Origin of the sequence: Anoxynatronum buryatiense (assembly GCF_900182905.1) — a bacterium.
GTDB classification, from domain to species: domain Bacteria; phylum Bacillota; class Clostridia; order Peptostreptococcales; family Tindalliaceae; genus Anoxynatronum; species Anoxynatronum buryatiense.
The window spans coordinates 1-230686 of sequence record NZ_FXUF01000002.1 but is presented as its reverse complement, the minus strand read 5'-3'; the positions used below and the strand labels follow the sequence as shown (position 1 = coordinate 230686).

Sequence of the window (230686 nt, the reverse complement as noted above, 5' to 3'; positions counted from 1 at the left end):
TGCCAATTGCGGTCTGCCATATCACATCGGGGGCATCATTGAAAACCGGGATGATTTACTGGTACAGACTGCCGAAGGCATGTCAGCCCGTTTCAATCTCTCGGTACGTCCCTACAATGAAGTCACCGCCATTCACCGCAATAAAAAAGAACTGACAGTGCACAATCATTTGACCGATGAAACGTACACTGAAATGTATGATGTCTTGATCCTGTCACCAGGTGCCAGCCCGGTGAAGCCTCCCATTTCCGGGTTGCAGGAAGCAGACAACGTGTTCACTCTGCGTTCTATTCCCGACACCGACCAGATCAATCATTACATTGACTTGCATCAGCCAAAAAAGGCTGTGGTGATTGGCGGTGGTTTTATCGGTGTTGAAATGGCCGAAAATCTTCATGAGCGGGGGATCCATGTCACGTTGGTGGAAATGCAGGATCAGGTGATGGCACCCATGGATTATGAAATGGCCGCCATTCTTCACAATCACATCCGCCAGCAGGGTGTTCAATTGATCTTAGCGGATGGTGTTTCGGCCTTTCTGGAGTCCGGAAGCCAAATTCAGCTTTCCAGCGGCAAGCTGCTGAACACCGACCTGACCATCATGGCCATCGGTGTGAAACCTGAAAATCAGCTGGCCAAAGAAGCCGGCTTAACCTTGGGCGAGCGGGGCGGTATTCTGGTGAACAATGCCATGCAAACCAGTGATCCTTCTGTTTATGCCATTGGTGATGCCGTAGAGGTCACTGATTATATCAACCGACAGCCTGCCATGATTCCTTTGGCCGGCCCAGCCAACAAGCAGGGTCGCCTGGTGGCCGATCACATCTGCGGACGCCCGGTGGCTTACCCCGGCACCCTCGGCTCTGCCGTAGTAAAAGTATTTCAGTTGACTGCGGCATCAACGGGCAACAACGAAAAACGCCTGAAGCAGCTGCATATTCCCTATGAAGCCCTGCACATCCATCCGGGAGCTCATGCCGGTTACTACCCCGGAGCAGATCCCATTTCCATGAAAATGCTCTACGACCCGGTCACCGGAAAAATTCTTGGTGCACAGGCCATTGGTTCCAAAGGGGTGGAGAAGCGCATTGATGTGCTGGCGACGGCCATACGGGGCAGATTGACAGTTGAAGATCTGCAGGAGCTGGAACTGTCTTACGCACCTCCTTATTCCTCTGCCAAAGACCCGGTGAACATGCTGGGATTCGCTGCCACCAACCTGCGGGAAGGCATGGTGACTTCTTTTCAGTGGCATGAGGTGGATAATCTGAATGCTGACGGCGCTTTTTTCCTTGATGTGCGGGATGACGACGAGGTGGCCCAGGGAGTCATTCCGGGTGCCCGTCACATTCCCCTTAGTCAGCTTCGCACCCGTCTTCAGGAACTTCCCGAAAACAAAGCTGTTCACGTTTACTGCCGGGTAGGGGTTCGGGGTTACATTGCCGCCCGCGTGCTTTCACAGCGGGGTTATGATGTCAAAAATCTTGACGGGGGATATGCCACCTGGCAGGCCGTGTTCCGTCCTGAAGAAACAGCTGTCACAGCGTCACCCATGGATGATTCTGGTACGATTTAAATAAGACGCCTCCTTTTGGGGGCGTCTTTACTTATTTATTGTTTGTGGGCAGCACCCGTGAGTTCACTCACCCGATGAAGCCCATGTTTCTCCATATACGCATTGATTCCCTCAGCCACATCGATACAGGCGGTGGGGTTCACAAAGTTGCCGGTTCCCACCGAAACCGCCGCCGCACCGGCCATGAGAAACTCCAGGGCGTCTTCCGCCGTCATAATGCCGCCCATGCCAATGATGGGGATTTTCACCGCCTGGTACACCTGCCAGACCTGGCGCAGGGCGATGGGTTTTACCGCCGGCCCGGAGAGACCTCCCATAACCCGTTTCAGCACAGGCTGCCGGGTCTTGATGTCAATGGCCATGCCCAGCACTGTGTTGATGAGAGAAACGGCGTCTGCTCCCCCCGCTTCAGCACTTTGAGCAATGAGTCCAATATCGGTCACATTGGGAGACAATTTGACGATCACCGGCAACGTGGTCACTTTTACCACTTCTTCGGTAATCGTCTGCACCATCTCCGGGTTGGTGGCAAAAACTTCACCTCCCCGATGAATATTGGGACAGGACACATTCACTTCCAGCCCGTGAATGCCGGGTACTGACTCCAGCCGGGTTGCCATGGCTGTAAATTCTGCCACGGTGTTGCCAGAAATATTGGCGATCACCGCCGTTTCGTATGTGCGGAGAAAAGGCATCTCTTCTTTAATGAATCCTTCAAGCCCGGGATTTTGCAAACCGATGGAGTTAAGCATTCCCATGGGGGTTTCCACAATTCGGGGAAGAGGGTTCCCTTCCCGGGGTTCCGGAGTCAGCCCTTTGACAGCAATGCCTCCCAGCTGATTCAAGTCCAGATATTCTCCGTATTCCCGGCCAGAACCAAATGTACCGGAGGCAGCAATCACCGGATTGTCCAGCGTCAAAGAGCGGGCACCTTCTCTTCTGCCTGGAATCACCACCTGCAGGCCTTTATGTTTCATCAAAAATCACCTCCGAAGCTTTGAACACCGGACCGTCCAGACAAGCCTTCTCATAATGGCTCCCCATTTCATCCCGGATTCTTACCACACAGCCCAGACAGGCCCCAATGCCACAGGCCATTTTTTCTTCCATGGAAATCCAGGCATCAATCCCGGCTTCGCCGCATACCTTTGCCACATTTTCCAGCATGGCATGGGGACCGCAGGCAAAGACGGCCTGAACCGACTCTCTCAGCAGCACTTTGTGTAACAATGACGTGGGATACCCATGGTAGCCTTCGCTGCCGTCTTCAGTGGTAATGTGAACAGTTGCCCCTATTTGGGTAAAGTCACTGGCCAACATGGCCCGGTCTTGCGAGGGGAATCCCAGAATCACCCGGGTCTTTCTGCCGGCAGCCTGTAACCAACTGGCTGTATGCAGCAGCGGCGCCGTTCCCAAACCACCACCCACCAGCACCACCTCGCCAGTGGAGGCAGGCAGGTGGGGAAACCCGGTTCCCAGAGGGCCCAGCAAGGTGACGGTTTTTCCCGGCAGATCTGCCGCCATGATCCGGGTACCCTGGCCCACCACGGCGTAAAGCAATGACAAGGTGCCCTGTTCCTGGTCAATACTGTGGATACTGAAGGGACGTCTTAACAAAGGCCCTCCCAGCGGATTGATTCTCAAGTGAACAAACTGCCCTGGCAAAGCCTGTTGCAGTAAGTCTGCATCGGTTTTCAGTACCATGCGGTAACAGTCTTCCAGCAGCTGTTCCTGATACATGATGTTGCCTGTGTACTCCCGTTTCATGTGTGCCCCTCCCATTCTTTGACAGCTCATCATGATAATCCGGTCACTTTAAAGGAAATACTTTTCAGCACCTCCAGAACTGCACGCGCCGTATCCATGGAGGTGACGCAGGGCACTCCAGATTCCACCGCTGCCCGGCGAATCTTAAAGCCGTCCCTTTTTGGTTGTTTTCCTTTTGCAGGCGTGTTGATCACCAGATGAATTTTTTCTTCCTGAATCAGGTTCAGCAGGTTGGGTGCAGGTTCGTCAAGCTTGCGAACCTCTCGAACTTCAATCCCTCCCCGGCGCAGTGCCTGCGCTGTGCCACTGGTGGCGTAAAGTGAAAATCCTATTTCCCACAGCTCCCGAATGATGGGGATGGCTTCATCCTTATCTTTGTCGGCAACAGTTACCAAAATACTGCCGTCTGCCGGCACCTCCAACCCTGAGGCGGTAAGTGCTTTGTAGAGTGCTTTGGGATAAAACTCATCCAATCCGATGGACTCACCGGTGGATTTCATTTCCGGCCCCAGAGAGGTGTCCACTTCAATGAGTTTGGAAAAGGAGAATACCGGTGCCTTCACCGCATAGCCTGCCGGCGGCGACATGAGCCCCGGGCGAACTCCCTGCTCCCGAAGGCTCATACCCATGGCGGCCTGGGTGGCCAGCTTAATCAAGGGAACACCTGTCACTTTGCTGAGAAAGGGCACGGTGCGGCTGGACCTGGGGTTTACTTCCAGCAGATACACCCGGTTGTAGCGAATGACGAACTGCAGATTGATCATTCCCTTTATTTTCAGCGCTTTTGCCAGTCGCAGGGTATAGTCCATCACCGTTTCCTGCATGTGCCGGTTCAGATGCAGTGGTGGAATCACTGCGATACTGTCGCCGGAATGCACTCCGGCCCGCTCGATATGTTCCATAATACCCGGTACCAGGATGGCTTCGCCATCAGAAACGGCATCCACCTCCACTTCCATGCCCTGAAGATACTGGTCCAGCAGTACCGGATGCCGGGGCGACACCAGTGCTGCATTGGTCATGTATTCTTCCAGCTCTTCCATGGAATAGAGAATTTCCATGTTGCGCCCCCCCAGCACATAGGAAGGACGAATCACCAGGGGAAAACCAATCTCGCCTGCGCAGGCCACCGCCTCTGCTTCTGATCGGGCGGTTTTTCCAAAGGGCATGGGAATGCCCAGCGACTGTACCAGCTGGTTAAACTTGTCCCGATCCTCTGCTGCATCAATGTCTGCCACACTGGTGCCCAGAATGGTCACGCCAGCTTTCTCAAGGGATTCTGCCAGATTAATGGCCGTCTGGCCGCCAAACTGAACAATGACACCCTCCGGTTCTTCCAAATCAATGACATTCATCACATCTTCTGTGGTAAGGGGGTCAAAGTAGAGCCGGTCTGAGGTATTGAAATCAGTACTGACAGTTTCAGGATTGTTGTTGATGACAATGGATTCGATGCCCATTTCCCGAAGCGCCCACAAGGAATGAACCGTGCAGTAGTCAAATTCCACTCCCTGCCCGATTCGAATGGGGCCCGAACCAAGAATCAGTACCTTTCGCCGTGATGTGGGTTGTGCTTCATTGGTGCCTTCGTAACTGGCGTAAAAGTAGGGCGTCACTGCAGGAAATTCGCCGGCGCAAGTATCCACCATGTGGTAGGCAGGTGTGATTCCCAGTGCTTTTCGGTGCCGGCGAAGGGTCATTTCATCGGCTCCCATCAGGGCGGCCATGTGATCATCTCCCAGATTCATTGCTTTTGCTTCCCGCAGCAGGTCTTCTGAGAGAGTTTGCAGTGTTTCCTGTTCCAGTCGCCTTTCCAGCAGCGCCAGATGGTTGATTTTTGTCAGAAAGAAGGGGTCCATTCCTGTGAGGCGGTGAATGGTCATCATGTCCATTCCCCGATAGAGGGCAGTGGCGATATAGAAGATCCGTTCATCGTCCCGGGCACCTATACGTTCCATCAGGGCTTCGTCTGTCAGATCTGACAGTTCCCGGAGTATCAGGCTGTTGCGGTTCAGCTCCAGCGAGCGAATTCCCTTCATGAGTGCACCTTCAAAGCTTCTGTCCAGGGCCATCACTTCTCCCGTGGCCTTCATCTGGGTTCCCAGCTTTCTGTCGGCCAGTGCAAACTTATCAAAGGGCCATCGGGGTATCTTCAGCACCACATAGTCCAGCGCAGGTTCGAAAGCGGCATGTCCCATGCCGGTGATGGGGTTTGGAATTTCGTCAAGGTGAAGTCCCACGGCAATTTTGGAGGCAATGCGGGCAATGGGATACCCGGTGGCCTTGGAAGCCAGGGCGCTGGAGCGGCTGACCCGGGGATTGACTTCAATCACCACATAGTTCATACTCTCTGGATCCAGGGCATACTGCACGTTACAGCCCCCTTCCACTCCCAGGGCGCGGATGATTTTCAGGGAAGCGGTGCGCAGCATCTGATATTCCTGGTTGGCCAATGTCTGGCTGGGTGCCGCCACAATGCTGTCACCGGTGTGCACTCCCACCGGATCCACATTTTCCATGCTGCAGACAGTAATGCAGGTATTATTGGCGTCCCGCATGACTTCAAATTCAATTTCTTTCCATCCTGAAACACAACGCTCCACCAGAATCTGGTTCACCCGGCTGCTTTTCAGGCCGATGCGGGCAATTTCCCTGAGTTCCCTTTCATTCTCAGCGATACCGCCGCCGGTGCCCCCCATGGTGTAAGCCGGTCGAACAATTACCGGGTACCCAATGACATCGGCAAATGCCAGTGCCTCTGTCATCTGATCCACCACCCGGCTTTCGGCGATGGGTTCACCGATGCTTTCCAGCATTTGGTTGAACAACTCACGATCTTCTGCCCGTTGGATAGCCTCCACAGGCGTACCCAGCAACGTCACACCTTCTGCTTCCAGAAACCCCTCCTCTGCCAGTTCCACTGCCAGATTCAGACCCACCTGCCCTCCCAGTGTGGGCAAGAGGCCGTCGGGCTTTTCCTTTCGAATGATTTTCTTGATGAATGCAGGGGTCAGCGGCTCCATATAGACCGTGTCGGCAATGCCCGGGTCTGTCATGATGGTGGCAGGATTACTGTTCACCAGTACCACGTGAATCCCTTCTTCTTTCAGCGCCAAGCAGGCCTGAGTACCGGCATAATCAAACTCTGCCGCCTGACCGATGATGATAGGGCCCGAGCCAATGACCATCACTTTTTTCAGTTGTTGATTTAATGGCATGGTTTTTCCTCCTTTTGAAGCGACTCTTCAACCATCTGCTGAAAGGTATCGAAAAGGGCAACCGAATCGGCAGGTCCGGGAGAAGCTTCAGGGTGATACTGTACTGAAAAAACTGGCTTCTGCCGATGCCGGATGCCTTCCACCGTGCCATCGTTGAGGTTTCGGTGTGTGACTGTCAGACAGTCTGGCAGACATTCTTCTTTCACCGCATAACTATGATTCTGAGAAGTGATTGTCACAGCACCAGTTTCCAGATGCTTCACCGGATGATTGCCGCCCCGGTGACCAAAGGGGAGTTTGTACACATCGCCGCCACAGGCCAGGTTCAGCAGTTGGTGTCCCAGGCAGATTCCCATGAGAGGTATGTCCATTTTCAACAAATCGTTCACTGTTTTAATGGCCGCCGGCAAATCTTTGGGGTTGCCCGGACCATTGGAAAGTAAAATACCCGAGGGTTGGAAAGCCAGCATCTCTTTTGCGGTTGTCTGAGCAGGATATAAGCTGACGCACATGCCACGGTTAATCAGATGTTTGACAATGGCGCCTTTGATTCCGAAATCAAGAACGGCAATACGGGTACCCTCAGGATTTCCCAGTGTCTTCACCTGGGTCGTGGTCACTGACGCCACCGGATCAGGCAGTGGTGCTGTGAGCCATTGCTGATCCGGCATTTCGTCACCGGCAACCAGCGCTCCGCGCATCATGCCTTTTTCGCGAATATGGATGGTCAGCGCCCGGGTGTCAATACCTTCAATGCCTGTTATCCCATGTTCTTTCAGATAATGCTCCAATTGACCCACCGAACGGAAATGACTGGGGGTGCGGCATAGCTCCTTCACAATCAGCGCATTCACTTTTGGACTGGCAGATTCCACATCTTCCCAGTTAAATCCATAGTTCCCCACCAACGGATAGGTCAGCACCACCATCTGGTTAACATAGGAAGGATCTGTCAGCAATTCCTGATAGCCGGTCATGCCTGTATTAAACACCACTTCTCCCCGTACCTGCTTCATGGCTCCAAACAGCTTTCCTTCGAATAGTGTTCCGTCTTCCAGAATCAGTTTTCCCTTCATTTTATGCCTCCCTCATTCCTTTTGAGCTAACTTAACAACTTCCAATCACTCCAACCTCTTTTGACAGTGCTTATGTGATCTCACTTTCAGTAATGTGTCCCACTGATTGTCTTTGATCAAACCTGGTTCATTGCACCACATCTCAAGACACAAAAATCCTTGCCGTCACGGGGGACAGCAAGGATTTGCCTTTTCGCACAAAGAAGCCTTCCTTTGCGCGAGAAAGGAAGGCTCAGGTTCTAATGGCCTGTTTGCGTTTCCTTACCAGTCTCACGGGACCAGTTTAAAGGACATATGGTTTTCACCAGTATAGCGGAAGCGCTGCTGTCTGTCAAGGAAAAAGTATCTGGCACGTGATCTGTCAGTCAGCCTGTTCCGGCATTTCGGGAAATGGAATGGTGCATGTGATGGCAGTCCCCTTCCCTGGCTGGCTTGCCAGATTCACCCAGCCACCCATAAGGGCTACAATGTGCCGTACAATGGACAGGCCCAGTCCTGTGCCGCCATAACGCCGGGTGGTGGAGGTTTCTGCCTGAACAAAAGGCTCAAAGAGACGGCTCTGCACTGCTTCGGATATGCCAATGCCCGTATCCATGACACGAAACACAATCATGGGTTCACCCTCATCCGCTAAAGGCTTCTCACTGACGGTTGCATGAATCAGCACTGTTCCCGCCTCAGTAAACTTCACTGCATTACTCACCAAGTTTGTCAGCACCTGTCTTAACCTGATGGGGTCACCCATCACCTGCCGGGGCACTTCTGAATCAATGATCATACTGAGTTCCAGCTCTTTCTCCCGGGCTCTCAGGGAAAAAGGCATCACTGCCGCTTTCATTTCTTCTCTTAAATCAAAGGGTATGTACTCCAGTTCCAGCTTTCCGGATTCAATGCGGCTGATGTCCAGGATATCATTAACGATTGAAAGCAAAGTATCGATCGACTGACGCATATGTGCCAGATACTCCTGCTGTTCGCCTTTTAGATCCGTCAGCTCCATCAACTGAAGAAAACCATAAAGTCCGTTCATGGGTGTTCTGATTTCGTGACTCATATTAGCCAGAAACTGACTTTTGGCAAGATTGGCCGATTCGGCAGCATCCCGGGCTTGCCGCATGGCTCTCTCCATGGCCTTCCGTTCCGAAAGATCGATCACCAGCCCTTCCAATGCCTCCACTTCGCCATTGTCATTGTAAATTGGAACCCCTTGCTCCCACACCCACTTTTCAGTGTTGTCTGCCATTAGAATACGGTATTCCGCCTGCATGGGTTTTTTTTCAGCCGTGGCTTCAACCCACGCCTCCCACAACTGATCCCGGTACTCTTCCAGAATTAAATCGCTGAAAGAGCAATCCCGGTTGCCGATGAGTTGATCCGGCGAATAGCCTGTCAGTATCCGGCAGCCCTCCGACACAAACTCCATGGTCCAGTGCCGATCATAGCGACATCGATAGGCCATCCCCGGCAAATTGGAAAGCAGCACACTTTTACTGCGCTCACTTTCCTCCAGCGCCCGAGCCGCTAAACGACTCTCAGTAATGTCCCGAATCACAATATTGTAACGCCAGCGGTCAAAGCTGTCCTGACGGCCAAGGTACACGGCCTGATACCATCGTTCTTCGCCAGTGTGCCAGGAAGCATATTCTGTGGACAATTTGGAATCATTTTGCTGCACCCTCTCCAAATTCTCCTGGATCTGTCGGGTGGTCACTTCATTAAAAACTTCAGGCACGGTTTTCCCGATGAACGTTTCCTTTGGGAAAAACAACTGACTCTCATCAGTGGTGTAGACACCCGTGAATCGAAGGGTGTCATCAATATCCAGCACAATGTCATTCAGTGCCGAAGCCACTGACCTGAACCTCTCCATTTGCTCCTTCTCGGCAGTGATGTCGGTAACATAGCAAATGAAATGGGGTTCTTCGGCAGGTATTGCTTTGATCCGATAGTAGCGCTCCAATGACGGCACATACTGTTCTGTTTCAATTGTTTTACCTTCCAGTGCCGCCTGGGCAAAAAAGCTAACCCAATCAAAATGGTCGGCCAATACTTCCGGTACCGCCTGGCTGAGGTGTTTACCCAGCACATTTTCTCTTTTTAACCCTGTCATTTCTTCGTAAGCTCGGTTTACATCCAAAAACACATAATCCACCGGCTGCCCATCAGCATCGCACACCATGCGATGATAAGCGTATCCCATAGGAGCCTGTTCCAAAAATGTGCGCAAATTCACCGTTTCCACTTCACCACATCCGTTTCAGAATTTCTATTGTACCAATGCGCCTGGCTTGGCTTCCAGAACGACGCAATTTTCGTCAGGTTTGTTTGCTGGCATTGATACATGCCTTATCTTTCAAACGAATGATTGACCGACACATTGCAGGGTATTTTTATCGGTAAGCCCCTCAATCAACAACCATGATTCTCTCATCTCTTGAACGATAAAGGAGGTTTGCTGTATGTACTGGTTCCGCTTGTACCTCATGGCCGTAATAGTTTTCTTTGGCATCGACCTCATCTGGCTGGGAATCGTCGCCCAGCGGTTTTACCAACAGCAGATTGGTTTTCTACTCAGTCCCCGGGTAAACTGGCCTGCGGCAATCACTTTCTATTTGCTGTACGTGGCAGGCATGGTTTTCTTTGCTCTGCGGCCTGCCATTGTCCAGGGAAGCTGGCAGACAGCTCTTCTAACAGGCGCTTTTTTTGGTTTTATCACCTATGCCACCTATGATCTGACCAATCTGGCTACCCTGAAAGACTGGCCGTTGCTGGTAACCCTGGTGGATCTGGCCTGGGGAACCACTCTGGGGGCCGCTGTCACCACTGTCACTTTCTTGATCACACGGGCGCTTCACTGGCAATAGGTCGACCGTTTAGTTGGCAGCATCTGGCACTACCTGGACGACTTGTTCCTGTTGCTTTCCTGCCGCATTAATCATCACCAGTTTCAGCACTTTGACTTTGACATGGGATGATGCTGCCACCTTCACCTGAAAATCTCCTGCTTTGTGGGTGATGGTCAGGTGAATTTCAGTGTAAGCACCTTCCCGGTGATGATGGGTGAGTCCGTCATCGTCATAGAGCACATAGCTGGCAGTATCGTCCACAAAAGCCAGTACCCTCATGGTGGAGAGATCCATTTTTTCCACACTCATGGCCGGCTCTCCCAATACCAGTATCCTGTTTTTCCGAAGAAATATCAGGGTTTCTGCCAAATCAGCCTTTAGATAATGGTGCCCTTGTGGCACCACTTCAAGTTGACCGCCCGCTGGTCCTGTTGCTTTCCAGAGAAGCATGGTTTCAGGCAGGTAGACATGTCTTCCCCTGGCATTTTCCCGGTAAACGGGCGTTGCCATCAGAGACTCTCCCACCAGCAGCTGGTCATCAGTTAAGGCGGCCTGTTCTTCGGAATACTCGAAAGAGAGGGGCATGAAAAAGAGCCCGCTTTTTTTAGCTGCTTTCATGTATTCGCTGTATAAGTAGGGAATCAAGGCATACCTTAAGCGAATCACATCCCTCAATATGGCTGTCGAAGCTCCATCAAAGGCATAAGGCTCCTGGTGCCGGGTGTGAAGGGCCGCATGATTGCGAAACAGAGGTGTGAAAAGACTGAACTGACTCCATCGAATCATCAGCTGGGCATTGGCATTGTCACTGAAACCGCCGGTATCAGCGCCTGTATAAAGGATACCACACTGATTCACGGCGGGCATCATTTGAAGGTTTAGCAAAATATGCTCCCACCATGAATGGTTATCCCCGGTCCAGATGCCGGCATAACGCCCCTGACCCACAGTGGAAGCTCTTGAAAAGAGTAGAAAACGCTTATTTGGCTCCAGTTCTGCCAGTCCTTCTGCAGCCGACCGAGTCATATTGAATCCATAAAGATTGTGGATTTTGGCGTGATTCACCATCTCGCCCTTTACCTGGTGATACATTTGTTTATAATCATCAGGATGATTAAACAATGCTTTAAAAGTGTCGGTGAGATGGAAAAATGCATCAATATCCAGATTTTGTCCTTCACTATCCTTTGCCAGGTCAATGGCCTGCTGCAACCGCTCTTCTGTGTAAAAAATGGATGGTTCGTTCATATCATTCCAAAATCCTTCGATACCCTGGTCTGTCAGAAACTGATAGTGCAGTCCAAACCAGCGGCGGGCTTCCGGGTTCAAAAAATCCGGAAAATGGACCTTGCCTGGCCACACCGCGGCCACAAAAGGCTCATCTTTGCGATTGAGGCAAAAGTAACCCCGATCTTTGCCTTCTTCGTAAACAGGGTAGTCTGTTTCGATTTTGACACCCGCATCGATAATGGGGATGAGTCGAAATCCTTTTTCTTTCAGAGAGGCCACCAATCCGGGAAAATCGGGAAAAGCTTCCTTGTCAACTGTAAAGTCCTTATAGCGTTCCATGTAGTCAATATCCAGATAAATGGCATCGCATGGGATCTCATTTTCCAGAAAAGCCGCTGCCACCGCTTCCACTTCTTTGCTGGTTCGGTAACTCCACCGGGACTGTTGAAATCCAAAAGCCCATTTGGGAGGTATGTAACTTTCACCCATGAGCCTCCTGAAGGCAAGTGCCAATTCCTTGAGATTTCCCTCCTGAAACAGGTAAATATCCACATCACTCCCGGTGATGGTAATAATCAGTTGATCATGCCTGGTATATCCGATATCGTAAATCACTTTCCCCGGATAGTCAATAAATATTCCATAGGGCACTGCACCCTCCACCAGCAGAAAATTATGAGCACCATACAGGGATTTTTTGCCGGGGGTATGGATGGGGTCATCGGTGCAAAAGGATTCGTAAATACCGCCCCGTTTGTTCATTCCCCGCAAGTTTTCCCCCAGTCCCAATACCCTGGTATCGTCTGACAACGAGTCTGTTAACTGCAATCGATCATTTTCAAGGGATAGCTTCACCGGCAGTGACGGTGTTTTTTTCAGCAATGTTGTCTGCTCCCTGTCAAACATAAGGCTTTCTGTCTCAAAAGGGGTTCCAAAGGTCAACCACAGGGTTTGCGGGTTAATTTGACGTGTAATCATGGATTTTGCCTCCTCTTTCCACCTGTCCTTGTCTGCACCGTGCCTTTCAATACAATCCCGTTCTTATACTCATACGCCAGATCAAGCTTCTCTAATCATTTTGCATGAGTCTTTTCAGCTCATCAGACGAAAAAACCGCCCGGATAGGCGGCTTTTCAGACTGTAGATGTCATTAAATTAAGACAAGGGATCGGTAACGGGCAATCTTAGAAATCTTGTCATTACTATTTCGAAAAGGTGAGAACCCGCATTCACCAAAACAGGCGGTTTAAGTGCTTAAACGGATGAGCTTCCCCGGGGTTTCAAGGCTTCTTTTTCAAAAATGCAGGCATGATAGTGGTCTTCGCCCACCTGAGTGAAGCTGTGATCGCAGCGTGTGCAGGCTTCCTGGGCAAAGGGACACCGGGGGCTGAACCGACAGCCAACCGGCAGATTGATCTGATCCGGTGCCTCATCATCAATGATGATCCGTTCTTTCTGATAGTCAGGATCAGCCACCGGCACTGCAGACAGTAACACCTGGGTGTAAGGATGCCGGGGGTTGGCCACGACTTCGTCCACGGGGCCAATTTCCATGATTTTTCCAAGGTACATGATGGCAATGCGGTCGCACAGGTATTTGATGGTGGAAAGGTCGTGGGATACATACAGCATGGTAAGGCCCATATCCTGACGCAACCGTTTCAGGAGATTGAGAATATCAGCCCGGATGGATACATCCAGCATGGATACGGGCTCATCTGCCACCAGTACCTTCGGCTCCACCACAATGCCCCGGGCAATGGCCACCCGCTGACGCTGACCACCGGACAATTCGTGGGGATAACGGAAGATAAAATGCTCTGCCGGTTTCAACTCAGCAATTTCCAGCACTTTTATCACTTTTTCATACAAGACCTTTTTATCCCGAAGGCCATGAATCCGCAGGGGTTCGGCAATGGTGTCGAAGACATTGAACCGGGGATTTAGGGTTTCGTAGGGATCCTGAAAGATCATCTGCACTTCCTTGCGGAAGCTTTTTTTCAGTTTTCCATCCTTCACATCCAGAGGATGTCCGTCGATGGTGATGCTGCCCTCGGTGGCATCCTGAAGGCGCACCAGAATTTCACCTGTCGTGGTTTTACCAGAGCCGCTTTCACCGGCCAGTCCCAGGATTTCCCCTTTATGAATGGTCAAGTCAATCCCATCAATGGCTTTGACAAATACTTTTTCTTTGCTGAACATGTCCTTCAAACCCTTGTTCACCGGATAGTACTTTTTCAGATCCTTGATCTGTATCAAAGGTGTTCCCATTACGACACACCCCGCTTTCTCTCTTCAATCATGCGATCCCGCACCAGTTCCCAGGTTTCCCTCTTTTTGCAGGCTTCCCGGAAAGATTCTACTTGATCATTGTAATGACAGGCCGAAAAATGACCCGGCGCCACTTCTTCCAGTTCAGGTACCTTGGTTTCGCAGGTCTCTGTCTTAAAGGGGCAGCGCTCCTGGAACCGGCAGCCATTCTGTTCATCCATCAGGTTTGGCGGTGCGCCGGGGATGGAGATCAGCTCTTCGCCAATTTCATGAATGCTGGGAAATGCATTGTTCAGCCCCAAAGAATAGGGGTGTGCCGGGGTTTTGAAGAAGATCCGGGTGGGTGCTTTTTCCATGACTTTACCACCATACATGACAATGATGGTTTCGCAGGTTTCAGAAACAACGGAAATATCGTGGGTAATGAGGATCATGGAGCTGTTGATTTCTTTCTGAATCTGTATGATCTGTTGCAGTATCCTGTCCTGCACGACCACATCCAGGGCGGTGGTGGGTTCATCGGCAATGATGAGAGATGGATTCAACGTTAAGGCCATGGCAATAATGGCCCGTTGCTTCATTCCGCCGCTCATCTGATGGGGAAAGCTTTTCAGACGCTTGGCCTCCAGCCCCACCATACGAAATACCTCGATGGCCCGGTCAGTGGCTTCTTTTTTTGTCATTTTCGTATGGGTCATGATGCCTTCCACCAGCTGATCTCCCACGGTATACACCGGATTCAGGGCGTTCATGGCGCTTTGGGACACCATGGCGATTTCATTGAGCCGCAGCTGGCGAATTTCTTCATCAGATTTGGTCACCAAATCTTCACCTTTGAACAGCATTTGGCCGGTGCTGACGCTGCCGTTTTTGGCCAGTAACCGCATGATGGATTTGGCCAGGGTGGTTTTGCCACAGCCACTTTCGCCAACCAGGCCCACGCTTTCGCCCACTTCCAGGCTGAAGGAGACGTCGTCCACCGCTTTCAGCACACCGGCTTCAGTGGTGTATTCAATGCTTACGTTTTTAACGTCCAACAGGGTCACGGTTATCGCCTCCTTAATCTGGGATCAACCACTTCTTCCAGGGCTCTTGCCACAAAGAAGATGGATAGTAACAGTAAGACAATAGCCACACCGGGTGCGGTGATCCACCACCAGGCCACACGTGAGTTACCCGTCGTGAATACGATGTGGAGAATCTGGCCCCAGCTTGGCACAGTAGGGTCACCAAACCCCAGGAAAGCAATGCTGGCTTCTGCTGCAATGGCCCAGTTGACCATAAAGGCCATCTCCAGCATGATCAGTGGCACCACATTGGGCAAAACATACTTAAACATGATGCGTGGATTGCTGGCACCAGCCACCCGTGCTGCCTTGATAAAGGGTCTTTTGGCAATGGACAGTACCTGTGACCTCACAAGACGTGCCACTGTTCGCCAAGAGAGCAGGGAAACTGCCAAAATAATATTCCAGATGCTGGGTTTCAGAACTGCTGACAGGACAATGACAAAGGGGATAAATGGAATGGCATAGAAAAAGTCAACCACCCGCATGATGACGGTATCCACCCAGCCACCATAGTAACCTGCGATGATTCCCACGACGGACCCCACCACGGTAACCAGCAGCGCTGCCAGGATCCCCACCGTCAATGCGGTTTTGGTTCCCAGTACCACCTGAGAGTATATATCACGCCCCACATCGGTGGTTCCAAAGGGGTGAGCCGCTGATGGAGCTTCAAGGCGTCTGATTTTTCCATCTTCATTATAATGTCTGTCCCGGGGCCCATAAGGGGCAATGATGTCGGAAAAAGCAGCTACGCCGATGAAAAACACCAGCAACACGACGCCGATCAGGGCCAGTTTATCCCGTTTTAGATTTTTGAAAAAGAGCCGAATAACGCTCTGGCTGTTTGCTTTTTTATGAAGGGTTGCCGTACTCATGCATTCACCTCTTTTCGCTGATTATTTGTATGAAATCCGTGGATCAAGCACTGCATACAGCATGTCTGCCACCAGGTTCATGAACATAACCATGGCAGAAATGATGATAAAGCAGCCCTGGGCCAGGGGATAGTCGTGTCGGGTAACAGCCGTAACAATTTCCCGTCCCAAACCCGGCCAGCTGAATACCACTTCGATCAGCACCTGCCCGCCAATGGCAGAACCAATGAACAGGGCTCCAGCGGTGACAACAGGCAAAAGGGCGTTTCGGGCAGCGTGGCGATACAATATAATGCGCTCTTTGATGCCTTTGGCCCTGGCCATTTCAATGTAGTCTTCCGACATAACCTCCAGCATGCTGTTACGCATAATCAGCAGGGGTGTTGCCACAAAGTATAACCCGGCCACCAGAGCAGGCAGCACCAGGTGTTTAAGAAAGTCTGTGTTTAAGAATACTTCTGAGAATGTGCCGCCGCCGGTACCAGCTGTGCGCATCCCCTGCGCCGGGAACCAGCCCAGACGTACTGAAAATAGCAAAATCACCATCAGCCCCACCCAAAAGGTGGGTGCCGACCGGAAGATGAGGGATATGGTAATGCCCACAGATTCCAGTGGGGTACCCCGTTTCCAAGCCATCCAGGCACCTCCAAAAATACCGATGACATATGCAAACACCATGGCGGTGAGCATGAGAATCAGCGTGGCTGCCAGCTTTTCTCCGATGATTTCCATGGCTGGCCGATTGTAAAAGAAAGAATCGCCAAAATCAAGTTTCACCAGGTCTTTCATAAACACCTGGTATTGCACCCACAGGCTGTCATGCAACCCGTAGCGCTCCAGTAGCTGCTGCCTTGCTTCAGCTGGAATGGACGGGTCAACCACAAAGGCCGTGGGATCACCAGGCATGGTGCGAAACAGGAAAAAAATCATGGTGGAAACCAGAAAAATCATTAACAGCATCACTGCCAAACGTCTCGCAAAATAACCTAACAAGCTTTCACCTTCCTTCTTTCTATCGTGGTTTTCAATGCTTAAATGCATGTAATGCCAGACAAAACATGAAAGCCGCTTTTTCCGGCTTTCATGTTTGTCTGATTATTTATGTTTGTTAATTTTTATGCATACTGATTATGTTGATTCCTTGGAGAAGTCAGCCTATTCCACCGGCATACGCAGACGGCCTTCGCTGTCCCAGGTAAAGCCGGCTTCTGCCAGGATTTCTCTGGCCCGTTCTGGGTCATAGGTGTCGTAAATAAGGGCATCCGGATTATGCCAGAACTCGTTGGCTTCCACAATCACCAGTCCGCCGCCGCCGCGGGCACCGTAACCGTTCAGGTGTACATCCAGAGCCAGATCGTAGTCTGTGACGTGGGCCACAGCAATACGAAATGCCTTGTTGTTGAAAGGTGCGCGGTCAAGATTCATTCCCAGATAGAAGAAACCAATGTCTTGGGCTTCTGTCAACTCAAGGTGATCATACTTGCCACCTTCATTGTTGGAAATCTGTTCGGTGTGAGCCGGTACCAGGTCATAAGAAACAATGTCCACAGTACCCAGTTCAAGAGCAGTCAGTACGCCTTCAGGTGAAGCAAAGATCTGGAAGATATAACCATCGATGATGGGTTGTTCAAAATAGTCATCAAAACGGGAAACCACTAATTCTTCACCCGTTTGGAAACGCTCCATTTTGAAGGGACCACTGCCAATGGCTTCCATGTTGGGATATTGTACCGGGTTTTCAATGTCTTCCCAGATGTGCATGGGCAAAATGGGAATTTGTGCCAATGTGTTGGTGATAAAGGGTGCGTAAGCGTATTTCAGGTTGAAACGCACGGTGTTTTCATCCATGATTTCGATGGTGTCGATGGGTGTCAGGAAGGAAGCAAAGTACTCCACGTTTTCGTTGATAAACAGTTCGTAGGAGAACTTCACATCTTCCACGGTCACGGGCTCACCGTCATGGAAAGTCATTCCCTGGCGCAGTTCAACATCAATCACGTCATCAGCCACCACGTCCCAGCCCACAGCTGCCCATGGTACAGGTTCGATTTCCGGTGACAAGCGTACCAGCTTATCGTAGATAAGGCGCAGGTTACGCCATCCGTAGACACTTTTTGAGCTTAAGGGGTTAATGTCGTCAATATTGACGTTACTGGCCACTGTAAGTACTGTTTTGTCTGTCAGCGGTCTGATGGAGAAGGGAGTCCATTCGTTAAACAGACCTTCACCAGGGATATTGATGACATCAGCAAATAATTCCTTGTTGTATGTCTGCATGTTGGCTCTGGAGTACAGGGTTACCTGTGGTACATCCTGTCCAAGAATTTCCTGGGCTTCGAACACAATCTCACGACGTGCGTCGATGTCCATTTCCTGACGCTGGGCGTCAGCCAGAGCATCAAATGCCGGATTTCGATAACGGTTGGTGTTGTTCCCGCCTGGTTCAGCATTATCGGAATGATTAATGGAGTGGATGAACATGTCAGGATCCAAGCGCTCCACACGGCCAGACCAGCCAATGGTGTAAGCGTCAAAATCACTGTCTTCTCCATACAAAACATCCAGCAATACGGCAAAGTCCATGGGTTGTGCCACAGCGTCCACACCCAGCAGGCGCAGTTCTTCGGCAATTTCCTCGGCCATTTCATAGTTCACCATGTTGGCTTCCGGCAATGAACTGAGCAGTGTGATGGAAGGAACAATTTCACCCATTTCCTCATCGGGTATGTCCGACTCTGTCGGTGCAGCAGGGGCAGATGCTCCTCCACCGCCGCAAGCGGTCAACAACAACACTCCCACCACCAGTAAACTAATCCACATTCTCTTTTTCATTAAATTCATAGTACTCCTCCTTTGTTTATATACATTGATGCATAGCTCTAGGCTCATTCCAATTTACCACCATCGGCACTTTCTGTCAATTGCAAAGTCGTTCAATATTTGCGCAATTTATTTTATTGCTCTTCTCGTGATTGATATGGCTCGTTTTGATGAATAATAGATTTTTTGACTTTTAACAATCTTGAATGATGTGTTATCAAAGGACTTCTATTATTGTTCGAAATCGCGTTTAGATAAAAATCGCAATCACCACTTGAATAATTGCCGTCATTTTTTTCACAAATGACTTCATCGTGTCATGTACGCTTGGTTTTTGGCTCATGTTATTAAACGATTTTAAATGTTTCATTTTTAACAAAGCAGGAGATTCTCCGTTACTGTCGAATATCTTATCAAGACATCTATTCAAGGAGGTTTCCTATGGAGAGAAAAAAAATCAATCCCCTGCTGGTCATCGCATTAATTGCCCTCATCGCCTTCGCCACGACTTTACTGTTGCAACCAGGTTCGCTGCTGAATCTCAGCACTGCTTCCCTGACAATTTTACTGCTGTTGGCAGTTAACCGGCAGCAGCATGAAGCAGCCCGGCTTCTCATGAAAGAAATCAAGCCGCTGACCCAGGGTCGGTTAGCCCACCGCATCAAAGGGACTGGCACCACCCGGGAGTTGAGCCGCAACATTAACCAGTTGTCCCTCAACACCAAAAAAATACTATCTGAAATGGCCGCCATGTCACAAAAACTCTTTGTCTTGTCTGATGAACTGCAAAGCAACATCCGTCAAACACAGCAATCCTCCCAGGAAATTGCCGTGTCCATCAATGAAGTGGCAGAGAACGCTTCCAAGCAGTTCGAGTCACTGGAAGAGGCGCGCACCACAACAAGCCATATGATTCAAAAAGTTGACGCCATCAACCAGCATGCAGAAACCACGCTGCAGACTGCCCAGGGGATGATTCAGATCGTCGAGAAAAGCAGTCAGGTATTCGAAGCACTTATTCAAAAAATGAACGAAAATGCAACGGCAAACCAGCAGGTGACTCATCAGATCACTGCACTGGAACAGGAAGCCCGTCGTATTTATGAGATCTCTGCCGTTGTTTCCGGGATCAGCGAAACCACCAATCTCTTGGCGCTGAATGCGGCCATTGAGGCAGCCCGGGCCGGTGAGCATGGGAGGGGGTTTGCCGTGGTGGCAGACGAAGTGCGCAAACTGGCAGAACAAACCGCAACATCCACTTCTGAAATTCAGACCCTTATTGACGGCATCACGACTTCCATCGAGACAATTGCCGGTTCCACCGGTGCCGCTGCCCAAAAAACCGCTCAGGACATTGCCTTTGCTGATGCCTCCAAAGCTTCTTTTCAACAAGTGTTGTCTTCCACCCAGGAAACTTTTTCTGCAGTCAATGACATAAAATTGCTGGCTTCCGATACAGCCGACCTGTCCCAGCACACCAGTCAGCTGATGGATCACATTGCCGCCAGTACGGAAAATGCCGCTGCCTTTACGCAGGAAGTGTCTGCTTCAGCAGAAGAACAATCTTCTTTAATGCACGAAGTCATGGAAGGCATTCACCGAATGCACGAAGATGCGGAAAGCATCGACGCCTATTTGAATACTTTCATCGGAAATGTTGAGTTAAATGCAGACCAGCGAAAAGGAATCGATGGTGATTTTAAAGTGTTAAGAGAAACAGCAGGTCAGGTGGCGAAGCAACAACTTCCACTTTCCAAAGCTTCTCCTTTGCTGAAAGAGGTTCAGATGAAAAACGCTCAGTTTGAAAACATCGGACTCATTGAAAAAAGCGGCCTGATGGTGGCCGCTAACATTGATTTGCCTGATGAGCCCCTTGAATACAGTCATCGACCATATTTTATTGAAGCCATCGCAGGGCGTGATTTTGTCACAGACCCCTATATCTCTAGTGCCACTTATCACTACTGTGTTTCACTGGCTGTTCCAATCAAGGCCGGCACGGGTGAAATTATCGGGGTACTGGTGGGCGATTTATCCATTGAGTAGCATTTAGTCCCGCAGGTTCATTTTGCTTTTCTTCATTGCCATCAACACCACCACCGTCACCAAAATCAGCACAGCCAGTACCAATGCTGCCGGTATAATCAACAGAAGGATATAGGGGTTGCTGAGAATCCTCAGCAACCCTGATTCCGGTTTTTGGCGATGATACATTTTGAAAACCAGGTCTTGATCTGGCAGCGTTTCAAAATAGCCTGAATAGCGTTCTGCTGCCCGATCATAGACAAGGGGCAAACTGCTTGCCAATAAAAATGGCTGCTCTTCATGGGGAATAACGGTGACAGTCAGGTCTTCAAAAGACTGCCATCTGGAAGCCGGACGAAGAAAATAGGCCACCAGCGAGCTGTACTTCACCGTCTCAGAACGATCCTGAGAGGTTCTGACTGTATACTGTACCTGTATTTCCCGGACTTCGCCAGGGGCAAAGTCAACGTCATAGGCAAATGCACCCACGTGAATTTCACCGCTGTCAGTCTTATTTTCAGATGTTGTGGGCAGATCACCTTTATTTTTCATGACTTCGATGATTTCATCCAGTGTGGTTGCCTGAAGGTGCTGCACGTATTCTTCGTAGGCCGATCCGTCACCCCGCATGTAGTGATTCATGGGAAGATTGAAGAGATGATGCGCCTCAACAGGAATGGATTCACCGTCCACCTGAATCACGACATCCTCCAGTGAAGCATGTCCATGAACCGAGGTGAAAGGAAACAACATTCCCTGCCGCAGTTCCTCATTTTGTTGGTTCTGCATGCGGTAGGTGGCTGTTATATGAGCCGTAAAACGGCCTTCCTGGCTTAAATCAATCACCAGATCTTCTTCAATAACGGCAAGTTTGCTTTCATTGTCGGCCATGATGGAAAACACCGGATCTTCATTATAAATAACAGGGCCGGCATTTCCATGGGCCTGAACCGGAAGTAACAAGATCAGCATCATGAAGCAGACTGACAGTATCTTTAACAGTCGTTGCATTTTTTCACCTCTCCCTGAAAACAGGATGATTCACCAAATGAATGGGATCTCCTGCCAGGTAATGTTTCAGATTTGCAGCTGCCAGCGCCATCAACCGCCTGCGCGCTTCAATGGGGGCCCAGGAAATGTGTGGGGTGAGCAGACAATTGGGTGCTTTTAACAATGGGTTATCTTCCCCGATTGGCTCAGCAGAGACAACATCCAGGGCGGCACCGGCAATACGGCCCTTACTCAGGGCTTCTGCCAGATCTTCCTCGACAATTAACGGCCCTCTGGAAGTATTGACGATGCGCACAGAAGGCTTCATCAACTCAATGTTTTTCTGATTGATGATTCCCCGGGTTTCAGGGAAGAGGGGACAGTGGAGGCTGATGAAATCCGACTGTTGAAAAAGCGATTCCAGCGATGAAAAGGTCAGACTTTCTGATTCCTTTGCTTTGTCAGGCCGCGGGGTATGAACCAGCACCTTCATTCCCAGTGCCTGAGCAATGCGTGCCACTGCCTGGCCGATTCTTCCAAAACCAATAAGTCCCAGAATCTTTCCATCCAGTTCAATCAAGGGGAATTTCCAAAAACTCCAGTCAGGGTTCTGTGACCATTCACCGGCGTGAACCGCCTGGCTGTGATCGCCTACATGATGGCACATCTCCAGCAGGAGTGCGATGGTCATTTGTGCCACCGCTGCGGTTCCATAGGTGGGAATGTTGGTCACTGCCACCCCCTGCTTTTCTGCAGCTGTCACATCCACAATATTATATCCCGTTGCCAGCACGCCAATGTATTGAAGATCAGGCAGCTGTTCCATCGCCTGGGCTGTCAGGGGTGTTTTATTGGTTAAAAGCACCTGTGCTCCCTGGGCCCGCTCCACAACGAGAGCCTGAGATTCGTGCGCATCGTACCCTGTTCGCTCATACACCACCAGTTCTCCGAACTTCTCCAGCGGCTCCCAGTCCTGATCTCCCGGATTCAATGCGTAGCCATCCAATACCACGATCTTTACCGGTTTCATCAATGCACCTCCCTGTTTATTGCCCATGCGAATAGCCCTGCCTCCCATGGACTGCTTCCGTCGTCGTCACTGACCTCACTATCACCGCATTTTATCATGATTTCATCATCCAAACCTCATACTATCATGACTTATCATATCATTTTATGCCACATGCCACATGTGTTTTTTGTATTATTCTCCCTGTCTGCAATCATGAGTGCTCTTTTTCTGAAGAGGCGTTTTCAGAAGAAGCGAAAGAGGCAGTTAACTTCACGGGATTAGCAACTTTTCATCATTTTTCTGACTTCAGTTTCTCCGTGAGGTCCACATATGATTCCCAGGTGTCCACATCTTTTCCGGAATAAGCGTCTTCAACATTCGCCATGATCACTGATTCACCATGGGATTCCAGCAATACCCGCCCACCCTGGTCTCCTGACAGTTGCATCAGCAGGGGCCAGAATTCGGATGGAAAAAGAACAGGGCTGCCTCGTTTACCCTGGTAGACGGGTACGATAATCTTTTGAGGCTGCTGCTCATGTTCCTGAATCAGTTGATTGAAAATCTGAGGCCGAATCAGGGGCTGGTCTCCCATGACAAAAAAACAGGCATGACTTGCAGGGTGAAGGTGCCGGATTCCCAGCTTGATGGCCTCACTCTGACCCTGATGAGCCCCTGGATTAAAAACTGACCGGCTCACCAGTTCGGCAACTGCCTCTTTTACCTGGTTTTCCCGATAAATCAGCAAACTTTCATCGACGCAGGAGGCCTTCACTGCCTGTGCCACCCGGCGGATCATGGGAACCCCCTCCACCGGTAACAATAACTTGGGCTGCTTCATGCGGGTCCCATATCCCGATGCCAGCAATATGGCAGAAATCATCGCCTTCCCCCCCATAATAAGCGGTACTCTGTGGGATGAAGCTGTGCCGTCACCACGCCTTGAACTCCACCGTCACTTTTCATCACCTGTTCAGCCAGGTTAGCCGCCATCAGACGTCGTTGTACCGTATCTGCCTGGTTGAGCAGGACGATTTTCGCCGCAGCAGGCGGAGCATCTTTAAAGAGTCCTTTTTCATGAAAGATCAGTCGTCTCAGATGATCAACTGAAATCCCGTCACCTGGCTGACTCTCTGTCACACGACAAAAGGGGTCCAGCCGGTGAACGCTTTCAACGCTCACCGGTGCACCCATTGCATTTAATCCAATGACACCAATCACCATCTTTGTTGACACAGGAATCACCGGTTCATGATCTGCCGGTGCTTTCACAGGCCTCTTTCGGGAACCATCGGCTTCCACCAGCAGCGGCACGCCTGAATGATCTTCCATCCATCTGCTGACTGCGTCCAGCGAAATTCCTGTCAGCTTATCACCACCGGAGTCACCCCTTTGAATCCCACTTCCCCATACCATGATTTGCGGATGGACAGTCCCATTTTCCATTTTAATGGGGAAGCAGCGTGGAAGCAGTGTGGGGTGGATCCATTGATGATCCACAGGTTCTTTTTGGGGAACATACATGGCGGTGGTGGTGATCACCATCACCGCCTTCCCCGCAGCCCGCAGTTCTGCCGCCAATGTGAACATGGCGGTGGTTTTACCGCCGGCGCCCACAAAGGAGATGACAGGGATGTCTGCCTGTTGCAGATTGAGCAAGTCTCTCAAGGCCATCATCATCGCCCCTTTGATTCTGACGCTTACTCCTTAACGTGAATATCCATGAAAGCAAAAGCGTTGACATCAAACAATCCCATATCTGTCAGTTTTATTTCCGGAATCACCGGCAGCGCCAGAAAAGACAGCGTCATAAAAGGATCAATGTCGTGGCTGACGCACAGTTTTTCATGGGCCAGCCGGAGCATCGCCATCAGTTGCCGGTTCACTTCTTCCAGGGGTGCGTCTGACATGAGTCCTCCAATGGGAAGGGGAAGAGTTTGCAGGACCTCCCCCTGGCTGCAAAGGGTAATGCCGCCACCTGCCTGTCGAATGGTTTCGACAGCCAGAAGCATGTCGGCATCGTTGTCACCAATCACAATCAGATTATGGGAATCGTGCCCAATGGTGGTGGCAATGGCCCCCTGCCTCAGCCCGAAGCCTTCCACCAAACCCAGTCCAATCTGTCCGGTGGCATGATGGCGTTCAATAACGGCCATCTTCAGTATATCCAGGCTGCGGTGATAGGCAAAGCAGCCTTCTTCCACATTGACTTTTCGCACGGTTTTTCGGGTGACCAGGCTGTGGGGCAGCAACTGGATCACATGAACAATGTCTGATGAAAGCGCCAATTTCAGCTGTTCTGCTGTCAGTGGCGGTAAATGAACCGTTTGACTGACCATGTTGTTTCCCTGAGGTCCTGACTCAAAGAGGGCTTTTCCGTCACGGGCCACCAGTTTGCCTTCCCGAAAGACCTTTTGTGCATTAAAGTCCCTGAGATTGTCAAAAACCACCAGATCGGCCCGGTATCCGGGTGCCACCGCTCCCACCCGTTTCATCCCATAGCATTCTGCAGCGTTGATGGTAGCCATCTGTATGGCGGCCACAGGATCAATACCTTCTTCCACAGCCATTCTCAGATTATTGTCGATGTGACCTCGCTGCAGCAGGTCTTCAGGGTGCTTATCGTCGGTACAAAACAGGCAGCGCCGCAGGTTCTCCCGATTCACCACTTTCACCAGCTCTTTCAGATTTCTGGCAGCTGACCCTTCCCGAATGAGAATATACATGCCCAGACGCAGGCGTTCCAGCATTTCATCTGCCGTGGAGCATTCGTGTTCGGTCTGAATACCTGCTGTCACATAGGCATTCAGCTCCTTTTTTTCAATGATGGGCCCATGACCATCCATCACCCGGTCGCCGGCGCCCACAATTTTATCCAGAATAGCTGCCTCTCCCCCAACCACTCCGGGATAATCCATTAATTCTCCCAGTCCCAGCACCCGTTCTTCGCCATAGAGAGGTGCCAAATCGTCAGCTTTCAGAACCGCCCCTGCATTTTCAAAGGAAGTGGCCGGTACACAGGAAGGCAGCATCACCCGAACATCCAGAGGAAGTTCTTTGGTGGCCTCAAGGATGTAGCGTATGCCTTGAATACCCGCCACATTGGCAATTTCATGGGGGTCTGCCACCACGGCAGTGGTCCCCCGGGGCACCACTGCCCGGGCAAACTCCGCAGGTGCCACCATGGCCGATTCAAGGTGAACGTGACCGTCAATGAGTCCTGGTGACAGATAGGCCCATTCCAGGTCCAGCGTTTCCCGGCCCTGATAGTTGCCGATGCCGGCGATCAGGCCGTCTTGGATGGCAACGTCACCTTTAACGATTTCTGACGTGAACACATTGATAATTTGGGCGTTTTTAAGAACAAGGTCTGCCGGTTCCCGGCCGGCAGCCACATCAATGCGTTTTTTCAGCGCCGTTTTCATCAGATCCCTTCCTTCCCCTCATGTTGCTTGAGTGCCACCAGCAACCGGTCTGGCGTCACTGGAATCTCCGTCATCCGAACACCAACTGCGTCATAGATGGCGTTTAAAATAGCCGGCGCCACCCCCAGCATCACTGGCTCGCCAATCCCTTTTGCCCCGAAGGGTGCGGTGGATTCAGGCGCTTCCACGATGATTTTTTCCAAGTCGGGCAAATCCATGGCAGTGGGAATCAGATAATTGGAATAGCGGTCATGCTTCATATGGCCCTGCTGCAGGTTCACATCTTCCATCAGCGCATACCCCAGCCCCATGGCAAATCCACCATCCATCTGCCCTTCAATGAGTTTGGGATTCACGGCCCGTCCCACATCCTGGGCACAGACAGCTTTCACCACTGAGACTTTACCTGTATCTGTATCCACTTCCACTTCCACACCATATACGTTGAAGGTATAGGGCCAGTATGGGTTTCCCTGACCGGTTTCATCATCCAGCCGGGTGGTCATGGCGGTGAAGCTGTCTTCCACCCGAAGCAGTTCCTGTCCCTTTATCATGGCAACTTCCCGGTAGCTGAGCGTTGCAGCAGCATTTTCAGGATGAACCAGCTTTCCTGAATCCATGGAAATACGGCCGGGTGTTGATACCCCCCAGTGCCGGGCTGCCGTTACTTTCATTTCTTTGAGCAATAATTCGGCAGTGCGTTTGATGGCATTACCGGTGTTGTAGGTCTGGCGGCTGGCAGCTGCTGTCCCTGCATCCGGGGTTTCATCAGTATTTTCACACACGAAATGAATGCCCGACAAGGGAAGCGCCATCACTTCCGCAGCGATTTGACTCAAGACAGTCTTGGCCCCCTGTCCCACCTCAGTGGCCCCCACGTAAACAGTCACTGATCCATCCCGTTCCAGTTGGGCGATGGATCGGGAAACATCCGGAAAACCATTCCCATAGCCAGTACCATAAAAGGTGCATCCTATCCCTTTTCCTTTTTTTTTCATGGTGACACCTCCCGAAGACTCTGTTTCAAGCCCAATTTTTCTGCCACCGCCTCCAAACATTCCACCAGCGGTACACTTTCAGAGAGGGTTTGGCCTGTGGCAGTCACAGAACCTGGTACGAAGGCGTTTTTCAAACGAATTTCCAGGGGACTGATCCCCAGTAGCTCTGCCAGTGCATCCATCTGCATTTCATGGGCAATGGGAATCTGTGTCGCCCCAAAGCCCCGCATGGCTCCTGCATAGGGGTTATTGGTGTAAGCGCTGTAGCCGTCCACATGCACATGGGGAATCACATAGGGGCCGGTGGCATGCACCCCTGCTTTCCGCAACACATTAATGGCCCAGGAGGCATAAGCACCAGTATCTGAATAGATGGTCACCTGAGTGGCCAGCAGGTTGCCTTCTCTGTCGGCGCCGGTTTTCAGGCGCATCACCATGGCATGCCGTTTACTGTGAGCATAGAAAGACTCTTCCCGGCTGTAGGTGGTCTTCACCGGCCGTTTCAGATGTTGAGCCGCCAATGCCAAATGAATCTGCATGGTCACATCTTCCCGGCCGCCAAAGGCTCCACCCACCGCCGGATTCACCACTTTCACCTGTTCTGTTGGAAGCGCCAGGGCTTCTGCTATTTCCAGCTGATCAAAATGGGGATACTGGGTGGCGGCGCACACCACCACCCGCTCATCTTCTTCCATGTAGGCCAGTCCTGACTCTGGCTGAAGAAAGGCATGATCCACCATGGGCGTCCGGTATTCCTGTTCCACAATGGCATGACTCTCCTGGAACCCTGCTGCCACATCGCCACGGCGCAACTTGAAACGATAAACCAAATTTCCCTGTTCATGTACCAATGGAGCTCCCGGCTTCAATGCCTCCTCAGGGTCAAAGACAGCTGGCAGATCTTCGTAGCTCACCTGAATGGCGTCCCGAGCGGCAGTGGCTTCTTTTTCTGTTTCTGCCACCACAAAAGCCATGGGGTCTCCCACCCGCCGTACTTTATCCCTGCAGATCACTTCATGATCTTTGAAAAGAACGCCATGGGCATTATGAGGCACGTCTGATGCTGTGAAGATGCGAAGCACCCCCGGCATTTGAGACGCCTGTTCCAGATTCAGGGTGAAATGAGCATGGGGGCGGTTGGAACGCAGGGTTTTTCCAAATACCATGTTGTCCATGTAGATGTCTTCAGGGTAAAGGGCCTTTCCAGTGACCTTTGCCTTTCCATCCACTCTGATTTCATTTTGTCCCACGACGCGCAGTGCCATGGCTCTCTCCCCCTTCTTTCATGGTGTCGGCAGCCTTTTCAACGGCTTCCACAATTTTATGATAGCCAGTGCAGCGGCAGAGATTTCCGGAAATACCTTCCTGAATATCAGCTTTTGATGGAGTGGGGTTTTTGTCCAGCAATGCTTTGGCAGAAAGCACCATTCCCGGTGTGCAAAAACCGCATTGAACGGCTCCTTCTTCCAGAAAAGCCTGCTGAATGGGATGCAGTGATCCATCTTCACTGTCGAGGGCTTCGATGGTTTGAATGGATTTCCCATCCGCCTGAAACGCCATCACCAGGCATGAATTGACGATGGCCCCATCCATGATTACCGTACAGGCGCCACATTCACCTTCTCCACAGCCTTCTTTGGTGCCAGTGAGCTTCAGATTATTGCGAAGCACATCCAACAATCGCTGATCTGCCTCCACTGTCAGGGTCATTTCTTTACCGTTAACCGTCAGTTGAATCGTTTTCATGACTGTTCCCTCCTTAATGAGGTTTTCAACGCCTGAGACAGCGCATCCCGGAAGACACCCTGCACCGCTTGTCTCTTAAACGGCAGTGTGCTTCTGCCGGCCAATCGCTGGGCAGTTGTCTTTTCCAGTACCTGTGCTGCCTGATCAATGATTGTTTCGTCAATCACTTGCTGCTGCAGGAAGGCTTCCACTTCATTTTCCCGCTGGGCTGTCAGCCCAAGAGCACCACTGGCCACCCGAGCTTCCAAACAGCGACCCGTTGCGTCCAGTTTCAGATATACCGCCATGGAGAGCCGGGCAATGGCCAGAGCGTTTCGAATGCCCAGTTTGCTGAAACCAAGCCCTGATCTGTCTTCCAGTTTTCGGAACCATACCCGTTCCAGCATTTCTTCCGATTTTAGGGCTGTTTTTTCCTTGCCGACGAGGAAATCCGACAAGGGCAGCAGACGGCTTGTTTCCTTTGATCTCAAAACGGTCATGGCTTCCATTGCCAAGAGGGGGGGAAGCAAATCGGCTGCAGGAGAGGCATTACAGATATTACCCCCAATGGTGGCACGGTTTCGGATCTGAGGCGATCCCACTGACCGGGCAGCTGCGGCAATGGCGCCTAGATCCTTCTGAAACAGAGGGTGTTCCTGAATTTCACTGAAAGTAGCAGTGCTTCCAATGTGGATTTCCTGCCCCTGTACTTCGATGATACGCGTTTTATCCATGGATGAGATATCAATGAGTACAGCGGGGTTCACATGCCCCTCCCTCATTTTTATGATTAAATCAGTTCCCCCCGCCAGTAATTTTGCCTGATGGGTATGCTGGTGCAACAGTTCGAGCGCCTGTTGTATTTCATGTACCTGGTAGACTTTCTGAACCAATGCATATCTCCCCTTTCAACCATTGCTTCTTTCTGGTCACATTACTTGACAACACCCGCAGTGGTGATCCGTTCCTTAATGAGGCGGTTAGCTTCATCTTTCAACGCTGCTTCGTTGATGGTGGTTAACTGCCGGTTCTTCATCAGTATTTCTCCATTGATAATGGTGGTATCCACATCGGCCGCCGTAGCAGAATAGACCAGCTGGGAAACAGGGTCTCCAGATTCCCAGGGGGCATTGTGCAGTGTGTCCATCTTCACCAGCACCACATCCGCTTTTTTGCCTGGCTCCAGACTGCCCAACTCCCTTTCTTTTCCCATGGCTCTGGCACCGCCCATTGTTGCCATTTCAAAAATGGTGGCTGCCGGCATCACCGTGGGGCTTAACAAGCGGGCCTTCTGAATCAGAGCGGCATGACGCATTTCCCGGAACATGTCCAGATTATTATTGCAGGGCGCACCGTCGGCGGCCAGAGACACTTGCGCATTCATTTCCATCAGCTCCGGTATTTTGGCAATGCCCGAGGCCAGTTTCATATTACTGGAAGGACAATGGGCAATTTTGGTGCCGGTGTCTGCCAGAATCTGCATTTCTTCTTCGTCAAGCCAAATACAATGGGCTAAAATCAGGTTTTCGCCCGTGAGTCCCAGATGCTTTAGATACTGAATATTACGCATTCCACGATCACGCTGTACCAGTTCAATTTCACCCCGATTTTCTGAAGCGTGGGTATGAACCATCACACCATACTCAGCTGCCAAATCCTTTACCTGCACCAGCAGTTCTTCGGTGCAGGACACCACAAACCGGGGGGCAAAGGCGTAATCAATTCGCCCGCCTCCGGTGCCATGCCATTTTTTCATGAGCCTGAGACTTTCATTAATGGAATCGCTGGTCTTTTCCATAAGTGATGCAGGTACGCCATTGCCGTAATCCATCATGCACTTGCCTGATATGGCCCGATAACCGGTTTCCAGCAACGCTTCAAAGGCAGATTCCGTATGATGCACGGTTTCCATATCAATGATGGCGGTGGTGCCGCCCTTAATCAGCTCTGCAATCCCCAGCTTTGCCGATACATAGTTGGACTCGGCCGTATGGGATCCTTCAAGGGGCCAGACCCTCTTCTTCAGCCAGTCCAGCAGTTCCAGATCATCCGCCTGCCCCCGCAGCAGGGTTTGTGTCAAGTGAATGTGCGTCTGAATAAAGCCGGGAATGACCGTCATGCCTCCAGCCTCCAGCACTTCACAGTCATCAACATTCAACCGGGGAGCTATGGCAGTAATGCGATCATTTTCAATCAGCAGATCGCCTTTCATGATTTCTTTTTGTTGGTTCATGGTGACAATATGACCGTCACGAATCAGCAGTCGTTTCATCTTCGGTGGTGCTCCTTTCGTAATTGGATTCAATTGATTAAACTCAGCTGTTGCAACGGATAAAAGTGGTCCTCTTCCATTGCAACAGCTCAGTTTAATCTTCGGGACAAGCTGACGGTACCGGCAGCACTGAAACCTGCTGACATTAAAGGATGATGGGACAATGCCCTAAGAATCGGTATGATCCTTAGGGCATCGGGTTTCTGTCAGGTTGTCTGACCTAGGTTATCCCAGTGCAAATTTGATGATGAAAAGAATGGAGAGCACAATCATGATCAGGGAAACATCTTTCATTTTTCCGGTTAAAATTTTAAGAGCTGTGTAGGAAACCATCCCGAACACAATCCCGTCTGCAATGCTAAAAGTCAGCGGCATCATAATGATGGTCAGAAAGGCAGGAATTGACTCGGTGAAATCATCCAAGTCTATTTTGTTTATGGGAGACATCATAAACAATCCTACTAATACCAGTGCCGGCGCTGTGGCAGCACCGGGAATCATGATGAACAGAGGCGACAATAACAAAGCCACTCCGAACATTACCGCTGTGGAAAGTGCCGTTAAACCGGTACGCCCACCTTCGGCCACCCCGGCGGCACTTTCAACATAAGTGGTGACTGTGCTGGTTCCCAGACAGGCTCCAGCAGTGGTTCCCACTGCATCAGCAAAGAGTGCTTGCTTCGCTTTGGGAAGGTTTCCAGTTTCATCAAGCATATCGGCTTTTGAAGCTACTCCTACCAGGGTTCCCAGCGTATCAAACATATCCACAAATAACAGGGTGAAGAGTATAATCACCATATCCAGAGAGAAAAGGCGAGAGAAATCAAACTGGAAGAGAATCGGTGCAAGTGATGGGGGAGCTGAAATAAACTGACTGGGCAGCTGGGTTAATCCCAGTGGAATTCCAATGATGGTGGAGGCAAAAATACCGATGAGCAGCGCTCCCCGAATCCCTTTGGCCAGCAGAATTCCTGTGATCACAAGACCCAAAAGAGCAACAATTGCACCCGGTGAAGTCATATCCCCCAGTGAAATGATGGTTGCTTCATAGGCGATAACAACACCAGCATTTTTTAAGCCGATGAAAGCAATGAAGAGTCCGATACCCACTGAAACTGCATGTTTCAGATTCAGCGGAATTGCTTTTACAATTGCTTCACGAACATTGAACATGGTCAGCAGAATAAAAATAATCCCTTCAATGAAAACTGCTGCCAAAGCCATCTGCCATGAATACCCCATGCCCAGAACAATGCCATAGGCAAAAAATGCGTTCAGCCCCATACCGGGAGCCAGCGCAAATGGATAGTTGGCATAAAATGCCATGACTAGAGTTGCGATGATTGAGGACAAAGCTGTTGCTGTGAAAACCGCACCGAAATCCATTCCTGCATCCGACAGAATCAGGGGATTAACAATGAGAATGTAGGCCATGGTCATGAACGTTGTAATGCCTGCCAGAATCTCGGTTTTTGTGTCAGTATGGTGTTCTTTCAATTTAAATGTCTTTTCAAGAAAACCTGTCTGACTGGTTCCGTTTGAACTCACATTGACGCCTCCTTTTTTTGCAGTTCGTGTTGTTCCCTGTACATCTGCGCCATTATCTTCTGGCCGGTGCGAAGATCCTGTTCCGTCGCCGGTCGGAAAAGATCTTCACATCAGCCCTTGATTGCCGCTATTCAATCACCGGCGGCAAAATGGTAAAGTTATTGACATCAACCAATCCCTGGTCGGTGATTTTCCATTTGGGACTGGTGGACAGGGCAAGAAAAGAAAGGTGCATGAAAGGTGCATGCACCTTGCAACCCAGTTGTTCTTTAACCGTTTGCTCCAGTTGAGAAATTTTACGGCTGACTTCATGACCGTTCAGTTCATCAGTGATGAGACCGCCCACCGGCAGCCGCATGTCGTCAATAATCCGGCCGTTCTTTGCCACGGCTATACCGCCACCCATTTCAATCACCCTATTTACTGCTGCTGTCATGTCTTTCAGGCAGGTACCCACCACCATGATATTATGGGTGTCATGGGCCACACTCTCTGCAAAAGCTCCCTGCTCCAGACCAAATCCCTGTACGAAAGCTTTTCCGATGCTGCCATTTCTGCCGTAACGCTCAATGCAGGCAATTTCAAGCACATCCTGACGCACATCGGGCATAACCGTTCCCTGCTGGGTGCGGAGGGTGAACTCCAGCGTTTCAGATAAGTTTTGATCTGGAATAAGCCCGATGCAGCGCACCCGGGCCTCCTGGGATTGACTGGCGATGGCCAGGTCTTTTTCCACCAGAGGTTCACGTTTCACTGAATTTTTAACACTCTCAGGATAGGTATATTCCGGCAGATCAATCAGAAGTTCTCCCTGTGATGCCACCAGACGGCCTTCCAAAAAGACTGCTTCCACTTTCATTTGATGCAGGTCGCTGATGACCGCCACATCTGCCAGCATGCCAGGCGCCAGTACACCTCTGTCCTGGAATCCAAAATAACTGGCGGGATTAATGGTTACCATTTGAATGGCCATCGCCGGATCGACACCCTCTGCGATGGTTCGCTTCACGATTTCGTTCATATGGCCCAGCTTTTCTAGATCTTCTGCCACCATATCATCAGTGGCCAAAATACAACGGCGGGAATCCAGCCCGTCCTCTGTGACAGCTCGAATGCACTCAGCCATGTTTCGCTGAGTCGATCCTTCTCTCATGAAGACATAGACACCCTGACGCAGTTTTTCCACACATTCTGCCTTTGTGGTGGTCTCATGACAGGAACATCTGCCACCGGCTGCAATAATGTGGGCCGCCAGTTCTGCGCCAAAAAGCTCCGGTGCATTGCCGTCCACCATTTTACCAATGCTTTTGGCATAAATGGTGGAAGCCAGCAGATCTGTCACAATGTCTGCCGTGTTGCGGTAGACATGGGCTGCATTGCTGAAACCCTGGAGTTCGCCGATGCCGATGACATTGGGATAATTCAGCAAATCTTCCATATCTTTGGAGCTGACATCATATCCGGCAGTCTCAAGGCCCGGGCAGTCCGGTGTCAGTGAAGGCACCACCAAATGAACGTGATTGGGAACCAGTCCTGCTTCATCGGCCATGGCTTTCATTCCCACCGGCCCCAGTGCATTGCCGATTTCGTGAGGATCTGCCACCAGTGTGGTGGTTCCAGAAGGAATGGACAGCCTGGAGAACTCAGTGATGGTCAGCATACTGCTCTCAAAATGCATATGGGAATCAATAAAACCAGGAGCCAGGTATTGACCCCTTACATCAACGGTAATGGTTTCCGGTCCAATGAGTTGCTGTGCATCTCCCACCATCAGGATGTATTTCCCTTTTATGGCCAGGTCAGCCTCATAAATTTCAGCAGTGAGTACGTTGACCACCTGCCCGCCATGGAGCACCAAATCTGCATGCTCTTTATCGGACATGAGGACGTCCACCAGTTGCCGGTATTCCATTGCCTGCTTTATCCATTGTGCATCCATTCGTTGTGTCTCTCCCTCCTTTCAAACGGCCTATTTGGCCAGATCAATCGAATCTATGATTCCGACAATAGCAGCATCAATGGGCGACTGTTGCCGGTTGGCAGCATGGCGGGAGGCAGCACCAGTGGCAAACAGCACGATTTCACCAATGCCTGCCCCAACGGTATCCACCGCCACCAGCGGGTCACCAGCTGGCTGGCCGTCATTTAGAGGCTGGGTTAACATCAGTTTGCATCCGGTCAGGCGCTCATCTTTTCTGGTTGCCGTTACAGTACCGATGATTTTTCCAATACGCATGTTTTTCTCTCCTTGCCGACTGCCTTAAGTTTTTCGAACGAGCCGTACTCCTCTTGCCGCTGCTGTGTCCCGAGCCAGCGGTGTCACAATGGCTGCCGCCTCCACCATCAACGTGGCTCCTGCGGCATGTGTCAGCACATCTTTCTCGGTAATCACTTGAACCGCGCCTGCCATTTGATCACGGTTGATCACGTCTGGCGAGTCCTTTCCTGCTGCCACTCTTTCAGTCTTGTCTCCAGAAAACTGGCCCATCTCCCGCACACCCATTTCCTTCAATGAACTGATGGTTTGTTTCATGATGCGGTTCATTGCCTGGTTTTGTGTGGGTCTGCCATGGTAGGTGGTCAGGCTTTCCAGATTCAAGTAAACAGGAATTCCATCCCACAACGCCTGCCACAGCAGGTTGGGCACCAGTCCGTCCTGTATGCCCTGAACCAGTTTTCGAGCTGTGTTGTGGGTGATCTGCGGCACAAGGACGCCCGACAGGTGATTCAGTGTGTAGTGTTTCAGTTCCTGCATATCGCGATGGATCACCTGAATCGGCTGCAATGCTCTGAGAATGGCATCTGATTGCATCAGTGCCTCTGCGTTTGCCGAAAAAGCAACGTCATAGGTATATCCCTTTTTCTTCCAGCTGGCCAGGGATTGAACTGCCTGCTCCAACCCAATGGGGTTGCCTGCAAAAACAGCCAACAGCCTGGGTTCCTGTAATGAGCGGCTGCGCGCCGGCTGCAAGACAGCATCCGTTGTTTTGCCAGGCAACTTACCCACATGACCTGATAAATGTGCAAGAATTTGTTGTGTTTGATTTCTCTGATTCATGGATTATCCCTCCTATGGGGACGGGCACCATTCATGCATTCATGCAATGGCTATTCCGACTTTTTAAGGATAACCCGCTCCACTTCAGAATGGGGTCGTGGAATGACATGAACGGAATGAAGCTCACCAACAGCTCGCGCTGCTTCGGCGCCGGCATCTGTTGCTGCTTTTACCGCACCCACATCACCACGCACCATAACGGTGACCAGTCCAAAACCAATTTTCTCATACCCTTCAATGGTGACACTTGCTGCTTTCACCATGGCGTCCGCTGCCTCGATGGCTCCTACCAATCCTTTTGTTTCAACTAAACCCAATGCTTGACTCATTTTCTTTCCTCCTGTTCCGGATCCATTGGATCACTTGGTTTTTGTACGTTGATTTTTAACCGTTTCGGCTTTGTCACCCTTTGCGGGATCACTGGCCGGTGTTGATTGAAGCGCATCCTTTTTTTCCTGCCTGAACCATTCAATAAGCTTATCCACTTCTTCATGGGGCCGGGGAATGACGTGGTGAGACAGCACGCGTCCCGATTTAAGAGCAGCCGCCACCCCTGCTGCCACCCCTGCCTGAACGGCCGCGACTTCACCGGCAAAATGCACCGTCACCGAAATGGCCGCTCCTGCTCCAATGATCTTTTCATAACCGATGAACTTAATGTCTGCCGCTTTGCAGGCGGCATCAACGGCGGTCATGGCAGATGTCAGCCCAATGGCTTCAATCAGTCCCAATGCTGAGTTCATCTATTGCCCCCCTTTCATGACTTCTGGTAATACCTCAGTTCAACGGCTATTTTTGCCTGCCAGTTCTGACAGCGAGACCAGTTTCTGACCTGATACCCTGTCATTCATCGGCTCATCACGACGGCTCTGAGATGCCTGCCTTTTTTTGCCGGGGTAAAGTGTCTGCCGCAGGTGAATCAAATCCATCATCAGTTTTTCCTCATGCGGATTAAGCTGAACAGGAGCCTGAGGCAGTGTCGATGTCCCACCTGGGGCAGCATGAGCAACACCAGTCTCGCCAGCTTTTTGAGCCATGTGATTCAATACTTGTCTTGCCAGTGGGTTTGCCATTTTTTACGCCTCCTGCTCCATCATCACAGCCACTTCATCATGGGGGCGGGCGATCACATTGTATGCGATAACTTCAGCCAGTTTTTCCGCCTCAAGCCGGCCGTTATCCACCGCTGCCTGCACAGCCGCCACTTCGCCTTCCACAATAACCGCCACAATGCCCGAACCGACAAAATTGAAGTCGGCAATTCTGACATCAGCCGATTTGACCATGGTATCTGCTGCCTGAAGGGCGGCGACCAGACTTCTGGTTTCTACAAAGCCCAATGCTTGCATTACTACCATCTCCATCCTTCACGTTAGTTTTCACCCGGAAAATATCGGCTGATATCGATCTTTTCATATCCCGGAATCACTGCCCGATGGAATCGTTGCCCGTTTTCATCCGTTGGCCGGGTGGCGTCCAATCCCATTTTATCGGTAACACCCCGCAGGCTGTTGGATGGGTCCAACCCTGACCCGATGGCATCGGGGATCACCACCAGATCTCGCGAGGCCTGGAACCGGGTGGCGATGGCTGCTTCCACATCATCATGACTGTAAATGTTCACATCATCATCCACAATGACCACATGCTTCAAGTCTTTGTTACTCCCCAGTGCCGCCAGGATGGCACTCTTTGCCTGACCTGGCCGTGCGTTGCGAATCGCCACCACTGCATGAAAACGACAGCCTCCTGAAACGGTCACGTTAACATCTGCCACATCAGCCATCAGTTTAACAGCGTTGTAAAGCTCCATCTCCCTGATCAGGCCGTTGGAAAGGTGTTCTTCACGACATGGGAAAGCCGTCAGGAAAATCGCCTGATTTCGGTGCATCACCGTCTTTATTTCTGCCACCGGATGGGGACCCACGCCGCCATAGTATCCCATAAGCTCTCCGAAGGGGCCTTCTGGTTTGCGTTTATGTGGCGGCATAATGCCTTCCAGCACAATTTCAGCATAAGCAGGCACTTCCAGATCGACACTGTGACATTTCACCAATTCCAAGGGTTCTCCCCGCATGGCACTGTCAACCTGATATTTATCAACACCATAAACTTCGCTGCTGATCTGCGAAGCCAGTAAAAGGGTGTGATCATACCCCAGCACGATGGCAATTTCCAATGGTCGATTCTGAGCTTCCATCTGGGCGTACTGGCGTTGGGCCAGGGGCGACGCCACCAACACGCTCACTTCATTACCACCATTGATCTGGAGTCTTCGCACAGAAATATGGGTTTGGCCGGTTTCCGGATCTTTCAGCACCACGATTCCAGATGTGAGGTAGGTGGAAGAATCATCTTCATGAAACTTGGGAATTGGGAACATGCGCTGCAGATCGATGCGACTGGTGACAATATTCTCTTTCACCGGTCCATTGGGAAGCAGTCGGGTTGGCTGTGGGTTGGCCACCGATGCCATCATTTTAAAGAGGCGATTTTCAGGTGTCATCCCCATAAGGTCGTAGTAAGCGCTTCTTTCACCAAAAATGGCACCCGCCACCGGCATTTGATAACCTTTGATGCGCTCAAAAAGAATGGGAACCTCGTTCCGATAGTACTTCAAAACAGCTCCCAGCTCAAATATCGGGTCAACTTCCGTCTGGCATACCTTCAGGTCGCCCCTCTTTCGAAAGGCTTCCAGGGTTGCTCTGAGCATTTGTCTTTCCATCCACTCCCTCCTTTCTGCGGGTTTCCTTCACCCGCTGTATTTGATTGCTTTATTATACCACAGCACGTCGCTTTCTGAAGCCCTTTTCAATCAGGTTCCCCATCTCCTGAACAACTGATGATCAATGCCCAGCTGATCAAGGGTGCGGCCCACCATGATGGCAATAATATCCTCAAGATTTGCCGGGTGATGATAAAACCCGGGTGATGCAGGAAGAACAGTCACTCCCATACGGGCCAGCTTCAGCATATTTTCCAGATGGATCACACTGAGGGGTGTTTCCCGGGGAACCACCACCAGCTTTCGCTTTTCCTTCATGACCACGTCTGCAGCCCGGGTGAGCAGATTGTCCGAGATGCCATTGGCTACGGCGGCCAGCGTCCTCATGGAGCAGGGAATAATCACCATTCCGTCCGTTCGAAACGAACCACTGGAAATAGGTGCCGCCAGATCCTTGTTGTCATGGGTCACTGTCGCCAGTTGTTTCAGCTCGTCAAGACTCATGCCGCACTCATGGTTCACCACATGCTCCCCCATGGTGGAAACCACCAGATGACTCTCAATGTCAAGCTGTTTCATAACCTGCAGCAACGCAACGCCATAGATGGCACAGCTGCCGCCGGAAATACCGACAATGATTTTCATGGGTTGCGCCACATCCTTCCAATTTCAATGAATGCTGCCATTAATAAGACAGCATTCATCCTTTTGAGCTGCCTCATTATCAGCAGCCTTTCATTTCTATTCTACTTTGTTTTCGGCGTCGCCGCCACCCAGCCATGGATCTTCTCCCTTTTCCCAGGCATCAATGTACTCATCGATGGTCATCACTTTTGTGAAAATGCTGAGATCCACCAGGCCATGTTCATGCATTGCCTCTGTTTTGGAAGCGCATCCGTCGCTGAGGGTGATCACTTTATAAGCATTGGCCAGGGCATCGGTGGCAGTACTGCGCACACAAACGTTTGTCCATACACCTGTTACCACAACGGTATCAATTTTCTCTTCTTTTAAATAAAGGTCCAGATCGGTGTGGGCAAAGCCGCTGTGACGCCGCTTCTTCACAATATACTCGTCACCTTCAGGGTAAAGCTCCGGAATAAAATCAGAACCCCAGGTACCGTCCACTGCGTGTACCGGACGCACTTTAAAGTCGGCGTCATTCTTGCGGTGAGCTTCCTGAATATGCACCAGATGCACCTCATCATCCTTGCGGGCACGTACCCATTTGAAAACCTTCTGCAGTGGTTCAATGATGTCATCGCCGCCTGGGCAGCGCAACGGTGCTTTTTCTCCCACAAAATCATTTAACATATCAATGACTAAAATGGCATGTCTTGGCATTTGTTTTCCTCCTTTAATATAAGACGCTTGATTGCTGTTCATTCTCAACTGCACCAATCATGATTTGACTGATTGGGACGGCTGCTCCACAAGGCCACCGCCGTCCCCTCAATCAGTACTTATATTTCATGCTTCTCTTAATAAGAATGTTAATGTTTAGGATCTGAAATCCACTCCGGTAAAGTTGATGGCGCGGGGCAGCTTTTGAATGCTTTGACGTTTGACAAACTGGCCATAACCAGGCTTGCCAACAATGCCTTTGCCGTCTTCATAAACCACGGTGCCGCGTACAACGGTTTTGAAAGGTTTTCCTTTCAGTTTGATGCCATGAAGGGGATTGTATTTGGCCATGGAGTAGGTTTCTTTCTGGTCAATGGTCCATTCCTTGTCCAGGTCAATGATGGTAAAGTCAGCATCGGACCCGATGTGCATGGCGCCTTTTTTAGGGTAAAGACCGTATTGCTTGGCTGCACTGGTACTGAGTACTTCCACCAGTCTGCTGAGGCTCAGGCGGCCCTTGTTATAGCCTTCACTGACCATGATGGGTACCAATGTTTCCACTCCTGGAATTCCCGGGAAAGAGTTCCAGATATCCAGTTCAACGCCATCCACAATCCCTTCTTTTTCAGTGGCGATTTCGTAAGGCGCATGGTCGGTTCCCATAAAGTCAACACTGCCATTTCGCAGACCTTCCCACAACTCTTCGTTATCTTTTTTAGTGCGAAGAGGCGGTGCAATTTTGGCAAACTGCCGGTGTTCTGTCATGGCTTCCTGGTAGTTCAGCATCAGGTAGTGGGGGCATGTTTCCGAAGTCACATCAAGCCCTTTTTGCTTGGCTTCGCCCACCAGCTTGGCACCAATGCCGGTGCTCATGTGAACAATGTGGAGACGAGCTCCAGTCTCTTCTGCAAAGCTGATTCCCAGCTGAATAGCTGCTTTTTCGGCCAGCTCAAGACGCGCTTCAGCCCATGCGGGACCATCGGTGCGGCCTTCTTCTTTGAACTTTTTCACAAAATAATCGCACATGGCATAGTTCTCTGCATGAATCCCCACCACAAGACCTGTTTCAGCAACCAGTCTGAAGGCTTCCAGCATTTCAGGATCAGTCACCCGTTCATAGGTGGGTACGGAGGGAGTCATATATACTTTAAAAGCGCATACACCATAGTCAGCCTGCTCTTTCACAATATCATACTTGCCTGCGCGAATGTCTTCACCGGTTACGCCGCCCCAGAAGGCAAAGTCAATGACTGCCTTGTCTTTAATTCGGTTCAGTTTGCTTTCCAACTCTGGAATACTTCTCACTGAAGGCTTTGAGCAGCAGGGCATGTCCATGATGGTGGTCAGACCGCCAGCAGCTGCAGATGAAGTGCCGGTAAGGAAATTTTCACGGTGTTCAAAACCCGGGTCCATGAAGTGGGTGTGGGAATCGAAGCAGCCGGGAATGGTCAGGTGACCCATGGCATCAATTTCACGGTCATACTCGACACCTTCCAGATCAGTGACAAAACCTGCAATTTTCTCATCCACGACAAGAATATTGGTTAATACAGTGTCATCTCCCTGTGGAATACGGGCGTTCTTGACAACAACATCAGCTTTCATAAGTTTACCTCCTTGGTATTGGTGAATATTTTGGTTGATGAATCGAGGTCAACCGGTGCCCTGAGATGGGCAAGCGCACCGGGCATGCGTCATTTTCACAGGAGTACTATGCAGGGTTATTTCATCAGATGCGTTTCCAGAATCTGTTCTTTTCGGAAACCTTCCAGCCCCAGGTAAAACTCCAGTGAGTTCAATAGGTAGTCCAGCTTCACCGGGCCCACCAGCTCTGAGCCGGTCACCGCCACCCCGTATCGGGCCGCTTCCTGTTTAACAAAGTTGAAGGTGCGGTAAAGAGGGGTTGCGCCACAGTCGAACATGTTCATGGATACCACCACACCGGATCGTTCGGGAAACTTGATGCCCACGGCACGCACGGTGGAAAACCCGCCGCTGGGCCCTCTGACTCCCTTGGCAATTTCTTTGGCAATCGCCAGGTCTTCTGTAGCCAGGAACACGTTGTAGGCTGTCAATCCTTCGGTGTCGGCACTGACGATGGTGGCTCCGGCTGTGGGATGCAAAGCAGCAGGTCCGATATCCGGCTTGCGCTCATCTGTATGGGCCACTTCTTTCAGGCCTTCATACTGCCCTTTTCGAATGAATGACAGCGCCTTTCGATCTTCGTTCCGGGCATTTTGTCCGGAAAAAAACACCGGCACCTGGTAGCGCTCATACACCGCCTGCCCAATTTCCTCTGCCATCTGGGTGCAGGCTTCCAGGCTGATATTCTTGAAAGGAAAAAGTGGAATGGTATCCTGCGCTCCAATACGGGGATGACTGCCCTGTTGTTCTTCCATGTTAATGAGTTCATAGCTCTTGCCTGCCATTTCCAGCAAAGCTTCTTTCAATGGCTCCGGTTCGCCGATGACTGTGATGACTGTTCGGTTGAAATCATGTTCAGGTTCAACACTGACCAGCGTCACACCTGTGCGATTTTTCAGTGGTGCCGCCACCGCTTCAATAACTTCTTTTCTGCGGCCTTCGCTAAAATTCGGTACTGCCAGTACATATTGTTTCTCAGCAGACATGGACACGCCTCCTTCAACATTCTTTGCCTGTAAACAGTATTTGTTTGTTAACAGAGCTGTCTTATTTCTTCACTTACTATCATATCCTATTTTTCAACAGATTTTGACAAAATCCTTTGTGATTTATTAACAAATTTATCGCCTTCGACGCTAATGATAACGTTGTCATTTTGTGTATATATGCTAACGACCTGCTTTTTTGTCGGTTTTTAGAATCTGTGTGCAAGTGCCAGGTTATTCCAGCGGCAATGAAAGCACCCCTCTCAGATGGTTTTTACCCGGTTCTTTTTTTGGCTAATCATATTGCAGACATGCACGTTGTCATTTGACAGCCACTTGGGTATACTGATGATCAAAAGCACCTTGATGATGATAAAGGAGGACTCGAAATGGCATTAAAGCTTATTGATCTTTCTCAGGAAATCTTTCAGGGCATGTCTGTCTTTCCCATGCACCAGCCAACATTCATTATGACCAACATGACTCACGAGGATAATCAGCAGGCAACCGGCAGCAAAACACTTGGATTTTCTGCGCGCAATCTGCTCATCAGCGAGCACGGCGGCACCCACTCCGATGCCGTCTGGGAATACAAGCCCAGCGGCGCCACCATCGACAACATGCCCCTCACACATTTCTGGGGCAGTGCCATTTGCATTGACCTGACCCATATCACTCCCCGCCAGCACATGGGGCCCAGAGAACTTCAGGAGGCTGTTAAAAAATCCGGCCAAAGCATTCAGCGCGGCGATATTGTGTTGCTTTACACCGGCCACTTTGACCGTTATTTCGGAACTGAACACTGGCAGACCACCTACAGCGGCCTGAACTACGAAGGTGCCAAGTGGCTGGCAGAGCAGGGGGTGGTGAACATTGGTGTTGACGCACCTGCCATTGATCATCCTGAAGATACCGATTTCTCGGGCCACCTGGTGTGTGGTGAGTATGATATCACCAACACTGAAAATCTGTGCAATCTTCATCTGGTGGTAAATCGCCGCTTTTTGTACATGGGCCTTCCCCTGCGCATTCGGGACGGATCCGGGTCGCCCATTCGGGCTGTTGCCCTGATTGAAGAGTAACTCGCACCACCTTTTGACCACATTTGAAGACCTCCCGTCAGACAGTCCTCACCGTCTTATGAGAGGTCTTTTATTTTGCTTGCTATTCCAGCAGTTTTTTCACTTTCAGGGCCACCTCAAGATTAAGCCGGTCTTTATGATGGTTCAGATCCATTCCGGTGATGCGCTGGATGCTCTCCATCCGGTACAGCGTCGTGTTGTAGTGAGTGAACAGCACCTCTGCTGTTTTGCGCAAGTTTCCACCCTGCTGGTAATAGACTTCCAGTGTTTTCACCAGCTCAGTGGATTTTTTCTCATCATATCTGACCAAGGGCATCAGTACCGCCTGATAAAAACGCTCCAGCTCCTCTTTCAGGCTGGGATGGCATAAGATTTTATAGATACCCAGCTGCTCAAAATAAACAACTTCTGTTTCTCCTATCAACGGGCCATGCTGAATCGCTTTCACCGCATCTGTGTAACTTTTGTCCACCTGCTCCAATTGTTGATAACAGCGCCCAATACCCACTCTAAAACCAATATCCATCAGTTTTTTGGGCTTTCGGGCCAGCAACTGCCGGCTGTATGTGGCCACGTGCTCATTTAAAAGTTTTTTATCTGCCGAAGTAAAAATGACATTCAGGCTGTCTGTTTTGGAAATCACCAGGGCGTGCAGTTGCGTATCACGAAGATAAGCGTCTGTTTCCTGCGTAATCCAGCTCATTTTTTGAAACACTTCGTCAGTTAATCCTTCCGGTGCACGGTCAATTTTTATCACAACCACAAGATAATGATCCGTGGGGTTCAAATGAAAAAGAGATGCTTTTTCAACGGCTTTCTTTTTCCGGGTATCATCCATGGAAATCAGGTCTTCAAAAAACTCTGTCCGATATCGGTTTTCAACATCCATAACCGAAAGCTGTTTCAATACTTCCAACGCTATGGTGGTGGACGCGGATTCCAGAACCGACAGATCAAAACCTCCCAAAGGTGTTCCCACCGCCCAGGTCATCAAGTATCCGGTTACCCTGTTTTTCACTACGATCGGCATCACCATGCGTCGTATGCGCTGTTGCATCAGTGTGACCATATTTTCTGAAAACCGATTGCGATCACCCCGCTGCTCTGCCTGCTTTAGAAACTGACGGGCATTTTCTGTAAGAGCTTCCTGCATTTCAGGTGTTGCAGTTGCCCATTCTGCAAGCCATTCATCATGTGATTCCAGTTTCACCACCACGGGATTCCGCACATTGTCTGTCACAATACCGATGATGGCTTTTAAATCTCCTCCGCTGAGCATCACATGCATCAGCTGTTCATGGATTTTTTCTATTCGTTTCAGCAATGAAGCCTGCTTGTTAAAGATCTCCTGAAAAATCGGCGTCATAATTTCAGAGAAAGGGATGGCATCATGTAACTCAATAATGGGAAAGTTCAACACGTTGGCCATTTGAATAATTTCCGGGTGCAGTTCTTTCAGGTAGGGCTGTATTTTGATACCCAGCCCGGCCAGTCCCATTTCCGCCGACTTTTTAACAAGCTGCTTTTGTTCCCCGATATCGTCTTGCTTAAATGAGTAGGCGGTGGTGAGAAGCAGTTCTCCCGCTTCAACCCACTCCAGCACATCGGGATCAGCCATGATGTTCACCTTGGACACCGTGTTGCGAATACCGCCAAAACCGGCAATCAGTCTGCATTTTTTCATGCATTCCATCTTCATCACATCTTCGATGGAAATGCCATTCTGTCTTCTCACCGGATACTTCTCCCCTCTCAACTGTCAAGTCCATGCTTATTTTCTGCATTGACAGGTCCTTGTCAACTTGCTTCTCCATTGAATATACCACTAACATTGTTTTTTGTGGGAATCCCATTTAAATCTATTATAGCTTAAAGTTATTTTTTGTGAATCCTTTGTGTATTATTTACAAGGTGGCGCCATCGATACGGATAACGTTTTCCCAACGCGACATGTGGATATTAACCCAAACTTTCATGCTTGTTTTCGTCATTATACTCCCTTTTAAATGATCAGTTAATTTTGAATTTGTTGAAGCTTCACAAAGGAGTTCTTGTCATTTAATCGAAATTTACGGTATAATCAGCAGCAAGTGTTCGTCTCTTGCTTGTAGGATGAACACCGCTTCAGATCAATCACTCTCAGCCGAGAAAGGAGGCCCGAAACCCAACAGACCATTTTTCAGGCAGATTCATCAGACAAACGGGCATTCTTGAATCACATGCACGGAAGCACTCATCAATCATAACTAAGGAGGCATCTGCATGACTGAACAAAAAGTCAATTATCCATGGTTTAAAAAAGAAGACATTGACGGCTTTTTTGCTTTGTTTCAAAACAACCTGGCAAACTTCGTACTGATTGCTGTCGCGCTTATTGGCATGGGTTACCCCACCAGCATTGTCTATGGACGCGTTATTCCCGGCGCTGCTGTTTCGGTTCTCTTTGGGAATGTTTACTATGCTTATATGGCAAACCGTTTAGCCCAGAAAGAGGGTCGAACCAACGTCACCGCTCTTTCGTACGGGATCAGTACGCCTGTTATGTTTGTGTATCTTTTTGGCGTCATGGGACCTGCCCTGGCATTCACCGGCGATCCCGAAGTGGCCTGGCGCATTGGTCTGGCTGCCTGTTTCTTTGGCGGCGTTGTAGAAGTGGTTGGCAGTTTTATTGGAAACTGGGTGCGTAAAACCCTCCCCCGGGCATCTATGCTGGGTGCGCTGGCCGGTGTTGCCTTTGCCTTTATCGGTGGTGAACTCTTCTTCAATGTTCACGAAATGCCCATGATCGGCTTCACCGTATTGGCCATTATCATTGTCGGCCTTATTGCAAGAAAAGCCATGCCTTTCAAGCTTCCTGCCTCTTTATTTGCCATCGTAATTGGTACTGTGCTGGCTTACAGCCTGGGTGAAGTTGAAATGAGCCGCATCGCTGAAGGCATGGGTACCGTTGGTGTTTACCCGTTCCTGCCCACTCTTGGGTTCATTGAAGGATTCAGATTCCTGCTGGGCCCCATGGTTGGTCTTGTTGCTGTTTTGCTCCCCATCTCCATCTACAACTTTATTGAAACCATGAATAATGTGGAAGCCATGGCTTCTGCCGGCGATGATTACAGCGCCAGGGAATGTATGCTGGTTGACGGCTGCGGTATTATGCTGGGCAGTCTTTTCGGCGGCGTTTTCCCCACCACTGTCTACATTGCCTCTGTTGGTTCCAAATGGATGAATGCCGGTCGTGGTTACTCCATTCTCAATGGCGGCGTCTTCATGATCGCTTCCCTCTTTGGAATTGTTGCCGCTATTTCAGAAATTATCCCGGTTCCAGTCATTGCTCCCATCCTGGTATTTGTGGGTATTTCCATGGTGGCACAGACTTTCGCCGCTGTTCCACAGCGCCATTTCCCTGCAGTGGTTATCGCCATGTTCCCCTACCTGGCCAACTATATCATGTCTCGCTTTAACAACGCTGCAGGGGAAGTGGTGGCCAACATCTCCACCGGAATTGTTCCTCTGGGGCAGGGTGCCATGTTTGCAGGTCTCATCTGGGGTGCCATCGTGGTCTACATCATCGACAACGATTACACCAAAGCGGCTTATGCCTCCCTCTTTGCAGCTGTTCTGGCTGCCACAGGCTTTATGCACGCCCCCAGACTGACACTTTTCTACGACTATAAGTTTGCTGCCGGTTATGTGATCATGGCCATTATGTTCCTGGTCTTCAAACGCTTCGGCGGCGATGAAGAAACGCCGGCGGTGCTGGCAGACTAACCAACAGTTTCGTCAATTTGCTCAAATTCTTCACCCGATTCTTTTCAATCAGAATGCCCGAATGCCTGTTACTTTTATTAAAACCGGCTGCCGCAGTGAACTTCTGTACTGCGCAGCCGGTTTTTTATATGTTGAGAGACTTGTCACCACCGTCGTTTCCCATGCTATAATGAGAAAGTAACCATCGACTGCGGTGCTGCTTTAAAGATATTATCCCTCAGATTCCGGAGGTGTTACATTGGTCTTCAACAGAAAGCATATCGAAAACCTCATTTTAGTCACTGTCCTGACCACCTTTTCAGGCCAAATTTATCTGAGTCCCACCGGCGGCACTTTCCGTCTTTCCATGGCGGTGGCAGTGCTGACAGTTGCATTGATCCATTTTCGAAAACTGCCGGTGATGCTGGTATGTGGCACCGTTGCCGTTACCATCCCCCTTTTTCGAAGTGTGGTAGACTATTTTTCAGTGCTGGATGCAGATTTTGGTGACATTTTCCGCTCTTATCTTCCCGTGGTCTCGTTTTATATCTCTTACGGATTCCTGTTTTTATTGCTTTCCATTCGGGAAAAACTCAGTCACCCGCTCTCCTTCATTCTGTCTCTCTGGCTCTGTGACAGTTTTTCCAATATACTGGAGTTCTCTCTGCGCCAGCTGATTTCGCCTGCCAATATTGTCTCCGATGTGTTGATCCAAATCATCTTAATGGGGCTGGCACGATCTGTACTGACCTATTTTCTCTACAATACCACGCTTTATTATATCGAACGGTATGACCGGAGCTATCAGGAAAATCGCTATCGTGAAATGATCATGTTTATTTCCAGTTTAAAATCCGAACTCTTTTTTCTTCAAAAATCCATCGTAGATATTGAAAATACAATGAAAGACAGTTATGATCTATACCGGCACCTGGAGTCAGGTCCCCAAAAGGAACAGGTGCTGTCCATCGCCAAGAACATTCACGAAATTAAAAAGGACTATTATCGGGTGGCCAGCGGACTGGAGAAGGTGCTTTCAGCAGAAGAAGATCGTTCCAGCCTGAGCAGCCGGGAAATTTTCGATCTGATACGGGAAAATTATCAAAAACTGAGCACCAACAGGCAGCTACATATTCATTTTGAGTTTCACTGTCGAACGCCATTTGTCACAGCCGAATACTATCCCCTGATTTCAGTGCTTAACAACCTGATCATCAATGCAGTGGAGGCCATCCAGCAGTATGGACGCATCGTGGTGGAAGGCCGTCTGGAGGGCAGCATTTACAGATTCAGCGTCACTGATAATGGTCAGGGAATTCGCCCTGAAGACCTTGAGCTTCTTTTCATCCCCGGTTACTCCACCAAATACGATACCGTTACCGGCCGCATGTCGACAGGCATCGGTCTGTGCCACGCCCAGGAGATTGTAGAAAATCACTTCGGAGGCAACATCCATGCAGAAAGTGATCCCGAACTGGGGAGAACTACTTTCTGCGTGATGATTCCCTTTGACCGTCTACAGGAGGTGTTCATCCCATGACAACCCATTTCTACATCGCCGACGACGACCGGGGCATTCGCACGATTCTGAAAAGTATTATTGAGCATCATCACCTTGGTACTGTCACCGGTCTTGCCGATAATGGAAAAACAGCCATTGACGAAATCATCCATCATCAGCCCGATATTGTGTTAATCGATCTGCTGATGCCTCAGGTTGACGGGATTGGAGTGGTGACTTCTCTGAAAAAACTGGGTTTCTCCGGGTCTTTCATTATGATTTCTCAGGTTGACTCAAAAGAAATGATCTCCGGTGCTTATCAGCAGGGGATTGAGTTTTTTATCAGCAAACCCCTGAATGTGGTGGAAGTTATCGCCGTCATTCAAAATGTCATGGAAAAACATCGTCTGACAAAAATGCTTCATTCTTTTGAATCTGCCATTCAACATGTGCGTCAAGCCAGACCGGAGACTGCTAGTTTTCCTCTGCAAGAGGGGTTCGAGAAATCTTTGCCGGCTGATGAGCGGGGAAACATTCGCCGTATCCTGGCAAACCTTGGGATCTTGGGAGAAGCCGGATGCCAGGATTTAATTGAAATTGTATACTGGATGAATCAGTCCGACGATGCCACTTCGACTTCAGGCCATCATTCCTATCGTCTTGCCGATGCCTACCACATGCTGCAGCAGTTTTACGCAGAGCGGCAGGGCACTCGCACAAACCCGGGAGCCATTGAACAACGGGTACGCCGGGCCATAAAAAGCGCGCTGAAAAACCTGGCGAATCTGGGGATTGATAATTATGACGACGATATTTTTATTCGTTACTCCACCATTTTATTTGAATTTGGTGAAGTGCGTCGGGAAATGGACCATGAAAAAGGTAAAAGCCCCTACGGCGGCAAAATCAGTGTGAAGAAGTTTGTTGAAGGGATACAGATATTACTGGCCGAACAGCATTAAAGTCTGCTTTCTCTGTTTGATACGCGTGGCTTCATTGTGGGTCACATTAATTTATCTTATGGTATGCGCCACTGAATATTCATCAAATTCACAACTCTTTTGTCGGATTACGTCCCTTTCTGTCCGTTTTTGTCGGGCAAAGGTTATCATGATACTGTCAATAGCTATTATTCATGGAATTGTGAAAAGGAGGAATTCGATTGAAAGGCAAAATGAGTCTTACTACAAAAATCATGATGGGTTTGGTGGCCGGTCTGGTGGCCGGGATTGTGCTGCAAGGGTCCCCCGATTTTGTGAATACCTTTATTGCTCCATTGGGACGTCTTTTCCTGAACCTGATCATGATGATCATTGTTCCCCTGGTCTTCTCTTCGCTGATTGTGGGTGCCGCCAGTGTGGGTGATGTGAAAACCCTTGGCCGCATGGGAGGTAAAACCCTTGGCTACTACCTTATCACCACTGCCGTGGCCATTACCATCGGACTTTCACTGGGGGCCATCTTGCAACCTGGCGCAGGCCTGTCAATTCCGGTGGATGCCGAAGTGGCCGTGAACGAAGCCCCTGCACTAACAGACACACTCCTCAACATCATTCCCCGCAATCCCATCAACGCCATGGCTCAGGGAAATATGCTTCAGATCATTGTCTTCGCCCTCTTCCTTGGTGTTGCTTTTAACGCCATCCCCAAAGAGAAAGGTCAGGTATTCATCGACTTTTTTGACGGGCTGGCTGAAATCATGTACAAAGTCACCTCCTATGTCATGGCCTATGCTCCCATTGGTGTTTTCGGCCTGATCACTCCGGTAGTGGTCAACCATGGGCTTTCTGTTCTGATGCCATTGGCAAAGGTAATTGCCGCCGTTTACATTGGCTGTATTCTTCATGCTGTGATTGTGTACAGTGGTGCTGTCAAAATTTTTGCCAATATGAGCCCCCTGCGTTTCTTCAAAGGGATTATGCCTGCAGCCATCACTGCCTTCAGTACCACCAGCAGCGCCGGCACATTACCGGTAACCATCAAATCTGTCCGGGAAAACCTGGGTGTTTCTCAGAAAGTCGCCAGCTTTGTTCTTCCCCTGGGTGCCACCATTAATATGGACGGAACAGCTCTTTACCAGGGTGTCAGCGTGCTGTTCATTGCACAGGTATACGGCATCGAGCTTTCAATGGCACAGATGGGCACCATTGTCGTCACGGCCACTTTGGCTTCCATTGGAACTGCAGGAGTTCCGGGTGCCGGAATGATTATGCTCTCTTTGGTACTGACAGCCATCGGCCTGCCATTGGATGGCGTTGCTCTGGTGGCCGGTATTGACCGAATTTTGGATATGGCCCGCACATCTGTCAATGTGATTGGCGACGGTTCAGCTGCCGTAGTGGTTGCCGCCACTGAAAATGAACTGGATCTTGTCTCTGAAGCCTAGTTTACCATCATCCCCATTAAGCCATGAGGTGACGTCATGCAGTTAAACAAGGAAAAAATCATCGGAATTCTTGGAGGAATGGGACCGGAAGCCACCTGGGATCTTTTCGGACGCATCACCAGGGCTACGCCGGCAAAAAATGATTCCCAGCATCTCCGCATTATTATCGACTCAAACCCCAAAATTCCCGATCGTACCAAAGCCATTCTGGGTGAAGGCCCAAGCCCGATCGATGCAATGATTGCCACGGGTAAAAATCTGGAACGGGCCGGGGCTGATTTAATCCTGATTCCCTGCATGACTGCCCATTATTTCATTGAACAGGTACAACTTTCTCTGTCAATACCGGTGGTGAATGGATTTCATTTAATGCAACGCTACCTTGATAATCAGGGAATTGCCTACACAAAAGTGGCGGTAATTGCCACCACCGGCAGCCTTCAATCGAAAATTTACCCGCACTATCTGGGGGCAGACCGGTTGATTTACCCGGATGAATATGTACAGCAACATGAAGTGATGGACCTGATCTACGGCCCCTCCGGCATTAAAGCCGGACACGTGTCAGGGCCGGTTATCACCCGGCTTAACCGGCTGATTGCCTGCTTTGAATCATTGGGTGCTGATGCCGTCATCGCCGGTTGCACCGAAATCGGCCTTGTTTTAAAAGGGCATCCCATGCCTTTGCCGGTCATTGATCCACTGGATCTAATGGCACAGGAAGCTGTTATGCTGGCACTGTCTTCAGTCTAAATCAAAACACCTTCCACCAACTCAGGCTGTTCAAGCCCTTGTCTGGTGGAAGGTGTTTTTTTAATGATTACATCTATTTATGTTGTGCGCCAGTCGCCATATTCCATATACGCCATGGTTTTCTTCATCACTTCCTGCCCATAAAATTTGGATACCAGGTGCAGGCTCAGATCAATTCCCGCTGAAATACCGCCGGATGTCATCACCCGGCCATTGTCCGTCCATCGTTTTTCCGGCATCACCAGCGCGCGGGGTGCTGTTTGCTGCAGCAAATCAAGCACTTCATGATGAGTCGTTGCTTCAAGACCGTCCAGAAGCCCCAGCTTACCCAGCAGTACTGCCCCTGAGCAGACTGACATGGTGATTTTGGCCTGATGATTCACCCGGGAGATCCATTGAAGCACTTTCTCTTTTTTTATTTCAGAACGGGTTCCCACGCCGCCTGGAATCACCAGAATATCAATGGGAGGATGATTGTCAAAACTATAGTCAGTCACGACCCGAAGTCCATGAATGGTTTGGATGGGCCGCCCATCCTGGCTGACAGTCAGAACCTGAAACAAACCAAAATGGTTCAACTCCGATGTCACCGAGAAAACTTCGCAGGGCCCTGCAAAATCCAGAAGCTCCACCTTATCGAAAAGATAAATGCCAACACGCAGCACTTCTGCCCGTTGGGCTTTTTTTGCAGCGGTCATTGCCATCACTTCCTTCCCTGTTTATGCCACAACTGTTGGTATCTGGCTGAACTGGGCTTCGTAAAGCCGGGCATACATTCCCTGCTGCTTCATCAATGTCTCATGAGTCCCTTCTTCCACGATGCCTTCATCTGTCAGCACCATGATCCGGTCTGCGTTCTTGATGGTAGCAAGCCGGTGAGCTATCACCAGTGTGGTTCGCTGTTTGGATAATGCCGCCAGTGACTGCTGGATCAGTTTTTCCGTTTCATTATCCAGGGCAGAGGTGGCCTCATCAAGAATAAGGATCGGTGGATTTTTCAAAAACATGCGGGCAATGGATAACCGTTGTTTCTGCCCGCCTGACAGCATGACACCCCGTTCACCGATATAAGTATCATACCCTTTTTCAAGGCCCGTAATAAACTCATGGGCATTGGCCAGACGCGCCGCCATGATAATGTCATCTTCAGAAGCATTCAGGTTGGCATAGGCAATATTCTCACGCACCGTTCCCGAAAACAGGAATACATCCTGCTGCACAATTCCAATATTCCTTCGCAGCGAAGCCTGCGTATAGCTTCGAATATCTCGCTGATCAATGGTGATGGCCCCTGTTTCCACTTCATAGAATCGGGGAATCAGGTGGCAGAGAGTGGTTTTTCCACCACCGGAAGGCCCTACCAACGCCACCGTTTCACCCGGGCTGACACGAAAGCTGATATGATTCAGCACATGTTCCCGATTATTGTAGCTGAATGTCACATCGTGAAATTCAATTTCACCCGCCGCTTCAGTCATTTCCATCGCATCAGGATCATCTTTTATATCAGGCTCCAGCTCCAGCGTCTCCACAAACCGGTGAAAACCAGCCATCCCCTTTTGATAGTTCTCCACCAGAATTGTCAGCTTTCGCATGGGTTGCAGAAACATGGAAACGTATAGCAAAAATCCCACCATTTCGCCCAAGGTCATGGTTCCCTGGTAGATAAAAAGCCCTCCGAAGGTGATCACCAGGAGATTGATGGCGTTGGTGAAAAAGTTGACACCTGCAAAAAACTCCGCCATCACTTTCAGTGCTTTTTCTTTGGAGAGTCTGAAGCCATCGTTACCTTCCTTGAACTTTTCTTCTTCATAGGCTTCATTGGTAAAAGACTTCACCACCCGCACGCCGGATATGCTGTCTTCCACCTGGGCATTGATATCCGCCAGCTTGCGCCGCATGTTCCGAAATGCTTCCTGCATGCGCTTATTCTTAAGAATGGTGAAGGTCATCACCACAGGAATCAGCATAAAGGTGATGAGTGTTAACTGCCAGTGGATTGAAAGCATGATGAGGAAAGAGCCTGTCAGGGTCACCAGCGCAATGAACAGGTCCTCTGGCCCGTGGTGCGCCAGTTCGGAAATTTCATTCAGATCATTTACCAGCCGGGACATGACATGACCTGTACGCGTGTTATCAAAATAGTTGAAAGAAAGCTTCTGTAAATGCTGAAACAGATCTTTTCGCATATGGTACTCCATGCGAATGCCCAGCACATGTCCCCAGTAATCAACAATGTACTGCAACAGACTTCTAATAATGAAAAAGATCAGCAGCCCCCCTGAAATCATAAAAATCAGGTTTAAGTTGCGGCTGGGAATCACCTCGTCAATCATCAACCGCACGACAAAGGGAAAAACCAGATCCATAAGAGCCGTGATCAGGGCACAACCAAAATCAAGGGTAAATAAGGGTAAATGTGGCCGATAATAGCGGATGAACTTGCGCATCATCGTTTGTCACCTTCCTTTTCAAATCCTCAACCTGACTGCAATCAGCCCCTGTTGAAGGCATAGTCGACCGGATTGATTGTACCACAATTTCATCAACAGAGCAATTGGCCGTCATTGTTGTCCGCAAAAACACGCGCTGTTTCTCAACCACAAACAGTCTGTTCAGAAGCACCCCAGAGAAAATGCGATGCAGACAAAAACCGCCGGCAACCCGGCGGTTTTTGTCTGTATATGCCTGCAGGCTTATCGATGATGCAGTGCCTTCGCACCAATAAAGGCAAGTCCCTTTTCAGTGAGTGCTCTGGCTGTCCGGTTCACTGCTTCGTGTTTATCAAGGTAATTCTGCTCCAGGTTCTTCATATCGCCTGATTCGAGTATTTCAGCTTTATCTCTGAAATAATGGAGAATGCTGGAGGGTGATTCTCTGGTTTCTTCCACTTCTGGGTCTCCGCCCTCGTGTTTTGCCGCAATGTTGGGAACAGTTCTGGCCAGTTCAAGCAGTTCCTCTCTTCGATTGTATGGTTGCCTCACAATGGCCTGATAGGTTTCAGTAATGTGATGTTCAATGCGCACATTGTTTTCCAGGTCCAGCTGCTGTCGAATCAAACTGCTTAGTTCAATTGTCCGGTTATCTACTGAATTACTCAGATTGAAACCAACCAGCGGTGTTGATCCATCTTCTCTGGAGAAAAGCTTTGCCATGAGAAGCGTCCAAAGCACGGAATAGGGATTGTCATTTCCCATAAAAACAGATATCTTAAAGGAAATATCAATGCCCATTTTATGAAGCATATAGGCGATGAACACTGTTCCCGGGTTTATGTTCAGCACCTGTTCAATTCCGTATCGGGTATAATAGTAAAGCAGTTCATCGATCCACTGAATCGGGTGTTCATTGGGCTGTCCGATGCCGCCGAAATACCCGGTGATGGTTTCCGGACCACCCAGATGCACATTGGAACCATCTGTTCCCTTTGTGTCCATGGTTTCCACATAACTGGCACCCACAATCTGCATGGCTGCGGCAATGGCCAGCGTGTCTCCGTGATCCTGCTCCTGTTCTTTCATTTTTCGCACTCTGATGAAGCGTCCCGGCATGATCTCCTGTTGCTCAATGGCCTGTTTTGCCTCTGTCATCAACCATGGGAAGTATTGGAGCGCACTGATTTCCAGCGTGACTGCCTTTGCTTCGTCAAATCCGGAAACCGGCAGTTGGTCTCCCATCACTTTTTGCCTGTAATCGCTGATTCCAATGAAAGCTTGTCTGTCCCTTTCTCCCATGAGCCATTCCAAGTCTTTCAGATAGGGTGAGTCCATTCGTTCCAGTCTTCCCAAAAGGCTGGAAAGCTGCCGGGCTTCCCGGGCTTGTCGGTTGATTTCTTCAGGAGTACCGTACTTTCCCACAATACGGGTGATCTCACTGATCAGGGGATTATTTCGATCCATGAGAAAATCATTGATCTCATCCAGTCTTAATGGATCAATTTTGAGTTTATCACGATACATGACCATTCCTCCATATTCTCACCTTCGTTTAGAAACCACCAACAGCCTCTGTCACCCCCTTTATCCATTTCTTGAGCACCATGTTTTCAACACCATTTTGAAGCCTTGTTGTTTTATTGTAATCCTTTGGTTTGATTGTACCCTACCGCGCAGATGAATTCAATTTATTTGTTATATTTTGTCAATTCTGCACATGGAACTTTTTTGCCTTCGTGCCGTCTATGTTATCAAAGACTGTTACGGCAAGTACTCCGTTTCAATGTCTCAAGTCGACCCATTTTGTACCGGCTCTGTTTCAATTCTTAACGTATCCACAAATATAGTCAGAAGAAGAGGGGAATCGTTATGTCGACAAGAACAAAGAATGCATTTTGGCAACGCAACCGCAACGTGGTCCTGGTCATGATGATGATTGTACTCGTGACTGGGATGGCCGGATGTTCCCGTTCACCGGAATATGCCACCAGCGACAGCGGCTGGGATGGCAGCGCTGTCAGTGAAAGTCGCTCTCCTGATGCCATGCCTGCTGCTGAAGCGCCTGCGGAAGCATCCGGTGGCGGCGTCGATCTCAGCACAGTCAACCAAAGCCAGCATAAGATCATTTATTCAGGCGAAGTCAGCATGGAAACACTTGACTTTGATGACGCAGTGGCAGAGATTCAGGCCTATGTCAGCCGACTGGGAGGCTATGCAGAGTCTTCTTATGTGGAAGGGCGCCGCATCGGCCAGACCGCGAACACATCCAGACGGAATGCCTCTTTTACTTTTCGTATCCCACAACAGCGTTTTGAAGGTTTTACTGAAGGGTTAAAGGAGTTTGGCAATGTGCTGTCAGCCAGCAGTCATGGTGAAAACATCACCGAGCAGTACTTCGACACTGAAGCACGCCTCACCAGTCTGCGCATTCAGGAGGAACGCATGCTTGGATTACTGGAACGCGCTGAAAGCATGGAGGATATTTTGCGTATCGAATCAGAATTAACTCATCTTCGTTACCAGATTGAAAGTTTCACCGGCTCACTTCAAAAATGGGATAACCTGGTACAGTTTGCCACCATGCGGGTGGATCTGAGGGAAGTATCTGAAATGACTCCCGACCCGGATAGCCGCCATTGGGGCACCGAAATAAGCGAGGCTTTTAAAGATTCTGTCATTGCTGTTATCAGAACCCTTCAGAACTCGGTGGTGGTGTTTATTATGTTTATTCCTGTCGCCATCGTTCTACTGCCGCTGATTTTCCTGGCACGTTTTGTCTACCGTTTGATTCGCAGAAGGATTTCTCAACGCAAGAAAGATCCCTCCTGATCAGTCATCTCAAAAAAAGACACTGCCCGTTGTTGAGCAGTGTCTTTTTCATTTAGAAGCAGACCAGGAGTCCGCCAGTGCCTGCATGGGTACCAATCACCGGGCCCATGGTGGTGAGGATTATTTCCGCCGGCTTAAAGCGTTGCATAATCTCTTCCTTTAAAGCCAGGGCATCTTCCAGACAATCACAATGGGTGATCCCCACGATCCGGTTGGAGTAGTCGACACCCTTTTTCTCCATTTCATCCAGCAACATACGTATTCCTTTTTTCTTTCCCCGCAGGGTTTTCAAAATTTTGACGTACCCTTCTTCCACATGAACTACCGGTTTTAAATTTAGCAGGTTAGCCACAATTTCCTTAGGTTTGCTCACACGGCCACCTTTAACGGCATTTTCAAGGGTTTCCAGATACACCACCACCCGCATCTGCTCCCTGTATTCAGCCAATCTCTCCAGAATTGCCTGCTTGCCAAGACCTTCCTTCACTAATTCGCAGGCTTTCAATACTTGCAAGCCCACACCCAGCGAACCGCTCAGGCTGTCGAAAATGCTGATTTCTCCTTCCACATCATTTCGCGCCATGAGTGCACCTTCCATGGTACCGCTGAGGCGGGAAGAGAGATGGATACTGAGGATTTCAGAATGACGCTTAAGCCCTTCCCGAAATACATCAATAAAAGACTGGGGGGATGGCTGAGATGTTTTGGGCAGGGTTGGTGAAGCCGCCATCTTTTCGAAAAATTGATGGTGGGTCAGATTAACGCCATCCGTGAATTCTTCACCATTAATTTCAATCTGCAATGGCACAATCAGTATTTTCAGGCGGTCAATAATTTCCTGCGGCAAGTCGCAGGAGCTGTCGGTAATAATTTGCACGGGTTTTCCTCCTTTACTGGCCGATGATTTCATCTCGGCAGTTTCTTCGGTCATGATCCATCATTCTTCCTGCATCATTTGACGTTGAAAGACTTGTTGTATTTGCTGAAAATCAAGAAAACGTGCACTGCGAAATATTTCTTTTCCTTCCACAAACATCAACACCGCAGGTATTGAAAAAACAAGATACTGACCTGCAATATCCGGGGTCTTTTGGGCAGAAGCCTCAACTCCCGCCCACAGTGGATACGACTTCATCATTGTCTGTATCCTGGGTTTGGTTGACCGGCAAACAGCACAATCGGCATCTCCTATATAAAGCAATACCCTTTTTTCTGTCTGCAGAACAGTCTCCAATGATTCCATGGTATGTATTTCGGTTAACGACATTTACTGCCGCCTTCTTTCTGTCTTGATACCGCAGAGCGTCCTGCCACATAGCCGGAGGAAAAAGCAAACTGGAGATTAAAGCCTCCCGTCATGCCATCCACATCCTGGACTTCTCCCACAAGGAACAACCCGGGAACTATCAGGGATTCCATGGTGCTGCTGCGAATTTCGTCTGTTGAAACACCGCCAGTTGTTACCATCGCCGTTTCCACATCGCCCAAGACTTCCACTTCCAGCGGCATCCGGGTCATCCATTTGACCAGCATCTTCCGCTGATCTTTGGTGACAGATGCGCACACCTGGTCATCGTTGATTCCGGCCATTCTCATCACACTGTCTATTACCCGTCGGGGCACTGGTTCCTTGTACAGCAATGTCTTGACTTTTTTCTTGCCCACTGATTGCAACTCCCGAAGCATTCTGCTACTGAAAGCCTCTTCTTTTTCAGGTGTTGCCAGATTGACCGTGAGCAGGTCTCCCAGCTTGAAATAACGGGAATAATTGAGGATCACCGGTCCACTGACACCCTGATGAGTAAACAGCAGATCACCTGTATAGGTTCCTGCTTTTCGTCCCCCACTCCAATGAGATATGGTGATTTCCTGGAGGGAAACTCCCGACAAATCTTCCAACTTCCAATGTTTAACAGTCAGTCCTGTTAAAGCCGGCCTGGGGGTAACAATCCTGTGGCCCAAGTCTGCCGCCAACCGATACCCGTCACCGGCAGTACCCAGCGAGGGATAGGTGAAGCCGCCTGTTGACAGGATGACAGTGTTGGCCTTGTTCACCTCTTCACCACACGTTACCTGAAAGCCCTCTTTAAAGGTCTCCAGTTTTTTCACAGGGCTGCGACAGTTCATCACCACCTTCAGCTCTTTCATTTCTTTCAGCAGGACTTCCAAAATTTCTGTGGCTCTCCTGCTGGCAGGGAACACCTTGCCATTCTCCAGCACTTCAAGGCGAACACCTCTTTGAGAAAACCACTGCATTAAACTTTCGGGCGAAAATTGGCGAATGCATTTGCCGGCATAAGCCGCTTTTTCATGGTAATGAACCAAAAATGATTTCATGGGCATCTGATGAGTCAGGTTGCATTGGCCGCCGCCGGTTGCCAGCAACTTTCTTCCAGGTTGATCATTTTTTTCCAGCACCAACACCCGACACCCCTGGGCCGCCGCAGTGATCGCTGCCATCAACCCGCCAGGGCCGGCGCCAATGACAATCACATCCCAGTGTGTTACAGTCGTTGTTATCACACTGAATCGCCCGCCAGTTCATTGATGGATGCCTGGATGGTCTCCATTTTATCCGTCAGTACACGCAGGGCCTCTTTCTGTTCCTGAGAAGTGACAGTATTATTTTTCATCAAATCAAAAATACCCTTGAAAATGGTTGAGAAGTGCTGTGTCTGCTCATTGATGTTTTTTGCATAAGATCCCGTTTGCTCTGCCAGTCCTTTCACTTCCCCTGCGACAACGGCAAACCCTCTGCCAAGCTCACCGGCCCGGGCCGCCTCTATGGCAGCGTTCAATGACAGCAGATTGGTTTTTTTGGCAATTTGCTCAACAAATTTTAGGTCATTGCCAATGGTTTCCAACACTTCTTCCGCCTGGTGGACCGTTTCAACTGCATGGCTATTGACCTCTGCCAGTGTTTCTGAGCCGGCCAGCAGTTCCTGAGAAGTTGCCGCAAGATCGCTCATGCTTCGATTGACCTGAGTTGCTGTGTGAAGGATGCGTTGGTTCACCAGATGCTGTTCATACATCATATCCACCATGGCTGCAACAATGTTGAAAAAGGGCATGACCTCATCAGGTTCACCCGTGATGGCGAGGGCTGCCACCACTTCACCCTCATGCTGCACCACACCGGCGACACCGGCCCTGACATCGAGTCCCTTCTCTTTGGCAGCCTTCTCATCAGCATTGGTGACAACCTGTTTTTCAATAATCCTCTCCCGGATCATGACTTGCGCCCGGGGGTGAATGTTACCCTCCCGGCTGGAAACGGTTGCCGCGATTATTTCACCTTCATCCCCACATAATATCATGGGGTAGGGGACAATTCCCCGGCACTTCTCTACGATCTTATGTGCCACCGTTCTGTCAAGCATGCTGTCGCCTCCTTTAGTCCAGATTGCTGCGCCATTCCTTTAATGTTAAGGTGCGGCTGCCCTTTACAATTGCCGGATCTTGAGAAGCCATGGCCATGGCTTCTTCATATGAATCTGCTTTGTAAAGCACCAGCCCTCCGCTGTGATCGGTGAAAGGCCCCTTAGCAAAGATACTGCCTGCGTCAATCAGTTGCTGTAAGTATGCCTTGTGTTCATCAAGAAGCATTTCATCCATTGGACCATCCACCATATTCAGTATGGCTGCATATAAAATCATCCGTCTGCTCCTTTCCATTGGTAATATTTTACTAAACGCAAACCACTTTTCAAGAATTTCGTTAAAGCAGCTTCTTTTCTGCAATCAACTGCCCATTGTAGTAAAAGAGAACCTGATCTGCCAACCACCCCAGCTTCAGTTCTGCTTTCACCGGCACTCCCTGATGAGGGCCTTGTTTGATCTCAGCATGGTATGTTTGATCCACTTTGTGCTGCATCAGTTTTCCGCCGGTCATGTCACGAATTTCGCCGTCCACCAAAAAGCTCACCGACCCCAGTGAACGGTGCAATTCAAAGACATGCCCCTGGTAAGTGGCTTTCACTTTCACGGCTGCACCTCCCTTAGATGAAATGATCGCACCGCTTTTAATTAATATGGAGAGTCGTCAGGCATTTCCAATTCTTTTGTTCTATTTATTATATGCGGAATCATGACAGTTGTCGATAGAAAAGCAAAAAAGCCCCGGCAGACAGAAATCCGGGGCTTTCATCATTATCATTGAACTGCAGCAGCATCTGGCATCGCCATCAAGTCACTGGAATTTTTTTGGTGCAATTATCCCGCACATCTTGTCTCTTCAGTATCTGCCAGGTTCGTCTGATCATTCTTGATCTTCTCTATTCGAAAGAGTCTTTGCTGATTTGTTCGAACCTGATCTTCCATTCTTTTCATACTGTTTTCCAGCCAGCTCATTTTCAAACCTGCTTCCCGAATGATCTCAGTTACCGTACCCATTTCTTCTCCCATGGTATGGGAAAGCTGAAAAAGGCGGGAAAACTGTGTATCGATTCCCTTCACCAGCGTGGTGGCCGCTTCGACTTCCTGGCGGCCTTTCGTCACCTGCTGCCGGGTCAGGTTAGACTCCATCAGCGTGCTTTCCATATAAGATTCGATTTGCTTGACTGCCGCGTCCACCTGCTCTGACAACTGACGGACTTCCAGCGCAACCACCTGAAATCCGGCACCGTGAACACCGGCTCTGGCCGCTTCAATGGAGGCATTCAGAGATAACAGGTTCGTCTGGGTTGCGATCCGCTTAATGCCTGCCACCAGGGGTGAAATCTGCTGCATCTGCTGCTGTAGAATCTCCACCTGATCCAACTGCCGTTGTACCACTTTTTCAATCAGGCGAATGTGTTTGAGCAAATCTTCCAATGTCTGCTGCCCTCCATGGGCAACTTCCTTCATCACGTGTCCTGTCTGTTCGTAGTGAATCATCGAGGTTGACATTTTTTGAACTGCGCGGGAAACCTGTGTCACTTCTCTTACATTTTCCCGAATGACGGTCATTTGATGGTCTGCTTCTTCGTGTTGAATTTGAGTTAGCAGATTAAAGAGAGTTTCCAGCGTTAAGATTCCGTGAATGCCTTTGTCATTCATGACCAGAATGGTTTCTCCAAAGTCGCTCTCAGTTTCTTCAATCATCAGCAACAGTTGCTCCAATGTTGTGCTATCATCCACCAGAAGCATCTGTCGCAGCATCACCCGTTCCACCGGTTTTTGCTGGTAAAGAAACGGCCCATAACGGGTGCTCAACATGGAAAAAAGACGCTCCCGCAACAAAATGCCCACTGGTTGCCGACCAACAGCCACCACCAGGCATTCCGTCGATTCATCATAAAGTGTTACCGCCTTTTCAACTTTGATGCCAGGCTCTATGACAAGGCACTGCTGACAATAATCCGCTACATGATGCTGAAGTAATTGTGACATGCTGACCCTCCCGGACTAAAGGTGGTGACACCGCTGATTCTGCAGAATAACCGCTGCACTAAACACCGTCCGTTCCACCCTTTTTCTACAGTTTAGCCGGAATGTCAGTAAAAAGGTTCATTAAGAGGTTAATAACTTGTTAATTTTGTGTTAAGTCGCAAGCAAAACAATCCACTTGTTTAAATGCTATTTGCTATTAAAACTTAAACCGGGCAACGGCTTCCTGCATCTCCTGAGCCAGTTTTGCCAGATCTTCACTGGTACCTGCGATTTCATCCATAGCTGCTGTTTGTTCTTCCACCGAGGCAGAAGCTTCTTCTGATCCGGCTGCATTTTCTTCTGAGATGGCTGAGAGACTTTCAATCGTGCTGACGATACTATCTTTCCTTTTTGCCATTTCAGTGCCCGAATCATTGAGTTTTTTTAGACTGATTTTCATCGACTCAACGGCATCAGAGATACCAACAAAGCGGGTATTGGTGTTCTCAACGCCAATGGTCTGCTCTTGCATTGTTCGGGACACCGTTTCCACAGCTTCAACAGCCGCTCCCACTTTTTCACCCAGTTCAGCGATCACCGCCGCAATTTCGTCGGTAAAGCGGTTGGACTGCTCTGCCAGTTTTCTGATTTCATCTGCAACCACGGCAAAACCCCTGCCGGCGTCTCCCGCCCGGGCCGCCTCGATAGCTGCATTTAGCGCCAACAAATTGGTTTGCTCGGCAATGCTTCGAATCATGCTGCTGGCAGCATCAATTTTTCCCGCACTTTCACTGGTTTCAGAAATAACGCGGTGCACATTCTGAATGGTTTCACGGCTCATGCCGGTTTTTTCCACCAAATCTGTCATTGTTTCGATTCCTTCATCTTTCAGCTGATCCACCATTTCTGCTGCCTGATTCATTTCTTTCATAAGCTCCTGTTCATCTTCAATGCTCTGACCCATCTGGTGAACGCTCTCCGCGCCCATTTCTGTTTCCTTTGCCTGATCCGATGCTCCCTGGGCAATTTCTTCAATGGTTTTGGCCACTTCCGATGCCGCTGTTGCCGCTTCCAAACTGGTGGATGTCAGCTCCTGCGAAGCTGCTGCCACTTGATTGGATTTGTCGTTGATATCCTGCACCAGCGTCACCAGATTCTTTTGCATGATTTTCATGGCTCGCAGCATATTGCCAATTTCATCCTGTTGGCGTTCATAGCGATTCAATTGATGGTTTTCATCAATGGAAAAATCGTAGGCAGCCATGCGATCAACAATTTTCTGAATTTCAATGATGGGACGGGCAAAAGATCCTCCCACCACAACAGCAAGAATGACACCGATGACAATCATTCCCAGCGCCACTGCCGCCAGCAGGGTTCTCATGGCCGCCACCCCTGCCATCAGTTCACTTTCTTCTGCCACCACTGCCAGAAACCAATCGGTTTCTGTTATGGGGTGATAACCGGCGTGGACATTCAGATTATTAAAAAAATACGAACCGGTCCCCGTCTGCTCTTCCAGTATTTGTGTAACAAGCCCTGCCAGCGGTGCCAAAGCAGGGTCTTGCTGAGCTGCCTCAATGGGATTATACTGGTCAATGACCAGTTCTTGCCGGGGATGACCAACGACGGTACCTGTCTGATTAATGATGTAAGCATATCCATTTTGCCCATATCCCATGTCCTGCACCAAATCTGAAAGAAAATTTCCATCTCCCACAGCCACCAGTGCTCCGACAATGCGGCCTCCGTATCTCAGAGGTACTGAGTACACCATGACCAAATTTCCCTGATCATCAGGATTCACACTCACGGTTGGTGTCATAATGGCCCGTTGCCCGTCCAGGGAGCGATGATAGTACTCTCGCTCCGATACATCAACAATACTGCCGCCGATCCCATAACTGTCGGATAAATAGAGATTCCCCGATAAATCAGTGACCCCAATTCGTATAAAATTACTGTTGGCAGCTTCCTGTTGCAACAGGCTCATTTTCACCCCCAAGTCTCCCTCGGGATTCGAAATCCTTTCCAGTTTCGTGAGACCTTCCAGGTATACAAACTGACTGTTAATGCGGGCGGTCGCCACATCGGCTCCTTCTGAAGCCAAAAGCAGTAACCCCCGGTTTGCTTCCTCCACCACTGCGTTGGTGGCTGTTGTGATGGAAATGAATGACAGTGCCCCTGCCAGTACCACCACCACCATCATAATGACCAATACCATTTTTGCCTTGATTGATTTCATCGCGCTCACTCCCCCTTGTCTAAATGACACCATTGACTGCGCTGCCAGACTGCAGTTCGATTTATGTGTATGCAGGCGGCATGGATTTCCATCGGTTTTTATATCTCTGTATAAAAAAACCTGCAGTCAGGATATCACTCTGATACCCCGCAGCTGCAGGCTTCTATCATTGACTTGGTCATTTTATGACAGACTCGTTGTTATTATCTGACAACTCCGCTTTCTTTGTGGCTTTTCATGGCTAACATCATCACTAAAGTCCAATGGAAATGTATTTGATTTCCAGGAAAGGCTCCATCCCGTGGTGCCCCCCTTCGCGACCGATGCCGCTCTCCTTGAACCCGCCGAAGGGTGCCTGGACGGTTGCCGGCCCGCCGTCATTCAGCCCCACCACGCCATACTGCAGTTTTTCGGAAACTCGAATTCCGCGGCTTAAAGACTGAGTATACACATAGGCGGCCAGCCCGTAACGGGAATCATTGGCCAGAAGCAACGCTTCTTCTTCCGTTTCAAAGCGTCGCAGCGGCAACACCGGTCCAAAGGTTTCTTCTTGCATTATCTTCATTTGGTCAGTTACATTGGTGAGCAAAGTCGGTTCGAAGAAGTAGCCGGCCTCCGGATGACCACCTTCATGACGGCCATTGCCACCGCAGAGCAGCCCTGCTCCCAGTTCTCTGGCATCCAATACATGATCCAACACTTTTTGATAGGCTTTGTGGTCGATGAGGGGACCCATGGTGACAGACTCATCAAGCCCATTGCCTGTCTGAATCTGTTTCAATGCGGTTCGCAACCGGGAAACAAAAGCATCATAGATGCCTTCCTGCACAAAGAACCGGTTCACAGCGACGCACATTTGACCGGCGTTGCGAATTTTGGCCTGAATCACCCCTGCCACTGCCTGTTCCAAATCAGCATCGTCGAAAACCAGATAAGGGGCATGACCACCCAGTTCAAGAGAGATTCTTTTCATCGTGTCTGCCGATTGCCTCATCAGCATTTTTCCCACTTCTGTCGAGCCGGTAAACGTGATTTTCCGCACACGGCTGTCTGCCATTAAGGTTTCACCGATGAGGGCTGCCGATCCTGTCACCAGGTTTACCACACCCCGGGGAATCCCCGCCTCATGGGCCAGTTCCACAATGGCAACGGCAGTCAGGGGTGTTTGACTGGCAGGTTTTAGAATAACCGGGCAGCCGGCTGCCAGTGCCGGTGCTATTTTTCGGGTGACCATGGACGCAGGAAAATTCCAGGGAGTAATGGCTGCCACAACTCCCACCGGCTGGCGCAACACCATGATCCGTTTCTTCTCACCGGAAGGAGGAATGATTTCCCCGGCAACGCGCACCGCTTCCTCAGAGTACCATTCCAGGAAACGACCGGCAGCCGCCACCTCACCCCGGGCTTCCGCCAGCGGTTTTCCCTGTTCCAGCGTCAGTGTTCTGGCAATGGATTCCTTATGTTCTCGCATCAAGTCAAACCATCGCCGCAGATATTCCGCCCGGCGGCGGGCGGGCAGTGCTGCCCATGTGTCAAATGCCTTTGAAGCCGCATCAACAGCCTGCATCACTTCTTCTCTGCCGGCGTTGGGAACCGTTCCCACCACTTCTCCACTGGCCGGATTTAACACCTGAATCACATCATCGTTAGCACGCTTCACCCATTCACCGTTAATGTACAATTTTTTTTCCTCCATGGGTACACCTCCGTTTAAAAAAGATGAAGCACTTTCGCTTCATCTCAGACTGTAGACAACATGCGGTGAAGACAAGGGATATGATGAAGCACTTTTGCTTCATGTTCATGATAATGAGTCTTATTATCTCTTTCGTACCCGTTTTCATCTTTCTAAAACACGTCGTGACGGCGAACCCATCGAAGCAAATCTTCGATCAGTGGTTCATCTGCCGGCGTCATGCCATAGGCTCCCATTTCTTCCAGCCCGACCCATGCCATGGCATCATGCTCCAGGAGCCGGGGTTCTCCCTCAACAATGTGGGCTTCAAAAGCCAGCAGCTGAACATGTCCCCAATCATATGCATAAGAAATTTCTGCAATGAAGCGACCCGCTTTCACCGTCAGATCCATCTCTTCCTTCAACTCACGTACCAGGCATTCTTCAGGTGTTTCTCCGATTTCAACTTTTCCTCCGGGAAACTCCCAGCAGCCTTCCATGACTTTCCCCGCAGGCCGCCGGGCTATCAGTACCTGGCGTTGTTTATTTGTGATAATGGCCACCGCCACCCGAGTCATATCTCTTCACCTCTGTTTCAGTCATTCAGATGATTACCCCTACATGCCTTCAATAATGTTGCTTGCCCATTTATTTGAAAACAGCCTTCTGAAGCCCACAATGGCTTTCGTCACTTCTTCAAGATGCACCAGTGCCACAACAACATAAATGGGCAGCTGCCAGTAGGTGGTGGCCAGAAAAGCCATGGGAACCCCCACCAGATACACACTTGAAATTTCCATCATCAGAGAGTAGGTGGTATCGCCGCCTCCCCGCAGGGTGCCGATCACCTGCAGTGCATTGCACATTTTGATGGTAAGAAAAAAGGCAAAAACAGCCATCACTTTTACCGCATCAGCCCTTACCTGTTCGTCAACATTGAAAAACCTGGCAATGGCAGGTGCTGTTACCAACAGAAAGACAGCAAGTACAATGCCAAAAAATATCGTCAGCAGGTTAAAATACCGGGAGTAACGAATGGCTTCTTCCCGCCGGTTTTCACCCAGCAGATTGCCGATCATCACCGCCGCCGCATGGCCAATACCCATGGCAGCCACAAAAAATAGTTTTTCCACCGTCTGGGATATTTGGACTGCTGCATACGCCTGAGTACCCATACGGGCATAGGCGGCCACATAGAGCGTCATGCCAATGGCCCACAGAAACTCATTGGCCATCACCGGAAAGGACTTTTGCAGGATGCGCCGGGCAAAGGCACGTGAAAACCGGAAGTATTGATGCCCTTTGGCACGCAGTGGGTGAAGGCTGGTGAAAATAGTTACGGTTAAAATAAGGCACTCCAGGCCGCGGGCCACCAACGTGGCCAAGGCCGCTCCCTTCACTCCCATGGCAGGAAATCCCAGCAACCCGAAAATAAGCACAGCGTTCAGTCCGGTGTTCACGCCAAGCGACAGAATGCTGGCCCGCATGGGAAGCCGGGCATCCCCCACTGATCTGGAGGCGCTTGACAAAGTGATGCTGACTGCGGTGGCCAGATAGCTCAAGCCCACAATGCGCAGGTATTCCACCCCCAGACGAATGGCCTCATCATCGTTGGAGAGGAGTCTCATGAACCATTCAGGAAAAAGAACGCTGATCACAGTAAACATCAGGCCACCCGCCACACTGAGGAGCAGGGCAACACCGAGGCTTTTATGAATATTTTCCAGATCACGTCTTCCCCAAAACTGGGCAACGAAAATTGCCCCACCGCTGTTAATGCCAAAAAGTAACAATGAAAAAACAAAAAACAGCTGGTTGGCCAGCCCCACAGCGGTAATGCTCACCGCATTGATTTGCCCAATCATGACCACATCCACCAGGTTCAGGGAGGACGTAATGACGTGCTGAATGGCAACGGGAATGCCAATGGCTGTCAGCACCCTGAAGAAGTGTTTGTCCTGCAGCATGGATCGAATCATGATCCAAACGCCTGCCAGCTGGTTCCCATGAGCTGAAACAGTGCCAATGTTTCCTGCACCGGCAATCCCATCACATTATAGTAGCACCCCTGTATTCCTTCGACGAAAAGGGCTGCGTGCTCCTGAATGGCGTAACCCCCTGCTTTGTCACTATAGTGGGCATGAGCAACATACCATTCCATCTCTTCTTCAGAGATGGTTCGGAAAGTCACATCTGTCACGGCAGTCAGACTCACCGAATGCCTGCCTACCGCCTGGGTCAGTGTTACCCCGGTAAGCACCTGATGTGTTTTACCTGAAAAGGCCCACATCATGTTCCGCAGATCCTGTTCATCCACCGGTTTGCCATATATGTGCTCTTCCAGTACCACGATGGTGTCTGCGCCCAGCACCAATCCCGTTTCCAGCTGATTGGCCACCGCCTGAGATTTGGCGCTGCTGAGACGCTGAACCAGCTCTTTGGGTGTCGCCTGGGGCATTTGCCGAAGCAGTTCACCTTCATCCACCTGACTGGTCTGCACCCGATAACGCAGCGTCAACATGTTGAGAATTTCTGACCGCCGGGGAGACCCCGACGCTAATATGAGTTCCATTGTCATCCGCCTTTCAGACTGATTCATTCGATATTTTTTGATCATGGCCTTGCTTTTCCCACATTGTTAGTACTATTACCGCAGTTGATATTGTTGGTGCCGTTGATCAACATATGATTTTCACCCATCATTTTACCACAACCTTGCTCTGCATCGAAAGGATTGTTCTGGTATAATAAGACAATAACGAGTCACAAGATAAAAGGGGGCATCGCCGGATGGGCGTCAAACGAGTTTTTGTTGAAAAAAAAGAGGCGTTTCAGGCGGAAGCGCAGCAACTGTTTGAGGATTTGCGTGACCACCTGAAACTCACAGCCCTTTGCAGGGTACGTGTTTTAAACCGCTATGATGTGGAAGGAATCGATGAAATTACTTTTGAAAAAGCCCTGTCAACTATTTTTGCCGAACCACCATTGGATGATGTATATGTAGAAACATTTCCTGTGCAGAATGATGACCTTATGCTGGCAGTCGAACTGCTTCCCGGTCAGTATGACCAACGGGCTGACTCTGCCGCCCAGTGCATTCAGCTGCTGACACAGGAACAGCGGCCTGATGTGACGTATGCCAAAGTCATGGTGTTTGAAGGAGACCTGACCTCCGACGATTTATCACGCATCAGTGATTATCTGATCAACCCTGTGGAATCACGAAAAGCCTCCCTGGAAAAACCAAAAACCCTGAAATTAACGCTAACACCTCCTGAAGCCGTGGCAGTACTTTCCGGTTTCACCACCATGACAGCCTCTGATCTGGCTGATTTTGCCGGCCAATATGGCCTTGCCATGTCTGTGGAAGATCTGGCTTTTTGCCAGACCTACTTCAGCGACACTGAAAAAAGAGACCCTTCCATCACCGAAATTCGCATGATTGACACTTACTGGTCTGACCACTGCCGTCATACCACCTTTCTCACAGAAATCACCCAGGTGGATTTTGAAAATGATCCCTTAAATCAGCCGGCCCAGGATGCCTGGCAGCTGTATCAGCAGAAACGCCTGGCAGTCTATGGCGATGATCTGTCGGAAAAACCAGCCTGTCTAATGGATCTGGCCGTCATTGCCATGAAAGAAATGCGCCGGGCGGGCAAACTGGACGATCTGGAAGTTTCAGATGAAATCAACGCCTGCAGCATCATTGTGCCGGCTGACATTGACGGTCGCCAGGAAGACTGGCTGGTGATGTTTAAAAACGAAACCCATAACCACCCCACCGAAATTGAACCCTTCGGCGGTGCTGCCACCTGCCTGGGAGGTGCCATCCGCGACCCCCTGTCTGGCCGTTCCTATGTCTACCAGGCAATGCGCATCACCGGCAGCGGCGATCCCCGCACCCCTCTGGAAAAAACCCTTCCCGGAAAGCTCCCGCAGCGAAAAATCACCCAGGAAGCCTCTCATGGGTACAGTTCTTATGGAAACCAGATTGGCCTGGCCACCGGCTATGTGAAAGAATACTACCATGAACGTTTCGTGGCCAAACGAATGGAACTGGGTGCTGTCATTGGTGCTGCTCCCAAAAGCCAGGTCATGCGGGCATCATCAGACCCGGGTGATGTGATCGTGCTGGTGGGGGGACGTACCGGCCGGGACGGCTGTGGCGGTGCCACCGGTTCTTCCAAGGAACATGATGAAACCTCCCTTTCCACCTGCGGTGCAGAAGTGCAAAAGGGCAATGCCCCCACCGAACGAAAAATCCAGCGTCTTTTCAGAGACCCGGCAGTCAGCCGCCTTATCAAAAAATGCAATGACTTTGGTGCCGGTGGTGTCTCGGTGGCCATTGGTGAACTTGCAGACGGCCTCTTTGTTGACTTGGATCAGGTGCCCCGAAAGTACGAAGGGCTTGATGGCACCGAACTGGCCATTTCAGAATCTCAGGAGCGCATGGCCGTGGTGCTTGATCCTGCTGATGAGACAGCTTTCATCGCTGCCGCCCAAAAAGAAAATCTTGAAGCCGTCAGAGTAGCTGTTGTCACCGAATCTCCCCGCCTGGTGATGAACTGGCAGGGCACCACCATCGTTGACATCGCCCGTTCATTCCTTGACACCAACGGTGTCAAACAGCAAACAACCATGAAAGTTCCCGCTCCCTTTTATGACGCTTCACCTTTGGTACAACTGCCCGAAAACCTGAAACGTTCCATGGCAGAAGCCCCTGACGACCTGCACCGCCACTGGATGGAAAACTTATCTGACCTGAATGTTTGCAGCCAAAAGGGTCTCATCGAAAAATTTGACAGCACTATCGGCGCAGCCACCTCCCTCATGCCGTTGGGTGGCATTCATCAGCTGACGCCGGCGGAAGGCATGGCCGCCCGACTGCCGGTGCTCCAGGGAAATACCACCACCGTCACCGGCATGACTGCCGGCTATCATCCTGATCTGGCCTGCTGGAGCCCCTTCCACGGGGCATATTACGCGGTGATGGAATCGCTCTGCCGCCTGGCTGCCATGGGTTTCTCCACTCAAAAAGCCCGACTTACCCTGCAGGAATACTTCGAAAAACCGGGAGATGACCCGGTACGGTGGGGACGCCCCCTGGCAGCTCTGCTGGGAGCCTACACCCTGCAACAACAGCTTGAAATTCCGGCCATCGGCGGCAAAGACAGCATGTCAGGCACTTTTAAGGATTTGGATGTTCCACCCACACTGGTTTCATTTGCCGTTGCAGCCGGAGAGGAACCCCATCTCTGTTCACCGGAGTTCAAGGAAGCCGGTCATCCGGTGGTATGGCTCCGCCCGCAGGCAGATCCCCGCACACTACTATTGGACAGTTCTCAGATGAAGACGCTCTTTGAAAAACTGTATCAATTGATTGGAAGCCACCGGGTGCTGGCCGCAAAAACTGTCGGCCTGGGAGGTGTATCCGCAGCCCTCTCTCAAATGTGCTTTGGCAACCGGGTGGGCTTCCAGCTTCAGATAGACCTTGATTTGGAGCCCCCTGCGCTGTTCCTCCCTGCTCCCGGCAACTTTCTGCTTGAAATGACTGATGAAGAGGCTGTGAATGAACTGTTGGAAACATTTCCCGGATGCCTGCTGGGTCACACCATCGAGACACCTGAAATGCAGCTTCCCGACAAGGCCATTCCCCTTGATGATTTGCTGAAAGCCTGGCAGGAGCCGCTGGAGGATATTTTCCCCACAAACAAATCGCCAGAAATACCGAAAGTCATTGCCAACGCCATAGCAAAGCCTGCCAGCAGTAACCGTCCCCTGATCAAAACACCACGTCCCCGGGTGGTGATTCCCACCTTCCCCGGCACCAATTGTGAAATGGATACCCTGCGTGCACTGGAACGGGCGGGGGCAGACGCTGAGCTGCTGATTTTCCGCAACCTAAGTGCCAATGCCATTGACGAAAGCGTGCAGGCATTGGCCGCCGCCATTCACCGATCACAAATGGTGGTGCTCCCCGGCGGCTTCAGTGCCGGTGATGAACCCGACGGTTCCGGCAAGTTCATCACCGTGGTGTTCCGCAACCCCTTGATTCAGGATGCCGTTCACCAGCTTCTAAAGGAACGGGACGGTCTGATGCTGGGAATCTGCAATGGATTTCAGGCACTGATTAAGCTGGGGCTGGTGCCATACGGAGAGATTCGCCCCCCCCACGAAGCCGCACCCACACTGACCTTCAACACCCTTGGCCGTCATGTCTCCGGCCTGATTCGCACCCGTGTGGCTTCCAGCCTGTCTCCCTGGTTCGCCGGCGTCACTCCCGGCCAGATTCACACCCTTCCCGTCTCTCATGGGGAAGGACGCTTCATCGCACCGGAAGAAACCATAGGTCAGCTCATGGCATCGGGCCAGGTGGCCGCCCAGTATGTGGATCTCTCAGGTCAACCTGCCATGGCACTGCCACATAATCCCAACGGTTCCATGGGTGCCATTGAAGCACTGACAAGCCCTGATGGCCGAGTACTTGGGAAAATGGCCCACTCTGAACGCTGCCTACCGGGGTTATATCGTAATGTGCCCGGAGACTACGATCAAAAAATACTTGAATCTGGCGTGAAATACTATCGTTAATCCCGTCACTTTATGGTATACTGTAGCGTGCCCGTCACAAAGGAATAGTATGATGACTGGAAAACAAGAATAACTGGAGGGTTGAAAGTGGAAAAAAAATGGTTTTATGAAAAAATGAGCCCCGAAACAGTGTACGGTTACCATGTGACATCCGTCCACGAGGAGAATACTGGTTTTCAGGAACTTCAAATTGTGGATCACGGCCACTTTGGTCGTATGATGATTTTGGACAACGTGGTGCAGACCACAGAGAAAGACGAGTTTGTTTATCACGAAATGATGACACACCTGCCCATTATGGCACTGGCACGCCCTGCAGAAAGCATCCTGATCATTGGCGGCGGCGACGGTGGCATTCTGCAGGAATGCCTGCGCCACGACAGTGTGAAACGGGTGACCATGGTGGACATTGACGGCCGTGTCATTGAAGTCAGCAAAGAAATGCTCTTCTTTAAAGATGCTTTTAAAGATCCCCGTTTGGAGCTCATCGTGGGTGATGGTGCCGCATATGTGGCCGGCGAAGAAGCCCAGAACAAGAAGTTTGATGTGGTGATCGTCGATTCTCCCGACCCGGTGGGTCCTGCAATGGTTCTTTTTGAGGCACCTTTCTATAAAAACATCAGCAAATGCCTCAATGAAGACGGGATTATGGTTCGTCAGGCCGGCGTTCCCGTCTTTCAGGCACCTGAGTTGAAAGAAGCTGTTGAACATGTGCAGCTCTCCTTCCCTCATGTGGCCGTCTACCGAGGCGTGGTGCCTGTTTATGGCGGCGACATGGCCTTTGTCATTGCCTCTAAAAATGGTGCCCCTGTCGACCAGCCAAACGGTCAGTTCACCGGCAAATACTACCATACCCGCTTCCACAGTGCCGCTTTTGTGTTGCCTGCCTTTTGGTATGATGTGACCGGACTTCCCATGGAGTAGGCACCTTAAGATTTTCACTTTTTCATCATTCAAGCCTGTTGCATCCCTGCGACAGGCTTTTTCATTGGAGCTGAAAGCACCATTATTTCTCATTCCCTTGACATTTTCCATTATTTCGTTTAAACTTATTTCATATTATAATCATTACACATTGAAAGCAGGTGGGTTATAAATGAAAATGGAATCCACAAAACCAAAATCAATGGAAGAACTCAATCAGTATCTGCAGGAGCATGGTGTCAAGCCGTCCTATCAGCGAACCCGCATCTTTGAATACTTGCTGAACCATATGACACACCCCACCGTTGACGAGATTTACCAGGCACTTTCAGATCAGATCCCCACCCTTTCCAAAACCACTGTGTACAATACGTTGAAAGCTTTTATGGAAGCACAGCTGGTTCGTATGGTGAATATTGAGGATCACGAAGCCCGCTATGACGTGGATTTAAGCACCCATGGCCATTTCAAATGCGAACAATGTGGTACCATTTATGATTTTGAACTGGATATGACCCAGTTTAAAAATGAGTTCCTGGATACCTTTTTAATCAAGGAACGCAACGTTTATTATCAAGGCGTCTGTAAACAGTGTCTTTCAAAAAGTAAACAGCATTGATGAGATGGCTGTCCACTCCCAGTAAGCCAAGGTCCCTGCGCCGGATTTTCCGACACAGGGATTTTCCTGTTTCCACAAACCGCATCAACCCTGACGAACCCATTGTCGCCCATGCTGGTCAAGGCTGATGAACTCAAAGGCAGCTCACAAATGGCATATGCTGATTCTCAATGGAAAGGACGAAGATCTATGTATCAGGGAATTATTCTGGAAGGCATTTCAGGCTCCGGTAAAACAGAGGTGCTGCAGGCACTGCTTCAACACCCGTCTCTTGCCACTCTTTCTGCTGCTTCCCGGCTCATTCTCACAGAACATCATACCCAGCGGGTGCTGGAACTTCAGGAACAGCAGGGAACTCTGCAACCGGAGGATCACATTGCACTGCTTGAGGGGTTAACCGCCTTTATTGAAGGCTGTGCAACCCGTACCCTTGACCGGGGATGGCATGAACATCAACTGGCCTCCCATGATCTTTTTTTCCTTCTTGAAAGGTTTCATCTCACCCATGTGTTCCGGTTTCCCCACATGCAATGGGAACATGTGAAGGAAATCGACCGGCGGCTGAAGCCGCTTGGAACCACTCTCTGCTTACTGACGGTTGATGCTGAAACGCTGGAAAAACGTCTGTTTTCCAGGCAAGATACATGCTGGCTTCAATACCTGAAACAATATGGCGACACGCCTGCTGCCATTGTGGACTCTTTTATGAAACGTCAAGCGGAAGCTCGCCGTCTGAGTCAGAGCTCCTGCCTGCCGGTATTGGAGATTAATACCTCTGAAGCAACAGCCAGTACAGTGTCTCAGCAGATTATCAGCACCCTTTGCTTTCCGGCTGTCGAAAAATACTCCAATGGAGTTTGATGGAACTCCCATCAAAAAACTTCCCCGTAACCAGGGAAGTTTTTGATATTATTCTCATCCATATTTAACTGTCATTTATATTGATTGATCATTTCTCATGGAGCTCATTTTTTACGCCGTGTCAGTGCCAGACCACCCACTCCTGCCAGTGCCATAAGGCCAAACATCATCATGCCTGCATCACCAGTCTGTGGAATGGGTTCCTGTGCGGGGGCCTCCGTCACCAACACCGGCGCTTCCACCGGCTGGGGAGTCGGGGCTTCTTCCGTCACCAGCTGGAACCCTGCAGGTACCAGTACGGCATCGATGACATGAATCACACCATTGGATGCTTCAATATCAGGAATAATCACCTGGGATTCATTGACAAATACGCCGCCGTCTAAATCAATGGTCACATTCTGGCCGCCCACTGTTGCAGCCTGCATACCATCTGAAAGATCGGTGGACATGACCTTGCCACTTACCACATGGTACAGAAGCACATCGGCCAATGCGGGCTGGGCCAACAGTTCTTCTGCCGTTACATCCAGAGCGGCCAGTAACGCTGTAAAGGCATCATCTGTGGGTGCAAATACGGTGAAGGGACCTTCTCCCTGAAGGGTTTCCACAAGTCTTGCCCGTTGCAGGGCCGCTGTCAGTACGGTGAACCTGCCATCATTGACTGCAATATCAACGATTGATGGAAGCTCCTCTGCCGGTTCTTCCGCATCCTCAACCACCAGCTGGAACCCTGCGGGTACCAGTACGGTATCGATGACATGAATCACACCATTGGATGCTTCAATATCAGGAATAATCACCTGGGATTCATTGACAAATACGCCGCCGTCTAAATCAATGGTCACATTCTGTCCGCCCACTGTTGCTGCCTGCATACCGTCAGAAAGATCGGTGGACATGACCTTGCCACTTACCACATGGTACAGAAGCACATCGGCCAATGCGGGCTGGGCCAACAGTTCCTCTGCCGTTACATCCAGAGCGGCCAGTAACGCTGCAAAGGCATCATCTGTGGGTGCAAATACGGTGAAGGGACCTTCTCCCTGAAGAGTTTCCACCAGTCCTGCCCGCTGTAGGGCCGCTGTCAGTACGGTGAACCTGCCGTCATTGACTGCAATATCGACAATATCGTTATCCTCTGCAAATACCTGGCTGCTGATTCCAAAGAACACTAAGCTCAAAACCAGTAACATAACCAACACTCTTTGACTTCTCATTGTATTCCCTCCTACTTCTTCTTGATGGTTTCTTCAACAATTTCATCCGGTCAGTTGTTGTTCTCAGATGATCTCTTTAACTATTCACATTTTACCCTCCACCGCTAATCTTAAACACGTTATGAAATTTTTATTATATTTATTTGAAATTATTATTTCGAAATGTTATAATTTAATTAGAAAGGGTATCAAACTGGTAAGTAGCCGTTCCCGTCGAACGGCTTATTATCCACCCATACTGATTCATGAATGGCGTAAATTGCCAAAATATATTGAGGTGTTTCTCATGAAAAAAGTGATTCGCATCATATCCATCTTTTTTCTCATCGTGGCCATCATAGCTCTCGGTCTTAGATGGCTGGAAACCCTAAAACAGCAGACTTCTATTTTAGAGGCTCAACAGCGCTTTCATCGCACCCAAGGTAATAATGAAGATATACTAAAAGAAGCATCTACGGTTCTGACTGATCCATCTGATGCCCCTAAAACTGCGCCTGTGATACTTCCTGAAATTGCTAACCTTCAATCTGTGAACCCACAGGTTATCGGCTGGATTCAGATTCCCGAGACCACAGTGGATTATCCCATCGTTCAGGCTCACGACAATGTGTTTTATCTGGATCATGACTGGCAGGCTGAAAAAAACCGGGCAGGAGCCATCTTCATGGATTACCGCAATGATGTCAGTTCCCTGACACGGCCGGCGACTCACACCATTCTTTACGGACACCACATGAGGGACGGCTCCATGTTCCAGCCATTAATCTCTTATAAAGATCCACTTTTTTTACAGGAGCATCCAGTTATTCATATCACTGATCTTCATGAAACACATCGGTTTGAAATTTTTTCCGTCTATGTCACCACCACTGATTTTTATTATATTGAAACCCATTTTGAAGACGAACTAGCTTTTGAAGCATTCAACAGTGTGTTGCAGGAAAAATCCAAGCATCCCTTTGCGCATTCCATCACTGGAGAAGACGCATTGTTGACTCTTTCCACCTGTACCTACGAGTATGATGATGCGCGTCTGGTGGTCCACGCCCGTTACCTTGAAACCTTCCCCAGGAAAGGAAGTTGAAATCATGGCACAAAACTTTGGAGACCGACTGCGCGGTCTGCGTAAAGGACAGAAAAAAAGCCAGCAGGAGTTGGCTTCTCTTCTGGGATTATCACAAACCACCATTGCCAACTATGAAAACAACAGTCGGTTTCCGAACGATACCATCCTGTTGCAGTTGGCTGATCATTTCCAGGTAAGCCTGGATTATCTGCTGGGGAGAACCGAAGACGCTTCTCCTTTCTTGTCAGGTGCTGTAACACATCCTCCTCAACAACCGGATGAAGCTTGGAGTTCTCGTTATCTGGAAGCCCTCATCAGAACAGATATAAGGGAGGCGTGGCGCGTGTTGAGCCTGGCTTCCAAAATGGGCATTTCTCTTGAAATTATTCATGATCAAATAATCAAACCTGCCCTTTACGAAGCTGGTGTTCAATGGCAAAAAGGAAAGCTGGACATTGCCCAGGAACATTTTATCACTGCAGAAACCGAACGGTTTATTTCCCTTTTACGCAAGAAACCTTCGTCCGTCAGTACCGGACCCCTGATTGTCGCACTGGCGGCAGGAGACGAGCGCCACACCCTTGGCCTGCGCATGGTTAGCAGTGCTCTGGAAGAAACCGGCTATACCGTCATGTATCTTGGCAGCCAGCTCCCCTTCAGCAGCCTGCAGTTTGTCCTCAACCAATACCCGGTAAAGGTGGTTGCCATCTCTGCTTCACTTCTTTCCCATGTTAACGAAGCACGTTTTTTCATTCACAGTCTGCGGGAACTTGAATCATATGATCATATTAAGGTGTTGGTGGGAGGACAGGCTTTCACCAATGCTCCTCATTTATGGAAATCCATCGGCGCTGATGGTTATGCCTCCGATGCCGTCAGCGCCATTGAAGAAGTGAAACGGCTGTTGGAGCAACGCAAGCCCCGCTAAATATCTCTCACAAAAATCTGATAAAGTTCAAATAAATCAGCAGGACTTTTTGACTTTTTGTCGAATACAGCATAAAGTGGTTTCATAAGAACCGGAGTCTTTATCAGCATTTGATAAACCGGACCAGCAACAGCACGAAAGGAGCCCGTCAGCTGTGATAAAAAAAGACAATGGTCAGAAAGAGCATAAGATGGCATTACTGATTGATGGTGACAACGCTCAGCCTTCCCTCATTACCAAGATGCTGTCAGAAACCGGCAAATACGGATCTGTCACCATTAAACGCATTTACGGTGACTGGACAACACCCAACATGAAAAGCTGGAAAGACACACTGAATAATTATGCCATCCAGCCCATTCAACAATTTCGGTATACCGTCGGAAAAAATGCCACCGACAGCGCTCTGATCATCGATGCCATGGATATTCTTCATGGTGAACTGGTGGATGGTTTTTGCATCGTTTCCAGTGACAGTGATTACACCCGGCTGGCAACACGTATTCGTGAGAATGGCACTTTTGTGATGGGAATTGGCGAGCAAAAGACCTCCAAAGCCTTTGTCAATGCATGTGATGTGTTTATCTACACCGAAAACATTGCTCCCAAAGAGCCAAAACCGACAGCGAAAAGCGTGCCAGGCAAAAAGAAAGAAAAGACCAAGGAAGCCATTGTACTTGGATTGCTGAAAGAAGCCTTTGAAATGGTGGTTCAGGAGGATGGTTGGACTCATTTGGGATCTCTTGGAAAAGCACTGCTGCAGCTTGACCCGGGCTTTGATCCACGCACTTATGGATACCGCCAGCTCTCTCAACTGATTGAAGCGTTCCCGGCACAATATGAGCTGAAGCGCCTTGACGCGGTTGGTCCCAGCAGCGTTTATGTCAAAATGAAAGAATAGTGTGCTGTTGAAAAAAGAGGGCATTTCGCCCTCTTTTTTTGTGTGTTTTACTGTGAATCAATGGTCACGATTCGGTTTTCTGCATCAAAGTGAATTCGAACGCCAAATGCGTCAATAAGCAGACGGGAATGGATCATGGTGCGACCATTCCGCAACTGTGTAGGATAAAATATATCAATTTGCCGGCCATTTAGCCTGGCATAGTCGGCATTGATGGGAATGGTTAATGCCTGCCCGCGATAGATCATTTCAGCCGCCTTTTCAGAGCTGTTCCATCGAATTTCAGCGCCCATGGCTTTCGCCACAGGAGAGATGGGCAGCAATGTGCATCCTGCTTCAACGATGGGAGGCTGATCCACCTCAAGGCACGATCCATTGACATACAGGCAAATCTCATCCGCTTGACCGCAGCGTGTCTGACAGTCCTCCGACACCTCAGGGTTGATAATGTTGGTACATCGCACATCCAGCCATTGCAAATTTTCAAGCAACTGCAACTGACCATTTTCAGCCGCCGGATTACACCGTAAATCGAGTCCCATCAGTTTGGGTATTGATGTCAACGGGCGCAGGTCTTCCACCTGATTTCGCGCCAGATACAAGTTCATCAGCTCCTGCTGATTGGCCAGGGGCAGCACATCAGCAATTAGATTATCACTCAGATTTAAAATCGTTAGTTGCTGAAGGCCCGCCAGTGGCTGAATGCTCTCAATTTTATTTTGATAAAGGAACAGCCTTTTCAGTCTCGTCAGGTTTTTCAGCGGAGTCAGGTCTTTCACCTGGCTGTTGGCAATCACCAGGGTTTCCAGTCTGACCAGGTCTGAAAGCGGCGACAGATCCGACACCTGGCTTCCTCTGATTTCAAGCCGCTTCAGATTGCGAAGTCCAGCCAGTGGAGTCAGGTCACTAATGGCCGTATCCTGAATCACCAGTTCCTCCAGTTGTAATAATTTTGCAACCGGAACCAAGCTGTCGATTCCGCTGCAGAGAGCCAGCCGTCGAAGGTTATGAAGCGCCTCGATTCCTTCCAGGGTTACCACCTGGTAACGACAGTGCATTCATGTGGTGGTGTCAATGGTTCGGATACCTTCAACATCTGCAGACTGTATAACCCCCTCTGGTTTATCTATTTCCCTTCGAATAAAAGCCTCCAGTGCCGGATCCTTGATCTGAACACCGTCACTCTCAGCAACCACCGGTGCAAAAGCCATGGAAGCTGCAAGTATGAATATTGCCAGTGCAACAACTAATCGAACTCTCATCATGATGCCTCCTTTCCTTGTGGGCATTCCTGACATTTTTCCTGAACTATCTCTCATTCTATTATATTCCCATTTTTCAGATTTTGTCACTATGATTTAGGACATTTATCACTTATTTGTTTGCCTTTACTGATACACCCACTTATTTCTTTTTTGAGTCACCCTGCTGCGCTTGCTTTTTTTCAATAGTTATCAACAGCTTTCGATGACCAATCTCTCCCCTTCGCACAAAAAACTCTCCTTTTCCAGTCTTGAAATATTGATTATTTCAAGCGCTGTTCAAAGGAGAGTATTGAAGCAAGTGGTTCAGACAGTTGCCTTATTTATGCAGATTTCACTTATGTTTTTCTCATGCTTCATCATGATCCTGAGGCTTTCGGTTATGTGGATACCGTTTTTTCCCATCCTCCCATCGGGCAAAAACGACTCCCGAAATGCCCAGCAGATCATCAAAAAAACGCTTGCTGGTGAATTTTCCAGGAAGTTTGACGGTGAAATACACTTCCGACAGCGATGATTCTGTCAGTTCATCCTCATCATCCTGATCATCTTCCCGAACAATGCGAATATCTTTGATCAGCACGCTGTTATTTCCCAGCACATGCCCCACATCTCCAATCAAGCCCGGACGTTCCATGAACTGAATAATCAATACGCGATACTTTTTCTTAAAAAATTTCTTTTCAACAAACCCGAGACTCCTGAGTGTGAATAACACAATCGCAGCTGTCGCCAGACCTCCCAGGTAATAGCCGCCCCCAATAGCCAGGCCAATACCGCCGCAGACCCAGAGACTGGCGGCAGTTGTCAGCCCACTGACTTTGTTTTCGGTGCGCAGAATGGTTCCGGCTCCCAAAAAACCGATACCACTGACCACCTGGGCTGCCAACCTGGCTGGGTCTCCGCCTTTTCCGCCGGCTCCCAACCCATCAAATCCGTACATGGAAAGCAACATGATCAGCGATGATCCGAGAGTGACCAACACATGGGTACGCAACCCGGCAGGTCTGTTATTTGCCTCTCTCTCCATTCCAATTAAACCACCGATCACAGCCGAAAGTATTAAGCGCATCAATATTTCCACCGATGTGGCTGTCGACACCATGATTTCACCTCCCAGTCTTCCAAACTTTTCAAATCTTAGTGTGATGTTACGCTACGCTGTTAACTGGATTCTTTCGGTTTTGAAGCCCGACTCCGGCTCAGCCATTCCATCAACAGGGGTGAGAAGAGAGAAAGCAGGCTCATTCCAATCAGCACCAGGCTGACAGTACTTCGAAAGAAAATTTCGTAGCTGCCACGGCTGAGTATTAATGCCCGCCGCAAGCCGGCTTCGCCAATGGGTCCTAAAATAAGTGCCAGCACAATGGCTGCAGCGTTTAAATCAAACTTCTTTATAAAATACCCAACAATTCCAAAAATCAGCATCACCCATACATCAAAGAGGCGGTTGTAAATGGAATAAGATCCAATAACACTGAGGCCAAAGATGATGGGAATGAGAATCCCGTCATAAACCGAAGCCACTTTCGCAAAATATTTGCCTGCAAAAAGGCCTACCAGCAACATAAAGACGTTTACCACCATGAAACCGGCGAAAAAAGTATAGGTAATACGGGCATGGGAGGTGAAAAGCTCTGGCCCTGAACGCATTCCCTGAATAATCAACCCCCCCAGAAGAATGGCCGTAACACTGTTCCCGGGAATCCCCAATGTCAGTGTGGGAATTAATGATCCACCTGTCACGGCGTTATTGGCGGCCTCAGCCCCGGCAATTCCTTCAATGCTGCCATGACCAAATTCTTCTTTATTCTTGGAAAAACGCCGGGCCTCATTATAGCCCATATATGCAGCAATGGTACCTCCCGCTCCGGGAAGAATTCCTGTTACTGTTCCAATCACGGTGGACCTCAGACAGGTGGGAAGAATACGCTTGATTTCTGCCATACTCAGCATCACCCGGTCTGTCATTTCATGTGCTTTCTCTTTCACTTTCAGTTTGCTTTCTGCCATCACCAGCACCTGTGACATGGAAAAGAGCCCGATGAGTGCGGAGGTAAAGGGAACACCATCCAACAGATACCGTACGCCAAAAGTGAAGCGGGGAACCCCTAAAACCGGATCCATACCGATGGTTGAAACTGCCAGGCCAATGGCTCCTGACAGCAGTCCCTTTAAGATGGATTTGGAGCTGACACCGGCTATAATGGTGAGACCAAAGATGGAGAGCCAGAAGTATTCAGCAGGGCCAAATCGCAATGCGAGACTGGCCAGAGGCGGTGACAGCACATATAGCGCAATGGTACTGAGAATACCGCCAATAAAAGAAGCTATTGTGGCAGTTCCAAGGGCTTTGCCGGCCTGCCCCTTCAGAGTCATTTGATATCCGTCAATGGCTGTTGCCGCTGCTGATGAAGTTCCTGGCGTATGCAGGAGAATGGCCGAAATGGAGCCTCCGTAAATTGCACCGCAATACACACCTGCCAGAGCAATGAGCGCAGTATCTGCCGGCATTCCAAATGTGACGGGAATCAACAGGGCAACACCCATTGCTGCAGATAATCCGGGCAGCGCACCCACCAGAACACCAGCCGATACACTTAAAAACGCAGCCAGCAAATTCATCCAGTTCATGGCATTAATCAGACCGTATAACACATCACTGTTCATAGTGCTTCACCTCCCTTTACAAAATCAATCCTTTGGGCAAACGAACACCCAACAGGTGCTGGAACAGAATAAAAATGAACAGACAAAACCCGATACTCACCAGAAACAATCGGGGTTTGTCAACTTTCAGCGTCCACATGATCCCGGCAAAATACAGGAACGTGGCCGAAAAGTATCCGATGATTTGAAGGAGGTAGACGTACAGAATGCTTCCACAAAGTACAGCGATAAATTGCTTTTTTTCAAGCTTGGGGAACAGTTTTGTCGACTCTCCCGGTGTTCGATAGGCTTTTACGATGAAAAAAAGAGTTAATAAGACCATGATCGCCAGAACAAAGCGGGGATAAAGGGCCGCCTCAGCAGATAATCCACTGGTCAGGTAAAAAAAGACACCACATAAGATCACCATGATCCAGCCCAGCTTTTGATCCAAGGTTTTCATCCACTCCACTCCTTTCGAAAAACGGGGATGGTAACTGCTTCCATCCCCATTTTCCAGTATGCATTCGATGCTTCTGTTACATCCCTATGAGCGGTTTGATTTCTTCCAGATAAATAGCTTCGTTCACCATATAATATCTCAGTTCATCCGGACCCATATACATGATGGGAAGATTGGCTTCACGGGCTTTTGCCATATGTTCATCACTCACGATTGCCTGATGGAAGACATCTGCCAGGTGATCGATGATTTCATCGGGTACACCTGCCGGAGCCACCAGTGCACGGGCTGATCCAAACAAAATTTCGTATCCAAACTCACCCAATGTGGGAACTTCAGGGAATTCTTCGATTCGTCTGGCTGTATAGCTGGCAAGCAATCTAAGTTCACCGGCATTCACCAGATCTGCCACTTCGCTGATTTTGGCGACAGTTGCATCCACATGACTGCCACGAAGTGCGGCCAGCATGTTGGTAGTGCCGTCAAAAGGAGCATGAATCACTTCAATGCCTGCTTCATACTCTAAATGAGCCGCTCCGATATGATTGGATGCCCCTGCTCCATTGTTTGAAATCGCAACGGTTCCAGGGTTTTCCTTCACATAATCAACAAACTGTTCAAATGTTTCCCAGGGGCTGTCACCACGAACCACCAGCACGCCAGGATCAAACACATGATTCACAATGGGGCGCACATCTTCAACCGCATACTGAGTCTCTCTGTCCATGGGCAGACTGACAAAGGTGGGCAGGTTGATAAATCCGATGGTATAGCCATCTGGATCGGCTTTTGCCAGCTCTGTAAATCCAATTTCACCGCCTGCACCTTCAATGTTCAGCACAACCATCGGCTGACCCAGGATCTTTTCTGCTTCAGAAAGCAACAATCTGGCACCGACATCTGTTCCCCCGCCGGCTGCGTAAGCCACAATCACTTCAACCGGTTTTGACGGATATCCATCCAGTGCCGATCCTTCCGACTCACCTGTTTCACCTGCTGATCCTGCTGCCGGTTCCTGATTTGACCCACAAGCTGCCAGTGAAATCACCATGAAGATCATCAGTACCCAAATAAATGCCTTTCTCATGTCCATTTCCTCCTCCTTTTGTATCACTTCATTTTCATTAAATACCTCTATGTATGACTGCCAGAGCAGATCACAGAGCTGTTGAAGATGATTACATGCCAATTTGAGGCATAATGGTTTTCAGGTACCGTTCCTGTTCTTCCATATAGTTGACAGTCCCTTCTTCATCCATGTAGAGAAGCGGCAGCTGTACAGCTTGAGCTGCTTCAAGATGCTCAGAATCATCAAAAGTCAACCGGAAGGCTTCACTGATTCGCAAGACGATTTCTTCAGGTGTTCCTCTGGGTACAGCCAGTGCCCGGGCTGAACCAAAAACGATATCGTATCCCATTTCCCTCAATGTGGGAGTTTCGGGAAGAAAATCCAGACGCTCTTCAGTGAAACTTGCCAATACCCGCAGTTCTTTTTGCCTCACACCCAGGGCCACCTCACTGACTTTTGCCACAGATGCATCTACAATTCCTTCCTCCAGTGCTTTTAACATATCCGCTGTTCCGCCAAACGGGACATGTGTCAGCTCGATGAAGGCCTTGTGTGCCAGATAGGCAGCAGCGATGTGGTTGGAAGCCGCCACTCCGTTATTGGAAACCGTCATTTTGTATGGCTCACTCATGCAGGCGGCCACCCAATCCTGAAAAGTTGCCCAGTCACTGTCACTGCGTACCACCAATACCGCCGGATCCATCACATAATTGGCAACCGGCCGAACGTCATTCACCTGGTAGCTCGTTTGCCGCTGAATGGGCAGACTGATAAATGTGGGTAGATTGATAAACCCAATGGTGTACCCATCTGGATTTGCTTTTGCCAATCGCTCAAAACCTATTTCACCGTCATTTCCGTCGATGTTACGGATCTGTACCGGCTGTCCCAACTCTTTTGAGAGGTAGCCAGCCAGAAGACGGGCACCGATATCTGTACCGCCACCCTCTTTAAAACTGACAATCAGCTCGATGGGGCGCTCAGGATAACGCTTTCCCTGAAGACTCTGAAGAAACTCCTGTGTGGGTGTGCTGAAGAGTATCAGCAACAGCAACAAGCATATGCTTCCCGAAATAAGCATCTTTTTTTTCATTTTCTGTTTCATGATCATTTTCCTTCCTGTTGGGTAATTCTGCCAGATGAAGGGCAGAAATGACACATCAGAAGGCCATGGCAACGTATTCTTAATAAATAATTTACTTTTTGCTTATATTATTAAGATTTTATTAAGATTGTGTTAATGTTACCATGAGCCTTTCTTTTTGGCAAGTCTTATTTGAAAAGAAAAATCGCCTTGCGGCGATTCCGGACTTAAGACAAAATATGATGAAGCCAAAGGATTTGGTGAAGATCAGCCTTGAAAATCTTGTCAGAATTGGAATCAGCTGCCCTGACCAACGCCCTTTGTTTTCAACCTCAAATCGTTTTGCAGCGATTCAGTCATCACGATGATTCATTCAGGCTCTGAGAATTAACAACGCCCGGCAGACATACGCAAAAGAGACTGCCACCACTTTCTGGTGTTGAAACCTTAATGGTTCCCTTCATTTCGCTGACAATGTGCTGCACGATGGTTAGCCCCAGTCCGGTTCCTCCCACCTCACGGCTTCTGTTTCGGTTTGCCCTGTAGAATCGCTGAAATATCAGTTCTTTTTCTTCATCCGGAACACCAATGCCATTGTCCTGGATCATGACGTGTAACACATGATCTGCCACCTGAACCTTCAGGGTTACCCAGCCTGACTCAGGTGTATACTTGATGGCATTCTCCAGAAGATTTGCCAGCATTTGGCGAAACCAGCCCGGGTTAGCCTCAATTAAAACAGCCTCCTCGTGCGGTTCCAGTGTTACCGCTATTGATTTTTCCTGAGCCAGTGGGTTCAACCATTCCATTACCTCTCGAATTTCCAGCAGGGCGTTGAATTTTTTAGTCTCACCACCCGCTTGCATGTTTTCAATTTCCGATAGTGTAAGCACGTCATTAATGAGTCTCTTTAACCGCTCTGTCTCCAGTTCGATGATGGACAGTGCCGTTTTTTGTTCATCTTCGTCCAGCTCATGGTCCTGTTGCAGGGTTTCGACAAAACCACTGATAAGTGTTAACGGCGTCCGCAGTTCATGGGTCACATTGGCAACAAAATCATTGCGAAGGTTTTCCAGTTTCCTGATTTCAGTCATATCCTGTACCAGAAGAAAGACACCGATGATTTGCTGATTCCGTCCCGGATCCCGCATCAGTGAGGATTTAATGCGCAGTACTCTTGGCTGGTGCTGTTGTTCGAACTGAACTTCTTCTTCCAGCGCCTGTTGATGAACAATGGTTTCATCAATTAGATGCGCCAGCTCAGGAAGTTCGCCAAGCGTTTCCTGATAGTGGCTGCCTATCGTAAGGTTCATTTTTGACGGCAGCAAGCGCTGTAGCTCCCGGTTCATCATCAGCAGACTACCAGATGCATCAACCGCCATAACACCATCTGTCATTCCCGAAAGCATGGCATCCAGTTGAATGTTTTTCGCCTGAATTTGCGAAATCATTGTTTCCAGACGTTCTGCCATATGATTAAACGTGCCTGCCAACTCTTCCAGTTCATCACGGGTTCGTATGTGGATGCGCGTCGAGAACTTGGCAGATGCCAGCTGACTTGCGGCTTCACTGAGCACATGGATGGGTCCCGTAATTTTTCCCACATTCCAAAGCCCAACGATCATGGCGATGATCAGCCCCAGCAGGATGGACATGAAAACGTATTTCATGAACACCAGGTTTTCCTGCATATAGTCTTCAATGGGATCCGACAGTCGAATAATCATTTGCTGGCCCTGCAGATGAACAGGGGGAAGCGCCAAAAACATGCTGTTCACACCGGTGGTGTCATCCGTTCGCTGGATACTCCTGATTTCGCCCCGCATGGCCAGCTGTACTTCAGGCTGCATCTGTTGATTGATGAAAATGATACTGTTGTCAGCCGAGTCGGCCAGCACCTTTCCGCTTTCATCCAGCAAGGTGACCCGGACACGTGTCCGCTGGGCAAATTTTTGTGTCAACCAGAAAAAGTTACGAAGATCACCACTCTCTTCTTCCATGAGCAGGCTGTCTGTAATCAGCTGTCCATAACTGAGCAGTTTTTCCTCCATGTTGGCAAAGTAGCTGTTTCGAAGGAAGCTGAACGAAAAAATACCGGTTGTGAGCGTTCCAACCAGCAAAATGAGAATATAACTTGTTACTATTTTTCGTTTCATGAAGGTACCTGACCGATCCGATATCCCGTCCCTCGAATGGTTTCAATATAACGGGAATTATCATTGGTTTCACCCAGCTTCTTTCTGATGTTTCGAACGTGCACATCCACTATTCTGACATCTTGACTGCGAGGGTCTCCCGGGAGTGCATTCATCAGATCTTGGCGAGAATGCACCTGCCGTGGTTTTTCTGCCAGTCTCAGCAAAATGGCGAACTCGCTGGGTGTCAGGTCAACGACTTCTCCCTGATATGTCACCTGATGCCTGTCGGGATCTATCATCAGGTTATCAATTTGCAGCTGTCTGATCGGAGCTGTCAATGGCGGCCAGGGGCTCTGGCTTCGGCGCAGGGCATTTCGTACCCGTGCTTCCAGCTCTCGCATACCAAATGGTTTTGTGACATAATCATCTGCTCCCATACCCAGGCCAATGACTTTATCTGTTTCCTCACTTCGAGCTGTCAGCATGATGATGGGAATACCGGCGGTAACGGCATCTGTTCGCAATTGACGCAGCACCTCCAAACCATCAATGTCCGGCAGCATGATATCCAGCAGAATCAGGTCAGGTAGTTCTTTTCCGGCCATTAGCACCGCCTCTTCGCCGGTGTAGGCAGGCAAAATTTCAAAACCACTCTTGCCCAGATTCATGCGGATCAGTTCAATGATATTCGGTTCATCATCCACCACAAGGAGCTGTTTTTTCACGGACTTCCCTCCCGTCGGCTTTTGTTCCATTGTCGACAAGTTTTCTTTGCCCCATTATAACATAATCCCGCCCGTCACAGAACAATACCGATCGCGTCCGTATTTTACACACGATTCAGTGAGACTTTCGGGGAAACCATGGAAAAAAAGCACTGGTACGGGCTGCATAAGCTTCAAAATCCGGCCGACCCCTGTATTTCTTTTCCAACATGGGAACACCTGAAACAAACACCAGCAGCCATGTGATGGTCGCAGGTCCGATGATCCCCATCCAGCCAAAAGGAACAGGCACCGCTATCAGCCACAGCCCCCACCACATGGCAGCTTCTCCAAAATAGTTGGGATGTCGGGTATAACGCCAGAGCCCCGACTCGATTATTTTGCCTTTATTGGCAGGATCTGCCTTAAAATCCCGCAACTGACGGTCACCCACTGCTTCAAAGAAAAAACCAACCAGCCAAACTGCCAGCCCTACTGCTTCGAACCAGCCGAAACCAGGTTGGGGCACTGACTGAATCAACAATACCGGCGAGACCACCACCAGCATAAAAAAACCTTGCAACATAAACACCTGAAAAAAGGCTCTGGGAACCACCCACTTGCCCCACTCTTCACGCCAGGCGGCGTATCGAAAGTCTTCCGGCTTTCCCCAGTTGCGCTTCATGATATGTGTTGCCAGGCGTATTCCCCAGATGGCCACCAGTATCATGGCCACCGTTGCCCGCAGGGTGAAAAAACCGGCATTCACATAGGCAAAACCAGTCACGATAACAAACCCGGGACCCCAGGCCATGTCTACAATGGAATTATTTCGAATCATCGTTGCGATGAAAAAGAGAGCCAAAAAGTAAATCAAAATGACCACCACCGACTGCATCAGCAAGGTTGTCATGCCGTCACCTCATCCCTTATTTTTGAACCAGTGCCACTGCCACTGCTCCCTGGCCGGCATTCAGGGCAACAATGGGGGATATTTCTGTTATATATGCCGGTGGCATTCCCAGGATCTGCGTGAGTTTTTCTGCATACTCCTCCGCTTTTTCAGGAGCCTCGGCATGCACCACACAATACCGTTCCACCAGGCTTTCCGCGTGGTGTCCTTTCACGATTTCCATTATTTTACGGGTATTGGCTGCCCGACTGAATGCCTTTCCAAAGGCAACACCTTTTCCGGCTTCATCCAGAGATACAATTGGTTTCAGGTTCATCCACCTGGCAAGCCTGCCCTTCATGGGGCTCACCCGCCCACCCCTCACCATGTATTCGAAGGTGGCTACCGACACGTATATGTGAGTTTTGGGAATCAGGCTCTCCACCAGTTGTGACACTTCTTCCAATGATTTGCCTGCCGCAATGGCTTCTGCCGCCATCATAACCAACAGCCCTTCAGCCCCGGAATTTTTACGGGTGTCAATGACATGGATTCTTTTTCCCGGGCGCTGCATGTCAGCTGCCGCCTGCCGGAATGTCTGCCAGGTCCCGCTGTTTTGCGCCGAGACGGCCAGCATTAACACATCATCATATTGCTGCAGCAAAAATTCCAGTGTTTCCTGCACTTTTTTCACCGTTGGCTGAGACGAGGTGGGGTATTCTGTCACGTCTTCCAGCACCTGAAACAAGGTGGATGTTGTCAGGGTGACCTGGTCCAGAAAGGGGGAGCCTTCCACCATTACCTGCAGCGGAATCTGAAACACCTGATAATTATCCTGAAAACTGCGGGGCAAATCGGCGATGGAATCTGTGACCAGGGCAACCCCTGCCTTTCGGTGAAACAATGCATCCTGCTGGCGCACCATGTCATCCACTTTTTGCTCTGTCAGCTGACCATACTTCATGAGTTTTACAAAAACATTCTCCGGGTAATCGGTATGGAAATGGAACCGACAACGGAACTGATTGCCCGCCACAATCACTGAATCACCCAGTTGCTTCAACATTTCCTTTATTTCTTCCAGTGGAATATGTTCTCCCGACAACATCCCTTCGGTGCAGTACCGATAGGTCGTTTTTTCCGGTGAAAGCACTTCATAAGATATGACATTTTCTGTCATTTCAGCAGGTCGACTTAAAAACTGTTTGTAATTGCCCGACTGAATCATTTTTCCGATTCCTTCCAGAAAATGAACAAATCCCTGCCCCCCTGAATCAACCACCTTGGCTTTTTTAAGCACTTCCAGCTTTTCCGGTGTTTTCATGAGAGCATCCCGTGCTTTCTCCAATGAACTATTGAGAATTTCCACGAAATCATTGCTGGCTTTTCCAGCCTCGTGGAAAGCTTCTGCCCAGGCTCTGATCACCGTTAACATGGTTCCTTCCACCGGTTGGGCCATTGAGCCATACGCATAGGGAACTGAATTCACCAGGGTCTGTCCGAACCGTTCTGCTGTCATCACCTGATGCTGATGTACCTCAGCCGCCACACCACTTAGAAACTGTGCCAGTATGATGCCTGAGTTTCCCCTGGCACCTGCCAGCGAAGCATCTGCAATGGACTGGAGGGTTTCATAAATGGAAGTGGTGGGTTTCACTGTCTGGAGTATGTGGTTGAGAGTGGAGGCCATGTTGCTGCCTGTATCACCGTCTGCCACCGGGAATACATTGATTTCGTTCAAATGCCTGCGTTGCTGCGTGACTTCTCTGGCGCCTGCCAGAAAAGCATAGTAGATGCGTGTGCCGTTGATGTAACGAATTTTCATGATTCAACCCTCCCAGAACAGTTTAACGTCTGTTTGTATCATTTTTTTACCCATCAGTATATGCTTCAAGCAATCTTTCTTCTGAATTCATTCCATTTTTTGAATTAGTTCACGTTAACCGCTGTAATGGTTTCTGACATTCACTATGTGCTTCCGGTTGCAGAGTTGCTACGAGTGGCAAAACATGCAAAAAAAACACCGCCTGAAGCGGGTTGAACCTGCTTGTAAGGCGGTGTTTTCTGTCACATTCTCTGAATCACCTGCAAAATCCGATGCATCAGAGACTGGCTGCATAATTGCCCTGCCGAAAAACCGGAATTCGCTCCCCTTCGGCGGTAATCCCCATAATTTCCAGATCAGCAGTTCCAATCATAAAGTCCTCGTGCACCAAGGAGTCATTGATTCCCGCCTCCCGTTGTTCTTCTTTCGACATCTCTGTTCCGCCTTTCAGGCAGACAGGATATGCTTTTCCAATGGCCAGATGGCAGGAAGCATTCTCATCAAAAAGGGTGTTGTAAAAGAGAATACCCGTGTTGGAAATGGGCGAATGGTGCGGCACCAGCGCCACTTCTCCCAGGTAATGGGAGCCCTCATCGGTTTCAATTAGACCTTTTAATGTCTCATAACCTTTGTCTGCCTTAAAATCCACTACTTTTCCCTGTTGGAATGTGATGGAAAAGTTTTCAATGAGATTTCCATTGTACTGTAAGGGCATGGAACTGACGACCAATCCGTCAACGCCTTGTCGGTGGGGCAGTGTGAAAACTTCTTCTGTGGGCATATTGGCAATGAAGTCAATTCCCTGCTGTGAGACCTCGGCTCCCCCTGTCCAGATATGTCCTTCGGGAAGGGTGATGGTCAGATCAGTCCCCAGACTGTTGGAAAAATGCAGCTGATGAAACTGCTTTTCATTCAGCCAGTGACTCATTGCTTCCAAATGTTGTTTATGGTGCTTCCAGGCTTCCACCGGATCAGGTTCATCCACCCGTACCGATGTTAGGATCGCCTCCCAAAGTGCCTCCATCGCAGCCGCTTCCGGCTTTTCTGGAAAAACCTTGCGCGCCCAGCTCACCGTCGGAACCGACACCACATTCCATGTATTGGCATTGCCCATGAGCCGTTCCCGAAACTCGGTGTTGGCTGTATTGGAAGCTTTCTGGGCGCGCATGATACGCTGAGGCTCCACGTTTTTCATCAGTTCAGGATCTTCTGCCGCAATGCTGACAAAGGCGGCCCCTTCTCTGGCATAGGTTTGATAGAACATGCGCTTCCATTCTGGGTATTCGTCAAAGACAGCTTCCGGCGCCTTCAGATATTTGATTTTCTTCGAAAGCTCGTCATTCCAGTCCATGACCACTTCACGGGCACCTGCATCATAGGCCTGTTCTGCCACCATGCGGGCAAAAGCTGCAGTCTCAATGGGTGCAGTAATCACCAATGTCTGCCCCTGCTGAAGGTTAACACCCGCTTTCACAATCAGCGTTGCATATTTCTTTAAGCGTTCCTGATTCATTTGATTTCTCCTTTCTTCATGCACTTCCTATGGTTGACTGTAAGCGTGCAGCAGCGCAACCAGTACTCATATGTTCAAGCTGCCCTTACCATGTGTCCTGCCCTCACCATATTATATCTTATATCCGACTTGTTTTTTCAAGAAGATTCTTGTCTGTCTCTTGTTGTCCCATATCGCAATCCTCCCCTTTTGAAAAGCTTCATTCAAACCAGACAATCAACTGATGCGATTCATAACACGAGTACCGAGAGCTTTGATTCAAATAGGTTGGTCGTTATGCTGTGACAAAATTAACTTTTACGTCCGGTATTGATTCCATCTGCATATGGGGTATAATTAATAGAAATCAATCGATTTATTGTCATTTGCACATGCAAGTCAGATTAATCATGAAATCATTGTTGCTGATTTCAGCAATGATAAAGACTGTCTCAAAAGGAGTTGACTCGTATCTATGGATCACAATCATTTGACCCTGAATGTGGATGGCATGACCTGTACTGGCTGTGAACAGGTCATTCAACGCTCGTTGCTAAAACATCCTGGCGTGGTTCAGGCAGAAGCAGATTTTGTCACTGCATCAGTATCTGTCAGTTTCACATCTCCGGCCACACCAAAGAGTATTCGGGCAACCATCGAGAATGCCGGTTACGCACCACAGGTGAAGGCCTACTCTCCCGCCAAAGCATCCATTGGCTGGGAACTGCCGCCCCCCATTAAGGCCGCTGTTAAATGGGCTGGGCTGGCTCTGTTTCTGCTGTTGGCGTATCGCCTGATTCAAAAGGCCGACAGCATGGCTTTTCTGCCCGAAATTCAGGATGAAATGAGTTATGGCATTCTTTTTGTCATCGGCCTTCTGACATCTCTTCACTGTGTCACCATGTGTGGTGGCATTGCCCTCAGCCAGTGTATCGGTGCCGGAGATCAGAGCAACCTGCCTGGCAGGCTGCGCCCCAGTCTTCTTTATAATGGCGGCCGGATTGTCTCCTATACCATCATCGGCGGTTTTATCGGTGCTTTGGGCTCGGTGATCAGCATGACCCTCCGCTCCCAGGGAATCGTCGTCATCATTGCCGGTGTTTTCATGATGATCATGGGGTTGAACTTACTGGGTCTTTTCCCAGTACTGCGGCGCTTGATTCCCCGCCTCCCCGCCGGATTGGGCGGACGCCTGGCCGACAGCCGTGAAGGCAGGGGACCTTTTGTGGTTGGCCTTATCAATGGATTCATGCCCTGCGGCCCTCTTCAGACCATGCAGCTATACGCCCTTGGAACAGGAAGCTTTGTTGCCGGTGCCACCAGCATGTTTTTCTTTAGCCTGGGTACTGCGCCCCTCCTGTTTGCTTTGGGAGCTCTGAGTACCTTTGTCAGCCAGCGCTTCAACCGGCGGATGCTGGCCGCCAGCGGGGTGCTGGTGATGCTCCTGGGAGCTGTGATGATTACCCGCGGCCTCAGCCTGACAGGAACTGCTGCCCCATCCTTCACTGCACCTTCCTACAGTAATGTGGCAATGCTGGAAGATGGCCGCCAGGTCGTCCGTATTGAACTGGAGCCCTATTATTATGAACCCATCGTGGTTCAAAAAGGTATTCCTGTTACCTTCATTGTTCATGCTGAACAACAACATATCAACGGATGTAATAACGCCATTGTGATTCCTGCCTTTGATGTACGCAATAACATTGTGGCCGGTGAGAATCTTTTCGAGTTTACCCCCACTGAAACCGGAACCATTGCCTACTCTTGCTGGATGGGGATGATTCGCAGCAGTATTCAGGTGGTGGATGACCTGTCTACCATAACTCCTTCAGCGGTTCCCGCTTCGCCCTCTCAAGGATTACCTGAAGCTCCGGCAGACGACTGCTGCAGCGGCCCCTTTTCTTCGTAAAGGTGGCTTTGAAATCAACCACCAGCCGTCTCCAAATCAATTTTCATACTAAAAAGCACCCTGCAAGTGGGTGTTCAGACTGAAGACAAAATAAGATGAAGACAAGGGATTTGGTAAAGGACAGCCTTGAAAATCTTGTCAGTGTTTTTTCGAAAAGGGGAGAAAACCGCTAGCGCCTGCTGTTTGAGCGCAGCGAGTTCAGGCGCTGTTTTCGAGACTTTCGACTAAAAACACACAAGATTGGAATCAACTGGCCGGGCCAAAGCCCTTTGTCTTCATCCTCAGCACCCTGGAAGAGGGTGCTTTTTGGCTCGTTGTTTTATTGGTTAAGCAGTTGGTGTCGGTTGTCCATGACAAGACGGCCTTTTTTGATCACCCGTTCCACCACATTGACACCAATGTGATAGGACAGGAAGTGGTAGGAAGGGTCTTTCAGGATAATCACATCGCCCTTTTTCCCCACATCCAGACTGCCGATGGTGTCAGCCATATCCAATGCCGCGGCGCCGTTGATGGTGAGGGCGGTGATGGTCTCTTCCGGTGTCATGCCCATGTAAAGGGTGGCCAGTGCAATGATCAGGGGAATGGATTCAGTGTGACAACTGCCGGGATTGAAATCAGATGCCAGTGCAACGGCGCATCCGGCTTCCATCATGTCCCTGGCCCGGGCATATTTCTCCCGGAGGCTGAAAGCAGTACCAGGGAGCAACGTGGCCACCACGTTTTCCTGAGCCATTCGACGGATACCTTCGTCAGACGCCTGCAGCAGGTGATCCGCTGATACGGCCCCCACTTCTGCCGCCAGTTCTGCCCCTCCCAGGGGAACAATTTCATCGGCATGCATCTTCAGCTTAAACCCCATCTCCTGTGCGGCCGTCATCAGCCGGCGGGATTCTTCGATGGAAAACACGTTCTTCTCAGTAAAAATATCGCAGAACACTGCCAGATTTCGCTCTTTCACAAGAGGCAGCGCCTGTTGGATGATGGCTTCAATCATGGCACCGCCCCGGTCTTTGTACTCCGGCGGCACTGCATGGGCACCCATATAGGTGGGCACCACATCCACCGGATGATGGCTGTCAATGGCCTGCATCACTTCCAGTTGCTTCAGTTCAGTGGCTGTATCAAGCCCATAGCCGCTTTTTCCCTCAACAGTGGTCACCCCATTGGCCAGCATGTCAGTGAGGCGTTGGTAGCCACTGGTATACAGTTCCTCCGGCGTTGCTTCACGGGTGGCCTGCACCGTTGAGAGAATCCCGCCTCCCCGGTTCATGATATCCATGTAATCATCACCCCGAAGCCGCCAGGAAAATTCTTCAGCCCGGTAGCCGCCAAATACAAAGTGGGTATGGGAATCCACAAAACCTGGAAGAACGGCTTTTCCGGCAGCATCCACCACTTCATAGAGACTTTTGTCAATGTCGGCCATCACGGTTTCTGTGGAGCCCACCCGGGTGATGATACCGTCTTCAATCACCAGTGCACCATTTTCAATGATGCCCAGTTCTTTCATGGCCGCCCCTTTTTTAGCTGTGCTGCCACTGCAGGTCACCAGCTGGGCTGCATTTATAATAATCAGATTGCCAGATTTCATGTCAACCTCCTCTTCTGCCCTTCATACAGGGCACCACTTGCCCCGACAACCGTTGGTTATTCCATAATTCGCTTTTCCAGCACCTGATCCATGCTGAAGTTTTCAACTCCCAGATAATACACCGCTGTATCAATGAGAGCTTCCATGGGTACCAGCCCAATGATTTCGCTGCCCACAATATTCACGCCGTAGCGCCGGGCCTCTATGCGGATCAGTTCAAACACCCGGTAAAGGGCTGTTTTGCTGTAGTCTGTCATGTTCATGGATACCTGCACAATCCCCCGGTCCTTGAGTTCAATGCCAATCCCCTTGCAGTAGCGCAGGCCTCCGCTGAGGTGACGTACATTTTTAGCGATCTGGTTGGCAAATTCCAGGTTGTTGGAGTCCAAGTTCACATTGAAAGCCACCAGAGGCATCCGCGCCCCCACGGCGGTGATCCCGGCGGTGGGATGAAGCTGGGCACCGAAATCTGGCTGCCACTGGGGGTCCTGAAGTTTCTCTGCCATCCCCTCAAACTGGCCTTTTCGCACCGCCGCCAGATTTTCCCGGTGGGGCGCTGTGGCTGCTTTTTCATAGAGGAAAATGGGCAGCCCGTAGGTTTCCCAGGCTGCAGCAGCCACATCCTTCGCCATGGCCACCGCTTCTTCCATGGTCACATTGCGAATGGGTACAAAGGGAATCACATCCACGGCACCCATGCGGGGATGCTGACCTTCATGGCGGTTCATGTCAATGAGGTCGATGGCCACTCCCACGGCTTCCAACACAGCTTTTTTCAACGGTTCCGGTTCTCCCACCACTGTGACCACCATCCGGTTGTGATCTTCATCCCGGCTGTAATCCAGCAGTTTAACACCTTCTTTTCCACGAAAAGGTGACACAATTTTTTCGATTTTATCCAAATCCCGGCCTTCGCTGAAATTGGGAATGCACTGTACAATTTGCTTCATGGTGATCTGTCCTTTCCGGTTTCACATTTTTGGCACACTTTTTATCGGAATCTATCCAACAGGCACCCATTGATACTGATGGGGGTCCCTTTTATCAACCACCCAGCTTTTGAGCCACCAATGCCTTAATTTTCTCCTCATCAGCCGGATAAGGCAGGGTAATGTGATCACGGCCCTGGTTCAGCTGGTTATACTCCATGCTGGTAGTGATGGCATTTTCGTTGCGGGCCCAGGCACGACGGGCCACGCCGCCCATCACGTCCCAAAGCATGGCGGATTCAAGAATTTCATCTGCCCGCCGGCTGCCGTCCAGCACCATACCAAATCCGCCGTTGATGGACTTGCCAATCCCCACACCCCCGCCATTGTGAAGGGCCACCAGGCTCATTCCCCGGGCAGCGTTTCCGGCGAAGCACTGAGTAGCCATATCAGCCATCACATTACTGCCGTCTTTAATGTTGGAGGTTTCGCGGAAAGGTGAGTCGGTACCGCTGACATCATGGTGATCACGGCCCAGCATGATGGGTCCAACTTCTCCCCGGCGCACCATTTCATTGAACTTCAGGGCAATTTTCAGACGACCGTAAGCATCCTGGTAGAGAATGCGAGCCTGGCTGCCCACCACCATCTGATTCTTCTCCGCGTCGCGGATCCACACATAGTTGTCACGGTCCTGGCCACGGCGGTCGGGGTCGATGCAGGCCATGGCTGCCGCGTCGGTTTTTCGGAGATCTTCGGGATCACCACTGAGGCATACCCACCGGAAAGGACCATAGCCAAAATCAAAGAGCTCAGGCCCCATGATATCTTCCACATAGGAGGGAAAGATAAAGCCGTCTTTGTCATCAATACCGTTCTTGGACACTTCTTTCACGCCGGCATCATAGACCGATTTCAGGAAGGCGTTGCCGTAGTCAAAGAAATAAGTGCCCTGATTTACCAGTGCCTTGATCATTTCAAAATGGATACGCAGGGTTTCATCCACCTTGCTAACAAATGCCTGACGGTCAGTTTTCAACATACGGGTTCGTTCTTCAAAAGTCATTCCCCGGGGACAATAGCCGCCGTCATAGACGGCATGGCAGGAAGTCTGGTCCGACAACAGATCAATGTGAATCTGGTTTTCCACTGCATAAGCCAGTAAGTCCACGATATTGCCATGATAGGCAATGGAAACCGCTTTCTTTGCCTTCTGAGCTTCCTTGGCCAATCGGAAAGTCTCTGCCAGATCGTCGGTGACCTCTGTCACCCACCCCTGGTCGTGACGGGTTTTAATTCGGGAAGCATCCACCTCGGCGATGATCCCCACCCCGCCGGCAATTTCCACCGCTTTGGGCTGTGCGCCGCTCATGCCGCCAAGGCCGGAGGAGACAAAAAGAATACCCGCCAGGTCAGCATCATCAGCAATATTGAGTTTTTGTCGGGCTGCATTCAACAGGGTATTGAAGGTGCCGTGAACAATGCCCTGGGGACCGATGTACATCCATCCTCCGGCGGTCATCTGGCCATAGTTGGCCACTCCCATCTGTTCAGCAATATCCTGGTCTTTGGGGTTGTCAAAAAGCCCCACCATCAGGGAGTTGGTAATGATCACCCGGGGATTCTCAGGCTTGGAGTGGAACAGTCCCACGGGATGCCCGGAAGAAACCACCAGCGTCTGGTCCTGGGTCATTACCTGCAGGTACTGTTGAATCAGCAGATACTGCATCCAGTTTTGACAGACTTTGCCGGTTTCACCGTAGGTCACCAGCTCGTAGGGGTACAGGGCCACGTCAAAATCCAGGTTATTATCCATCATCAACTGAAATGCTTTGCCTTCCAGACAGTTGCCTTGATACTCATGAATGGGTTTTGCCTTGATGTTAGCTTCAGGACGAAACCGGTAACCATAAATGCGCCCCATGGTGGTGAGTTCTTCCAGAAATTCCGGCGCCATGATGTCGTGGTGTTCCTCAGGAATATATCGCAGGGCGTTTTTTAGAGCTGTTTCTGTTTGGGCCGCTGTCAGTTTGAATCCCCGGTCTGGTGCCCGGCGGATTCCCTCAGCAAACGGCTTTGGGTCCGGCAGGGGACCTGTCAACTTGATGGTCATGGCATCAGCCACATGTTGGTGAATCATTATTCATCGCTCCTCCCAGTTTCTTCATCTTCATCGATATTTCCGGCGGTATAAGATGCCTGCCGGATGATCTGCGTTCAGTTCATGCAGTTACACGGGCAACGTCACAGAAAGACTTGTCCCTTTCTATGCAACAGCATATCTGATCTGCGTCAACAAAGTGTCGATAAATCAACATCACTGAAGCGATGTGTCATGGCTATACTTTGACCATTCAAAGACAGGCCCAGGTGAGCGTCAGCGGCTGATGACGAAACACGATCGAGCTATTCCGGTAACAACAGTGTTCCTGTGGCCACCACTGCCACTTCACCATCCAGTTCGATCTGTTTCACCCCATCCTCCCATTCCAAAGCAATTTCCAGTGCCCCGCCCGGCTGAAAAATGGTTTTCCGGATGGTTTGCCGGGCCTCCACAGCCAGTGCCACTCCCACTGCAGCGGTACCAGAGCCACAGCCTCGTTCCCAAATCAGGGTATCCGTTGCCCTTACCCACACCAGCGGTTTCATACGGCTGTCATGCGGTTCATAAAACATCATACCCAAGGCTTCATGGTGGCGGTCTTCCAGTTGCTCAAACACCAGCGGAAAAAAGCTTTCAGGATCATCCACATTTGTTTGAAAAACCAGGTGGGCGATACCGGGAAAGGTTACCAGTGTTCCAGCCAACACCTGAGCCTCCCACTGAAAAGTCAAGGTCTCCACTGACAGGGGAAGGGGAAGGCGGGCAGCGGACCTATAAATCCCCTCATGATGAGTGGCCGTGACACGGCATGAAACGGGTTCCCGCACACCTGAAACAGCCAATAGATACTCCAGCTGATCATTCCCCTTCTTCTTTTCCGTTTCTCTTCCCGGTTTGTTTCGAAAGGCCAGCGCTGCCGCCAGAGAGCGGGTGGCATTGGCACAGAACTCACCGCCCATCATCTCCAACACACTGTCAACACCGGACGCTTCTGCTGCCGGTGGTTTCACAAAGCCCACTTGTTCAGCATGGAGATGATTCTCCTGCATGATGCGACCAGCAATCATGGGATACTTCTCCGGCTCCACCGGATCAAAGATGAGAATGGTCATATTTTCTGTGGGATTGCACTTCACAAACGTCAGTCTCAATGTCAACGCCCTCTTTCTCTAAGAGTCTTTCAAATCCAGTTTCCTGACATTCTTTTCATCAAAAATGCTGACCATTTAAGCATACCCGAGGTCTGCCCCCCGTACAACCTGTTTCCATTGAATGAAGCCACTTTTTAAAAATCTCCCTTTAAGAAAATCACCTTCCCGGTACCTTTTCAGGCATATGTTTCGTTAATGGTAAAAAGCCGCTATCTCACGAAGAGACAACGGCTTTGATGCTCATGACTGTTTTACAGCAACACCGCACCGATGATGCCAAAAATGACCAGCGGAATATTGTAATGCATAAAGGTGGGAACGCAGGTATCCCAGATGTGGTCATGCTGCCCATCCACATTCAACCCTGCTGTTGGCCCCAACGTACTGTCAGAAGCGGGGGAACCGGCATCACCCAGTGCGGCAGCCGTTCCGATGAGCAGGATGGTGGCCGGGGTACTGAAGCCCACAGACATGGCCAGGGGCACATAGATGGCTGCAATAATGGGAATGGTTCCAAAGGAAGTACCGATCCCCATGGTGATGAACAGGCCAATGAGAATCATGAGAGTGGCGGCAACCAATTGGTTCCCAGCCAGCATGCCGCTGGCAGAAGCCACCAGGGTTTCAACGCCTCCGGTTTCACGAATGACAGCACCATAACCAGCGGCCACCAGCATGACAAAGGCAATAAAGCCCATCATGCCAATACCACTATGAATCATTTCGTCAATGTCTTTCCACTTGATGGCACCACCAATAAGCATGATGGCCATTCCCACAACCGCACCGATGTGCAGGCTTCCCAGGGGACTCACCTGAATGGCCAGCGCAGAAAAAGCTCCCACCAGCGCTACCCAGTGCCGGCCTGTCATGGTAACGGCTGTTTCAGCCTCATCAGCTGCTGCAGCTACTGTTTCCAGGTCCTGATATTCTCTGGGCTTTCGGTATGTAACAAAGATGGCAATAAAAAGCCCGATAACCATGGCAAGTCCGGGAATCCACATCACGTGCCAAACCTCACCCTGGGCCACTGTCAGACCGTTTTCAGACATCTGATCACTGATGATACCGTGGAAAATCCAGCCGTAGCCCACCGGCAGGGCCACGTAAGGTGCCTTTAATCCAAAGGTGAGGGCTGAAGCCACTGCGCGGCGATCGATCTTCAACTTGTTCATAACAGCTAGCAGGGGCGGAATCATAATGGGAATAAAGGCAATGTGAACCGGAATCAGGTTTTGGGACAGGCATGCCACTGCGGCGATGATCACCACGAGAATGATGCCCTTACCACGAACCCACTGAACAATTTTTTTCGCCAGAATGACAGCAATCCCTGTCTTGTGAAGGCTTGCCGCCAGGGCACCCAGCAGAATATAGCTGAGGGCTGTGCTGGAGTTACCGCCCATGCCGCCTATGAGGACGCCCATGGTTTCCCCTAGGGGCATACCAGCCAGAAGACCGCCTGCCAGGGCTGCCACAATGAGTGCCAGCAATACGTTCAGTTTCAGGAGACAAAGAACAATCATGATGATGACAGATAAAACCACAGGATTGGTTAACATGATATTCCTCCTTTTTGGTTAAGTTCCCTTCTTCAACCACCAGTTCATGACCATGGTCATGACACTTAGCCTCCTTTCACAACGTTTAGCGCGCAGCCCGCCACATTCCGGGGTACCTGGCCACCGGCATAGCTGGCAACAATATATTACAGCTGTCCCACTGCTGCTTCCACCGCCTGCAACAAGGTGCCATTTCGCACCAACTGGGCACACTGTTCCATATCCAGGTAGAGAATTCGATCTTCTTCCAACATGGAGACTTGCCGGCGCAGCACACTGTAAGCTGCTTCAGTTCCTTTCCCCAGTTCACCCATTGGATCAAGGTCCACTGCCTGGCACGCTGCCATCAGCTCCACTGCCACCACCTGCTGGGCATTGGTGAGAATGCTTCTGGCTTTTCGGGCACCGATGGTTCCCATGCTCACATGATCTTCCTGGTTGGCTGACGAGGGAATGGAATCCACACTGGCCGGATGTGCCAGCACTTTGTTTTCTGATACCAGCGCTGCCGCTGCATACTGGGCAATCATAAAGCCTGAGTGGAGACCGCCTTTTTTTGTCAGAAAAGCGGGCAATCCGCTTAACTGAGGATTCACCAGCCGCTCAATGCGTCGTTCAGATACGTTGGCAATTTCTGCCAGGGCAATACCCATATAATCGAAAGCCAGAGCCACCGGCTGTCCATGAAAGTTCCCCCCCGAAATGGCGTCCCTTTCATCGGCAAAGATCAGGGGATTGTCTGTCACCGCATTGATTTCAATATCCAGTTTTTCCTTCACATGCAGCAGGGCATCCCATGAAGCGCCGTGAATCTGGGGAATGCATCTCAATGTATAGGCATCCTGAACCCGGAGTTCTCCCTGTCGGGTGGTTCGCCGGCTGTCTGTGGTAAGTCGTAATATGTTGGCGGCACTGCGCATCTGTCCTTCATGGGGCCGCAGCCGATGAACCCTGGAGTCAAAGGCGTCGGTGATTCCCCGCAAGGCTTCCAGTGTCAGGGCCCCTGCCACATCCACCAGTTTCACCAGGTTCAGGGCATCTGCCACACACAAAACCCCCACAGCTGTCATCACCTGGGTTCCGTTGATGAGGCCCAGCCCTTCTTTCGAAGTCAGTTCAATGGGTTGGATGCCTGCAGCCTTCATGGCTTCACTTCCCGTGAGGCGCTTGCCCTGGTAAAAAGCCTCTCCTTCACCCATCATCACCAGTACCATATGGGATAAAGGCGCCAGATCGCCGCTGGCTCCCAGGGATCCTTTTTCCGGAATCACCGGATGAACGCCCTGGTTCAGCATGTCCAGGAGCACCTGTATGGTTTCCAGCCGCACGCCTGAAAAACCTTTTGAAAGGGCATTGGCCCGAAGAAGCATCACTGCACGCACGGTTTCCTCCGACAGTGGATCTCCCACACCGCAGGCATGGCTCATGATCAGGTTTTTTTGCAGCTCCCTGGCCTCGTCCTTGGAAATCACCACATCACTGAACTTGCCAAATCCGGTGGTAATGCCATACACTACTTTTCCTTCATCTACAAAGGCATCCACGACTTCCCGAGAACGACGCACCTGGGCTGCCGCCTGTTCTGTCAGTGTCACCTGAACCTGTTCCCGCGCGACCTGCAAAACGTTTTCCACTGTCAAATGATTGCCGTCAATCCGAATTGGTTCCACGCTCATTCCTCCTCACTTTTCATGCAGTTTATCAAAGGAGCGTCACCAAAACGTCAACAGGTTGTGACGCATCATCAGGATTCTTCTGACAGTCTTTGATGCACCAGCTCCTGCACTCGTTTCACAACCCCCAGTTCATAGGGATTTTGCAATTTTTCTGCATAACGGGTCGCTTCCTGAAGGTAATGACCAGCCTGTTTTCCGTCTCCTTTTTCTGCCAGAATTAATGCCATGTACGCATTGGCAATGGACCGCCTCCAATAAATATCGAAAGCCCTGAAATGTTCCAGTGCCTGTTGCAGGCTCCTCTCTGCGTCAGCAATCCGGTTCATTTCGTAATAGGCTTGACCCATGCCAGTGTGGAACACTGCGATGGAATGGTGCCGGGCTTCCTGTTCCCCACACTCCGTAATGGCTCTTTGATAGTGAACGATTGCTTCCCCCCACTGCTGGCGGTTGCGCATGATTTCGCCCAGGTAATATCGGCAGGCTGCCACATGAACCACTTGATGCCGATGTTTTTCCGGCATTTTATTCACTGTTTCAATGGCCTGCTCCAATACCGACTCTGCCTGATCAAAATGATGCTGTATGAGGAGGTAAAGTCCCTGCAGACGCAGCAGCACCGGCACCCGGTCTGTCAATCCCCGGGCTTCTGCCAGATTCATGGCCGCCTCCAGATTCACCCGCATGACTTCCGGCTGTTGAGTTTGAATCCCATAATTGATGAGCTGTTGAAAGCCATGGACGGCATACCGCCAGTTACCAGTCTCCTCTGCCAGGCGAATCATATTGCGCGTGGTGGACACACCCTCATGATAGTCGCCTTCCCTAATCAGCAGACGTCCCTTTACATGGAAATAGGCAATCTTCCAGCTCTGCACTTCCGCTTCAGCCAAATCTTCCGGCTCCAGCCTGGTCAGCATGTCTTCCACTTGCTCAAAGTAAAGGAGGGCTTCTTCCCGGGGCATCAACAATGACTGTTTTGACAGTTCTCTGGGGTGCATGACGCTGGGGAAAAGCTCATGATAGTAATCCAGGTAGGCATTAAGGTAGGCCAGGGTATATTTCAGGGTTTGACGGTGGTCGCCCCCCAGTTTGAAGTGATGGATCAAATCAGTATAACGCAAGACATCCCCCGTCGACCCCGTCAGTTGTTTCTCCAGTTGCACACCTACCCGACGATGCAACAACTTCCGCTTTACGGGAGGCTGTTGCTGATATACATACTCACGAAACTTTTCATGATTGAAGGCCATACTGATTTTGTGACCGTCATCCACTTCACGCAGCATCCCACGTTGAATCAACTGCTGAATCATTTCCAAGGTGGTCATTTCATCCTCACTGGTGAGATCTGCCAGTAGATTCAGGGAGACCCGGTGAAAAAACAGAGACACCAGTTCCAGTAATTTTCGGGTTTCCTGGGAAAATTCGCAAAGACGGCTGCGTAAAATATCCTGGGCTTTGGGAGTCAATTGGCCCGGCTGAGTCTGATGTTGAAGGGCATACAGGTATTCGGCCACAAAGAAGGGGTTGCCGCCGGTTTCTTTGAAGATTTGCCGGCAGGTGGTTTCATCAGGCCGGTGTGTTTCTGTCAGCCGGCGGGAAGCTTCCTGCACCCATTGAAATGTTTCTTTTTCGTTGAAGCAGGCCAGGCTCACCCTCTGAAAAAGCGGGCGTCGGACAAGGGTCGCCATAAAGGCCGCCAGTTGGTCTTCATATCCACTGCGAACAGTGGTCAAAAATAACAGCGGCAGCCGGGATTCTTGAAGGAGACGCTGCATCAACTGAAGACTGACCCGGTCCATCCAGTGAATATCTTCGAAAAAGATAACCACCGGACGATTCTCGGTTATTTTTTTGAAGATCCCTGTCACTGCTTCCATCAATGGTTGGTTGGGCCGACTGTCATAGAGGCCCATTGGCGTCTCAGTCTCTCCCTTATCGGAGTTGAGAAGGGTTTCGAAGATTGGAAACTGACCGGCGATCAGGGCCAGCCACTGCCTGGGGAGCTGTATCCCCTCTGTTTCAATCAAATCTGCAAGCCTTGAAAACACCGGTTGCCATGGTTTCAGGAAAAAAGATTCCTCCTGCTGATAGCAGTTGGCCTGAAAAATGGGAAAATGGTCTGTCACCGCTTCTTCCAGAAAGGTTTCCAGCAGCATGGTTTTTCCCACACCAGCTTCTCCCGAAACCACCACGATTCCTGATTGCTGCTGCCGCCGGAAGGTTTCAAGTGCCTGTTCCAGCTGATGCCATTCCCTTTGACGACCAAAAATGCGTTTCTCGCCCACTGTCGGTTTTTGTGGGGATGCGGGCTCCTGCCGCTGCTTCTGAAGGGTTTCTGCCAGTTTTCGGGTTTCTGCCTCCGGCTGAATCCCCAGCTCTTCACGAAGCATGGCGGTTACTGACTCGAATTCCTGAATGGCTCTGTGGGCCTCTCCACGATCTGCGTAAACCTGCATCAGGATTCGCCTTGCCTTTTCATCAAAAGGATCCTGCAGCACCATTTCTTCTGCCACTTGCAGCATGATTTCCTGATCCCCTGACTGCTGTGCATTTTTCAGGACATACTGCAGTTTTCGCAGGTATTGTTGCTGCAAGCGCTGGCGTTCTGCCAGCATCCAGTCTTCAAATTCCACGGCATCTTTGACTGAAAACCCGCGCAAAAATTCCTGACGATAGTGCTGCCAGGCTTCCGGTTCATCTCCGTTGAACTGTTCCACATCAATCACCCACTGGAAATTCGGATTTAAGCGAATTTCCGATTGGCCTATGGCAATCAGCACCTCTTCATCAAAGGCCTTTCTGATTTTGTAAAGGGCATTTCGAAGGTTTTTGCGGGCGGTTTCCTCCGGAAAATCGCCCCATAAAAGATGCATCAGCTCATCACGTGTCGCCTTTTGGCGGCAGGCCAGGTAGTAAAAAACCGCTTCCGCTTTTCGGTAGGGAAGCTTCACAGGGCGGTTATCCAGCGAAACTCCCGGAATATCCAGCATGGTCACTGTCACAACTAGCATTCAGCCACCTTCTTTCCAGCGCTGCTCACTCTGACACGTTTCAGTCATAGATGGCATAGTACTCGTCTCCCCAATACTTCTTGATGAACTCGTCACGCCCTGATTTACTTCGATCCAGTTTGTATTCTTCAGGACTCTTTCGATAGAAATCCTGGTGATATTCTTCAGCATCAAAGTAAGTGCCTGCAGGAAGAATGGGTGTGATCACCGGGTCAGGAAACCGCCGGGAATCATCCAGTTCCTTTTTCGATTTTTCAGCAGCCAGCCGCTGTGTTTCAGTGGTGTAAAATATCGCTGTTCGGTAGGAAGGCCCCCTGTCCTGAAACTGGCCCTCATCATCGGTGGGGTCCACCTGACGCCAAAAGGCTTCCAGCAGCTTTTCATAGGAGATCACTCCAGGATCATATAAAATGCGCACAATCTCATAGTGACCGGTCTGCTGGCTTTTCACATCTTCATACCGGGGATTCTCCAGGTGGCCGCCCATGTAGCCGGACCGCACCTCAAGAATTCCTTCCAGTACATCAAAGGGAGACACCATGCACCAAAAACACCCTCCTGCAAAGTAAGCTGTTTGTGCTTCCTGTTGGCTCATTGACACACTTCCTTTCCATCTATATCACTTTCGAACCACATATGCTTATACCAGTCATCAATCATTTTTCACTGATTCAGTTCTTATTCGCTCCATTATCATCTTCACCAGCCTGCTATTCATCCAGCAGCTTCACCAGCATTTCGCAAAATTGCCGATTTTCAGCATCGGTCCGTTTTCCAGGCCCCTTGGTACGCCCGCCGCTTCGCCTGATTTTAGCTTTCATTTCCCGCTCTTCCAGTAGAAAATCAATGGTTTCATGGCGATACTCCTTCCCCGAAGGATGAAGGCATCGGGCTCCTTTTCCCAAAATCAGTGCGGCCAGGCCCCAGTCCTGGGTCACCACCACATCTCCAGGCTCTGCCAGGTTCATCACTTTCATGTCTGCTTCCTGAGAGCCGCCATCCACCGTCACATGATGATCAGATTCTATGCGATGATGATAGTTGGCCACTGTCCATACTTCTATCTGTCTTTTCTTCCCTTCCTTCAGGCAGGCTTGAAGCGCTCCCTTGGGGCATCCGTCAGCATCCACCAGAATTTTCACAGAGCACCTCCTTCCCAGTGATTTTTCTTCAGTTTATCATACAGCCGGCCTCTTTGTCTTTAAAAGTGCGAATCGAGTTATTATTTCAAAAATAACTGTTGACAAACTCAACAGAAGCTGATATTGTAAGCGATAACATTATTTTCTGTCAATTAGCCAATGACGGAGACAACAGGTGACTGCTTTCTTTCAGAGAGCCGGTGGGTGGTGTGAACCGGTGGAAAGTTTCATCATATACTCCCTCCCGAGGCCCAGTTCTGAACACAGGCTGTATGTTTCTTTCGGCGCTGTCAGTAGGTTGCTGCGTTTTGTCCCCGTTATCGGACATCACTTTTGCCCCAGCGGCTGAAGTCAGTGAGCCCGGTTCAGAAACGTGCCGGGGAATTTGGGTGGTACCACGAACAGAACCTGTTTCGTCCCTGTTGGATGAGGCAGGTTTTTTGATACTCTTTTTTCCAAAACAGGTGAACTAAAGAACAAGGAGTGAGAGAAGATGAAAATGAGTGGCGCAGCATGTGTGGTTGAAGCTCTCCGACAGGAGGGTGTCAGTGTCTTATTCGGTTATCCGGGAGGGGCCAATCTGCTACTTTATGACGCCCTCATCGACTCAGGTATTCGCCAGGTGCTGGTGCGCAACGAACAGGGAGCTGCCCATGCCGCCAGCGGCTACAGCCGGGTGACAGGTAAACCTGGTGTCTGCATGGCCACCTCGGGCCCTGGTGCCACCAACCTGATCACAGGCATTGCAACTGCCTACATGGATTCCATCCCCCTCATCGCCATCACCGGTCAGGTGGGCACCGATCTCATCGGCCGGGATGTATTTCAGGAAGTGGACATTACCGGTGCCACCGAACCCTTCACCAAAAACAACTATTTGGTAAATGATGTGAGTGACTTGCCGCGCATATTCAAGGAAGCCTTTCACATCGCCACCACCGGAAGACCCGGACCTGTACTGATTGATATACCCAGAGATGTTCAAACCGCCATCCTTGATTTTTCTTATCCTGAAACAGTTGATCTGCGGGGTTACAAACCAACACTGAAAGGCCATCCCCGACAGATTAAAAAAGCCATTGAAGCCATGATGGACTCCAGGCGACCGGTGATCGTGGTTGGCGGCGGCGGTATCATGGCCAATGCCACACAGGAACTAATCGCTTTTGCCGAACGCATGCAGGCACCGGTGGCCACCACCCTGATGGGCATTGGAGCCTTCCCTGCCAGCCATCCCCTTTCACTGGGAATGCTGGGAGGCGATCATGGCGTCTACCCGGCCAAACAAGCAGTGGCTGAAGCAGATTTTCTGGTGGTCATGGGGTCCCGCATGGCTGACCGATCCACAGGCAAACGGTCAGATTTTGCCCAAAAAGCACTCACCGTGGTCCATATCGATGTGGACCCGGCAGAAATCGGCAAAAACATTGACATCCATATTCCCATTGTGGGTGATATCAAAAGAACGCTGCAGGGACTGCTGGAACAGGATTTTCACCGAGATAACCCAGAATGGATGGCGCAGATTAAGGAATGGAAACAAGTGGTGAAGGGTACCGGAGCAGGAGAAGACGCAGCGGGTCTTGATCCCATGGAAGTGATTCAGAAACTGTCGGCCAGGGCCTCAAAGGATACCATTGTCACCACTGACGTGGGACAACACCAGGTATGGACCGGCCGTTACTATGCCTTCGAACACCCGCGCACTTTTCTCACCTCTGGTGGATTGGGTACCATGGGCTATGGTTTACCCGCCGCCATTGGTGCCAAAATCGGCTGCCCCCATCAGCAGGTACTATTGGTCACCGGGGACGGCAGCTTTCAGATGAACCTCACAGAACTGGCCACTGCTGCTCAGGAAGGATTGTCCATTAAAATAGTCCTTCTTAACAACAGCCGCCTGGGCATGGTGCGGGAACTACAGGAGCATTTCTGCGAAAAACGCTACACCCAGACCACCCTGACGGGCAATCCCTCCTTTGGAAAGCTGGCGGAAGCCTATGGTTTTCCGGCCATTCGAGTTGAACGGCAGGAAGAACTGGATGCAGCCCTGGATCAGTTGCTGGCTCATGAAGGCACCATGCTGGCGGAATTCATCATTGACCCCGTGTCAAATGTGATTCCGGCCCAGCAGGTATAAGGAGGGATTTCAGATGAAAAAGCATATTTTGGCCATTCTTGTTGAAAACCGCCCCAGTGTCCTTTCTAAAGTGGTGGGCTTGTTTAGCCGCAGAGGCTTTAACATTCACAGCCTGGCAGTGGGTGTGACGGAAGACCCTGAAATCTCCCGCATTACCATCGTTGCCGAAGGAGACGAATATATTCTGGAACAGATCTCTAAACAGCTGAATAAGTTGATTGATGTCATTAAAGTTTCCGACATCGGCCAAGAGGCCATTGCACGTGAGCTGGCTCTCATTAAAGTGCACGCCACTCCCGCCACCCGAAACGAGATCGTGGAAATTGTCAACATTTTCAGAGAAAAGATCGTAGACATCAGCAAAAACTCTGTCACCATTCAAGTCACCGGTGACAGCAAAAAAATGGCGGCACTGGAAGAAATGCTCCGGGATTTTGGCATTAAAGAGTTGGTACGTACCGGCATGATTGCCGTTGATCGGGGTGCCAAAGCCATTCAGGTGAATAACAGCCGTAAAGACGGGTAATATGATCGTGTGATTAACAATTTGTCAGTGAGGTGATCCCATCGATACACAGATTCACATCACCATTTATGAGGACATTGGCTGAGGCTTCAGTAAAATGAAGCCCGTCGTTGACGAGGCCCTTCGCCGCCTTCAGCTGAAGGCATCCGTGACACTGGTCTGCAGCCTTGCCGTCATAGAAAAAGACGGCATTCAGTCACTGCCGGCACTATTTGTAAACCGGCAACTGGTGGCGGCGGGACACGTTCCCTCCATTTTCACCATGCCGGATCTTCTGAAAAAAGCTGTCAATGAACAGCAGCACCTGTAGCTCTAAACAGCAGTCCTTATCGCTCAAATAGTGAACCCCCTGGGATTTATCAGTTCCCAGGGGGTTTTTGATGAAGTTATTTCAATTTAAAACGGGCTATGGCTTCGTTCATTTGCTGCGCCAGCTCTGTCAAATCGTTGCTGTTCCCTGCAATCTGGTCGATGGAAGCCGTTTGTTCCTCAATGGAAGCTGAAGCTTGCTGCGTGGAGGCTGCATTTTCTTCGGAAATAGCCGATAAGCTTTCCACCGCCTCTACCAACGCATTCTTCCTTTGCTCCATTTCACCGCCGGACGCTTTCAGGGTTGTAATCGCTTCCGTCATTTGTTCCAGGGCGCCTGCAATACCCTCGAAACGTTCATTGGTCTCCGACACATGAGCTTCCTGCTCCTGTGTGAGCCGGGCTGCAGTGGCCATGGCTTCCACCGCTCGGCCAACATTGGCCGATACCTCTTCAATCACCCGCTGAATTTCGTCTGTGAAGCTCTCTGACTGTTCCGCCAGTTTGCGAATTTCATCTGCCACAACAGCAAAGCCTCTGCCGGCTTCTCCCGCTCTGGCCGCTTCTATGGCGGCGTTCAATGCCAGCAGGTTGGTCTGGTCGGCAATGTTGCGGATCATTTGGCTGGCCTCTGCAATGCGGCCAGTGCTGTCATTGGTTTTCTGTATAATGTGCTGCACCTCTGAAGAAGTCTTGGCTGTAACAGCCGTTTTATCCACCAACCGGTGCATGGCCTCCATGCCTTCCTGTCGCAGCTTCTCCACCGCAGTCACCGAAAGATCCAGTGTCACAAGATCCTGGGCATTTTCTGCGATGGCTGCTCCCATGCGCTCTGCATTGGCGGCACTTTCTTCTGTTTCCCGGGCCTGATCGGTGGCACCACCGGCAATTTCTTCGATTGTTTTTGCCACTTCTGCTGCGGCAATGGAGGTTTCTCTGCAAATAGTGGCCATTTCCTCCGATGCCATGGCCAGCTGTTCAGACTGGAGAGAGATTCCCTTAATGAGGCTTTTCAGATTTTCATGCACCCGCACCAGCGACCCGGAAATCTGTCCGATTTCATCTTTACGCCCACGATACCCTTCTATAACAGCTTCATCTTCAAGGGTCAAATCGTAGTCTGCCAACCGGTCCAGCGCACGGCGAATCATAATGATGGGCTTGGCAAAGGAACTGCCCACAAGGAAGGTGAGGATCATGCAAATCAAGACAATGACAGCTGCCACCACCATCATCTCTCGCTGAATCACCGGAATGGCGCTGAGTACTTCATTGGCATCAGCTGTCACCACCATGTACCAGTGGGCTCCTTCGATGGGGACGAAAGCACCATATAGATCCTGGTCGTTGTTGGTGTAACGGATAACACCCTGGCGTTGGCTCAGCACCTCTTCCATGAAGGCTGCCAGGGATGCCAGCGACCCATCTTCTTCATTCTGTCGAATGGGATTAAAAGCATCCATCACCAATTGACGATCCCGGTGAGCCACCACTCTTCCTTCATGGTTGACCACATAGGCATAGCCGCTTTCTCCCAAACCAATATCTTCGATCTGCTCACTCACCGAATACCAGACGGCCACCGCCAGCAAAACCCCCACTGTACGGTCGTCCCGGCGTATGGGTGTCACAAAGGTGATACCCTGTTCATGGTAGTCGGCATCCACCAGCACGTCTGTATGCAGGGTTTGACCGTTGAAAGCCGACCGGATATATGACCGGTCGCCCAGCTGTGCTGTAGAGCCGTCCAGATAGCGGGCGGCACCACCGGGTTGCACCACTGCAATGGTTCTGAAGTTCAATATGTTTCGAAACTCGTTGAGGGCCAGATACTGCTCATCCCAGTCCATCCCGGTCACTTCCGGCATGGCGGCTATCAGCTGAATCAACTGTGCCTGCACTTCCATTCGGGCATCAATCAAATCAGCCGCCTGATGAGCCACTTCCAGCAACGAGGCCTCCACTTCATTCACCAGAGCGTCTCCCGCCCGCATTGTTGCAATCATTCCTGTGGAGACACTGGCTAAAATCACCAGTAATGCAAAGATTAATACCATTTTAGTCCGAATACTCTTCATGTAGGCGAATCTCTCTCCTTTGCTTCCCGACAGGCAACCGCAGTTAAACGATCACCACTGCTTCCCTTATGTTGCTGCCGGCTCAGTTGTCCCTTCGATTTCTGGTGCAGTCCATCGACTCAAGCACTGTCTTAGACTTCAGGGCAAATTCGTTCAAAACATTCTTACATCAACGCTTTTTAAGGCTTGATGAATAGCTTAACTGAAAAATCATTTTCTGATTTGTCCGTTTCCCATCACCATGTATTTGATACTGGTGAGAGCTTCCAGTCCCATGGGACCCCGGGCATGAAGCTTCTGGGTACTGATGCCGATTTCAGCGCCAAAACCGAATTGAAATCCATCGGTGTAGCGGGTGGAGGCATTCACATAGACGGTGGCCGCATCCACTTCCTGAAGAAAACGCCGGGCATGGCTGTACTCCTCGGTGACAATGGCTTCCGAATGGCGAGTGCCGTAGGTTTCGATGTGATCGATGGCTTCATCCAGTGATGCCACCACTTTCACCGCCAGAATCAGATCGAGAAATTCTGTTGACCAATCTTCTTCACTGGCAGGCACCGCCGCCGGTACCAGAGAGCAGGTCACCGGGCAGCCCCTGAGTTCAACGCCCTTTTCCAACAGGGGTTTTGTCAGAGATTCAAGGTGTTCACGGGCAAATCTTTCATGAACCAGCAGCGTCTCGGTAGCGTTGCACACTGCGGGTCGGTGGGTTTTTCCATTGACTGCAATGGCTGTTGCCATGGCAGGATCTGCCGATGCATCCACAAAAATATGGCAGTTGCCCACACCGGTTTCAATGACAGGAACCGATGCTTGCTCCACCACGGTTTTAATAAGGCCGGCACCGCCTCTTGGAATCAGCACATCCACCAGTCCATTGAGCTTCATGAGCACATTGACTGCCTCTCGGCTGGTGGATTCAATTAATTGTACTGCTTCCACCGGCAACGCGCTTTCAGCCATGGCACTTTTCAGCACCCCGGCAATGGCCGTATTGGTATGAATAGCTTCCGATCCGCCTTTGAGAATCACCGCATTCCCTGATTTCAGGCACAGGGCTGCTGCATCAACCGTCACATTGGGACGGGCTTCATAAATCATTCCCACCACACCCATGGGAGTTCTCACCTGAGAAATCTGAATGCCGTCGGCACCCGTCCACAAACGGGATCCCTCACCAATGGGGTCTTTCAATGCCGCCACCTGTCGAAGGCCCTCGGCCATATCAGTAATCCGGACATCATTAATCATCAACCGGTCCAAGAGCGCCTGCGAAAAACCTTTTTCCCGGGCCATCGCCAGATCCTGCTCATTGGCTGCCTGAATAACACTGCTGTTGGTTTCCAGAGCTGCTGCCATTTTTAACAGACACTGATTCTTTTCATCAGTACTCACCAATGCCATTTGCCGTGAAGCCTTCCGGGCTGCTTTCGCCTGTTGTGTCACCTGTTCTGCAATTGTCATTTTCCGCACCTCATTTCATCGCTTTCAATGTTATTTACTTCTTTATATGAAAAAGATATGTTCCGTCACTATCCACTTGTGTTCATCTTAAGCTCTTTCATCATTTTATCCGGCTCAGTAGCTTAATGGAGCAACACCACCAGATTGTTTCGGTGTATCACTTCATCATATGGCTTATAGCCCAATATTTCAATGATTTCAGAGGATTTCAGGCCCTTAATCTGATCAATTTCCATCGAACTGTAATTTGTCACGCCCCGGGCCACTTCCACCCCCGACTGGCTGACGATGGAAACGATCTGACCCTCCCTGAAGCGTTCCTCTGTCTTCAGAACACCGCTGGGAAGCAGGCTTTTTTGCCGTTCTGTCAGTGCTCTCACCGCGCCATCATCCACCACCAGCCGGCCGGCCGGCGTACTTCCAAAGGCAATCCAGTGTTTCCTTGCCTGCAGGGGATGTTGCTGCTCTTGGAACCATGTGCCAATTTCATGGCCGTCAATCACATCCTGAATCACCCCGGGTGTACTGCCATTGACAATCACCATGGCTGTTCCGGAGGTGGTGGCAATGCGGGCGGCATTGATCTTGGTGATCATCCCGCCGGTACCCAGACTGCTCCCGGCGCCGCCTGCGAGTTTTTCGATTTCAGGTGTGATTTCGCTGACGGTGTGAATCAGCTTTGCTCCGGGACATACCCGGGGATCCGCTTCACAAAGGCCATCAATATCAGAAAGGAGAATCAGCAGGTCTGCTTCTGCAATGCTGCTGACAATGGCAGAAAGGGTGTCATTGTCTCCCAGTTTGATTTCATCCACTGCAATGGCATCATTTTCATTCACAATGGGAACCACGCCCTGTTCCAGCAGAGAAAAGAAGGCATTTCGCACATGAAGAAAACGGGTGCGGTGGTGAATGTCTTCCTTTGTCAGCAGAATCTGGGCCACCACTTTGCCATACTCGGAGAAAAGTTTTTCATACATGTGAATCAGGATTCCCTGGCCCACTGCTGCTGCCACCTGCTTTTCAGGGATGGTATTGGGACGCTTCTTTAAATTCAACCGCCCAATGCCGGCACCAATGGAGCCTGAAGATACCAGTACCACTTCATAGTCCTGGTTATGGAGATCGGCAATCTGACGCACCAATAGCTCCATTCGGTTCAGATTCAGAAGACCATTGCCGTGGGTGATGGTAGAGGTGCCGACTTTGATGACAATGCGTTTCACATGCTGCATGCGTTCTTTTCGGTTCATCTACAGCGCCAAAGGCCTCGACGGGCTTCCGGCTTCCACCTTTCAGTCTAAATATGAGTTCCAGATAATATTTGCCGTAAAATAGTTCAACTATTATTGTACCATAGAGCACCGGGTTCGTCATAGTGGTTTCAATGCTGCCCGGCAGTTTTTTGTGATGTTTACAATTCTCCCTGCAAATCTCCTCGGCCAACCAGGGCATGATTGAACTTATAGCCAACTCCCCGCACATTAATGATGTATTGGGGATTTGAAGGTTCCGGCTCAATTTTCTTCCTTAAATTGCTGATATACCTGAATCCGTGACACTCAATTCAAAAACAACTATCAAAGCTTCAAAGGCCAAAAACCCTTGAACTTTGACACCCTGGATGGGCCATTGATCCATAAAATGATAAGTTTAACAGTAATGCTTGACCCACCTCACTGGGTTCATCCTAAAAAACAGCCATACTCCCCACTTGGTCGTGATTTGCATTGTCATATGAAGCAATTCACTTCAATGTTAGTCGCTTAACAGGCATAAAACGCCTCATACGCCCGGTTGAATGTGGTAAACCAGCGACAGTATATGCTGAACTTCAGAAAGGCAGACCGGGTATGGTTCACCAGCCTTACAGCCAGGTATATCATGTTCTTGATCACTGTTTTGATCCGTCGGCATTGGTTCTTTCGGCTGCGGGGGCATCCTCTTTTTTCAACGTCTCCAGGCCAATGAGTCTAAGCAGGTTGTATGTAAAAGCCCCTAATGTGAGAATCAACTGATTGGTGGCAAACTTGCCGGATGGTAGTCTTTCCAGGTCCAGGTCGGTTTTCAGCTCACTATGGAACTGTTCACTGGTGGCGTGTTGGTGATACAGTTTAATGACGGTTTCTTCTGGTGCTGTTAAGCTGGTCCACCAGGTGTCAATGTTTATATCTGGTATCAGGTAGAGTTGTCCATTGGCCGCCACGGTGGTTTCAGTGATTTGATACACCAGCCGCAGTTCCTGGTTGATGTCCGGGTTGAAGGTTTTGAGAGAACCGGTATAGACTTTCTTCCCTTCCCGGGGAATGGTTTGAGCTCCCTGTTCTTTGGCAAGGGAAAGCCAGTCTTCCGGGCTTTCCTTCCGGGGGTTTCGTTTGATCAGGTATTGGACCTGTTCATCATGACAGATGGTAAGGGTATCTGCACTGTCATGGGCACTGTCTGCCCGCAGCAGTAACTCCTGGGCAGGGTTGATCCTTCGGCAGATGCGGATGCTCTCTTGGATAAACGCCGGTGCGTCTTTCTGAGAATGGTCGCTTCCCTTTCGCAGGGAAGCCCCCACACAGTACCCTTCTTCTCCCAGGTAAGCGAAGATGGGTGCATAGCCATCCACTTTCTGGTAAGTGAGTTCAATGCCTTCTTTATGGCTGCCGGAGTTGTCAAAAACGCTGACATCAATGTCCAGGGCCACCAGTTTTTCATAACAAGGAGTGAGGGAGCCTTTCATTCGCTCGATCATGACAGCACTTTCTTCCATCACCATGGGACAGGCCTTCTCATCAGCGGATAACAGTTCCAGCCGCTGTCGGAGTGTGGCACTGGAGGGAATAGTCTTTAACTGCAGCTGTCCCTAAAAAAGGGGGCATCCCGAAAGATGTCCATATAGTTAAAACCATTTCGGCCTTGGCACAACAGGCCAATATAGACACTCAAGACATCATCGTTGGAGATTTTTACCCTGGAAGTCGGTACTTTCAGTGTGCTGGCTCGCAGTGGTAAGGCTGTTTTATGAACCATCAGCCCAGCCATTGCCAGGCCACCGTAGGGAACAAAAACTTCGTTGATCGTTTGAATCTTGTACTTTTTCACTCCATCACCCTCCAGGTATTAGTATACCTTAATTATACAGGAGTTCACCTGTCTGGTGAAGTGCTTAATAACGAAAATATGTTGTTATTTCAATGGTTTGACAGTGATGCAAATGTGGTTGTGTCACGGATTAAGGACGTTGTTTGTCTAACTGGTTCATAAAAAATCACCTCTTGGGACGGGTTACACGGCACTGACAGCCCCGGCGGGTTTCTCTTATTACAGCCTAAGGAGAGATGATTGGCGTACGGCTGCAAGAAAATGGCTGGAGCAGTTTAAGCAGATCCTGGTGAAGTCTATAATTTTAGATATCTTTTAGCGGAATTGTATGTCCACTTGAGCATTATTTGATATCATAGACCATATGAACTATTTTCTGCTGGATTGTCATCTGGGCATATCGGTCAAAGAGGTGATCGGATTGAGTCTGTTTCATTATTCCCCCACGCTCCTGGTCCTTGTGTTTATTATCCTTGCCATTTCTTTGCTGTACTTTTACCTCTTTTCCAAGAGCAAGGAGAAATACATCAATTACTGGGGATTAAGTTGGGCCATGTACGCCCTCAGCCTTATGTTTGGCTTTCTCATCCTTGAATTCCCCGATTCATCAGTTTTCATTGCATTAAAACAGATAAGCGACCTGTTCAATGGCCTCTTTCTGCTCTTCGGAACCTATTCCTTTATCAGTAAGAAGATCCCTTTTTACTGGCTGCAGTACACTCTGATCAATATTATGTGGATCGCAACCGCTGGCTATTACCAGTTATCGGTCCTCGCCATCACCTTGCTGCCCTCCATTTACCTCAGCATCATTGCCATTGCCGCAGGCATCAACTTCCTGAAGCACTGGAATTTTCACGGGATTGAAAATAAAATTGGTGGGCTGGTCTTTCTATTATGGGGGCTTCAGAAAGCCTACTACCCCTACATAAACCCCCAGTACTGGGATTCGCCCCAGGGCATGCTCAGTGAGATCGCCCTGGCAAGCATACTAAATTTCTGTATTCTCCTGGTATACCTTCAAAAAATACGCACCCAGCTGATGGAAAGCGAAGGACGGATCAAGCTGCTGGCCGATAACGCTCAGGATATGATCTACAGCTACCGCCTGAAGCCCGAGATGGGATTCGAGTATGTGAGCCCTGCCTCAAGACAGATCCTTGGGTACGATCCGGAGTTCTTTTACCGAAATCCTTCCACTTTTCACGACTTGACTCATCCCGAGGACATCCCTTTCCTGAAACTGATCAACGAATCCATCCTGCCGCCGGATGAACCCCTGATTTTGCGGTGGATGCACCGGGATGGCCACTACATCTGGACTGAACAGAAAAACAGCTTTATCAAGGACAAGAACAATCGGATCCTGGCCATTGAGGGGATTGTTCGGGATATCACTGAGCGCAAACGCACCGAGGAGGAAATGGCGAAGGCAAAAAAAGAAAGGCAGACGCTGCTTTCTTACATCTCCCACGAATTAAGAACACCTGTCACATCAATCCTTGGTTACATCACCGCCATGCTTGACGGTACCATCACCGAGCCCTTGGCGAAGAACAATTACCTTGAAGTCATCCAGTCCAAATCTCTGATGCTCCAGAGGCTGATTGAAGATCTATTCCAGTTAACACAGCTGGAGTCAAAGCAGATCACCTTTAATTTTTCCCAGATCAAGGCTGACGAACTGGCTGAGGAAATCACCAATAAGTATTCCTGGGAGGTTAAGAACGCCGGCCTGCATTTTAAAACCTCAGTGGTCAACTCCCATCAGTTTGACGATGCTGAAGTGATCATCGACCTGGAGCGCATTCACCAGGTTTTTTCCAATTTGATTTTCAATGCCATTAAAAACACACCTCCCGGCGGAACCATTCAGCTCCACTCTGAACTGGTAGACCTCAGGGAAAGACCCCACTTGCTGATGAAGGTGAAGGACAATGGAAACGGTATCCGGGAGCAGGACCTGCCACATGTGTTTGACCGATTCTATAAAGGCTCTCAGTTGAACCCGTCAAAAAAATCAGGAAGTGGCCTTGGCCTCACCATTGCCCGGGAGATCGTGACAGCCCACCAGGGGGAAATCCAGGTGGAGAGCCAATTCAAGGCAGGAAGCACCTTTTCAGTGACACTGCCCATATACCAGGAATAATACTTGCCCCAATCAATCGGAGCCTGAGCCGGTGACATGACATCACTGGTCCAGGCTCCTATACGATGGAGATGTAAGCGCTTATAGTGTAAAGTCTTCTACCGGCAGCTGTGACAGCTCCAGAAAGATGCCGGTGTAGCCCGCCAGAGCTTTTTCCATGTAGTCAGTCCGTACCATGTCCATGGGCCGATGTACGTACAGCTCCTGCATGGGGGAGTAACCAATGGCCGGTTTTTTATCTCGCCCGCACACCACGGATAAATCCGTGCCAAAGTTCCAGTAACCGTATTTCACCGGCTGACCAAGTCCTTCCAGTGCCTTTGCCGTTGCCTGGACAAACGGATGAGACTGTTCAATTTTCCAGGCTTCTTTGGTGTTGGCCATTGTGGCTGTTTTACCAGTGTAAGATTCTCTTGGCACTGCTGCAATTTCGACGGTCCCTTTAAAATCCGGGTCCTCAGCGGCCATTTCATCCAGCAACTCCTGGATTTCCTTAACACAGCTTTCAGCAGATTCTCCCGGTACGAACCGGCGGTCATAGGTGATGTGCGCTCGGTCCGGAACGATGCATAGGGCTCCCGGGGTGCAGTTGATGATGGTCAGGGCAATGCTGGAGCGGCCAAGGTCCGGGTCCGTTTGTGCGTTCTTTCTGACAACCTCTTCCACCCGGTCAATGAACCTGGTTGATTTATTCACGGCGTTAACCCCCAGCCAGGGAGCACTTCCATGTGAGGTGACCCCGTAGATGGTCACTTTCATTTCCACCCGGCCCCGGTGACCCAGAATGAGCTTCAGGGAAGTGGCTTCCGAGGATACAACACCGTGGTATTCCAGACCCTTCTCCGGCAGTGTTTCATCAATGAGCATCTTCATTCCCAGCTGCTCGGCAGGTTCCTCCAAAACCACACAGCTGAACATGAAAGTACCTTTCAGTGGCATGCCCTCTTTACGCAACTTCAGAAGTGCTGAACCGGCATACACCTGACAGGCAGCGCCGCCTTTGACATCGGCTGCCCCTCGGCCGTGAATCACTTCAGCCATTTCTGTGTCCATTTCGTCCTGGTTGACCACCTCTGTGACATCAATGGCTCCGCCGTAGGGGTCGTAACCTCCCCACTCGCTGTAATCACCAGGGTCAACATGATCAAGGTGTGAGTTGAACATGATGGTCGGACCTTCTTCAGTCCCTTTGATCAGTCCCACCACATTTCCCCAGTCGTCCCTGAACACTTCGTCATAGCCGAGTTTTTCCATCTCTTTTAAGTACAGGTCTGCCAGCTCTTTTTCTTCCCCCGGCAACGCCGGGATTCGCAGCAACCGCTGGCAGAAATCCATAGTCTGGGGTTTCAATTCTTCAGCGTAGGCTTGCAATTTCAGTTGAACGTTTTCCATGGTTTAACTCCTCCACTATGCTTACGCTTCTCGATAAAACAGTTTGCTATGTCAGCGTTTGTCAGCCTTAGATCAGAAGTGCCTCCAGTTAATAGGAAGCGTCGTAGACTTTTTTCAGGGAGTCGATTCTCTCCATAAGGGCCTGGTCTCTTGGCTTTGTCATGGAGCTGACCACCACGAACACAATGATGTTAACAATCAAGGTGAGTAGGCCGGAATGCATACCGAAGGGTGGTGTGAACATGGGGATAAAGGTGTAGGCTGCCAGCAGGGCGTTACTCACCAGGAGACCAGCAATGGCCCCTGCTGCTGTGGATCGCTTCCAGAACAGTGCTCCCGCAGTGGGCACTATGACCTGTGCGGTGCCGCTGAGGGCGATGAGACCTATGTTCACCAATAGGCCGGGGATAAAGATGGACATGAAGTAGGCCAGTGCGGCGAAGATTAGGATGGCCCAGCGTCCCACCCACACAAGGCTCTTTTGATCCATGTTTGTATTCACATATTTTTGGTGAATGTCAACGGTGTACACTGCCGACATGGAGTGGATCTGGGAGTTGGCCGTTGACATGGCCGCAGCGGCTCCGCATGCTGTAATGACAGAAGCCAGTACAAAAGGAGCGTATTTGAAAAGCATTACCGGCAGAATGGTGTCGGCCCGCTCAAGTCCCGGTTCAAGAATCACACCAGTCATACCAACCAGCATAGATCCAACATAGGCAATAGCTGCAAAGCCAAGGAGAAATGGCATCAGGTTGAACAGGCGGGACGACTTCACAGCGTACATCCTTGTCCAGAGCTGAGGGCCCATGAAAGCACCCAGGGGTGTGATGATGAACATGGACACCCACAACATGGGGCCTGCATTGCCCATGGGACCGGGCAGTGTTAGGTTTTCAGGTGCTGTTCTCACCAACGTCTGGAACAGGACTTCCACTCCGCCCACTTTTCCTGCCACGTAAAAACCGGCAAAGATCATTCCAAAGAATAGCAACACCCCATAAAACACGTCTGTCAGGGCAACGGCGCGTAATCCTCCGGCCCATACATAGACGATGATGACTGCGTAAAAGATGAGGCCGCCCACCCGCCAGGGGATGATGCCGCCAGAGGCGACTTCCAGTAAGTAAGCACCACCTGTTAGCTGAATTTGCAGGTAAGGCACCGTGAACAGAAGCATGATGACGGCAATGAGATCTGTGAGAAACTTGGAACCGTAATGATCGTTGAAAAAGTCACTGGGTGTAATGTAGTTGTTCTTCTTGCCAAAGTACCAGACACGTTTTCCCACCACAAAGTAAAGTATACCAAAGAGTATGTTCCAGGCAATGGCTGTCCAGTAAACCGGACCCCTGGTGTAGAAAAAAGCGTTGGATCCCAGGAAAGCAAAGGAACTCCACCAGGTGGCCGCCACTGTGAAAAACACTGCGATGGATCCCATTCCCCTGCCCTGCACGAAGAAATCCTCTGTGGTGGGCAGCGATTTTTTACTGGCAATGGCTCCCATACTGAGGGGAATCAACATAAAGATACCAATTATCACAATTGCAATGGCATTGTTTGTCATTGGTTATTTCCCCCTTTCACACCATCCTGTTCATCCTTTTCGCCCTCAATAAAATCCGCACCTTTTCCCCAGTTGGTTTTATAGGCATAAAGGAGAATGGTACACATGTATGCCCACATGACGATGGTGAAACTGTAGATAAAGGGCATCCCAAATATCATTGGCTCAATCCTGTTAATAAAATAAATCCCCGGAAACTCCATGATTGCAAATCCGATAAGCAGCAGGGTCCAGATTGTTTTTGCACTCAGTCCTTTTTTGCTATCTGCCATACATTTCAACCTCCTCATCATCAGCCGTCTGCGAGCAACCAAAAAGTACCGATGTTCCCCCTCCCCATGGTAAATTCTATCACGAACAATGCATCACCCTTCACTGTTTTCTATTGTTTATGATACCGAAAGAAGTATAAAAACAATTTAAAAACATCTTAAAATAGTATAAATTTTCTAAAATATCCGTATATATCCCTTCAATTGCTACTTTCCCGGGAGTTTGCCAGGAGTTTATATGATCCTTCAATTGCTAAATTGCCAGGAGTTTAGTAGTATAGTCTTAATAAAGACCACCCTTGTCCCAAGGAGGCCATTCCATGAACCAAGAAGTACTCGTCATCCTGATAATTGGAGGCATCATGTTCATACCCCTGTGGATTGGCAATCTTGCCGGCAATTATTCCAGCGGGTCCATTGAAGATTTTTTTATCCAGGACCGAAAGATGGGTGCTGTTGCACTGTATTTTACCGTTGCAGCCACCTGGTGGAGTTCCTTTGCTTTTTTAGGTTCCAATGCATATTTCTACAGCCTTGGCCCCGTCTACTGGACTGCCATTGCCTGGAACGTTCTTTTCGGTTTAATGTATTACCTGGTGGGGAAGCGTGTGTGGTTTTACGGCAAAACCAACCGTTACATCACCCCAAGTGATTTTTTCACAGACATCTATCAGTCCAGCATCCTTGGGAAGCTTGTCACCTGTATCATGCTGCTCTTTACCCTCCCCTACATCCAAATCCAGCTGACCGGAGGCGCCTACTTGATCCACGTGGCCACAAACCATCTGATACCAAGGGAGATGGCAGGCCTCCTCTTTTACGCCGTTATCGTGGTCTATGTTTGGACAGGAGGCTTGCGTGCTGTTGCCTGGACAGATATTTTCTACGGCACCCTTCTTTTCTGCGGTTTGATACTCATCGGTTTCCACTTTTCCGGCATTGTTGGGGGAATAAGTGAACTGTTTAACACCATCCAGCAAGTTGCACCTGAGCACCTGACACTTCCCGGGCCGACGGGAAGAGGAGATGAGTTGATGTGGATCTCCATGTTCTTCATCACTCCCCTGGGAGCGTTGATGGGGCCTCCCCTTTGGATCAGAATGTACGCCGCCCGCTCCCCCCGAATTTTCAATGCCATGCCCCTGCTGCTGAGCCTGACCGCCATAACATACCTGGGTTCCATGCTTCTGGGAAATGCGGGTTTTCTACTTGAGCCGGGTCTTCAGGACCCAGATACCATACTGCCCGTCATGCTATACAAATACGCTCCCGTGCCTTTTGCTTCTTTTATTCTGGTTTGTGGCGCAGCAGCTGCCATGTCCACGGTAAACTCCCAGTTGCACGCCCTGTCAGCGGTTTATACAATGGACCTCCACACCAGTGTTTTTCATAAACAGAAGAATGAGCAATTGGTTGCCGTTGGCCGTTGGATGCTTCTCATCTTCGCCGCTGTGGCCTATTTCATGTCCATTTTGATCCCGGGTCTGCTTATACAAATTGGATTGGTGGCTCTTAGTGGCACTGCCCAGATCATTGTACCCACATTGGGAGCGCTTTTTTGGAAAAAATCAACAGCCACTGGCGCCATCACCGGTCTGGTGGGAGGCATTGCATTGCTGCTTTTTCTCACCTTCAGCCCCGCTGTCCGTCCGCTTTGGGGACTGCACCCGGGAATGGCCGCCCTGATTGTTAATGGTTTTCTGTTTCTTACTGTCAGCATGATCCCTTCCTGCAAAGACATCCAGGTGTCCATCCGGATCAACGAATTAAGAAGCCTTGCGGAAAAACACAGAGTCTAATGTAACCACAGATTCATTACACCCAATGAATGGAGGTTTGACCATGGCAGGGGAAAGGATTTTGATTGTAGACGATGAACCCGAAATTCTCCAGCTGATTCAGTCATATTTACTCAAAGAAAACTATGTGGTCTTTGCGGCTGGAGATGCGGCCCAGGCACTGTGGCACATCAAACACTCATCTCCCAACCTGGTTATCCTGGACATCATGCTGCCTGACATTGACGGCATTGAGCTATGCCTTGAAATAAGAAGAACAACCAATGTTCCCATCCTCTTCCTCAGCTGCAAATCTGAGGAACTGGATAAAGTCTCCGCCTTATCCGTTGGAGGTGATGATTACATGGTAAAACCCTTCATGCCCGGCGAGTTAATTGCACGGGTTAAGGCGCATTTGCGGCGGGCCCGCCAGGGAAGCCAGCCTGATCATCAAGAAACCATCATTCGCCACGGAGATTTGGAAATAAACATGATGACGCACGAGGTTTCCGTGAACAATGCGGAAGTCTGTCTTTCGCATAAGGAATTTGAAATCCTGCGTATTCTGTGCGAAAACCCCAAGCGGATATACAGCACAGAACAGCTGTTTCAAATGGTGTGGAAATCCAACGCACTGGAAGGCGATGCCAGGACCATTATGGTCTACATCAGCAACATCCGAAAGAAGATTGAAAGTGATCCCTCCTGCCCCCAGTACATCTTGAATGTGAGAGGTGTTGGTTACAAATTCAACCACAACTTGATGTAACCCTCACCCTTATTCACATTGATGAATGTAAATCTTTTCAAACTCATCACCTTCTGATAAAATGTCCTTGCGCATGAAATTCAAAAGGGGATTATTGATGCGAAAACTGAAATGGATCCTAATGATCATGATGATGACGGGAATGATCACCAGTGCCTGTTCCATCCAACCGGCCACGGTGACCATTGAATCGACGGTTGATACCGCTGAAGCCGCCAACGGGGAACGCCCGGTAAGCCCCAGGATGTGACAGGTCCGGAGAACACGGAAATGTGGCGGTTTTTGATATCATTCACCGGAGTGAGAGCAAAAAAGTCGCCGATGTGTGCGGCAATCACTGGCATGGGATGCTTCCCTTCCTGGAGGCAGGAAACAGGGTCTCCCCGGGAGCCTATATGGTGGACGAATCTGGGAAAGAAATCCTGCTGAAGGGCAGCGGTTATACCCTGGAAGCGCTTTTCTTATCTGACCAAAGGGGATGCCTTCGATGCCAGCATTCATGCCACCAGAGGCTCGCTGTCAAGAAGGCCGTGGGAAAAAAGTGATTCGACTCAGAAAAACTCTATTTTAGTTGTCCTTTTTCTTGACAGGAGACCAATGAGGCGTTTTACGCCTGTTGAGCGACTAACATTGAAGTGAATTGCTTCATATGACAATGCAAGTCATGACCAAGGGGGTGATGGGCTCTTTTTTAGGATGAACCCAGTGAGGTGGGTCAAGCATTACTGTTAAATTTATCATCTTATGGATCAATGGCCCCTCCAGGTTGTCAAATTTTAAGGGTTTTTGGCCTTTAATGTTTCGACAGTTGTTTTTGTATTGAGTGTCACGGATTCAGGATAGAATTTTCTGAATTTGTCAGATGTTTTTTATGCTAAAGTTAAGGGACCCCCATGGAGTCCCCGAGAACACAGGCAATAATATCTAATTGATGTTAACAAATCATGCAAAAGTCTGCCTTCTGTTAAGTGCTGGAGGATTGTATTTCCAGTAAATCTTTCACATCTACAAATTCACCGTTGGGAAAATCATCAGCAAAGAGCAGTGATGCCAGTGCTTCTGCCACCACCTTGGCCGGGCGCAGCACACCGTCTGTCTTGAACTTAACAAAATCGGCCAGCGGCTTAAAATCCGCTTCTTTTGAACTTCGAATGGTCACCTGCATGTCGGTATCCATCACTCCTGGTGAAAAAGCCGCCAACTGAGTGCCATTTTTTTCATCCTTCTCTTCTTCTGCCGCACAACCGGTAAACAGGTTCACCCCCGCCTTGGCGGCACAGTAGGCACTCCAGCCGTAAATGGCACGCTTGGATGCCCCTGAGGTAACGGTTACCACCCGTTTAGGCGCTGCCAGTTCCCGGGACAACCGGAGGAATGCTGCTGTCAACGCCATGGGCGCCGCCAGATTGACATGAAGATTTGTCAGAATCTCTCCGGCAGTATATTTGGACAGGGGAGCGATGGGTTCCACCATTCCTGCATTGTTCACCAGATACAGTCCCGTTGCTTTTGAAAAGTCAATCTTGGCAAAGATCTGCACCATCAACGTTTCCAATGTTTCCACCTCTGCAAGGTCCGCCTGAATCACATCCATGGAGATTTCAAGTTTGGCTGCTTGATCAGCCAGCGACTGATTGGCCCTGCGCGCCACACACAGCAGGTGAACCAGTTCTCCCTTTTCCATCAATACTTCTGCCAATGCACTCCCCAACCCTTTGGAGGCACCTGTGATGATCACATATTTCATTTTGCCACCCTCCTTGTTTAATTATGGTGTTAGTCTTCCATCATAATTTTCAGCACTTCCACGTCGGTTTCCCGCATTCCCTCACGACCCAATCTTCCCACTGCCGTAATGGTTTTCTCCACACTATTTTTAACAATCCCAGCACCCTGTTCAAAAACAATGTTTTTCATGGCCAGATGGTGAGCCATCATGGCCGCATCCACACTGGATGCAATTTTGGCAGCACAGGAAGATTTTGCTCCATCACAGACGATACCGGAAACATTGGCCAGGGTGTTGATGATGGTCATTTCAATATTCTCCAGGCGACCACTTTCAAGATAAGTGACAGCTGCACCACTTCCACAGGCAGCACTTACAGCTCCACAATATGCAGAAAGCCGACCAATGCCGGTTTTCTGATGAACGGTGACCAGATTCGCCAGCGCCAGGGCCCGGCACAACCGGTCTTTACTGATTCCCTTGTCAGTGGCATAAACAATCACCGGCAGAGAGGTGGTCATGCCCTGGTTGCCGCTTCCGGAGTTTGTCATCACAGGAAAACTGCAACCATTCATACGGGCATCTGAACCTGCAGCAGCATAGGCACGCATTTTGGTGATCACATCATCACCATAGCATTCCAGCAACATTTTCCCAATGCCGGCACCATACGCTTCGGCCAGACCTTCTTCCGCAATTTCAAGGTTAAAAGCAATTTGACGATCCAGCAGTTCCCGGACGTCTTCCAGCCGGACTTCATTGGCAAAATCCAGTATATTTGCAATGTTAAGCCGGCTTCTGTCTGAAAGAACCGAGTTGAAGTCATTCATATCGGTTTCCTGTCGATAAACCACCTGACCATTGTGAAGAATTTCATGGATATTGGTATGGGCATGAATGATTTCCACCGACGCTTCATCTTCACCATGAAACACCTGCACCTTCAAATGCAGATTGGCCGCAGAATCCATCAGCTCCACCCGGCACATATTTGATTCCAGGGAGGTGTGAATCTGTTTCAGATCTTCGGTTTTTAGAGATTCCAGAACCTCCATTTCTCTGGAGGCATCCCCCTCTAATCCGGCCAAGGCACTGGCTGCAATGCCCTTCAGCCCGCCGGTGTTGGGAACCGTGACCGCTTTGGCGTTTTTGATGATGTTTCGGCTGCAGGCAACCACCATGTGCTGCGGATACACTCCCAATACTTCCCGTGCCTTTGCTGCCGCATAGGCAATGGCAATGGGTTCGGTGCACCCCAGTGCCGGAATTAATTCTTCCTTCAATATTTCCAGATACAGCTGGTATTGCTGCTGGTCCATGAATCCATCTCCTCTATCACAGTTTGTCTCGGTCATGATGGTGTACTTTTTACTTTCTTTCATCATACTATTTTGATCTTTTTTCATCAAGGTTTCTGAGTGGTGTGTGATTTTAGAGGCCGAATCATACGCTTCTGGATTTTATGGGGATCTATTGCAATCCTTTTTCATTGGCGCAAATACGTTGTTTGACGGTATGAAAGGCGAAGCCAGCACTGAGAGATTGATGTCTGCTGAAATACCGCTTCTCGAACGTTAATGATTGTAACAATCCTGAAACATTGTGTCATTTACACTTACTTGAAGTAAACAATACTGCTATTGTAATCAGTTGTATTTGCATGTACAAACGATAATTTGCGTCCGGAAGGACTCCAGTGAATACCCCGACTTTCTTCCCCTGGTACAATGTTAAATTCTTTGTTTCTTATCAGATCATATCCATAAATTCCCCAGTCCACGGTATCCGTTCGACTATAAGCAATCATTTTTTCATCCGGAGACCATGCAACGCCCCTTATTTCTTTACTCTCTACGATTATTTGAATGCTTTCTCCCTGAACATCGCAAAGAATAAGCCTTTCTGTAGTGCCATCACTTTGGAGAACAAGCAGATGATCTCCTCCTGAAGATGGAAACAAACCCACTACATCATCGATGTTCAAACTTGTCTTTTGGTTGGTTTCCAGATCAAGTTTCATTAATGCTGTCTCCGATTGTGTGTTGTAATAAACCGCATGATTGCTTTTTCTCACAATAAACAGGGACTCCTGATTTAAATCTCCCAAGGGAGTGATCACGCCTGATGTGCTTGCTGAGTATGCTCCTCCCTTGTAACTGGCCCCGACAACAGCTCCCTCGTCTCCCCAATGGGCACTATAAGCTCCTTCGATATTAAACGATTCCAACGTATCCAGATTCATAACATAATAGCCAGGGTCTCCTAATGTATAACCAGAATAGAGGAGATGGCTACCATCATCAGACAAAGTTGCCCCACCCATGAACCGGTTTTCTTCTTCTTTCAGCAGCCTGAACTCATTGGTACTCAGGCTATACGTGTACAGACTTATCGGATAGCTGTCTGAAAGCTCCTCAAGCTTCATCTTTTCCAGCGTTTCATTTTCTTTTGAAACAATAACGGTGTTTTCGTCCAACCAATCAGATATTTCCATGCCTTCATATTGTTCCATCTTATCCACTGATAAAAAACTCACATCATCATCTTCTGTGTTTTCTGCGATATTCACATTTTCAACCGGCTCTTCCATTACTTCCTCGTGATCACTTTGAGCCTGACATCCAACGAGGGTGGTCAGCACAAAAACAAATAAAATACTTATTAGTATTTTGAATTTAATCAACTAAATTCCTCCCCATTGATACATAAACCTCTCAAATCTGCAGTTTAATCAATATTATATAGTGAGCGTATCCTAACTGAAGCAATTGGTTAGTTGTCTCTCGATGGCAAGATATTCGTTGAGTTAATTGCCTTAACCTATTTGTCCCACGTGAAAATGAAGATGCAAGATGCCGGCCTGTTCACCAAATGGACCCTCCAGGGCCTCTTGGATGAACTTGACGCCATTGTCATGATGAGCCGCCTCCTGCAACAAACGTTGGTGGAGGCAGCTCGTGAGTTTTTCGTTGATGTAATGGATTACCAGGAACCACTACGAATCATGTTGGAAACCTCGCTGAACAAGAAGTTCGAATGTGGGGTGGTAGGTGGTTCGAAACCCTCAGGTCTCACCTTTCTTTGAGGAGGGTTTCTGTGCAGTCTGCCACCTGCCACTTTATCCAGTTCTTCTTCTGGCAGTTCTTTGCCTGCAGCCACCGCTTCTATGATTTTCACTAAATACTCCCGCTGCTGAGTCACTTCTTCCAGTGTCAAAGACACTCCCTTTTCCTTTAAAAATGCCTGCACCTCTTCTGCCGTTTCTTTGCCGAATAATGCTTCCGCAAATCCTTCTTCCTGCTCCATCAGCGCTTCCAGTTTTTTCATGTTCTCTTCCATAGGCTCATCTCCTTTAGTTTTTTTGCCATTAGCCAGTGAACTATTCTATAAAGGGCTCCGGCTCTTTTTTAGAAGCATAAATCAAACAGGATCCATCCGTTCCACGCCGCCCATATAGCTTTGAAGGGCTGTTGGAATCACCACAGTGCCTTCGGTTGATGAAATCTGTTAAGTATTCATTTCATTATATCAAGATTTAGTAGTATAAGAGTAGTTATATTTGTAACTACTCAGACTGAAGACAAAGTCAGAAAAACCATCTAAAAAAATGAAAAAAGGGAAATTTCTTTGAAAATCAAAAAGGAATTTCCTTTTTGATGTCGAAATATACATGTAAGGCAATTGATAGAAGATTTAGGGAGGGATGACCCATGATTACACGCCAAAAAGAGAAACAACGGACACAGATCGAACTGATTTCACTGGATGAACTGGTTTCAAAGGACTACCTGAAAGTGGCGCAAGGGGATGGAGAGGCCTGGGCCTTCTTCTTTCAAACGCTTTGTGGCTTTCCTACGCAAAATGCTGGCTCCCATTGAGGGAAACCAGCATTTTGTCTTCAGTCTGACGCCCCACTTTTATTAAACAAGCGGGGCGTTTCTATGTGAGTAAAATTTAGACCTGATCTTATGGAGCGGGTGAAGGGAATCGAACCCTCGTAACCAGCTTGGGAAGCTGGGGCTCTGCCATTGAGCTACACCCGCAGATTGCCTCAGATGATTATATCAAAAAAAATAATAAAGCGAAACCACCCAGATACTTTTCTTTTGATCAGGTGGCACCTTTCATGTTTCTGGATTTTTTTTCAGATTTTTTGTTTCGGGATCATGTTAATCATTTTGTGCTTCTTTTTGTCAGTGATCAGTTGAATTCAGTGGTTTGACCAACAACACCGCCACATCGTTCACATTGGTGCCGGTGGGGCCGGTGATCACCAGGTCGTCAGATGACTTCAGGGCATGATAGGCATCGTTGCACTGCAGTGCATTTTCCGGGTCAATTCCGGCAGCTCGCATGCGACAGGCACTCTCACCATCCACCATTCCGCCGGCGGCATCGGTGGGGCCATCGGTACCGTCGGAACCTACGGAAAACAGCACCGCATTGGCCAGCCCTTCCATCCCCAACGCAGCCGCCAGAGCCAGCTCCTGATTTCTGCCTCCTTGACCATTGCCCATGAGATGGACCACGGTTTCGCCGCCCATAATGATGGCACAGGGAGGTTTCGGCCGATGACCGCCTGCTTGATCACTTTGTCGTTCTGCCAGCTCCCGGGCCATTGCTGCCATCACCCTGCCCGCCTCCCTGGCTTCACAGTCCAGTGTGGTGGTAAGAATCTGCGGCTCGTAGCCTCTTTGAAGGCAGGCCTCGGCTGCAGCGGCACACAAACCCGTCACGTTGCCGGCAATGATGGTCTCGCAGCGGGTGGTAATGGCGGGTGTTTTCATGGCCAGTGCCTGGTGCACCGATTCATTTATCTGCAAATCATACCGATGTATGATGGCCAGCGCTTCCTGAGTGGTGGATGAATCAGGATGTGCAGGACCGGAAGCGATGACATCCAGCCGGTCTCCCAGCACATCTGAAAGAACGATGGCCAGGATTGGTGCTGCACCGCAGGCAGCGGCAAAGCGTCCGCCTTTGACGGCTGAAAGACGTTTACGGATGGTATTTATTTCACCAATGGATGCACCGCTGGCCAACAACTGTCCGGTGATCATTTGAATGTCATTCAGGGTGACACCTGCTGCCGGCATTTCAAAAAGAGATGACCCGCCTCCTGAAATCAGCAGCAACACCTGATCTTCAGCAGTGAGTTCGCTGACCATTTCAAGGGCGGCAGCGGCACCTCTCACAGCATTTTCATCGGGAACCGGATGCCCCGCCTCAATGATTTGAAAGCCTGTCAGTGGTCCCCGGGAATGGCCGTATTTGGTGATCACCAGTCCCCGGGTCAACCGGTCTCCCAGGATTTCTTGAGCGGCATGAGCCATTGACCAGGCGGCTTTTCCCAGAGCAATGACCATCGGACTACCCGTCAATGGATGGCTTTTTAGTGCTTTTTTCACAGCCGCCTCTGGCAGAACCGCCTGAATGGATGCCGTGATGATGGCATGAGCGTCTTGCTTCATGCCTGTTGGTGGTCCTTTTCGGCTGACCGACTGATCTGCTGCTTTCATTCCGTCATCTCTCCTTCAGTGTCAGTCTGAGCCAGTGCCGATTGGTAAACGGCCTGCAGACTAACGCCCGCTCTTAGGGCTGCTTTCCGGCAATCTTCATATTCCGGCGATTCCTTCACCACACCTTGCCAGTGAGCCCGTTTCACCCGCACCGGCCCAAAAGGGGTCTCAACCTGTCGAAGTTCCCTTGTCATCACAGCTCGTCTGGATTCTGAGATGCGCACACCCAGGGTGGTGGTTTCCCGAAAGATAATTTCAAGGAGCTTTCTTTCATCTGATCGGTGGCAGATCACTTCCAGTTTGACTCCCGGTCGATTCTTTTTCATGTAAAGGGGGGTAAAGGAAACATCCAGTGCCCCGGCAACCAGCAGCTGCTCCATGGCGAACCCCAAGGTTTCCCCTGTGGTGTCGTCTAAGCTGGCATGAATCACCGTCACCTGATGAGGCGTTACTGCGCCGGGGTCATCACTGTCTTTTTTTTTTCGCCCAGTACCATGCGCAGCATGTTGGGAATTTCAAGGTCACGGGTGCCCGCCCCGTAGCCGATGGCGGTGACTTCCATGGCTGGCAGCGGACCGTATCCATTTGCCATGCCAGCGGCAATGGCGGCTCCGGTGGGCGTTACCAGCTCACGGGGGATCCCTGTGTTATAAAAGGGCATTTGGTGATTTTGAATGATCTGCAGGGTGGCCGGCACTGGTACGGGCATCAGCCCGTGCTGGCACTTCACAAAGCCGGTGCCGGTATGCAGGGGCGACACCACCACCTGATCCACCTTCAAGTGACACAGGCAAATGGCCGCTCCCACGATATCCACAATGGAATCCACCGCCCCCACTTCATGAAAATGAACTTCTTCAATGGGTTTGCCATGCACCGTTGCCTCTGCTTCCGCCACAATGCAGAAGATTTTTTTGCTGAGGACTTTCACCGGCTCTTCCAGGCCACTTTCGTTAATCATGGTTTCCACTGCCGCCAGGTTCACATGGTGATGCTCCTGAATTATTTCGTCATGAGGATGACTGTGGTGATGGTAATGTTCATGAGCATGCCCGTGATGACTGTGGTCATGCTCATGGTCATGGCCTTCCTCCTGATGATGGTGGTACTCCCCATGATGATAGCTTTCAGCGCCTGTCAGTTTTACATTCACCTTAGTCCCCTGTATTCCCTGCTTTTCAGCTGGTATCACCTCTAAGCGGTAACCTTCAACTGCCAGCTGTGACAAACCCTCCCGCAGTACCTGTTCCTCCACACCCAGATCAAGAAAAGCCCCCAGCGTCATGTCCCCGCTGATACCGGCAAAACAGTCAAGATATAATGTTTTCAATGAAATCATGCTCCTTTTCAGTTGATTGGCACGTGAATCGATATGGTGTTGGTCAGGGCATCTGCCCATGGTTTTCATCCAGTCCCATTGTACCACAAACCATCACAACAGCGGCCTTTACCTGGCCCAGATCTGAAATACTGTCAACAGCACCATCATCACGAAAAGTGTCACCGCATAAATCAGGGCATCTCCAAAAATAATGGGCGATTCATATCGCTTCACGCAGAAGGTGGAAAACCGCCGGCAAAAACTGAGCACAGGGTGCAAAATCACCTGTTCAGCCGATACCCAACGAGGCAGTTCCAGGGCAAAGAGCTGGAACCGCCGACCTAAAATAAACAGAAGAAATCCGGCAGCAAAAACAGGAATGGTTCCCAAAAGATCTTTACCATTCCAAAAATTAAGTCCAGTGAGCTGAATTTCCACCAACGCCGGTACCCGGGAAACCCACATGGCTGCCGGCGCCATCAAATGCCTGATCCAGAAAGCAGGAAGCAGGCCTGTGAAAGCCATGATCACTGCCAGGCAGGTCATCACCTGGGTCATCCAACGTGACGGTCCCACCACCTGTCCATCGGGCAAAAGGGACGATTGACTGAGCAGGAGAACCTCCCCTGATTTCACGAAAACAAAATAGAAGTATTTGATGGCGTAAGCTACCGTTCCTGCACCGGCAGCCTTGTAGAGCCATTCTGCCATTTGCAGGGAGGCTGGCCCCTGATCCATGGCCTGGACAAGGCCATGGTGCAGCAATGTCTTGCTGACATAACCGTTCAATCCGGGAAACCCGGTGATTCCCATAAGTGCGATAAGCGTAAGTATTGCAATCACAGGCATTTTTTTCCAGAGACCTCCCAGTCGGTAAAGATTCACCTCATCTGTGGCAAAGAAAAGGGTGCCGGCGGTCATGATCAACAGTGCTTTGAAGAAGAGATGATTGATCATATGATAGAGGGTACCGGCCACACCATAGACTCCCAGGTATCCCAGATATGCAGAAATGCCAACACCCATGATCACGTAGCCCATCTGGCTGATGGTGCTGTAGGCCAGCATTCGCTTGATATTACTCTGCATCAGAGCCAGCAAGGCACCTGCAATCATGGTGATGATCCCCGCCCAAAGGAGCATCAGCCCCACCTGCTCAGACACCTGCCAAAGAACGGCACTGAAAGGTGCCTGATCTTCCGCTCCGGCAGAAAAGGTCACTGACATCACTCGCAACATGCCGTAGCCACCCACTTTTACCAGCATGGCCGAAGACAGAATCACCACTGCAAAAGGGGCCTTTTCGTAAATGCGGGGCATCCAAAAATGAAAGGGCACCATCCCAGCCTTCATTCCCAGTCCCGTTAACAAGAACAGGGCGATCAGATATTTGATGCTCCCCATTTCACTGAACTGCGCTGCAAGGTGCACCCATTCTGCCGTTCCCGTATAAGCTACCAAGAGCAATATGCCGCTCAGCAGCAGCAGGCCGCCCAGGATACCCATGTACAGATACACAAAACCGGCCTCCAGCTGTTCTTCCCCCCGGTGGTAGACCATTAGTGCATAGGAACTCAGGGTCATTAGTTCAAAAAAGAGAAAAAATGTAAGAAAATCGCCGGCCAGAAAAGCTCCCTGTGTCGCCAGATAGGTGATGGTGTAAAAAAGATAATGAATGTCTTCCATGCTGTAATATCCCACCAGCAGCCACAGGATTCCTGCCAATACTAAAAAAGGATAGTTCAGCAGGTTTATTTGAAAATACATGCCCTGACCGAAAACGCCGCCCAGCCGGTAAATGATGGGCTCCTCCATCACTTCCCAATAGGTGGCTGCCAGAATGATCGTATTCAGAAACACAAACCCCTTGGCCGCATTACGCCGCACCTGGCGGGGCTCCTGTCCCGGCATGATCCGGGGCAGCATCAGTTCAATCACCATAAACATGATCACCAACAGCGGTAATCCCATCTGCACCATCAGCCGAATATAGTTCAAGCGAAGACCTCCCGTCTGCTGAAATGCACGTTCTACTTCACTCATACCACAGAAGACAGTCTGACTATCAGATGAAATACAGATGTCAGCAAATCACCGGAATTGACTGAAGCGATGACGTCTTTCCATGGATTTACAGAATCCTTACCTGTTTTTTACATGATCTGAAACCAACTTCCCCGGCCATTTGATACATTAGTGGTGACATTATTCCCCCGCAACAACCATCAGCAATGGATGACAACTGTTGAAAGGAGTTCCCCATGCGAACCATTGTTATTGTCACTGCATCCATCGGCGCAGGGCATAATCAAGTTGCCGGTGCTTTAAAGGAATCACTGCTGCAACTGAATTCTTCCCAGCAGGTTCATGTCATTGATTTGCTGGCAGAAAAGCGGATTTATCAGATGGTGAATAAACTATATTTAACCACCATCCAAAAGGCACCTTCCGTTTTTTCAAAAGCGTATCTTTGGACACAGACACACCAGACAAATCCCCGTGCTGTGTCCATGCTCCACTACCTGTGTTACCGCCTGTTGAAGCAGCTGCAGCAGAAACTCTCCCCCTCGCTGTTTATCTTTACCCATCCCTTTCCCGTTGCTGCCTACCGATCCGTTGCCCTGGCACCTGCCTACGCAGTTCTCACAGACTTTGGATATCACCCCCTCTGGTTAAACCGCCAGCTCAGCGGTTATTTTGTTGCCCATTCTTCCCAGGTGATGTCATTAAGGGATGAAGGCATCCCCGCATCACAGCTATACCTCACCGGTATTCCTGTGAAAAAGGGCTTTGCAGCACCTGTCGAAACAGCCTCTTATCTATATCCCCTGTTAAATGAACCTGCTGTCAGCGAACAGCACATTCTGATCATGGGGGGCGGGCTCGGCATTGGAAACCTGACCGCCTGCACCGATCTGTTGATGACAGCTTTCCCACAACTGCATTTTGTGGTGGTCACCGGCAACAACAAGGCTCTGTATGACAGCTTAATAATTCGCACCCGCCATTTAGCCAATTGGAGAATAATGGGTTTTTCCAATGATATTCCCCGCCTTATGAAGCAGGCTTCCCTGCTTATTACCAAAGCGGGGGCAGTCAGTCTTTCAGAGGCTGCGGTTGCCGGACTTCCCACTATTATCCTTAATCCCCTCCCAGGTCATGAAGAAGAAAATGCAGCGCTAGCGGCGAGTCAGGGCTGGGCCCTTCAGGCAAAACATATACATGAAGTTGAGTTGCTCATTTGTCAACTTCGTCAGCATCCAGAGCGCCTTCATGATATGTGCCAGAAGGCTCGTCAGGCAGCTTTTCCAGAGGCTGCTGCTAACGTTGCTTCCCTGCTGCAAATACCGCTGGAAGAGAGGGGACTTCTATCATGCTGACATTTTTTTCCAAGTCTTCCACTCCACAAAAAAATATTCACCGTTGCTGCTCAGAGTATGCGCCGGCACTTCTCGCCGGCAGCGGGCACCGCTATTTGGCAGAACTTCTCCCTTCGTTCATGAGCTTCATTCATCAAGGCAGCCAATGGACTGATCAGGGATTGCGAAACCTGAGTCACTTTTATCATCCCTTGCAGCACAGCGGCCTTCCCGGTGTTCACCATGCTGCCGATGAACTGACAAATAACCTGAACATCATGGACGAGGCATTCAAGGAGCGTCACGCACAACGCTATTTTTTCCACTTGGGGATCGTGCTGCACCTGATACAGGATCTCTGTGTGCCCCACCATGCCATTGGCTGTCTGTTGCAGGGGCATCACCACTATGAATCCTGGGCTTCAAATCATTTTCAGGCCTTTATTCCCCGCAGGCTTATTGCAGTGAAGGGGCGGCATCCACTGGAGATCCTGGAGTCAAATGCACTTCGTGCCCTTTCCCATGAAATGTTGCTTCATCAGCCCACTGAAGAACAGATGAAGCGCAGCACTGCCGAACTGTTGCCCCGGGCTTTCCACAGCACTGCAGCGGTGCTGCTGCTTTTACAGAATGACATTGTCTCTCTGGCCGAATGCTCCACCTCGATACCTCATCCCTTATTGATGAACAAAGTGGTATAGATGGCATAAAGGTGGTATCGAGGTGATTTCATAGAAAGCAGAAGCTGCCTGAACTTTCGGCAGCTTCTGCTTTTTATGTTTCTACAAGCTTATCAGGCAGTCATCACAAGTGGAATCAGCCGCTTTTTCAAAACGGATTTCTGTCACTTATCCCGCGGGTTTTTGGTTGGGTTATTCAATAAAGTACTGAGATCCGGTCACTTAGTCACTCAAGCGAATGGTATCAATGTTCTCAAAATCCAATGTCACCACCGCTGTGTCACATTTTATTTCATAAAGGACTAAGTACTCACCGGCCTGCTCAATTGTTTCTTGATAGTCTGGTATTTTGCTTGTGAACCCCTCAGCAACCTCAAAAATGGTGCGGCCACTCTTTTTGACAGTTCCCTTTGCCTTTACATGTTCGTTACCGTGATGCGGAACTGTTGTAAACGCCACTTGTGAATTAGCTTCAAATTCCCTGACCTTGTCATTATCACCAAAAGTGGTAAAGAACAGTATATTTGCTGTGTCATCAAAGTAAAAATTAACAATGCGCACATTCGGCTGTCCGTCAACACTTGTTGCCAATGCCATTTCAGTGTGTGCTTTCATGATCCTTATCAGTTCATTTTTTGTTACCATGGATCATTCTCCTTTTCATTTTGATACTGACAGTATATTTCAAAAAGGTATCAAATCATGACACCATTTAGTATAATGGTTGAAGGGAGGTCTCTTATCATGAATAAATCTGAACGATTGAACGATTTAATGCTTTTTTTGAATGATAAAAATTCATTCAATCTGAAAGATCTTATGGAAAGATACACCATTTCAAAAAGCACTGCCCTGCGGGATGTCCGGTCACTTGAAGAAATGGGAATGCCTCTCTTCTCTCAATCAGGCCGAAATGGTTATTTCGGTCTTCTGCAAAACAGGCTCTTATCTCCCATTGTCTTTGACACCGACGAAGTGTTTGCCCTCTACTTCTCAATGATCACGTTAAGAGCGTATGAAACCACACCTTTTCATCTAAGCATCGAAAAATTAAAGCGCAAATTTGAAAAGTGCCTTTCTGCAGAAAAGGTGGCCACGCTTCATAAGATTGAGAAAGTTTTCAGCTTGGGGTCCACGCAACAAAAAAATCACTGTCATTTTTTGAAAGATATCTTGCATTTTGCTCTTGAAGAAAAAGTGTGTGATATCAAGTATCAAAAAAACAATGCCATTCATCAGCATACTATTCAGTTTTTCAATATATCTGCTGCCTACGGCCAATGGTACGCGACAGGCTGTCATGTTGAAACAGGTCACACACACGTGTTTCGCTGCGACAAGGTACTCGATGTGAAAGAGAACTTTGTTTACCCTTCAAGGCCAGTTGCTGATTTTATAAAATCGCCTGCCATTCTTTACAAAAACCCCGGTGCAACTGATTTCGAAGTCATGGTATCGAAAAAAGGTGCAGACATATTTCAAAAGGAACATTACCCATCAATGACTTTGTGTTTGAATGATGAAACATTCACGATTCGTGGTTTTTACAATATCGGAGAAGAGAACTTTATTGCCGCCTATTTCCTGGGGTATGGGGATACCATTCTATCGATACAGCCTGCTCCACTTAAAAAACTGATCCTCGACAAATTAAACGTATATACGACCTATTTAAGCAACCTGTAGCATGTTACTTCACCTTACAAACACGCTTGATTTCGCTTCCCTTGATGGCCCAAAGCAAAACAGACAGCCCCGAATGGCAGCTTCGAATAATCTTGTCTCTGCCATTGACGGTTACTGTCTGTTTGAGGTCTACTCTTATACTGTTTTCAGTTGATGACTATGATCGGATATCAGCTGCTTTTTCAACACTGACACCCGTCACTTTATATCCTGGAATTTTGCAGTAGGGGTCCAGCACTTCACCATTGGTCAACACATTAGCCCCTTCGCTCCAGTGGAAGGGGACGAAAACCACCTGAGAGTCAACCCGATCAGTGATGCGGGCTTTCACACGGATTTCGCCCCGGGGAGAAGCTATTGCCACTAAATCACCCTCTTGAATTCCTTTGGATGCCGCCATTTCGGGATGTATTTCCACGTAATTCTCTGGTGCAATGGCTTCGATTCCCGGCGATTTGGCGGTCATGGTTCTGGTATGGAAGTGGTATAAGATCCTTCCGGTGGTCATGGTCTGCGGGTATGCTTCCTGCCCCAGCTCTGGTGATGGATGCCACTGAACAGGCTTAAACAGACCGGCACCCTGGGCGATTTTACCCACATGCAGAATCGGGGTTCCCTTATGATCTTCCGATGGACAGGGCCAGCTAATCCCCTCCTCTTCAATGCGGTCGTAACTGATGCCCGCGTAGGAGGGAGCCACCCGTCGTATTTCTTCAAAAACGTCTTTCGCTTCTCGATATACCGACTCCAAGCCCAAGCGATTCAGCAACTGCATGAGAATCCACCAGTCAGGCCGTGCCTCTCCTGGAGCCATCACTGCCTGACGCACCCGCTGCACCCGGCGCTCGGTATTGGTAAAGGTGCCTTCTTTTTCGGCAAAGACAGCCGCAGGCAGCACCACATCTGCCAGTTCAGCAGTTTCTGTGAGGAAGATATCCTGCACCACTAAGAATGCTTTCTCCAGTCCTGCCTTCACATGATGGGTATCAGGATCAGAAATCATGGGGTTCTCCCCCATTGCATACAGCATTTTCACAACCCCTTCTGCTGCCGCCGGAATCGCCTGGGTAACAGTGAGTCCGGGGCCTTGAGGCAGTGCAACACCCCATGTTTCTTCAAATCGGGTAATGGTTTCGGGGTTGTTCACAGGTTGGTAAGAGGGCATTACATTGGGCAGTGCGCCCATGTCGCAGGCTCCCTGCACATTGTTCTGACCACGCAGGGGATTAACACCTGCGCCCGCTTTTCCCAGGTTACCGGTGACCAGTGCCAGATTGGAAAGGCTCATCACATTTTCTGTGCCATTCACATGCTGGGTGATACCCATGGAGTAGATAATGCTGGAAGCATTGCTGGTGGCATAGATGCGGGCTGCCTGACGAACAGTTTCCGCCGGAACGCCTGTCACGGTCTCAGCCCATTCAGGTGTACATTCTGCCACAGCCGCCACTAACTGATCAAACCCTTCGGTGTGTTGCTCGATGAAGGTTTTGTTTTCCAGCTTTTCCTGCAAAATCACTTGAATCATCGCATTGGAGAGGGCCACACTGGATCCGGGACGTATTTTCAGAAAAAGATCCGCTTCTTTTGCCAGTTCAATTTCCCGGGGATCTGCCACAATCAATTTGCTGCCGGCTTTACGGGCCTGACGCACGTAGGCCCCCATCACCGGATGTGCTTCGGTTGTATTGGAGCCGGTGATAAAAATCACTTCTGCATTTTTCACATCTGCCATTGGATTGGTCATGGCACCGCTCCCCAGCGTGGTTGCCAGACCTGCCACCGTGGAGGCATGGCATAAACGGGCACAATGGTCAATGTTATTGGTCCCAATGGCACCGCGCATCAGCTTGTTCATCAGATAATTTTCTTCGTTGGTCACTCTGGCCGATGAAAAACCGGCAATGGCATCTGCTCCATGTTCCTGCCGTATGGTCTGAATTTTCTCGGTTACCAGGTTCAGTGCTTCTTCCCAGGAGGCGGGTTCCAAAGTGCCGTTCCGACGGATCAACGGTGTCGTTAAACGATCAGGATGACCGATGAAATCATGGGCAAACCTTCCTTTAACACACAAAAGTCCCTCATTGGCAGCTCCTTTGACAGGCAAGACTTCCACCACTTTATTATCTTTCACCAGCAAATTCATCTGACAACCAACACCACAGTAGGCACAGGTGGTTTTCACTTCCCTGGTTTCCCAATAACGGTATTTTTCCTTTCGCTTGGGAAGAAGGGCTCCCACGGGACAAACCGAGACGCAGTTTCCACAGGAAACACAGGTGGATTCTGACAGTCCCATTCCAAAAGGTGTCCCCACATGGGTTTCAAACCCACGGTCTACGAAACAGATGGCTTCAGTACTATGAACCTGTGAGCAGACGTAAACACATTTTCCGCAAAGAATACATTTGCTCTGATCTGCCACAAAAAATTCATTGCTGGTATCTTTGTCATAGTTTTTGCGTTTGCCTTCAAAAGAACTCTCTTCAATATCATACTGAAAGCATAGATCCTGCAGGGTACAGCGCCCCGCTTTTTCACAGGTGAGACAATCCAACGGGTGATTGGCCAGAATAAGATCTAAAATTTCTTTCCGGGCAGTCACCACCGCCTCGCTTTCGGTTTGAATGACCATTCCATTGGCTGCCGGTGTACTGCAGGAAGCCATGAGCGAACGGGCACCGGCCACCTCCACCACACAAATGCGGCAAGAGCCATGCGGTTTCAATCGTTCATCATGACAGAGCGTGGGAATCTTAATGCCTGCATTGGCTGCGGCTTCATAAATCGTTTGGCCTTCCTTCGTCTGGACAACCTGTCCATTAATGGTGCATTCAATCATCTTTTAACCACCTTCCCAAAATTTAGTAACATACCGACCACCCTTTCTCTGCTGTCTGTCTGAAAAACAGCAGACTTCACCCATTTTCGTTAATTCTTTCACATCCAACTTTATCACAGGATTTCCACCATCTCCAATTAAACATTTCTATATACCCATTGAAAGACAACGTCACTGATGCCATCAATCGTACTTATTCAGCAAAATGTGTGCATTCTATTTCGGCATTAGGAGCTTGATCACCTTCAGCAGTGTTTAAAAAAACACTTTGAAGCCCACGGTGGGGATCCAAAGTGCCGATATACAGTATTCGTCAAATCCGCTTCAAATCTATTCTATTGGATCAAATCCCAAATTATGCAATACTTCACGTAATTTTTCCTGGTTTATGGGTTTGGCTGCAAACGCTTCGCATCCAAGATCAAAGGCATCATACACCGTCTGTTGTTCGTTAAGAGCAGTGGTCATCACAATCTTAACCCGCTCCTCCGCCGGTATATGCTTGTCATTTTCCAAATCCCGGATAATTTTCAGTGTTTTGAGTCCGTCCAGCTTTGGCATCATAATATCCAGGCATAACAGGTCATAGGGTTCTCCTTCATCCCACGCCAGGAGAAAAGCGTCCACCGTTTCGATACCATCCACGGTCATATCGCATTCCCCGTATGCTTTAAGAAATTGCTGCATGAATTTTCGACTTCCCAAATCATCTTCAGCAATGAGTATTTTTATCATCATTTCCCTCCTTCCCTTATGTTTTCCATCTGTTGTCCAGCAAAAGAAACATATGACTCAAAGGACTGTTTTAAGGCGTTGTAAGCACTTCGTGCGTCCTGGAGTGCGTGTTTACGGGCAGCCAGCTCAATTTTGAAGGCCTGGTTCTTGATATCCAGTTCACCAACTGTCACCGCACGGTTTTTCACTTGATGTGCCAGCCGTTCAATCTGATCCACATCCTCCTCAAATAACTGTTGGTGAAGCCGGTCCAACAGAGAAAACATGTCGGGAATAAAGCCCTCTACCGCTTTTGCCATCAGCTGTTCTGCTTCCACGGGCAAGTAATTGTTGGGCTCAGTATACCTTTTTTGCTTCAGTGGTTTCAAGCCTACCTCTTCTGGCGGATCTAAAAGCCTATTGATGGCATGGTAAAGTCGATCCATCTCCACTGGCTTGGAAACGTATTCATCCATGCCCGATGCCAGAAATCGTTCCCGATCACCATGAATGGCATGGGCTGTCAAGGCAATGATCGGCGTCCGTGAAGGCTGTCCTTTTTCCCGTTCCCGTATGGCTCCCGTTGCCTGTATCCCATCCATCGCTGGCATCTGAATGTCCATGAGGATGAGATCTGGACGAAGTGACTCCCAGGCGCTCACCGCTTCTTTTCCATCATTGGCACAGTGAATTTGGTAACCCTTCAGTTTGAGCAAGCTTCGGATCACTGTCTGATTGATAGGATCATCTTCCACCACCAGAATGGTCCATTTTTGGCCAATATCGCTGGCAGCCATGAAAGACCTCTCATTTTCTGGCAAGGAATCCACCTGTTGCATTGCCTGTTCAAAAGGGAGAGTGACTGTAAACGTGCTGCCCTCACCTTCAACACTGGCTGCACGAATGGTACCGTCCATCATCTCCACCAGCTGGCGACTGATGGCCAACCCCAGACCCGTTCCTCCAAACCGGCGGGTAATGGACCCGTCCAATTGGGTAAAGCTACGGAAAAGCCTTGGCAGTTCATCTTTGGGAATGCCCATCCCGGTATCCTTGACTTGAATCTTTACCCAGAGAATTCCCCCTTCTTCCCCTTCATAATCCATGGTAACTTTGACACAGCCTGTTTCCGTGAATTTCACTGCATTTCCAATGAGATTGTTCATCACCTGCTGCAGCAGCTTCGCATCTCCCAGCAGACAATTGGGAATATGCGGATCAAGCACCGCCACCAGATCAATTCCTTTTTTTGTAGCCTGGGCCTGATGCACCAATAGGCTTTGCATAAACCATTCCTGCACATCAAAATCCACCCGGTCAATTTCCATTTTTCCTGACTCGATTTTAGAAAAGTCCAGCACATTATTGATCACACTAAAAAGATTGTTTCCACAGATGCGAATAATATCCAGATTATCCTGCTGTTCACGTGTCAAATCTGTCGCGGCAGTCAATTCAATCATGCCTATGATTCCATTAAGAGGGGTCCGAATTTCGTGGCTCATGTTGGCTAAAAACTCGCTTTTTGCCTTGTTGGCAGCATTTGCTGCTCGCCTGGCATTTTCCAGCTGCTCCATGTAGTACTGACTTTTTTTCAAATTGCGATCTGCCTGTTCTCTTGTGCGGCGCAGCTCCTCCTCCATGGCTTTCTGATCCGTCACATCTTCTTTAATGGCTAGGTAATAGTTGATGATCCCGCCTGGAGAAGTGATTGGAGCCACAATAGCCTTCTCCCAGTAATACCGACCATTCTTTTTTCGATTGTAAAATTCTCCCTGCCACACGTCATCCCGGGTGATGGTTTCCCACATGCGTTGATAGGTTTTTTCTGGCGTACTGCCAGATTTTAAAAAACCTGGATCTCTGCCCATCACCTCTTCCATCCCATATCCGGTTAACTCTATAAACTCGCGGTTCACATAAACAATTTGGTTATCAATATCGGTCATAACAACTGAAAAAGGACTTTGTTCAAGGGCCATGCGGTATAAATGGAGCTGTTCTTCATGCATTTTCTGCTGGGTAATGTCACGAAAAACCACCACCACCCCCTGTGGGGGCTGGCCCAATCTCTGTATTGGGGAAAATTTTGCAGCCAGGTAGTAATCCTGATTTCTTCCCAGTAGTTTAGTGTTTCGGGGAAGATTTACTTTTTTCCCCTCTTTCAGCGTTTTTTCCCAGAAGCCGTTCAGAGATATGTCGGTCGTTTCATCGTGCAAAGAAAGGATCTTATCCAATGGTTGATTTACTGCCTCATGCCATTCAATATCGATCAACTCCAAAGCAGCTGTATTGATATCCATGATCACACCCTGGGTATCAGTGGCAATAATCCCATCGGCAATACTGTCCCAGGTCAGGGCCATTAAGTTAGCTTCCATGGGCATCATTATCAGCCTCCAAACTTCGACTAGCGGGACAAGTACCGCAGTATTTCTGACGGGATACGATCCAGTGGCGATTGGCGAACGACTGCACCAATATTATAGGCTACCATGGGCATGCCATAAACGACGCTGCTTTCCTTATCCTGGCCCAGGGTATGGGCCCCTGCTTTTCGCATGGTCAGCAGTCCCCTGGCGCCATCACTTCCCATACCTGTCAGCAGAACACCCATGGCTTTTTCTCCTGCTGTGAGGGCTACCGATTCAAACAGCACATCCACCGAAGGACAGTGGCCGCTGACTTTATGGCCGCGGAAACACCTGACCACATACCGCTGTTGATCTTTCACCACTTTCAGGTGCTGATCCCCCGGGGCAAGCAGCACTTTCCCCGGCTTGATTTCATCCCCGGTTTTCGCTTCTGAAACCGACAAGGCACATTGCTGATCCAACCGTTCTGCATACATTCGGGTAAATACAGGAGGCATGTGCTGAACAATCACAATTCCCGGCACATTCTGCGGCAGTCCTTTCAGCACCTTCAGCAAAGCATCTGTGCCACCGGTTGATGCCCCCATGGCAATGACCCGAATATCTTTTACCGCTTTGACTGACAGTGTCGTTTCTTCTGGAATTGCTGTGGTTACCGGTGCATGTGTCTTCACCATTGCCGCCACTTTCACTTTTTCCACCACTTCCTTCAAAAAAGCTTTCAGATCTGCCGGTGATGATATGGCTGGCTTAGCCACAAAATCCACAGCACCCCTTTCCATAGCGTCAAACACACGATCCGCCGAAGAGCTGATGACCACCACAGGCAAGGGAAGCTGCGCCATTAATTTTGTGAGGAAGGTGAGGCCATCCATTTTAGGCATATTGATATCCAGCGTTAATACGTCCGGCTCAAATGTCTCAATTTTTTCAACTGCTTCATAAGGATCCCCTGCCACACCCACCACCTGCAGACGTCGATCCCCCCCCAGCCCTTTTCGAAGAACTTCCCTGGATACAAGGCTGTCGTCAATGATGAGTACACGAATTGGTTGAAGGTTTTCCATATGCCTATTCCTTTCTGTAGACTGCCGGTTGTACATACCGAAAGCCTTCATTGTCACGCCCCAAGCTCTCAGAGTGTCCAATAAACAGATAGCCTCCTGGTGCAAGATGCCGGTAAAACCGCTGTATCAAATGCTTTTTGGTGGGTGCATCAAAATATATCATCACGTTGCGACAAAAGATGGTATGAAAGGGTTTTCGAAAGGGAAACTGCTGATTCATAAGGTTAAAGCTTCTCAAGACCAGTTCTTTTCGCAACCTTTGACTTACCTGATACCGCCCGTCCCCCAATGGCTGAAAATACGTTTTTCGCCATCGATCTGGCAACGACACCATTTCTTCTGCCGGGTAAATTCCTTCCCGGGCTGCTGTCAGTGCCTGAGCTGAAATATCCGTTGCTAAAATCTGGGTGTTCCACTGCTGTTTATTGTGGCCAACACAATCTTGCATTACCATAGCCAAGGTGTAAGGCTCTTGCCCCCGGGAACACCCGGCACTCCAAATTCTGGCATCCAGGGGTGAGGTAGCTTTCACCCACGGCAGCACTTTTTCTTGAAAACACTTGAAATGAGCAGCTTCACGCATAAAGTAGGTGTGATTGGTGGTGATTTTGTTGAGAAGCTCAAATGCCGCCTCTCCCGACTCATCTGCCATCAGATACTTGAAATAAACCGTAAAACTTTCAAACCCTTTGGCAACCAACGTATTTCCCAATCTACCCGTAATGAGTGTTTTTTTTTCCGGGCCAAGCTTAATCCCGTATTGGCTGCGAATATACTGAGATAGTTGTTGAAACTCCTGATCAGATATTTTCAGCATCTCATTCACCTTCTACCACTAGATAGATTCTATGTTGAGTCAGCAGCATTAATACTTTCCAAATTCCTGATCGTCCAGAGAAATTTTAACTTTTTTCTTCCCCGCTGCCGGCCGTCTCTCAACTGATTCCGCAACTCTCTCGAGACCATTTTTGTTAACAGATTCCAGCATCCGAAGGATTTCGGGACTCATTTCCTCAAATCCACCCCGGTTGCCTAGATGGCCGGCATGTTTCAATTTAAACCGGCTCACTGCGTCTTTCAGAAGCTGTGCCTGGCTGGATAGCTCTTCACTGGCTGCAGCGGCTTCTTCTGATGTGGCTGAGTTGGTCTGGGTCACCTGAGACACCTGCATGATGGCCTCATTTACCTGTTCGATGCCGGAAGCCTGCTCATTGGAGGCAGTGGCGATTTGCTGCACCAGCTGGGTGGCATCAGACACTCCCTTAACTATGTTTTCCAGTGCCTTGGCAGTTTCATTGGCGATGCTGGTACCCGTTCCCACCTTCTGAATAGACCCTTCAATCATTTCGGTGGTTTCTTTAGCCGCATTGGCACTTCTTGCCGCCAAGTTCCGCACTTCTTCTGCCACCACAGCAAATCCTTTGCCATGCTGACCGGCCCGGGCAGCTTCTACGGCCGCGTTCAGCGCCAGGATGTTGGTCTGGAAGGCAATCTCGTCAATGACCTTGATGATCTTTGATATCTTATTGGATGACTCATTGATTTCATCCATAGATACCAGCATTTCTTTCATCCGGTTATTACCAGCCTCTGCATCCTTCTGTGCCTGACTGGCCATGTTGCTGGCTTCTGTGGCATTGGCTGCGTTCTGGTTGGTTTGAGAAGCCAGTTCTTCCATGGAGGCAGTGATTTCTTCCACAGAGCTGGCCTGTTCAGTGGCCCCCTGGGATAGCTGTTGGCTGGAGGCTGCCACCTGGCCGGAGCCGGCAGACACTTGATCTGCTGCCGAGTTAATATCCTGCATGGCATCATTCACGTTCTTCGCCATTCGGCTGAAGGCATTGGCCAAAATACCGATTTCATCCTGGGTGTTGATGTCAATATTCACATTCAGATCTCCGTCTGCCATTTTTTCCGAGGCAGCCACCATGAGATTAATGGGCTTCTTGATGGAATTGCTGATGAAAATGCCCAGTCCAATTGAGATGAAAATGGCAATGACCAGAATGATGATGGTTTGTATTGTTGCAGCAGTGGCGGTAGCGTTGTTGTTAGCTGCAGTTTCAGTGGCAGCCTGTATTTTTATTTCCATTACACGGTACAAATCCCTCTCCAGAGTATCTCTGACGGCAGATGCTTCCGTTCCCTGCATCAGTGCATAGGCTTCCCGATCCTGTCCGGCACGCGCCATGCGAATCACTTCAGTCATTATTCTATCATAATCACCTTTCAGCATTCTTACCTCTTGCACCAGCCGACTTCCCTCATCAGTTAATAAGGTGGTTTCAAAGCTATCCAAATTAACTGCAAATTCCTGATTTCGGACTTGTATCAGGCGTTCATACTCGGCAATATCTCCTGCATTATCTGACAGAATGATGTCTTTCACATTACTCCGCATACGCTGGTAGGCATCCAGCATAATGGCTATTTCTCCCAAAGGCACCGTCATGGTTTCATAGAGATGCGTGTCCAGCTTGTCGATGGTGCGGATATTCACAATTCCCAAAGATCCAATCAATCCTGCAATAAGTGCCACGATGATAAAACCACTGATCATTTTTGTTCCCAGTTTCATGTTATTATACCATTTCATTGACAAACCCTCCTTAATCTGTGTGGTGTGATTTCTATTGAATCAGCTCTCGCGGTGCGTTCCTCTTCCTTTTTCTCTACTGCACTGCCTGCTCCACCATCTCCATCTCGTCTTCACTGAGGAGTTTGTTGCAGTCTAAAATCAATTTTACAGATTCTTCCACCCGACCGATGCTTTTGATGTATTTGTTCTGGAACCCGGTGCGGTATTCTGGAGGTGGGACGATATCTTCGTCTTCGATATTTAAGACTTCCGCCACCTGATCCACGATGAGTCCCACAGAAATATTGTCAATATCTATGACGATGATACAGGTGCGATCGTTGTAATCAACAGCTTCTTTTTTGAACTTCAACCGAACGTCGATAAGGGGGATGATCTTCCCCCTCAGATTGATAATACCTTTCACATAGTCCGGCACCTCGGGCACTGCGGAAATGGGCTGAATACCGATGATTTCTGTCACATATCGGATTTCAATGCCAAAGACTTCTTTCCCAAGGTTAAAGGTAAGGTATTTGCCTTTCTGGGTGTCTTCCTCCAGTTCCATTAAGCTATCTTGTTTTGTGTTCATACGGATCCCCCCTGTATGGTTCGGTAGATGATGCCTGTCACATCTATAATTAAACTGATGCTGCCGTCTCCCAGAATGGTGCAACCGCCGATGCCGCTGGTTTTCACGGGGTAGCGGACCAGATAACCGGGCAACGGCTTAACCACCACCTGCTGCTCTCCAAGCAGTTCGTCGGCGAAAAGACACACGGCCTTGCCGTCGTTTTCCACCATGATCATGATGCCTTCCAACAGACTATCTGTTTTAGGTGTAACACCAAAATGACGATGTAACCGAACAATGGGATAGCAATTACCCCGAATCATGATCATTTCGTTGTCGTCAGTGTCTTTGATCAGATTCTTTTCAACGGCCTTAAAAGACTCTCGGATTGCCACCGTGGGAATAGTGTACAGGGATTTTCCGGTATTCACCTGCATGCCATCCACAATGGCCAGCGTCAAGGGAATTTTGATATTAATAGTGGTCCCTGCCCCCAGCGAGCTGTCAATGGAGATACTGCCGCCCACTTTTTCAATATTGCTTTTCACCACGTCCATGCCGACGCCCCGGCCGGAAAACTCTGTGACGGCGTCTTTGGTGGAGAAACCGGGCAGTAGAATCAGATTGTAAGCTTCTTCGTCACTGATTTCGTCGTCGTTTTTGGTGATAAGACCTTTTAACCGGGCTTTTTCGATGAGTTTTTTTCGGTCAAGACCTCTTCCGTCGTCCATGATGCGGATGAGCACATCGCCACCAGTGTTGGATGCTTCAAGTGTAATATTCCCTTTGGTTGGCTTTCCCTTGGATTTTCGGTCTTCCGGTTCTTCAATACCGTGATCCATGGCGTTACGTATCAGGTGCATCAGAGGATCTCCCAGGTGGTCAATAATGTTCTTGTCCACCTCAGTCTCTTCTCCCAGGATTTTCAGATCCACTTCTTTGTTGATTTTTCGTGCCATATCCCGGACAATGCGTTGCATTTTATGGAAGGTAGGCCCAATGGGCAGCATGCGGATGGACATCACCACATCCTGCAAATCATCAGTGAGCTTACGCAGTTGGCGGGCAGATTTGCTGAAGTTGTCCAGTTGCAAACCTGCCAGATCCGGGTTACGAATGACCATGGACTCGGTGATGACAATTTCTCCCACCAGATCCATCAACCTGTCCAGTTTATTGATATTCACCGTGATCATGCTTTGCTTCAGGCTTTTCACCGTGTCTTGTATGGTTTCCATTTCTGTATTTTCCTGTTCAGAGACAAAAGAACTGTTACCGGAATCAACGCCTGCTTCCTCCACTGGCTTACTCCGTCGTTCCAGTTCTTTCACCGCTTCAGTAAAACCTGTTTCATCCAGATCATTCAGCAAGATGCTTTTGACAAAAAGGGCCTCCTGCAGCTGGGCTTCCACTTGTTCTTTCGTCAACCGGGTACTGAATGCCATCAGAAACCCTTCCTGAGCAATAAACTGGCTGCATTCCTGGTTTTCGAACAAGTCTTCAGGATAGTGGTACATCTGCTCACATTGTTCTTTTATGCCGTGAACCACCGTAAAGGCCCGTACATTTTCCATTTCACAGCCCTCGTCAAACTGAATGAAGCCACGAAACCAGTTGATCTGCACTAATTCCTGTTTCTCCTGTCGCACGTAAAACTTCTGATCCCTGGGAGGGTGCTGGCTATACAGGGCCGTTGCCGTATCATCTCCTGCTGCTCTACCGGTAATTTGCTGCAGATAACTGGCAATTCGATCTACCAACGCCCCTTCTGGTGTATCTGAGTCTTCGCCACTTTCAATTCGCAGATTTTCATTCCGGAAAAAGTCCAGAGCAATAAGGACCAGATCACATACCATTGAGTAATCCAGAGAAGCCGGTTTATTTTCACGGATATGAAAAAAAAGATCTTCAATATGATGAGCTAAGTTAGCAAGATTTGAAAACATCATCATTGATGAAGAACCTTTAATGGTATGCATGATCCGAAAAGTTTCATTGATGTCGTCTTCAGACATCCGGGATGTTTTTTCACTGCGCAGCAAAATTTCCTCCAATTGCTCCAATAGTTGACTACTTTCGAACAAGTACATCTCCAGCATTGGTTCAAGCGTTCTGCCTGCCATGTCCGCGCCTCCCGCTTTACAGTTTTTTCACCGCATTGATGAGCACCTCTGCAATAATTGGCTTGACAACAAAACCGCAAGCACCTTGTATCACCGCTTCTTTCACGATACTTTCCTGGCCCATGGCTGTCACCATCAGTACCTTGGCACTCGGAGACGATTTCTTGATACATTTTAGTGCTTCAACTCCGTCCATCACCGGCATGGTGACATCCATGGTCACCAGGTCAGGAAGTAACTGCTCATACTGTGCCACCGCTTTTTCGCCATTTTCTGCCTCCCCAACCACTTCATAACCATTTTTTTCAAAAATCATTTTGAGGGATTGTCGCATAAACATAGAATCATCCACAATAAGCACCTTTTTCATTGCTTACCTCCCTTTCCATCTCGATCTGAAAAGAATTAGCTGCTGTTCTTTATGGCAGGCTTGCAGTTTCCAACCAACCTGCTGCATCATTTCTTATGCATGACAGTGATACACTCAATGTTTCAAATGGACATCAAGGTTTACTTAACTCCACCAATATCCATTTTTAGTTCGTTAGCATTAACTAACTTTATTTTAGTCTGATTTCATTCCCGTGTCAAGATTTTTTAATAATTTTATTTTTCTGATTTTTTGCCGTTTATTTCAACTGGCGTCACATTTTGGAACTGACATCTGCTCCCTTGAAGTCAGTCCACTTGTTGTATCGTCTATCATTATCCTTTCATGCAAAAGGGACCTGATGAGCGTTGTCGCCCAATCAGATCCCTTTGCTGTTCATGGTTTATTTTATCAACACTTCTTATTTGATAAAGCAATCAAACTCCAGAAGCGCCTTTTCCCCATGACCTTCAAGATAGTCTTCAGGAACATCGAATGTCTTCAGCTCTACCCTTGCCTCCGACATCATGGCCAGTAACTCTTCCATGAAAATACCCCTGTTACCCAAGGTGTCACAGGAAGGGCTTTCGCCGATTCCCACCAGACCCCTGACTATATACCCCTGGCGTTGATACTCCTTCGCCTGTTCCACCACCGGCTGGGCCAATCGCCTGCATAAGGTGCGGTAGGCAGGCGTATTGTATTCATCCTTTGTACGGGGCGGCCTGCCTTCACCTGAGAAAGTAAATTCGGGACAGGGAAGCTGTATGATTCCCAGGTTTTCTGCCAGCATCGCCTGCACCAGTTGGTTGAACCCGCCCTGGGCCCGTTCCCAGTCACGAATCACCGCATTCTGATTCAGAACGCAATGCGCCACCAACAACAGTTGTTTTTTTCGCTTAATCATGATCCACCGCCCGGGTGGTAAAAAGATCCCGCGGTACATACTTCAACATAAGTGCCACCAGCACACAGCTGGCCACCTTATCAACCAGGTTTCCCGTTACCCTGGGAATAAACGCCGCCGTGAAAATGCGTTGCCCGCTGGCCAATAGCCAGGCCACCATAATGTCGGTGCCGCCGCCGGTCAGGCCGCCAAACATCAGAACTGAGATGGGCGTGCCAATGAGGGGGGCCACAACGGCCAACACTAGGCCGGTGATCACCGCTGTTTTCAGGTCAAAACGAAAGCGCCGGACCACCAGCCCCACAATTACGCCAATGACAATGTTCACCAGCGCAAAGGGGATGGTACGGGGATTGGTGATGGCTCCCTGAATGATATTGGTGAGCCCGCCGGTCATGGCACCTGCCAGAGGACCCAGCACCGCTGCCACCAATATGGTTCCCATGGTGTCCAAAAAGAGCAGGGGAATTTGAAGCGTTGATACAATGGTTCCCAAAACAATGTTGACAACGATTCCCATGGAGGCCAGAACCATCGCCCGGGTGGAACGAAAAGGTGATGAGGACATGAATCAAAACTCCCTTCAATGAATTGCCATCGGTGATGGCGGTATGATACCGCCTTCATTATGGCATGTTCGCTTCAGGGAGTAAAATTGAATATTTAAATGGATTTTTGTTTTTTCATTAATAAATCAAATTATTTTGCGTCTGATTCATCAGAACTTCACACTCTTTAATGACCACAGGTACCCTCGTGGGCATGCTCATGACACACAGAACCTGTGGAATCCAGTTTTCCCTGCAGGTATAGCGACACTACTTCCCGGGCTTCACCCACAGCTCCCGTCACCACTTCAATGCCGTTTTCACGGAAGAGATCCACCGCGCCGCCGCCCATACCACCGGAGACAATGACATTCACCCCCTGCTCGTGAAGAAACTGGGGCAGAAAACCTGGCCGGTGACCGGGATTAGCCACCCGCTCTTCATGAATCACCTGATCTGTATTGGTTTCAAAGATATGAAAAGCCTCACAATGGCCAAAATGGCCGGATACTTGAGTTCCGTCACTGGCAACCGCTATTTTCATTCCATTCACTCCTTCTTTTTGATCTGCTCTCTCCAAGTGATTTCCAAGATCTTCCAACCACTCTCCCGCCACTTTTTCAATGGCTCCCTGGTCACAGGCCGCTGCCACAGCAGGATCAATGGGGAGACTGGCCAGCAGCTTTAGTCCATGGCGGCGGGCCAGCATATCCAAATGGCTTTCCCCAAAAGGATAATGCCGTGTGTCACATGTTGGACACTGGAACCAGGACATGTTTTCCACCAGTCCCAGTACGGGAATCTGCATCATCTCTGCCATGCGCACAGCCTTTTCAACAATCATGGAAACCAGTTCCTGGGGTGATGTGACGATGACAATGCCGTCAACAGGAAGTGACTGGAACACCGTTAGTGGAACATCCCCCGTTCCCGGCGGCATGTCCACAAAGAGGTAGTCCACCTCACCCCAGATCACATCTGTCCAAAACTGTTTCACGGTACCTGCAATGAGCGGACCACGCCACACAACAGGGTCAGTGTCATTGGGAAGCAACAGGTTAATGGACATCAATTTGATGCCGGTCTCACTGGTAATGGGAAAAATGCCGTTTTCACTGCCCATGGCCTTCCCCGTAATTCCAAAAGCCTTGGGAATAGAGGGCCCGGTGACATCGGCGTCAAGAATCGCCGTTCGGTACCCCCGCCGGTTCATGCTCACCGCCAAGAGTGATGTGACCAGTGATTTTCCCACACCGCCCTTTCCGCTCACCACCCCAATCACTTTTTGAATCTGACTGCCGGCATGAGGCTGTTCTTTCATATCATAAGGGGTTTTTCTTTCATCACAGGCTTCGTTGCAGCTGCCACAGCTTTGGTCACATGTTTCGTTCATTTCCTGTCGCCTCCAGTTGATTAAGATGCCTTACCAGTTTTTCATAAATCAACGCCACCGCTTCACCGGCAGCACAGCTGACTTCCACAATACTCTTGCCATCATTGATGGCAGTCACCACCTCAGGGTCATAGGGGATACGTCCCAGCACCGGAATGCACTGCAAAATGCACCATTCTTCAATGATGTTGGTGTTTTCAGGGCTGATGTTCCACTGATTTATGCACACTGAGAGGTGGGTGTTCAGTCCCCGGGCGGTTTCCACCACCCGCTTTAGATCACTGATGCCGGAAAGGGAAGGCTCTGCCACCACCAGTACCAGATCCACACCGGTGATGGAGGCAATCACCGGACAACCGATCCCGGGCGAGCCATCAATCACCGCCAATGCCTCCGAAGACTGATGAAAGGATTCTTTTTCTACTGACTCCTTCATCCGTTTTTTCACTGCTGTCACCAGCATTCCAGAGTTGCCGCTGCCCATTTTTAATCTGGCCGTGGCGAAAACAGGTTGCTGATGATAGGTCATTAAGTTCCCCGCCTTTGCAGGTGTCATGGTGACAGCATGGGTGGGGCACACATGGACACAGACGCCACAGCCTTCACATGCAAAATTGTTAACCCGATAGACCGGAGTGCTTTCAATGGCTTCAAATCGGCAACGGCTTGCACATATGCCACAGGCAACACACCGGGTGGTGTCGATCGCTGCCTTGTCAAGTCCGTAAAAATCTTCTGCTTGGGGAAAATCACCACGGTTCATCAGGAGATGCAGATTTGGCGCATCCACATCACAATCTGCACAGGCCACAGCGGCTGCCAGTTGAATCAACGCGGTGGCCACTGTGGTTTTTCCTGTGCCGCCTTTTCCGCTGAGGATCAACAATTGTTTCATTGCAGCACCTCCTGTTTCACCCGGCAGAGCAGTGTTTCAAACCACTTCCGATAGTGCGAATCCACCTGAGCGACCACTTTTCCGTTGGCATGCATCTCGCCCAAATGCCGATCATGAGAAAGTCGCCCCAAAATGGGAAGAGCGTTGGTGTTGGCATAATCCTCCGACGGATTTGCTCCGCTGGTGGTTTTATTCAGTACCAGTCCATGGGGTTTATGAAACAGTTTCACCAATTGATGCACCATTTCCAGGTTGTCCCGGCCAAACCGGGTGGGTTCGGCCACCAACAGGCAGAAGTCCGCTTCCTGAATGCTTTCCATCACACTGCAGGCACTCCCCGGCGGGCAGTCGATCACTGTCAGGGTTGTTTCCGGCAGTTCCTTCAACAGACTGCGAATAACGGGAGTACCGGCGGCTTCTCCCGGGTTCAGGAAACCGGTGAAGACCTCCAGCTTTTTTTGAACACCCGAAACCCCTTTTTCCATTCTGCCAATGATCCGGTCGGTTTCCATGATGGCCTTTTGGGGACACACCAAGGCGCATCCGCCACAAGCATGGCACACTTCGTCAAAAACAATCACCTTATTGGTGTATGCCAGAGCATGAAAACGACAAAAATCCACACACGCCCGACAGCCATCACATTCTTCATGCAAAACACGGGGAACTTTCACTTTCACAGGCACTTCCCTGATGGCACCCGGTTTTAGGAATAAATGGCCGTTGGGCTCCTCCACATCACAGTCCACATAAAGTGCCGGAGAAGCCACCACAGCCAGATTCACTGCCATCAGCGTTTTTCCTGCACCGCCCTTACCGCTTAGAACTGCCAGTTTCATATTACCGGCCTCCGTGTCGGTGAAGTCCGGGATGAATTGCTTCCAATAATGATAGTTCTCCGCCTGCCAGTGCATCCAGATTATGTTGGACTGAGCCTGGCTGGCACTGATAAAGCTCGATTCCTGCAGCCCGAAGTACCTCTGCTGCATTTTTTCCGCATCGGGGAACAATGGCAGCTTTCACTCCCTGGTCCACCAGAAACTGGGCCGCCTGAATCCCAGTACCGCCCTGACTGGTGGCCGCTTCATTGTCTAACACCTCAGACTGCTTTGTAGTATTGTCATGTATAAGGTAATAGGGTGCCCGGCCAAAAGACAGGCTCACCGCTTTTTCCAGATTACTCCCGTCTGCCGGGACAGCAATTTTCATATGTGATTCCTCCCATGTTCATTCTGATGGCGACCCCTGTTGAGACACCTGGCCAAACCGGTGTCGTCGGCACCGGCCGCAACCCATCTGCTGATCAACCTCATCACACAGTTTGTAGTCACCACCCTCTATTTTCAGCAAATGACCTTCCACCAATGAAGCTGCTAGTTTTTTGCGGGCATCATTATAGATGCGCTGCACCGTGGTCCTGGCCACTTCCATGCGATCTGCACACGCCTCCTGGGTGAGTCCTTCCAAGTCAATCAATCGAATGGTTTCATATTCCTCCACAGTCATACTGAGAATCTTTCGTCCCGGTCGCTGGTCCTGCTGCGGTCCGAATAAATCACTTTCCGGCAGCTGGCAGACCCGGCGCCATTTTCGGGGTCTTGGCATGTCTCTTCACCTCTTATTCATCGTTTGTTCCATTGTCCAATTGCATTTCAACGATGTCAAGGCGTTTTTTCAGCCACTCACGTTGTTCTTTTAAAGCTTCTCTGGTCCATTGCGACTGTGCTGCCTGTTCTTCAGGCGTTTCTCCGGTTCCCCAAAAGGGACCATAACCGCCATAGCCTCTGCCGCATCCGTATTTGGTGCCTGCTGGAACGCCGGGACCAAAAACCGGTCCTCTCCCCATTCCCATTCCGCCACGCCTAACCCCACGACCCATTCCCAACGGGCGAAAAGTCTTGCAGAAGCCATTTCCCCATCCCATCATGGGTCCCTGACCACCAGGGCCTGTTCCATCTCTTCCTGGCATATTTTACCCTCCTCATATTGATTCAGTGTTCCTTTTCGATTACATACGCCGTTATTGACATATGTTCTTTACAACTTCAGTTTACACCTATATTGAACATATGTCAATAACTGTTTGAGGAAAAGCACCGGCTTTTCAGTGAACCGTTTAGAAGGTAATGTGATGGCAGGAAATCAAAACAACAGCCCTCGCAAACACTTTATCTTGAGATTGGGTGGACTGTTCAATCCCATACATCAAAAAAACCGCCGGGAATCAGCGGTTTTCAAATGATATGATTTTGAACAAGATGAATCAACACTATAAGTGCGGTAATGCTCATATGGTCGTCAGCTTCTACAAGGATATATCACTGCCGCCGGCAAGATAGTGAATCCGGTCGCCCATGATTTCTTTCAGTAGTTGATAGGCTTCTTCACCGGTACAGTGTCCTGTGTAGAATACAGCCCCTGTTTCCATGAGGAATGCCGCCAGCTCCCGGATCCGTTCCGGCGATTCACTGGCTCCGGTGGCTCGGTTGTGTAAATGAAAACCGCCAATGGCAATATCTGGATAACGGCCCCATTTGCTCTTGAAATGATTGAAAATCCTGTCAATCCCCTGGTGTGCACAACCGGCTATCATAATTAATTTTTCTGATGGCTTACCCTGTGAATCAACATCTTTCGAAACCTCTCGAATGACCAGACTCTGTTCATGGGCAAAAACATCCGCCACCAACTCGTTGCCCTGTTCCATCAACAAGGATTCATTGCCGGAAGGTCGAAACCCTTCACCGGAAGCTCCGGCAAAAAGAGAAAACCCTTCCCGAATGACCTGTTCCTCTCCGGTAAAAATTAACCTTTCATGATGCTGCAGATGTTCATCCAACCCAATATATTTTGTATTGCCTTCCCCATCTTTTGCAAAATGCTGGTTAAAAGCATACCGGTTCACGTAGACACGGGCCTGATCATTGATTCTTAAAAAGGCTGCCAGCCCGCCACCATGATCATGATGACCATGTGAAATCACTGCCGCGTCCACAGATCCCAGGTCAATTCCCATCTTTTTGGCGTTCTCGGCATAGAGTCCCGTGGCACCCATATCAAAAAGAAGGTGAAAATCATCACTTTCAATATATAGACTCAACCCGTGTTCTGCTCCAAGGTCATCGGTTAAAGCGCTATTTTCAAGCAGTGTCACACAACGCATCCGATCATCTCCTGTCTGTTGTTTCCGCCGCTCCACCTGCGCCGGTTTAATGAAACTTTCTTCCATCCTCTACGTCTGATTGAACAGAAGCTTGTGAAGGAGGGACTTGATGAAAAAGCATCTCGAGAAACCCAGAAAGCCAGTACGCCGCCCCCAATGGCATATCAAACGACAGATGGGAAAAAGAAAATTCGTCGGCCAATCCACTCTTTTTATGGGTCTTGCCTGCTTCGCCGGCCCCTTTGTGGGCAGCCTGTTTTTTTACCAGCCGATTCGGGACTATGTTTTGGCAGACTACCTGACACTATATCTCATTGCCTTTGTCGGAGGTTGTACCATTGGCCTGTTTCGTGGTCTCTTCCTGTGGAAACGAAATGAAGCGGGTCTTTGATCAAATCTTTAAGGTCACTCCCCTCTTCATCATATCACATACCCTTCATACCCGAAGCGCGCTTTCTTCAACCGGATAATCACCTTATTCTTTCCAATATCAATGCATATTTTTTATCTTCTTGATGATAGCATGGTTGATTGTAAGGCTTTTCATTCCTTCATATTGATTTTGCGATGACAATTCGCGTGAGTAAAACAATTAAAATGGGATATGAAACCTAATGTAGTGGTCGCCGTCTTAATATAGAGCAAGGATGAAAAATATATAATGACGCAGCGAACACATAACCCTGCTGAAGAGGAGTGAGAACAATGCTGTATGATTTAAAACCCTTTCAACACAAACAGCTGCTGTCTGCCTGTCTGACAACCATGCTCATTTTAATAATGCTTGCCCTGCCTTTCTCAGTATCTGCCCAGCCCAGCGTCGCTATTGAAATTGACGGAGAACCGTTGGCCATGGATGTGGCTCCTGTGATTGAAGCTGGCCGGGTACTGGTACCCGTGGCTCCCCTGATGCGTGCCCTGGGGGCTGAAGTTCAGTGGCAGCCAGAAAACCGCCAGGTGATCATTGAACACCACTCAGACAGGGTTGTACTCACCATCGACAGTGCACAGGCCGCTTTCAATGATGCCCTGATCCAGCTCCAGGTTCCTGCCCGGATTCTGGAAGGACGCACTCTGGTACCCCTTCGATTTGTCTCTGAAACGTTACAGGCTAATGTACGATGGGATGAGGTGAACCGTATGGTCCGTGTGACAACCCAGGAAATCCCTTTTCAACCCCGCAGCATTCCCTTCACGGTGGTCAATGAAAGCCAGTTGGCAGAAATCCCCGGTCTCTCTGCCTGGGTGGATAGCCACCGCATGACCATGGGGATTCACGTTGAACGGGATATTGACAGCGGCACCGTATTTCTGATGGCTGCAGGCGGCGAGCGCAGCACAGGGGGCTATCGCATGGAGGTTTTGAGCCTGCGAGAGGAAGCCGCTGGCGAAGCTGTTCTGGAAGCCGAACTGGAAATGCCCGCCCCGGAAGACATGGTCACCCAGGCCCTCACCTATCCGGCTCAGCTGATTCGGTTTGATGCCGATGGTATCACCGATATCACTGGCACCATCCGTGAGCTGCGCCGCGGCACCCGGGAAGTCACCCTGTATTTTATGCGGGTCACTGACACCGCGTTTCTCACAGAAGGCGAATCCCGGCTGTTTCAGACGAAAGACCTGACACCCGATGACCTGTTGGCCGTTTTACTGGCAGGTCCTGAATCAGCTGACCTTACCCGTGTGATTCCACGGAATGCAAAGGTGCTGAACATATCTGTAAGTGACGGCCTGGCCAACGTCAATTTTTCCCGGGAAATCACCCAGGCCAATGTGGGTGCCGAGGCTGAGGGAGTGCTGGTGAACTCCATCGTCTGGACCCTGGTGCAATTGCCGGAGATTGATGCAGTTCAGATCCTGGTGGAAGGCGAAATCGTCGAAACCCTCGCCGGCCACATCACCGTCAACGAACCCCTCTCCCGCCAATAGATTCACACCGATCCCTGCGGAGCTTTTCGAAGCTCCGTTTTTTCGTGCCCGATTGACACATATGTGAAAATGAAAAGTTCACAGTGAGTTCATCTCCAGTTCATTCAAGGTTCATTTAACCATTCTAAAATCAATGTAACAGTTAATCATCCACGACGCCATTACTGCACTTTCAATTGCAAGTGCAAGTGCAGTTGCAGTCATGAAGGTCGTGAAAGGTCATCAGCCAGATTGTTCAAGGGAGGAAATACCATGTTCTATCCATTTGGTTTTTGGGGATTTGACCCCACCATCATCATATTAATCCCCACCATTCTCCTGACCCTGTATGCCCAGGGAAAAGTGAAATCCAGTTTTTCAAAGTACCTTCGGGTCAATACCCGTAAAGGTTATACCGGTGCCCAGGTGGCCCGCATTCTTCTGGATGACCATCAGTTGAAGGATGTTCCCATTGAAGTCTCCCAGGGGCAGCTAAGCGACCACTATGATCCCACCCAGCGGGTGCTGCGTCTTTCCGGAGAGGTGTATCAGGGAAATTCCATTGCGGCTGTCAGTGTGGCCGCCCATGAAGTGGGCCATGCCATTCAGCATGATGAAGGATACGTGCCGCTGAACCTTCGCAATCTGGTGTTCCCCATTGCCCGATTCGGTTCTTCTGCCGCCTGGTTCTTTATCATCATCGGCTTGATCCTGCCTGCTTTTGCGGGTTTGATGGATGTGGGGATTCTCCTTTTTGCAGCTGCCGTATTGTTTCAGATTATCACCCTGCCGGTGGAGTTCAATGCCAGCAACCGGGCGCTTCACCTGTTGGATACCAATGGATTTATCACCACAGAAGAAACCATCGGCGCCAAAAAAGTACTGAATGCCGCTGCCCTCACCTATGTAGCCGCCATGGCGGCAGGCATTGCTCAGCTGCTACGCCTGCTGTTGATTCGAAACCGGCGTTGAAATCTTGAATTGTTAACACCGCTCACCCTCCTTGACATAGCCAGGCCATCAGCCGGTACCCCCCGGTTTGACGGCCTGGCACCTTCATGTTATATGTATAGTAGTACGAATTCATCCCAATGGAGTGATGCCCATGTTTACCATACTGGTTGCCGAAGATGATAAGAATTTGCAAAAGCTCATGGCTGCCGTTTTAAAGCAGAACGGCTATGAAGTGCTTTGTGCCCGGGATGGCCGGGAAGCGCTGGATTTGTTGGATACGAACCACGTTGATTTAATCATCAGTGATATCATGATGCCGGAAATGAACGGCTATGAACTCACCAGTTCTTTGCGGCGAGCTGACTATCAGCTGCCTATTCTCATGGTAACGGCCAAAGACACACTGGATGACAAAAAGAAAGGTTTTTCATCAGGCACCGACGATTACATGGTGAAGCCCATTGATATGGACGAAATGATGTTGCGGGTAGCCGCCCTTTTACGAAGATCCCGCATTATGAACGAACACCGTCTCACCATCGGTGCTGTGACCCTGGAGTACGACACACTGACTGTGTCCCGGGAAAATGAATCTGAGACCCTGCCTAAGAAGGAGTTCTATCTACTGTTTAAGCTGCTCAGTTACCCCCGTCAGATCTTCACCCGTCAGCAATTGATGGACGAGATCTGGGGACTTGATGCGGAGAGCGATGAACGCACCGTGGATGTGCATATTAAACGGCTCCGGGAACGTTTTTCCCACTATCCGGAGTTTGAGCTGGTAACAGTGCGGGGATTGGGATATAAAGCGGAGAAACGGGTATGAGGTCTTTAACCCTGCGAAAAATCACCGTGAAATTAGTACTGTTTTTTACAGCCCTCATCATGGTTTCTTCTTTGGTTTCATTCATTGCCTCCATGATTTTTGCCTACAATGTGGAGAATGAAATTCGATTGAACCAGCAAGCCATCGCCCGCACTATTTTGGAACTGGAGGCTCGTACAGACCTGAGCCTGGAGGAAATTCTTCAGATTGCCTCCACCTTCATGTATGACGCCGAGCCTCTCCGGGATGCCGATTCATTGGCACAACTGCCAAAGCCACCGGATCAGCTGCCTCCCGGCGAGTCTATTTTCATGGGTGAGCGCCCTTTTCATGGCACCACCACCCTGCTAAAGATTGGTGACACGGTGGTGCAAATCCGCCTGCGTCCCCAAAACACCACTTATGGCATTGCTGCCTCCCGCAGCTGGCGCTCTGCCCTGATTTACGTGGCCATTGGTGCAGTATTGGCCAGTGTGCTGGCCCGCCGGATCGTCAGGCCCATTATTCAGCTGAATGCTGCCACCAAGGAAATCGCCCGGGGTCACTTTGATATTCAGCTTGCAACTGAAAGTCATGATGAGCTGGGTCAGCTGACACAGAACTTTAACAGGATGGCCCGGGAGCTGAAACACATGGAGTACCTGCATAAAGATTTCATTGCCAGTGTCTCCCACGAGTTTAAAACCCCCATCGCCTCCATTCAGGGATTTGCCCGCCTGCTTCAAAAGGGAAATCTTTCTGATTCGGAACGGGATGAATATACCCGCATTATTGTGGAAGAAAGTGCCCGCCTCTCCCACCTTTCCAGTAATATTATCCGACTGTCCAAACTGGAAAATCAGGAAATTGTCAGCCGGAAAGACCTCTTTTACCTGGATGAACAGATCCGCAAGTGCATTCTGCTGCTGGAGCCGGAATGGGAGAAAAAAGCCATCGAATGGGACATTCAGCTGGACCGCGCCCGTTATCCCGGCGACGAAGAACTGCTGCAGCAGGTATGGATCAATCTCATTGGCAATGCCATCAAATTCTCCCGCCAAGGCGGTTTGATCAGTGTTGCCCTGGAACATATCGCAGGCGGCATTCGTGTCACCCTGGAAGATCAGGGAGCCGGCATGGATCAGCAGACCATCCCCCGTATTTTTGAGAAGTTCTATCAGGGAGACGCCGCCCATTCTTCTGAGGGCAGCGGTCTGGGCTTACCTCTGGTAAAGCGAATTCTGGATCTTCACAATGGGACCATTCAAGTCACCAGTCAGCCGGGCGAAGGCACCTGTTTCACCGTTGATCTTCCTATCCCCACTGAAAACGATTAAAACCACCAGACAAAAAAGCCCTTTCCTCATGTGATCATGAGCGAAAAGGCTTTTTTCTGTCCCTTCAACCAGTTACAGCATGGGGGCAAAAACCCGCAGTACCGATCCCAGCAGGGTGGTGTACCAGCGCACCTGCTGAAAATCCTTCATGGTCACTTGATGGCATACCTTCAGTGTATCCAGGAAATCATGGGTCAGCTCCTTCACACTTGGCGTATGGTAGAGCCAGACACCACACTCAAAATGGAGATAGAGGCTGCGGTAATCCATATTGATGGTGCCCACCACCCCATAAAGATCATCCACCACAAAAGTCTTGGCATGCATGAACCCAGGGGTGTACTCATAAATCTTCACACCACTTTCCACTAACACCCGATAGTAGGTGCGGGTGACCACATGCACATACCACTTGTCCCACTTATGGGGAGTAATGATCCGCACATCCACCCCGCCCTTGGCAGCCGCACAGAGAGCCGTCACCATTTCATTGGCAATAATGAGATAGGGGGTGGTGATATAAACCGATTTTTTTGCCTTGTAAATCATATTCAGGTAGACGGTTTCACTCACTGGTTCATCGTCCAAAGGGCTGTCGGCAAAGGGTTGTACAAAACCAGTTTCCGGCAGATCATCTGCGACCGGGCCGGGTCTGTCTGTGCTGTCTTCCACCACTGTTTCATTATAATCATTGTGAGCATGGTGATGGGCCGCCGGATGAAACTGGAAAAAATCCTCATCCAATCCTTTCAGATAATCCCACATGGCCAGAAACATGACTGTCAGATTCCAGACAGCCGGCCCTTTGATCATAATCGCCGTGTCTTTCCAATGACCATATTTCACAATTTCATTGATGTACTCGTCTGCCAGATTGATGCCCCCGGTGAAACCGGTATGGCCGTCAATCACCGTGATTTTTCGGTGGTCCCGATGGTTCATGCGTAAAGAAAGCACGGGAATCAGTGGATTAAAGACACCACATTGAATGCCCATGGTCTCCAGATGCCGGTGGTAGTCTCTTGGAAGCGTGAACAGGCATCCCATATCGTCATAAATCAGCCTCACATCCACTCCCTGAGCCGCCTTTTCTTTCAGCACTGCCAGAATCTGGTTCCACATAACCCCTTCTTCGATGATGAAGTATTCCATAAAAATGAACCGTTCCGCTTTTTTCAGCTCACTGAGAAGGCGCTGAAACTTTAATTCTCCAATGGAAAGGTATTCTCCCGCCACTTTTTCATAGGGAGGGTACCCGCCATAATTGGCAATATACCGGGACTGGACTGCCGCTTCAATATGATGTGCTTCCATTGCCTGCAGGCACCGCATGGTTTCCGGTTCATGCGCTTTCATGGCCTCTTTGACTTTTGCCTCGTGAGCCTTCATTTTCTCCGCTCTTCGGCGGCTCATTTTGCTTCTTCCCAAAAAGAGGTAGAAAAGCCCGCCAAAAATGGGAAACAGCATGATGGGGATGATCCAGGCGATTTTATAGGCAGGGTTGATGCGGCTGTTCACCACCCACAAAAACGCCACCAGGCTCAGTACCAGACTGAATGCATAGAACAAAGCAAAGTACTCATTGAAACGACTGATGACAGCAATTAGAATCACCAGTTGGCCCAATACTGACACCAGCAGAAAGAAAGTGCGGGGCATCATTATTTTTTGAAGGGTGGTTTTGGTTTGCCGTTTCAAATCACTCATAGGCCACTCCTTATGGTTGTGATCCTTTCAGCGCATCGAGCACTGCTGTTTCAATTCCTGATTGATCCAGTGTTGTTTTGTGACGAACGGGTTTCTCTTCCAGGCCTTTCAATCCGGCAGGTATGGGAACACCCGTTTTCAGATGCAGTTCCTTGACAGCCGCAAAACCATCCGCCAGTGATGTTCCCCACAGGGCTTCTGTCACCGTATCGGCAAACTTGTAAGCACTGGCAGTGGCAGCAATCACTGTGGGCGTGTGATCGCCTGTCTCTTTCCGGTAATCCGCATACACTTTATGAGCCACGGCAGTATGTGGGTCCACGAGGTACCGGTGCTTGTGATACAGCGCGGCAATGGCATCCCGGGTTTCCGCCTCATCAGCAAACCCGGCATAAAAAGGTTCCAATCCACGTCTGATGGTGTCACTGACCATGTAGTGTCCCTCTGTTTCCAGCGCCTGCATTAATCCCTTCACCTGTACGCTGTCATTGCCTGACAGATGATAGAGGAGACGCTCCAAATTACTGGAAACCAAAATATCCATGGAAGGCGAAGAGGTTATGTGAAAATCCCGGCGGGTGTCGTAGGTGCCGGTGTTGATAAAATCGGTGAGCACGTTGTTTCGATTGGAAGCACAGATCAGCCGGTTCACTGGCAGGCCCATCTCACGGGCATACCAGGCCGCCAGGATGTTGCCAAAGTTACCAGTGGGAACAACAACGTTCATGGCTTCTCCCGGCTTCAGAATCTCCTGCTTCAACATCTGCAGGTACGCCCACACATAATAGGCCACCTGAGGAACCAACCGCCCAATGTTAATGGAGTTGGCTGAAGAGAATCGAATGCCTGAAACTGCAAGCTTCTGAGCCGCCGCTTCATCATTGAAGAGTTTTTTGACCGCTCTTTGAGCATCGTCAAAGTTTCCTCTGATCCCGAAGACATGGGTGTTGGCACCTTCCTGGGTGGTCATTTGCCGTTCCTGCACCTGACTAACTCCCACATGGGGATAAAGCACCACAATCTGGGTTCCAGGCACATCCGCAAAGCCTTCCAGCGCCGCCTTGCCGGTATCACCGGAGGTGGCGGTTAAAATGGCAATTTGCTGCTGTTCATCTTCCTGCTTCAGCGCTGCTGTCAGCAGATGAGGCAATAATGACAGGGCCATATCTTTAAAAGCAGCCGTGCGGCCGTGGTACAACTCTAAAAAACAGGTTTCTCCCACCTGTATCAGAGGTGCCACTTCAGTCGCTGCAAACTTGTCATCGTAGGCACTTTTCACGCAGCTATCCAATACTTCAGCCGGGTAATCATCCAGAAAAGACTGCAGTACACGCACAGCCACTTCCTGATATGGCAGTACTGTCCAGTCGGTGAAGCTTTCCGGTAATGAAGGAAACATCTCCGGCACAAAAAGGCCGCGGTTTCCCGCAATCCCCCTGATGATTGCCTGAGCGGCTGTCAGCTTTTCTGACCCGCCCCGTGTGCTCACATAATGCATTTATCACCATCTCCATTTCTTTCTGCTTCTACCGCTATAATCTCCATCTGTCAGTGGCACACTGCCACAAAGCACCGTCTGCTGCCACCAACCGTTAACCATCATTGTAACACAAAGAGCCCCTTCTGCGGAAGCATGACCGAAGCAAAGCGCCCCACCAGTTTTTGACCAGTGGGACGCAGATATTGATCAGATCGCTTTTTCTGTTTGCGGCCGGGCAGGAGCCGGCATCAATGCCTTTCTTAAAAATTGCAGATACTGCCACAGCACATACAGTACCATCATCACCGCCCAAAATTCAAAAATGGGGATGGTGGCTCCAAGCGTCGGAATGCCGACGCCTGCCTGGCTCAGATACCCATTGGTTCCCTTCAGTGCAATTCCCGTAATGACAAAAGGGAAGGTGAAGGCGGAGAAGCTGGGGAAAAAGGGCAGCCTCAGCAGCCGTGGCATCACCAGCATGACACCGATGAAGCTGATGAAGGTACATGCTGTCAGAAAAGCGACGATCACCAGGTTTTTCTCAGGAAAGCTGTTAAGGTAACCTGCCAGGGCCAGACTGCTGGGAGCCGTGAAGATCGCCAGGGAAGGTAATGCCGGATCCGGAATCTGGCGCACCTTCACCACCCTGAAAATCACCACAGGAAGCAGGATTAAATAAGCAGCAAAGGCAATCCAGAACAATGCCTGTCCAATGGCCAGCTGACCCATGGCCGGGGCTGTGAGACTAAAGCAGGCCAGTCCCACATAGACAATAAACCAGCTGGGGAATACTTTCATCATCTTAAAGGATACCACGTACTTCTTAGTAAAGATGACCAAAAGGACCATGTGAATCAGTAGTGCCAGAAACCACATGACCAGCGCTCCCTGGGGAAGGAAAGGCCTGAGGTACACCGACAGAATCGCCATCCCCATACTGAAGGTGGGCAGCACACTGGCCACCGGGGGCTGTTCAAAGGCTTCTCTCAGTGCTGCCAGGTCTGTAAAGGCTTTGGCGATGAGCAACACCATGATCAATGTTGCCACTGCTCCCAAGGCATATCGGTAGCCGGCACCGTAGGATACGACCAGATTTCCCAGCCCCGCCATTCCCAGCATCAGACCCGCCATGGGAAAAGGTATTTTTTTCAACAGCATCTCACACGCTTCCTTTCTTAACTACAGCCACAACCACTGCAGGCACATGATTCCGACTGGTCACTGCTAAAGCTTTCCACCGCCATACGGGCTGCCACTGCTTCATCTGCCAGAAATTGTTCAGTAATCCAGGCTGCCACTTCTCCCGTAATCTTCACACAGTGTGCTTTGCGTTCAGGGCTGGTGAATTCGAAATCCTTGATCATCACCCGGCAACAGGTGCTTCTGTACATCGTCTTGATATGGTCGTGCAGCTGGGCTGATACGGGAAACATTCGCGCATCCATGCTTTCGCCGTGATTTCGTCCATAGGCCATTCCCAGAGCCATGGCACCGCCGCTGACGGCACCGCAGAGACATCCTGATTTTCCAAGACCAATGGGAAAGGCTGAAGCCATTTTGGTCACTTCTTCAGGGAAAGGCCATCCCATCAGTTCATTGATGGTATGAATCACCGCCTCGGAGCAAAAAAACTCTCCCCTTTGAAAATACCCTTCTGCCTTCTCCCGCACTGCCTGAATCAATTGTTCCCTCTCCATTCTGATTCCTCCCCTTCCTTATGCTGCATCGCATGCTGCCATCATTTCCGCTAACATATGCATGAAAACTCATGGCTGCACACCTTTAACGGATATTGCTGTTAATCGGTTGTTACCGTTAATCCGATGCTGCGGAGTTTGATGACGGTTTGCCGGATACTTTGATAAATTTCCATCTATCATTATAAGAGAAGACCAACCGAAGGTCGAATTGAAGTTCGTAATCGATGGATAGAAATTCCAAATGATTCAGCTGCACGTGTTTCCTTCTCAAATCTGTCATCGAATGCCTTCCACTTCCGTTTAATTCCGTTTAATAGATTTGCTTCCCATGGGTTCATTTCCCAAGTTTTCTCTTCATCTCAATAACCTTTCACCATTTTTTTCTGAACCTGTCATCACAGTCTTCAAATGATGGTATAATGATTAATAGTACATTTTCTATTATGGTAAAGGACGGTGCAGGATGAAAGGAACAGTTGTCAACATATGGCTCAATACCATTGAAAAGCTCTACGGACAAGATAAAAGGGACGCAATACTGGAACAGGAAGGGTGGAACCCCCGGCGCCTCATCACGCCTCTGGAGGAAATCGAAGACAAAAAAATCTTCTCCCTAATGGATGCTTTTGCCCGTTCTCAGGGGATCAGCAGCGAAACCCTTTGGCGAAAATTGGGCCAAAATAACATTGCATCTTTTCATGGCTGGTTTCCCTCCTATTTTGAAAGCGGCACCGCTATGGGCTTTCTGTTGCTCATGGACAGCGTTCATGCCCAGTTAACCAAAATGATCCCCGGAGCCAAGCCGCCCCGCCTGATTCCTGAGAGCGTGGGCGAAAAGAGCTTTCAGATGGTTTACCAGTCCAAACGTGGTTTGCATGATTATCTTCTGGGCCTCATTGAAGGTGTTGGCGCCCACTTTAATGAAAAAATTCACTCTGAAGTATTGGAGAAAAAAGTGGGAAGCGATGGCACCCATGTGGTGAGAGTTCAATTGAACTTTGAAAAAACACCCCGAAAATACAAGCGATACCCCTTCTCCCAGTTTTTGTCCCTGGGAGTCATCAAATCGCCGGCATTTAAAGTCATTTTACTGCCCACCGTCTTGTCCGGCATTTTGGTTGCGCTGCTCAGCGGTACCGATAATCTCCCCCTGCTGGCAGGCGTTCCTTTGGCGGTATTGGCTTCCGGCCTCATCACGGGCCTGGCAGTGAACCGACCGTTGCAAGACTTACCCGGCGAACTGGAAAAAGTGCGTCACCTTGATCTGTCGGAAAGTCTTTATGTTGCCACAGGTGACCGGTTGGAGCAAACCTACGGCGAAGTGGTTCAGGTGAAGGAAAAATTGCGGGAGGAGTTCACCCACCTGCGAGGCGGCATGGATGACCTCTACTCCTTCACCGACAAGTTTGCACAGGTTGCCAAGAACCTGAGCGAGGTTTCTGATCTGATTTCACAGGCTGTGCAGGAAGTGGCAGAGGGGGCGGTACACCAGGCCACTGAAACAGAAGGATCTGTCGCCATCTTGTCGGATAACCTGAATGTGCTTAATGATATCAGCCGAAAAGAGCTGGAAGGCAAAGACAGCCTTGAGTCAGCCGTGGCACAAATTGAAACCTCCTTCAATGACCTGGAGAAGGTATCTGATAACATGAACCAAATGAAAGACCGGTTTGCTCAGGTAAATGAACAGGGAAATGAACTGAGCCAAAAAGTGAAAGACATTATTTCCATTGTCAGCACGGTGGAGCACATTGCCGAACAAACCAATCTACTGGCCTTGAATGCCTCCATCGAAGCCGCCCGGGCCGGCGAAATGGGCCGGGGTTTCAGTGTGGTTGCCGAAGAAATCAGAAAGCTGGCTGAAGATTCGAAAACGGCTGTGGGCACCATTAACCACAGTCTTAACGAGTTTGTTCAGGGTGTGAATCAAATGGTTCACCAGGTGAATGACCAGTTTACTGAACTGGATTCCGGCACCAAAACCATGGTGGCTGTCACGGAAGAAAGCCGGCAGGCCTCTTCCCGCATCAATCAGGTTTCCCTGACTATTTCTGAGTTTTCCAAACAGCTCTCCAATGAAACGACTAAAATCAATACGGTTTTTGATAATCTCAACACCCTGGCAGCCATTGCCCAGGAAAATTCTGCCACTGCCCAGGAAATGAGTGCCAACGTCACCAGTTTCTCTTCTGAAATTGTGACCCTCACCGAGAACATTGAAGAGCTGGAAAAAGTGGTATTGTTCCTGAAGAATGAACTGAAGCGTTACAAAATATAGTCCTCATAGACAGGGCCGAAGAACAATTCTTCGGCCCTGTTTTCTTGCTTTTCATTCTTTCGTAGTCCGAATGAGTTGCTTAGCTTTCAAGAATGTAATGACGAGTTGTAAAATGAACGGTTGTCCCTTGATCCACCTGGCTATCCACCCAGATCATACCACCCATCATTTCAACCAACTGCTTGCAAATGGCTAAACCAAGTCCTACACCCCCATTAATGGAACCAGATGGAATGTCCACCTGCGAAAAATGTTCAAAAATGCGCTGGTGATGATCCTGATGAATACCTATGCCAGTGTCAGCAACTTTCCACAGAAGATTTATCTCTGAATTTCTTTGCTCCTTTTCAGTTTTTTGAACAGATACCACAATTGAGCCTTTTTCTGTAAACTTAGCTGCATTTTCAACTAAATTTTGCACTACCTGCTGCAGACGTTGCACGTCTCCCATCAAAATTGGCGGCACGTTGGGCATCTTCATAAATGTTAAGTGCAAGTCCTTATGCTGCCAAAATTGCTTCGTTGACTGTCGAATATCCTCTAATAAATCGTCCACTAAAAAGGATTTATTCTGCAGCCGTACTTTTTGGGCTTCGATTCTCGAATAGTCAAGAATCTGATCAATGAGTCTCAATAATTGCACCGAAGCCTTTTCAGCCAACTGTATATAGTCTTGCTGCTCCTGATCAAGGTTGGTCATTTGAAGCAACTGCAACATTCCCATAAAACCATTCATTGGCGTTCGCAGTTCATGGCTCATGGAAGCAAGAAACCGGCCCTTGGCAACGTAAGCAGCCTCAGCTGCTTCTTTTGCAGATAGAAGTTCGTTATTTTTTTCTTTCAGTAGCTTTTCTGCATCTTTGCGTTGTGTAATGTCAAATCCAATGCCTTGAAGACGAACCATTGTTCCCAAATCGTCAAAAAAAGCGCGATCCCGCCATTCATGCCACCGAACTTCTCCGTTCCAAATCACATAATGTGTGGTTACCTGCAAAGGATTATCCGGCGTTAAATCCAAATACTTTTTCTGTGCCTGAGCTCTTACATTTTCTGGTATGAATTGAAGCATCTTTAAGCCAAGCATCTCATCTTTGGACATGCCATGATAATCGCAGTACGCCTGATTCACATATGTGAGCGTACTGTCAGGAAGATATTCACAGATCATTGCCGGCAGGTCATTGGTCAGTGTTCGGTACCTTTCTTCACTTCTTTTCAAGTTTTCTTCTATTTGCACGCGTCTCACATGATGAATCAGCACTTGAGAGAACACCTGAAGCAACTGTTTTTCTTCCATCCTATAAATGCGGTGTTCCCGCACCGCATCAAATCCAACATACCCAACAAGCCCTCCATCATCATAAATTGGGAAATTAATCAAACTCTTTGTCTTTTGATCTGTCAAAGAGTTCCTGAAATTTCCAGGAGTCATCATTGACACATCTGTCACTTCATAGATTTGATGATCTCGGTGACAGTTCAGCACCTCTAAACGATGGTTAATGGGTATTTCCTGCAAGTTATGAATCTGTTCCTCGATCCCGGGAGCACAGTACTCATATATATTTTTGCAAATCTGCTTTTCAAAATCATAATAGACAACGTTGACTCGGTCGGCTTGCACATACTTGGCTAACTCTCCCAGAATCAACTGTATGGCTTCATCTGTAACCATCGAGTTTGAGTTGATGAATCCGCTAAAGAGACGAATGATGACTGATTGCAGTTCACAAATAGAATGATATCCTTCCTGCCGACTTCCATTTCCCGAATCACTTGTACTCATCATCATTCCCTCCAATATCATTATAAACACCCGTCCACTTACGAGTCTTTGATCATCGATTTTATTAACTTCATGATATCACGAATTATCAAAGCTGTGCATTCTTAAGATTAATTTCATTCACCAGGTTGAAAAGCAGTTTTCTGTCACATTCCTGTCAGTTTCTGTTATAATAACTTCAATGGCAACATCCTATTAAAATACCACAAGAAAACCGGGTGATGTTGATGAAAAACAGCCAACGGATCACAATCTGCCTCTTTCTGACCGGCTTTCTTTTCACGACACTTGCACAGAGCCTGGCTGCAGTTCCCATCCCCAGGCAGCAGGAGTATGAAGATCAGATTGTTATTTTGTCAGAAACCCAGCGGGAAATTCTGGATGACCTGTTCCAACTGGTGCAGGACATTGATAATGTGGAAAGCCGACAGCAACAGCTTGAAGAGGATATTTGGCAAGCTGAGGCCGCCATTGTGGAACTTCAGAACGAAATAAGCATTCGGCAGGAATCCTTCGAAAGCAGCCGGGATCTCCTGGAGGCAGTGCTGAAAAGCTATCAGCGGCGGGGGCCCGGCTCTTCCCTGGAAATCATACTGGCCTCCGAAAGCTTTTCTGACCTTATCAAACGGCTGCACCTCCTCCGGGACCTGACGCGGAACACCGGTGATCTATTGGATGATCTGGAAGAGCAGCAAGCCTGGCTCACAGCTGAACAGGAGCACCTGGAAGCTTTTCTGCTGGGTGTGGATGAGCAGCGTCAGTCTCTCCAGGCGCTTTTGGAAAGCCACCTTGCCCTGCGGGATGATCTGGAAGACCGGCTGATTTCCCTTGAAGATGAGCGAAGTCTTTATGAAGACCGCCTGATGAATCTGGAACGTCACTGGCTGGAAGCAAAAGAAATTTTCACCACCTTTGCAGACACCTTCAGCCGGCTGGCCACCGGCGGCAGCCTGCCCCAAGACGCCATTTCCCTCTCCTTTAGTCTTTTTGAGGTCAAGGGCACTCTGCGGGAGGACGCCCTCAATCAGGCACTTCAACAGACAGCAGGTATTGAAGGTATGTCTTTACAGTTCCAGCCCGGTGTGACCACCGTGCTGATGCCTGAGCGGGAGTTTCAGCTGATGGGCATCTTTGCCCTGAAAGACGGCCAAACCCTGGAGTTCATCGCCGAAAGCGGCACATTTTACGGCATGCAGCTCACCGACACCTCCATTCGAGATTTAATGCAAACAGGCACCGTGGAGCTGGATCTGACAGCCGTACTGGAGGGCAACACCCTCACTGCCGTGCGCACCCAGCAGGGAGCTCTGGAGCTTGTAAGCCGTTTTTCACTCTTTTAACGTGAAGGCTTTTTTGAAAGACAATGGGTCAGCTCCATTTTTCCCCCCCAGAAAAACCATATTGAAAGGAAGCTGCATCTTGATCACTGCCAATGACATGACCCTCACTTACAACGATGGTACTGAGGCCCTGAGAGGCATCAACCTAAAAATTCAATCTGGCGAGCTGGTTTATATCACCGGCCCCAGTGGCTCGGGAAAGACCAGTCTTATCAAGTTGCTCATGGGAGCAGAAAAACCCACTGCCGGACAGTTGCAAGTGCTGAACCTTTCTCTTCCCCAGGCAGGTGAAAAAGACCTGCTTCAGCTTCGCCAGCAGATCGGACCTGTTTTTCAGGAACTGAAACTCATTGATGGCAGAAGTGTTCTTGAAAACGTGGTGCTAGGTATGCGTTTTCTGGAGATCCCCTCTCAGCAGTGGCGGAGCCGGGCTTCAGAAGCACTGGAAAAAGTGCGCATCAGCCATAAAATGATGTCTAAAGCCGAGCATCTCTCTTGGGGAGAACGACAACGGGTTGCCATCGCCCGGGCCATTGCCCGAAAACCTTCACTGATTCTGGCAGATGAACCAACAGGCAACCTCGATCATGATAATGCCGTTAATATACTCCAATTGCTTGATTCTCTGCGAAATCAAGACACATCTGTCATCATCACCACCCATGCCACGCATCTCATCGACCGTCAGCGTACCAGCCAGTTAATTCATATCAGTGAGGGACGTATTGTCCCCCAGTGATGGGAGGAAGTCACCAATGAAGAGAAGCCTTGTCAATCTGGGATACTTTATAAGGGAAGCCTTCACGCTGCTGAAGCTGAACGGCGTCTCTCACCTACTTTCCTTCGTCAGCATTGCCCTGGCCTTTTTTTTGCTGTCTTTGGTAGTATCCACCTGGTGGGTGAGTCTGCAAATCATTGACACCCTTCAACAGGAAGCTGAAATCTCTGTTTTCATTTCTGAAGATATCAGCCAGACAGATCAGGAGGCACTGACGGCTTCCATTACTGCCATCCCCGGAGTAATGGGTGTTCGAATGGTCAGCGAAACTGAAGCCTTTGAACAAATGGCTGCCATTCTGGGAGAAGAAGCTGAAGTACTCACTTATTTTGATGAAAATCCTTTCGATGCCTATCTGGAGACCAGCGTTGATCCCAGCCAGGCAGCAGTCATTTACCAGGAACTGCTCCTTCTTTCTGGCGTGCGCCACATCCGCGATAACCGGGAAGTGCTGCACCAGATCCAGAGCCTCACAAACCTGCAGCGAGTACTGGGACTGCTGTTTATCGCAGCTGCCGGCACTGCCACTCTGGTGGTGATTTCTCACCTCATTCGCCAGGGTGTTTATCAAAACCGCAACCAGATCCACACATTAAAACTGCTGGGAGCCCCCCCTTCCTTCATTGCACTGCCCTTCCTGATGGTGGGTCTCGGCCTCACCCTGGGAGGCGGCCTGTTGGCCACTCTGTTCACCCGATGGGCGCTGTATCTGGGGTATCAGCAACTGGCTGCACCACTGCCCTTCATCCCCCTGCCGCCCCTGACAGTCCTTTTTCGAAATACCTCTTTGGTCATTTTATCCCTCAGCCTGCTGCTGGGAATCGCCGGCAGCGCCATGGGACTGAAAGCCTCACGGATTCAATCATGATTCCATGAGGCTTTCTTGATTGACAGCTTTATTCCGGCTTTATTCTTTTGCCCCGTGCTGCTGATGTCGATAACGGAACACCACCTGCTGTTGACAGTCAATCCCCGTGGAGAAGGACCGGTTTCCGATTTTTTCCAACACTCCCTCAAGGGTGTTTCTCCCTTCCAGCCAATCTTCCACCGCCTGCCACAGTTCAACAGTTTCCCTCACTGCTTCCTGGTACAGCTCCATGAAATTCTGGCGGCTCACCGCCTGCTGATCCCAGGGAAGGCACCAGGGTTTTCGGCCTTCATTGAGAACATCCTCGTCACCGGGCATTTTTTGAGGATAGATATTGGCCGTCATATAGCCCGGCGGCCTGAAAATGCCTTCCAGACAAGCGGTCATCCTTCTCTTCCATCCTGTGCGATCCAACAGCAGCCGGTAAATCAGCTGCATGTCTCTTGCTGACTTCATCACTCCCTTTGGCGATACCGGTATGTCATACAGATGGTGCAGCAATGGTGCCAGCCACCGGGCCATTGCCTGCATTTCCGCTTGGGGCGGTTGAATCCACCTGTGGAGAGGTATTTGATGGGCATTTGGAACAAAAAACAGATCAAGGGCTTTTTCATAGGCACTGTGATCACATTTAAACCGATACTGCTGTGCCGGATCGCCGGGATCCTCCGCAAAACCCGACCAGTAGAAAATAAAGGGATGCGTATGGGTATCAAGGGCATAATGAGCCAGATAACCCAGTATATAGGCCAGTTTCAGCTGAAAGAGCGCCTCGCCGTCTTTCAGAGACGCCAGCATTTCACTGAAAAACCGACGAATGTGATGTTCATGCATTTTTTCTCCCAGTGTCCGAAGGTGCAGGCGCTTTTCCCAGGGAACCACCCCTTCGTAAAAGAAAGGGTCTCCGCCCTGGGCCCCCAGCATAATCATTTGCGGGTGCTTTTGTGCTGCCTCCGTCATGATGCGCTTCTGTCCGCTGAAGCTTTCAAGCGCCTCTTTTACACACTGACAATGGGTAATCAGACTGGGCATGTTACCACCGATCCCTTCCACCTGACAAGTTGCCTTATTCTCCTTGTGCATTGGCTTTCTTTATGGATTGCTTCGATTATCTAATGAATGGCTTCGATTTTCAAGCCCCGACACAAAAACCGCCGGCGAGGATCACCGGCGGTGTCAGCAGCCTCATTAGACCGCCCATTTTCTGTTTTCAGTAAAGGAGATGGTGAGCCATGGCTCGTAGGGGAGTTTAAAAATGGCTTTGCTGATTTCCTCCCGGATCCTGTCTGTATCTCTCACTGTATATACCAGGGTTTTCTTGCCTGTTACAAAATCAATTTCTGCATAGAGCGTCGTTCCCACTTTACTGATCCGGCAATAGGCTTCTTCCAGCTGGTATTTTTGACGTACCTGCTGTACAATTTCATCCACCTGACGCTGCATCTCTTCATCCGGTGCCATTCTAAGCAACTCACGCATCCCGTTCCAAAGAGTGCGGGCGGGTGTTTTCACGAAAAGAGCGGTAATCATCAACAGTAACACTGGGTCTACATAAGGAATAAGGCCTGCGACAGTGGTTCGTCTCAGAAACATGGCTACGGCAAAACCGGCCAGTGTTCCCAGTGATATCAACCCATCCATTTTCCATTCAAGGGCTTCCATCTTCAGCAGACCCGAACGGGATTTTTTTCCTTTTTGGTGGAGCAAGCCATACACGGCCAGACAAAAGGCGCTGGAAATCACCGCATAGATCAACGAGTTCTCCAGGTTCACCACGCGCCCGCCGTGAAACAGGTCTTGCACTGCGAATATCATAGCCGTTACAACGATTCCCAGCATCACCAGCGATTTAATAATCATCACCAGCGGTTCCACCACAGTGCGGCCGAACTGGAAAAGATCGTCGCGCGCCTCTCCTTCCCTGGCTATGAAATTCACCGCCCAAAGAGACATGAGTGACATGCCGGTGCTCACCAATGAATAGAGCCCATCAAACATGATGATGCGTGCATTGGCCGCTATTCCCCAAATAATTCCCATGGCGGCAAAAATCAGGGTGCCGGCAATGGACAACTTCAATAATTTGCGTACTATAAATCCTTCTTCCATAAGTCACCTCAACTATTTTTCACATCTGTCACGATGTTCTTATCCAAACACTTTCAGCACAATCCTGTTGTTCATCCATCTGCTTCATCATGCGTCAGCATATGAATGACTGTCAGTCATACACGGTGCAAAGAACTGTTTCAGTCCTTTCAGGGCGTCAATGCCCGCTTGACAAAGGCCATCAGCTCCTGCTGGTAAATCAGTGCATTACTGCTGCTTTCTTCAAACAGATACACTTGCTCTGCAACGCCTTCCATCATTTCCACCACAATTTTGGCAATCATGTCAACCCGCATATCCCGTCTGATTTCTCCCTTTAGCTGGGCAGCGGCGATCCGTTCTTCCAGCCAGTGGTAATAGGGCTTGTATATTTCCTCCCATTCCAGAAAAGCACCTGTGACCGCCATGCCGGAGTAGCAAAGGCCCAGCACTTCACGGTATAAATGGGTGGTTTCAAAGGTAATGCCCACAATTTTTTCCATTTGATCAAAAAAAGTGTCCTGGGGCGAAATATGTGTTTTCATTTGGTTCAGCATGTATTGCAGCATGTTGTCGGCAATGGCTGGAATCAACGCATTTTTGGACTGATAATACAGATAGAAGGTACCCTGCGCCACACCGGCCTCCTGCACCACGTCTGACACCTTGGTTTTTTCAAGTCCTTTTTCCGATAACACTTTTATGGCTGCTTTCAAAATAAGTTCTTTTTTGCTATGTTGGCTGATGGGATCACCTTCTTTACTCAATAGCTATTTTATGACTGACTCTCAGTCATATTTTACCACCTGACTTTGCCACTGTCAAGTCTCCTTTAAATATGTTCCTATCGCGCCCGCTATCAGCCTTTCTCACACCATGACCCTTTTCCGCTTCGTTTGGCTTGATACAGAGCTTCATCCGCAAGCTTCAACGCTTCTTCGTAGACTTGATCTGGTCCTTCCAGCCACATCAAGCCACCTGAAAGCGTCACTGGCTTATGGCTGCCATCGGGAAGACTGATCGCTGCATTTTGGAGACGATTAAAGAAGTTATTCACACATTCTCTGATCGCCTGGCGATTGGAAAAATGGTGGAGCAACAACACAAACTCGTCACCCGATCGTCTCCCCAGCACCATTTGATGCTGTTTAGCAATGGTTTTCAACATCTCCACCGCATGAAGAATATACTGGTCACCTAATTGATGACCATGGGTATCGTTCACCTTTTTTAGATTATCCAAATCAAACATGAGCAGTGCTGCGGTCCCTGCCTGCTCTGCAGCCATCTGGTGTTTCAGTTCCTCCTGAAAGGCTTTGCGGTTCAAAATACCCGTTAAAGGATCGCGATCTCTGTCTGCTTTAATCTGGTTTTTCTCCAGCATTTCTGCCGTCACATCCATCACTATTCCCAGAATATCTTTCTCCCATTGCGTTATCTTAATTTTAAGCCAACAGAGTTCTCCCTTTGAAAGAACATACACATTGGGCTCACCCTCTTCCGGATACTGAAAAATGTGATCCAGCTTTTTCCGAAAGGCTGCTTTATCTTTTACTAACAGGTTTCTTTCCTCAATCTCCACATCCAATAAATGCCACAACTGATCAGTGACAAAAACGCCTTCTGAGTTCTCGCGTATTTCAAAAGCACCTATGGGCACTTCCACCAAATCAATGATCCGGGACATCCTCAAGGCAGTATCCAACAAAGAGTTATTGGCCGCTTCCATGGCCATGGCCAGTTCATCCACTTCCAGAAGCCCAGTAGCGTTTAGTTGCAGGTTTTTTTCACCACTGCTCTCCCGCACCTGTTTTGCCAGCTTTACAATAGGACGGGATACGCCATAACTGATGAAGATGCCACCCGCAATCCCAATCAAAATGGAAATCACCAAGGAGGCACTGAGGATCCGTTGGATTCGTTGCACAAAACTCAACAAACTTCCTTCCGTCATCATGCCCACTAAATACCACTCTTCTGCTTCAAAAGGAGTGTTTAAGTGATAGAGACCAATCCGCTCCAAACAAGCATAAATGGGTTCTGCACTGTCATGGTTCTCAATGGTGAACATGTTTAACTCCGAATGAACCCTGGTCAACAGTAGTGGTTCTGTTTCCCGGATCATACGCTTTTGTAAAGCACCACTGGTGATTACAGGCTTCAGATGACTCTCTTCTGATTTGCTGTAAGCAATGAGATAACCCATGGAGTCACGTCGCTGAAGATCGGTACCCGAAAGATACTGATTCAGATAATTCAGCGAAACTTCCACCCCTATGATTCCTCTTAATTCATAATCTGCATTAAACAGCGGCATGGTGTAGGTGACGATGGGCAGATCATTGGGGGACAATTGAAAAGGCAGGCTCCAGTAACCCAGTAGTCCTGCATTGAATGTAAGCGATGCATTACGATAGGGTTGGTCAAAAAAAGCACGGTTATCATCAGTCAGTTTCAGGTGGTATCCCCAAGTTTGATCCAGTGGGATTTTCAAGCTTTTTGCAAGTTCAGAAGGTCCGTGCACCATGTAAAGGTCTTTGTTGCCAACGTCATTCAACATGGGGTCATAATCCCGTATATACAGCACCGGATTACCCACTTCTGCTGCGTTCGGTTCATCCAGTATGATAAAGGCTCCAGTTGTTTGAGTGGTTCGCAGCATGGCGATCAGATCTTGGGCAACCGCATCAAAGAACTCCTTTTGCTCAGGGTAATCAGATAAAACGCCTGCGATCTGTATCAGGTAGGGATCTACATTAGTCCACCGGTTTTTCATCTCACGTTCAATGGTTTCTTTACGGTTACTGACTTTTTCAGAAAAAGACTGATAGGCATTTTCTTTGGCTCTGCTCAAAACACCACCAATAAGCATGGCTCCAGTAAACAGCAATGCCTGAAAAATAATAATAAAAATGACAAAGATCGTCAGTTTAAAATAAATGGACTGTCTGCTCCATCGAGTCTTTATCATGAAAATCGCTGCCTTCCTAATGATTCATAATCAGTGCTGCTTCCTGGATAAACTGGTGATACCATTGTTCAAATTGCTGGTCTGAAACAAGTGTTTTCACGACAGTTTCGCGGTCTTGCCCTTCAGTCACTCTTTTTTCCAGCACTTCCAGATCCCTTTGTATTCGGTTAAACAGGTGAGATTCCATCAGTTCTCGCATTTCGAAGCTTCCATCAAAAGGCCTGTTGTTATAAAACCGATAATCATCAAACATGTGCGTGGTTGTGACGAGAGACGCACGAATTGCCGGATTAATCACCTCAGTCGTCTCCAATACTTCCATCAGTACCACTTCGTCTATGGCTTCCGATTTTACTGGCAGGTAACCAGTGGAGACAGCAAAAAGAACATTTTGTTCAGGGTCAGTAAACCATTTCAAAAAGACTGCTGCTGCATACTCATGTGGCGTATCGCTTTTGGTAATACACATGCCAGCTCCCTGCTGAACTGCGTATCGCTCACCGTTTTCAAAATAGGGGTAGGGTAGTATTAATGGTTCAATGGTGCGGATATTCTGCTGACTAAAAGTTACCTCCATGGGAAAATAGGCAGCTCCTGCCGTCGATCCAACATAAGCCATTACTGTGCCGGTTTTGGCATCATCAGAGCTGAAACGACCTGTTTTCTCATAGTATCCTTTGATGTAGGGCCGATAATGGTAATCCCAGATTTTTCGGGCAGTCTCTTCTGAAAACTGCAATTGTGCCTGGTCACCTTCATATCGATACAGTTCCTGTCCCAACTGCATTCCTGCCTGTAAAAAAAAGTTGGCATTGGCATCGATCCCGAAAAAACCATTACCGGTAGTTTCGTAATATCGTTTGGCTGTTTCATATAAGCCTTCCCAGGTGGCCAGGTTTTCTTCTGTCAGTCCGTTCTTATCGGCAAAAACGTCCCAGTCAGTTTTGTTCACAAATAAGTTTTCAGATGACTTGGCAATTGGTACGATACGAAGTCGTTGATCACTGCCAATGCGTCCTTCTTCCAGAAACTCTTCGCGAAATGAGGCCAGTTCATCATCAGAAAAATAGTTTTCCAGCTCAACCAATTCAACAATTTGATGCACTCTGTGTGCATTATCTGAATAAGCCATGAAAATGTCAGGCATCCGCTGAGCTCCAATGGATTTGCTGGCCGCATCGAAAACCGCATTGGCCAGCTGTCCCACATCCCCCAGGCTCTGGGCATCCACCACAATTCCCTGCTCCATTCCCACCGTCTCATTGAATGTTGCCACCAAGACATCAAAATTGTCTTTCAAATGACCACTGTAATAATGCCATAAGGTGACGGTAACAGGTTTGGATGGATCCAGCAACGATTTCTCCTGCGTCGTCATTTGACAACCTGATATAAACAAAAAGATCAATATCACTGACAATATACTACGCCCGATCCACGTTTTACTTTTCACTGATTTCCCCCCATCATCTGCTATGATAACCGTTTCACATTATGACAGTCTTTGATATAAACGAACCTCTGAGGGACCTTCCCGAAAAGCTGCCAGCTGGGGCACAATGCGAACGAAATGCGCTGATGCATTGTGACGGTCAATGGCTGCCTGATCCTGCCATTCCTCGATGAAGGTAAATACCTGCGGATCGTTAAGATCACGATACAAATCGTAGGAAAGACACCCTTCTTCCTGCTGGCTGGCTTCAATCAAGTCTTTTGTCATGGCAATAAAGGCTTCTTCCTGTCCTTTTTTAACAGTGCTCTTGGCAACGATGGTGATCATTCGGTTCATCTCCTTTTAAAGGTTGTTTCCATTCTATCACGGATAGTCAACGGGATCATAAATGATCTGTTTGTCATGAAACATTTTTGACAACGACCGATTAAGTGACTGCTTTAATGCGCTTTTGGGGACTTGTTTTTTTGCTCATTTACTGCTGATCCACCTTGTAAATAAATCCTGTCCTTTAGAGTCTATTGTCTTCATATTTGGGTAGAACTGAAGTAGATACAAAGATCACTATAAACAACAACATGCTAAATGAAAAGGGAGGGATTTGATGAAACACAAATTCATCGCGAAAAAGTACTGGAAAGATCAAACCACCCCCATGGGCGAAGTGGACGATCTGGTGAAGCTCTACTCCAATGTGATCAACCTCAGCCTGGGCGACCCAGACCAAACCACTGACGAAGGGGTGATTCAGTTTGCCCTGCAGGAAGCACTACAGGGCCACACCCACTACACTGATTTTCGGGGAGACCCGGAACTTCGGCAGGAGATTCGGAACTTTTACCGGGATGATTTCAAAACCCTGGTGGACGACCCGGAGATCATGGTGACGGCCAGTGCCTGTCTGGCAGTTTACCTGGTACTGGAGGCCACCCTGGACCCGGGGGATGAAGTGATTCTCCCTGCGCCCTACTTCACCCCCTACTATCAGCAGGTGGAACTGGCCGGAGGTATTCCTGTTGAGCTGCCCACCTATGAGGAGGAAAACTTTCAGGTTGATCTGAAGCGTTTGGAGGCAGCCATCACAGACCGCACCCGGGCCATTATTGTCAATTCGCCCACGAATCCCACCGGTGCCGTGTTCAGTGAAGAAACCCTGCAGCTCATTGGTGATATTGCCATTAAACGGGACCTGCTGATCATCGCCGATGAGGTTTACCAGGCCTTTGTTTTCAATGGTGATTTTCAATCCCTTATCACCATCGATGATATCCGGGATCGGCTGGTGGTGGTGAACACCTTCTCCAAGGATTATCAGATGACCGGCTGGCGGGTGGGACATATGATTGCACCCAGGGAAATCATTCGTATTTGTCAGCAGATCAATGAGAATGTGGTGTTTACGCCTTCCTCTGTTTCCCAGCGGGCAGCCCTCTATGCCCTGCGCAACCGCCATACCCTGCTGGCCCAGTCCCATGAACTTTATCGGGAGCGGGTGGGCTACGCTGCCCGCCGAATTCAACAGATTCCATGGATGAGCGTTCTGGAGCCCCAGGGAACCTTCTACCTTTTTGTCAACATTAAAAAGACGGGATTATCTTCCCAGGAAGTCAGCAAAATGATCTTACATCAGGCCAGGGTTCTCACCATTCCCGGCAACTCCTTTGGAACCAGTGGGGAAGGCTACCTGCGCATTGCCTGCACTGTGAGTCAGGAAAAACTGAAGGAAGCCTTTGACCGCATTGAAAAGATACAACTGCCTGAGAATTAGTTCCCTTTTCGATGATCCCGTCCATGATAATCTGTGCGCAGGTGAGCATTTGCTCCCTCTTTGGAAGTGTATGCTTTTACATTGACGATCTCCAGTGTAACGATTTCGCCACCCGCCACTTCTCAGACCAGCGCCTTCACCATTTTCATTCGTCACCTCGAAGGACCGGCACCTAATCAAAAACCCTCCCGTTGTTGACATAAATCATCAACCATCTGCAGAGGGTTTCTGGAACTGCTTAGAATTTCTTACCGCCACCTCCGTGAGTTCTGCCACTGCTGCTGCGGTGAGTGGTGCTGCGTCCGGCACCACCGGAAGAACCGCCGCCGGAATTGCTGGGAGCTATTTTCACCCGGTTGGTGGTCTCCCTGAGAAAGCGGTCCTGAACACTGGTGATGGTGAAGCCACTGGGAGGTTGGTACGCGGATGCACTGGTTTTGGGCATCTCCCGGTGTCCGGCAGAAATGGCAATGGTAGATACGGCGGATACAATGAGGGCCGCCACAAAGATGGGCCAGTAAAGGGCCATTTGCAACAGCTTTCGACCAAAGCTCACTGGTTGCTGCGGCGTTTCCGGTTCCCGGTATTGGCCGGCGGGAACGCCCTGGCGGGCATATACATCCACCTGGTTCAAAAATGTCTGGGCTGCCGCGAAGAAGACTCCGTCGGCCAGGTGCTCCACCACTGCATCGGTGATGGCGTCAATTCGCTGATCGGTAAAGATGTCGATGGCTTCCCCGGTGGTGGAAATCCAGACCTCCCGCTCTGCCATGTTCACCAGCATCAACAGACCCGATGCCTCAGGACCGATGCCGTACCCGTTGTAGTCATAGTAATCGTCGGCAAAGTCCCGGGAGGATTTTCCAGCCACCTGATCGGTGATCACAATCACCACGTCCAGCCCATGGTCAGCTGCCAGGCTGTCGATCTGCTGCTGCAGCCCATCGATTTCTCCCTGTGACAACACATCATATTCGTCCACCACATGGGAAGATGCCAGGGCTGCCGCCCAGCTGCTGCCAATGAGAAGCCATAGCAGGGTGATGGTCAGAAGCATCTGCATGAATGGAATCCGCCTATGCGCTCTATGGGCGCCTGATTTTTCCCGGCAGAAAATCTTTTTATCATTTTTAGCCGTTTTATACAATGAGAGCACCTCCCAACACACCCAGCAACCAGACAGCGGCAAACACGACGCCGGCAAAGGTCATGCGTTTGGTGTTACTGACAGGGGCTTCGCCGCATACTTTTCCAGTCTGCCCATTGATCATAAAGAGGTATTCTTTCCCACCATACTGGTGAATCAGTACATACACCGGCAGCATGGAATAGGCATGGGCTTTTTCTTTCATGGTAAAGGCCTTGTCCCGGATTCGAAAGCTGGAATAGGTGCCTGCTTCCCGGCGCAGTTGGTTTTCTGTCTGGCTTTCCACCCGCTGGGCCATGATTTTTTCTGCATCTTCCACCGGCTTATCATATTTTTCTGCGGTGAAGCCCGACATGTATTGCAGGGAAAAATCGGTGAGGGCACTGTAATCAAAGGGTTCCACTGCCTGCATCAACTCATCGTCCAATTTCATGGAAGCATCCACCGGCACCCGTTCATACCGGTAGTCGCCTTCTCGTACCACCTGGTAGTACTTGGTATTGGTTACCCGATAATCCCCCATCACATAGCTGTTGGTGCGGGTCCCCTCGCCATCAATGCGGCCGGCCACCTGGCAGTCAAATAACCAGAAAGGGGCATACACGCCGGTGATTTTTTTGATTTCATCAGCGGTTTTAAATTCGTCGGGAGCAAATCTTTTCTTGGCGATCCATTCCCGGTAAATCTCTTCTGCCTGCTCTTTTGTCAGGTAAAAGGGAATCAGACTCTTGGGCTTGAATTCTCCGGCAAACCGGGTTTTGATAATGGTGGGGCTCTGGCAGTACAGACAGTGGGTGGCCGCCAGGGTGGCATCCGTCACCAGCTCGGCTCCGCAGTTCTGGCAGTGATACGAATCCAGCTCGGTGGCTTCATTTTCAGGAACCACTTCTGCCTCCTGACCTGCTGCATCCAACTGCTGTTTTTCAAACTCACTGAAACAATAATGGCATTTCCATTTCTGCGAAGGCGGATGGAATTCCAGACCCGCTCCGCAATTCAGGCACCGAAAGGCTTTTATACCGCTCATAGGCATGCCTCCCCCTTTCATCTGGTCATGTTAACGTATGTTATGGCTGCTTTGGAAAGGCAGTGCCGCATTCAGGACAAAAAGCGGGCGTCGATGCCCCTGGCTCCGCTTTCCATCCGCAATTGGTGCAGGCAGCTGAAGCCGCCTTGTCGTCAGGGCGCTTGGTGCCGCACTGACTGCAGAAAAGGCCGGTATTGGTATGACCGCAGCTGCATTGCCAGGTATCCGCTTCCGGTTTCTTTTTCCCGCAGGAGGAACAAAAATGACCACCTGCATTTTGATGACCGCAGGTACATACCCAGCTGCCGGCGCCGGCAGCCTGAGGCACCGGTTTCTGATTGCCGCATTTGGAGCAGAACCGGGCTTCTTCAGGCATCTGAGTTCCGCACTGACAGATCCAGTTCGAGGAAGTGGCTGCACCCGGCGTTGGCGCTGGTGTGGGCTGGGGTGACTGGGGTGGTGTGGCAGGTGCCTGCTGTCCCGGCATCATTCCCATCCCTCCGGCGGCATTCATTCCCATGGCCATGCCGGCAAAGCCCATCATGGCACCGCCCTCATTGGAACCGGCAGCTTCCAGGCCAGTGGCCAGACCAGCAGTCATGCGGGCTGCCCGGGCATTGGGATCCAACAAGATGGAATCGCTGGCGTAACGTTCCAGCAACTGATTGGTGGCATCGTCGAAGGAAATACCGGCAATCCCCACACTTTGAATGAAAAATCCCCGCTGGGAAAGCCATGATTCATCCAGCACCTTGGCCATGTACATGCCCAGCTCCATGGTTTTCATGGGAATGTCGGATACCAGCACCTGATCGGCTGACAAACTGGCCAATGCTGTGGTATAGGCCATGAGGAACTCATTGATGTACTGCTCTGCCATGTCACCGGAGGAGAGATTGCTCTTGTCTGTTTTCTGGCAGACTTCGGCATAAAACAGCAGCGGATCCATCACCCGGATGGAATAAGTGCCAAAAGAAGTCACCTTGCAGGGGACCACTCTTCCCGGCACCAGCACCCGGTCGGTATAGGACACAGGAGTTCTCGTTCCAAAACGAATGTTGGGAATTTCCTGCTTATTGACATATACCACCTGTTGCTTCAGTGGAGTGGTGCCGCCAAATTTCAGACGTTCCCAGGAGTCTTTCAGGGAATGCATAAACCCTCCTGGACGTTGAATGCTTCCCGTGCCGGTGTTGCTGATGGCCTGGGTTTCTGCCCCTTCTTCTGAACGGAAAAAAATGGAGGGTGCTTCAGAGTTGTCCACCCTGTAATAACCCGGGTCGTCGGTTCCGGCGATGATTTTACCGCCGCTCACCAGCAACATGTACACATTTTCAGGCACATGAATGATGGACCCGTTGGAGATGACATCCTCTGTGCGTTTCTTGTTGACACTGCGTTTGTCGTTTTTTCGAACCAGCACCCCATAACTGGCCAGCACCGAGTTATTTATGGTATCCGGTTCCACTGTCTCCAGCCATTGGTCTGCCAGGCCGCCGCCTGCGGCACCAGCTATTGCTTTAATAATTCCCATGATATTTCACCCTCCCTATCATGCCTGTGTCAGTGCTTCTGACGGCTCCTATTGCCGCGGCTGACGTCGGCTAACTGTTTTTATTATACCACGCAATATGTGGTGCCACACACTCAAGAACGTTTCTTTAGGACGATTTTGACTGGGACCCCGTTCCTTCTTTTCAAAATTCATCTGTACTGCCTTCCATGCTGCCTGTCACTGTCCCGGCAATTTTTCTGCCTCCAGTTCGGCCCCTTGCCTTTTTCATTGAATAAGAGTAAGATAATGACATATGCGTTATTGCACCCGCGACACACAGTTAGAGGAGGACTGGCAGTGCTGATTCAATCCATTAAGCAAGGCACCCGCAAGGGCCTTGAAACCACTTTTTTGCTGGGAAAGATCATCGTTCCCGTCTATTTTTTTGTCACTTTTTTGAGCCACACCCCGGCCATTGACTGGATTGCCCGGCTTGCTGAACCGTTGATGCGCCTCTTTAACCTCCCCGGTGAAGCCGCCATTATTCTGGTGATGGGCAACCTGTTAAATCTCTATGCAGCCATCGGTGCGATTCAGGCCATCTCTCTGACTTCTTCGGAGATTCTGGTCATCGCCCTGATGCTTTCTTTCTCCCATGCCCTTTTTGTGGAAACCGCCGTGGTGAAACAGCTCCAGGTGAGCGGACTGAAGGTCGTGGCTTTGCGCCTCACCCTGATGGTGCTGGCAGGATTGATCTATGGCACCCTGATGGGAGGTGTGCTGGGATGATGGATCTGTCAGCTGTTTTTCAGGAAGCATTTTTTGGCAGTCTGACATCTGTCTGGAACATCGCCAAAGTGGTGATGCCGTTGATGATTGTCATTCAGGTGGCAAAAGACTACCGTCTGCTGGATTACCTGAGCCGTTTCATGAAGCCGGCCACCAATTTTCTGGGTATGTCCCGGGAATCCGGCTTCCCGCTGATGGTGGGCCTGGCCTTCGGCCTTTCTTTCGGCGCAGGGGTCATCGTGCAGAGTGCCAAGGAAGGCAACCTGTCGAAAAAAGACCTTATTCTGCTTTCTGCTTTTCTTGCCAGCTGCCATGCCGTGGTGGAAGACACCCTTATTTTCGTGGCCGTGGGGGCCAATGGGTGGATCCTGCTCTCGGCCCGCCTGCTGACAGCCATTGTAGCCACCTTCCTGTTGTCGAAGCGACTCAAGCATCTGACCCACGATGATGCCACCCAACTTCAACGAGAAAATTTAAAACAGCCGGTGAGTTAGCCGGCTGTTTTCTTTTATTTTTATTCAATACCCCGGTGAAGGTGGCCTCTGGTAACACCTTCGGTTTTCAGTTGCTGAAGCAACGTTTTGTCAGTATGCAGCACTTCTCCCTTCAAACCCCGGCGGTGGAGATTCACCAGCGCCTTCACCTGTTCCGGTGTTTCTTCCATAAAGTTCAGTCTGAAAAATCCCACACCCGCTTCTACCAGTGTTGGCAGATCTTCCAACAACAGCAGCTTTTTGGAGTTCATGATTTCTGTCTGGCAATGAGGACGTCTGACAATGGGAAAAACTTCATTTTTACGGTCCACCAGAGCATAATCAGCCTGACGGCACATGTGGCAGTGAAGTGGTTTATCCATCACAGCCGCCATGACACAATGTTTCATGGCCATGACTGGCACCCCGCCGTAAACCAGCATTTCAGTTCGTTGAGGCTTCAGGTCCATTTCCCTGATCTGGCTGAGATTCAGTTCCGGTGATAGTGTGATGCGCTGGAAAGAACGTGCTTCCAAAAATCCAACAGTACTGTCGTTCACCACGTTCAGGTTGAAATCGCCCACCCAGCGGAATTCACCAAAGGCTATCATCTGCCCCACACTCTGAATCAATACCGTTTCCAGTTGTAAATCAGAAATAATATTCAAATATTTTTTCAAGTCCCCGTCCGGTGTCAGGCGGAAAATCTCTGGTATGAGCTGTCCTCCAAAGGCAGCTTCCTCTGTCAGCGCCACAGCCTGAGGCAGGGTTTCCAGGTCTTTATAATAGATCACTTCCGGCTGAAGATCCAGCAGCACTTCCAACTGATCCAGTCTGCCGGTGGCAAAGGTGAAGGCAGCTGTCCTTTCACGAACAGGCAATGCAGGGACGGTTTTCGCTGAACCGCCGGCTGAAGGCTGCAAACCCCGTTGGCTCCGGTGGGGATAGCGGCTGACCCGATGCTGGTTCAGCTGTTCCACCAGATTGCGTCGCAACTCGTTCAGGGTTTTCATGGGCACCGACAGTCCTGCCTCAAGCGTGACTTCCACATCAACAGCCTGATAAGGTGTTCCTCCCAGTTTCCCCAACTGCTGTTTCACATCCTCCTGGGTGATGGCACGTTTCAGCGCTTCCTGGGGAAATACGTCCAGAGTGACAGTTACCTGATGCACTCCGTCGGTGATGACACCTGACAGGGGCTGTCCCTTGCGAATCTTTCCTTTTACTGTAACAGGAATGGTCAGCTGCTCTTTGTGATAGGTATCCTGAAGCTGCTGCATCACCTGGGCGTCATAGGTCTTGTAAACCACCTCACCCTTGCGGCAGGCATGCTTGAAGTTCACCTGGCAGCTTTGCCCCCCATGACAGCCCTTCACCACCAGTCCATTCATTTCCAGCCGTTCCACCCTGCCTCCCACCGTCTCATCACCCCGACGCAACTGAATTTCGTCGTGATGGTACAGGTCGTCTGTCAGCTGCAGCGTGACTTTTCCAAGGGATGCATCATAGGCGGCTACTTTTCCCACTGAGTACCCCTGGTTTCCAGGAAGCGCCATGCTCATGAGGGTTGCTCCCCGCACACCCAGCAAATGGCCTCCGGTGAAGCCTCTTTGAAAAACTGTGAGTGACTTTTCCAGCCGGGCAATCAACTCCCGGGCCTCTGAAGCATCAGCCTCCCCCGCCTCCAATACTGTGGCATAAGCTTTGACGGCAGCAGCCACATACGCTGCCCGTTTCATCCGCCCTTCAATTTTCAGCGAGCAGGCACCTGCCGCCACTACTTCGTGAATGTGATGGAGGGTATTGAGGTCTTTGGGACTCAACAGATAATTGCCCTGGGGGGCCGGTATTTTTTCGCCGGTACGCTGGTTGATAAGTGTATAAGACTGCCGGCAGGGCTGGGCACAGCTGCCCCGGTTGCCGCTGCGACCGCCGATAAGACTGCTCATGAGGCATTGCCCTGACACAGAAATGCATAAAGCCCCATGAACAAAAACTTCCAGCTCCACGTTGGTTTCCTCTTTGGCCCTGCGAATATCCGCCAGAGTCATTTCACGTCCCAAAACCACCCGTTTGACACCCAATGACTCCAAAAACCGAATGTCGGCCACTGTCTGAACTGACATTTGCGTGGAGCAATGGATGGGAAGGTCCGGGTAAGTGTGGCTCACATAGTCCACCACACCCAAATCCTGAAGAATCACCGCATCCACTTCTGTCTGGTATAGAAAATGCAGATACGCTTTCAGCGATTCCCACTCATGATTCAGCACCAGGGTATTCACCGTGACATACACCGACACACCCCGAAGATGACAATAGGAAACTGCTTCCTGCAGCTCTGTTCGGGAAAAATTGCCGGCGAATTTTCGGGCGCCAAAGTCCTGTCCGGCCAGGTAAACGGCATCTGCCCCATTTTGAACTGCCGCTTCAAGGGCTTCCCAGTTTCCCGCCGGAGCCAGTATTTCATAAGCCTTCGGCTGAACATCCAGCTTTATGGCGGCTGGCGGTTTTAAGATTCTCTCCGCCTCTTTATCGCTGCTTATACGCTCAAAAACAGGCCTTTTATCTTCACCTTTTACAGGTGAAGGCATCTGCGTTTTTTTATCTTGAGGATTTTTGTTTTGAAGTTTTTTATCTTGAGTCTTTTTTTTATTTGGTTCTTTCTCCTGTCGGGGACGGGTGTCTCTTTTTCCTGCTTTTTTCATATGGTTGCACTCCTTCTGACCTGCTGAAAACATCGGCGTTTTTTCTTTTAAGCTTATTGCTGCAAAGCTCATCACTTCAAATCGCATTCCTTCAGAACCCAAGACCGCATTACCCCAGATCTTCAGCTTCAAAGTTGCGGCTTTAAAGAATCCAGTCACTAACTGACACTGCTTTTATTATAACCTGCCGGTCTCTAAAAAACACAAAAACCCGCGCAAGATTTCCAAAACTGTTTTCATTCCTTTTTTTCTTGACAAATCAAAAAGAGATCCTATGCCATGGGTAACATACCGACGGTCGGAATGATGAATAAGAAATATGTCTAATAACTATCCCAGATTCATAAAGGAGATTTCCCGCTGGTGGGAGGCAAAGGTGCCAATCTGGGAGAAATGATGGGCCGTGCCTTGTTTTTTCTGCTGTTATTTCTCATGAGTCCGCGGGCTATTCCACAGGAGGCTGTATTAAAAGCACGCCTGACAAAAGCTGAAAAACAACCATTTCAATGACTATGTTAACATCGACTTCAAACAAATAATTGTCATATAACCGTATTTATCATTGACAAATCCTTGACATCATGCCAAACTGATAATAGGTCGTGTATTTTGTCAGGAGGAGTCCCATGAAGCACTACGAACTTGAAATTGCCGGTTTGAAACGCCGCCTGCCCATTGTCCAGGTATCCGATGAAATCGCCCTGGCCAGTTTTGTGATTCTGGGAGACCAGGAACTGGTGGCTGCCGCTGCACCCATCATTTTGGAAAAACTGCCGCAGGTGGATTATCTCATGACCGCCGAAGCCAAAGGAATTCCGCTGGTGCATGAACTGTGCCGCCTGCTACGTCATCCATACTATGTGGTGGCCCGCAAAAGCCTGAAGCCCTATATGGAAGAGGCAGTCATGACCGAAGTGGTTTCCATTACCACCCAGCAAAAACAACATCTGTACCTGAATGGATCTGACGCGGCCCTCATCAAAGGCAAACGGGTAGCTCTGATTGATGACGTTATTTCAACAGGAGAATCTTTAAATGCCCTGGAACGACTGGCCACGGAAGCCGGTGCCCAGGTGGTGGCCAGAGCCGCCATACTGGCAGAGGGCTTTGCCGCTGACCGGGATGACATTCTTTTTCTTGAAGAACTGCCCTTTTTCTCTGTCGAGGGTATTGAGTGACTTCGACACCTGTTCACTTTTTTATTTGCTGAGCTGTTCCACATCTACAATGATCCAGATCCCATACATAATACCTTTATCATCTTTGCCGTCTCAACCCAGCGGCCCTCTTCTTGTTATCCTCACAATGGTTTCACACTTTCACCCTCTGTATATTACCTAAAAACTTCCGCGATTGCTTGAAGAACCAGTACTTTTGTGTTCTTCTTTTATTCAGCCGATCTCGCCCCCGCTTTATCATCATCAGGGGTATATAATGCTTTTGCCATATTTCCTATCCCACGGCTTTTTTCACTTGCTCCTACTTAGCATTCACTCATTCAAAATGCTTGCTCACCGCACTCATTTTTGTAAAAGGAGGTGCTCTGCCCCTTTATCCGTTTACCACTGTCTCTGTTATACGAAGAAAAAGTCAATCGGAGGTTATTAGATGAAAAGTATTAAAACAAAACTCATTCTTTTCTTTTCGCTGATCATGATTCTCATATCCGTCTCTTTTGGGTTCATCGCCTTACATACAGCAACCAACACCATTGTCGGCGAAGCCGAAAGAACATTGGAAAGCTTGGCATCAGAAGGCTCTCGATTAATCGAAAGCCGTATTGGCGCAATGCTGCAGCAGGCTGAATCAGTGGCTGCCATTCCCGATATCGCTTCAATGGATTTTGAGCTTCAACAACCCATACTGGAACATCTTGTGGATGAACTGGATGTCCTTTCCTTTGCGGTGGTTCATCCAGACGGCACCACTTACACTTATGATGGTGTTGTCATCAACCTGGGAGACCGGGACTATGTGCAGCGTGCTTTCAACGGTGAGTCTGCCATGTCTGATCTCACTGTGGCCCGTTCCACCGATGAACTCTCCCTGCTGTATGCTGTGCCAATCAACCGCCAGGGAAGAATTGTCGGTGCGTTGGTTGCCAGAGCAAGCGGCGATGCCTTAAGTGATCTAATTGTAGATATGGGCTACGGAACGCAAGGATACACCTACATGATTAACAACGAAGGTGTCATTGTGGCCCACATCGACCGAGAGTTGGTGTTGGATCAAATGAATGCCATTGAGCTGGCCAAGGAGGACTCATCTTATGAGTCTGCTGCCCAGTTGATGCAGCAAATTCTGGCAGAGGGCACCGGTGTCAGCACTTACAGTTTCCGGGGAAATGATCTTTATTCAGCTTACACGCCTGTGGATGGTACCGAATGGACCATTGTTATGACCGCTTTAGAGGAAGAAGTGCTGGAAGCTTTGCCGGGCTTTCGAAATAACATTCTACTCACTGGCATTGTGATGCTTCTCATCGGCATTGCCATTGTGTATTTCATTGCCGGCTCCATTACCAAACCGCTGGTTCGGTCTGTAGAAGTTGCCAACCGAATCGCAGCACTGGACATTACTGATGATATTCCTGAATCATTTCTTAAACGCAATGATGAAATTGGCACTCTGGCCCAATCTTTCCAGGTAGTGGCAGAAAATCTGAGGGAGTTTGTCAAGCAAATTACCTACACTTCACAGCAGGTGGCTGCTTCTTCTGAAGAGTTAACAGCCACCAGCCAGCAGTCCAGCACTGCTGCAGACGAAGTCGCCAGAACCATAGAATCCATCGCTAAAAGTGCCAGTGAACAGGCTCAAAATACCGGAGCCGGCGTGACCAAAACCAATGAGATCAGCGAACTCATTGAAGCTGCGCTGCGATCCATGGGTGACATAAATGCCGCTCTGGAAAAGCTCACTTTGCTGAAAAATGACGGTGCTGAAATGATTAAAGCACTGAATGTCAAGACCAAAGACAGCCACGATGCCATGCAGACCATTTTCAACAGCACCCGGGAAACCAATGAAAGTGCTGAAAAGATTGGCGAAGCCAGTCGTTTAATTCAGAGCATTGCAGAACAAACCAATCTATTGGCACTCAATGCAGCCATTGAAGCCGCAAGAGCCGGTGAAGCCGGAAGAGGATTCTCTGTCGTTGCCGAAGAAATTCGAAAGCTGGCAGAACAGTCAACCGCCTCTGTGCACGAAATCAATGCCATGCTGGAGAAATTGCAGGAAAACTCCCGTGGCGCTGTGGATGTGATGCAGGGAGTCACCGGTATTATTCAGGAGCAGGTGGAAAGTGCCGATGTCACCGAAGAGAAGTTTGAAGGAATCGCTGAACAGGTGGAGACAGTCAAAGCCATTGTCAACACATCAACAGATGCAGTCAGTCAAATGAATCTTAAAAAAGCAGAACTGGAAGAAATCGTGCGTTCACTGGCAACCATTGCCGATGAAAATGCCGCCGGTACCGAAGAGGCTTCCGCCTCTGTTGAAGAGCAGACAGCCTCCATGGCAGAAATCGCCAACTCCAGTGAAATGCTGGCTCAACTGGCCGTGGAAATGCAGGAAAGTATCAGCAAATTCAAATACTAAATCGTTACCAATTGAAACAGAACAAGCCGGGATCAGCAGTTTTCTGATCCCGGCCTTTTTTAGTGATTTTCATGACACCTCTTTCGGTGATAATGAACTCCACCTGCTTTTAAGATTCCACTTCTTTATCTTCTTGAAGTACTTTCAGAACCGTTACTCTTTTGATTGCTGTCACCTAAAGATTAATACCCGCAAAATAACCTTCCCGAATGGCCATCTCCACGGTGCGCGGCTTGGATGAATCGCCGATGATCTGACATATGGGTGCTGTTTTCCAGAAGGAATCCGCCAGTTCTGTTCTTGCCTTCATTCCAGCGGCTAGAATCACATTGTCCGCTGCTATCTTTTGTTCTCCCTGGGGCAGTTTACACACAACGCCCTCTATTGAAACAGCTTTGCATTGGGTATTGGTAAATAATGTCAATCTACTCTCCTGCTCCATTTGTGTCATGATATCATCCCGGTGACTTTTAGACGCATCAGGCGCCATTTCATCACGCATTTCCACAATGGTCACCTGTTTGCCCATCCTGGCCAAATGCAGCCCCGTTTCACAGCCAACCTGACCACCACCAATCACCACCACTGTTTCTCCCAGATGGTCTTCTTTTCCGTAGGAATGGATGGCGTGAATGGCACTGTCAATTCCGGGAATGGACGGCACTAAAGGTTCAGCCCCAACTGCCACAACAACAGCTTCGTACCCTGCTTTTTTGATCTCTTCAGGAGATATTTCTCTTCCCGTGATGACATTCACTTTGCTTTGCCTGATCTGCTGAACCAAGTAGTCTCTAAAGCCTGCAAGAGAATACTTGAAGTCGACGCTGGTGGCAAATTTCAATGCGCCGCCAAGATTGTCTGTCTTTTCAAACAGTGTCACATTATGGCCTCTCTCAGAAGCTGTGAGGGCGGCGAACATGCCGGCAGGCCCGCCACCAACAACTGCCACCCGTTTCAGTTCATTGACTGGTGGAATCATGTGACCCAAATGATGCATTATTCCAATGGTTGGATTGACAGAGCACTGGAAGTAATGCCCAAACACAGTGCTGTCATGACAGCGCATGCATTTTATACAGGGAACCACATCAAGTTCTTTTCCGGCAAGACTCTTGGGAATCAACTCAGGGTCTGCAATCAATGCCCGGGACATGGCCACAAAATCAGCTGTTCCTTCAGCAATTATCTGATCTGCATCTGCCAGATTGCCGATTCCTCCGATGGCTGTTACATGGGCATGAATGCTGCCTGAATTTTTAAATGCCTTTGCCAGATAAACATTGGGATTGGGCGGCAAGAAATCGCAGGGGTGAGTTCGGCACATCAGATCGGGCGTCACCATACCACAGCTTGCCTGAACCATATCCGCATACTGTTGGAATGCACGGGCGATTTTATTTCCCTCATTCAGATCAATGCCACCCTCTTTAAACTCATCTGCCGACATGCGAATATCAATGAACAGACTGTCTCCCACCCGCTCTCGAATGGCTTCAAGTATTTCCAGTGGATAACGCATTCGATTTTCAAAACTGCCACCATATTCGTCGGTGCGATGATTGGTAAGGGGTGACAAAAACTGGGCTATCGGGATAGCATGTCCAAAATGGAGAAATAAACCGTCAAATCCCAGTTCCATCAATTTTTCAGCTGCATGAGCGTAGCCTTCCTTGTAACGCATCATTTCAGGAAAAGGAATTTCTCTACCCGGTGTCAGCCCGTCCATGAGCAGTCCACCGTTGGATGCCACATAACCGTCATCAAAAATACCAATGAGCTCCATGGAAGCCTTGGCGCCATAAAAATGAATGCGCTCGGCCAACTCTGCCAGTCGATTCATGGCATTATGCCGATATAAGTCCCAGCCTGCATGCTCGCCGTCATCCACCACCGGCAATACCTTTGCCCCCGCACAAACAACTATGCCGGCACCTGCTCTGGCCCGCTGCACAAAAAAGTGCATGGCCGCCTCGTCTGGATATATTTCACCATTGGAAGCAGAATGAAGGGTTACTGGTGCAGCGATAATTCGATTTTTAATCAGATGTCTGCCGACACGAATGGGACTCATTAGATGTTCGTATCTCATGATGCCCTCACCTCTTTCTAAATCAGGCGAACAGGTTCATTCCCCGTCCGCCTGTTTGTTAATTATTTTTCATCCCGTTTTTTACTTTATCGCCTGTTTGTCTCCATAGTCCCGGTCTGGTTCATTGGCATCTGGAATGTTTTTCATGGATAGAATGGTAACAAAGGAGACTGCCAGCATGCCCAGCATAATATAATAGGCCATATCCAACTTACCCATTTGATTGAATGTTCCCATGAATGTCAGTGCAAAAGCCATGGGAATTGCCTGAATGGACATGATCCACTTGTTAGCAGCCATGTACTGCCTGCGCCCGTAAACATAAGATGTGACGCAAGGATGCATGGTGGGTACGCCGCCTGTCATGCAAGCCACACCAAAGGCCCACACCGCCATCAGTGCTGTATTTCCACCCACAGGCATGACCGCCAGCGGGATGACTGCGAAGAGGAACAGCACATTCAGCACCAACGATGCCTTAATGGATCCCAGCTTGTCATCAATCCAACCAATCACGTAGCTCATGGGAATCCCTGAAGCCGCTCCAATGGACAACCACAATAATGCCTTGCTGACAAACAGGTTGGGGATATCATCAGGAGTGCTCAGACTGATGTACCGCACAGCCATATAAGACATCATTGCCGCGATAACAAACTGCAGAATTCCATAGGAAATAATGAGCTTCCATGCCCGGGATTCGGACAATAGCTGCTTCACCGTAATAGGCTCTTCTTTCTCATCAGATTCAGAATAAGGCGCATGGTCAATCCCATCAGGATGCAACCCCACCTCTTCAGGCGTGTCTTTGATTCCAAAAGCAGTGACTAATGCCAACACAACCAAAACACCTGCAATCATATTATAGGTGTTCAATCCATAATTGCTTACCAGCGATGTCAACAGACCGATCCCTACCACAGACATTAAAGGACTGCCTGCAGTAATCACACCCATCACACGCCCACGATACTTAATAAACCAATTTGCCGCCAGCATAAACCCGCCCATTTGAAGAGGCACCACCAGTACGCGAATGAGGAATAAGCTAATGGCGTAGATGGTGTAGTTTTGCCCTGCTGCTGCAATTCCCACGCAGCCAAGTGCCATCACGATGATACTGGGCACCAGAATTTTTCGAACCCCGTATTTCACAAACGCGGCCCCAATCACCAGATAAAGGCCAATGGTAACAATAGCTCCCATGGTTACAGGGTTGGTAATAGTCAAATCATCCCATCCATAGGTGGACTGAAGATATGGCGTCAGAATATTCAGATGATCATTCTGTAAACCAGAATAAAAAAACATGAACAAAACTCCGATAAACATAAACGTGATGCTGTACCTGGCAAATAATTTGTTTTTAAACATGGCAAACCTCCTATATGATTGTGTCATTGATTAAAAAACAAATGCCCGCTATCACATGCTGATTGATTAATTAAATTCATCAGAGTCCATAAAATCCACTGCACTGTAGCCCGCTATTCTCCCGCTGTTGACAGCAAAACTCATGGTATTGCCGGGAAGGAAGAAGCAATAACTGTCACCATAGATATTGCAGGCGTCCGTACCACTGGCATACAATCCAGGAATTTTAATTCCCTTTGCATCCAGCACTTCCATATTGTCATTGGTTTTCACACCGCCCAGGCTTCCATACCCTGCTGGATAGTGCCTTGCAACATAGTATTTTCCTCCCTTCAAAGGTTTCATATATTTGTGCTTCTTAAAGAACATATCATCGGACTCAGCGCAGCCCTTGTTATAATCTTCAATGGTCTGTTGCAAATTCTCGAGATGTATCCCCGTCACTTCGCACAACTCATCCAGTGAGTCAACTGCAAAAACATGTCGCTGGTGTTTCTGGTCTTTATTGTGAAGTTCTGAAAGTCCTCCCGCTTCAATCCCCTCGCCCTTTAAATAGCTCTCCAGCTCTTTATCCCATTTTTCAACGGTTTTGACATTATGATGCACTGTCACATAATCCAGGCCGGTTTTTCGGTATGTTTCCAGAATACTGTCATCAATAATGGTGAATGCAGCTTTTTCACGCTGAAGCGAAATGGCATTTCCTGTGTACACGGTATTATTCATGATTTCCTCATTAATGAATCGATGACCGTCCAGATTTACCATCAAGTTTGGCTGGCGCATGGTTTCACTAATGGTTTTGAACACGTCAGTCACACCTGGCGTGGTGAATGTCAGTTCCATGGTGGGTTCTGTTTTACCGGCGCCCACCTCCCACAGCATGTTCAGCCCTTCACCCTGTACTCCCGGAATCCGAAAAGAGTGGAGATCACTTCCCCATTCATAACCCAGCATTTCTCTGATCATTTTGGGATTATCGCCAAATCCGCCTGTGGCAACAATGACAGCATTACACTCAGCAGTCTTTGTAACCCCATCTTCACCCACCAGCTCCACACCAGTCACAAAGCCATCATCATCTTTCAGAATCTGGGTCGCTTTGGTGTTATACATAATTTCCACCCCAAGTTCTTCTGCTCTTTCTGTAAGCGCTCTGAACATGTTGGAGGCCGCTCTTTCTGCTGGCGCATTACTGCCCTGGGTTTTCACCACATGCCATGTTTGGGTGGACTTTTCAAAATACTTGTAAGCTCCCAAAAACTCAACACCCATGGTTTCAATCCAGTCAATGGTATCACTTGACTGCTCAATGTACTTTCTGACCAGTCTTGCATCTACCCGCCAGTGCGTATAGTTCATTAACAGATTGAAGGCATCTTCTTTTGTGAAATCCACCAGCTGGGCCTTCTGATATTTTGATTCCACTGCGAAAATACCCATTCCCATGTTGGCTGCACCCCCAGTGGTGCTCCCTTTTTCCAGAAGAATGACACTGGCATCTTTTTCTGCAGCTGCTACCGCTGCCGTGATTCCTGATGCACCACCGCCAATGATGATCACATCTGCTTCCAGTACATTGCTCATTTTTTAACCCCTTTCATGCTTCAGATTTAATCACGTCGTTTGCCCTTCACGATGCGGTTCTCTGCTTCACTCCCTTCTTCTTCGCCGTCGTTTACCATCACCTTCGCCAGGCGCATTTCCAAAACTGCCGACAGGAACCAGTGTTTCAGGTACTTTCGGTTTCAGTGGACCGGCTTTCTTAATGGCTCCCACCGGGCATATGAAAATGCAGGCCAGTGTCTTACTGCATTTTACTGGGTCAATGATATGAATTAAGTCTCTCCCCCCTGTAATGGCTCCTTCCGGACACTTTGCAATGCATTGTCCACAACCAGTGCAGGTACTTGGATCGACGTAAATGGTAAAGGAACCTTTGCAAACCAGATTAGTACATCGCTTTCTTCGAATATGCAGATCCCATTCATCATGGGTTTGCGCTATCACTTCCAGACAGATCGCTGCGCCTGAACTGGCCATTTCACAGCCGGCATGGTCTCTGATTAACTCCAGAAGGTCTGTCAGCAAAGTATAATCATCGCTTTCAGCCTTTCCTTCAATGATGCTTTTTGTAATTTCAAAAACCTGCCATGTTCCTTCCCGGCAAAGCACACACTGCCCGCAAGACGTTTCCTTTGCCTGTTTCATGATTGTCATGCAGTAGTTCACAGGACACGCACCCGATGTCAGCCCCTGCCACGGCTCAAATGTCGCATAACTTTGTGTGCACATCATTCAGACACCACCTTTACGGTCTTGAACTGAGGATCAACCCAATACTTCACTTTTTGCAGATCAACACGCAGATCACACTGCAAGCACCGAAGTGTTTCGCTGCAGGCATCTTCCTGATGTTGAAAACAACTGATCCTTTCAAGTTGTCCGAAGTTTTGACATGTACCGATGGACGGGTTGTTTTTTTCCCGCTGAAAGAGTTCTTCATCAATGGATCCGTCACCACCCAGATACCTGTCAATCCCCATGGCTGCACAGCGTCCCGATGCAACGGCTTCAACCACTGATTTTGTGCCGTAGACCACATCGCCTGCTGCAAAAACACCGGGTTGGCTGGTCATCATCTGCTGATTAATCTTTATGGTTCCATTCCCGGCCAAATCAACACCACTGTCTGCCGGAAAATCCGGCTGTTGCCCTGTTGCAAAGATAAGCATATCTGTTTCCAGCTCTCTTTCAGATCCTTCAATAATTTCCATTTCCAATCCTTTTTCTGTAAAGGCAAAGCTGCTGATACTCACCACTGCAATGGAAGCAACGGTACTTCCTTCATCCTTTATTTCTGCAATGGATTGACTGTTGAGAATTTCAACACCTTCATAATGGCCCATTTCGATTTCTTCCGCATCAGCCATCATGGCTTCCCTTGCTTCCATGCACACGACTCGAACCTTCTTAACACCCATTTTTTTAGCGGTTCTCGCGCAGTCAAAGGCCACATTACCGCCACCATAAACCGTCACCACATCTCCCATTTCAGGCAACGTACCTTCAATAGCCTTACGGCAGAAATCGACAGCATCCATTGCATTATTCCATTGCTGCCGATAGGCGGGAGGACGTTTTCCCTGACTGGCACCAACCGCCACCAGAACAGCATCAAATTTGTTTTCCTGCAATTTTTTGATCGATTTGATTTGACTTCCGGTATGAAGCGTAATCCCTTCCTGAAGAAGAATGTTGATTTCATCATTGACCACCGATTGGGGAAGGCGGTATTTGGGGATTCCATAGGAAAGCATTCCCCCAGCCATGGGTTGTTTTTCAAAAACCTCCACCAGATGACCTTTTTTTGCCAGGTAGTAGGCAGCCGTCAGACCTGCTGCTCCACCACCCATCACCGCCACCTTTTTGCCGCTGTTGGCAGATCGTTTAACATGTTTTTGCCAGCTCATTGTCTGATCGTTCTTAATAGCGAATTTTTTGGTTTCGCGAATGGCAATGGACTCATTTAAGTGGGAACGTTTGCAACTTGCCTCGCAAACATGAGAGCAGATATATCCCAGCGAGAGAGGGAAAGTCAGCTTTTCTCTGATCACAGCCGCCGCCTCTGAATAGCGCTTTTCATTGACCAAGCGAATATACAGGGGGATGTCTGTATGTGCGGGACACTCATTTTTGCAGGGCACCAGTGTCATCTGCCTTGGACCTGTTGCCGGAAAAATCCCTGGAATATCCTGAATCGCCCCTGTGGGACACACTTCAACGCAGGCACCGCAAAAGCGACAATCGGTCTCCATCAGAGGTCTGTCATCTTTTGTGCCAATGTAGGTTTCGCCATTTTTTTTGTTGATGGTAAGCGCGCCGATCCCCCTCACTTCTTCACAAACCTTGACACACCGCCCACACTGGATACACCGGTGCATTTCCTTTTTAATCAACCTGTCAGAAACCTGTATATTTGTATTTTCCTTCTCGATTTCCCTCAGCCTTGAATGGGCCACTCCCATGTACTGAAGGAGTGCCTGCAGTTCGCAGTGAAGGTATTTATCGCAAGAGGTACAGTCTTTCGGATGGCTGGCCAGAAGAAGTTCAAGAGCTGTCATTCTAAGTCTTTTTACACTATCTGAATGGGTATTGATGACCATACCATCCTTGACAAGGGTTTCACATGATTGCACAATTTGATCTGTTCCGACAATTTCAACTGCACAAAGCTTGCAGTTTCCCGAAGGGGTCAAATCTGGATGATAACAGAGATGTGGAATGTAAATGCCTGCATCCAGCGCTGCCTGGAGCACTGACTGTCCTTCTTCAGCTTGGATGCAGTAACCATCAATTTGAAGATTCTGCTTACTCATTACTCACTCTCCTTAAGCGTATTTGAGGTTTGACTATTTTTCTTAAACCTCAATCTTAACACAAGGATAAACCCGACGACACTCATTCCTGCAACGGCTAAAAAGGCTGTTTCATAACTGCCGCTGGCCGAACGGATTCTCGCTGCCATCTGAGGACCAATCAAGCCGGCCATGCCATAGGCAATGTATAGAAATGAATAATTAACTGACAGATGCTTCATCCCAAAGTTATCTGCACAAACCGGAGAAAACATGGATGCAAAGCCACCATAGCAGGCACTGATGGAGAGCAAGGCGATAACAAATATTAACCCAGTGGTTTGAGATAGTATGAGCATAGCACCACCAATAACAGCAAATAATAGCAAAATCACGTTGTACCTGCCCAGACGATCAGATACAAACCCGAAAATCAAACGCCCCAGTGCATTAAATGCGGAAAAGATTCCTACCAGCACCGCCGCCTGTTCTGCTGTAAAGGATAGAATCTCCTGCATCATTCCCGATGCATGACCGGTGATCATCAGACCTGCAGTGGCGCCCAGTGTCAGGGATACCAATATCATATAAAAATTAACTGTTTGCAGCATTTCCTTCCAGGTGTAGTCTTTTGCCGTAACATTATTCGCACCAGATCCGCGTTTCGAGTCCAGAGTTGATTTGAAATTTGCGGGAATACCGCGGATAATGAAAGAAACCGGCACCATGATGACCGCAAATATCCCAGCTAAGAGACCGAAAACCGACAGCACCCCAAATCGATTCATGAAAAAGGTGGCAATGGGCGCCCATAAAACGGCACCACTTCCGTAGGCACTGGCCAACAATCCGGAGGCCATTCCCGTTTTATCGGGAAAAAGACCGGTGGCGTATGCCATTAATGCCGGATACAGCATGGCAATACCAATACCAACCACAATCCCGTAAACGATATATAAATATCCGATGGAGGAGGTAAACATCGTAGCCAAAATTCCCAGTATATAGATGCTCATGCCCACACGAAGATACTTCTGAACGCCCCAGATTTTCTGAAATCGACTTAAGAAAACGGGAGCCAGGGTGGAGATCATTACCTGAACGGTGAATGTGATTGATATGGTTTCCAATGCCCACTCAAAGTTTTCCATCAGTGGTTTTTGAAAAACGCTCCATGCATATCCAATCCCCGAACACAGGGCTAGGAGCATTGCCGCCATCATATAGCGCCATCTTTTGCTTTCAAAGTTCATCTCATTCGCCTAACCTTCCATTTGAATAATGCAGGCAGCACCCATGCCGCCACCAATGCACATAGTAACCAATCCATAGGCCTCCTGTTGATATTTCAGACAGTTCATCACTTTTCCCAACAGAATGGTGCCTGTTGCTCCCAGCGGGTGTCCCAGTGCCAACGCCCCGCCCCGGGGGTTTACATTGGCAGGATTCATTCCCAGTTCCTTCATGGTGGCAATTGCCTGGGATGCAAAGGCTTCGTTCAACTCAATCACTTTCATCTCTTTCAGTGACAGTCCTGATTTCTTCATTACTGCTTTTACGGCAGGTACTGGCCCCATGCCCATTAATGCGGGATCCAGGCCGGCAACAGCGAAGGAGACAAATGAAGCAATGGGTTTAATGTTCAAAGATTGGGCTTTCGTTTCTGACATAAGAACAACAAATGCGGCACCATCACTGCGTTGTGATGAAGTGGCCGCTGTCACCCTGCCATTTTCCTTAAAGCAAGGTTTTAGAACTGCCAATGATTCCATTGCCGTCTCTTTTCGACAGCCTTCATCGACAGAAAAAACAAAAGCCTGCCCTTCCCCGTCGTAACCAGTAACAGGAATGATTTCATCCACAAACAACCCGTCTTCCACCGCCTGAGAGGCTTTTTGGTGACTGTCGACAGCCATGGCTTCCATTGCTTCGCGGGTAATCCCATATTTTTCTGCAACGTTTTCAGCCGTGATTCCCATAGGCATGTAAATATCTGTGTTATCCATCAACCATTGATTTAAATAAGATTGATCTGCAGAAAGCACTGGAGCGCTCATTGATTCAACTCCACCGGCCACCACCACATCCTGTAAACCACTCATGATCATGGAAGCTCCCATGGCTGCAGACTGAATTCCAGAAGCACAAAATCTGTTAACGGTTTGGGCTGATACAGTCTCGGGCAACCCTGCCCTGATGACAATGTTTCGTGCGGGATTAAGTCCCATTTTTCCCTCCGGTATAGCACACCCCACAATAACATCATCTATTTCCAAAGGATCAAGCACCGACACCTTCTTCAGAACACCCTTAAGTACTTCTGCACCATAATCCACAGGATTCGCCTTGGAAAGTGATCCTTTGGAGGCCTTTCCGATGGGTGAGCGCCCATGGGCAACGATAACACATTTTTCCATTTCAAAACCTCTTTTCTCAGTTGCATATTTATATTATTTGGTTGATCACCATGAATGATTCCGTTAGAATGAAATCAGCGGTACTTATGAAAGGATGATTGTCATGAACTTAGAAACGTTGCAATACTTTCTATACATTGCCAAGTATAAGAACATTACTAAAGCGGCGAAACATTTTTATATCAGCCAGTCAACCCTCAGCCGCAATATCATGGCTCTTGAAGAAGAATTGAAAGCAAGACTCTTTGAGCGTCATCATAAACAGCTGGAATTGACAGAAGCTGGGAAAGTCTTTGAACAAGAATGCGCCCTGCTGATGAAACATATGGAAATCATCCTGCACAATGTTCAAGTTGCAGATCAAGGAAACACCGGCGTCTTGCGGATTACCTCTCCTGGCAATCTGTGCCAGACGCTTTCAGATTCACTCACGCTGTTCCATCAGGAACATCCGTCCATTGAACTCATTGTTGAAACCTACGACTTTAATGAGATCCCTTCAGCCGTCCAATATAATCTTTATCAGATCGGATTCACCTACGATTTTGCCGCTGCAGGCTACGATGATCTGGAACGCATTTCCATCGGAGCTGACGATTTTGCCATTGTTGTGTCTTCGTCTCTCTTTCCCAAACCCACCCCAAAATCCATCTCCGGAATTGTTGAATCATTGCCATTGATCCTACCTTCTCACATTGAACCACCTTTTATGAAACTAATGATTCATGAACTTCAATCTTATTCGGGCATCCGAAAAATCACGCCTACGTATGTGAATAATACTGATTCGGCAATGTTAAAAGCATCTCTGGGTCTTGGCTATAGTATCGTGCCCATTTCTCTGACGAAGTCAACAAGTGGCGAAGGAGGCATTGCCTACATTCCTTTGGAAGACTTCTCTGCCAAAAGCACTATTGTCATGCTCTACAAAAAAGAGTTTGCTTCCGAACTGGTATTGAGTTACGTGGACACTGTCAAATCTCTTTGTGCAGAAAGCAGCTGCACTTTCCAGTAGCCTTTACCCGCTCAACATATTGCACAATAAGATTGAGTGTAGCTTTTCAGTCATACTGGCACTTCTTGAAGTGAGCACAATGGGAACGTCTGCCCCTACAAGGCACCCTGCCAGTATGTTTTCCGGGTCAACATTCCAGATTTTACTCATCACATTTCCGGTCACCATTTGCGGCACCAGCAGCATATCCACTTCTCCCGCATAAGGCGAAGCGTATCCCTTGATGGCTGCCGATTCCTTTCTGGTGGCCAGATCAAAAGAAATGGGACCCATAATGACAGCCTTGCCAAAGACACCTGCTTCGGCCATCTTTTGGAGCTTCTCTGCTTCAATGGTTTCGGGCATTTTTTCTGATACGGTTTCAACAGCGCAAAGGGCCCCCACCACTGGTATTTCATAACCCAGCTTTTTCAAGCTTTGAATGCCCAGCTCAACAATTTGTTTTTTTTCATCCAATGTGGGATGTGGAATTACCGCGCAATCGCTCATGGCCAGCAGTTTGTGGTATCCTTTGATTTGCATCAGCCCAAAGTGGGTCATAAATCCACTCTTATTCAATCCCGTCTCTTTGTTGAGAACTGGCTTCAGAAGATCTCTTGTCTCTAACCTCCCCTTGATGATGAAATCTCCCTGACCTTCCCGCACCAACTTCACAGCCATTGCCGAAGGATTACTGCCGGCATCACAGTGAATCAATGTCTGCAGTTGATCCTGAAAACCCAAATCCCGCACCATTTTCTCAACAGCGTTCTGATCACCCACCAGCACCGGGTGAACGAACCCTTTTTTCTGGGCCAGAAATACGGCTTCAAGCACATGCTCATCGTCTGCACCGGCCACCACCGCTCTTGATGGGGCTTTTTTCATGTTTAATTTAGCCTCAATGAGTGCATGATAGTCTTTGTACATGTCATCACCCTCTATCGCTTTAGTCCAAGAATTTCCCTGGCTTCATTGGGTTTTGCCGGCATTTTGCCAAATTCTGTTACAGCACGCACTGCTCGTTCCACCAGCATGACATTGGTGGCCAGCTGGCCTTTACTGTAATAGACATTGTCTTCCAGCCCAACTCTCAAGTGGCCCCCCAGTGCCAAAGTGGCATACATAATGGGCATATGCTGCTTACCCAGTCCAAAGGCAGACCAGGTGGAATCCTTCGGCAGCATTTCAAAAAGGTACTGTAAATTTTTAACAGTGGCTTCCATGCCGCCCAACACGCCAAGCACAAACTGATAGTGGCCGGGAGCATCAATCACGCCTTTTTTGACATAATAATTAACAATATTCATAAATCCTGAATCAAAAATCTCCAGTTCCGGCTTAACACCCAGTTCTTTCATTTTTTTACCAAGAGGTTCCAGAAACTGGGGTGAATTATCAAAGATTCCGAAAGGCATCCAGTTGAACGATCCGGCATCGAAGGAAGCCAATTCCGGCTTCACATAATCCAAGTGAGCCATTCTATCTTCATAGCTGGCCCGGTTATCGCCAGAAGTGGTGCAGTTGATCACCACATCGCATCCGGGCTTTCCTTTTATCAACTCGATGGTTTTTTTGAACTTCTCCTTGTCCATGGTGCCAAGCCCGGCTTCATCACGCATGTGAAGATGCACCACTGCAGCACCGGCTTTCCAGCATTGGTAAGCATCTTCTGCAATTTCTTCGGGCGTCAGGGGAATATGGGGATTCATTTCTTTTGGCGTCATCGCACCGGTCAGCGCCGCTGTGATGATCACTTTTTGATCAAGTAACATGATAAACCTCCTTTTTCTTTAGGCGAGAAAATTGGGATTTTGAATGATCTCTTCGATGGAACTGTATCCCTTGGGATAATAGATATAGGGATGCACTGCTTCTTCACCATTAAGAACTCTTAACGCTCCCGCCGCCAAGGCTTCCATTTCCCGCTCTCCCGGAATGACTGATACTGGAGCAATGAAAGACACTTTCTCTTTGATCCAGTTCGTCAACAGTTCGCTATGGGCAATGCCCCCGGTGATGATGATTTGGTCCACTTTTCCTTCCCGGGTTACCGCTAATGCTCCAATGCTTTTGGCAACCCCATATGCCATTGCCTTCAGAACCAGTTCTGCCTGTTCATCACCTGCCTCCATCATTGCGACCACATCTCGTACATCCTGGGTATCGAAATAGGCCACCAATCCAGACTGGCCACACAAGTACATGCGTACTTCCTGAAGAGTTTTTCCTGAGGCGAATTGCTCATAGCAAAAATTGGCCATGTACCTGGTGGGGATGGCTCCTGCCCTTTGGGGAGACATGGGCCCTTCATCATCATAGACCCAGTCAGCAATGCGTCCATGGTCATGAAACCCGAGGGTGATGCCGCCGCCCAGCTGCACAATAATGAGGTTCAGGTCTTTGTATTGTTTGCCTACTGATTCTGCGTATGTAATTCCAGCCATTTTGGTGTTTAATAAATGGGCGATGGGCATGTTGATGATTTCTGGGATGCCTGTGACTTTTGCAATGGGGTCTGCTGAATCAACACAGGTGGGATCATAAATAATCACCGGCACATCCAGTCCCTTCACCAACTGATGGGCTATCAGGCAGGAAAGTGTCGATGCATGCTGGGCTTCAGGAGCATAGGTCACCGAAGCAATCATCAAGTCATTCACTTCATATGCGCCGTCATAGGGTACTGATGGAATGGTTCCAGCTCTTGAAACAACCATGTGAAATTCTGCCGGATTCAAACTGTTTTCCCGAAGAAACTCCTGCACCTGTTGTGTTCTATAGTCACGCTGATCCAGCACTTTTGGCATTTTTTTCAGCTGTTCTGCGGTGATATCCAGGGAAACTTTTTTGATCATTTTGTCATCTTCAAAATACGCCACTTTTGTGGAGGTTGAACCACAGTTGATAGCAAAAATCCTCTTCATTCCTTCGCCTCCCTCTACTGAAAACTGATTGATAAGACCCTTTTGTCCTCCAGAACATAGACTCTCTGGCTATTCTTTATTAAAGTCGGATTTGTTGCCGGTATTGCTAGTTTCCAACGGCAACAAACCCTTACGGTGTTTCTTCGATTTAGCTTCTCAGCATTCCCGCTTGTTAAAATGACTTTATCTGATTTTACCTTTCAGAGGCGGATCAATCTTGCCTTCCAGTCCCAGGTATTCGATCATGGAGAGCAATTCTGAGTGCAGTTCATCGGCGCAGAACATACCGAACATTTCGGTTCCGAAGGCCATGTCAAGATCATCAGAAATCCGTTTTTTCCAGTTTCTTCTCACCAATTGAGTCGTCAAGCGTCTGGCGATTCGATTCTGAGCCATCAGCATATCGGCAATTTCATAGGCGCGGTCCATCAGCTTTTCCCGGGGAACCACTTCCGAAACAAGGCCTAAGCGCACCAGATCTTCCGCTTTCATTTTGTCCCCAGTCATCAGGTACCAGGCTGCAAAACGGGCCGGCATCAGTTCGAAGAAACAACTGTGAATACCGTCTCCGGGCACATTGTTGGTGCCAGGCAGCATGTGGGGATCCAGTACGGTAATGTCGTCAGCTGCAATGGCCAAATCACACATCAGCGCCAACTCAGTGTGTCCACCGGAACCGCTGAGAACTCCCAGAGTGGGAACTTCCACATCCTGAATCATAGTGATGATCATTCGGCGACCATCCACAAACATGTGACTGTAACGGGTTTCTCCGGCATTGTCACCCTCCGGCGCCCAGCTGGCGGCTTCAAAATCAGTCACCCAAATGTTGCCTGTTCCTGTAAAAATGATCATTTCAGTGTCACGATCGGTGCCAAGCAGTCGCCACATCTTTCCAATGGCGTCATGAAGTTCCATTGACCAGATCAGTGGACCACCATTGCAGTGCATACGCACAGTGACAACGCCATCTTCCCGTCTGTCCATGATAAAGTGTTCCTTAAACATTTCTTTGATTTCCTCAAAGGTTGGCCATGGGACATAACTGGTATTGGTTTTTCGTGTAACATTTGACATATTTCTTCCTCCATCCATTCATTTTTATTCAAACATTGCTACAGCTATTACACGCCGTCTAACTGAATTTTATCTATAAGAAGGCGGATCGTAAAATTCATTTTATGCATGGTGTATTCTTCGGAATTAGCTGGTTCATCAACTTATTTTTGTTATAATGGTGCAAGTCAGACTAAAGAAAATGCCTGCATGTTTTAAAGTCCATTACGAAAGTGGTGCACCCATCATGAAAATTGCTGAAAATCAACAGGGAATGCTTTCCATTGAGAGCCGGAACATCTTCACCATCCTAAAAAAATGGCTCTATACCGAACAGGATATTGTTTTTCGAGAATTAATCTCCAATGCCGCTGACGCCATCGAAAAACTGGAGCGACTTCAGAGCAAAGAATCGAATCATTCGCATAGAGAAGGCGTTATTCATGTAATGCTGGATGCTGATGCCAGAAAGTTGATCATCCGTGACAACGGCATTGGAATGAGCGAAGCTGAAGTGCATCAATATATTAATCAAATCGCTTTTTCCGGTGCCGCCGATTTTATTAATCACCATGATCAGCTTGGCAAAGATACAATCATCGGCCACTTTGGAGTTGGTTTTTATTCTGCTTTTATGCTGTCAGACCATGTGACCATTGAAACAAAGTCATACCGGGATGATATCCCTGCCGTTCGTTGGGACTGCCTGTCTGATATGTCGTATCAGATGAAACCCTGTGACAGAAATGATATTGGAACTGATGTTATTCTGCACTTGAGCGAAGAGAATCCTTATCTTAAAAAACCAGAACTCATCCGGGAAATCGTTCAAAAATTTTTCACCTTCTCCAAAACAGCCATTTACTACAAGGCGCCTGACAGCGAACCGGTGCTGATGAATGATCCGACACCTCTTTGGCACCAACCGAAAGAATTGATTGACTCTAATGAAATGAACACCTTCTATAAAACATTCTTTAATGATGTCAACGATCCCCTTTTCTGGATTAAATTTGAAAGTATTGATATCGGATTGCGAGGTGTTTTCTTCTTTAGAAACACTCGGAACGGCGCTGAAGAATTGGATGGTACTGTGAAGGTCTACAGTCGAGGAGTGTACGTGGGTGAAAACATCCAGACACTGATCCCCAAGTTTGTCAATCTGCAGAATGGCATCATTGAATGCGACAACCTGCCTTTGGTGGTCAATCGGTCTTCGCTTCGTGAAGAAGAAACTCCTGAAGACATGATCAGCCTGATCTATGAATCTCTCTCTCAAGAGGTCACCATTGCCATGAATGAATTTTTTGAAAAGAAAAGAGACCAGTACGAATCCCACTGGCCACATTTGAACGCATCGATGAAGTACGCTGTCTTGCAGGATAAAACCTTCGCTTCTGTCATGACCCGCAAAATTATTTTTCAAGATCTCCACGGCCACTACATGACCATTCAGGAATACGTCGACAACGTGGCGGCCACTGCACATCCCGAAATCATCTACTATGCTTCCGATGCCATTGAACAAGCCCACTACATTGAGATTTTCAAAAAATGTGGCTTGAATGCCTTGCTTTTCGATCATGTCATCGACCAGCCTTTTATGCGGAAATATGAGGTGGTTCGCCCCGGTCTGAAGTTCATTAGAATCGATTCCAATATCGAATCGCTTTTTCAGGGCTACTCTGAAGAAGGTGATGAACATCGAATCGCTTTGTTAGAAAGACATTTTTTGAATGCTCTGGGCGATCGCCTTTTGAATATGAATCTGAAAATCACCAATTTGGAACACCCCTCCATTTCCACAATAATCATCAATGATGAAAAATCGAGAAGAATGGCAGATATGCTTGAGATTTATGGTTTCATCAATCCCACAGATGTTTCGGCTAAAAAAATACAGGCAAAGAGCACACTGCTCATCAACATGAAAAATGGTATCATTCAGTACTTGTTAACCGCCGAAGAACCCGTTATCATCAACATCACCATTAATCACCTGTACGATTTGGCATTGATGAGCCAGCAAGCTCTCAAACCTGAAGATATTGAAGCCTTCATCAACCGAAGTGAAACCATTTTGGCAGCTTCACTGAACCATCAGTAATCCCTCAAATGCAATACCTTCTGCTAAATACACAAAAGAAGCCTTCCGGCTTCTGAGGTTGTTGAAAAAGTCTATGAAAATAGGCTTTTTTTCTTGCAAACGAAAGGGAGGTTTGCCTATTGATGTCGAAGATAGATATAAGGGGTGATACGAATGATGACAAAGAGAGACCCTGTTCAGCTAAAAGCCGAAATGGTGATCTTGGAACAACTGTTAAAAGAAGACCACCTCCTGAGAAAGATTGAAAAACATGTTTCTTTTGGATCATCTATAATCTTGTAGAAATCTACTATGCTGATTCCATGGGCCGACATCCATTGATCCAATGGTGTTGTTCAGGATGTCACTGATCGAGGCACTGTATGGCATAATTAGCTGAAGAAATACATCACAACATGGCCTATCGCCGGTATTTAGGTTATGGCATTACCGATACCATTCCTAACCACACCACCATCATCTACAACAGAACCCAGCGGTTTAAAGATGAGAAGGTGTATGAAGGAATCATGAACGAAGTGGTGCTTGTGGCAATGGAAAACAAACTGGTTCCATGAAAAATCTTTTACACTGATTCAACCCACATCCGAGCCAATGCCAGCAATTCCCAATACACAACTGGTCCATCCAGCGGATCATGCACAGAGACCGCAAACCTGTGGGCTTTTATCACTTGGTACACAGTACCGTTGACGGCGAGAATGACATCATCCTTGTGCTAAATGTCACAACCGGCAACATCCATGATTCCACTGTCTACTTACTGGTTTTTAGTCTGCTTTTTTCAGTTCCCGCAACAACCAGCACAATGCCATGTTAGCGGCAAAAAAACGAATCCGGTTGCGGTCGCCGCCAAAAGAAATGCGTTGTGTCAATGTTTCACCTCCCAGATGAAGACCCATCCAGATGAGTCCCACCGGCTCTGAAGGGTCTTGGGAGGGGCCTGCCCAGCCGGTGACGGCCAAACCAATGTCCGCACCGCTGATTTGTGCCACCCGCCGGGCCATTTCTTCGGCGATTTCACTGCTGACAGGACCAAAGGCTTCCAACTTGTCCGGTTCAATCCCCAATTGTCTGATTTTCGCCTGATTTGTGTAGGGAATCAACCCTTCCAGCAGACAGGCAGACATTCCAGGCACATTCACCAATCGCCCTGTTAGCAGCCCTCCCGTCAGAGATTCAGCCACAGCCATGGTCAGATTTCGCTGCCGCAGGATCAGAAAGATGGTTTCTTCCAAAGAAGCATCTCCCTGGCCATAGACCAGTTCACCTAAAGCTTCTCTGCAGGCCTCCGCCACTGGACTCAACAGTTTTTCTGCTGTTTCTTCCGTTTCAGCTCTGGCGGTGATCCGCACATGCACTTCCCCTTCTTTTGCATAAGTGGCAATGGTGGGATTGGCCTGCCCGGTGATCAGGTCTTTCAGCATCTCTTCCACATTGCTTTCACCAGCGCCGCATACCCGCAGCAACCGGGATTGAAATGTCTGGCTTAAGTGGGGTTTCAGTCTGGGAATAACCTGTTCCTCAAACATGGGGATCATTTCTCTGGGCGGCCCGGGCATCATGGCCATATAACATCCCTGAGCTTCAATCCAACAGCCTGGTGCCGTTCCCGCAGAATTGGGCAGGATAACAGCCCCTTCCGGAAATGCCGCCTGTTTTCTGGCACTCTCGATGGGTTTAGCGCCTCTCTTTTCGTAATAGAGACGGATTGGTTCCCATATTTCAGGGTGATCCACCAGAGTAAGGCCAAAATAACTGGCGGCCATTTCCTTGGTCAAGTCATCCTCAGTGGGTCCCAGACCACCTGAAATCACCACCAGATCTGCCCGTCCATAGGCATTGGCATAGGCCTCCAGTATCCGTTCAGGATTATCTCCCACCACTGTCTGAAAATAAACATACACACCTAATTCTGCCAGGCGTCTGGATAAATACTGGGCATTGGTGTTGACGATATCTCCCAGTAACAGCTCTGTTCCGATGGATAGAATTTCTGCTCGCATGATCTTTCTCCTTTATGGCTTGTTTGGGTTCATTTTCTCATGCCATCATTATCTGATCATATCAAAACCCCATCGGCTGTCAAGTGGAGGACCAGCCCCTCCACCAAACCATCCAGATCATCTTCTTCCCACTGACGAAGCATTGCTTCAAGCCCCTTCACCTCTCTTTGAAGGCATTGCTGCAATGCTACTCCCTGTTGTTGCCGGTGATGCAGAAGAAGCTCCATCTCCCCATTAAAATCCACATTCTCCCCGCCGTCATCAAGCAGCTGCTTTTTTTTCTGAATGGCAACCAGTGGTTGATAAAGATCAATGGCTCCCATCACCCGACCCGTTCCCCAATACTGGTTATGCTGCCGGTCTTCCCCCATCACCTGATGGGTGAAGTGATCCACCACCTCCCTGGAAAAATGGGCGCTGATCCACTCATCTTCAATTTGAACCAGATACGCCAGTGCTTGATCTGGTTCCCGGAGTTTCAGATGCTCCAGGGCCGCCTCCAACATAAGGATGTTGTGTTGAAAATGTTCATGTCCAAAAATGGGAACATCTGACCAGTCCAGGCGGAGAAACAGATCCTGAAAGCGTCGAAACCATTCCAGCAGGTATCGGTTAATCCTGCGACACTGTTCATACTGATCAGATCCCGCCATGGCTGTATCACTTTCATGGATGGACAGCCGACGGTTTATCTTTTCCAGTTTCTCAATAAGGCTTTTGCTTCTTCTCTCCATTTCTTCAATGGCGCTTCTGAGACTGTCCGCTTCTTCCTGAAACCATTCAACCGTTTCGATACAAAGACTCTCCTTCAACCGCACTGCCTGATGGGAAAAATCCAGCATTATCAGGGGAGTGTCAGTCAGATACAGCGCCAACAGCCCATAGAGCTGTAGATGGTGACGAAACATTGCTTCATCATAGGTGTCCGGGTTGTCAAACTGGCTGTGGTAGGTGGTAATGAAAAAATCATTCACCTCTCCCTGTTTATTGGTGAGAAAAGCATTCACCATCCCCGGAATCCCCGCTGCCGTATACGACCAGTCATCTGACCAGGAAAACTGCCGATACCCCGTTTCATAGGGATCACCCCGGAATGTCTTCAGTTCATCCGGCAATGTGTTTCGAAAGCTTTCCAGCATGGTGAAGAGCTCTGGTGCTGCTGCTGTGTAGTGACTATTGGGAAAGTGACAAGCCGGTAATTCAAAATTCAGATAGGCGAGGGTTTTACCCGTCCATTCCCGGCGCACTCGTTTAACCTGATTCCAGGCACCCACCGACCAGTCATAGCGGGTATCCAGCGCACCGGATTCTTCAGCTCCATGAAGAATAAACACCAGATCCCGCTCAGGGATAATGCCGGCATCCACAATCCCTTTGGCGATGGCCAGGGTGAGTCCAACCGCAGCGTTGTTATCCTGAAAACCCCAGAAATGGCAGTCATAGTGGTCGCCCACCAGCACTTGTTCATGTCGGTTTTTACCGGGAATCACCCCCGTCAGATTGTAGCTGACACCTGACGGATCAATTTGATTTTCCACCTGAAGCGTGATATTCATATCACCAGTGGTCTGCCTGTGGGCATACCTTTCCTTTAACCAGCCCGCATCTTTTCGGCTGATGCTTACGCAGGGGATGGTGACAGGACCAACAAAATCCTGGCAGTTTAAGGCTTGTTCGTCTCCCATTGAAAACCCGCCGCTGCAGCTGCACACCAACGCCACCGCTCCCCGATGGGCGGCTTCCAGCGCCGGATAAGTGATCCACCAATCGTTGCGCATGTCGATGTCTATCAACACGATTTTTCCCGTCACATCCAAACCTTCATAGTCTTGACGTGTTCCCCGGCCAACGGGCACAAGGGGTGCTGTCACCCCTTCAGGCTCAGTGCCCCCCGAAGGGTAGGCGTAGGGCCGGATGGTATGCCCTTCCGCATACAGACTGGCATTTCTGAACTCCCATTTCACAACGGGAAACGCCTCTTTCTTCACTTCTTTTAATCCAATAGCTTTCATTTCCTGAAACAGCATTTCGGCTGCTTCATGTTCTGCCTGACTACCGGCATTCCGCCCACCTAACGGACTGTTCACCAGTGGATGAAGTTTCATGGCAACGCTGTGGGCGTATGTCACTGAGGCTTTGCTCAAATAATGCTGCCAGTGACGTGGCAGACGGATATTGTCCCGACTCATGGTTGTCCCTCCCTGATGGATTGTGCGTTTTTGTCTTGTCATCAACCTGGTTTCAATATCTTTTCGCTTTCTAATTATGATCCTTTCGCTTCTTTGTAATGTAGATTTTCGACAGCAATTTCATAGACATGGGTGACCATCATCATTTTTTCGTCATATGGGAAGGTTTCTCCCGGTGCATGATGCGCCATCAATCGGTCCAGCCCCGCCTTCTTTTCCGCCGGATCTGTGAGGAGCCGAACGATACCTGTTCCCACAAGGCTTCGGTATTTCATGCTCCAGTGACAAGCTTCAGGATGTTTCACAACAGTCACGTCTGCGTCCATTTCAAAGGCTACCCGGGGGTTTCGGCTTAAAATATCAACTTTTGTGCCTTTTGCTCCTGAATGAAAATAAAGCTTACCTTCTCCCACTCCAAAATTCACCGGCACCACATAGGGCTGCTCACCGTCACACAATGCCAGGCGTACCACCGTTGCATCCTGCATCAGTTTTTCAACCGCTTCCCGTTTTGTCTCCCAGTGGTTCATGTTGACAGCCTCCTTTTCATTTTTGTCATTGATACTGCATTGTAGCAGTTCTGAAAAGGGCTTAACCACCCGATGACGGTTAAGCCCCTTTAATCTGGTTTGATGGAGTTGCTGGTTCCTTTTCAACCATGTCAAATGTTTCAGTGCTTTCAACATCTCAAGCACTTTCGTATATCCTGCATATGCTATATATGCTGTCTATCCTGTGTTCTGATGAAGCAGTCAGGATTTTTGCCAGAAAAATACCCGGTTGTCCATGGGTTCACCCTTGGCGTTAACGAAGGGTTTCGGTGGATCAGAATGTTGGGTTTTCAACGAAACCACAATCATCGCCACCAGTCCTGCAATGGCTCCCGGAATCAATGCCATGTACAGGGCATCCCAGATGGCCCAATCCATATAGACCTGTCCTTCCACCATCACATCCATGTTGGCTTCCTTGGTGAAGGGAAAGAACAGAAAGAACGAAATCGCCGTGGTAATGGCACCTGTGTAGAAAGAAGCCAGCGCACCTCTTGCATTTCCCTTTTTCCAGAAAAAGCCGCAGATATAGGGAACAATGATGGTAACCAATGAAATGGATCCAGTAAACACAATGAGTTTATACACCGTGCTGAACATCAGTGCAATTCCCATGGCTACAACGGCCACCACCGGAATGGCAATGCGCATCACACGCAATTTTTGCTTCTGTGTGGCTTCTGGTACGTATTTGGGATAGATGTTATTTCCAATCATGGTGGAAACAATAAGGCAGTTATCTCCCACAGTGCTGATGATGGCCGCCGTCAGTGCAACAATGAACAGTACCCCCGCCCAGCTGGGCAAAAAGTTTTCTGCCACCCAGGGAAGCACATATTCCGTCTGTTCCAATGGCAGCTCCAACCCGTAGGTGAACATGGCAATACCAATGAGTACCGGGATTAGCCCCAGCACCAGGTATAGCACACCACTGATCATAAAACCCCTCACAGCTGTTTTTTCGTCTTTTGCAGCCAGCACTCGCTGAAGAAGCACCTGGCTGTTTAGATCTCCGATGCCCAGTGATGCCCAGGCCGACAGGTAATATACAATTCCCAGAATGCCGGTGTACCAGATAAACCCGCCGTCATCAGGAGCAACAGGTATCATGGCGAAGGGTGGCAACTCACCCCAGTTTGCAGCGTTGGCGATGAACTCGCTCCATCCGCCCACTTCGGAAATAACCACCGGAAACATGACGAATAGCCCTGCAATAATGAGGGTAAATCCAATGGCATCCACCCGTGACAAAGCCCATAACCCGCCAAAGTAGGTCACCAAAACGACGACAACAGTGGCAATCATGGTGGCGGGAAGCATCCCCACGCCTGTGGTCAGATTGACGATAATTCCCAGTGCCACCAACTGGCCTCCCAGCCAACTGGTGGCCGACAGTACCTGAATCAGCAGGTAATGATCACCCATCCGTTCACTGTATCGGGTGCGCATGAAGTCCACCACGGTGCTGAACCGTGACTGGCGAAGTCGCCGGGCAAAGAAAACTGCCACCAGCACCATCATCAGTGCAGGGGCAAAGGGGTCCCAGATGACACCCTGAAATCCCCACTTGTATGATTCTGCCGCAGCTCCCATAATGGCACCGGCGCAAATCCAGGTGGCCACGATGGAAGGTACCATGAAGGGCAGTGTCAAATTACGACCGGCCAGGGCCAAATCGTCCGATTCTTCAATACGCCCTGAATAGCGAAATCCAAGAAAAAGTATCGCAATGACATAAATACCCAAAATACCTAAAATCCATTTTGAAGATTCGAAAACTGTAATCACCGATTGCTCCATCATAACGCCTCCTGTCATGTTATCAGGTTAGGTTATGCAGCATACCAATCGCGTGGCTCCAGTCTTTCGAAGGCTTTCAGTCGTTACAGGGGTCTCCCCGGCCTCTGCAGCAGGCTGCAGTGTCTTGCGAAATGGCTGTATCGTCCCGTGTGGTTATTGCTGTAGTGAACCTTGTTATCAATTCATCTACATCTATTCAGTTTCTTAATATACGCACCCCTCCTTCGATTATTGCCTCCCTATGTGGTACTTGCTGTCAAACTGCACACTCACATCCCTTCATTCCTTCTTTATTGTACACCCAACAAGACTTTGGCGCAATATTAAGAAAATACAGGCAGCACAATGGCCACCTGCACTTTCCTGAAAGGCGTTGTCGAAACACCCATTCAATCATCTGTAGAAACAGCTGCTCCTGTCTGATTAATCAAGTTCCGGTACATGTGCCAGTTCGGGTGCTTCCATGTCAATTCCCAGAAGGGCGACAATTTCGCCGGCGGTGTTATAGATAGGGGCAAAGGCGGATTTCATCACTTCATCATCTATCCAGATATGCTGAGCTGCCGCCGGTGTGCCGCTAAAAGCCAACAGGAACTGGGGCTCCATGTCATATTCATCACCGTATTCGTCCGGATAGTCTGATTCTGAAATCAACAGTGTGGGATCTTCATCTGTGCCCGACTTGATAAGAGTATAGACGTAGGTGGCTCCATTGGCTTCCTTGATTTTTTTCAGAACGGCCCGAAAAGCTTCATTTTCTTGGGTATCCCATTCACCGGAAGCAACAATGACTTCGTGAAGATCACCCATTTCTCCTTTTAACATCAGGGAACCCGTAACTGCAATGGCTTTCACCTTTGAGCTGATAAGGGCGTTGGCATCATGGTTCATGGGGTTGTAAACGGTGTCGATCCCCAAAATCGCCACTACCTGCCCGGCAGAATTATAAATGGGTGCAAAGGCTGACTTCATCACCGTGCCTTCATCATCCCAGAAATGAACCGCATAGGCCGGTTTCCCTGCAAACGCCTTCAGAAACTGGGATTCCATTTCATATTCATCACCGTATTCATCTGGATAGTCTGATTCTGAAATCAGCAGCGTAGGATCTTCATCAGTGCCTGATTTAATAAGGGTATACACATATGTGGCCCCACTGGCTTCCTTGATTTCCTTCAGGCTTGTCCGAAAAGCTTCATTTTCAGGGGTATCCCATTCGCCGGAAGTAACGATGGCTTCGTGAAGATCGCCCATTTCTCCATTTAATAACAGAGCTCCGGTGGTAGCGATGGCTTTGACATATTCAGAAAAAAGACGGTTGGTGCGGCTGATGATTTCAACGCTTTTAGCGGAAGCATTCCAGGCGACTTCGTGCCCAAAAGCACGGGATACTGATGCCAGAGGCACCCAGAGCATTTCCGCTTCCATGATTAAGGGTTGGTCCAACAGCATGGATTCGCCGTCCAGCAATGCTTCTTGTGCACCAACTGTCATCACCATGGTTTTTTCCGCGTAAGTGAGTACCAGTTCATCCGCCTGCCACTGGACATCAACTCCCATAAGTTCTTCCAAATCATCCACAGAAATCATGGCGCGGCCATCCTTCAGAACAAGGCTTGTTGCCGCCTCTTCGGTGTCCAACATCAGTTGAACCGGCTGCTGGGCATACACTCCGGTACCGCCCATCACCATTACCAACACAAGTACCATCACCAACCACTTTGCCATTCTTTTTTTCATTCTACCCCTCCTTTAATGAATTGGACTGCCTTCGAAACAACACACCAAACACTTCATAGATTACTTTAAGCGCTGCCCAGCTGGTGATATTGGAGTGGTCCAACGGGGGCGAAACCTCCACCAGATCCACCACCTGAATGGGCAGGCGGGTCATCAGTGCCCGAACCATCTCCATCAACTCCCGGGATGACAAACCACCTGCTTCCGGGGTTCCAGTACCCGGCGCGAAAGCAGGGTCCAGTACATCAATATCCAGCGTCAGGTAAATCCGCTGATAATGCCGGTAATGTTCCACCAGCTGCTCCACAATGGCTGCCTGCCCCTGCATGTAAACATCCCGTGCTTTGAAAACAGTGATTTCCGGATGCTTTGCAAAAAATTCCAGCTCTTCCTCCATGAAAGAACGAAGACCGACGAAGCTTAACCCCCCAGGATCCACATTGTTTAGTTCCACCGCTCGGCGCTGGGTACAGGCATGAGACCAACCGTGACCGTCATACTCGGAAATGATGTCAGGGTGGGAATCAAAATGAATGATTCCAATTTTTTCGTTGGGATAGGTATTGGCAAAAGCGGTGATCAGTGGAATGGTGACGGAGTGGTCTCCGCCCAGAAACACACAGGGTTTTCCTGTGGCTACCAGTTCACCGGCTTTCTTTTCCACCGCATCATAATACCGGGGCCAGTCCAGCATCACCGGCACATCGCCGACATCACACACCTTCAACTCACCAAAACAGTCACCTTCTTCTGTCACCGGCGGCAAAATCCTCGATAGCTCCCGCATGCGGTCTGGTGCTTCTGCCGCTCCTTTGGCATTGCTCACCGCGCCGTCAAAAGGAACAGCCATCAGCAGCACATCCGCCGCTGCCATTTCCTCGGTGGCATTTTCTCCCCAGGGATGTGGGTATTTCATCTTAGTCACCTCTTTTCAACAAGCTCACCAGTGCTGATAGAGAACCCCGGAGAACCCTGAGACAGGGACCCCGGGGAGTTGTTACATCAATTCTTGAATAGGTGATTATCTTATTTTGACCAGGAGAACATGCCATCTGTCATGGGGTTCCCTTTGGAATCTGTAAAGACTTTCGGAGGATCAGACTGCTGTGTTTTGAGAGACACGACGATCATGACCACGAAGGCCAGAATGGCCGCAGGAACCATGGACATGTAGAGGGCATCCCAGATGGCCCAGTCCATAGCCAGTCCCGCTTCAATGATTTCTTCTTCAAAGTTGGACTCTTTGGTGTAGGGGAAGATCATGAAGAAGAAGACCACCCATGAAATCAGCCCGGTAAAGAAGGAAGTGATCGCACCTTTTGCATTGGCTTTTTTCCAGAAGAAGCCCAGAACAAAGGGAGCAAAAATGGTACACAACTGCAATGCACCCGAGAACACGATGAGTTTGTACACCGTTTCGAAGTACAGGGCAATGACCAGGGCCATGAACATGGTCACTGGGATGGCAAGTCGCACCATGCGAAGTTCTTCTTTGGGGGTGGCATCGGGTTTAAAGTACTTAAACAAATTGTGACCCGCCATGGTGGCACAAATCAGACAGGTATTTCCCACGGTACTGATGATCGCCCCTGCCAGTGAAACCACAAAGAGGACAGAAGCCCAGGGAGGCAGGAAGTTGTCCGCCACCCAGGGAAGCACCATCTCCACCTTATCCAGCGGCAGGTCAAGTCCCCAGGTATACATGGCTATCCCAATGGCCACAGGAATCAATCCAATAAACAGGTACATCACACCACTGATGATGAAACCCTGTCGAGCCACTTTTTCATCCTTGGCAGCCAGCACACGCTGCAGGATTACCTGACTGGGAACATCCCCAAGCCCCAAAGCTGCCCAGGCTGAAAGATAGTAGGCCAGTCCCAGAAAGCCTGTGTACCAGAGGAACCCGCCATCATCGGCAGCAACAGGCGTAATGGCAAAAGTGGGTACTTCCAGCCAGTTGTCGCCTTCTGCAAAAAAGACATCCCATCCGCCAAGTTCGCCGATGACAATGGGAAGCATTATGAGAAGACCAACAATGATCAATACCAGCACGATGGCATCAACTCTCGAAAGAGCCCACAAACCGCCAATATAAGACACCACAATCATGACAATGGCAGCAATTAAAATGGCTGTCATCATACTGAAGCCGGTGGTCAGATAGACAATCACACCCAGGGCCACCAGCTGACCACCCAACCACCCAATGGCCGACAGCATCTGTACCACCAGATACAGCATGCCCATTCGCTTACCAAATCGGTCGTTCATAAAGTCGATCACTGTTGTATAACCCGATCTCCTGAGCCGATGGGCAAAGAAAACACCGACGATGAGCATCATCATTACCGGTGCAAAAGGATCCCATACAACTGCCTGCAACCCTCCGGTATAGGCTTCTCCAGCAGCCCCCATCATGGCACCGGCACAAATCCAGGTGGCCAGAATGGACGGTACCAGAAAGGGAAGGCTTAACCCTCTGCCTGCCAGTACCAGGTCATCCGACTCTTCCACTTTACCGGAATAGCGAACACCCATGTACAAAATCACTAACACAAACAATCCCAGAAAAATCAAGATTAAATTAGCCGATTGAAATACGCTTACAACATCTTCTCCCATTAAGATATAACCTCCTTGTGAGTGTCACTGCTTTCCATTTGTCAGCCGTCACAATCCGGTTTTACTCATCACCCCCCCGATACCGGCGGAAACACCGTCACCACAACCCCTTCAGAAAGTGGCCGGTGCTCTTCCACCTTTCTGCCTCCAATGGAGACGAAGCTATATGACATTTCAGGGATTTTCAGGTGACTGATGAGATCAGCCACCTGCCACCCCTTCTCACCTTCCACTGACAACTCGCGGCAGCCATTTCCATACCGGCTTAATGGTCCTGCGAGAATCACATGAATCAACATAGGTTACAACTCCAGTACTGCTGTTTTTTCATCAGAAATAATGCCCTCTGCCGTCCAGCCCCGGAGATGATAATACTCCGCCAGCATTCTGTCAAAGTCTTCTCTGGGAATCTTTTTACCGGCAGTGGCTCCTGATTTCAAAGCATCATTGAAAATGCGGTTGGGCAGTGTATCATGGGTGCCGGTAAAACCTTCTCTTATATTGAAGGCACGGGCGATATTCACGACACGCTCACCAATCGCCAGCAGCTCTTCGGCGGTGTAGTCGGCCCCGGTGATCAGGTTAAGCACTTCTGCCATTGCTTCTTCTCCCGCCGCCCAAAAGTCGCAGAGAATCAGGGAGAATTTAACGGCATTGGAGTTCTGCATTTCCATCACCAACTGGGCTTTTCCTTCAACAGTGAAGGCATCCACATCACCATATGCTTCAACAGCAACAGGCCAGGCTCTCATATGACAGGCACCCCGATCAGATGTGGCATAGGCCAGCCCCATTCCCCATGAGCCGCGGGGTTCGTAACCAGGAAATTCCAACCCCTTCACCTGCATTGCAAAATCTTCGCCGCCATAACGCTTGGCAAGTTCCCTGGTGCCCAGCCCCAGTTCCATACCAATACCCTCTTTTCGGGCGATTAGCTCAGGTACCTTCAGGTAGCTTTCCACATCACCAAATCGAAGGCCAAAATCCTTGATGCCTTTTTCTGTCAACTCCATGGCAAAAGCAGTGGTGTTTCCAACGCTGATGGTATCCAACCCCATATCATCACAAAGGTCATTGAACTTCACCACAGCGTCCAGTTCGCCAATGCCACAGCTGGAGCCGCAAAGTGCCAACGTTTCATACTCAGGCCCCTCCACAGCACCGCGCCCCGTTTTAGTAAAGTTACCGCAACCAAGGGCACAGCTTCCACAGGCTTTTTTGCCGGAACGGGCTTTTTTCATAGCTTCTGAGTCGATGCCCTGATAAGCGCCAAAGGTGCCGTCCTGAAAGTTATGGGTTGGCAAAATACCCGTGTTATGAGACATTTCAACCAACATCGCCGTTCCATCGGTATAGGCCCACAGGTTGTCATCTGTCAAGGTGTCTGAACGCATGATTTCGTTGATCCGGGTAATGGCCTCCTGAATTGAATGGACCTGCACACCGCCGGTTCCTTTCACCAGGAATCCCTTCAGTTTCTTACTTCCCATGACAGAGCCGATGCCGCCCCGGCCAGCCTGGCGATAGTAGTCAGAATTAATACAGGCCATGGTGGAAAGGTTTTCTCCGGCAGGGCCGATGGAAATTACTTTCATATCTTTGCCATGAGCTTCAATAAGTGCGGTTTCTGTTTCATGGGAGCCTTTTCCCCACAAATCATCTGCCGGTAAAAAAGTAATGTGATCGTCTTCAATTTTCAGCACGCCCGGTTCATCCAATGCCCCTTCAATAATCACCGCATCGTAGCCGGCAAATTTGATCTCAGAGGCAATGTGGCCGCCAATGGAACAGTCAAGAATGGTTCCGGTGGCTGGCGATCTGGAAATGATGGCGAGCTTGCCCGAACAGGGAACAGTGGTACCTGTCAGTGGCGCTGTCATAAAAATCAGTTTATTTTCCGGTGAAAATGGATCGGTGTGAGGCGCCAGTTCTTCATAGAGGTATTTAATTCCCAACCCTTTTCCACCGATATATTTTTTTGCCCATGTCATGTTCAGGGGTTCTGTGCTCCAGCTTTTGCTGCTCAGGTTGACGCGCAACACCTTGTTTTGATATCCCATCATGCTGAAGTGCCCCCTTTCAACATCAACGCTCCATGAGGACATGATTTGACACACCACGGGTCACCTTCACACAAATCACAGATCCCCACATCTTCCTCTTTCTGTACAATTACCGACTGAGGACAGACATCCACACAGACACCACAGTTGATGCAGTCTTCTCTGGTATAATGGAGCCGGCCGTCTTCCAGTGCAATGGCATCTGTCGGACAGGCGCGCACACAGGAGCCACAGAGAATACAGACATGCCCTTCAATTTTTAGATCTTTGTTCTCATAGTGACTGCCCACTCTCAGTCTGCCCAGTCGCGGGTTAAACATTTCCTCATGAGAAGCCGAACAGGCTAACTCGCATAATTTACAGCCAATACAGTTTTCCTGAACAAATTTCAGTCCCACACAGATTCCCTCCTTTGTCTCAGGTTCGTCTTTTATTGCATCGATGCTATTGATAAAATGATCCGGCGCAGACACCCTCTCAAACATACAAATCGACACACACACACAACACGCAGGGATTTTCAGCAGGCGGGGGAGTCTGCACCAAAGATCATTTTATACCGTGCCAGGGCCTTGCTCAGGTTTGTATCATTCTTACTCTCAGGATTTTGTTGCCGCTTTATAGGCAGAATCCCGTTCTTGCAATCCATAGGGGAAGTCATAGGCAGCCATCAGTTCCATAAATGGCTCCGGCGGGAAAAACTCTGGTCCCTGAACGCCGGTGGCTTTCCATTGTCCCTTGGCCACCAGTTCCATCATCAGCACAGGAGGGAAAGCCGTTTGTGCCACAACTGCCTGTGAACCGTAGATTTTCATGCACTCCTGATTGTCTGCAACTTGATAAAGATAGATTTCACGATCCAAACCGTCTTTTCGGCCTGTGACCCAAGTGCCAGCCACGGTTTTGCCCGTCATTTTCGGACCGATATACGCCGGGTTGGGAGCTGTTGCTGCCACCACATCCCGGGGTGACACCTCAACCCCGTTCACCTTTACCTTCTCTGTACTGGCCAGTCCCAACTCCTGGAGATTTTTCAGCATGGTGATAAAATCTCTGCCCAGGCCAAACTTAAAGGTAACGCGCTTTAATCCCTTGTCGAGGTAACGGGGCACTAACAGCACTTCTTCATGCTCCACATTTACCATTTCCACCGGACCAACTTCCGGCAAATCAAAAACCTCTTCTCCCGAGAAAGGCTCAGTGGTGTACCAGCCTTTGTCACGTTCCCAGATCACCGGCGGGTTGAGGCATTCCTCAATGGTGGTCCAGATGGAAAATCCAAAAGGAACCGTGTAGCCTTCCACCTGAAGATTGTTACCGTCCCGGATTCCAATCTCGTCAATTTCATCAAAAAGATGGTCGTGGGCATAACGGGCAAAAACATCAGCCATACCCGGTTCAACCCCTGATCCCACCAATGCCAACAAGCCTTTTTCTTCCCATTTTTGGGCCCGGTCAAACTGATAATCGCCCAGTTTGATATGGGATTTTTCATAAGGCGCTTCCGGATGTGGATGGGACAAGGTCATGGCCATATCCATGTAATTGCATCCCGCTTCATAGGCAGCATCAAAAATGGATTCATTGAAGGCCGGCTCGCATCCATTGACAACGATGTCCGCCCCATATTTCTTCACCAATTGCTGAATTTGCTTTCCATCTCGGGCATCCACCTGTTCCACCGGGTACTTCTCCGGGTTCCCAAGTTTTGCCTGAACTTCTTTGGCACGATCCAAATTATAATCGGCCAATACCATCAATTCCAAAAAATCCCGTTTGTCTGCAATGGACGCAATGGCTTCACCCACACCGCCAACACCAATCAAAAGTACTTTCATCAGAAAATCCTCCTTTTTATTTGTTCATTTTCCTCCGGTCACTCTGACGATGGTGGTGTTAGGTGAAATCCCAAGGTAAATCCCTGTATGCGTCAAACATGTCAACCCCTCACTTTCACTTTTGGTGTTTAGTGTCTGGTGACGCATCTTCATTACACTGCAAAATTCATACCATAATCCCTATTTCAGGGAATAAAAGCGCAGATCGACGCCTTTTGCATAAATATTTAGATAAATAGGCCAATTCTTACTCTTGTTTTTCCACCGGATGTTTCCAACAATAGTCCCACTATTCTCAAATATGATACGTGAAAACGCTAAAACAGTTCGAAAACTCATTTTTCAGTCTATTCTCATATTTGATATTCATATTCTCGATTCTCAATTTTAAGAAATGCGGTACTCCGACAATTTTCGGTACAAAGTTGCACGACTGACTCCCAGTTCTTTGGCAATAATCAACTTGCTCTCGTGGGTGCTCCCATGCTCCCGAATTTTGCTCAGGAGAATTTCCTTTTCGATGTTTTTCAACTGCTCCTGAAGGGAAGAATACCTGAGCATCTGCCCTGGTTCCACCAGAAGATGCTGCAGTTTGGGCGGTACTGCATCCATCTCCACAGCCCCCCCAAAAGTCATGTTCACACCATACTCCACCGCATTTTCCAACTCTCTCACATTCCCCGGCCACTGATAGCCCGTGAAAAGCTGCTGCACATCGTCGGAAAAACCCTGTATTTTTTTATTCATGAAGCCATTATATTTTTGAAGAAAGTAGCGGGCAAGGGGTAAAATATCTTCTTTGCGTTCCCTGAGGGCCGGCAACACCAGCGGAATAACACTGATGCGATAATACAAATCTTCACGAAACATCTTATCCCGCATCATCTCTTCCAAATTCCGGTTGGTGGCCGTGATTACCCGCACATCCACCTGAATGGTTTTATTGCCTCCCACACGCTCAAATCGCCGATTTTGAAGAACATGAAGGAGTTTCACCTGCAAGTGAAGGGGCATATCGCCAATTTCATCCAGAAAAATGGTGCCTGTATCTGCCAGTTCAAATTTGCCAACTTTTCCCTTATCTCTGGCGCCAGTGAAAGCACCTTTTTCGTAGCCAAACAATTCACTTTCAAGCAACGTTTCCGGAATAGCTCCGCAATTAACCGTGATGAACGGACCGTGACAACGGCTGCTGGCATAATGGATGGCCCGGGCAAACAGTTCTTTACCTGTGCCGCTTTCACCTGTAATCAGCACGGTGGAGTTGCCTTTCGCCACCTGCCGGGCCCGGTTTTTTGCCCGGTGCATCCTTTCACTGTCGCCGATGATATCCTCAAAAGTGTAAGTAATACTCATTTCGCTCAGATTGTACACCAGCTTACGCGCTTCCACAATATCTCTGAAGGAGACCACCAGCCCGCGAATATGATCCTGATCCACAATGGGTTTGACCGTCACAATGAAGTGCAGATTCCGGTTGCCATTTTTCAAAATTTCTTCCTGTTCAGTGTACCCTTCGCCGGATTTCAGAACCTCCAACGCCGGTGTGCCGGGCATGAGCGCGGCCAGATGACTGCCAATGAGCTCTTCCCGGTTTATTTTCAGTAGCAGGGCTGCATTGGCATTACAGTATTCCACCATCCCCCGGTCATCCACCGCCAACATGCCTTCGTGGATGGTTTCCAGAATAGTGGCCATCTCTTCCCGGGTGCGCTGCATTTCCATGATCATAATTCTTTCAGAAGCCTTGGCACCCAGCAAGTCTGCCATTCGTTCGACAAAAAGCTTCAATTTCTCCTTTTCGATCAACAAATGCTGGTGTTGTTCCCTGGTGAAAGCCACCAGCCCAATCACACCGATGATTTTGCCACCGCTGATGATAGGGGTGCAGATTTCTGCCAGTTCCTGGCGCTTACCCAGACGGGTCAGTGGATCGTACGTCAGATCACTGAGGGCTTCTTTGACAAAAACGGTTTTCCCTTCCCTCAGAACCCTTGCATAGAGAAAGTTTGATTCCAGTTTCCCCAGTTCTTCTTTTCCTCCCAGGCGATCCACATAGGGACCTGTTCCGCCCACAATGGTCAGTTCGTGATCGACGATTTCCGTTTCAAGACCCACCGCCAGCGAAATGGCTTCAGCCACCTGCTGGGTTGTTTCACGGATCTCTGTTAAGTTGGGCATGTACTCACTCCTTCCTGCCCCGGCAGCTTCTCAGGAGAAGCCGCCGGTCTTCGACAGGTAACATGTTGATCAACGGCGATTCACGATGCGCTCCCTTATGTTTTATTCGCGAAACAAGTGTCCAATTCCTGCCTGTGATGAAATTAACGAGCGTATTTTTCCAAAGCCGCCTCCAGAATATCCAGCCCCGCCTGCAGCTGCTCATCGGTGATCACCAGCGGTACCAGGAAACGAATCACATTGCCCCTGGCTCCGGCAC

Annotated in this window: 194 protein-coding genes and 1 tRNA gene (1 of these 195 cut by a window edge); 48 read left to right on the top strand and 147 right to left on the bottom strand. The window is 49.3% G+C overall.

All coding sequences use genetic code 11. The annotated features are described in order from the left end of the window. A protein-coding gene (locus QOL74_RS03770; protein ID WP_283408104.1) for a CoA-disulfide reductase crosses the window boundary here: on the top strand, positions 1 to 1576 show its 3' portion. It extends 122 nt beyond the left edge of the window; the window shows 1576 of its 1698 coding nt (coding positions 123–1698); the start codon falls outside the window, past its left edge; its stop codon occupies positions 1574 to 1576. A 35-nt stretch (positions 1577 to 1611) separates the two neighbouring features. Here the strand turns inward: QOL74_RS03770 and QOL74_RS03765 are convergent, their stop codons facing one another. The 5 genes from QOL74_RS03765 to QOL74_RS03745 all read right to left on the bottom strand — a co-directional run bounded on the left by QOL74_RS03765 (position 1612) and on the right by QOL74_RS03745 (position 9879). After that, positions 1612 to 2553 carry a dihydroorotate dehydrogenase gene (locus QOL74_RS03765; RefSeq protein ID WP_283408103.1) on the bottom strand — a complete coding sequence of 314 codons (942 nt, stop codon included), beginning with the start codon at positions 2551 to 2553 and terminating at the stop codon, positions 1612 to 1614. Further along, a complete protein-coding gene (locus tag QOL74_RS03760) occupies positions 2543 to 3343 on the bottom strand; it encodes a dihydroorotate dehydrogenase electron transfer subunit (RefSeq protein WP_283408102.1) in 801 nt (266 codons plus the stop codon). The genes QOL74_RS03765 and QOL74_RS03760 overlap by 11 nt, the downstream gene beginning before the upstream one ends. A 29-nt stretch (positions 3344 to 3372) precedes the next feature. Next, positions 3373 to 6561, bottom strand: a complete 3189-nt coding sequence (gene carB / locus QOL74_RS03755; RefSeq protein WP_283408101.1) for a carbamoyl-phosphate synthase large subunit — start codon at positions 6559 to 6561, stop codon at positions 3373 to 3375. After that, complete coding sequence (locus QOL74_RS03750; RefSeq protein WP_283408100.1) at positions 6552 to 7637, bottom strand: carbamoyl phosphate synthase small subunit; 1086 nt, start codon at positions 7635 to 7637, stop codon at positions 6552 to 6554. The genes carB and QOL74_RS03750 overlap by 10 nt, the downstream gene beginning before the upstream one ends. A gap of 361 nt (positions 7638 to 7998) precedes the next feature. After that, positions 7999 to 9879: an ATP-binding protein gene (locus QOL74_RS03745; protein WP_283408099.1), complete on the bottom strand. Its 1881-nt coding sequence runs from the start codon at positions 9877 to 9879 to the stop codon at positions 7999 to 8001. Between the two features lie 217 nt (positions 9880 to 10096). Here QOL74_RS03745 and QOL74_RS03740 point away from each other — a divergent pair, with 217 nt between their 5' ends. Further along, positions 10097 to 10501, top strand: coding sequence for a DUF2177 family protein (locus tag QOL74_RS03740; protein ID WP_283408098.1), 405 nt, complete (start codon positions 10097 to 10099; stop codon positions 10499 to 10501). Positions 10502 to 10510: 9 nt separating this feature from the next. Here QOL74_RS03740 and QOL74_RS03735 read toward each other — a convergent pair whose 3' ends face one another. The 6 genes from QOL74_RS03735 to QOL74_RS03710 all read right to left on the bottom strand — a co-directional run bounded on the left by QOL74_RS03735 (position 10511) and on the right by QOL74_RS03710 (position 18770). Further along, a complete protein-coding gene (locus QOL74_RS03735) occupies positions 10511 to 12691 on the bottom strand; it encodes a TIM-barrel domain-containing protein (protein WP_283408097.1) in 2181 nt (726 codons plus the stop codon). A gap of 276 nt (positions 12692 to 12967) precedes the next feature. Next, positions 12968 to 13984: an ABC transporter ATP-binding protein gene (locus QOL74_RS03730; RefSeq protein ID WP_283408096.1), complete on the bottom strand. Its 1017-nt coding sequence runs from the start codon at positions 13982 to 13984 to the stop codon at positions 12968 to 12970. After that, entirely contained in the window at positions 13984 to 15030 is a 1047-nt protein-coding gene (locus QOL74_RS03725) for an ABC transporter ATP-binding protein (RefSeq protein WP_283408095.1), read from the bottom strand. The genes QOL74_RS03730 and QOL74_RS03725 overlap by 1 nt, the downstream gene beginning before the upstream one ends. A gap of 2 nt (positions 15031 to 15032) precedes the next feature. Continuing rightward, a complete protein-coding gene (locus QOL74_RS03720) occupies positions 15033 to 15929 on the bottom strand; it encodes an ABC transporter permease (protein ID WP_283408094.1) in 897 nt (298 codons plus the stop codon). Between the two features lie 21 nt (positions 15930 to 15950). Then, the gene (locus QOL74_RS03715) at positions 15951 to 16922 is read right to left on the bottom strand and encodes an ABC transporter permease (RefSeq protein WP_283408093.1); all 972 of its coding nucleotides are present in this window, start codon (positions 16920 to 16922) and stop codon (positions 15951 to 15953) included. A gap of 162 nt (positions 16923 to 17084) precedes the next feature. Next, positions 17085 to 18770 (bottom strand): ABC transporter substrate-binding protein, encoded by a 1686-nt coding sequence (locus QOL74_RS03710; RefSeq protein WP_283408092.1) that lies wholly within the window; start codon positions 18768 to 18770, stop codon positions 17085 to 17087. 420 nt (positions 18771 to 19190) lie between these two features. Here QOL74_RS03710 and QOL74_RS03705 point away from each other — a divergent pair, with 420 nt between their 5' ends. Continuing rightward, positions 19191 to 20795, top strand: coding sequence for a methyl-accepting chemotaxis protein (locus tag QOL74_RS03705; RefSeq protein WP_283408091.1), 1605 nt, complete (start codon positions 19191 to 19193; stop codon positions 20793 to 20795). A 3-nt stretch (positions 20796 to 20798) separates the two neighbouring features. Here QOL74_RS03705 and QOL74_RS03700 read toward each other — a convergent pair whose 3' ends face one another. The 23 genes from QOL74_RS03700 to ftcD (QOL74_RS03590) all read right to left on the bottom strand — a co-directional run bounded on the left by QOL74_RS03700 (position 20799) and on the right by ftcD (QOL74_RS03590) (position 42501). Continuing rightward, positions 20799 to 21785, bottom strand: a complete 987-nt coding sequence (locus tag QOL74_RS03700; RefSeq protein ID WP_283408090.1) for a hypothetical protein — start codon at positions 21783 to 21785, stop codon at positions 20799 to 20801. Between the two features lie 4 nt (positions 21786 to 21789). After that, positions 21790 to 22794 (bottom strand): D-2-hydroxyacid dehydrogenase, encoded by a 1005-nt coding sequence (locus QOL74_RS03695; protein WP_283408089.1) that lies wholly within the window; start codon positions 22792 to 22794, stop codon positions 21790 to 21792. A gap of 274 nt (positions 22795 to 23068) precedes the next feature. Further along, the gene (locus QOL74_RS03690; protein WP_283408088.1) at positions 23069 to 23659 is read right to left on the bottom strand and encodes a nucleotidyltransferase family protein; all 591 of its coding nucleotides are present in this window, start codon (positions 23657 to 23659) and stop codon (positions 23069 to 23071) included. Beyond that, positions 23656 to 24450 carry a selenium cofactor biosynthesis protein YqeC gene (yqeC, locus tag QOL74_RS03685; RefSeq protein ID WP_283408087.1) on the bottom strand — a complete coding sequence of 265 codons (795 nt, stop codon included), beginning with the start codon at positions 24448 to 24450 and terminating at the stop codon, positions 23656 to 23658. Before yqeC ends, QOL74_RS03690 begins: the two co-directional genes overlap by 4 nt. A 26-nt stretch (positions 24451 to 24476) precedes the next feature. Next, the gene (ade, locus tag QOL74_RS03680; RefSeq protein ID WP_283408086.1) at positions 24477 to 26201 is read right to left on the bottom strand and encodes an adenine deaminase; all 1725 of its coding nucleotides are present in this window, start codon (positions 26199 to 26201) and stop codon (positions 24477 to 24479) included. After that, positions 26201 to 27199: a xanthine dehydrogenase family protein molybdopterin-binding subunit gene (locus QOL74_RS03675; protein WP_283408085.1), complete on the bottom strand. Its 999-nt coding sequence runs from the start codon at positions 27197 to 27199 to the stop codon at positions 26201 to 26203. The genes ade (QOL74_RS03680) and QOL74_RS03675 overlap by 1 nt, the downstream gene beginning before the upstream one ends. After that, complete coding sequence (locus QOL74_RS03670; protein WP_283408084.1) at positions 27196 to 28464, bottom strand: xanthine dehydrogenase family protein molybdopterin-binding subunit; 1269 nt, start codon at positions 28462 to 28464, stop codon at positions 27196 to 27198. Before QOL74_RS03670 ends, QOL74_RS03675 begins: the two co-directional genes overlap by 4 nt. Next, positions 28436 to 28945 (bottom strand): (2Fe-2S)-binding protein, encoded by a 510-nt coding sequence (locus QOL74_RS03665; RefSeq protein WP_283408083.1) that lies wholly within the window; start codon positions 28943 to 28945, stop codon positions 28436 to 28438. Before QOL74_RS03665 ends, QOL74_RS03670 begins: the two co-directional genes overlap by 29 nt. After that, positions 28942 to 29817 carry an FAD binding domain-containing protein gene (locus tag QOL74_RS03660; RefSeq protein ID WP_283408082.1) on the bottom strand — a complete coding sequence of 292 codons (876 nt, stop codon included), beginning with the start codon at positions 29815 to 29817 and terminating at the stop codon, positions 28942 to 28944. The genes QOL74_RS03665 and QOL74_RS03660 overlap by 4 nt, the downstream gene beginning before the upstream one ends. 41 nt (positions 29818 to 29858) lie before the next feature. Next, a complete protein-coding gene (locus QOL74_RS03655) occupies positions 29859 to 31196 on the bottom strand; it encodes a 5'-deoxyadenosine deaminase (protein ID WP_283408081.1) in 1338 nt (445 codons plus the stop codon). 225 nt (positions 31197 to 31421) lie between these two features. Further along, a complete protein-coding gene (locus tag QOL74_RS03650) occupies positions 31422 to 32744 on the bottom strand; it encodes an NCS2 family permease (protein ID WP_283408080.1) in 1323 nt (440 codons plus the stop codon). A 127-nt stretch (positions 32745 to 32871) separates the two neighbouring features. Further along, positions 32872 to 34683 (bottom strand): adenine deaminase, encoded by a 1812-nt coding sequence (ade, locus tag QOL74_RS03645; protein WP_283408079.1) that lies wholly within the window; start codon positions 34681 to 34683, stop codon positions 32872 to 32874. Positions 34684 to 34713: 30 nt separating this feature from the next. Then, complete coding sequence (locus tag QOL74_RS03640) at positions 34714 to 34980, bottom strand: EutN/CcmL family microcompartment protein (RefSeq protein ID WP_283408078.1); 267 nt, start codon at positions 34978 to 34980, stop codon at positions 34714 to 34716. 24 nt (positions 34981 to 35004) lie between these two features. Beyond that, on the bottom strand, positions 35005 to 35802 hold the full coding sequence (locus QOL74_RS03635; protein ID WP_283408077.1) for a hypothetical protein: 798 nt from the start codon (positions 35800 to 35802) through the stop codon (positions 35005 to 35007). A gap of 50 nt (positions 35803 to 35852) precedes the next feature. Then, positions 35853 to 36131, bottom strand: a complete 279-nt coding sequence (locus QOL74_RS03630) for a BMC domain-containing protein (RefSeq protein ID WP_283408076.1) — start codon at positions 36129 to 36131, stop codon at positions 35853 to 35855. 30 nt (positions 36132 to 36161) lie between these two features. Next, positions 36162 to 36545 carry a BMC domain-containing protein gene (locus tag QOL74_RS03625; protein WP_430383851.1) on the bottom strand — a complete coding sequence of 128 codons (384 nt, stop codon included), beginning with the start codon at positions 36543 to 36545 and terminating at the stop codon, positions 36162 to 36164. A gap of 39 nt (positions 36546 to 36584) precedes the next feature. Continuing rightward, positions 36585 to 36875, bottom strand: a complete 291-nt coding sequence (locus QOL74_RS03620; protein ID WP_283408075.1) for a hypothetical protein — start codon at positions 36873 to 36875, stop codon at positions 36585 to 36587. 3 nt (positions 36876 to 36878) lie between these two features. Further along, positions 36879 to 37151, bottom strand: coding sequence for a BMC domain-containing protein (locus QOL74_RS03615; RefSeq protein WP_346771710.1), 273 nt, complete (start codon positions 37149 to 37151; stop codon positions 36879 to 36881). 23 nt (positions 37152 to 37174) lie between these two features. Next, positions 37175 to 38527, bottom strand: a complete 1353-nt coding sequence (locus tag QOL74_RS03610; RefSeq protein ID WP_283408073.1) for a UbiD family decarboxylase — start codon at positions 38525 to 38527, stop codon at positions 37175 to 37177. 90 nt (positions 38528 to 38617) lie between these two features. Then, positions 38618 to 39172 (bottom strand): UbiX family flavin prenyltransferase, encoded by a 555-nt coding sequence (locus QOL74_RS03605; RefSeq protein ID WP_283408072.1) that lies wholly within the window; start codon positions 39170 to 39172, stop codon positions 38618 to 38620. A gap of 96 nt (positions 39173 to 39268) precedes the next feature. Beyond that, on the bottom strand, positions 39269 to 39871 hold the full coding sequence (locus QOL74_RS03600; RefSeq protein ID WP_283408071.1) for a cysteine hydrolase family protein: 603 nt from the start codon (positions 39869 to 39871) through the stop codon (positions 39269 to 39271). A gap of 156 nt (positions 39872 to 40027) precedes the next feature. After that, positions 40028 to 41476 (bottom strand): dihydroorotase, encoded by a 1449-nt coding sequence (locus tag QOL74_RS03595; protein ID WP_283408070.1) that lies wholly within the window; start codon positions 41474 to 41476, stop codon positions 40028 to 40030. 116 nt (positions 41477 to 41592) lie between these two features. Beyond that, positions 41593 to 42501 carry a glutamate formimidoyltransferase gene (gene ftcD / locus QOL74_RS03590; protein ID WP_283408069.1) on the bottom strand — a complete coding sequence of 303 codons (909 nt, stop codon included), beginning with the start codon at positions 42499 to 42501 and terminating at the stop codon, positions 41593 to 41595. 389 nt (positions 42502 to 42890) lie between these two features. On the opposite strand from ftcD (QOL74_RS03590), the gene QOL74_RS03585 reads away from it, so the two are divergent. After that, a complete protein-coding gene (locus QOL74_RS03585) occupies positions 42891 to 43583 on the top strand; it encodes a cyclase family protein (protein WP_283408068.1) in 693 nt (230 codons plus the stop codon). 82 nt (positions 43584 to 43665) lie between these two features. Here QOL74_RS03585 and QOL74_RS03580 read toward each other — a convergent pair whose 3' ends face one another. Beyond that, positions 43666 to 45318, bottom strand: a complete 1653-nt coding sequence (locus QOL74_RS03580) for a PucR family transcriptional regulator (protein ID WP_283408067.1) — start codon at positions 45316 to 45318, stop codon at positions 43666 to 43668. Between the two features lie 527 nt (positions 45319 to 45845). Here QOL74_RS03580 and QOL74_RS03575 point away from each other — a divergent pair. The 5 genes from QOL74_RS03575 to cuyB all read left to right on the top strand — a co-directional run bounded on the left by QOL74_RS03575 (position 45846) and on the right by cuyB (position 51967). Continuing rightward, positions 45846 to 47348, top strand: a complete 1503-nt coding sequence (locus QOL74_RS03575) for an NCS2 family permease (RefSeq protein WP_283408066.1) — start codon at positions 45846 to 45848, stop codon at positions 47346 to 47348. A 238-nt stretch (positions 47349 to 47586) separates the two neighbouring features. After that, positions 47587 to 48867, top strand: coding sequence for an ATP-binding protein (locus QOL74_RS03570; RefSeq protein WP_283408065.1), 1281 nt, complete (start codon positions 47587 to 47589; stop codon positions 48865 to 48867). Beyond that, positions 48864 to 49790 (top strand): DNA-binding domain-containing protein, encoded by a 927-nt coding sequence (locus QOL74_RS03565; protein WP_283408064.1) that lies wholly within the window; start codon positions 48864 to 48866, stop codon positions 49788 to 49790. Before QOL74_RS03570 ends, QOL74_RS03565 begins: the two co-directional genes overlap by 4 nt. A 200-nt stretch (positions 49791 to 49990) precedes the next feature. Next, positions 49991 to 51214, top strand: coding sequence for a dicarboxylate/amino acid:cation symporter (locus tag QOL74_RS03560; protein ID WP_346771709.1), 1224 nt, complete (start codon positions 49991 to 49993; stop codon positions 51212 to 51214). Between the two features lie 36 nt (positions 51215 to 51250). Continuing rightward, positions 51251 to 51967 carry a cysteate racemase gene (gene cuyB / locus QOL74_RS03555; protein WP_283408063.1) on the top strand — a complete coding sequence of 239 codons (717 nt, stop codon included), beginning with the start codon at positions 51251 to 51253 and terminating at the stop codon, positions 51965 to 51967. A gap of 77 nt (positions 51968 to 52044) precedes the next feature. Here the strand turns inward: cuyB and QOL74_RS03550 are convergent, their stop codons facing one another. The 3 genes from QOL74_RS03550 to QOL74_RS03540 all read right to left on the bottom strand — a co-directional run bounded on the left by QOL74_RS03550 (position 52045) and on the right by QOL74_RS03540 (position 55926). Beyond that, entirely contained in the window at positions 52045 to 52671 is a 627-nt protein-coding gene (locus QOL74_RS03550; RefSeq protein WP_283408062.1) for a DJ-1/PfpI family protein, read from the bottom strand. A gap of 15 nt (positions 52672 to 52686) precedes the next feature. After that, complete coding sequence (locus QOL74_RS03545; protein WP_283408061.1) at positions 52687 to 54420, bottom strand: ABC transporter ATP-binding protein; 1734 nt, start codon at positions 54418 to 54420, stop codon at positions 52687 to 52689. 243 nt (positions 54421 to 54663) lie between these two features. Then, entirely contained in the window at positions 54664 to 55926 is a 1263-nt protein-coding gene (locus QOL74_RS03540; RefSeq protein WP_283408060.1) for a hypothetical protein, read from the bottom strand. Between the two features lie 345 nt (positions 55927 to 56271). On the opposite strand from QOL74_RS03540, the gene QOL74_RS03535 reads away from it, so the two are divergent. After that, positions 56272 to 57231, top strand: a complete 960-nt coding sequence (locus tag QOL74_RS03535) for a DUF4349 domain-containing protein (protein ID WP_283408059.1) — start codon at positions 56272 to 56274, stop codon at positions 57229 to 57231. Positions 57232 to 57283: 52 nt separating this feature from the next. On the opposite strand, the gene QOL74_RS03530 is transcribed toward QOL74_RS03535, so the two are convergent. From QOL74_RS03530 to QOL74_RS03475, 12 genes are all read right to left on the bottom strand, one after another. Further along, on the bottom strand, positions 57284 to 58108 hold the full coding sequence (locus tag QOL74_RS03530; protein WP_283408058.1) for a DegV family protein: 825 nt from the start codon (positions 58106 to 58108) through the stop codon (positions 57284 to 57286). A 60-nt stretch (positions 58109 to 58168) separates the two neighbouring features. Further along, complete coding sequence (locus QOL74_RS03525; protein WP_283408057.1) at positions 58169 to 58498, bottom strand: thioredoxin family protein; 330 nt, start codon at positions 58496 to 58498, stop codon at positions 58169 to 58171. Then, positions 58489 to 59754 carry a BaiN/RdsA family NAD(P)/FAD-dependent oxidoreductase gene (locus tag QOL74_RS03520; protein WP_283408056.1) on the bottom strand — a complete coding sequence of 422 codons (1266 nt, stop codon included), beginning with the start codon at positions 59752 to 59754 and terminating at the stop codon, positions 58489 to 58491. Before QOL74_RS03520 ends, QOL74_RS03525 begins: the two co-directional genes overlap by 10 nt. After that, entirely contained in the window at positions 59751 to 60611 is an 861-nt protein-coding gene (locus QOL74_RS03515; protein ID WP_283408055.1) for a methyl-accepting chemotaxis protein, read from the bottom strand. Before QOL74_RS03515 ends, QOL74_RS03520 begins: the two co-directional genes overlap by 4 nt. 13 nt (positions 60612 to 60624) lie before the next feature. After that, positions 60625 to 60888 carry a YciI family protein gene (locus QOL74_RS03510; RefSeq protein ID WP_283408054.1) on the bottom strand — a complete coding sequence of 88 codons (264 nt, stop codon included), beginning with the start codon at positions 60886 to 60888 and terminating at the stop codon, positions 60625 to 60627. Positions 60889 to 60949: 61 nt separating this feature from the next. After that, the gene (locus QOL74_RS03505; protein ID WP_283408053.1) at positions 60950 to 61216 is read right to left on the bottom strand and encodes a hypothetical protein; all 267 of its coding nucleotides are present in this window, start codon (positions 61214 to 61216) and stop codon (positions 60950 to 60952) included. A 227-nt stretch (positions 61217 to 61443) separates the two neighbouring features. After that, on the bottom strand, positions 61444 to 62601 hold the full coding sequence (locus QOL74_RS03500; RefSeq protein ID WP_283408052.1) for a methyl-accepting chemotaxis protein: 1158 nt from the start codon (positions 62599 to 62601) through the stop codon (positions 61444 to 61446). Between the two features lie 196 nt (positions 62602 to 62797). Then, positions 62798 to 64825 (bottom strand): methyl-accepting chemotaxis protein, encoded by a 2028-nt coding sequence (locus QOL74_RS03495; RefSeq protein ID WP_283408051.1) that lies wholly within the window; start codon positions 64823 to 64825, stop codon positions 62798 to 62800. A 253-nt stretch (positions 64826 to 65078) separates the two neighbouring features. After that, entirely contained in the window at positions 65079 to 66521 is a 1443-nt protein-coding gene (locus QOL74_RS03490; protein WP_283408050.1) for an NAD-dependent succinate-semialdehyde dehydrogenase, read from the bottom strand. 152 nt (positions 66522 to 66673) lie between these two features. Continuing rightward, positions 66674 to 67078 carry an 8-oxo-dGTP diphosphatase MutT gene (gene mutT, locus QOL74_RS03485; protein WP_283408049.1) on the bottom strand — a complete coding sequence of 135 codons (405 nt, stop codon included), beginning with the start codon at positions 67076 to 67078 and terminating at the stop codon, positions 66674 to 66676. Positions 67079 to 67117: 39 nt separating this feature from the next. Further along, positions 67118 to 68479 carry an MATE family efflux transporter gene (locus QOL74_RS03480; RefSeq protein WP_283408048.1) on the bottom strand — a complete coding sequence of 454 codons (1362 nt, stop codon included), beginning with the start codon at positions 68477 to 68479 and terminating at the stop codon, positions 67118 to 67120. Beyond that, a complete protein-coding gene (locus tag QOL74_RS03475) occupies positions 68476 to 69072 on the bottom strand; it encodes a Maf family protein (RefSeq protein ID WP_283408047.1) in 597 nt (198 codons plus the stop codon). Before QOL74_RS03475 ends, QOL74_RS03480 begins: the two co-directional genes overlap by 4 nt. Positions 69073 to 69290: 218 nt before the next feature. On the opposite strand from QOL74_RS03475, the gene QOL74_RS03470 reads away from it, so the two are divergent. From QOL74_RS03470 to QOL74_RS03455, 4 genes are all read left to right on the top strand, one after another. After that, the gene (locus QOL74_RS03470) at positions 69291 to 73094 is read left to right on the top strand and encodes a phosphoribosylformylglycinamidine synthase (RefSeq protein ID WP_283408046.1); all 3804 of its coding nucleotides are present in this window, start codon (positions 69291 to 69293) and stop codon (positions 73092 to 73094) included. 87 nt (positions 73095 to 73181) lie between these two features. Next, positions 73182 to 74018, top strand: coding sequence for a polyamine aminopropyltransferase (gene speE, locus QOL74_RS03465; protein WP_283408045.1), 837 nt, complete (start codon positions 73182 to 73184; stop codon positions 74016 to 74018). Between the two features lie 172 nt (positions 74019 to 74190). Next, positions 74191 to 74637, top strand: a complete 447-nt coding sequence (locus tag QOL74_RS03460) for a Fur family transcriptional regulator (protein WP_283408044.1) — start codon at positions 74191 to 74193, stop codon at positions 74635 to 74637. A gap of 189 nt (positions 74638 to 74826) precedes the next feature. Then, positions 74827 to 75498: a DEAD/DEAH box helicase family protein gene (locus tag QOL74_RS03455; protein WP_283408043.1), complete on the top strand. Its 672-nt coding sequence runs from the start codon at positions 74827 to 74829 to the stop codon at positions 75496 to 75498. A 104-nt stretch (positions 75499 to 75602) separates the two neighbouring features. On the opposite strand, the gene QOL74_RS03450 is transcribed toward QOL74_RS03455, so the two are convergent. Further along, positions 75603 to 76718, bottom strand: a complete 1116-nt coding sequence (locus tag QOL74_RS03450; protein ID WP_283408042.1) for a fasciclin domain-containing protein — start codon at positions 76716 to 76718, stop codon at positions 75603 to 75605. A 286-nt stretch (positions 76719 to 77004) separates the two neighbouring features. On the opposite strand from QOL74_RS03450, the gene srtB reads away from it, so the two are divergent. The 3 genes from srtB (at position 77005) to QOL74_RS03435 (ending at position 79613) form a co-directional block, all read left to right on the top strand. Then, positions 77005 to 77802 carry a class B sortase gene (gene srtB, locus QOL74_RS03445; RefSeq protein WP_283408041.1) on the top strand — a complete coding sequence of 266 codons (798 nt, stop codon included), beginning with the start codon at positions 77005 to 77007 and terminating at the stop codon, positions 77800 to 77802. Between the two features lie 4 nt (positions 77803 to 77806). Continuing rightward, complete coding sequence (locus QOL74_RS03440) at positions 77807 to 78712, top strand: cobalamin-dependent protein (RefSeq protein WP_283408040.1); 906 nt, start codon at positions 77807 to 77809, stop codon at positions 78710 to 78712. A 154-nt stretch (positions 78713 to 78866) separates the two neighbouring features. Beyond that, a complete protein-coding gene (locus tag QOL74_RS03435) occupies positions 78867 to 79613 on the top strand; it encodes an NYN domain-containing protein (protein WP_283408039.1) in 747 nt (248 codons plus the stop codon). A gap of 47 nt (positions 79614 to 79660) precedes the next feature. Here QOL74_RS03435 and QOL74_RS03430 read toward each other — a convergent pair whose 3' ends face one another. The 12 genes from QOL74_RS03430 to QOL74_RS03375 all read right to left on the bottom strand — a co-directional run bounded on the left by QOL74_RS03430 (position 79661) and on the right by QOL74_RS03375 (position 93212). Further along, positions 79661 to 80671 (bottom strand): leucine-rich repeat domain-containing protein, encoded by a 1011-nt coding sequence (locus tag QOL74_RS03430; protein WP_283408038.1) that lies wholly within the window; start codon positions 80669 to 80671, stop codon positions 79661 to 79663. Then, complete coding sequence (locus QOL74_RS03425; protein WP_283408037.1) at positions 80672 to 80875, bottom strand: hypothetical protein; 204 nt, start codon at positions 80873 to 80875, stop codon at positions 80672 to 80674. A gap of 349 nt (positions 80876 to 81224) precedes the next feature. Continuing rightward, complete coding sequence (locus QOL74_RS03420) at positions 81225 to 81980, bottom strand: MgtC/SapB family protein (RefSeq protein ID WP_283408036.1); 756 nt, start codon at positions 81978 to 81980, stop codon at positions 81225 to 81227. A gap of 59 nt (positions 81981 to 82039) precedes the next feature. Then, entirely contained in the window at positions 82040 to 83545 is a 1506-nt protein-coding gene (locus QOL74_RS03415) for a tripartite tricarboxylate transporter permease (protein ID WP_283408035.1), read from the bottom strand. Positions 83546 to 83561: 16 nt separating this feature from the next. Further along, positions 83562 to 83987 (bottom strand): tripartite tricarboxylate transporter TctB family protein, encoded by a 426-nt coding sequence (locus QOL74_RS03410; RefSeq protein WP_283408034.1) that lies wholly within the window; start codon positions 83985 to 83987, stop codon positions 83562 to 83564. A gap of 76 nt (positions 83988 to 84063) precedes the next feature. Then, positions 84064 to 85074, bottom strand: a complete 1011-nt coding sequence (locus QOL74_RS03405; RefSeq protein ID WP_283408033.1) for a tripartite tricarboxylate transporter substrate binding protein — start codon at positions 85072 to 85074, stop codon at positions 84064 to 84066. Positions 85075 to 85165: 91 nt separating this feature from the next. Then, positions 85166 to 86161, bottom strand: a complete 996-nt coding sequence (locus QOL74_RS03400; RefSeq protein WP_283408032.1) for a tripartite tricarboxylate transporter substrate binding protein — start codon at positions 86159 to 86161, stop codon at positions 85166 to 85168. A 338-nt stretch (positions 86162 to 86499) separates the two neighbouring features. Further along, positions 86500 to 88296, bottom strand: a complete 1797-nt coding sequence (locus QOL74_RS03395) for a sensor histidine kinase (protein ID WP_283408031.1) — start codon at positions 88294 to 88296, stop codon at positions 86500 to 86502. Continuing rightward, the gene (locus tag QOL74_RS03390) at positions 88293 to 89003 is read right to left on the bottom strand and encodes a response regulator transcription factor (RefSeq protein WP_283408030.1); all 711 of its coding nucleotides are present in this window, start codon (positions 89001 to 89003) and stop codon (positions 88293 to 88295) included. Before QOL74_RS03390 ends, QOL74_RS03395 begins: the two co-directional genes overlap by 4 nt. Before the next feature lie 115 nt (positions 89004 to 89118). Continuing rightward, positions 89119 to 89895 carry a DUF1295 domain-containing protein gene (locus tag QOL74_RS03385; protein ID WP_283408029.1) on the bottom strand — a complete coding sequence of 259 codons (777 nt, stop codon included), beginning with the start codon at positions 89893 to 89895 and terminating at the stop codon, positions 89119 to 89121. Positions 89896 to 89911: 16 nt separating this feature from the next. Next, the gene (locus QOL74_RS03380) at positions 89912 to 91699 is read right to left on the bottom strand and encodes a DAK2 domain-containing protein (RefSeq protein WP_283408028.1); all 1788 of its coding nucleotides are present in this window, start codon (positions 91697 to 91699) and stop codon (positions 89912 to 89914) included. A gap of 277 nt (positions 91700 to 91976) precedes the next feature. Then, positions 91977 to 93212: an aminopeptidase gene (locus QOL74_RS03375; protein WP_283408027.1), complete on the bottom strand. Its 1236-nt coding sequence runs from the start codon at positions 93210 to 93212 to the stop codon at positions 91977 to 91979. Positions 93213 to 93666: 454 nt separating this feature from the next. On the opposite strand from QOL74_RS03375, the gene QOL74_RS03370 reads away from it, so the two are divergent. Beyond that, positions 93667 to 95100, top strand: coding sequence for an urease accessory protein UreH domain-containing protein (locus QOL74_RS03370; RefSeq protein WP_283408026.1), 1434 nt, complete (start codon positions 93667 to 93669; stop codon positions 95098 to 95100). Positions 95101 to 95419: 319 nt separating this feature from the next. On the opposite strand, the gene hutI is transcribed toward QOL74_RS03370, so the two are convergent. The 9 genes from hutI to QOL74_RS03325 all read right to left on the bottom strand — a co-directional run bounded on the left by hutI (position 95420) and on the right by QOL74_RS03325 (position 108275). Further along, positions 95420 to 96694 carry an imidazolonepropionase gene (gene hutI, locus QOL74_RS03365; RefSeq protein WP_283408025.1) on the bottom strand — a complete coding sequence of 425 codons (1275 nt, stop codon included), beginning with the start codon at positions 96692 to 96694 and terminating at the stop codon, positions 95420 to 95422. Between the two features lie 56 nt (positions 96695 to 96750). After that, positions 96751 to 97644 carry a glutamate formimidoyltransferase gene (gene ftcD / locus QOL74_RS03360; RefSeq protein ID WP_283408024.1) on the bottom strand — a complete coding sequence of 298 codons (894 nt, stop codon included), beginning with the start codon at positions 97642 to 97644 and terminating at the stop codon, positions 96751 to 96753. Between the two features lie 94 nt (positions 97645 to 97738). After that, positions 97739 to 99763, bottom strand: a complete 2025-nt coding sequence (hutU, locus tag QOL74_RS03355; protein WP_346771708.1) for a urocanate hydratase — start codon at positions 99761 to 99763, stop codon at positions 97739 to 97741. A gap of 266 nt (positions 99764 to 100029) precedes the next feature. After that, positions 100030 to 100878, bottom strand: a complete 849-nt coding sequence (locus QOL74_RS03350; protein ID WP_283408023.1) for a histidine racemase CntK family protein — start codon at positions 100876 to 100878, stop codon at positions 100030 to 100032. Positions 100879 to 101129: 251 nt separating this feature from the next. Next, positions 101130 to 102440, bottom strand: coding sequence for a Na+/H+ antiporter family protein (locus QOL74_RS03345; protein WP_346771707.1), 1311 nt, complete (start codon positions 102438 to 102440; stop codon positions 101130 to 101132). Positions 102441 to 102586: 146 nt separating this feature from the next. Then, entirely contained in the window at positions 102587 to 104110 is a 1524-nt protein-coding gene (gene hutH / locus QOL74_RS03340; protein WP_283408022.1) for a histidine ammonia-lyase, read from the bottom strand. A 74-nt stretch (positions 104111 to 104184) separates the two neighbouring features. Next, positions 104185 to 107133, bottom strand: a complete 2949-nt coding sequence (locus tag QOL74_RS03335; RefSeq protein ID WP_283408021.1) for an ATP-binding protein — start codon at positions 107131 to 107133, stop codon at positions 104185 to 104187. 40 nt (positions 107134 to 107173) lie between these two features. After that, on the bottom strand, positions 107174 to 107728 hold the full coding sequence (msrA, locus tag QOL74_RS03330; protein ID WP_283408020.1) for a peptide-methionine (S)-S-oxide reductase MsrA: 555 nt from the start codon (positions 107726 to 107728) through the stop codon (positions 107174 to 107176). A gap of 115 nt (positions 107729 to 107843) precedes the next feature. Continuing rightward, complete coding sequence (locus QOL74_RS03325) at positions 107844 to 108275, bottom strand: YaiI/YqxD family protein (RefSeq protein ID WP_283408019.1); 432 nt, start codon at positions 108273 to 108275, stop codon at positions 107844 to 107846. 493 nt (positions 108276 to 108768) lie between these two features. Here QOL74_RS03325 and ilvB point away from each other — a divergent pair, with 493 nt between their 5' ends. The 3 genes from ilvB (at position 108769) to QOL74_RS03310 (ending at position 111251) form a co-directional block, all read left to right on the top strand. Further along, a complete protein-coding gene (ilvB, locus tag QOL74_RS03320; protein ID WP_283408018.1) occupies positions 108769 to 110415 on the top strand; it encodes a biosynthetic-type acetolactate synthase large subunit in 1647 nt (548 codons plus the stop codon). A gap of 13 nt (positions 110416 to 110428) precedes the next feature. Further along, complete coding sequence (gene ilvN / locus QOL74_RS03315; RefSeq protein WP_283408017.1) at positions 110429 to 110941, top strand: acetolactate synthase small subunit; 513 nt, start codon at positions 110429 to 110431, stop codon at positions 110939 to 110941. Positions 110942 to 111038: 97 nt separating this feature from the next. Beyond that, positions 111039 to 111251: a thioredoxin family protein gene (locus QOL74_RS03310; protein WP_283408016.1), complete on the top strand. Its 213-nt coding sequence runs from the start codon at positions 111039 to 111041 to the stop codon at positions 111249 to 111251. A 76-nt stretch (positions 111252 to 111327) separates the two neighbouring features. Here the strand turns inward: QOL74_RS03310 and QOL74_RS03305 are convergent, their stop codons facing one another. From QOL74_RS03305 to QOL74_RS03280, 6 genes are all read right to left on the bottom strand, one after another. Next, positions 111328 to 113328: a methyl-accepting chemotaxis protein gene (locus QOL74_RS03305; RefSeq protein WP_283408015.1), complete on the bottom strand. Its 2001-nt coding sequence runs from the start codon at positions 113326 to 113328 to the stop codon at positions 111328 to 111330. Positions 113329 to 113538: 210 nt separating this feature from the next. Beyond that, positions 113539 to 114795: a glutamate-5-semialdehyde dehydrogenase gene (locus QOL74_RS03300; RefSeq protein WP_283408014.1), complete on the bottom strand. Its 1257-nt coding sequence runs from the start codon at positions 114793 to 114795 to the stop codon at positions 113539 to 113541. A gap of 122 nt (positions 114796 to 114917) precedes the next feature. Further along, on the bottom strand, positions 114918 to 116048 hold the full coding sequence (gene proB, locus QOL74_RS03295) for a glutamate 5-kinase (RefSeq protein ID WP_283408013.1): 1131 nt from the start codon (positions 116046 to 116048) through the stop codon (positions 114918 to 114920). Positions 116049 to 116209: 161 nt separating this feature from the next. Continuing rightward, on the bottom strand, positions 116210 to 116338 hold the full coding sequence (locus tag QOL74_RS03290) for a winged helix-turn-helix domain-containing protein (protein ID WP_430383854.1): 129 nt from the start codon (positions 116336 to 116338) through the stop codon (positions 116210 to 116212). Between the two features lie 351 nt (positions 116339 to 116689). Then, a complete protein-coding gene (locus tag QOL74_RS03285) occupies positions 116690 to 117625 on the bottom strand; it encodes an IS1380 family transposase (protein ID WP_283408279.1) in 936 nt (311 codons plus the stop codon). A gap of 5 nt (positions 117626 to 117630) precedes the next feature. Further along, a complete protein-coding gene (locus QOL74_RS03280; RefSeq protein ID WP_283408012.1) occupies positions 117631 to 117885 on the bottom strand; it encodes a hypothetical protein in 255 nt (84 codons plus the stop codon). A 421-nt stretch (positions 117886 to 118306) separates the two neighbouring features. Here QOL74_RS03280 and QOL74_RS03275 point away from each other — a divergent pair, with 421 nt between their 5' ends. Further along, positions 118307 to 120034, top strand: a complete 1728-nt coding sequence (locus QOL74_RS03275) for a sensor histidine kinase (protein ID WP_283408011.1) — start codon at positions 118307 to 118309, stop codon at positions 120032 to 120034. 81 nt (positions 120035 to 120115) lie between these two features. Here the strand turns inward: QOL74_RS03275 and QOL74_RS03270 are convergent, their stop codons facing one another. The 3 genes from QOL74_RS03270 to QOL74_RS03260 form a co-directional block, all read right to left on the bottom strand. Then, positions 120116 to 121426, bottom strand: coding sequence for a M20/M25/M40 family metallo-hydrolase (locus tag QOL74_RS03270; protein ID WP_283408010.1), 1311 nt, complete (start codon positions 121424 to 121426; stop codon positions 120116 to 120118). An 88-nt stretch (positions 121427 to 121514) separates the two neighbouring features. Next, the gene (locus QOL74_RS03265; RefSeq protein WP_283408009.1) at positions 121515 to 122993 is read right to left on the bottom strand and encodes a sodium:solute symporter family protein; all 1479 of its coding nucleotides are present in this window, start codon (positions 122991 to 122993) and stop codon (positions 121515 to 121517) included. Then, complete coding sequence (locus tag QOL74_RS03260) at positions 122990 to 123265, bottom strand: hypothetical protein (protein WP_283408008.1); 276 nt, start codon at positions 123263 to 123265, stop codon at positions 122990 to 122992. Before QOL74_RS03260 ends, QOL74_RS03265 begins: the two co-directional genes overlap by 4 nt. A 320-nt stretch (positions 123266 to 123585) precedes the next feature. Between QOL74_RS03260 and QOL74_RS03255 the strand changes: the two genes are divergently transcribed. The 4 genes from QOL74_RS03255 (at position 123586) to QOL74_RS03240 (ending at position 126357) form a co-directional block, all read left to right on the top strand. Further along, positions 123586 to 125064, top strand: coding sequence for a sodium:solute symporter family protein (locus QOL74_RS03255; RefSeq protein ID WP_283408007.1), 1479 nt, complete (start codon positions 123586 to 123588; stop codon positions 125062 to 125064). A 43-nt stretch (positions 125065 to 125107) separates the two neighbouring features. After that, a complete protein-coding gene (locus QOL74_RS03250) occupies positions 125108 to 125812 on the top strand; it encodes a response regulator transcription factor (RefSeq protein ID WP_283408006.1) in 705 nt (234 codons plus the stop codon). Between the two features lie 97 nt (positions 125813 to 125909). After that, positions 125910 to 126062, top strand: a complete 153-nt coding sequence (locus tag QOL74_RS03245; RefSeq protein WP_283408005.1) for a hypothetical protein — start codon at positions 125910 to 125912, stop codon at positions 126060 to 126062. Positions 126063 to 126084: 22 nt separating this feature from the next. Further along, positions 126085 to 126357, top strand: coding sequence for a hypothetical protein (locus QOL74_RS03240; RefSeq protein ID WP_283408004.1), 273 nt, complete (start codon positions 126085 to 126087; stop codon positions 126355 to 126357). Between the two features lie 419 nt (positions 126358 to 126776). Here the strand turns inward: QOL74_RS03240 and QOL74_RS03235 are convergent, their stop codons facing one another. The 4 genes from QOL74_RS03235 to QOL74_RS03220 all read right to left on the bottom strand — a co-directional run bounded on the left by QOL74_RS03235 (position 126777) and on the right by QOL74_RS03220 (position 130880). Next, positions 126777 to 127559: a (S)-benzoin forming benzil reductase gene (locus tag QOL74_RS03235; protein ID WP_283408003.1), complete on the bottom strand. Its 783-nt coding sequence runs from the start codon at positions 127557 to 127559 to the stop codon at positions 126777 to 126779. Between the two features lie 29 nt (positions 127560 to 127588). Then, positions 127589 to 128860, bottom strand: coding sequence for an L-cysteine desulfidase family protein (locus QOL74_RS03230; protein ID WP_283408002.1), 1272 nt, complete (start codon positions 128858 to 128860; stop codon positions 127589 to 127591). Positions 128861 to 129156: 296 nt separating this feature from the next. Continuing rightward, positions 129157 to 130224, bottom strand: coding sequence for a TolB-like translocation protein (locus QOL74_RS03225; protein ID WP_283408001.1), 1068 nt, complete (start codon positions 130222 to 130224; stop codon positions 129157 to 129159). 299 nt (positions 130225 to 130523) lie between these two features. Further along, positions 130524 to 130880, bottom strand: coding sequence for a hypothetical protein (locus QOL74_RS03220; RefSeq protein WP_283408000.1), 357 nt, complete (start codon positions 130878 to 130880; stop codon positions 130524 to 130526). A gap of 371 nt (positions 130881 to 131251) precedes the next feature. On the opposite strand from QOL74_RS03220, the gene QOL74_RS03215 reads away from it, so the two are divergent. Next, complete coding sequence (locus QOL74_RS03215) at positions 131252 to 131419, top strand: hypothetical protein (protein ID WP_283407999.1); 168 nt, start codon at positions 131252 to 131254, stop codon at positions 131417 to 131419. Positions 131420 to 131510: 91 nt separating this feature from the next. Here the strand turns inward: QOL74_RS03215 and QOL74_RS03210 are convergent. From QOL74_RS03210 to QOL74_RS03190, 5 genes are all read right to left on the bottom strand, one after another. Beyond that, positions 131511 to 131584, bottom strand: a tRNA-Gly gene (locus QOL74_RS03210). 150 nt (positions 131585 to 131734) lie between these two features. Continuing rightward, on the bottom strand, positions 131735 to 133060 hold the full coding sequence (locus QOL74_RS03205; RefSeq protein WP_283407998.1) for a glycerate kinase type-2 family protein: 1326 nt from the start codon (positions 133058 to 133060) through the stop codon (positions 131735 to 131737). Then, on the bottom strand, positions 133057 to 133491 hold the full coding sequence (gene larC2 / locus QOL74_RS03200; RefSeq protein ID WP_283407997.1) for a nickel pincer cofactor biosynthesis protein LarC2: 435 nt from the start codon (positions 133489 to 133491) through the stop codon (positions 133057 to 133059). Before larC2 ends, QOL74_RS03205 begins: the two co-directional genes overlap by 4 nt. A gap of 17 nt (positions 133492 to 133508) precedes the next feature. Continuing rightward, positions 133509 to 134390 carry a nickel pincer cofactor biosynthesis protein LarC gene (larC, locus tag QOL74_RS03195; protein WP_283407996.1) on the bottom strand — a complete coding sequence of 294 codons (882 nt, stop codon included), beginning with the start codon at positions 134388 to 134390 and terminating at the stop codon, positions 133509 to 133511. A 117-nt stretch (positions 134391 to 134507) separates the two neighbouring features. Beyond that, positions 134508 to 136379, bottom strand: coding sequence for a complex I subunit 5 family protein (locus tag QOL74_RS03190; protein WP_283407995.1), 1872 nt, complete (start codon positions 136377 to 136379; stop codon positions 134508 to 134510). A 263-nt stretch (positions 136380 to 136642) separates the two neighbouring features. On the opposite strand from QOL74_RS03190, the gene QOL74_RS03185 reads away from it, so the two are divergent. Further along, a complete protein-coding gene (locus QOL74_RS03185) occupies positions 136643 to 137761 on the top strand; it encodes an MGDG synthase family glycosyltransferase (RefSeq protein WP_283407994.1) in 1119 nt (372 codons plus the stop codon). Then, a complete protein-coding gene (locus QOL74_RS03180; RefSeq protein WP_283407993.1) occupies positions 137755 to 138441 on the top strand; it encodes a phospholipase C/P1 nuclease family protein in 687 nt (228 codons plus the stop codon). Before QOL74_RS03185 ends, QOL74_RS03180 begins: the two co-directional genes overlap by 7 nt. A gap of 201 nt (positions 138442 to 138642) precedes the next feature. Here QOL74_RS03180 and QOL74_RS03175 read toward each other — a convergent pair whose 3' ends face one another. Further along, positions 138643 to 139065 carry a pyridoxamine 5'-phosphate oxidase family protein gene (locus QOL74_RS03175; protein WP_283407992.1) on the bottom strand — a complete coding sequence of 141 codons (423 nt, stop codon included), beginning with the start codon at positions 139063 to 139065 and terminating at the stop codon, positions 138643 to 138645. 99 nt (positions 139066 to 139164) lie between these two features. Between QOL74_RS03175 and QOL74_RS03170 the strand changes: the two genes are divergently transcribed. After that, positions 139165 to 140106 carry a helix-turn-helix transcriptional regulator gene (locus QOL74_RS03170; RefSeq protein ID WP_283407991.1) on the top strand — a complete coding sequence of 314 codons (942 nt, stop codon included), beginning with the start codon at positions 139165 to 139167 and terminating at the stop codon, positions 140104 to 140106. Between the two features lie 157 nt (positions 140107 to 140263). Here the strand turns inward: QOL74_RS03170 and fdhF are convergent, their stop codons facing one another. The 18 genes from fdhF to QOL74_RS03080 all read right to left on the bottom strand — a co-directional run bounded on the left by fdhF (position 140264) and on the right by QOL74_RS03080 (position 159655). Then, a complete protein-coding gene (gene fdhF, locus QOL74_RS03165) occupies positions 140264 to 142948 on the bottom strand; it encodes a formate dehydrogenase subunit alpha (protein ID WP_283407990.1) in 2685 nt (894 codons plus the stop codon). Positions 142949 to 143278: 330 nt separating this feature from the next. Next, a complete protein-coding gene (locus QOL74_RS03160; protein ID WP_283408278.1) occupies positions 143279 to 143680 on the bottom strand; it encodes a response regulator in 402 nt (133 codons plus the stop codon). A 2-nt stretch (positions 143681 to 143682) separates the two neighbouring features. Then, entirely contained in the window at positions 143683 to 146052 is a 2370-nt protein-coding gene (locus tag QOL74_RS03155; RefSeq protein WP_283407989.1) for a hybrid sensor histidine kinase/response regulator, read from the bottom strand. Between the two features lie 20 nt (positions 146053 to 146072). Then, positions 146073 to 147104, bottom strand: a complete 1032-nt coding sequence (locus tag QOL74_RS03150) for a protein-glutamate methylesterase/protein-glutamine glutaminase (RefSeq protein ID WP_283407988.1) — start codon at positions 147102 to 147104, stop codon at positions 146073 to 146075. 4 nt (positions 147105 to 147108) lie between these two features. After that, on the bottom strand, positions 147109 to 147921 hold the full coding sequence (locus tag QOL74_RS03145; protein WP_283407987.1) for a CheR family methyltransferase: 813 nt from the start codon (positions 147919 to 147921) through the stop codon (positions 147109 to 147111). 48 nt (positions 147922 to 147969) lie between these two features. Continuing rightward, a complete protein-coding gene (locus QOL74_RS03140) occupies positions 147970 to 149700 on the bottom strand; it encodes a methyl-accepting chemotaxis protein (protein ID WP_283407986.1) in 1731 nt (576 codons plus the stop codon). A 76-nt stretch (positions 149701 to 149776) separates the two neighbouring features. Beyond that, positions 149777 to 150274 carry a chemotaxis protein CheW gene (locus tag QOL74_RS03135; RefSeq protein WP_283407985.1) on the bottom strand — a complete coding sequence of 166 codons (498 nt, stop codon included), beginning with the start codon at positions 150272 to 150274 and terminating at the stop codon, positions 149777 to 149779. Beyond that, positions 150271 to 152379 (bottom strand): chemotaxis protein CheA, encoded by a 2109-nt coding sequence (locus tag QOL74_RS03130; protein ID WP_283407984.1) that lies wholly within the window; start codon positions 152377 to 152379, stop codon positions 150271 to 150273. The genes QOL74_RS03135 and QOL74_RS03130 overlap by 4 nt, the downstream gene beginning before the upstream one ends. A gap of 16 nt (positions 152380 to 152395) precedes the next feature. Further along, complete coding sequence (locus QOL74_RS03125) at positions 152396 to 152749, bottom strand: response regulator (RefSeq protein ID WP_283407983.1); 354 nt, start codon at positions 152747 to 152749, stop codon at positions 152396 to 152398. Between the two features lie 421 nt (positions 152750 to 153170). After that, positions 153171 to 153656 carry a CD3072 family TudS-related putative desulfidase gene (locus QOL74_RS03120; RefSeq protein WP_283407982.1) on the bottom strand — a complete coding sequence of 162 codons (486 nt, stop codon included), beginning with the start codon at positions 153654 to 153656 and terminating at the stop codon, positions 153171 to 153173. Next, positions 153649 to 154224, bottom strand: a complete 576-nt coding sequence (locus QOL74_RS03115; protein ID WP_283407981.1) for a CD3073 family putative ECF transporter S component — start codon at positions 154222 to 154224, stop codon at positions 153649 to 153651. The genes QOL74_RS03120 and QOL74_RS03115 overlap by 8 nt, the downstream gene beginning before the upstream one ends. 167 nt (positions 154225 to 154391) lie before the next feature. Continuing rightward, positions 154392 to 155597 (bottom strand): iron-sulfur cluster carrier protein MrpORP, encoded by a 1206-nt coding sequence (locus QOL74_RS03110; RefSeq protein WP_283407980.1) that lies wholly within the window; start codon positions 155595 to 155597, stop codon positions 154392 to 154394. Further along, a complete protein-coding gene (locus QOL74_RS03105; protein WP_283407979.1) occupies positions 155581 to 156492 on the bottom strand; it encodes a nucleotide-binding protein in 912 nt (303 codons plus the stop codon). The genes QOL74_RS03110 and QOL74_RS03105 overlap by 17 nt, the downstream gene beginning before the upstream one ends. After that, positions 156489 to 157331, bottom strand: a complete 843-nt coding sequence (locus QOL74_RS03100; RefSeq protein WP_283407978.1) for a nucleotide-binding protein — start codon at positions 157329 to 157331, stop codon at positions 156489 to 156491. Before QOL74_RS03100 ends, QOL74_RS03105 begins: the two co-directional genes overlap by 4 nt. 1 nt (position 157332) lies before the next feature. Then, entirely contained in the window at positions 157333 to 157701 is a 369-nt protein-coding gene (locus tag QOL74_RS03095; RefSeq protein ID WP_283407977.1) for a NifB/NifX family molybdenum-iron cluster-binding protein, read from the bottom strand. An 18-nt stretch (positions 157702 to 157719) separates the two neighbouring features. After that, on the bottom strand, positions 157720 to 158097 hold the full coding sequence (locus QOL74_RS03090) for a DUF134 domain-containing protein (protein ID WP_283407976.1): 378 nt from the start codon (positions 158095 to 158097) through the stop codon (positions 157720 to 157722). A 13-nt stretch (positions 158098 to 158110) separates the two neighbouring features. Then, complete coding sequence (locus QOL74_RS03085) at positions 158111 to 158461, bottom strand: DUF5320 family protein (RefSeq protein WP_283407975.1); 351 nt, start codon at positions 158459 to 158461, stop codon at positions 158111 to 158113. Between the two features lie 336 nt (positions 158462 to 158797). Continuing rightward, positions 158798 to 159655 carry an MBL fold metallo-hydrolase gene (locus QOL74_RS03080; protein ID WP_283407974.1) on the bottom strand — a complete coding sequence of 286 codons (858 nt, stop codon included), beginning with the start codon at positions 159653 to 159655 and terminating at the stop codon, positions 158798 to 158800. Positions 159656 to 159764: 109 nt separating this feature from the next. On the opposite strand from QOL74_RS03080, the gene QOL74_RS03075 reads away from it, so the two are divergent. The 5 genes from QOL74_RS03075 (at position 159765) to QOL74_RS03055 (ending at position 164659) form a co-directional block, all read left to right on the top strand. After that, the gene (locus tag QOL74_RS03075) at positions 159765 to 160046 is read left to right on the top strand and encodes a hypothetical protein (protein WP_283407973.1); all 282 of its coding nucleotides are present in this window, start codon (positions 159765 to 159767) and stop codon (positions 160044 to 160046) included. A 314-nt stretch (positions 160047 to 160360) separates the two neighbouring features. After that, positions 160361 to 161584, top strand: coding sequence for a stalk domain-containing protein (locus QOL74_RS03070; protein ID WP_283407972.1), 1224 nt, complete (start codon positions 160361 to 160363; stop codon positions 161582 to 161584). Between the two features lie 252 nt (positions 161585 to 161836). Next, entirely contained in the window at positions 161837 to 162535 is a 699-nt protein-coding gene (locus QOL74_RS03065) for a zinc metallopeptidase (RefSeq protein ID WP_283407971.1), read from the top strand. Between the two features lie 133 nt (positions 162536 to 162668). Next, positions 162669 to 163343: a response regulator transcription factor gene (locus QOL74_RS03060; protein WP_283407970.1), complete on the top strand. Its 675-nt coding sequence runs from the start codon at positions 162669 to 162671 to the stop codon at positions 163341 to 163343. Next, on the top strand, positions 163340 to 164659 hold the full coding sequence (locus QOL74_RS03055; protein ID WP_283407969.1) for a sensor histidine kinase: 1320 nt from the start codon (positions 163340 to 163342) through the stop codon (positions 164657 to 164659). Before QOL74_RS03060 ends, QOL74_RS03055 begins: the two co-directional genes overlap by 4 nt. Before the next feature lie 72 nt (positions 164660 to 164731). On the opposite strand, the gene cls is transcribed toward QOL74_RS03055, so the two are convergent. The 4 genes from cls to QOL74_RS03035 form a co-directional block, all read right to left on the bottom strand. Then, a complete protein-coding gene (gene cls / locus QOL74_RS03050) occupies positions 164732 to 166366 on the bottom strand; it encodes a cardiolipin synthase (protein WP_430383850.1) in 1635 nt (544 codons plus the stop codon). A 10-nt stretch (positions 166367 to 166376) separates the two neighbouring features. Next, the gene (gene thrC / locus QOL74_RS03045; RefSeq protein ID WP_283407968.1) at positions 166377 to 167864 is read right to left on the bottom strand and encodes a threonine synthase; all 1488 of its coding nucleotides are present in this window, start codon (positions 167862 to 167864) and stop codon (positions 166377 to 166379) included. Positions 167865 to 168053: 189 nt separating this feature from the next. Then, complete coding sequence (locus tag QOL74_RS03040) at positions 168054 to 169004, bottom strand: TDT family transporter (RefSeq protein ID WP_283407967.1); 951 nt, start codon at positions 169002 to 169004, stop codon at positions 168054 to 168056. A gap of 17 nt (positions 169005 to 169021) precedes the next feature. Continuing rightward, positions 169022 to 169543: a C-GCAxxG-C-C family protein gene (locus QOL74_RS03035; RefSeq protein WP_283407966.1), complete on the bottom strand. Its 522-nt coding sequence runs from the start codon at positions 169541 to 169543 to the stop codon at positions 169022 to 169024. A gap of 466 nt (positions 169544 to 170009) precedes the next feature. Here QOL74_RS03035 and QOL74_RS03030 point away from each other — a divergent pair, with 466 nt between their 5' ends. Further along, positions 170010 to 171824 carry a heme NO-binding domain-containing protein gene (locus QOL74_RS03030; protein ID WP_283407965.1) on the top strand — a complete coding sequence of 605 codons (1815 nt, stop codon included), beginning with the start codon at positions 170010 to 170012 and terminating at the stop codon, positions 171822 to 171824. A 79-nt stretch (positions 171825 to 171903) separates the two neighbouring features. Here the strand turns inward: QOL74_RS03030 and QOL74_RS03025 are convergent, their stop codons facing one another. Continuing rightward, entirely contained in the window at positions 171904 to 173499 is a 1596-nt protein-coding gene (locus tag QOL74_RS03025) for a sensor histidine kinase (RefSeq protein WP_346771714.1), read from the bottom strand. 338 nt (positions 173500 to 173837) lie between these two features. Here QOL74_RS03025 and QOL74_RS03020 point away from each other — a divergent pair, with 338 nt between their 5' ends. The 3 genes from QOL74_RS03020 to QOL74_RS03010 all read left to right on the top strand — a co-directional run bounded on the left by QOL74_RS03020 (position 173838) and on the right by QOL74_RS03010 (position 176596). Continuing rightward, positions 173838 to 174950, top strand: coding sequence for a coiled-coil domain-containing protein (locus QOL74_RS03020; RefSeq protein ID WP_283407963.1), 1113 nt, complete (start codon positions 173838 to 173840; stop codon positions 174948 to 174950). A gap of 79 nt (positions 174951 to 175029) precedes the next feature. Continuing rightward, positions 175030 to 175689 carry a cell division ATP-binding protein FtsE gene (locus QOL74_RS03015; RefSeq protein WP_283407962.1) on the top strand — a complete coding sequence of 220 codons (660 nt, stop codon included), beginning with the start codon at positions 175030 to 175032 and terminating at the stop codon, positions 175687 to 175689. Between the two features lie 16 nt (positions 175690 to 175705). Next, positions 175706 to 176596: a cell division protein FtsX gene (locus tag QOL74_RS03010; protein ID WP_283407961.1), complete on the top strand. Its 891-nt coding sequence runs from the start codon at positions 175706 to 175708 to the stop codon at positions 176594 to 176596. A 39-nt stretch (positions 176597 to 176635) separates the two neighbouring features. On the opposite strand, the gene QOL74_RS03005 is transcribed toward QOL74_RS03010, so the two are convergent. From QOL74_RS03005 to QOL74_RS02980, 6 genes are all read right to left on the bottom strand, one after another. Further along, positions 176636 to 177628: a zinc dependent phospholipase C family protein gene (locus tag QOL74_RS03005; RefSeq protein ID WP_283407960.1), complete on the bottom strand. Its 993-nt coding sequence runs from the start codon at positions 177626 to 177628 to the stop codon at positions 176636 to 176638. 156 nt (positions 177629 to 177784) lie between these two features. Then, a complete protein-coding gene (locus tag QOL74_RS03000) occupies positions 177785 to 178705 on the bottom strand; it encodes a cation diffusion facilitator family transporter (protein ID WP_283407959.1) in 921 nt (306 codons plus the stop codon). 149 nt (positions 178706 to 178854) lie between these two features. Then, positions 178855 to 179382: a TetR/AcrR family transcriptional regulator gene (locus QOL74_RS02995; RefSeq protein WP_430383849.1), complete on the bottom strand. Its 528-nt coding sequence runs from the start codon at positions 179380 to 179382 to the stop codon at positions 178855 to 178857. Positions 179383 to 179543: 161 nt separating this feature from the next. Beyond that, positions 179544 to 181655, bottom strand: coding sequence for a sensor domain-containing diguanylate cyclase (locus tag QOL74_RS02990; protein WP_283407957.1), 2112 nt, complete (start codon positions 181653 to 181655; stop codon positions 179544 to 179546). Between the two features lie 16 nt (positions 181656 to 181671). After that, entirely contained in the window at positions 181672 to 183033 is a 1362-nt protein-coding gene (locus tag QOL74_RS02985) for an extracellular solute-binding protein (RefSeq protein WP_283407956.1), read from the bottom strand. 114 nt (positions 183034 to 183147) lie between these two features. Further along, on the bottom strand, positions 183148 to 183435 hold the full coding sequence (locus QOL74_RS02980; protein ID WP_283407955.1) for a putative quinol monooxygenase: 288 nt from the start codon (positions 183433 to 183435) through the stop codon (positions 183148 to 183150). A 277-nt stretch (positions 183436 to 183712) separates the two neighbouring features. Between QOL74_RS02980 and QOL74_RS02975 the strand changes: the two genes are divergently transcribed. Then, positions 183713 to 184876, top strand: a complete 1164-nt coding sequence (locus QOL74_RS02975) for an aminotransferase class I/II-fold pyridoxal phosphate-dependent enzyme (RefSeq protein WP_283407954.1) — start codon at positions 183713 to 183715, stop codon at positions 184874 to 184876. Between the two features lie 238 nt (positions 184877 to 185114). Here QOL74_RS02975 and QOL74_RS02970 read toward each other — a convergent pair whose 3' ends face one another. The 3 genes from QOL74_RS02970 to QOL74_RS02960 all read right to left on the bottom strand — a co-directional run bounded on the left by QOL74_RS02970 (position 185115) and on the right by QOL74_RS02960 (position 188584). Continuing rightward, positions 185115 to 185939: a TPM domain-containing protein gene (locus tag QOL74_RS02970; RefSeq protein ID WP_283407953.1), complete on the bottom strand. Its 825-nt coding sequence runs from the start codon at positions 185937 to 185939 to the stop codon at positions 185115 to 185117. A 76-nt stretch (positions 185940 to 186015) separates the two neighbouring features. Further along, positions 186016 to 187050: a TFIIB-type zinc ribbon-containing protein gene (locus QOL74_RS02965; RefSeq protein WP_283407952.1), complete on the bottom strand. Its 1035-nt coding sequence runs from the start codon at positions 187048 to 187050 to the stop codon at positions 186016 to 186018. A 40-nt stretch (positions 187051 to 187090) separates the two neighbouring features. Continuing rightward, positions 187091 to 188584 carry an SPFH domain-containing protein gene (locus QOL74_RS02960; protein WP_283407951.1) on the bottom strand — a complete coding sequence of 498 codons (1494 nt, stop codon included), beginning with the start codon at positions 188582 to 188584 and terminating at the stop codon, positions 187091 to 187093. A 318-nt stretch (positions 188585 to 188902) separates the two neighbouring features. Between QOL74_RS02960 and QOL74_RS02955 the strand changes: the two genes are divergently transcribed. Next, the gene (locus QOL74_RS02955) at positions 188903 to 189334 is read left to right on the top strand and encodes a nucleoside recognition domain-containing protein (RefSeq protein WP_283407950.1); all 432 of its coding nucleotides are present in this window, start codon (positions 188903 to 188905) and stop codon (positions 189332 to 189334) included. After that, positions 189331 to 189828, top strand: a complete 498-nt coding sequence (locus tag QOL74_RS02950; RefSeq protein WP_283407949.1) for a nucleoside recognition domain-containing protein — start codon at positions 189331 to 189333, stop codon at positions 189826 to 189828. Before QOL74_RS02955 ends, QOL74_RS02950 begins: the two co-directional genes overlap by 4 nt. Before the next feature lie 20 nt (positions 189829 to 189848). On the opposite strand, the gene QOL74_RS02945 is transcribed toward QOL74_RS02950, so the two are convergent. Continuing rightward, positions 189849 to 192515, bottom strand: coding sequence for a U32 family peptidase (locus tag QOL74_RS02945; RefSeq protein ID WP_283407948.1), 2667 nt, complete (start codon positions 192513 to 192515; stop codon positions 189849 to 189851). A 363-nt stretch (positions 192516 to 192878) separates the two neighbouring features. Here QOL74_RS02945 and QOL74_RS02940 point away from each other — a divergent pair, with 363 nt between their 5' ends. The 3 genes from QOL74_RS02940 (at position 192879) to QOL74_RS02930 (ending at position 196112) form a co-directional block, all read left to right on the top strand. After that, entirely contained in the window at positions 192879 to 193025 is a 147-nt protein-coding gene (locus tag QOL74_RS02940; protein ID WP_283407947.1) for a hypothetical protein, read from the top strand. A gap of 116 nt (positions 193026 to 193141) precedes the next feature. Next, positions 193142 to 193693 (top strand): phosphoribosyltransferase family protein, encoded by a 552-nt coding sequence (locus QOL74_RS02935; RefSeq protein WP_283407946.1) that lies wholly within the window; start codon positions 193142 to 193144, stop codon positions 193691 to 193693. Positions 193694 to 194123: 430 nt separating this feature from the next. Beyond that, the gene (locus tag QOL74_RS02930; RefSeq protein WP_283407945.1) at positions 194124 to 196112 is read left to right on the top strand and encodes a methyl-accepting chemotaxis protein; all 1989 of its coding nucleotides are present in this window, start codon (positions 194124 to 194126) and stop codon (positions 196110 to 196112) included. A gap of 175 nt (positions 196113 to 196287) precedes the next feature. On the opposite strand, the gene QOL74_RS02925 is transcribed toward QOL74_RS02930, so the two are convergent. The 7 genes from QOL74_RS02925 to QOL74_RS02895 all read right to left on the bottom strand — a co-directional run bounded on the left by QOL74_RS02925 (position 196288) and on the right by QOL74_RS02895 (position 206350). Beyond that, the gene (locus QOL74_RS02925; RefSeq protein WP_283407944.1) at positions 196288 to 198201 is read right to left on the bottom strand and encodes an FAD-dependent oxidoreductase; all 1914 of its coding nucleotides are present in this window, start codon (positions 198199 to 198201) and stop codon (positions 196288 to 196290) included. An 81-nt stretch (positions 198202 to 198282) separates the two neighbouring features. Beyond that, the gene (locus QOL74_RS02920) at positions 198283 to 199575 is read right to left on the bottom strand and encodes an MFS transporter (protein ID WP_283407943.1); all 1293 of its coding nucleotides are present in this window, start codon (positions 199573 to 199575) and stop codon (positions 198283 to 198285) included. 66 nt (positions 199576 to 199641) lie between these two features. Then, complete coding sequence (locus QOL74_RS02915; protein WP_283407942.1) at positions 199642 to 201162, bottom strand: FAD-dependent oxidoreductase; 1521 nt, start codon at positions 201160 to 201162, stop codon at positions 199642 to 199644. A gap of 66 nt (positions 201163 to 201228) precedes the next feature. Beyond that, complete coding sequence (locus QOL74_RS02910) at positions 201229 to 201873, bottom strand: NADH-ubiquinone oxidoreductase-F iron-sulfur binding region domain-containing protein (RefSeq protein ID WP_283407941.1); 645 nt, start codon at positions 201871 to 201873, stop codon at positions 201229 to 201231. Continuing rightward, positions 201870 to 203954, bottom strand: coding sequence for an FAD-dependent oxidoreductase (locus tag QOL74_RS02905; RefSeq protein ID WP_283407940.1), 2085 nt, complete (start codon positions 203952 to 203954; stop codon positions 201870 to 201872). Before QOL74_RS02905 ends, QOL74_RS02910 begins: the two co-directional genes overlap by 4 nt. Further along, a complete protein-coding gene (locus QOL74_RS02900; protein ID WP_283407939.1) occupies positions 203954 to 205186 on the bottom strand; it encodes an L-lactate MFS transporter in 1233 nt (410 codons plus the stop codon). The genes QOL74_RS02905 and QOL74_RS02900 overlap by 1 nt, the downstream gene beginning before the upstream one ends. A gap of 9 nt (positions 205187 to 205195) precedes the next feature. Further along, on the bottom strand, positions 205196 to 206350 hold the full coding sequence (locus QOL74_RS02895) for a thiolase family protein (protein WP_283407938.1): 1155 nt from the start codon (positions 206348 to 206350) through the stop codon (positions 205196 to 205198). Between the two features lie 103 nt (positions 206351 to 206453). Here QOL74_RS02895 and QOL74_RS02890 point away from each other — a divergent pair, with 103 nt between their 5' ends. Beyond that, positions 206454 to 207365: a LysR family transcriptional regulator gene (locus tag QOL74_RS02890; RefSeq protein WP_283407937.1), complete on the top strand. Its 912-nt coding sequence runs from the start codon at positions 206454 to 206456 to the stop codon at positions 207363 to 207365. A 3-nt stretch (positions 207366 to 207368) separates the two neighbouring features. Here the strand turns inward: QOL74_RS02890 and QOL74_RS02885 are convergent, their stop codons facing one another. From QOL74_RS02885 to QOL74_RS02870, 4 genes are all read right to left on the bottom strand, one after another. Beyond that, positions 207369 to 208274, bottom strand: coding sequence for a phosphate acyltransferase (locus QOL74_RS02885; RefSeq protein ID WP_283407936.1), 906 nt, complete (start codon positions 208272 to 208274; stop codon positions 207369 to 207371). 11 nt (positions 208275 to 208285) lie between these two features. Then, positions 208286 to 209119: a beta-keto acid cleavage family enzyme gene (locus QOL74_RS02880; protein ID WP_283407935.1), complete on the bottom strand. Its 834-nt coding sequence runs from the start codon at positions 209117 to 209119 to the stop codon at positions 208286 to 208288. 18 nt (positions 209120 to 209137) lie between these two features. After that, entirely contained in the window at positions 209138 to 210271 is a 1134-nt protein-coding gene (gene buk / locus QOL74_RS02875) for a butyrate kinase (protein WP_283407934.1), read from the bottom strand. A gap of 183 nt (positions 210272 to 210454) precedes the next feature. Continuing rightward, on the bottom strand, positions 210455 to 211348 hold the full coding sequence (locus QOL74_RS02870; RefSeq protein WP_283407933.1) for an enoyl-CoA hydratase/isomerase family protein: 894 nt from the start codon (positions 211346 to 211348) through the stop codon (positions 210455 to 210457). Between the two features lie 226 nt (positions 211349 to 211574). Between QOL74_RS02870 and htpG the strand changes: the two genes are divergently transcribed. Next, complete coding sequence (gene htpG / locus QOL74_RS02865) at positions 211575 to 213434, top strand: molecular chaperone HtpG (RefSeq protein WP_283407932.1); 1860 nt, start codon at positions 211575 to 211577, stop codon at positions 213432 to 213434. Between the two features lie 383 nt (positions 213435 to 213817). Then, positions 213818 to 213991: a transposase gene (locus QOL74_RS02860; protein WP_283408276.1), complete on the top strand. Its 174-nt coding sequence runs from the start codon at positions 213818 to 213820 to the stop codon at positions 213989 to 213991. A gap of 213 nt (positions 213992 to 214204) precedes the next feature. Here the strand turns inward: QOL74_RS02860 and QOL74_RS02855 are convergent, their stop codons facing one another. From QOL74_RS02855 to QOL74_RS02800, 12 genes are all read right to left on the bottom strand, one after another. Further along, positions 214205 to 215440 (bottom strand): competence/damage-inducible protein A, encoded by a 1236-nt coding sequence (locus QOL74_RS02855; protein ID WP_283407931.1) that lies wholly within the window; start codon positions 215438 to 215440, stop codon positions 214205 to 214207. Positions 215441 to 215496: 56 nt separating this feature from the next. Beyond that, the gene (locus tag QOL74_RS02850) at positions 215497 to 217629 is read right to left on the bottom strand and encodes a M28 family peptidase (protein ID WP_283407930.1); all 2133 of its coding nucleotides are present in this window, start codon (positions 217627 to 217629) and stop codon (positions 215497 to 215499) included. 74 nt (positions 217630 to 217703) lie between these two features. After that, positions 217704 to 218159, bottom strand: coding sequence for a pyridoxamine 5'-phosphate oxidase family protein (locus tag QOL74_RS02845; RefSeq protein WP_283407929.1), 456 nt, complete (start codon positions 218157 to 218159; stop codon positions 217704 to 217706). 222 nt (positions 218160 to 218381) lie between these two features. Then, positions 218382 to 219980, bottom strand: coding sequence for a sodium:solute symporter family transporter (locus QOL74_RS02840; RefSeq protein ID WP_283407928.1), 1599 nt, complete (start codon positions 219978 to 219980; stop codon positions 218382 to 218384). A 423-nt stretch (positions 219981 to 220403) separates the two neighbouring features. Then, positions 220404 to 221720, bottom strand: coding sequence for a copper amine oxidase N-terminal domain-containing protein (locus QOL74_RS02835; protein ID WP_283407927.1), 1317 nt, complete (start codon positions 221718 to 221720; stop codon positions 220404 to 220406). 1 nt (position 221721) lies between these two features. Then, on the bottom strand, positions 221722 to 222636 hold the full coding sequence (gene speB, locus QOL74_RS02830; RefSeq protein WP_283407926.1) for an agmatinase: 915 nt from the start codon (positions 222634 to 222636) through the stop codon (positions 221722 to 221724). 110 nt (positions 222637 to 222746) lie between these two features. After that, positions 222747 to 224345, bottom strand: coding sequence for a sodium:solute symporter family transporter (locus QOL74_RS02825; RefSeq protein ID WP_283407925.1), 1599 nt, complete (start codon positions 224343 to 224345; stop codon positions 222747 to 222749). 68 nt (positions 224346 to 224413) lie between these two features. Then, the gene (locus QOL74_RS02820) at positions 224414 to 224644 is read right to left on the bottom strand and encodes a MoaD/ThiS family protein (protein WP_283407924.1); all 231 of its coding nucleotides are present in this window, start codon (positions 224642 to 224644) and stop codon (positions 224414 to 224416) included. A gap of 3 nt (positions 224645 to 224647) precedes the next feature. Further along, a complete protein-coding gene (locus QOL74_RS02815) occupies positions 224648 to 226408 on the bottom strand; it encodes an aldehyde ferredoxin oxidoreductase family protein (protein ID WP_283407923.1) in 1761 nt (586 codons plus the stop codon). Next, positions 226405 to 226806 carry a 4Fe-4S dicluster domain-containing protein gene (locus QOL74_RS02810; RefSeq protein WP_283407922.1) on the bottom strand — a complete coding sequence of 134 codons (402 nt, stop codon included), beginning with the start codon at positions 226804 to 226806 and terminating at the stop codon, positions 226405 to 226407. The genes QOL74_RS02815 and QOL74_RS02810 overlap by 4 nt, the downstream gene beginning before the upstream one ends. 201 nt (positions 226807 to 227007) lie before the next feature. Further along, positions 227008 to 228246: a saccharopine dehydrogenase family protein gene (locus tag QOL74_RS02805; protein ID WP_283407921.1), complete on the bottom strand. Its 1239-nt coding sequence runs from the start codon at positions 228244 to 228246 to the stop codon at positions 227008 to 227010. 387 nt (positions 228247 to 228633) lie between these two features. Next, complete coding sequence (locus QOL74_RS02800) at positions 228634 to 230427, bottom strand: sigma-54-dependent Fis family transcriptional regulator (protein WP_283407920.1); 1794 nt, start codon at positions 230425 to 230427, stop codon at positions 228634 to 228636. Positions 230428 to 230686: the final 259 nt, after the last annotated feature.

Bases quoted from the DNA above. Each gene is read 5' to 3' on its own strand.
- QOL74_RS02890 (WP_283407937.1), top strand. From the start codon at position 206,454: ATGAACTTAGAAACGTTGCAATACTTTCTATACATTGCCAAGTATAAG.
- QOL74_RS02840 (WP_283407928.1), bottom strand. From the start codon at position 219,980: ATGGAGCAATCGGTGATTACAGTTTTCGAATCTTCAAAATGGATTTTA.
- QOL74_RS03705 (WP_283408091.1), top strand. From the start codon at position 19,191: ATGGAGAGAAAAAAAATCAATCCCCTGCTGGTCATCGCATTAATTGCC.
- QOL74_RS02915 (WP_283407942.1), bottom strand. From the start codon at position 201,162: ATGAGCAATGTACTGGAAGCAGATGTGATCATCATTGGCGGTGGTGCA.
- QOL74_RS03475 (WP_283408047.1), bottom strand. From the start codon at position 69,072: ATGGAACTCATATTAGCGTCGGGGTCTCCCCGGCGGTCAGAAATTCTC.
- QOL74_RS02965 (WP_283407952.1), bottom strand. From the start codon at position 187,050: ATGAGCGGTATAAAAGCCTTTCGGTGCCTGAATTGCGGAGCGGGTCTG.
- QOL74_RS03440 (WP_283408040.1), top strand. From the start codon at position 77,807: ATGGCACAAAACTTTGGAGACCGACTGCGCGGTCTGCGTAAAGGACAG.
- QOL74_RS03025 (WP_346771714.1), bottom strand. From the start codon at position 173,499: ATGGTTACAGATGAAGCCATACAGTTGATTCTGGGAGAGTTAGCCAAG.
- QOL74_RS03540 (WP_283408060.1), bottom strand. From the start codon at position 55,926: ATGTATCGTGATAAACTCAAAATTGATCCATTAAGACTGGATGAGATC.
- QOL74_RS02800 (WP_283407920.1), bottom strand. From the start codon at position 230,427: ATGCCCAACTTAACAGAGATCCGTGAAACAACCCAGCAGGTGGCTGAA.
- mutT (WP_283408049.1), bottom strand. From the start codon at position 67,078: ATGACTCGGGTGGCGGTGGCCATTATCACAAATAAACAACGCCAGGTA.
- carB (WP_283408101.1), bottom strand. From the start codon at position 6,561: ATGCCATTAAATCAACAACTGAAAAAAGTGATGGTCATTGGCTCGGGC.
- QOL74_RS03300 (WP_283408014.1), bottom strand. From the start codon at position 114,795: ATGACAATTGCAGAACAGGTGACACAACAGGCGAAAGCAGCCCGGAAG.
- QOL74_RS03480 (WP_283408048.1), bottom strand. From the start codon at position 68,479: ATGATTCGATCCATGCTGCAGGACAAACACTTCTTCAGGGTGCTGACA.
- QOL74_RS03170 (WP_283407991.1), top strand. From the start codon at position 139,165: ATGAATAAATCTGAACGATTGAACGATTTAATGCTTTTTTTGAATGAT.
- QOL74_RS02930 (WP_283407945.1), top strand. From the start codon at position 194,124: ATGAAAAGTATTAAAACAAAACTCATTCTTTTCTTTTCGCTGATCATG.
- QOL74_RS03765 (WP_283408103.1), bottom strand. From the start codon at position 2,553: ATGAAACATAAAGGCCTGCAGGTGGTGATTCCAGGCAGAAGAGAAGGT.
- QOL74_RS03030 (WP_283407965.1), top strand. From the start codon at position 170,010: ATGAAAGGAACAGTTGTCAACATATGGCTCAATACCATTGAAAAGCTC.
- QOL74_RS02945 (WP_283407948.1), bottom strand. From the start codon at position 192,515: ATGAAAAAAGCAGGAAAAAGAGACACCCGTCCCCGACAGGAGAAAGAA.
- QOL74_RS03625 (WP_430383851.1), bottom strand. From the start codon at position 36,545: ATGAACTCAGCATTGGGACTGATTGAAGCCATTGGGCTGACATCTGCC.
- QOL74_RS03000 (WP_283407959.1), bottom strand. From the start codon at position 178,705: ATGGAAGAAGGATTTATAGTACGCAAATTATTGAAGTTGTCCATTGCC.
- QOL74_RS03070 (WP_283407972.1), top strand. From the start codon at position 160,361: ATGCTGTATGATTTAAAACCCTTTCAACACAAACAGCTGCTGTCTGCC.
- QOL74_RS03600 (WP_283408071.1), bottom strand. From the start codon at position 39,871: ATGCCAAGACATGCCATTTTAGTCATTGATATGTTAAATGATTTTGTG.
- QOL74_RS03430 (WP_283408038.1), bottom strand. From the start codon at position 80,671: ATGCACTGTCGTTACCAGGTGGTAACCCTGGAAGGAATCGAGGCGCTT.
- QOL74_RS03270 (WP_283408010.1), bottom strand. From the start codon at position 121,426: ATGGAAAACGTTCAACTGAAATTGCAAGCCTACGCTGAAGAATTGAAA.
- QOL74_RS02950 (WP_283407949.1), top strand. From the start codon at position 189,331: ATGATGGATCTGTCAGCTGTTTTTCAGGAAGCATTTTTTGGCAGTCTG.
- QOL74_RS03020 (WP_283407963.1), top strand. From the start codon at position 173,838: ATGAAAAACAGCCAACGGATCACAATCTGCCTCTTTCTGACCGGCTTT.
- QOL74_RS03005 (WP_283407960.1), bottom strand. From the start codon at position 177,628: ATGCCCAGTCTGATTACCCATTGTCAGTGTGTAAAAGAGGCGCTTGAA.
- QOL74_RS03405 (WP_283408033.1), bottom strand. From the start codon at position 85,074: ATGAGAAAGGCATTTATTTGGGTACTGATGATCTTCATGGTGATTTCA.
- QOL74_RS03515 (WP_283408055.1), bottom strand. From the start codon at position 60,611: ATGCTTGACAGAACGGTGGCACATAAGATCGTAGAGAAGTGCCGGGGA.
- QOL74_RS03010 (WP_283407961.1), top strand. From the start codon at position 175,706: ATGAAGAGAAGCCTTGTCAATCTGGGATACTTTATAAGGGAAGCCTTC.
- QOL74_RS03040 (WP_283407967.1), bottom strand. From the start codon at position 169,004: ATGCTGTTGAAAAAAATACCTTTTCCCATGGCGGGTCTGATGCTGGGA.
- QOL74_RS02825 (WP_283407925.1), bottom strand. From the start codon at position 224,345: ATGGGAGAAGATGTTGTAAGCGTATTTCAATCGGCTAATTTAATCTTG.
- QOL74_RS03425 (WP_283408037.1), bottom strand. From the start codon at position 80,875: ATGAGAGTTCGATTAGTTGTTGCACTGGCAATATTCATACTTGCAGCT.
- QOL74_RS03130 (WP_283407984.1), bottom strand. From the start codon at position 152,379: ATGGCAGGCAGAACGCTTGAACCAATGCTGGAGATGTACTTGTTCGAA.
- QOL74_RS02885 (WP_283407936.1), bottom strand. From the start codon at position 208,274: ATGTACAAAGACTATCATGCACTCATTGAGGCTAAATTAAACATGAAA.
- cls (WP_430383850.1), bottom strand. From the start codon at position 166,366: ATGAGTGATTTGAAACGGCAAACCAAAACCACCCTTCAAAAAATAATG.
- QOL74_RS03420 (WP_283408036.1), bottom strand. From the start codon at position 81,980: ATGGTGTCGACAGCCACATCGGTGGAAATATTGATGCGCTTAATACTT.
- QOL74_RS03245 (WP_283408005.1), top strand. From the start codon at position 125,910: ATGCGAAAACTGAAATGGATCCTAATGATCATGATGATGACGGGAATG.
- QOL74_RS03415 (WP_283408035.1), bottom strand. From the start codon at position 83,545: ATGAACAGTGATGTGTTATACGGTCTGATTAATGCCATGAACTGGATG.
- QOL74_RS03500 (WP_283408052.1), bottom strand. From the start codon at position 62,601: ATGTCACAATTACTTCAGCATCATGTAGCGGATTATTGTCAGCAGTGC.
- QOL74_RS03740 (WP_283408098.1), top strand. From the start codon at position 10,097: ATGTACTGGTTCCGCTTGTACCTCATGGCCGTAATAGTTTTCTTTGGC.
- QOL74_RS03535 (WP_283408059.1), top strand. From the start codon at position 56,272: ATGTCGACAAGAACAAAGAATGCATTTTGGCAACGCAACCGCAACGTG.
- QOL74_RS03635 (WP_283408077.1), bottom strand. From the start codon at position 35,802: ATGAATCAGAGAAATCAAACACAACAAATTCTTGCACATTTATCAGGT.
- QOL74_RS03095 (WP_283407977.1), bottom strand. From the start codon at position 157,701: ATGAAAATTGCTGTCCCGGCAGACGGGAGTAATCTGGAAAAAGCGGTG.
- QOL74_RS03255 (WP_283408007.1), top strand. From the start codon at position 123,586: ATGAACCAAGAAGTACTCGTCATCCTGATAATTGGAGGCATCATGTTC.
- proB (WP_283408013.1), bottom strand. From the start codon at position 116,048: ATGAACCGAAAAGAACGCATGCAGCATGTGAAACGCATTGTCATCAAA.
- QOL74_RS02990 (WP_283407957.1), bottom strand. From the start codon at position 181,655: ATGATAAAGACTCGATGGAGCAGACAGTCCATTTATTTTAAACTGACG.
- hutI (WP_283408025.1), bottom strand. From the start codon at position 96,694: ATGAAATCTGGCAATCTGATTATTATAAATGCAGCCCAGCTGGTGACC.
- htpG (WP_283407932.1), top strand. From the start codon at position 211,575: ATGAAAATTGCTGAAAATCAACAGGGAATGCTTTCCATTGAGAGCCGG.
- QOL74_RS03220 (WP_283408000.1), bottom strand. From the start codon at position 130,880: ATGGAAGAGAACATGAAAAAACTGGAAGCGCTGATGGAGCAGGAAGAA.
- QOL74_RS02845 (WP_283407929.1), bottom strand. From the start codon at position 218,159: ATGAACCACTGGGAGACAAAACGGGAAGCGGTTGAAAAACTGATGCAG.
- ade (WP_283408086.1), bottom strand. From the start codon at position 26,201: ATGAAAACGGCGCTGAAAAAACGCATTGATGTGGCTGCCGGCCGGGAA.
- QOL74_RS03665 (WP_283408083.1), bottom strand. From the start codon at position 28,945: ATGAAAACGATTCAACTGACGGTTAACGGTAAAGAAATGACCCTGACA.
- QOL74_RS03750 (WP_283408100.1), bottom strand. From the start codon at position 7,637: ATGAAGGGAAAACTGATTCTGGAAGACGGAACACTATTCGAAGGAAAG.
- QOL74_RS03065 (WP_283407971.1), top strand. From the start codon at position 161,837: ATGTTCTATCCATTTGGTTTTTGGGGATTTGACCCCACCATCATCATA.
- QOL74_RS02925 (WP_283407944.1), bottom strand. From the start codon at position 198,201: ATGAGATACGAACATCTAATGAGTCCCATTCGTGTCGGCAGACATCTG.
- QOL74_RS02835 (WP_283407927.1), bottom strand. From the start codon at position 221,720: ATGAAAAAAAGAATGGCAAAGTGGTTGGTGATGGTACTTGTGTTGGTA.
- QOL74_RS03115 (WP_283407981.1), bottom strand. From the start codon at position 154,224: ATGTCCTCATCACCTTTTCGTTCCACCCGGGCGATGGTTCTGGCCTCC.
- QOL74_RS03720 (WP_283408094.1), bottom strand. From the start codon at position 15,929: ATGAGTACGGCAACCCTTCATAAAAAAGCAAACAGCCAGAGCGTTATT.
- QOL74_RS03135 (WP_283407985.1), bottom strand. From the start codon at position 150,274: ATGAACACAAAACAAGATAGCTTAATGGAACTGGAGGAAGACACCCAG.
- QOL74_RS03250 (WP_283408006.1), top strand. From the start codon at position 125,108: ATGGCAGGGGAAAGGATTTTGATTGTAGACGATGAACCCGAAATTCTC.
- QOL74_RS03185 (WP_283407994.1), top strand. From the start codon at position 136,643: ATGCGAACCATTGTTATTGTCACTGCATCCATCGGCGCAGGGCATAAT.
- QOL74_RS03450 (WP_283408042.1), bottom strand. From the start codon at position 76,718: ATGAGAAGTCAAAGAGTGTTGGTTATGTTACTGGTTTTGAGCTTAGTG.
- QOL74_RS03730 (WP_283408096.1), bottom strand. From the start codon at position 13,984: ATGGGAACACCTTTGATACAGATCAAGGATCTGAAAAAGTACTATCCG.
- QOL74_RS03260 (WP_283408008.1), bottom strand. From the start codon at position 123,265: ATGGCAGATAGCAAAAAAGGACTGAGTGCAAAAACAATCTGGACCCTG.
- QOL74_RS03640 (WP_283408078.1), bottom strand. From the start codon at position 34,980: ATGCGTATTGGAAAAATCATCGGTACTGTAACGGCAACCAGAAAAGAT.
- QOL74_RS03205 (WP_283407998.1), bottom strand. From the start codon at position 133,060: ATGAAAGCAGCAGATCAGTCGGTCAGCCGAAAAGGACCACCAACAGGC.
- QOL74_RS03470 (WP_283408046.1), top strand. From the start codon at position 69,291: ATGGGCGTCAAACGAGTTTTTGTTGAAAAAAAAGAGGCGTTTCAGGCG.
- QOL74_RS03215 (WP_283407999.1), top strand. From the start codon at position 131,252: ATGATTACACGCCAAAAAGAGAAACAACGGACACAGATCGAACTGATT.
- QOL74_RS02815 (WP_283407923.1), bottom strand. From the start codon at position 226,408: ATGATGGGATATCAAAACAAGGTGTTGCGCGTCAACCTGAGCAGCAAA.
- hutU (WP_346771708.1), bottom strand. From the start codon at position 99,763: ATGATTCACCAACATGTGGCTGATGCCATGACCATCAAGTTGACAGGT.
- QOL74_RS03455 (WP_283408043.1), top strand. From the start codon at position 74,827: ATGTATCAGGGAATTATTCTGGAAGGCATTTCAGGCTCCGGTAAAACA.
- QOL74_RS03385 (WP_283408029.1), bottom strand. From the start codon at position 89,895: ATGACAACCTTGCTGATGCAGTCGGTGGTGGTCATTTTGATTTACTTT.
- QOL74_RS03055 (WP_283407969.1), top strand. From the start codon at position 163,340: ATGAGGTCTTTAACCCTGCGAAAAATCACCGTGAAATTAGTACTGTTT.
- QOL74_RS03655 (WP_283408081.1), bottom strand. From the start codon at position 31,196: ATGAAACGACTGCTGATTCGTGACGGTCATATTGTCACCATGAACCAA.
- QOL74_RS03550 (WP_283408062.1), bottom strand. From the start codon at position 52,671: ATGGCAATGACCGCTGCAAAAAAAGCCCAACGGGCAGAAGTGCTGCGT.
- QOL74_RS03090 (WP_283407976.1), bottom strand. From the start codon at position 158,097: ATGCCAAGACCCCGAAAATGGCGCCGGGTCTGCCAGCTGCCGGAAAGT.
- QOL74_RS03335 (WP_283408021.1), bottom strand. From the start codon at position 107,133: ATGCTAGTTGTGACAGTGACCATGCTGGATATTCCGGGAGTTTCGCTG.
- QOL74_RS02900 (WP_283407939.1), bottom strand. From the start codon at position 205,186: ATGAACTTTGAAAGCAAAAGATGGCGCTATATGATGGCGGCAATGCTC.
- QOL74_RS03690 (WP_283408088.1), bottom strand. From the start codon at position 23,659: ATGATTTCTGCCATATTGCTGGCATCGGGATATGGGACCCGCATGAAG.
- QOL74_RS02820 (WP_283407924.1), bottom strand. From the start codon at position 224,644: ATGTTGATTCATGTGATTCTCGCAGGACCATTAAGCCGGTATGGAAAT.
- QOL74_RS02895 (WP_283407938.1), bottom strand. From the start codon at position 206,350: ATGGAAAAATGTGTTATCGTTGCCCATGGGCGCTCACCCATCGGAAAG.
- QOL74_RS03695 (WP_283408089.1), bottom strand. From the start codon at position 22,794: ATGAAACCGGTAAAGATCGTGGTATTGGATGGCTACGCATTGAATCCG.
- cuyB (WP_283408063.1), top strand. From the start codon at position 51,251: ATGCAGTTAAACAAGGAAAAAATCATCGGAATTCTTGGAGGAATGGGA.
- QOL74_RS03310 (WP_283408016.1), top strand. From the start codon at position 111,039: ATGAAGCCCGTCGTTGACGAGGCCCTTCGCCGCCTTCAGCTGAAGGCA.
- ilvB (WP_283408018.1), top strand. From the start codon at position 108,769: ATGAAAATGAGTGGCGCAGCATGTGTGGTTGAAGCTCTCCGACAGGAG.
- QOL74_RS02970 (WP_283407953.1), bottom strand. From the start codon at position 185,939: ATGCAGATGCTTCTGACCATCACCCTGCTATGGCTTCTCATTGGCAGC.
- QOL74_RS03605 (WP_283408072.1), bottom strand. From the start codon at position 39,172: ATGAAAATCATTGTCGGTATTTCCGGCGGCAGCTGTGCCATCTATGGC.
- QOL74_RS03345 (WP_346771707.1), bottom strand. From the start codon at position 102,440: ATGTTAACCAATCCTGTGGTTTTATCTGTCATCATCATGATTGTTCTT.
- QOL74_RS03585 (WP_283408068.1), top strand. From the start codon at position 42,891: ATGGCATTAAAGCTTATTGATCTTTCTCAGGAAATCTTTCAGGGCATG.
- QOL74_RS03080 (WP_283407974.1), bottom strand. From the start codon at position 159,655: ATGCGTTGTGTGACACTGCTTGAAAATAGCGCTTTAACCGATGACCTT.
- QOL74_RS03175 (WP_283407992.1), bottom strand. From the start codon at position 139,065: ATGGTAACAAAAAATGAACTGATAAGGATCATGAAAGCACACACTGAA.
- QOL74_RS03710 (WP_283408092.1), bottom strand. From the start codon at position 18,770: ATGAATTTAATGAAAAAGAGAATGTGGATTAGTTTACTGGTGGTGGGA.
- QOL74_RS02920 (WP_283407943.1), bottom strand. From the start codon at position 199,575: ATGTTTAAAAACAAATTATTTGCCAGGTACAGCATCACGTTTATGTTT.
- QOL74_RS02805 (WP_283407921.1), bottom strand. From the start codon at position 228,246: ATGAAAGTACTTTTGATTGGTGTTGGCGGTGTGGGTGAAGCCATTGCG.
- QOL74_RS03525 (WP_283408057.1), bottom strand. From the start codon at position 58,498: ATGTCGTTAACCGAAATACATACCATGGAATCATTGGAGACTGTTCTG.
- thrC (WP_283407968.1), bottom strand. From the start codon at position 167,864: ATGCATTATGTGAGCACACGGGGCGGGTCAGAAAAGCTGACAGCCGCT.
- QOL74_RS03565 (WP_283408064.1), top strand. From the start codon at position 48,864: ATGACAACCCATTTCTACATCGCCGACGACGACCGGGGCATTCGCACG.
- QOL74_RS03060 (WP_283407970.1), top strand. From the start codon at position 162,669: ATGTTTACCATACTGGTTGCCGAAGATGATAAGAATTTGCAAAAGCTC.
- ftcD (WP_283408069.1), bottom strand. From the start codon at position 42,501: ATGTCTGCTGAGAAACAATATGTACTGGCAGTACCGAATTTTAGCGAA.
- QOL74_RS03490 (WP_283408050.1), bottom strand. From the start codon at position 66,521: ATGGAGGAAAAAAAATTGTACATTAACGGTGAATGGGTGAAGCGTGCT.
- QOL74_RS03150 (WP_283407988.1), bottom strand. From the start codon at position 147,104: ATGGAAAACCTTCAACCAATTCGTGTACTCATCATTGACGACAGCCTT.
- QOL74_RS02880 (WP_283407935.1), bottom strand. From the start codon at position 209,119: ATGTTACTTGATCAAAAAGTGATCATCACAGCGGCGCTGACCGGTGCG.
- QOL74_RS03400 (WP_283408032.1), bottom strand. From the start codon at position 86,161: ATGAAACAGAAAATGAAAAAAAAGATGCTTATTTCGGGAAGCATATGC.
- QOL74_RS03615 (WP_346771710.1), bottom strand. From the start codon at position 37,151: ATGCAAGCATTGGGCTTTGTAGAAACCAGAAGTCTGGTCGCCGCCCTT.
- QOL74_RS03395 (WP_283408031.1), bottom strand. From the start codon at position 88,296: ATGAAACGAAAAATAGTAACAAGTTATATTCTCATTTTGCTGGTTGGA.
- QOL74_RS03075 (WP_283407973.1), top strand. From the start codon at position 159,765: ATGAAAAAGCATCTCGAGAAACCCAGAAAGCCAGTACGCCGCCCCCAA.
- ftcD (WP_283408024.1), bottom strand. From the start codon at position 97,644: ATGAAGCAAATTGTACAGTGCATTCCCAATTTCAGCGAAGGCCGGGAT.
- QOL74_RS03375 (WP_283408027.1), bottom strand. From the start codon at position 93,212: ATGAATCAGGAACGCTTAAAGAAATATGCAACGCTGATTGTGAAAGCG.
- QOL74_RS03460 (WP_283408044.1), top strand. From the start codon at position 74,191: ATGAAAATGGAATCCACAAAACCAAAATCAATGGAAGAACTCAATCAG.
- QOL74_RS03105 (WP_283407979.1), bottom strand. From the start codon at position 156,492: ATGAAACAATTGTTGATCCTCAGCGGAAAAGGCGGCACAGGAAAAACC.
- speB (WP_283407926.1), bottom strand. From the start codon at position 222,636: ATGAAATACCCACATCCCTGGGGAGAAAATGCCACCGAGGAAATGGCA.
- QOL74_RS03495 (WP_283408051.1), bottom strand. From the start codon at position 64,825: ATGAAATCAATCAAGGCAAAAATGGTATTGGTCATTATGATGGTGGTG.
- QOL74_RS03380 (WP_283408028.1), bottom strand. From the start codon at position 91,699: ATGAAAATTCGTTACATCAACGGCACACGCATCTACTATGCTTTTCTG.
- QOL74_RS03110 (WP_283407980.1), bottom strand. From the start codon at position 155,597: ATGAACGAAACATGTGACCAAAGCTGTGGCAGCTGCAACGAAGCCTGT.
- QOL74_RS03760 (WP_283408102.1), bottom strand. From the start codon at position 3,343: ATGAAACGGGAGTACACAGGCAACATCATGTATCAGGAACAGCTGCTG.
- QOL74_RS03545 (WP_283408061.1), bottom strand. From the start codon at position 54,420: ATGATGCGCAAGTTCATCCGCTATTATCGGCCACATTTACCCTTATTT.
- QOL74_RS02985 (WP_283407956.1), bottom strand. From the start codon at position 183,033: ATGACGACGCAGGAGAAATCGTTGCTGGATCCATCCAAACCTGTTACC.
- buk (WP_283407934.1), bottom strand. From the start codon at position 210,271: ATGAAGAGGATTTTTGCTATCAACTGTGGTTCAACCTCCACAAAAGTG.
- QOL74_RS03145 (WP_283407987.1), bottom strand. From the start codon at position 147,921: ATGCTGAAAATATCTGATCAGGAGTTTCAACAACTATCTCAGTATATT.
- QOL74_RS03085 (WP_283407975.1), bottom strand. From the start codon at position 158,461: ATGCCAGGAAGAGATGGAACAGGCCCTGGTGGTCAGGGACCCATGATG.
- QOL74_RS03120 (WP_283407982.1), bottom strand. From the start codon at position 153,656: ATGATTAAGCGAAAAAAACAACTGTTGTTGGTGGCGCATTGCGTTCTG.
- QOL74_RS03510 (WP_283408054.1), bottom strand. From the start codon at position 60,888: ATGATTTTATATGCAGCCATACTGAATATGGTGGATGGTCCAATGGAT.
- QOL74_RS02935 (WP_283407946.1), top strand. From the start codon at position 193,142: ATGAAGCACTACGAACTTGAAATTGCCGGTTTGAAACGCCGCCTGCCC.
- fdhF (WP_283407990.1), bottom strand. From the start codon at position 142,948: ATGATTGAATGCACCATTAATGGACAGGTTGTCCAGACGAAGGAAGGC.
- QOL74_RS03610 (WP_283408073.1), bottom strand. From the start codon at position 38,527: ATGGAAAGACAAATGCTCAGAGCAACCCTGGAAGCCTTTCGAAAGAGG.
- QOL74_RS02870 (WP_283407933.1), bottom strand. From the start codon at position 211,348: ATGTCAAATGTTACACGAAAAACCAATACCAGTTATGTCCCATGGCCA.
- QOL74_RS03180 (WP_283407993.1), top strand. From the start codon at position 137,755: ATGCTGACATTTTTTTCCAAGTCTTCCACTCCACAAAAAAATATTCAC.
- QOL74_RS02910 (WP_283407941.1), bottom strand. From the start codon at position 201,873: ATGATGTGCACACAAAGTTATGCGACATTTGAGCCGTGGCAGGGGCTG.
- QOL74_RS03125 (WP_283407983.1), bottom strand. From the start codon at position 152,749: ATGAAAAAGGTGCTTATTGTGGATGATTCTATGTTTATGCGACAATCC.
- QOL74_RS03670 (WP_283408084.1), bottom strand. From the start codon at position 28,464: ATGGCACTGCGCGTCGTGGGACAAAATGAAATCAGAGTGGATGGAAAG.
- QOL74_RS02855 (WP_283407931.1), bottom strand. From the start codon at position 215,440: ATGCGAGCAGAAATTCTATCCATCGGAACAGAGCTGTTACTGGGAGAT.
- QOL74_RS03265 (WP_283408009.1), bottom strand. From the start codon at position 122,993: ATGACAAACAATGCCATTGCAATTGTGATAATTGGTATCTTTATGTTG.
- QOL74_RS02960 (WP_283407951.1), bottom strand. From the start codon at position 188,584: ATGGGAATTATTAAAGCAATAGCTGGTGCCGCAGGCGGCGGCCTGGCA.
- ilvN (WP_283408017.1), top strand. From the start codon at position 110,429: ATGAAAAAGCATATTTTGGCCATTCTTGTTGAAAACCGCCCCAGTGTC.
- ade (WP_283408079.1), bottom strand. From the start codon at position 34,683: ATGGATGCACAATGGATAAAGCAGGCAATGGAATACCGGCAACTGGTG.
- QOL74_RS03630 (WP_283408076.1), bottom strand. From the start codon at position 36,131: ATGAGTCAAGCATTGGGTTTAGTTGAAACAAAAGGATTGGTAGGAGCC.
- QOL74_RS03230 (WP_283408002.1), bottom strand. From the start codon at position 128,860: ATGGACCAGCAGCAATACCAGCTGTATCTGGAAATATTGAAGGAAGAA.
- msrA (WP_283408020.1), bottom strand. From the start codon at position 107,728: ATGAGCCAACAGGAAGCACAAACAGCTTACTTTGCAGGAGGGTGTTTT.
- QOL74_RS03620 (WP_283408075.1), bottom strand. From the start codon at position 36,875: ATGGCAAACCCACTGGCAAGACAAGTATTGAATCACATGGCTCAAAAA.
- QOL74_RS03235 (WP_283408003.1), bottom strand. From the start codon at position 127,559: ATGAAATATGTGATCATCACAGGTGCCTCCAAAGGGTTGGGGAGTGCA.
- QOL74_RS03140 (WP_283407986.1), bottom strand. From the start codon at position 149,700: ATGAAATGGTATAATAACATGAAACTGGGAACAAAAATGATCAGTGGT.
- QOL74_RS02850 (WP_283407930.1), bottom strand. From the start codon at position 217,629: ATGAGTCGGGACAATATCCGTCTGCCACGTCACTGGCAGCATTATTTG.
- QOL74_RS03155 (WP_283407989.1), bottom strand. From the start codon at position 146,052: ATGATGCCCATGGAAGCTAACTTAATGGCCCTGACCTGGGACAGTATT.
- QOL74_RS03035 (WP_283407966.1), bottom strand. From the start codon at position 169,543: ATGGAGAGGGAACAATTGATTCAGGCAGTGCGGGAGAAGGCAGAAGGG.
- QOL74_RS03700 (WP_283408090.1), bottom strand. From the start codon at position 21,785: ATGCAACGACTGTTAAAGATACTGTCAGTCTGCTTCATGATGCTGATC.
- QOL74_RS02905 (WP_283407940.1), bottom strand. From the start codon at position 203,954: ATGAGTAAGCAGAATCTTCAAATTGATGGTTACTGCATCCAAGCTGAA.
- QOL74_RS03595 (WP_283408070.1), bottom strand. From the start codon at position 41,476: ATGAAAGCTGATGTTGTTGTCAAGAACGCCCGTATTCCACAGGGAGAT.
- QOL74_RS03410 (WP_283408034.1), bottom strand. From the start codon at position 83,987: ATGAAAACCTTGGATCAAAAGCTGGGCTGGATCATGGTGATCTTATGT.
- yqeC (WP_283408087.1), bottom strand. From the start codon at position 24,450: ATGGCCTTGAGAGACTTGCTCAATCTGCAACAGGCAGACATCCCTGTC.
- QOL74_RS03735 (WP_283408097.1), bottom strand. From the start codon at position 12,691: ATGATTACACGTCAAATTAACCCGCAAACCCTGTGGTTGACCTTTGGA.
- QOL74_RS03675 (WP_283408085.1), bottom strand. From the start codon at position 27,199: ATGAAAAAAAAAGGAAAAGGGATAGGATGCACCTTTTATGGTACTGGC.
- srtB (WP_283408041.1), top strand. From the start codon at position 77,005: ATGAAAAAAGTGATTCGCATCATATCCATCTTTTTTCTCATCGTGGCC.
- QOL74_RS03575 (WP_283408066.1), top strand. From the start codon at position 45,846: ATGACTGAACAAAAAGTCAATTATCCATGGTTTAAAAAAGAAGACATT.
- QOL74_RS02975 (WP_283407954.1), top strand. From the start codon at position 183,713: ATGAAACACAAATTCATCGCGAAAAAGTACTGGAAAGATCAAACCACC.
- QOL74_RS02980 (WP_283407955.1), bottom strand. From the start codon at position 183,435: ATGATCACCATCGTTGCCAAGAGCACTGTTAAAAAAGGACAGGAAGAA.
- QOL74_RS03370 (WP_283408026.1), top strand. From the start codon at position 93,667: ATGGATCACAATCATTTGACCCTGAATGTGGATGGCATGACCTGTACT.
- QOL74_RS03305 (WP_283408015.1), bottom strand. From the start codon at position 113,328: ATGAAGAGTATTCGGACTAAAATGGTATTAATCTTTGCATTACTGGTG.
- QOL74_RS03100 (WP_283407978.1), bottom strand. From the start codon at position 157,331: ATGAAACTGGCAGTTCTAAGCGGTAAGGGCGGTGCAGGAAAAACGCTG.